The sequence below is a fragment of the Rhodoferax sp. PAMC 29310 genome, assembly GCF_017948265.1.
Taxonomy (GTDB): domain Bacteria; phylum Pseudomonadota; class Gammaproteobacteria; order Burkholderiales; family Burkholderiaceae_C; genus Rhodoferax.
This window is the reverse complement of sequence record NZ_CP072852.1, coordinates 344458-575143: the sequence shown is the minus strand read 5'-3', so window position 1 is coordinate 575143 and position 230686 is coordinate 344458. Positions and strand designations below refer to the sequence as shown.

Below are 230686 nucleotides of genomic sequence, written 5' to 3'. Positions count from 1 at the left end.
CGCCAGCGGACGGTTGGCAGAAATTCTGGTGTTGGACCAGTTCTCACGCAACATCAACCGGGACACACCCGCCGCATTTGCGCAGGACGCCCAAGCGCTCACACTCGCCCAGGAATTGGTTAAAACCGGGCTGGACCAAGAGCTACCAATCACTCAACGCGCCTTCGCCTACATGCCCTACATGCATAGTGAATCATTGGTGATTCACCAACAGGCTCTGGTGATGTTTTCACAGGGTGGATTGGAAGGCTCGTTGAGCTTCGAACAAAAGCATCTTGCAATTCTGCAGAAATTTGGACGCTATCCGCACCGCAATTCCATTCTGTGCCGTCCATCCACACCCGAAGAAGTCGTTTTCTTAAACCAGCCAGGGTCTTTGTTCTGAGCTCTGCGGCCCCAGCGTCAAACCGCTCAGCAGATATGGCAATGGTGGACGCGAGTTCATACCAGCACCTGTTCGAGCCCCTTCAACGTCAAGCGTCCGCCGTGGGCCTCACGTTGCGAGACCCGCCACCGGTCCCGACAACATGTTGCGGTCGGGGATGCAATGGCTGTGTTTGGGAAGGATTCAATGCCGCCGCCACTTATTGGCAAGAGGACGCCTTGAACGCCATTCAAGCGCATCGTCCGTAAAAAAACCGCCTGTCCCTGTCGGGAAAGGCGGTTGTGGTGCGTCAGACCTTAATCTTCAGCAGGTGAAAGCTCTGGCGTTGCGGTTTCAGAACGAGCGGCACGTCCCAGTGCGCTGTCAATCATGCGATTCAGTTTGTCAGCCGCGCCAGTGACCGCTTGATTCAGACTCTCGCCGTGGTGGGTGACCGCCATTGGAGGGCGCCCCTGCAGTCTTGCCTCCATGACGCATCGCTTGTCGCTGACGCTGCCTTTTCGACCAATCTCTTCTGCCAAGTGCACCTCGACGCGAGTGATGTGCTCGGCATGGTGACTCAGCCCCCGCTTCACTTCGCTTGTCGCCCAAGTCGCCATTGACTCCCGGCCTTCAATGTTGTGATCGGTGTTGATTTGAATCTGCATGGTTTTCTCCTGTCGGTGAATGTGAACCGCTGGCAGGGGCCAGTGGCCACCAGGGGCCGTCGACCAGACCCCTTCAATTTCATTCTACGGCAGCCAATAACCACCCCAACACAAGTACGGACTCAACCGCATTTTTAGCCTTGGATCAGTCGTGTCGGGGTCCCCTGGAAACGGCCCGGTCGCGCTTCGACACCCAAGTCAAACTTGCTGACCAACTCCGCCAACTCCAGCGATTGCTGGCGCAGGGAAGAGGCAGCAGCAGCCGACTGCTCCGCCAGCGCGGCATTTTGATGGACAAGCATGTCCAACTGCCCCATGGACTGATTGGCGTCTCCAATTCGCGCACCTTGTTGACCCGCTTCGGCAGCGATGGCGGCAATGATGGCTGATACCCGCTGGACCGAAGCAGTGACCTCTGACGCCGTGCTACCCGCCAAGGCGACCTGCTCGCTCCCCGAGGCGACTTTGTCCAGGGAGGCCGTGATCAGCGACTTGATTTCCTTGGCCGCCTCAGCGCTTCGGCCAGCGAGCGCCCGAACTTCACTGGCGACCACAGCAAACCCCCGCCCCTGCTCGCCAGCCCGTGCCGCCTCCACCGCGGCATTGAGGGCCAGAATATTGGTTTGAAAGGCAATGCCGTCGATGATAGAAGTGATATCGGCAATTTTTCGGGATGCCACATCGATCTCACCCATCGTCACCACGACTTGCGTCATCACCTCACCACCGCGATTGGCAATGGCACTGGCCTCGGTGGAAAGTCCATTGGCGGAGCGGGAGGAGGTGCTCGTCTCGTTCACCGACTGTCCCATTTTGGCAATGGCATCCAGCGACGTCTGCAAGGTGTTGGCCGCCTCTTCGGTGCGATTGCTCAAATCGAGGCTGCCTTGCGCGATTTCACCACTGGCGCTGTGAATCCCATCCGACGCCGAGCGCACACCCTGAGCCAACTCATGCAAATTCAGTCGCATGCTCTCCAGTGCCTGCAACAAGCCGCCAATCTCGTCATGTCGAGTCGTTTCAATGGGCTGAGACAAATCGTGTTGGGCCATGCGTTGGGTGACACGCACTGCGTGGTTGATCGCACTCTTGGTGTCCCGAATCAACCAAATTGCAATACCGCACCCCAACGCAAAGGCCAGCAATGCACCGCCCATGATCACAACGCGGGTCGTGGCCGCCGTCGCTGTCGCTTTCGCGGAAAGAGCGGCATTGACCTCACGTTGCCACTCGCTCAAGTTATCAACGGCCTTGCTCCAGGCTTGCTGAGTGGCGCTCCATTTCGCAGTGTCCCGGGTATATTCATTTCGCACCTGAAACGCGTGGGCTGTGGCGCCCCGACCATCCGCCAGCTTCTCTCCCAGAGCAATCAATTGACGAGCCTCGCTTGCCTTTTGGCTGATGGACTGCATCAGCGACTGAGCCCGCTCGTCTTTGGGAATCAAACCAGACAACTGGCTTTGGGCCGTGTCATAGCCTGTTAGGGTGGTTTGAATCTTGGTTAACACCGCGGCAGCACCGTCCAGATCCGTCGCGCCCAAATCCCCTAGTTCCTGAACATATTCAGAGACCCCGTGAGCCAGCATGCCAACAGCGCGGGACCGCTCGGCGTTGCGAACAGTGATTTCTTCCAGCGTTGATGTCAGTTCTTGCATCCGAACCAGCGACAGGCCGGCCATGGCCACCAGCAAAACCAAAATAGTGCCAAACCCCCAGGTCAGACGTGCTGCCAGACTTTGGCCCGTAAAACTTCGCATAATTTATTCCTTGAGACACCGGGTTTCAACGACGATCAACCCGGTTGGCGCCAATACTACGTTACTCACATAGCCTCCGGTTTGAGCAGTCGGCCTTAAAACCGGCTGCGGGCTATGTTCACTGGCCCAAGAATTGATGGGTCCTTGTGCCGCACCAAAAATGAGCAGTGGCAAAATGGACGATATCCAGCGCGGCACGACTTCAAGTCGGTGACGCTGGTTGGCACCGTTCTCCGACAGGAGAGCTTGACATCGAATTGACTGCAAGGATTCAAATTGGGAAACATATTGATGCCTCTGGCCTCGCTACTCAGCGGGGTGGGCATGCTCGTCTTGGCGACCGGCTTACTTTTTGCAGCCATCGGAGCGCAGGCTGGACTGGCGGACTTCCCCGTTCTGGTCACCGGGCTGATCAACTCGGCCTACTTTGCAGGTTTTGTCTTCGGCACTTATGCCTGCCCGGAAATTATCAGGCGCGTTGGCCACATTCGTGCATTTGCGGCCATGGCATCGATCGCATCGACGTTGCCTATCTTGCACGCCTTGTGGCTCAACCCCTGGTTTTGGGGCAGCCTGCGCTTCGTGACCGGCGTGTGCCTGGTCGGACTCTATATCGTGGTGGAGAGCTGGCTCAACGTGGTGGCGCACAGCGCCCAACGTGGCAAAGTGTTTGCCGCGTACATGGCGGTAAGTGGTATTGCCATGGCTTTGGGTCAATGGCTAATCTTGGTGGGCGACCGTTTTGGGTTTGTGCCATTCGCCATCGCATCGATTCTTTTCTCGTTCGCGCTACTGCCCATCACACTCAACCGGGTGGATGCTCCCGAACCAACCGCAGCCCCTACCATCGGCTTGGTGAAATTGTTTCGAATCTCACCGATAGGTGTCCTGGGTGCGGTTGCATCAGGCCTATTGAGTGGTGCGTTTTACAGCCTGGGACACGTTTTTGGGCAACGTGTGGGCTTCAGCGTTGTCGGGATCGCGACCTTCATGGGTGCGACGATTTTGGGTGGTGCCGCCTTCCAATGGCCCGTCGGCCACCTGTCTGACCGCCATGACCGTCGCTGGGTGCTGTTTGGCGTCTGTGTTGCTGGGGCTGTGGTAGCACTGACAGGTTTCTACTTCGCACTGGAGTCCGAAACCGCTCTGATTGGGCTGGGCATTATTTATGGCGGACTCACTTTCACTATTTACGGCCTGTCCGTGGCGCACGTGAACGACCTGATCGACCGGGATCGGGTGCTGGAAATCACCGGTGGATTGCTGTTGTTGCATGGCGTGGGTGCCGCCATCGGACCGACCATCGCCGGTGGCCTGATGGACCTCATGGGTCCTGGCAGCCTGCTCCTTTACTTCACCGGTGTCTTGATCCTCCTGGCTTTGGGCACTTGGCAATTCATACAAAGCAAACCGCTGAACCGGGGTGAACCTGGCCACAAGGCAGACTATGTCGTCATGGGCAGCGGATCTCAGGCGGTTTTGGCACTGGACCCTCGCAGCCCTGATCCTGAGCACTCGCCATTGCCGGAGGAGCAACGCAAGTGAACTAAATCGATCGCACCCGCTCACAAGGTGCGAATCCTCCATTTTTCTTTGATCATTCATGTACAAATTTTCACCACTTCCGTTCTTGGTTGCAGCAACACTCGCACTAGCTGCCTGCTCACCTCAGGACACCGCAACGTCTGCCGTGGCGGCCAAGCCAGCGCAACCGTTTGAGGCCGTTGCCGCACAGGGGAAAGGATTCACGGCGGGCTCCATGATGAGCGCCAATGCGGTGTACGTTTTGTTCGATCCACAGTGCCCGCATTGTGGCCACCTATGGCAGGCCTCTCTCCCATTGCAAAGCAAGGTGAAGTTCGTCTGGATTCCCGTGGCCATCATGAATGCCAAAAGCGCGCCACAAGGGGCAGCGCTCTTGGCGGCCGCCGACCCAGTCAATGCCATGACCGAACACGAACAATCCATTCTGGCAGGAACGGGCGGTTCATCGGCCTCGGCCAACATCCCTGATGAGTTGGCGCAATCCATCAAAGCCAATACAGCGTTGTTCAATAGCCTGGGGGTTGAATCAGTGCCCTATGTTTTGGCCAAAAATCTGCGCACCGGCCAATTGGTAAGCCGCAACGGCGCCATGGATACCGCAGCGCTGGCTGAGTTCATCGGACTACCGACACCCTGAAGTCGAGCGCACAAGACAGAAAACGGACCTTAACCAGCTTTGATACTCCTTAATTGATAGCTACATGCGCTGATCTATTGAGGGCCCGGGGCTGATATGTTTAACCTCCCCAAAGAGCCTGGCAACACATCACGGCTCCAGTCACCCTATGTTAAAAACCTTGAAAGACTTGTTTGATGCCTTCACCGGCCAAACCGCTGCCGACTCGCCTGAAGCGCAGGCCCATGCGCTGAAATTGGCCTGTGCGGTGCTGCTGGTCGAAGTCATGCGCGCTGACCCGGCGATGGACGTGGCAGAACGCCAAGCCATACTGACGACGCTGAATCAGCAATTTGCATTGGGATCAGATGAATCTGACCGCCTGCTGGAGTTGGCCGCACAAACCGCCAAGGGTGCGTACGACCACCACCGATTCACCAGCGTGATCAACGACCACTTTTCGCAGGGACAAAAAATTCACATGGTCGAATCCATGTGGCAAGTCGCCTTTGCCGATGGTCACTTGGACGCCCATGAAAACCACCTGATCAGCAAAGTGGCCGGCTTGCTGCACGTGACCCACGGCGAATACATTGCTGCGAAACTGCACGCCAAACAGGTGTTTTTACCTGCCAATTCGTGATGCAAAACGCCTTGTATCGGCGTTGCATGGGCTCTCACCCAGAATGAACTCGTCTTGGTATGACCGTCACGTGCTGCCGAGCGCGTTGGACTGGGCCTGTGGCCTGCCCATGGTGAGGCGCCAACGCGACTTGGTCGTTCCACGCGCATACGGCCGGGTTTTGGAAGTCGGCATCGGCACCGGGCTCAATATGCGGCACTATGACAAAAGCCGGGTAACCCACATCACCGGTTTGGACCCAGCGCTTGAGCTTCATCCCCTAGCCCAACGGCGCATTCAGGAGACGGGATTGTCCGTCACCCTGCTCGGCTTGTCTGCCGAGGCCATTCCCATGCCAGACGCCAGCTTCGACTCGGTGGTGATCACCTACACGCTGTGCAGCATCGTCGACCCCGAAATCGCCTTGCGTGAAATGCACCGGGTACTGGTGCCGGGCGGCCAGGTGCTGTACTGCGAACACGGTCGCGCACCAGACGCATCGGTACGGCGATGGCAAAACCGCCTGCAGCCGGTTTGGGGCAAGCTCGCTGGCGGTTGCCATTTAGGGCGAGATATCGAATCATTGTTGCTGGATACGGGATTCAGCCTGCCTGATTTGGCAACTCGTTATTTGCCAGGGCCGCGCCCCTGGACCTACCACTACTGGGGCAGCGCACGGAAAAGTCAATCCAGTAAAGACGCATAAACCAAGTCACGGAACAGCATGCGGTAATACTCGCGCTGGTTGGGTGCCTGCAGCATCAGAATGGCGAAAAGATCTTCTTTGGGATCCACGAAGAAGGTGGTCCCGGCCATTCCGCCCCAAAAGTAGGCCCCAACTGACCCCGGCACGGTGTCAACGCCTAAGGTTTTTCGAACCGCAAAGCCAAGACCAAAGCCATGCCCCTGCGGCAACAGAGTGCGAGACGCACCGGGGTGGACGGGAATGTCGCCAAGATGGTCGGCTGTCATGTAGTCCACAGTGCGCGGCCCCAGCAAACGCACGCAGTCCAACTCGCCCTTGTTCAACATGAATTGCAGAAACCGCGCATAGTCGTGCGCGGTTGACGCCAAACCGCCACCACCTGACTCCATGGCAGCCGCCTCCCGCACGTCAATCACTCGCATTTGCACGCCGCCTTCGGGGTCTTTGACAAAAGGCTCAGCAATGCGGGCTTGGTGCTCTGGCGGCACCGTGAACCAAGTCTCAGTCATGCCCAGCGGGATGAAAATATGTTGCGTCAGATAAGCACCGAGCGATTGTCTGCTGACAACCTCGACTAAACGCCCCAGTACATCTGTTGCACGGCCATACTCCCACGCCGAGCCTGGCTCCACCATCAGCGGCAACTTGGCCAGCTCATTAGAGAACTCGGCCACCGTGCGATCCCGAGAGCCGATGCGGACTTGCGCATACTGGCGTTGCACGGCTGAACTGCCCATGAACTCATACGTCAAGCCAGCGGTGTGGCGAAGCAAGTCTTGAATCGTCGCAGCTTGTCGCACCGGGCGGGTGACAACGGCGCCATCGACCACGGCGGCGACTTGCTGTTTGGCGAACTCGGGCAGAAATTTGGATACCGGATCACTCAATAGCAGCTTGCCCTGTTCCATGAGCATCATCACTGCCACCGACACAATAGGTTTGGTCATGGAGTAGATTCTGAAAATGGCGTCGCACGGCATGGGCGTGCCGGTAGCCGGGTCGAGTGAGCCGACACGGTCGAACAGTGCCAATTTGCCTCGGCGATGGACAAGTACCACCGCGCCTGGCAAGCGCTGACAATCGACCTCTGAATGCAATACAGCCATCATCGACTCAAGTCGTTGAACACAAACCCCCGCCGCTTCCGGCGCAATCGATACTGTCCCCTGGATTGAAGGGGTCGGGTTGGGCAATACAGCAGGTTGGGTGTCAGTCATTCAGTCTATCCTCGTCATGGGTCCAAGTTTTACACTATTCTCGCCTTCGCGGACAAAGGCACCCCATCGGGCCGAAAAAACCTGAAGCAGACCGCTGGCTTGCGCCAAAAACTCTCTCCAATGCCAGCGACAATTGCTTGTATCCACATGGGGTAAACCAGATTCCTTAGTGGTATATTGAAATGAATACTTGACATAGGGCGGAGTAGAGAATGAAGGCGAAGGGATCCAGCCTATTTCGTCCGGAATAAGAACATAGTGTGGTCGAGATTTGTTCATTGAGAAAATAATCGACCCTTGAACTTGATAACTCATTGGCTAAAAAATCTTAATAAACATGAGTCCCCCGGAACAAGATATTCGAAATCGTCTGTTGGTGGCCCGTTTGCCGGCCATGCCACAAACTTTGCTCAAGTTAATTGACCTTTGCCAAGCAGAAGAAGCAGGCATGGCCGAGTTGGCAGATTTGATCGTCAACGATGTTGGTTTGATGGCCAAGGTGCTGAGCATTGCCAACAGTGCCGCCTACCATCGCGGAGGCCCCAAAGTCGGTTTGATGCAGGCCCTGAGCACAATGGGCGCTGACATGATCAAGACATTGGTCATCAGTGAATCGGTCTTTCAGACTTTCAGTGCATTTCCTCATTCAGGTGGTACCGATCTTCGCGACTTTTGGCAGCATGCCTTGACCACAGCGGTCATGGCTCGAGCGCTGGCAAAAAAAATGGCCTATCCGTTTGTCGAGGAGGCTTATCTTGCCGGACTGATGCACGACGTAGGCCGCTTGGCCCTTTTGGCAGCCTCGCCAAATGAATACAGTCTGAATTTTCGAGCGCAAGATGACCGCGTACTTTGTGAAGTTGAGCAGGAGACTTTGCAAATTTCACACGCTGAGGCAGGCGCCTGGCTGATTGAGCGCTGGAATCTGGGCCCCATCATTGCTGACGGCGTCTTGTACCACCACGAAAACGCCAGCCGACTTGAGACGGCTCACCCACTGGTTCGCATAGTTCATCTCGCTGACTGGCTCGCCAATCACGCGCCCTCCGAAGCATTGGAGCCGGATGCTGGAGCACTGTGCGGCGTCGATCTGCCCTTTCTCGCCACGCTGGCGGCGGGGGCATCAGACCGGGTCAAAAGAACCGCCGCTAACCTGGGGCTTGAATTGCCAGAACAAGTCAGCTTTGACGCACCGCAGGCACAACTCGAGGCTGCCATTGAAATTGACCCGACGTCCCAACAACTGGCCGATCAGGTTCGCGACATGGCACTAACCACGGCCGTCGTTCAGTCGTTGGCCAATGCGCAAAGCGATCGCCATTTGATGGAGATGATTCGCAACAACGCGCACATATTGCTCACCCTGAACGACAGCTTGTTGTTTCTCACGGCAGACTCCGGGCAAGAGTTGATTCAAGTCTCGCCTCTGCAAGCAAAGGGATCTGCACATGAAATTTCCATCGGTTTGTCCGGCCAAACCCGAGTCTCACAGGCCATCGAATCCAAATCCTTGCTCTTCTTAGGCCCAGACCGCAAGCACCTTGACCCCGTCGAAGTGGGATTGATGAATGCATTGAATGCGGAATGTCTGGTGTGTGTCCCAGTTTCTACCTCCACACAATCTGTGGGCCTGATTGTCGGCAGCATTCCTCCCTGGCGCCTTTCTGAATTGAAAAAGCGGGAGCGATTCCTGTTGTCATTTGGCCAACAAGCCGCACTGTCAATTCAAAGCGCGACCAAGGCACGCGTAGAAATGGATCGCCGTATCGCCACCGTGCGCCAGGAGTATCTTGAGGACAGCCGCCGCGTGGCCCACGAGGTGAACAACCCCTTGACCATCATCAAGAATTACCTCAGCGTCCTCGACGCAAAGCTCAACCGTCAGGAAGCGGTCTCAGAAGAGCTATCCATCCTCAAAGAGGAAATAGACCGCGTTAGCAGTCTCGTTACCGAATTCGCGGGAGGAGCCCCAAAAACCCAGGGCGCGGTGACTGAGGTTAGTTCCGTCATAAGAGATTTGGTTCGACTATTCACTGAAAGCAAATTCCTGCCCTCATCTGTCAGTATTGTGGCGGTGCTGTCGAGTGGCACCACGGAGATTCAGGGCTCATCAGACATCCTGAAGCAAATTTTGATCAATTTACTGAAAAACGCAATAGAGGCCGTTCCACACGGGGGAAAAATTGAGATGAGCGACAAGGGCAAGGTGACTATCGATGCCCGTGAATACGCTGAAATTTCTGTGAAAGACAGTGGGCCAGGTATTCCCGCTGAAATTCAATCCCGTCTATTTTCGCCCGTTGAAAGCAACAAGCCCGGGCAACATCGGGGAATCGGGCTGAGCATTGTTCACCGGCTGGTTGAAAAGCTAAATGGAGAAATCAGCTGCCAAAGTTCAGCGTCTGGTACCGAGTTCACTGTCCGCCTCCCCACACCAAATACCTAGAGTGAATGCAGCTGTCGTACGCAACAGCGCCCAAGAACAAAGCGTCACCATGACACACCGGAGTCTGACACTGTCCTCGCTTGACCAGGCGACATTGGTGATGCCTGAGGATTTTGAGCGCCCACCCACTGAGACAGTGCTCCTGGTTGAGGACGAGCCTCGCCTGCTGCGCAGCCTCCAAGCCCTGCTTCAACATCAGGGCTTGGCGCTGACAGCTGCGTCAAGTGGTATGGAGGCCATTGAACAATTGCGGCAGTCCCGGTTTGATCTGGTAATTCTCGATCTGGGTCTGCCAGATATTGGGGGGCAGGAGATCATGGAGTTCATGAACCTGCACCAGATGGGGGCTCACGTCATCGTGACCAGTGGCGCGCCTGAGGTCGAGTCGGTCATTGGCGCACTGAAACGCGGCGCTTACGACTACCTGAGAAAGCCTTATGCCAGCGAGGAACTGTTAAAAACCATCGACAAAGCGCTGCAGCACCGGAGGCTACAGGCCGAAAACCGAAAAATTGCGTCCCAACTTGAAAGTTCCGAGCGGGTCTACCGTAACCTGGTGGACTGCTCCCCCGACATCATCTACACGCTGGATGACTCGGGGTGCTTCACATTTATCAACAACCGGGCGCGGGAACTGCTAGGGTTCACCCGAGAGGACCTTCTGGGCAAGCACTATTCCGAGTTGATTCACGACGAAGACATGGAGCGCGCCAACTACGTGTTTGGCGAAGCCAAGTACGACCGTCGATTGACGCGCAGCGTAGAGTTACGTTTCAAATCTATCAACCCGGACAACGCACCCCGCACTTTCAGCAATGAGCTGCTGAGAACCCCGACTCCCCCGGCTAACGGTTTGGCCCCAGACGCTGACGCTAGTGCGAAAATGTTTGGCATCTATGGCGTCGCGCGTGACATCACAGACAACCGTCAGGCCGACGAGTTGATCTCGCACCAGACCTACCACGACATCCTGACGGATTTGCCCAATCGGGTGCTGTTCAAGGACCGCTTGAGCCTGGCCATGTTTCAAGCTCGACGGAACGAATCCAAGCTGGCAGTCATGTTCATTGACCTGGACCGTTTCAAGCTGGTCAACGAATCGTTAGGGCATCGCATGGGCGACGAGCTCCTTCAGCAAACCGCCCTTCGCCTGAAAACCTGTCTGCGCCGGTGTGACACCCTGGCGCGCTTTGGGGACGATGAGTTCACTGCGATCTTGCCGGAACTGACCAGTCGGCAAGATGCCACGCTCATTGCCGACAAATTTCTGGAATGCATGAAGCCAGCGTTTGAACTGGCTGGCCACGCGATTCACATGACGGCCAGCATTGGCATCGCTTTTTACCCCGATAACGGCACTGAAATTGACGCCTTGATCCGGAGTTCTGGGATCGCGATGTACCAAATCAAGGCAGCCGGCAAAAATGGCCATGCCTTCTTTGACGACAGCATGCTGGATGCGTCCCGGAAAAACATTGAGTTGGAGCATCGTTTGCATCTGGCTCAGGACCAGGGCGAGCTGGAAATGCATTACCAGCCCCAACTGGACGTCACCACCGGAAAAATCATAGGCGCCGAAGCCTTGATGCGCTGGAACCACCCCGAACGCGGGTTATTGAGCGCGGGTGAGTTTTTGCCCCTGGCCGAGGACAACGGGCTGATCATCCCCATCAGCGACTGGATGCTGGAGGCCATCTGCCGTGACTTGCTGGCCTGGAATGCCACGGGTTGCGAGGGGATTCGCCTGTCCCTGAACCTCTCCCCCCAGTACCTGGATCGGGGTGACTTTTATGACAAGCTGCAAAGTGCGCTGTCACGCCACAACATCTCACCGACGCAAGTTGAGGTGGAGGTGACCGAAAACATCTGTATTCGCAATCCACAAGCGGCCATTAAACAGCTCGACAAACTCTGCCAATTGGGGGTGAGTGTGGCGATTGATGACTTTGGAACGGGCTATTCATCTCTGTCGTACCTTCATCGATTCCCGATTCACACCCTCAAAATTGACCGCTCTTTCATCATGGAAATTCATGATGAGAGCGCCCAGTTTCCCGTGGTGCTGGCCATTATTTCAATTGCAAAAGGGCTTGGCCTCAACCTCGTCGCGGAGGGCGTTGAAACCCCCATACAAGCCGCCTACCTCGAAAAATCGGGTTGCCGCATCATGCAGGGCTATCTGTACCACAAACCCATGCCGCAAAGCCGTATGCTGGTGCTGCTCACCGAGCAGGCAGGTCTGGCCTGAATCAGCCGTTCTGATCGTCGCAACCGCCCGTTGCAATCAAGGGCGCTGGCAGCGGCAAATCGATTGACTGATTCACCCTGCCCTCTTCAACTTTTTCTCAATCAACCGCTTTAAGCGCGGTTCGCAATGACGCACCCAATTCGGGCTTCTGGATAAATGGGTCGGTCGGGTTGCGCGCCAGCATGATGTCTTCCAACCGGCTTTGCACCGAGCCAATGGCTTTGGGGTGGCTGTAGATGTAGAACTGGCGCTGGCTGACGGCGTCAAACACAAGCCGGGCAACGTCCTCCGCACTGACCTTGCCAGAGCTGACCGCCTTGTCACTCATGGCTTGGCCAATCATCTGACTGCGCGTGGGTGCCGACGAAGCTTCTTTGGCGGGGCGATTTCGGTGGCTCTGGCTGATGCCTGTAGGCACAAAGAACGGGCACAAAACCGAGGCGCTGATTTGATCGGTGACCAAAGCCAGATCTTGGTACAAGGTCTCACTCAAGCTCACCACCGCGTGTTTGCTCACGTTGTAGATGCCCATATTGGGCGCGTTCACCAAGCCCGCCATACTGGCCGTGTTCACGATATGGCCCTCGTAGCCCGCATCCTGTCTGGCCGCGTCGAGCATCATGGGCGTGAACACACGAACACCGTGGGCCACACCCATCACATTCACGCCCAACACCCACTCCCAGTCCGCCGCAGTGCTTTCCCAAATCAAGCCCCCGGCGCCCACACCAGCGTTATTGAACACAAAGTGCGGGGCGCCAAAACGGGCTTGAACAGCGACGCCCAAGGCGTCCATTTCAGCAGCCTTGGATACGTCGACCTGAACCGCCAACACAGCAGCGCCCGCCGCCGTCAACTCTTGAGCCACCTTGTCTAGTGCGTCTTGCTGAACATCCACCAGCACAAGGTTCATGCCCAGTGCTGCGCCGATGCGAGCGCATTCCAGGCCAAAGCCAGAGCCAGCACCAGTCAACACCGCGGTTTTATTTTTAAATTCATTCATCTCAGTTCAACTCCAGTATTAAGGGGTCCAAAGCATCTCGATATGCTCAATGCCATCTTCCAAATAGGGCTTGCCCACATCGACAAAGCCGTGGCGGGCGTAGTAACTGGCCAACCGGGTCTGGGCGCCAATGCGAATGGGCTGCGAACCCCAATGCCTGCAAAGCGCGGCCACCGCCTCGGTGATCAACGCATGCCCCAAACCATTTCCACGCGCGTTGCGCCGGGTGGTCACCCGGCCAATACTCGCCTCGGCAAACTTGACGCCGGGCAAGAAGCATCGGGCATAGGCCAACAGGGTCCCGTCGCCGCCCTCCTCGCGCCCAAGCAAGTGCAGGGCAACCGAATCGGAGCCATCCAGATCTAGGAAGACACAATTTTGTTCGACCACGAAGACTTCACTGCGCAACTGCAGCAGTTCGTAGAAGTGGGTTGTGGTCAGATCACCAAAGGCACACCATGACCAGTTCATGGCGCGGTCAACGCTCACGATGCAATGACAGCCTTCAGCACATAGCCAATGCGCGGAAAGTAAACCTGCACAGTGCCGGCCCGCTCGTCCTGGCGACGCAGGGTGTAGTGCATTCGGGTGGCCGCTACCAACTCACCTTCGGTGGCTTCAGCCCCAAAGCTTTCCGATGTCACCGTTACTCGACTGCCCAATGGAATGCCGTGCTCATCCTGATAAGTGGTGTCATCTAGCGCGCTAGCCCCCGCCGTACCAGCACAGATAGCTATTGATTCAGTAGCAGATATCTTGCTCATCTGGCCAGAGCCGATGGCCGCCATGCGGTCCATCCAGGCCAGCACGGAGGACGTGGCCTCCAGAATATCGGCCAGCACCGTCACGCGGTGGCGGGTGAACCAAAGCGGGTGGTAGGCCGAGAAGTCTGCCACGCAGGGCGCATCACCCAAAAGGTAGTCTTGACCTTCCAGCATGTTGGCCAACCGACGCAAATACGATTTGTAGGCGGCGCTGGCGTCCAAAGCACGCAAGCGGGTCATGCCGGCGGTCATGGCTGCCCGGTCTGCGCCAAAGGCCTGGGCCACCTCCGGAGGTACACCACTGAACATGGCGGCAGCGCCCTTGGGCTGCAGGTTGTACGCCATGGCCGCCCAGAACAGGGTGCTGTCTGCCCACTGCGCCAACACCCTGGCCAGGCCTTTGTGTGCGGCGGGATACAACGCAGGCTCTGGTTGCAGGTGCTCCAGCACGTCGCAAATCAAGGCACTGTCGCAATAAATGTCGGAGCCTATTTGCAGAAACGGCGTCTTGCGGTAGCCGCCCGTCAAAGCCTGGACATCAGGCTTGGGCATGATAGACGGAATGATGACCGACTTCCAGGCCAGCTTTTTGTAGCCCAGTACCAACCGGATTTTTTCCGAGAAGGGTGACGTAGGGTAATGGTGAAGAATGAGGTCTGACATAGGGGTGTCCTTGTGCCTAGACCAGCTTGACCAGCTGCTTGCCGAAATTGCGGCCCTTCAGCAGCCCCAGAAAAGCTTCCGGGGCGGCCTTAATGCCGAGTGCAATCGACTCCCTGGGTTTGAGCTTGCCAGTGGCCACCTGCGTGCCCAATTCCTTGAGTGCTTCAGGCCATATTTCCATGTGTTCGCTCACAATGAATCCTTGGACTTTCAAACGGTTGACCAAAATCAAGGCGGGGTAGGTCAGCGGCAGCGGTGCACCGTCATAGCCTGCAATCATTCCGCACACGGCAATTCGGCCGAATGCATTCATTCGGGTCAGCACCGCGTCCAGCACCATGCCGCCGACGTTCTCGAAATAGCCGTCGATGCCCTTTGGGCAAGCGTCTTTGAGCGCTTTGGCCAAGGACGCTGCATCGGTGTGGGTTTTATAGTCGATGCAAGCGTCGTAGCCCAACTCCTCGACCGCGTACTTGCACTTCTTAGGGCCACCGGCAATGCCAACGGTATGACAGCCTCGCGCCTTCGACAGCGCCGCAAAAGCACTGCCCACCGCGCCCGTGGCGGCACTGATGACCATGGTGTCTCCCGCCTGGGGCGCAATGATCTTGACCAAGCCATACCACGCCGTCACTCCGGGCATGCCCACGGCGCCCAAATACGCGCTCAATGGAACATGCGTGGTATCGACTTTTCGCAAGGCACCGACTTGATTGGCATCAACGACGCTGTACTCCTGCCAGCCGCCCATGCCCACGACCTTGTCGCCGACCGCGAAGCGCTCGTTCTTCGATTCGACCACCTCGCCCACGGTGCCCCCCCCCATGGTTTCACCCAAGGCCTGCGGCATGGCGTAGCTCTTGGCATCGTTCATGCGGCCGCGCATGTAGGGGTCCAGGCTCAGGAAATGGTGGCGCACCAGAACCTGCCCGTCTTGCAGCGGCGGAGTCTCGCTGGCCACCAATTTGAAGTTGCTGGCCACGGCCTCTCCGTCAGGGCGGTTGTTGAGGTGGATTTGTTGGTTGCGGGGCATACATGTCTCCTTGATAGTTATTAATCGGTTGAGATGACGGACGCTGCGTCATCGGGGCGCGCATTCAATGGGTGGCTGCTTTTGGGCCCGGTGGGCAAACGCCGGACAAATTTAAACGTGCCGGTGGCATGCGCACAAGCGCGCCCCGCCTCGTCAAAAATGGTGCCTTCGGTGAAGGCCATGGTGGCGGTGCGGTGCATCAAGCGGCCTTTACCGACCAGCGCGCCACGGGCGGGCTGCATGAAGCTGGTTTTCATTTCGATGGTGACCGCGCCCATGTCGGGCTGTACGCTGCGCGCCGCCACGGCCATCGTGACATCCAGCAAAGTCATAAGCGCCCCGCCATGCGTGACGTTGAACGAGTTCAAGTGCTCAGGCTTGGGGGAGAAGGTGATCTCAGACAGTCCTCCCTCAAACAACTCCAGCTCAAAGCCCAGGTGTTCAACAAAGGGGATTTCCACACCAAATTTCATAGCCGCCTCAAAAGGTAATTCACGACCACCGGTGGCGAGTGCTTCTTTCATTTCTCAGATGAAGCCACCCGACTCGGCGCGCGAAGCCGTTGCCAACACAGCAACGGTTGATCTACCGAGCTTAGCCGCCTGTGACGACGCTGACGCCGCCGTCCACCGCCAGCCATTGGCCGGTGATGTGCTTGCCCGCATCAGAGGCGAACAATAGGCACAGTCCTTTCAGGTCTTCATCGTCGCCCAAGCGCTTGAGCGGCGCGGACGCAGCCAGCTTTTCCTCGCCCAGGGCCGCCAGGGTGCCCATGGTCATTTTGCTGGGGAAGAAGCCGGGGCAAATGGCATTCACATTGATGTTGTACTTGCCCCATTCCGCACCCAGCGTGCGGGTGAAGTTAATCACCGCACCTTTGGAGGTGTTGTAGGCAATCGTCGTCATGCCCTCAGGGTTGCCCCCCAGACCGGCAATGGAGGCCACGTTGATGATGCGCCCCGAACGGCGGGCAATCATGCTTCGCTTGGCAATGACCTGGCTCAGCAAAAAGTAGCCCCGCACGTTCAGGTTCATCACTTTGTCCCAGGCGTCAATCGGGTGATCTTCAGCGGGTGCGCCCCATGCGGCGCCAGCGTTGTTAACCAGAATGTCGACATCGCCCAGGCGTTGCAGGGTTTCATCCGCCAGACGATTAATTTCGGACTCTTTCGCACAATCAGCGGCCACCCAGCGGGCATCAATACCGGCGGCTTGAAGCTGCGCCACGGCCTGCTCCAGGTCCTCGGCCTTGCGTGATGTGATCAGCACCTTGGCACCGGCCTCACCCAGCGCATGCGCCATTTGCAAGCCCAGGCCGCGCGAGCCGCCGGTGACCAGTGCGGTCTTGCCAGTAAGGTCGAAAAGCTGTTGAATCGTGCGTGCCATGTGAACGTTCCTTTGTGGTGAATTAACAAAAACTCATTGTCTTGGGAATGGGGAACGATTCATGTCCCGTGGGTGATAAGCAGGTCGATCAACCTGACACGTTCAGCACCAGTCGCCCAATGACGTGGGCTTGCTCATGGGGCGGCAACAGATGGGTCTGATTCGACGGCGGATAATTTGGCCAATCGGCCGTCGATTTCCTCGCGCTCAGCAAGATCATCACCTGCCAGTTTGATGAACACCTTCTCTGGCACCACTTGGTATCGCCGGCGATTGTTGTGCAGATGCATAGGCCGCCAACCCTTCGAGGCCAGCCACCCCCAGAACTCGTCATCCATCGCGTATTTCACGCGAAGACGCAACGGACCCCGAACAATGCTGCTCCCCACTGAGGGTCTCTCTCTGGCGGGCGGCACCTGGCGCACCTGCCGCACGCCGGCCAATGTTCGCAAACGATCAAAAATTCTTCCAAACACCATCAAAGCGCCCTCCCCAATGCTCTTGCTGAAAACTTAGCGCGTGACATCTGCGACACGACTGATTGATCCTTTAACCTGAGTCAATTCAGCCAGCTTGTCGTGTTTCAATCTTTGACAAACATCATGCGCTATCTAGCTTGTGTGTCAAGCTTGAGTCAAGTGGGGAGAAACATAGAAAAATTGCGCGCCGAACGTCAGACCAGAGCGTCGATTGACACGCCTGAGATCAAGGTCTCAGGCATTTCAGGGGCAAAGCGGCGTTCTGCCCCATGTGTCAGAAAGCCTCTTCTGGCATGGCCGCACAGGTGGGGTCGCGGTTCTCAACCACCTTCAGCCAGGCTTCCACCTTGGGTAGCTCATAGTGGTAAAAATAGGTGGTAGCCCTTATTTTTCCTTCAGAAGACGCGACTGATTGCATAGCATCACCCTCCAATACGGCCAGAGCAACGTCAAGCCAGATCCAGGCCAGAACGGTGTGACCAAAAGCCTGCATGTAGGGCACGGCGTTGGCCAGCGCATCATTCGGCTCACCGGTAGACCAGGCCGCTTGCGTCGCATGAATCACCCGCTTCAATGCCTGCGCCAGGGCCTCGGCGTGCGGCGCCAAGGTTGGCACCAGCTGAGCACGCTTCATCGTGGCCGTGATGCGCGCGGCCAAAAGAATCAGCCCCTTGCCGTTTTCCATCAACACCTTGCGTCCCAGCAGGTCCAAGGCCTGAATACCGTGGGTACCTTCGTGAATCATGTTCAGCCGGTTGTCGCGCCAATACTGCTCCACCGGAAAGTCGCGGGTATAGCCGTAACCGCCATGGACCTGAATCGCCAGGGAGTTGGCCTCTAGACACCACTCGCTGGGCCAGCTTTTCGCAATTGGCGTCAGCACCTCCAGCAATAACCGGGCCTCGTCCGCCGCATCGGCGGTGCCCGTGTGTTGTTCATCCACCAGGCGGGCGCAGTACAGCGCCAAGGCCAAGGCGCCCTCACAATAAGATTTTTGCGCCAGCAGCATGCGCTTGACGTCGGCATGTTCGATGATCCGCACCTGAGGCTGCGCTGGGTCTTTGCCACCCGCGCTGATGGGGCGCCCTTGTGGCCGGCCCTTGGCATAGTCAAGGGAGGCGTAGTAACCCGCCATGCCCAGCATGGTGGCGCCAATGCCCACGGCAATGCGGGCGCCGTTCATCATGTGGAACATGCATTGCAAGCCCTTGCCCGGCTGACCGACCAAATAGCCGACTGCGCCCGCACCCTGGCCGTCCAGCCCCCCACTGACGCTGGTGACGGGGTACTTGCCTTCGCCAAAGTTCAGCATCGTGTTGGTGGTGCCGCGCCAGCCCAGTTTATGGTTCAAACCGGCCAAGGCCACGTCGTTGCGCTCACCCGTCAGTTGACCCTTGTCGTTCACCATCTTCTTGGGAACCACAAACAGCGAGATACCTTTGGTCCCGGGGATCAGCTTGCCGTCCGGGCCAGGAATTTTGGCTAACACGAGGTGAATGATGTTCTCGGTCAATTCATGTTCACCGGCGGAGATCCACATCTTGTTGCCTTTGATGCGGTAACGCGGACCCAAAGGGTCGGTCGCCGAATCATCGCCATCAGGCACCGCGCGCGTCACCACGTCACTCAAACTGGAGCCCGCCTGTGGCTCGGACAGACACATGGTGCCCGACCACGCGCCGGAGAATTCGTTTTTGGCAAACACTTCTTTCTGCATCGATGTGCCATGTACCATCAATAAACTCGCGTTGCCAGTCGTGAGCATGCCCGCGCCCATGCCAATCGATGCACAGCCAAAGAAAGCATTGGCAGCCGACTCCACAGTAAACGGCAATTGCATGCCACCCATCTCAAAGTCTTGCGCCGCGCCCAACATGCCAGAGGCAACATAAGCGTCGTGGGCATCCTGGGTGCAGGCCGGCAGAATAACTTTCTCGCCGTCAAACTTCGGCTCCTCGGCATCAATCATTCGGTTAAATGGCGCGTATTTTTCACGGGCAATGCGCTCGCAGGTGTCCATCACCGCGTCAAAGGTTTCACGCGAATGATCGGCAAACCGGTCGCGCTCATTCAGCGAGTCGGCCTTCAGCCATTGGTACAACAGAAAATCGAGGGTAGGACGCAGGGACATGGTGGATTCCGTTCGAAAAAAAAGCCGGACCGCTTGCATCAGCGGCCCAGCTTGGAGAGATCAGGCCGAGATCGGCACCGGCTGCTTAAAGCACTTCAAAAATACCTGCCGCGCCCATGCCGCCACCAATACACATGGTGACACACACACGCTTGGCACCGCGGCGTTTTCCTTCAATCAGGGCGTGACCGGTCAGGCGTTGACCGCTGACGCCGTAGGGGTGGCCCACAGCAATGGCGCCACCATTCACATTCAACCGGTCCGCAGGAATGCCGAGCTTGTCGCGGCAGTACAGCACTTGCACAGCAAAGGCTTCGTTCAGTTCCCACAAATCGATGTCGCTAACCTTCAGGCCCAAGCGTGCCAGCACCTTGGGGATGGCAAACACGGGGCCAATGCCCATCTCGTCTGGCTCGCAACCGGCGACGGCAAAGCCGAGGAAGCGACCCAATGGCTTGAGGCCTTTTTTCTCAGCCAGCTTTTCGTGCATCACCACCACGGCGCCACCGCCGTCGGAAAACTGGCTGGCGTTGCCGGCCGTGATCAAACCGCCTGGCACCGCAGAGCGCAGTCCACTGATCCCTTCTTTGGTGGTGCCGGCACGAATGCCTTCGTCGTCACTGACGGTGACCTTCTTCGTCGTAAGACCCATGACCTTGTCGGCCACACCCATGATCACGGTGATAGGCGCGATTTCGTCCTTGAACAGACCCGCTGCCAACGCGGCCGTGGCACGCTGTTGGCTGGCGGCGCCGTACTCGTCCATGGCGTCGCGGCTGATGTTGTAGCGCTTGGCCACGTTCTCAGCCGTTTGCAACATGTTCCAGTAAATCTCTGGCTTGTTCTTGACCAACCACGGGTCAGCCAGCATGTGCTGGTTCATCTCCTGCTGCACGCAGGAAATCGCTTCCACACCGCCGGCCACATAGATGTCGCCCTGACCAGCAATGATGCTCTGAGCGGCGGTAGCAATGGTTTGCAAGCCGGATGAACAAAAACGGTTGATCGTCATACCGGAAACTGTGACGGGGCAGCCGGCGCGCAAGGCGATCTGTCGTGCGATGTTGGAACCAGTGGCGCCCTCAGGCGTGGCGCAACCCATGATCACGTCGTCCACCTCACCGGCTTCGATGCCGGCGCGGGAGATGGCGTGCTCGACCGCATGGCCACCCAATGTGGCGCCATGGGTCATGTTGAAGGAGCCCTTCCAGCTTTTGGCCAGGGGGGTGCGAGCGGTAGAAACAATTACAGCGGAGGTCATGGTGCTTGTCTTTCTGATGTCTGGGTTCAGTTGAAGGTCTTGCCTTCGGCGGCGAGCTTGGCCAACAAAGGCGCAGGCTTCCAGAATGCAGCGTCGTCCAGCGGGTTCTGCGCAAAGCGGTTCATGGCTTGCACGACATTGAACAGGCCCACTTCGTCGGCGTAATTCATGGGGCCACCGCGGTAAGGAGGGAATCCATAACCAAAGATGTACACGATGTCGATGTCGCTGGCCTTGTTGGCAATGCCTTCTTCCAGAATATGAGCGGCTTCATTCACCAGCGAGAACACGAGACGCTGAACGATTTCCTCGTCAGAGATCTTGCGGGGGTTGATGCCCAGGCTTTCGCGGTGAGTGGCAATCATCTGCTCCACTTCCGCGTTAGGAATGGCATCGCGCTTGCCAGCGACATAGTCATACCATCCGGCGCCGGTTTTTTGACCGAAACGGCCCTTCTCGCACAGCAGGTCAGCAGTTTTACTGTACTTCATGTCTGGCTTTTCCTGGTAGCGACGCTTGCGGATCGCCCAGCCAATGTCATTTCCCGCCAAGTCACCCATGCGGAACGGACCCATGGCGAAGCCAAACTTCTCAACCGCTTTGTCCACTTGGGCTGGTGTGCAGCCTTCGTCCAACAGGAAGCCACCTTGACGGCCATATTGTTCGATCATGCGATTGCCGATGAAGCCGTCACACACGCCAGACAACACGGCGGTTTTGCGAATTTTCTTAGCCACGGTCATGACCGTAGCCAGCACGTCTTTGCCTGTTTTAGCACCACGAACCACCTCCAGCAACTTCATGACGTTGGCGGGGCTGAAAAAGTGCATACCGACCACGTCTTCGGGACGCTTGGTGAAGGCCGCGATTTTGTCCACATCCAGCGTTGAGGTGTTAGAGGCCAGAATGGCACCGGGCTTCATGACCCGGTCCAGCTCTTTAAACACGGCCTCTTTCACACCCAGCTCTTCAAACACCGCTTCGATCACCATGTCGGCGTCTGACAGATCGTCGTAGCTGAGCGTCGTGCTCAGCAGACTCATGCGTTGCTCATACTTGTCTTGCTTGAGTTTGCCTTTTTTAACCTGCGATTCGTAATTTTTGGCAATGATGGCCAGGCCGCGATCCAGCGCGTCCTGCTTCATCTCCAGCATCTTGACGGGAATGCCAGCATTCAAGAAGTTCATGGCAATACCGCCACCCATGGTACCGGCGCCAATAATTGCTACCAAATTAATAGCGCGCTGCGCTGTATCTGCGGGGACATCATGTATTTTCGATGCTGCACGCTCGGCCATGAAGACATGGCGCAGTGCGCGACTCTCTGGACTCCACATCAGGTTGACGAAGATGTCACGCTCAGTGACCATGCCCACATCAAACTTCTGCTTTGTCGCGGCTTCAACCGCGTCCACACACTTGGCGGGCGCAGGGTAGTTTTTGGCCATGCCTTTGACCATATTGCGAGCGAACTGGAAATACGCGTCGCCTTGCGGGTGACGGCAAGGCAGGTTGCGCACCAAGGGTAACGGCCGCGCTTCTGAGACGTCCATGGCATAAGCAAGCGCTTCAGCGGCCAGCGCTTCTGCACTACTGGCAATCTTGTCAAATAGCTTTTGTCCCGGAATCATGGCGAGCAACTCGCTCTTGACGGGCTCACCGCTGACAATCATGTTCAGCGCGGGTTCCACACCCAATGCACGTGGTAAACGTTGTGTACCGCCGGCACCGGGAATCAAGCCCAGTTTGACCTCAGGCAATGCCACGCTGCAACCAGGCGCCGCAATGCGGTAGTGGCAACCCAGTGCCAACTCCAACCCACCGCCCATACAAACAGAGTGAACGGCAGCGACCACCGGCTTGGCCGAATTCTCGACAGCCAAAATCACGCTGAGCAAATTGGGCTCTTGCAATGCCTTAGGGCTCCCAAATTCCTTAATGTCTGCACCGCCCGAAAACGCTTTTCCAGCGCCAGTGATGACGATGGCCTTGACAGCGACGTCTGAGTTAGCCTTAACCAAGCCATCAGTTACAGCCAGCCGGGTGGAATGACCCAGACCATTGACAGGGGGGTTATTGAGCGTAATCACGGCGATAGCGCCATGAACTTTGTATTCAGCGGTCATGCTTGCAATCCTCGGAAGTAAAAATAGTACGATCGTTCTTTTTCATTGTAGAACCCTCAACTCCCGGCCCAGCAAGGGTTAACCCTCAACCAGTCGCAGTTGAGACAATAGCCTAAACCTCCAGCCATTCCTTGCGGATGTCATGGTCTTTCCGCAGGGCGTCCGGGGTGCCCTCGAACACGATACTTCCGTGTCCCATGACAAGGCAACGATCCGAAATATCCATGGCGATGGTCAGTTTCTGCTCAATCAGGAGCACCGAGATGCCCCGTTTTTTAAGCTCTGTCAGATAGTGAGCGACCAATTCCACAATTTTTGGCGCCAGGCCCTCTGTCGGTTCATCAATGATGATCAGATCGGGGTCTCCCATCAGCGTGCGGCAAAGGGTCAACATCTGCTGCTCACCGCCAGACATGACACCCGCGGCCGTGTGTTGGCGCTCTTTCAGGCGGGGGAACATCTGGTACATGTCGTCAAACGACCAACGACCCGACTTGCGAGTGCTTTTTTCTCCTAAGTGGAGATTCTGCTCGACCGTTAAGTTGGGGAAAATATCGCGGCTTTCAGGCACATAGCCCAAGCCAAAGTGCGCAATTTCGTAGGTCTTTTTGCCGAGTATTTGTTCTCCCCGCCAAAGGATCGAGCCTTCGCACTCCACCAAGCCCATGATGGCCTTGGCTGTGGTCGATCGGCCCGAGCCATTTCGCCCTAGCAAGGAAACGATTTCCCCAGCACCGACGTCAAGATGCACCCCGTGGAGCACATGACTCTTTCCGTAAAACGCTTGCAGATTTTCAATTTTTAGCATGGTCAATGTCCTTGTGCCTGCAAATCTGCCACCGAAGAACCCAAGTAGGCCTCTTGAACACGCTGACTCGCGCGGACCGCATCAGGCACGTCATAGGCCAATATTTCGCCATAGACAACCACAGCAATTTTGTCGGCCAATCCGAATACCACCCCCATGTCGTGCTCCACAGTTAACAGCGTTTTACCCACAGTTACGGTCTTGATCAGTTCGATGAAGCGACTGGTCTCTGACTTACTCATGCCCGCCGTCGGCTCGTCCAACAAGATGACGCTTGCCCCACCCGCAATAGTGATGCCAATTTCCAGGGCGCGTTGCTCGGCATATGTCAAGTTCACGGCCAACACATCACGCTTCTTGTCTAGCTTGACCATCTCCATCAACTCACTAGCTCGGTCGTTGGCGTCATCCAGGTCATTCAAAAATTTCAAGAAGGTGTACTTGTAGCCGAGACTCCATAGGACACCGCAACGCAAATTCTCAAACACACTGAGTTTGGGGAAAATATTGGTGATTTGGAAGCTGCGGCTCAAACCCATACGGTTAATCTCAAACGGCCGCTTGCCATTCAGGCGTTGACCGTTGAGTAATACATCGCCACTAGTGGGCTCGAATCGGCCACTGATCAGGTTGAATAAGGTGGATTTCCCTGCTCCATTGGGACCGATGATGCCGACACGCTCGCCAGCAGGAATGGCCAAGTCAATGCCGCGAATAATTTCGGTCTTGCCAAAGCTCTTGCGCAAATTCTTCAGCTCTAACGCATAAGTCATAGCTTCTCCCGACGTTTGATTTCTTTCTCGATTTCTTCCTGGATTTGTCCCCATTTCACCGCAAATTTACGACGACACAACTCAAACAAACCCAAACCAATCACCAGCACGACCAAGGCGCCTAACCAGCTTTCTAGACTCTTCGAGTCCAGGGTGGTGCCCATGAACTCCAACTCAGAACCAAATGCTGCATGCGTCTGTAGGTGATAAACCATTTCAATCATGGCGCCCGCGCCAGCCAACACCACCACGGCGGTTCCGGCCAAGGCCAAGTAGCTGAGCCCCAGCTTGCGCAAATGCCCAAACATGGCTACCCGCAAGTTCATCATGATCAGCGACGCGACACCGCCAGGCGCAAACATCACCATAAACAAAAAGACCAGCCCCAAATACAACAACCACGCTTGCGTGAACTCCGACAACATCACAAAGGCGAGCACCATCAACACTGCGCCAATGATGGGGCCAAAAAAGAAGGTCGCACCGCCCAGGAAGGTGAACAGCAAATAGGCGCCAGAGCGGTGGCTGCTGACCACCTCAGACGTCACAATTTCGAAATTCAGCGCGGACAATCCGCCTGAAATACCTGCAAAAAAAGCAGCCACAATGAAAGAGATGTAGCGAACCTTTTGCGTGTCATAACCCACAAACTCGACCCGCTCCGGGTTGTCTCGCACGGCATTGAGCATGCGCCCCAAGGGGGTGCGAGTGAAGGCAAACATCAGCCCTGTGCACACAAAGGTATAGATAGCAATCAGGTAATACAGTTGAATCTGTGGCCCGTAGCTGATACCAAAAGGCTTGGCACCCACTACCCGGTTACCCGACACGCCGCCCTCCCCGCCAAAAAACTCAGGAAACATCAAGGACATGGCCCAAACTAGCTCGCCAATACCCAGCGTGATCATGGCAAAAGTGGTGGAGGACTTTTTCGTCGTGACCCACCCCAGTAGTACGGCCACCAGCATGCTTCCCAGTCCACCCGCAATCGGAACCAGACTGACAGGCAAAGGCAAGCCATCGGTCACCCGATTCAGCGTGTGGATGGCCAAAAATGATCCCATGCCCGAATACACCGCGTGGCCGAAACTGAGCATGCCCCCCTGCCCAAGCAAAATGTTATAGCTCAAACACACAATGATGGCGATGCCCATCTGGCTGAGCATGGTGTGGCTCAGGCTGCTTTTAAGTACCAGAGGTGCACACAGCAACACCAAAGCAAACAGCGACCAGACGACGATACGCCCCACATTCAAGGGCTTGAATTCGTAAACTTGACTTCGAGCTTGACTACTCATGGTTCAACCCTCCCTAGTACCGAGAAGACCCTTGGGCCGAAAGATAAGAATCAGAACCAGAAACAAATAGGGCAAGATCGGCGCGACCTGACTCACTTTGAGTTTCAAAATAGGATAGGCAAACGCATCAGGGGTCAGCATGACACCCAATGCCTTCAGCGTCGACAGTAGCGACACGTCAATGGCCACAGCAAATGTCTGCAACACACCAATCAGCAGCGACGCGAGAAACGCACCCGCCAAAGACCCCATGCCACCAACGACGACAACCACAAAAATAATGCCCCCTAATGACAAGGCCATCGTGGGCTCTGTCACATAGGCATTACCGCCGATCACCCCTGCCAATCCAGCCAAGGCGCAACCGCCGCCGAAAACCAACATAAAAACGCGGGGCACATTGTGCCCAAGGGACTCCACCATATGAGGGTGAGTTAGCGCGGCCTGAATGACCAGCCCAATCCGTGTCTTGGTCAGCATCAGCCAAATGGCAATCAGCATCAACACTGCCACCAACATCATGAAGCCCCGGTACATCGGGAACTGTGTTCCAAAAATAGTAAACAAAGGCCCATCCAGCACGTCAGGCACGCGGTAATCAACTGCGCCCCGACCCCAGACTAACTGCACAACCTCACCCACCACATAACTCAACCCAAAGGTAATTAGCAACTCCGGCACGTGACCGAACTTGTGAACCCGGCGAAGCGCGTATTTTTCAAACGCAGCCCCCAACAAGCCCACCAGAATTGGGGCCAGCACCAAAGCGGGCCAGAAGCCAACGATTGAGGTGATGGTGTAAGCAAAGTAGGCGCCCACCATATAAAAAGATGCATGCGCAAAATTCAGCACGCCCATCATGCTGAAAATCAGCGTCAAACCGGAGCTCAACATGAATAGCAGTAAACCGTAGCTGATGCCGTTCAGCAACGAAATTGTGAAAAACTCCATGGCGTACTCTTAGTTATTGTTGGAAAGATCAGCACATGCAGGCATGGCCGCCCCCTGCGACAAGCAGACAAAAAAATGCCGGGCGCCTCCTAGGCTCACCCGGCGTTGTCACGCGACTGGCACTAGCTAGGGCGCTTCATCTGGCAGCTCGTGGGAGTTGCGGCCACATAGGACTCAATGTACTTCACTGGTGCAAAGGTGTAACCGGTCTTTTCTACGCTGTAAGCATTTTTGCTGTCCACTTTTTGCCACTTGGAGATGTACAAACCTTGCAGCATCTGGTGATCTGTCTTGCGCATTTCAGACTCACCATTGAAGCCCTTGAACTTCAGGCCTTCCATTGCTGCCGCCACTTTGACCGGGTCGGTTGACTTGGCCTTGGCCATCGCCTCGCCCAACATCACAATGCCGTTGTAAACGGAGAACGTATAGAAGTCGTCCCCAAATTTCTTTTGGTACTCGTCTGTCAGCTTGCCCATGACTCCCGTGTAGTTGGAATGGGCATAGGAGATTTGATACACCTCGCTGTCACCGCCGGCCGCCAATACAGTGGGCGTGCCAGAGACAGCCGCGTAGTAGGTGTACATGGGCAATTTGAGACCCGCATCGTTGATTGCCTTGATGAACAAGGTCAAGTCAGCGCCCCAGTTGCCGGTGACGATGGTGTCCGCGCCCGACTGCTTGATCTTCGCAACATACGGGGCAAAGTCCTTGACTTGACCCAATGGAACCAAATCTTCACCTGCTATGGTTACATCCGGGCGTTTGCGACTGATACCTTCTTTGAAGTACTTGGCTACTTGATGACCATGTGAGTAATTCTGGTTCAGCAGATACACCTTTTTAACGGCCGGCTGATCTTTCATGAAACTGGTGAGTGCCTCCATCTTTTGCGATGTATCGGCATCCAAGCGGAAGTGCCAGTAGCTACACTTCTCATTGGTCAAAGAAGGGTCAACCGCGGCGTAGTTCAGATAAACAACTTCTTTCCCGGGGTTGCGGTCATTGTGTTTGGACACAGCATCAGACAAGGCCAGAGCGGCGCCTGAACCGTTACCCTGAACGATATAGCGGAAACCTTGGTCGACGGCGGCCTTGAACGTGCTCAATGCCTCCTGTGGAGAACCTTTGCTGTCCATACCCACAATTTCAAACTTGACGCCTGCTGGATTGTTGCTCGCTGCCAGCTTTTCAGCGACGAACTGCCAACTTTTCAGTTGATTCCCGCCCACATTAGCCATAGGGCCGGACAGGCCCTCAATCATTGCGATTTTCACAGTCTCGCCCTTTTGAGCGTATGCCCCGCCAAAACACATCACAGCAGCAGTGGCCGCAATAACCTTCATCGTAAATTTCATGGAAACTCCTGAGTTAGATCAATTAACACCTCTGCAGAGTACAAGCGATTTCCGATAGTCCAGCGAGGGATTTCCCTAGCGCGAATCACCCATGTGACAGAGCAACACCGAAATACGCTGAAAAGTCCAAGGCTTCAGCTCCATGTAGGCAAGGGAAATTGCCCCTGATCAGCAGAGCAACGGCTTGTTTTTTCCAAGCTGCGCGGGTCAGCCAGGGCGTACAGACACAGCCAATGGAAGGCGTCTCGCCATCGCCATCAGCGGGTTCTAAGGATCGGCAATCAATGCCAGGTCGTATCGACTCTTGGGTGGTTGTGCTGCGGCCCAATATTTCAGAGCGTGCGGTCAAAACTTCAGCATTGAGGACAGCGCCGTTTTCGGCGACCTTGATTTCGCCCAATCCGACAGCAACAACAGGCGTGCCACCTCGGGCGCAGCCCGCAGCCAAAGGTCACCCCATGTACATCACCGCCAGAAGGCCCAGCCGCGCCCAAGCGCGGTCAAAAAACGCCCCAATCGGACGGAGCTAGTCACCTTGAGTGGGCTGCTGGCGATCACCACGCGGCTGTCCGGAGGGGGATGGACCTTAGCCCTCTCCTTCATGGTCCACCAGGGGTAGTTCAATAAGCGTGTTACGTCGTCGCTTTGCAGGTCGACCTTTTCCTTGGGAGGGCCAAGGGATCAAAGGTATTTATCGGCTTTTCTCATCAGGCTTCATCGACAAGGTTTTTTTGAGAGGAAAAAATTGAAAGCCCATTATTGCGAGCCAGTCAGTCCCGCCGCATTTTCATGAAGCGATCGACTACCTCCCGGCGATCCTTGCTCGGCAAGTGAGCGTCACAAGCACTAGCAGCCACGAATCAAGTTCGCTTTTTCAGCCTATTGGAGTTCGCCGCCATTGAGCGACTATCGCGCCGTCCAACCTGTAGCAAGTGGCGGACTGCGTTTGGCCCGCATTCTTGCCGGCAGCAAAAATGAGGGCCAGAGCCACATGAGCCACACTCAGGCATCCGGCAGTTTGTAGTCCTGAAGTTGCTCACGCAGCTTGGTCTTTTGCATCTTGCCGGTGCCGCCCAAGGGAATAGCGTCCACAAAAACCACATCGTCGGGAATTTGAAATTTGGCGGTTTTTCCCTGGTAGAACGAAAGCAACTCCTCTCGGGTCACAGTGGCACCCGGTTTTTTGACCACTGCAATGATCGGGCGCTCATCCCATTTGGGGTGCTTCATACCGATGCAGGCAGCCATGGCGACGGCCGGGTGCGCCATGGCGATGTTTTCCACATCAATGGAGCTAATCCACTCCCCGCCGGACTTGATGACGTCCTTGCTGCGATCAGTGATTTGCATATAGCCATCGGGGTCTATGGTGGCCACGTCGCCAGTCGGAAACCAGCCATCCACCAGCGGCGAGGCGCCCTCGCCTTTGAAGTAGTCACTGATGATCCAGGGTCCTTTGACGAGCAAGTCGCCATAAGCTTTGCCGTCCCAAGGCAGCTCGTTGCCATCACCGTCCACAATTTTCATGTCGACGCCATAGATGCCCCGACCTTGCTTCAGGCGAACGGTCATCTTCTCAAGACCGCTCATGGGCAGGTGTTTGTTTTTCAAAGTGCAAACGGTGCCCAGCGGCGACATTTCCGTCATGCCCCAGGCGTGCAGCACCTCCACCCCGTATACATCATTGAACGCGGTGATCATGGCCGGTGGGCAGGCAGAGCCACCGATGACGGTGCGCTTCAGGGTCGAGAAACGCAAGCCCTCACTTTGCATGTGACCCAACATCATTTGCCAGACGGTGGGCACGCCAGCGGCAAACGATACTTTTTCGCTTTCGATCAATTCAAAGATGGATTTACCGTCCATGGCCGGGCCGGGAAACACCAGTTTGGCGCCGGTCATGGCAGCGGAATAGGGCAGGCCCCAGGCGTTGACGTGGAACATGGGAACGACAGGTAACACGGAGTCCCGGGCGCTCATGCTCAGGGCATCAGGCAGGGCGCCAGCCAGCGCGTGCAACATGGTGGAGCGATGGCTGTACAACGCCGCTTTGGGATTGCCTGTCGTGCCGCTGGTGTAGCACATGCTGCTGGCTGAATTTTCGTCAAACGTAGGCCAGGCGTAATCCGCCGATTGCGCGCCGATCCAAGCCTCGTAGCTGATCAGCCCGGGAATACCTGTGTCTGCGGGCAGTTGGTCAGCCTCACACATGAGCACGTAGTGCTTGATGGTTGGGCACTGGCTGTGAATGGCTTTGACGATAGGCAAGAAGGTCGCGTCAAAACACAGCACGGTGTCCTCGGCGTGATTGGCAATCCAGCTGATCTGGTCGGGGTGCAAACGGGGATTCAGGGTGTGCAAGACACGGCCAGAGCCACTGACCCCAAAGTACAACTCCAGGTGCCGATAGCCATTCCAGGCGAGTGTCGCCACACGGTCGCTGAAATCCAGTTTCAAGCCGTCCAGAGCATTGGCCACCCGCCGTGACCGGGCAGCCACGTCCTTGTAGGTACAGCGGTGAATATCGCCTTCCACGCGGCGCGAGACGATTTCACCTTCGCCGTGGTGGCGCTCCGCAAAATCAATCAGGGATGAAATGAGCAACTGTTGGCTTTGCATCAAACCGAGCATGGGATATCTCCTATTTTTTGGTGGCTATTCGTGGTCATACTACTTGCCTGGAGGGCGGACGCCAAGGCAGAAGTCACCTACACGACACCTTTTACACCCCTTAAGGGTATTTACCGCTTGCTCTGCGGCGAGAACCACGGCTTGTATGACAATCCATCTTGTGTGGCGAAAGTGTCACTTGAATACCAAGACCAACTGCCCCATATGTTGCCCATATTGACTTCGTCTGCGCATTTGACAGCCAACGCCCTTCGCGCTCTTCCAATCCGAGAGGACTCCATGACCCAAATTCAAAAAACTGACGCGCAATGGCAAGCTTTGCTGGCCGAAAAAGGCGCCGAGCCCAGCGCCTATCAGGTCACCCGCCACGCCGCCACCGAGCGGCCATTCACCGGCAAGTACGAAGCTCATTGGGCTGACGGCAGTTACCACTGCATGTGCTGCGGCGCCCAACTTTTCGATTCAGACACCAAGTTTGACGCCCACTGTGGCTGGCCCAGCTTCAGTTTGGCCATTCCAGGGGCCATCAAGGAAATCACCGACAGCAGTCTGGGCATGCGCCGGGTGGAAACCGTGTGTGCGCAGTGCAACGCCCACCTTGGTCATGTTTTTGAGGATGGGCCAGAGCCTACCGGCTTGCGATACTGCATGAACTCGGCCTCGTTAAACTTCACCCCGACATGAAAATACTGATCGACTTCTTCCCCATCCTGCTATTTTTCGGCACCTTCAAGGCCTACGACATCTACGTCGGCACAGCGGTGCTAATGGCGGCCACCGTCGTCCAAATGGGCTTGATTTACAAAATTGATCACAAATTGCAGATGATGCACAAGATCACGCTGGCGCTGGTGCTGGTCTTTGGTGCACTCACTTTGGTACTGCAGGACGACCGGTTCATCAAATGGAAGCCCACTGTGCTTTACGCCGCCATGGCCATTGGTTTGGCGGTGGCTTTGTGGATCATGAAAAAGAATTTCCTCAAGCTCATGCTGGGCAGTCAATTGACGCTGCCTGACGGAGTCTGGATGCGCCTCAACCTCATATGGATTGTTTACTGCGTCTTTATGTCCGTCATCAATGGCTATGTGGCGGCCAACTTCAGCACAGAAGCCTGGGTCGACTTCAAGCTTTGGGGCTATGTATTTCCGCTGGCCTTTATTGTGGGCCAAGGTTTCTATATTTCCCGCTACCTGACGACCGACGAAACGAAAGCGGACCCTCAATGACGACCCCTGCCCCTACGGCCTCGCTGCTTGACCAGCGCCTGCGCGAGTTGCTGCAGCCCACTTCCCTCGAAGTGTTGGACGAGAGCTATCAACACCACGGCCATGTTGGCGCCAATGACACCGGTTTTGGCACACATTTTCGTGTGAAAATTGCCTCGCCGCTGTTCGCCGGAAAGACGCCTGTCGCCCGTCATCGCCTTGTGTATGATGCCCTGCAAGATTTCATTGACCAAGGCCTTCATGCCTTGGCCATCGAAGCCCGGTTGCCTCCTGTTTGAATCCCTTTTTGATTGTGTTTTTAGGAAATCCCTCATGCAAGTGAAATTATTGTCAACGGTTGCGGCCGCTGCCCTGCTGTGCACACTGTCGACTCAGGTGCTGGCCCAAAACGTGGCTATCGTGAATGGCAAAGCCATCCCGACCGCCCGCGTCGAGGCTTTGTCTCAACAAGTGACTCGCTCCGGACGCCAAGTGACGCCTGAAGTTCAGGCCCAAATCAAGGACGAAGTGATTGCCCGCGAAATCTTCATGCAAGAAGCGCAAAAACAAGGACTGGAAGCCTCTGCTGACTACAAATCTCAGATGGAACTGGCGCGCCAGACCATTCTGATTCGCGAATTGTTCATGACGTTCCAGAAGAACAACGCTGTCACCGATGCCGAAGTCAAGGCTGAGTACGACAAGTTCGCAGCCGCCAACGGTGGCAAGGAATACCGCGCCCGCCACATCCTGGTCGAGAAGGAAGATGCGGCCAAGGCCATCATTGCCCAACTCAAAAAGGGTGGCAAGTTTGAAGAAATCGCCAAAAAATCCAGCAAAGACCCAGGTTCTGGCGCCAACGGTGGCGACTTGGATTGGGCGCCAGCCAACAACTACGTGGCTGAATTTTCAGAAGCCTTGCTCAGCCTGAGCAAGGGCAAGACGACAGAAACCCCTGTCAAAACCCAGTTCGGTTACCACATCATCCGCTTGGACGATGTTCGCGACGCCCAACTGCCCAAGTTTGACGAGGTCAAGCCCCAGATTTCTGAGCAACTGACCCAGCAAAAACTGGTCAAGTTCCAGGAAGACCTGCGCGCCAAGGCCAAGATCGAATAGTCCGCTTTGCGGTGATCAAACAGAAAAGCGGCCTCGGCCGCTTTTCTGTTTTTGGGCTGTGTCCCAACCCATGCGAGACAGAAGTCGGGGTTCAACACAGGGAGAGACCCAGGTCCCACGACTCGTTGCGGTGACCTCTGCAAACAGGTGAATCGCCACTGACATGTGGCCTGAATAAATTCTGACTAGAGCGAGCTCCCTCAAACTTAAGTTGCCTTCCCTAGACCGACTCAACCATACTAAGTATTGCAACACGGCCATGCACTAAATTTGTTTTCATTTTTGGCCGAACCATTCACAGAACAGGGAGTCCTCTCATGAGCACAACAACCAAAGCCGCAGCCGTCAAAAAAACAGTTGCCAAGAAAGTCACTGCTGCCAAAAAAACTGCAAGCGTCAGCCCTCGCGCCAAAGCGACGGTCACTAAGGCGAAATCCGCCGCCAAGCCTGCCACCCTGAAGCAAGCGGTCAAAAAAGGCGAGCGCAAGGTCACCAGCGTGGTGCACATGACACGTGATGCCTCCTTCAAGCTGATCGACTCTCAACGCGCCATCTGGTTGGCCGGTTTGGGCGCTCTGGCCAAGGTCACTACTTCCACTGGCACCAAAGGAGAGAAAGCCTTTGAAGCGCTGGTCAAAGCCGGCGAGAAAATTGAGTCACAGGCGCGTGGCGCCATCGACAGTAACGCCAACTTGCTCAAGTCGCGCATTGGCAACGCCACCAAGGCGGTGGACAGCGGCATTGATACCGTGAGCGAAGTGTTTGACGCCCGCGTCAAGCAGGCTCTGTCTCGCTTGGGTTACCCCAAGAAGTAAGGCAAAGCTGCTATTTTGCCGGGCGACGAATGAGCTGCCAGGCAAAAAAAGCACCCAACGCGGCGTTGCCCAAGGCAAACGCCGCAATCAGCAAACTCACCGTCAAGGTCAGTTCTGGTTTTTGGGCCAGCCAGGCCAGCACCATGGACAGTGCGTTGAGCACCACCATGAACCAGAAAGCGGGTTGGCGCGGCTGAATCAGGCGCCCAATCAATTCACTCACCTTAGCCCACCCAGCGACGGGCGTTCATCCAGAGTTGCATCCACGGGCTCATGGCAGACAAGTCGCCATTCGTCCAACTCATCTGAATATTGCGAAACACTCGCTCAGGGTGCGGCATCATGGCCGTGAAGCGGCCATCCAACGTAGTTACCGCCGTCAAACCGCCCGGGCTGCCGTTCGGATTGAACGGGTAAGCCTCGGTGGCTGCGCCATGGTTGTCGGTGAAACGCATGGCCGCAATGGCTTTGTCTGCGTCGCCCCGGTACTTGAAGTTGGCATAACCTTCACCGTGCGCCACGGCAATCGGCAAGCGGTTGCCGGCCATGCCGGCAAAGAACAGTGAGGGCGACTCCAGCACCTCGACCATGCTCAAGCGGGCTTCAAAGCGCTCGCTCTGGTTGGTGGTGAAACGTGGCCAGTCCTGCGCGCCGGGAATGATGTCGGCAAGCTCTGCAAACATCTGGCAACCATTGCACACGCCCAAACCAAAGGTGTCGGTGCGGGCAAAGAAGGCCTTGAATTGATCGGCGAGCGCCGGGTTGAAGGTGATGGAGCGTGCCCAACCAATGCCAGCGCCCAGAGTGTCGCCGTAAGAGAACCCGCCGCAAGCCACGACACCTTTGAAGTCAGCCAACTTCGCGCGGCCGCTTTGCAAGTCGGTCATGTGCACGTCATACGCTTCAAAACCGGCTTCGTTGAAGGCGTAGGCCATCTCCACATGCGAGTTGACGCCCTGCTCACGCAGCACCGCCACTTTGGGGCGTGACAGCATCAGCGCCGGACTTGCTATGGATTCAGTAACGGCTTGCGCTTGACCCACCTGCACAGAAGCCTGATTTGGCACCCAATGCACATGCATACCTGGATCAGACGGCACGCCGGCTGCGGCGTGCTCGGCATCGGCGCAAGCCGGGTTGTCGCGCAACTGGCAAATCTTCCAGCTGGTGGCATCCCACACCTGGTGCAGGTCGGCCAGCTTGGCACTGAAAACTGCCTTGGCATCGCGCCAGACTTGCACCTCGCCCACACCCACGTTCAGGGATTCGTGCGGCAAACGGGTCTTTCCGATGACGTGGCTGTATTTGCTCAAACCGTGGTCACGCAGGGTTTGCATCACGCCATCACGCTCGGTTGTGCGCACCTGCAAGACCACGCCCAGCTCCTCATTGAACAAGGCTTTGAGCGTCAACTCGGCCCGGCGACCACTCACCTGCCCAGCCCAGTTTTTGCTGTCGCCCACATCGGCGCGGCTGTCGGTGATGCCGTCGCCTTCGGTGACAAGCAAATCCACATTCAGGGCCACGCCCACATGACCGGCAAAGGCCATTTCGCACACGCTGGCAAACAGGCCGCCGTCACTGCGGTCGTGATAGGCCAGAATTTTTCCCTCGGTGCGCAAGGTATTCACCGCGTTGACCAGGTTCACCAGGTCTTGCGGGTGGTCCAGGTCAGGCACCTCGTCGCCCATCTGGCCCAGGGTTTGCGCCAACATACTGCCGCCCATACGGTTCTGTCCACGGCCCAAGTCGACCAGCAGCAGCGTGGTGTCCTCAGAAGCGTTCAGTTGCGGGGTCAGCGTGCCGCGCACGTCGGCCAGGGTGGCAAACGCGGTCACAATCAGGGACACCGGTGAAGTGACCTTCTTGGCGCTCGACTCATCTTTCCACTGCGTGCGCATTGAAAGCGAATCTTTGCCGACGGGAATCGAAATACCCAAGGCGGGACACAACTCCAGACCCACGGCCTTGACGGTGGCGTACAGCGCGGCGTCTTCACCCGGCTCGCCACAAGCGGCCATCCAGTTGGCGGAGAGCTTGACGCGCGACAACTCAAACGGTGCGGCCAGGAGGTTGGTTATAGCTTCGGCCACGGCCATGCGGCCCGAGGCGGGGGCGTTGACAGTGGCCAGTGGTGTACGCTCGCCCATGCTCATGGCTTCGCCCGCAAACCCTTTGTAGTCGGCCAGCGTCACGGCGCAATCGGCAACCGGAACTTGCCAGGGGCCGACCATCTGGTCGCGGTGGCTAAAACCTCCCACGGTGCGGTCGCCAATGGTGATCAGGAAGCGCTTGGACGCCACGGTGGGGCTGGCCAGCACGTCGATACAGGCCTTTTGCAGATCCACACCCGTTAAGTCGACGGGGGTGAAGGTGCGCACCACGGTTTTAACGTCGCGGTGCATCTTGGGCGGTTTGCCCAGCAACACGTTCATGGGCATGTCCACGGGAGACTCTTGGCCCGCATCGACCAGCTCCAGTTGGCGCTGCTCTGTGGCCACGCCAATCACGGCAAACGGGCACCGCTCTCGCTCACATAGCGCCTTGAATTGGTCCAGCGACTCGGGCGCAATGGCCAGCACATAGCGCTCCTGGCTCTCGTTGCACCAGATTTCCTTGGGCGCCATGCCGGACTCTTCAAGCTTAATGGCGCGTAAATCAAAACGGGCGCCTCGGCCAGCATCATTGGTCAGCTCAGGGAAGGCATTGCTCAAGCCCCCGGCGCCAACGTCGTGAATCGCCAGAATGGGGTTGGCCTCGCCTTGCACCCAGCACTGGTTGATGACTTCTTGCGCCCGGCGTTCGATCTCCGGGTTGCCGCGCTGCACGGAGTCAAAGTCGAGTTCAGCCGCGTTGGTGCCAGTCGCCATGGAACTGGCGGCGCTGCCGCCCATGCCAATGCGCATGCCGGGGCCACCCAGCTGAATGAGCAGGCTGCCGGCGGGGAATTCAATTTTGTGCGTCTGGCCGGCGTCAATCACGCCCAAGCCGCCCGCGATCATGATGGGCTTGTGGTAGCCGCGCTGCTCGTCCAGAGCAGTCTCGCCCACCTTGTAGCTCAAGCCTTGCTCGTACTCGCGGAAGTAGCCCAGCAAGTTGGGGCGACCAAATTCGTTGTTGAACGCAGCGCCCCCCAAGGGGCCTTCGACCATGATTTGCAAGGGGCTGGCAATGTGCTCGGGCTTGCCGTAGGCGGCAGCGGCCTCGTCAAAATGCAGGGTGGACACGGTGAAGCCGGTCAGACCCGCTTTGGGTTTGGACCCGCGCCCGGTGGCGCCCTCGTCGCGAATCTCACCACCGGCACCAGTCGACGCGCCGGGGAACGGCGAAATGGCCGTAGGGTGGTTGTGTGTTTCCACCTTCATCAGAATGTGGTTGGTCTCGCTATGACTTTCATAGCTTGGTGCGCTGATAGAACCTGCGCCAGAGGCCGATTTGGCTACAAACCGCTCTACCACCACGCCTTCCATGACAGAGGCGTTGTCCGAGTAGGCCACCAGCATGTGTTGCGGGTTGGTCTGGTGGGTGTGGCGGATCATGCCAAACATGCTGTGGTCTTGCGCCACGCCGTCAATGGTGAACTGGGCGTTGAAAATCTTGTGGCGGCAATGCTCGCTGTTGGCCTGCGCAAACATCATCAACTCCACGTCGGTGGGGTTGCGCTTAAGTTGGGTGAAGGCCTGAACCAAATAATCAATCTCATCCGCGGCCAACGCCAGGCCAAACTGAATGTTGGCAGCCTCCAGCGCGCCCTTGCCACCGCCCAGCACATCAACATGCGCCATGGGAGCGGGCTGCAACTCGGTGAACAGGCCGTAGGTGGTGGTCACGTCATACATGACGCTTTCAGTCATGCGGTCATGCAACAAAGCACCAAGCTGCGCCAATTGCGCTGGTGACAAACTGGGTTGGCTGAGCAACCCTTTTTTGAGCGTGATTCGGTATTCCACACAACGCTCAACCCGGCGCACGGCCAAGCCGCAGTTGTGGGCAATATCGGTGGCCTTGGACGCCCAGGGTGACACGGTGCCGAATCGTGGTGACACCACAATCAGGGCGCCTTCGGTGGGGCCAGCATAGGGGTCGCCATAGGTCAACAAGGCGGCCAATTGCGCTTGCAACGCCGCGTCAGGCACCACATCGGAGGTGACCAGGTGCAAAAACCGGGCTGCCACGCCAGTGATTTTGTCGTGAACGCCTTGCAGCGTGGGCAAAAGCTGTTGAATGCGAAAGCTGCTGAGAGCGCTGCCGCCCTCGAATTGGGTGATATGCAGGGTCACGTTGGGGGCCTGATTGGGTCGCTGACTGGTTGAAATTGACTCACAGCGCAGGCGCTGACTGGGCCTGTCCGTGGAGATCGGTGATTTTACCAGCGCCCTGCGAGGCGATGGAACGCGGCCTGCTTTGGCCACGTCTCTCACCGGCCTAGCCCCCGAAACCAATGGGCGAACCGGGCCGTGATGCCCGGTTGAAACAGCTTACTTAAGCCATTTGTCAGTTGTCTTGGCGTAAGCGCCGCTGGCTTTTTCCAGGTGCAACCAAGTGTCAAACCAGTTCTTCATGCTGCCATCGCCGCGCGGCAACATGTAGCCCATCTCACCGTACTGCAGGGGTTGCTCAGGATTCACGGCGCACAGACCGGGGCGAAGTTTTTGTTGCACCATGGTTTCAACCGACTCCGAGATCATGACGTCGGCGTTGCCTTTGAGGATTTCGTCAAAAATGGTCACGTTGTCGTTAAAAACAATCACTTTGGCCAGTGGCAAATTGGCGCGCACAAAGCGCTCGTTGCTGCCGCCGGGGTTGGTAATAACGGTGACGGTGGGCTTGTTGAGGTCAGCCACCGTCTGGAACTTGCCCACGTTTTCACATTTGGTGATGGGCGCTTTGCCGTTGACCATGTAGGCATCGGTGAAGTTGACCTTCTTGGCGCGCTCGGTACTGACCGAGATGCCGCCCACGGCCACATCACATTTTTCGAGGTAATCGTTCATGAGGGTGGGCCAAGTGCTTTTCACCATGACCACTTCGACGCCCAGCGATTTGGCGGCGGACTGAATCAAATCAATGTCGATGCCTTCGAAGCTGCCATCGGGCTTGGCGTAGCTAAAAGGCTTGTAGTCGCCTGGCGAGCAGACGCGCAACTTGCCGGCTTTCATGACGTCATCCAGACGTGAAGATTCAGCTTGGGCGCTTGCGGCCAGCAGGCCCAATGCAATCGCGGCGAAAAGGTGTCGGGTAGTGGGCATGGGGAATCCTAAAAATATGGCAAAGGTGAAATCTGAAAACACTGAAACTGAAGCCTCAGTATGTCGTTTTTATGCCCTCCTGCACAGGCCTCCCTCGCACCCGCCGACTTTTCAACTACATCGAGGCTGCCACCTTGCTCGACCAGTACTCCCCTCGGCTTGCCGCCCTGCCCAATTACGCCACACAGGGGAGCTTGGCGGGCGTCCCCATTTCAGCCATTTTCACCTGATTTCGCCCTCCTCGTTTGGCGCAATAGACCGCCGCATCTGCATCACCCACCAACGCATCTACGCCGTCACAAAAGCCATCACCCATCACGGCCACGCCCACACTGATCGTGACCCGCCCTGCCACCGACGTTGGGTGCGACAGATTCTAGGACTCGATACTCAATCGGAGTTGCTGTGCGATTCGCAATGCGCTGGCCGCGTCTGTGTTGGCGAACATCAGGGAGAACTCCTCGCCGCCATAGCGGGCTGCCATGTCAGTGGCCCGATTGGTAAAGGACTGCAGACAAGCGGCAATTTGCTTCAAGCAAACATCGCCGGCCGGATGGCCAAAGCTGTCGTTGTATTTCTTGAAGTCGTCTACATCCACCATGATGAAGGCCAGTGGCTGGCCATCTCTTGTGCATCGGGCCACTTCCCGCTTCAGGGCCTGATCCAGATAACGGCGGTTGTAGAGGCCAGTCAGCCCGTCCAGATGCGCTTGCTCCTCCAGCTTCTGCTGCAACGCCCGAATTTCGCCGAGCTTGTCCTGCAGGGCCTGATTAGTGGCCAGCACCTCAACCTCTCGCAACTGAATATCTTCACGCGCCTTGCGAAGTGCAAGGTTTCGGCGAAAACTGAATTGACTGACTGACAACAGATAGCCCCCGATACCCACCATGCTGAGTACGGTGGCGGCACCGCTGGTCGGCAAGGACACATGTAACCCGCCCACGCCCGCCATGGCGATCGCGCCCACGACGATACCCGGCAACGTCGTGAGCAGACAACGCCAGCCACGATTACTAACACTGCTAATCACCACACCTAACACTGCGGAGAACGCCAGCCACAATGAAAAATGGACTGCCGCCACAAAAACACCAACAACCACCGAGTCCATTTGAATACTGAGGTACTCGCTCTTCATGGCGTCTGCACCATACCGGGCTCTCAGATACCGCACCTGCGGGTAGGCAAACAACAACGTCCCCACTACCGCCCACTGCGTGAGATCCTGCCCGGAGGGTGCCATGTGCAAAGTACCCGCCAAAAACAAACTAAGAAAGGCAGCCACGCGCATCCGGTAGTTTGTGCGTACCAGCCAGGGCAATCGGACAGAAGGGTTCGCCATGAGCTCTTTCAAAGGGTTCAGGGAAATGGCCGTTGAGGCGTCAAAACAGCTCAAAACGGTTTTGCCTGACCTTGCTTGACAAAGGGGGCGATCGTGAAACAAATCGACACATTTGAAAACCACACTAAAAACGGAGGCAACACGCCTCTTGACCCAAGTCAAATCACAAGAAGCAACCCGAGCGACGCGTGACTTTTGGCCCAATGGGATAATTACCCAATGACTATCACTTACAAAGACGCCGAAGGTATTGCGGGCATGCGTGTGGCAGGCCGCTTGGCCTCAGAGCTGCTGGACTACCTGACCCCCTTCGTCAAACCCGGCATCACGACCAATGAGCTGGACAAACTCGCCGATGACTACACCGTTAACGTGCAGGGCGGCATCTCGGCGCCACTGAACTACGCGCCGTCAGGTCACAATCCCTACCCCAAGTCTATTTGCACCTCCATCAACAACCAGGTTTGCCACGGTATTCCCAACGACAAACCTCTCAAAAAAGGCGACATCGTGAACGTGGATGTCACCGTCATCAAAGACGGTTGGCATGGCGACTCCAGCCGCATGTTCCTGGTGGGTGAAGCGTCTGTCGCAGCCAAACGACTTTGCGCATTGACGTACGAAGCCATGTGGCACGGCATCGTCAAGGTCAAAGCGGGAGCGTACTTGGGCGACATTGGTCACGCTATTCAAACTTTCGCCGAAGGCCAAGGATTGAGCGTGGTGCGCGAGTTCTGCGGACACGGCATCGGACGCAAATTCCACGAAGATCCCCAGATCCTTCACTACGGAAAACCCGGCACCTTGGACCAGCTCAAGGCGGGCATGACAATCACGATCGAACCGATGCTGAACATCGGTCGCAAAGAAATCAAGGAAATGGGCGACGGCTGGACCATCGTCACCAAAGACCGCTCCTTGTCCGCCCAATGGGAGCACATGGTGCTGGTCACCGAGACCGGCTACGAAGTGCTCACTCTGTCTGCCGGCAGCCCGCAGATTCCCGCTTTTGTGCCCCTGGCAACGCCTGCCACGACTTGACTCACTCCTAACTCGCCGCGAGCCCTGCGCATGACAGATCCCATCGAATTGCGGGCCCGCTACCGCGCCGACAAGGCCAAGGTGATGATCGCCCTGGCCTCCCCCGACACATCAACCCGTGGCGTCAATACGGCGTTGCGCCAGCTGTCGTCACTCGCAGACGCCACACTAAAAACACTGTGGCGCCAGGCCGGTCTGGCAAGTCCAATGGCACTGGCGGCCGTGGGTGGTTTTGGCCGCAGTGAGCTCTTCCCCAATTCAGATGTAGACGTGTTGGTTTTGCTTCCCGACAACAAAGCGCCTGAAGACGACGAGTCGCTCAAGGAAAAAATTGAGACTTTCATCGGCAGCTGCTGGGATGCAGGATTGGAGATTGGATCCAGCGTGCGGTCTGTGACCGAGTGTCTGGCCGAAGCAGCCAATGATGTGACCGTTCAGACCTCCTTGTTGGAGGCACGCCTGATCACGGGCAATGCTGACCTCTACGCCGACTTTCAAAACCGGTTTTACACCGTGCTGGACCCCAAGGCCTTTTTTGTGGCGAAAACGCTGGAAATGAGCCAGCGCCACCACAAATTCGAAGACACCCCTTATGCACTTGAGCCCAACTGCAAGGAGTCCCCGGGTGGCCTGCGCGACCTGCAGGTGATTCTTTGGACTGCCAAGGCCGCCGGTTTTGGTGGCAACTGGGACGCGCTGGCCAAGAACGGCTTGGCCACTCCGTTTGAGGTCAGCCAGCTCAAACGCAACGAGGCCCTGCTGCATTTGGTCCGCGCCCGCCTGCACATCATTTCCAACCGCCGCGAAGACCGGCTGGTGTTTGACCTGCAAACTGCGGTGGCCGAGTCTTTTGGCTACAGTTCAGTCGCACCAGATGGCTCCCGTCTACCCGTTCGGGCCAGCGAAGCGCTGATGCGACGCTACTACTGGTCGGCCAAGGCCGTCACCCAGTTGAACCAGATTTTGCTGCTCAACATTAACGAGCGGCTGAATCCGAGCGAGCGTGAGCCCCAGCGGATCAATGACCGCTTCAATGAAAAAGGCGGAATGATCGACGTCGTCAGTGACGACCTGTACCAGCGTGAGCCGCACGCCATTCTGGAAACATTTTTGGTTTACCAGACCACGGTGGGGGTCAAAGGCCTGTCCACCAGGACCCTGCGCGCCCTGTTCAACGCGCGCGGCCTGATGGACAGCAAGTTTCGCAGCGACCCCGTGAACCGCGCCACTTTCCGCTCCATTCTGATGCAGCCAGACGGCATAACCCATGCCATGCGGTTGATGAACCAAACCTCGGTTCTCGGACGTTATTTGTGGGTATTTCGCAAGATCGTGGGGCAAATGCAGCACGATTTATTCCACGTCTACACGGTGGACCAGCACATCCTGATGGTGCTGCGCAATATCCGGCGTTTTTTTATTGCTGAGCACTCGCACGAGTACCCGTTCTGCGCACAACTGGCCTCTGGCTTGGATCGACCTTGGGTGCTCTATATTGCGGCCCTGTTTCACGACATTGCCAAAGGCCGGGGAGGCGACCACTCAGAGCTCGGCGCGGTGGAGGTGCGACGCTTCTGCAAACAGCACGACATAGAGAAGGAAGATGCCACACTGGTCGAGTTTTTGGTGACCGAGCACCTCACCATGAGCCGTGTGGCCCAAAAATCGGACCTCAGCGACCCGGACGTGATCGAGGCCTTTGCAAAGCGCATGGGCAACGAGCGTCATTTGACGACCCTGTACCTGCTGACTGTGGCTGACATTCGCGGTACATCGCCAAAAGTCTGGAACGCCTGGAAAGGCAAGCTGCTGGAGGACTTGTACCGGCTTACCCTGCGCGCACTGGGTGGGCAAGCCCCGAGCCGCGAGGCCGAGGTTGGCGCGCGCAAGCGTGAGGCCCTGATTCAACTGGCCTTGCATGCGCTGCCGTTTGAGGCACACAAGGCCTTGTGGTCCACCCTGGATGTGGGTTACTTTATGCGCCACGACGCGGGAGATATTGCCTGGCACACGCGCCAAATATCCCGTTTTTTTGGCCGAGGAATGACCATTGTTCGCGCCCGCCGCTCACCTTTGGGAGAAGGCTTGCAGGTCCTGGTTTACACACCGGATTGCAGCGACTTGTTTGCGCGCATCTGCGGCTACTTTGACCGGAGCAACCTCAGCATTTTGGACGCCCGGGTGCACACGGCCAACAACGGCTATGCGCTGGACACCTTTCAAGTCATCTCGTCCGGCCTGTCCACCCATTACCGGGAGTTGACCGGCATGGTGGAAAGCGAGTTGAGCCGGGCCGTGGCGGACACCGGGCCACTGGGTCCACCCAGTCGCGGTCGCGTGTCCCGCCGGGTGAAGAGTTTCCCAATCGCGCCCCGCATCACCCTTCGTCCGGACGAAAAAGCACAACGCTGGCTGCTCAACATTGCCAGCAGCGACCGCGTGGGCCTTCTATACGGCATTGCCCGCGTGCTGGCAAAGTACAAGATCAATCTGCAACTGGCGAAAATCGCGACTCTGGGCGAACGCGTGGACGACACCTTTCTGATTCAAGGTGACGCATTGAGCCACAACCGCACGCAAATTGCGCTTGAAACCGAGTTGCTTGAGGCGCTCAAATAACCTGGTAACCCCTGTTATTTCATTTCAACGACAAGGGTTTTTTTCTTGACATGGCCCGCCCCCCGGGGGCTATGATTCAAGCAGGCTTATTGGCCTGTTACCGGAAAGGACAACACCATGTATAAAAAGATTCTGATTGCCAACGACGACTCGGATGTGGCTGACAAGGCCATCGAGGCCGGTGTGGCTCTGGGCAAGTTATGCGGCGCTGAAATGATCATGTTGCATGTGGGTATCCCCATGGTGCAAGCGACTGTTTTTCTCGCAGAGGCCTATGTCGGCCCGTCTGAAGAAGACTGCGCCCGTGAACTCAAAGCCAGCAACGACGCCGCTGACGCCAAAGCTGCCGCAATTGCGGCCCGCGAAGGAGTGGCCATGCAAGTCATCCACGTCGCAGCGGCTGAACCCTGGCGCGTGATCATTGAAAAAGCTGCGGAGCTCAATTGCGACGCTGTCGTCATGGCGTCCCATGGGCGCGGTCCACTCAAAGCATTGCTTCTGGGCAGCGACACCATCGACGTGTTGTCGCACTGCAAAATCCCGGTCTTGGTGGTGCGGTAACAGTTCGCTGCAATTATGAGGTTTGACCAGCTAAACCGAATGAACAATTGACTCGGTTGAATCACTGGTCTGGCCTCCCCCTTATGGCTTGCCACGCCCAAAACATCAGGCAGTCATTCACACCACGACGCCTGCCTACTTCCGGGCAGATTTTGCAACGTCCTTGGTGATCCATATCTCCGTGACTTGTTCCTGATTTGCGAAATTGAACTTCGACGTATTGAACCGAACTTGCATCCCAACCTGCAGCTCAGGGGGTTTTCGATTCGCACTCCGCACAAGGGCATGAGTAGTCACCGTTGTTGCAGACAAAGGATAGCGGACACCATCTATGACGATCACCTTGTTGATTGAATCAATTGCGCTGATCGTGCCACCCCGCTCCACAACACTAGCTGTGTCCGAGGGTTGTGAAATAGAAACAGGGGAACCAGCCACTTGCACAGCAAGACTGGCAACCGAAAGCAAAGACAGCACGACACCAAAAGTAATGCCTCTAATTCTTAACATCATGATGAATCTCCTGATTGGGTACCCAAATTCGCGCTGTTAGTTGAAAAGCTCTCGCCACGAAATCCGCTTGGCTCCGACCCCAGGTGCCGTGATGGGAATGTCTTCCTTCAAAGTGCGTGCATCTGAGGTTCGCACTAGCGAAACGACCTTTCCGCTGGGGAGTTGAATCAGCACAGGGCGGCTGGCCAAGGCATTGCCTAAATAGGTACCAGACCAGGAAACTGAACTGTTGGCGACCAGGCCACCGGTGGTCAAGTCCAGAAAATACTCCCAACTGCTTCCCCCTGGCTGGCAGATCGTCGAGCTTGGTATGTTGGTCGTAAAGATCAACGCACCCAGCGCAATGGCCGGGTCGGTGTTAGACCGCTCCCCCGTCGTGGGTAAGTCAAGGTACCAGCCTTTTTTGGTGGTGTAGTTCACGGCATTGTTGGAGCTTGTTCTCTTCGTACCAACCGTGGTCATGGTCTGTTGCTGTAGGTTGGACCGCAATGGGGTCGGCAGGGCGACGAGCGAATCCCTGAGTCCATACATGGTTTGAACTTGGCTAGACCACGCATTGGCGCCTGTTGAGCCCGGGATGTCGGACGTGCCGAGGTACAAGCCAGTTCCAACATAGACCATGCGCGCGCCTACCCCATTAATGGTTGGCAACGCCAATTCGGGCGCCGTGGTCACAGGCTGAGCGACACCCGAAGCGTCCTTCAGGTCGGTGAACTTCGCCACGGACCAAGAGCTGACACTGTTGCCAGTGAAGTCGAAGCGCCAAACGCCACCTTGCAAGTCGCCTCCGTAAACGTATTCAGCGGTATTGTCCAGACCACTGGTCACATACGCACTGATTTGGGCCAAACCACAAGGAGTCGATGTTGGTGCCGTGGAGCACGCTGGCGTCGAGATGTCTTTGATCAAATCACCAGTTTTCGGGTTCAGGACATACAGGTGACCCAAACCGTCACCACCGCTGTCGCCCGTATTCGTGCCATTGTTGTAACCTGAAGTGACCAAAACGACCCATCCTTTTGCCGCGGTTTTGACGATGATGGGTTTGCCATAAGAGTAGCCCATGTTCAACTTGGCCGTGTTTCGCGTGCTTAAACTGACGATACTATTGGGAAACTCCCACAAAACCTTGCTTGCAACTGCTGCTTCGGTGGCCGCCGCGCTGCTCGTGATGTCGAGTGCGTAGTAGCCCCGTCCACCTTTGCCCAAGCCACCGACAATGATGGTTCTCCAGTCAGTACCACTGCCGGTGGCACCGTCAATGTTTTTGAAGTCCACATCGCCGCTCACGGGTGTTCCATCAACATAAAACTGATGAGAAAAGCCAACTTTGCGGCTTAGATTATTCAAATTACCCATCACCGTATTGGGAATAAATGCCCACGACTCAGCCCCTGTGGATGCATTAAATGCATGCAACATGCCGTCATTGGCCCCCTGAAAGAGGATTCGGACGCGACTTACGTTGGTGGATTTGAACGTGCTGTACCCAGTGTCCGCGTAATCAAACCAAGGCGCCCGAACCAGGAGTGGCTCCCCGTTGATCATGTCGCCCAGCAAACGCGCACGAGACCGGTAGGTGCCGGCCGTTTCGCCAGATCTATCTCCGCGGAGATAAGCCAATACCGCAGCGCCATCGGTGCTACTCGGTGAATTAAGCAGTGTTTGCTGCGCTGTACTGAGCTTGGTCGCAATGGTGGTCGTGATCGTGGCGGTTGACGGTTGAAACTGAAGTCCCCCAATTGCACCAGCGGTGTCTGGAGATGTCACAATAAATCGGGAGGCGGCCGTTCTTGTATCAAGCTGGGTGGCTGCAGTGCCTGCGTTCCAAAGCGACGTGGTGGTCGTGAGACCTGTCGTGACATCGATGGCTTTGGAGTCGATGTCGCCAGCCCATGTACCGGAGTTGTAGCTTGACGCGTAGGAGGCGTTGTCCGAAGACGTGACGTGGGCATTGGACACGGCAACCGCCGCACCCGAACCCACTTTGGAGGTGATGTCATCGGAGATCGCAGTGATTGCGTTTTGGAAGGCGGTGGCATCGCTGGCAGCCAGTGCCTTATTCGTGCCTCCGTTGTAGGCCATGCTGTTCATCACCGACAACGACGTCGCATTGGCCACCGTATCGCCCAGGGCCACCACATACGTTTGCACATCAAAAGCGCCGGTCACCGAGCCAGTCCCATCCGCGCTGGTTGACGCCACCCCGCTAACGCTTGATGTGCGCAAGGTATTGACTGCACTAATGGCGTGATTGGCGGCCACCCCAAAAGTGCCACTGGTGCATGAATTGGTGGTCGTGTCCCAAACACAGGAGTTGGTTCTGTCTGCACTCGAATACAGATTGCCAGAGGTATCTCCTGTCGGCAAACCGTCTGTCACCAGCATCACGAAGTTCTTTTGACAGGAATACTGAATAGGCGTTGAATTGCCCGACAAAGAACTGGTGAAATAGGTCTTGGCGGACTGAAGTGTGCCTCTGAGCGGCGTAAACACCGCGCCGTTTTTGATTTCTGATGTAGACCCATTAGTCTCATTGCCCAATTTGGAAATAAGAGTGTTGTAGTGGGTGGTGCCGTCCACGGCAACAGGCTCGTCCAACACGCCTGACCCGGTTATGTTTTGGTTGTAACCCCAGCCTCTTGGAATGTAGATTTGCCTGGTCATCGGCGGATTTTGCGAGAGGTAACCAGCGTCAGTCGGCGTAAAGCTCCAAGTGCCAAGCCCTCCCGAGAAATCACTTGAATTCCAGCCTCCCCCGACATTGTGGGTTCTGTAGACGTTGTAGCTGGTTCCAGTACCGGCCGTCAGGCCCCACAGTCCCGTCGTATAGACACCAGTGGTGTACAAAACGTCTTGGATGTCGGCGTCATCACCTGTTTTATCAAACGTCACGTAATTGCCACCGGTAAACGGTTGCGGATTCGCGATACAGCGACGATTGCCATTTGTCGCTGAAACGCCGACGGTCGGAGGAACCCCTGCCACATACCCTGCGCAGTCGTCGGTGAACACCATCCCGGAGTTGGAGCCTAAGTAATAGGCGTAGGTGTTGTAAAGGCTAGGTGTTCCAGTCATGCCGTAACTCATCAAGCCCCAGTTGAACGCACTGCGGTAAGAAGCAATGGCGTTACGCATAACTTGGCGACCGATATTGCCGCGGGTACTGGCGTCGGAGCCTGAGACCAACGTGCCGTTCATGTAGGCGTCCATGGACTGTGAGTTGTCATACACCACAAGTACATTGGGCGTCACCATGTTCGACGTGGCCATCGGAACATTGGCGATGTCTGTAGAAGCCGCTTGAGCGGCATTGAATGCGACGCCCAGCGCCATAACCAGACTGGCCCAACGAGTGGAGCTCTTGCAGACATTTTTGTGAAAAACAGTCATGATTTGACTCCTGGTAACCGGTGGCAGCGTTTGCTCCACTTCAAAACAACGAATTTCGCTTGGGGCGAGGAAGACTTCTCAACTGAGTCCATCTACCGGGCATACAAAGTCTGCACCATGCTGACGGTGTTTCGGGGCCCGGTCACCCGAACCGTGGAGCGGTAATACACCTGCGTCGCGGAAGTGAACGAAACAGCCCCCGATTTTTTGCTGCCCGAAGTGGTGTTCGACAAATTCATGCACTTGGTGGCAATATCGGTGACGGGCGTCGGTCCAGTGCAAAGGCGATCAATCACATATTGCACGGAATAACTGGAATCAACAACAGTGGTCGGCACCAGCGCCCAGTCGATGGAGGTCGGCATACCCACAGCGTCGATGACTTGCATGGTGGGGTAATAGTTACACGCCCCGGCCGCGCAGCTCGCCGGGTAGTTGGCGTCAAGCGAGGTCGTCACGACGGTGCCAAGCGTTGTCAATGCGGTTTCCACACCCACATCGGTGGCATTCAGCGAGGCTTGCCGAAAAGCAAGATTGCCGGAAATAACATTGGTGGAATCCACCGCCCGAATGAGCGCCAACCCCGCAATCGTCATCGCCACCAGCGCGATCAGGGCGATCACCAGCGATACGCCGCGCTGCCGGGCGCGAGCAGTAGTTGCAGAAAACGAGTTCTGTTTCATACACCCGCCCAAATCACGTTGCGCATGGGAATCACGGACTGGTAAACCCGGTAGCGGTATTTTTTCCAGTCCGCATTGGCACTGAGGTCAATCAACGGCGCAGGATCAGCCGCGGTGTCCACCCATGCACATGGGCCATTGTTAACATTGAGAGAAATATTGGTGCAAGTAGAGGTCACATCCGCGCCTTCCCGTTGAGAACTGCGCGCCACAATCACCAGCCGAACGGCTTTGATCCGCTTGACTTTGGCTGAATCCAGGACATTCCAACCCGTGGCGGCTGTGGCATTCACCCACGCATTGACGTCCTGACTGCCTACATTGGCAATGCCATATTGAGCTTTGAGCTTGACGATGTCACCGGCCAACACCGCCGTGGTCGCGGCACCCGCTCCACTGGTGGCCGTTTGCGCTAGTTGATTGCTGCCATTCACCGTATAAGAGCGTACCAACAAATTGCCAATTTTCAGAATTTTGGCACCTGTCGAAAAAGCCGGCCAAGCATTGGTGTTTTGAAACGAGGTCGGCGGGTTGTAGGTGGTTGAGCCCCCTGGGTTGTGCTGTAGCTTGAGCGCGGAGCCCATCACCTGCGTGATGGACATCACGGTGCACTTTCCAGTACTACTGTCAACAGCCAAAACAACGTCACCGTCGGCGAAGCCAGTGATTGAATTGACGTCAAGCACCGATGATGACGAGGGCATTGTGTTCGTGATCACCGCCGGCAAGGCACCCAAAAAATCAGATCCACGTTTGGTGGTCAACGTGTCGGACCCGGTCCCGCCGTCGATGATCTGAATTGGCACCAAGCCCATGCCGCCCGAGTACGCTGGAATGGGGGTAACTGCTACGCCCGCTGTCTCGTAATAGCTATACAACGACGTGCAGTCGAAAGCCGCAGAATCCGTCAGACCAGCCCCGGCGCCCCGGACATCGACTTCCAACTCTGTCAAAGCCAACAGTCCATTTTCTTGCGCCGACGAGCCACTCACCGTGCGTTGTTTCTGACTCTCGAAATTGCCCCAGACCTGAACGATGATCAGTGATACAAGAATGCCGAGCCCCATTCCCACCATGGTTTCGATCAAACTCACGCCGCGTTGCGAAGCGAGCCGTTTTTCCGGGGCCTGATTGGCTTTAAAAATGAACAGCGGATTCATTGGTTAATTTGTGCCGTGGTTGCAAAATTATGAGGTGTGGTCTCTTGTGGGCCTTGCCAACAAACCGTGACCTTGACCTGACGGATACCCGCGACCGGCGTGGTCACCAGAATTTGTGTTTTAGCCGACGCTGCACCGGGCAACTGACTGGAGGCCTGCGAGATCCAACCCGTCACATTGGCATTGGTTGACGCCGTTCCTGTGTAGGCGCACACCGCGCCTGCTTGAAGGTGCGCGTAGCTGTCAATATTGGACCGATCAACCCACATCTGGGCGATGATTTGATTGGCAATGTAAGAGGCGTCAGAACGGTATTTGGCATCGATGCTGTTTTTGATTGAAACAGCTTGAAGGCCCAAGAGACCCAGGATTCCAAACGAAAAAACCAAAATGGCCACCATGGCCTCGAGGAGCGCACTGCCCTTTTGGGACTTCATCAAAGATTTTTTTTTCATTAGCAGCCCATCCCGACACCCGGCTTTGCGCTCGGATCGCACAACCTGACCGCGCCGCCCCCGGTCACCGTAATTCGACGGTTGCGAGCCGATGCTGCTGGAATCAGGATGGTCGGAACCCCAATATCAAGCTGAGTAAACGTACTGGACGCATCCGAATTGGCCACCACTCGCCCTAGGCCGTCGAAGGTCACCTGGGTGGCAGCACTGGGCGTGACGGTGACCGTCGCGGCGCTAGAGCCTTCAGAGAAAGGCCGCGTCTGAACCACGGCCCCCCCGGTTTGCAAGGTGACTGTCCAGCCGGTTTGGGCATCCTTGGTAAAAATCACCCGCTCATTGCGTCGAATCGCCTCAACGCGCGCCAGTTGAAGTCCGTCATGCAACGCCTGGGCACCGGTTCTAATTTGGGAATTGGCCAGCATGACCTGAAATGAAGGAACAGAAATGGCGAGCAGGATCGCTGCAATGGCAATCGTGACACTGAGTTCGATCAGCGTCATGCCGCGTTGAAATCGCCGCCTCAGCATTCACTGCCTTTCACCAACCAACAGGCCTTGGCCACGGTGCCGCCCTTAAATATGCTGGTTGATTTTGCATTGACCTCTGTCAAGGCATAGGTGTAATCGCCAGTGGCACTGCCCAGACTTCCAGCGATGCTGGTGGCCGTAATGGTGAAAGCGACGCTAGGTGTCGCGTTGCTGACCACACACGAGTAACTGAAATAGGAACTATTGCCAACCACCACCGGGCAGGCGGCATTGGCAGTGCCGTAATTGCGGTTGTCCTGGAAATATTGCTCCATCTTGATCCGGTAGTCCGCCATGGCCGCCATGCCGTCCGTGATCTTTCCCCGATTCACGTAGCTGGTATACGACGGCAAGGCGATTGAGGCAAGTATGGCGACGATCGCCACCACGATCATCAACTCAATCAAGGTAAATCCATTGCGCTTCATCAGTTAGCCCCAGTGAAATTTAGAATTTATCGAGTTTATAAGGCGTCAGGATTCACCCCTGAACCTCGGTTGCCATCTTTACAATAATGCTAAGGCAACACGCCTGCACACGCACGTGCCATTCGACGAAAGGGCTGAATTCGGCGACAAGTGGTAACTGACCCCAGCGTTGGCTGGCCTCTTGCACATTAAGCGAGCGGGAGCGCTCAATCGTCCACAGGCTCCAAACCAGGAAATAGCACCTCCGTGAATCCGAAGTGGGTGAAATCTTTGACCCGCATCGGGTACAGCAGACCAATCAGGTGGTCGCACTCGTGTTGCACCACCCGGGCGTGAAATCCTTCGACAGTGCGATCAATCGGGTCGCCATACTGGTCAAACCCGGTGTACCGAATACGCGAAAAGCGCGGCACCTTGGCCCGCAGACCGGGCACTGACAGGCACCCTTCCCAATCTTCTTCTTGCTGAACAGTGCCTACGTCCTGGCTGACCAGCGGCGTGATCACCGGATTGAGCAGCACCGTGCGCGGCACCGGTGGCGCCTCCGGGTAACGGGGGTTCGCGGTGTTGGTGCCAAAAATCACCAGCTGCAAATAGACGCCAATTTGCGGTGCTGCCAAGCCAGCGCCGTTGGCGGCGTGCATGGTGTCCAGCAAATCGGTGATGAGCAGGTGCAGCTCGTCCGTGTCAAATTCGGCAACGGGCTGGGCAATACGCAGCAAGCGCGGGTCGCCCATCTTGAGAATGTCACGCACCGTCATTGAGTAACTCCATTAATCCAGCTTCATCCAGCACGGCAACGCCGAGTTCTTGCGCCTTGGTCAATTTGCTGCCGGCCTCGGCCCCAGCCACAACAAAGGTCGTTTTCTTGCTCACCGAACCAGCGACTTTGCCACCGGCGGCTTCAATCAAGTCTTTGGCCTCATCCCGCCCCATGGTGGGCAGCGTGCCGGTGATGACAAAGGTCTTGCCGCTCAGCAGCTTGGCTGTCACTGGCGCTGGCGGGCCCTCCGGCCAAGTCACGCCGCAGGCGCGCAATTGCTCCACCACTTCGCGGTTGTGACGTTGGTCAAAAAAGGTGCGCAGGCTCTGGGCCACGATGGGCCCGACATCGTCGACCTCCAGCAGTTGCTCCAGCGTGGCGTCCATGATGGTGTCGAGCTGACCAAAATGCTTGGCCAGTGCTTTGGCGGTGGCCTCACCCACGTGGCGAATGCCCAGGCCAAACAGAAAGCGCGGCAGCGTGGTTTGCTTGGATTTCTCCAACGCCGCCACGATGTTCTGGGCGGATTTGTCCGCCATACGGTCCAAGTTGGCCAAGGCCGTGAAGCCCAGCCGGTACAGGTCTGGCAGGGTGTGAATCACTTTGGCGTCAACCAACTGGTCCACTAGCTTGTCACCCAGGCCTTCAATTTCCACCGCGCGGCGCTGGGCGAAATGCAGTATGGCCTGCTTGCGCTGGGCGCTGCAAAACAGCCCGCCGGTGCATCGGTAGTCCGCTTCGTCTTCTTCGCGCACCGCCGCGCTGCCGCAGACCGGGCAAATATGTGGCATGGTGAACTGCGGGGCGTCTGCCACCCGCTTGTCCAACAGCACGGACACCACCTCGGGAATCACGTCGCCCGCGCGGCGCACGATGACGGTGTCGCCCACCCGCACATCCTTGCGCCGGGCTTCGTCTTCGTTGTGCAGCGTGGCATTGGTCACGGTGACGCCACCCACGAATACGGGCGCGAGTTTGGCCACTGGCGTGAGCTTGCCGGTGCGCCCCACCTGCACCTCAATGCCGAGCACCGTGGTCAACTGCTCTTGCGCCGGAAACTTGTGGGCCACAGCCCAGCGTGGCTCGCGGGTCACAAAACCCATGCGGCGCTGCAGTTCCCGGCTGTTGACCTTGTAAACCACCCCATCAATATCAAACCCCAGCCCGTCGCGCTGCTGGCCAATGGACTGGTAATACGCTACCAATTCAGTAGCACCTTGTGCAACCTGCACTAGCGCTGAGACCGGAAAACCCCAAGATTTCAAGGTTTGAAGCATCTCAAAGTGAGTCTCGAAACTTGGCCCGCCCGACTGGACCGCAGTGACCTCACCCAGACCATAGGCAAAAAAGCTCAAGGGGCGTTGCGCGGCAATGCTGGGGTCCAGTTGTCGCACCGCACCCGCGGCGGCGTTGCGGGTGTTCACAAAGGTTTTCAGTCCCCGTTCACGTTGCTTGGCGTTCAAGGCCTCAAAGTCGTCTCGGCGCATGTAGACCTCTCCGCGCACCTCCAGCACCGACGGCACCTTGGCCGGTAACCGCAATGGAATTTGGCCGATGGTGCGAATATTCTGTGTCACGTCCTCGCCCATCTCGCCGTCGCCGCGTGTGGCGGCTTTCACCAGCACACCTTGTTCGTAACGCAGACTCATGGCCAGCCCGTCGAACTTGGGTTCGGCCACATAGGCGATTGGAGATGCAGACTCGTCCAGCCCCAATTCCCGGCGTGCCCGGGCGTCAAAGTTTTCAGCGCCACTGGCTTCGGTGTCGGTTTCGGTGCGAATGCTCAGCATGGGCACAGCGTGGCGCACGCTGACGAAGGCATCCAGAGGCCGCCCGCCCACGCGTTGAGTGGGCGAATCGGGCGTTAGCCACTCAGGGTGTGCAAACTCAATGGCCTGTAGTTCTTGAAACAGCCGGTCGTATTCGGCATCGGGAATCTGCGGATCATCCAGCACGTAATAGCGATGGGCGTGCGCATGCAAGTTGCGCTTTAGCTCGACAAAGTAGGTTAAGTCAGGCTGGGCCGCATGTGAAAACAGATCGTGAACAGGAGGCACCGAGGGCGGCATAAATGAAGCGAAAAAAGGAATCAGGAAAACAGGCGGCGCGCCAGGGCTGAGCCCGCAGCCAGGTCGCGCTGCTCCAGCGTGTCGTACAGGCCCTCCAGCTCCGTCGAAATCTGGTCCAGTGCCTCCACCGGCAAGGGAATGCCGTTGTCATCGGTGATCACGCCGTCCATGTCCGCGGCGAGCGCCACGGCGATGTCTCGCATGCGCTGAAACGCCTGCTCGCTACGTTGCACCTGGGGCACATCCAGACTGAGTGAAACCTCGCGAATGGCAGATTGCGCCGGGTCATCGGCCAGTGCCGCTTGGGTATCGAAGTTGAGGACCAAGACAGGCGGCAAGCCCACCGCGCTGGCCGGCACCACCATGCGACCTGGAATGGCGCCAGCCACAAAGCCGTGGCGGGCCGCATTTTGTTGCACGTAGCCTGGGCTCCAGGCCGCCCGACGGGCTTGCAGTGCAAAGCCGAGCTGGGCGTCGTGGTCGCCGGCAAACTGGTCCAGTTCGCGGGCGCGGGCTACTTCTTCGCGCATTTCAGGGAAATCGGGCGTGCCGTTGATGGTGTCGCAAAACCCCTGGGTTTTCATGAAAAATTCGGAGTACTCAATCTCATTGAGCGGCCCCGACCGATTGGCCAACTGCACACCGGCCTGAAGCTGCGTGTAGCGTTGCCCGGCAAGAGGCACTTCCCATTGCTCGGAGGTCTGGTTCAGTCCCTCGATCGAAAACGGCTTGCTGCCCACCCGCCGCGTGGCCGGCATGGCCGCCAGCGCGGCATCGCCGGAAACCACGGCGTCCAGCGCAATGGGAGCAATGACGTCGATCAGCGCGTCCATGGCGGGCTTCTTTTCTGGCGTGGGCAGCGGGAAGTGGGCCGCATCAAAGGCAGCAGCGTCTAACTCAGGCTCAATGCCTTCACCGGGCATTGGCACGGTGTCGAGCCCGGCGCCTGGCTCGACCGGTGTGGGTTGGCGCGGCTGGTTTTTACGGGACGACCACGCCGCTTGCACAGCCATCGCGATCAACACGGCCGCGCCAATGCCGGCCAGCCCCAGTTGGAGAGTGCTCATGTCATTCACAGTGCCTCCGCCATTGAAACTGCTGAATCCATGTCGACTGCCACGATCCGTGACACGCCCTGCTCTTGCATGGTGACTCCAATCAATTGTTCGGCCATTTCCATGGCAATCTTGTTGTGACTGATGAACAGGAACTGAGTTTCCTTGCTCATGCTGGACACCAGCTTGGCATAACGCTCGGTATTGGCATCATCCAGCGGCGCATCCACCTCGTCCAGCAAACAAAACGGTGCGGGGTTGAGCTGAAAAATGGCAAACACCAGCGCAATCGCCGTCAGTGCTTTTTCACCGCCCGAAAGCAGGTGAATGGTCTGGTTTTTCTTGCCCGGCGGCTGGGCCACCACTTGCACGCCCGAGTCCAAAATCTCTTCACCGGTAATGACCAGGCGCGCGTTGCCCCCGCCAAACAGCTCGGGAAACATGCGGCCAAAGTGCTCGTTGACCGCGTTGAACGTGCCTGAGAGCAACTCGCGCGTTTCGCCGTCAATCTTCCTGATTGCGTCTTCCAGCGTGGTCATGGCCTCGGTCAAATCAGCCGTCTGGGCATCCAGGAACAGCTTGCGCTCGCGGGCAGACGCCAACTCATCCAGCGCGGCCAGGTTCACGGCGCCCAAGGCGGTGATTTCCCGGTTGATGCGATCAATCTCACTTTGCAGGCCCAGCAAACGCACACTGCCCTCGGTGATGGACAGCGCGACGGCCTCCAAATCGGCTTTGGCGTCTTCCAGCAACTGGGTGTACTGCTCAAACCCCAAGCGCGCGGCCTGCTCTTTGAGTTGGAACTCGGTGATGCGCTGTCGCAAGGGGTCCAACTCGCGTTCCAGCTGCAGGCGGCGCTCATCACTGGCGCGCAGCTTGGCAGTCAGGTCGTCGTATTCGCTACGCCGGGCACCCAGGGTTTTCTCACGATCGAGCTTGACGCTCAAAGCATTTTGCAAACCACCCTGCGCCGCCGCGTCGTTCAGGCGCAGTAATTCATCTTCGGCTCTTTGGGCTTCAGCCTTCACAGAGTCTGCCTGTTGCACTGCAGTTTCGATAGCACGCGACAACTCGGCCTTGCGTGCGTCCAGGCTGCGCATTGAGAACGTGGCTTCTTGCGCCTGGCGCTCCAAGCTGCGTTGCTGCTCGCGGCATTCGTTCAGCTTGCGCTCGGCGTTGATCACGCGCTCGTCCAACTGGGCATGGCTCTCTTGCGCATCGGCCAGTTGCATGTCCAACTCTTCAAAGCGGGCCTCGGCGGTGACGCGTCGCTCTTGCAGGTCTTCCAGTTGGGAGTCCACCTCGGCCAAGTCACCTTCAATCTGGGCACTGCGCAGACGCGCCTGCTCGGCCATTTGGGTCAGGCGCAAGGTTTCCACTTGCAGCCCGTGGGTGCGGCTTTGGCTCTCGCTGGCTTCGCGGCGCACCGCCACCAGTCGCTGAGAGGCATCGGCATACGCGGCCTCCGCCCGCACGAGGGCGGAGCGGGACTCTTCGTTGATCAGGGCCTGCGCCTTGAGTTGTTTCTCAAGGTTTTCAATCTCTTGCGCCCGGCCCAACAAGCCCGCCTGCTCTGAGTCGGGGGCGTAAAAACTCACACCATAGGGGCCAACCGAATGGCCGCCTTTGACAAAAATCAGCTCACCCGGCTGCAGTTGAGCACGCTGAGCCAGCGCTTCTTCAAAGCTGGCGGCGGTGTAGCAACCCTGCAGCCAATCGATCATTACCGCTTTTTGGCCGGCGTCGTTCACGCGCAGCAAATCCGACAAACGTGGCAAAGCGCTTGGGCCGAGGGGCAGCGCGGCCTGTGGTGGGCTGTAAAACGCAAGTTTGGCGGGCGGCGCGTCATTGCCAAACGCGCGCACCATGTCCAGCCGGGACACTTCCAGCGCCCCCAGCCGTTCGCGAAGCGCGCCTTCCAGCGCGTTTTCCCAGCCTTGCTCAATATGGATGCGGCTCCACAAGCCTTGCAAGCTCTCCAGGCCATGCTTGGTGAGCCAGGGTTGCAACTTGCCGTCGGTTTTGACTTTTTCCTGCAAAGCCTTGAGGGCCTCCATGCGGGCCGAAAAATCAGCCAAGCGGGAGGACTCGGCGTTCACGGCCTGTTGGCAGACGCGCCGGGCGTCGTCCAACTGTGGCACTGACTCCTGCAACTCAGCCAAGCGGGCTTCGGCCACGCCGGTGCTTTCTTGCGCCTCTTCCAACTGGCTTTGCAGGGCCAGCAAACGGTCTTCGTCAGGCGCGGCCAGGGCGTTGCGGTCGGTGTTCAGACGCTCACGGCGGCTGCTTAACTGACGAGACTGCTCTTCAATGCTGCGCTGGTCAGCGGCCAGCACCTGAATCTGCTGCTGCACCTGTGCCACGCCGGTACGCTGCTCATTGGCGGCTTTTTGGGCGACGCGCAAAGCGTCTTCCAGATCAGGCAATTGCTGCGCCTGGTCTTCCACCTGGGCGGCCAGCAACTCGGTCTTTTCCTCGCCCACCATGGCCAATTCCAGCAAATTCTCAATCTCCGCCTGGGCGTCTTCCTGCCGGGTAATCCATTGGCCACCCTGCTCCTTGAGGGTGATCAGACGCTGCTCAACGCGTTGGCGCCCTTCCACCACGAAGCGAATTTCAGCCTCAAGCCGGCCAACTTCGGTGCTGGCTTCGTACAAATGGCCCTGGGCTTGGTTGACGTGGTCGCCCGCAGCGTAGTGGGCCTGACGCACGGTTTCCAGTTCGTTTTCAATCGCACGCAGGTCGGCCACACGGCTTTCCAGCGCATTCACCGCACCCTGGGCGTCAGCACGCACCTTGGCCTGATCGGCCTCGGACTCGGTGCGCTTCAAAAACCAGAGCTGGTGCTGCTTGAGCGTGACGTCGGCATTGAGCCGGTTGTAGCGCAGCGCCACTTCAGCCTGCTTTTCCAGCTTCTCCAGATTGGCGTTCAGCTCGCGCAGGATATCTTCCACGCGGGTCAGGTTCTCACGCGTGTCAGAAAGGCGGTTTTCGGTTTCCCGACGACGTTCTTTGTACTTGGAGACCCCCGCGGCCTCCTCCAGAAACAGGCGTAATTCTTCGGGCTTGGACTCAATGATCCGGCTGATCGTGCCCTGGCCAATGATGGCGTAGGCGCGTGGGCCCAGGCCGGTGCCCAAAAAGACGTCTTGCACGTCACGCCGGCGCACGGGCTGGTTGTTGATGTAGTAACTGCTATTGCCGTCGCGGGTGAGCACCCGCTTGACGGCAATTTCTTCAAACTGATTCCACTGGCCGCCGGCGCGGTGGTCGGCGTTCTCAAACACCAACTCCACGCTGGAGCGGCTGGCGGGCTTGCGGGTGGTGGTGCCGTTAAAGATCACGTCCTGCATCGACTCGCCGCGCAATTCAGACGCTTTGGACTCACCCAGCACCCAGCGAACGGCATCCATGATGTTGGATTTGCCGCAGCCGTTCGGCCCAACGACGCCCACTAACTGCCCCGGCAGCATGAAGGTGGTGGGTTCGGCGAAGGACTTGAATCCCGATAACTTGATTGAATTGAGGCGCACGGAACGTTAAAGAGTCAGACTTGGGAGTGAAATGAGGGCCAACGGGTCACCCTGCGGCATAGCCCCATGATAACTTGCGGGGTCAACCCAAGCGCCGTCTGGCCGTCGCCCATGGTCGTGGGACTTGTGACGAAATTCACATAAAAACACCATTGAATAAATAGCAGTTTCCGCCCTGTTTAAATGCACCAGAGGCTTATTTGCCCACTTTTTCAACCATCGTCAGCGCTTGATCAATCCTGCCAAAAACAGCAGCAAAGACGCCCCGGCGATGGCCCGGACCAACAACCCCACCCAGCCCGTCACCGACAAGCCCAACAACCCAAAGGCCCAGCCGCCCACGACAGCACCCAAAATACCGAGCAAGATATTGCCCAGCAAGCCAAAACCGCCACCCTTCATCAGGCGCCCGGCCACCCAACCGGCTAGCGCACCGGTGGCAATCCAGATCACAAATGACATCAGTCCCATGGTGTGCTCCCTATTTCAAGATGCAATGCTTGGCGTAATCGACGGCCTGGTTGGCGGTCCAATCCGCTGGCTGCTTGCCTTTCATTTCCGTGCACCACCGCTCGCTGCCCACTTCGGCGGCACACCCACTAACAAGCAACAACAACGCGGTCACAACCACAAAAGAGCCAATTTTTGTCAATGTATTCATATGTTTACCTTCAAATTGGTAGGGCAGGCAACCGTCAGCCGGACAAAATAGCTATCAAATAAATAGCTACATGTGCAATGAAAACGGAGCCTAGTGGTCATTTTTATCAAAAATTCATGCAACATCACTGACCTGCGCCAGTGAGGTCAAAGTGCGATCTTGCAGCATACCCCGCCAATCCGGGATGCAAGGGAATTCAATGCGGGGTGTGCGCCCATTCGTGTGACGAGCGGTAAGCGCTCGCCCCAGTCAAGCCAGGGCATTGCCACCTGCTTAGGCCAACTCCACCTCAACCGGACCTTGGGCCATCGCCATCACCTCCCGCGCCGGCAAGGTTTTAAGGCGGTGATCGCTCCAGACCTGGCGCCAGCGGCGCGAACCCGCCAAACCATGGCGCAATCCCAGCATGTGGCGGGCAATCGAATACCAGGGCGTGCCATGGGCAGCGGCTTCCCGGTCCATATAAGCCACCATCTCGGCCTCCACACTCTCGCGAGTCAACGCGCTGGGCGCGGCACCATAAAAGGCCGCATCCCACTCGCTCAGCCACCAGGGGTTGTGATAAGCCTCGCGGCCCAGCATGGCGCCGTCCAGGTATTGCAACTGCTCGGCCACCTGCACCGTGGTGGTGATGCCACCGTTGACCACGATGGTGAGCTTAGGAAAGTCACGCTTGAGTTGGTGCACCACGTCATAACGCAGCGGTGGAATTTCGCGGTTTTCTTTCGGGGACAAGCCCTTGAGCCAGGCATTGCGAGCGTGCACGATGAAGGTGGTGCAACCCGCGTCATTCAAAGTGCCCACAAAGTCCCGCACAAACCCATAGCTCTCGTCTTTGTCAATGCCAATGCGGTGTTTGACCGTGACCGGGATCTGCACCACGTCCAGCATGGCTTTGACGCCGTCGGCCACCAACGCGGCTTCGTTCATCAGGCAGGCGCCAAACGCGCCGCGCTGCACCCGCTCGCTGGGGCAGCCGCAGTTCAAATTGATTTCGTCGTAACCCCATTGCTCACCCAACTTGGCGCAGTGCGCCAGATCGGCCGGCTCGCTGCCGCCCAACTGCAGCGCCAATGGGTGCTCCTCGGCGTTAAAACGCAGGTGACGCGCCACCTCGCCATGAATGAGCGCACCGGTGGTGACCATTTCTGTGTACAACAAGGCGTGGCGCGATAGCAAGCGGTGCAGATAGCGGCAATGTCTATCCGTCCAGTCCATCATCGGGGCAACACTTATTCGATGCCTGCTAAGTTGTTGAATTATAACGATATTTTCCACTTCAGTTGACCTCGTTTTATGCCATGTGCAATAAATAGTGCACACGAATGCCCAAAAAGGGCAATAATCAGTAAACAAATGAACACACACTGATTGCACACAATGCCCACATTCTCGCAGCTACCCTCCGGAAAATGGCGCGCACAAGTCCGCAAGAAAGGCCTGTACAAAGCGGCCACCTTCGACAGCAAGCGCGAAGCGAAGGAATGGGCAACCGTGATTGAGGCGCAATCGACCCACGCGGCAGCGGGCAGCTATATGCCAGTGCCAAAGGCCGCAACCCTCGCAGACTTGATCGACAAGTACAACGAGACAGTGACCAAGGTGCAGGGGCGAACCAAAGAAGCGACCCTCAAAATGATCAAGCGCGAACTGGGTAAGGTGAAGCTGAGCAATCTAAATGCCGTTGTCTTGCGCGACTTCATCGACCGCCGCCAAGCATCCGGCGCAGGTGGCGTGACCATTTCGGCAGACCTGAGCTATCTCAGCACCATATTGAAGTGGGGACGCCATGCCAGACAGCTTGACCTACCCGAGCGCCTCGCCCTTGATATGCGCGCAGGACTCAAGCACCGGGGGCTAGTTACACGCAGCCAAGAGCGTGACCGCGAACCCACCGACGACGAACTAAGACGCCTTTATGACCTTTGGGACAACAACCTGCGCCAAAAAGTACCCATGACCATGCTCTGTCAGTTTGCGCTTGCTACAGGTATGCGACAGGGCGAGATATGCCGGCTTGAAATAGAGGACATTGACAGCAAGGGCAGAACCGTCATCATTCGAGACCGCAAAGACCCCATGAAAAAGCAAGGCAACCACCAGACCGTTCCATTACTGGCTGATGCCTGGGCGATTGTGGAGCCTCTAATTAAAGGGCGTGCGATCGGGTATCTGTTCCCCTACCAAGAATCCAGCGTAAGCGCCGCATTCACCCGGGGCTGCAAGAACGTCAAACCGCCCATCATTGATCTGCACTTCCATGACCTGAGACACCGGGCGACGGCTTCATTTTTCCGCATGGGCCTTGATATACCCCGCGTGGCACTGCTTACCGGGCATAAGACCTGGGCGATGCTGGCCCGGTACACAAAGATCACATCAAGCGACGTGCACGACTCAATTAGAAAACCGGCTGTCAGCGCCGATTGAATATTGAGCCACCCTGCCGATCCAATATTGAGCCAGGGCGGGTTGCCAGTTTTTGAATTGGCAACTGTGGATAAGTGTACCCAGTCGCTGTTTTTTTGAACTCTCCTGTCTTGGTGGTTTTGAATCAGAAACAGCAAAGGGGAAAGGAGCGCAGGGCGACGCCTGTAGCGGATTTCCCCTTTGCGCCCCCTTCAGAAGGGCTCCTCTACTGGCGTTTCTTTGCTCCCTTTACGCGCTTGCTCCCGGGCCTTGATCCGTGACTTCGCCGCCATGGAGCTGTGCTGGAAACGGTATGACTCGTTGCCCGTCTCAACGATATGACAGTGGTGGGTGAGCCGGTCCAGCAGCGCCGTGGTCATCTTGGCATCGATAAACACACTGGACCACTCCGCGAAGCTCAGGTTGGTGGTGGTGATCACACTGGTGTGCTCGTACAGCTTGGAGAGCAGGTGAAACAGCAAGGCCCCACCGGCTTGACTGAACGGCAAATAGCCCAGTTCATCAAGGATCACCAGATCCATGCGCATCAGTGACAGTGCGATGCGCCCGGCCTTGCCATCGCGCTTTTCTTTCTCCAGCACATTGACCAAATCGACGGTGGAATAAAAACGTACCCGTTTGCCTTTGGATGCGATACCGGCCACCGCAATGGCGGTGGCCAAATGGGTCTTGCCGGTGCCCGGCCCACCAATGAGAACGGCGTTCTGTGCGGTGTCCGTAAATGCCAGCGTGGCCAACTGCTTGACCAGTGCCTGATCTACTTTGGAACAAGCAAAGTCAAACCCTGCCAGGTCGCGATGCAAGGGGAACTTGGCCGCGTTCATTTGGTGGCGCACTGAGCGCATGGCACGGTCGGTGTGTTCTGCCTCCAGCAGGTGTTCAATCAACCACTTTGAGGATGCCGTTGATGCCTCGCCTTGAGCCATCAAATCCGTCCAGGCACCCACCATGCCGTGCAAGCGCAGTTCTTTGAGTTCAGTGGTTACATCAGGACGCATGGCTCACCTCCGTCAGCGTACGCAGGCTGTCATAACGCCCTGTATTGGCCACGGGTGCCTCCTGAAGCAGCAAAGTCGTCTCCACCGCCTCGGGTATCGGCTTGGCATTGAGCCGGGCCAGCACGTTGAGGACGTGCTCGGTACTGAGCGCGCCGGACTCAACGACCAGTTCCACCGCCACCAGCACTGCCTCCAGCCCAGCGCTTGGCACTGCGGCCAGCACCTGTGCCATCACCTTGTCACCGCCGTCATGGCGCATCAGGCCCAGCTTCAGTTTCTTCAGGGGCTCGGGCATGTCTGCAAAGGGGGCACCGTTTCGCAAGGCACCGGGTTTGCGCTGTACCAAGTCGATGTAGTGCTGCCAGTCGTAGCTGGTGTGCCCACGGTCCGATAAGCGCTCGTGACTGGCCACCACCGCGTCATGCGCCACCACGCTGATGCGCGTGGGATAGAGCCTGGTGCTAACCCGCTGGCCAGCGAGCTCACAAGGCACCGAATAGCGGTTGCGCTGCACACTCACCAGGCAGGTGCTGGTGACCTTGGCCGGGCTCTCCACGTAGCCGTCAAATGGGGTGGGCATGGGCATCATCTCTGTGCGCTCTTGCTCCAGCATCTCAAGCACACTGAAGTGCTTGTATTCGGGGTGGCGGATCTCGCCCCACAGGGCGCGGCAGCGCTCGCCCAGCCAGGCGTTGAGTTGATCAAATGAATGCCACTGGCGTGTCTGCGCCTCGATCCAGATTCGCCTGCGGCTGTCCTGGACGTTCTTCTCCACGACTCCTTTCTCCCAGCCACTGGCGACGTTGCAGAAGTCGGCATCAAACAGGTAGTGCGTGCACATGACAGCAAAGCGGGCGTTCACAACACGGCCCTTGCCCTTCTTGACTTTGTCCACGGCGGTCTTCATGTTGTCGTAGATGCCGCGCCTGGCCACACCACCCAGGGCCGCAAATGAGCGTGTATGGGCATCGAACAGCATTTCATGACCCTGGCTGGGGTAGGCCACCAGCCAGAAGGCGCGGCTGGCACACAGCTTCATGTGCGACACCTGCATGCGCCGGTAAATGCCACCGACCACCAAACCTTCTTCGCTCCAGTCGAACTGGAAGGCTTCGCCCAGATCAAACTTCAAAGGAACGAAGGCATGAGGCTTCTTCCCCTCGGTGGCGCGCCACTCCCGGATGAAGTCTGTGACACGGCTGTATCCACCCAGGTAGCCACTGGCCTTGATTTGGGCAAACAGTGCTTTGCCTGTGCGTTGGTCTTGTTTGTGGCGGTGGGCATCGGCCTTGAGGGCTTGTTCCAACTCGTCAGTGAGGGCTGTCAGTTTGCCAAACGTCTTGGCCCGTACGTACTTGGGAGCCTCAACTTCTTCGGGGGTCTCCAGCCATTTGTGCACGGTGTTGCGTGACAGTCCCGTGCGTTTTGCAATGGCCCGCTCTGAGAGCTTGTCGCGCATCTGCATGCGCCTTATCTTGCCTAAAAGTTCCATGGTGATCACCTTGTTTGCTCCTGCCTAAAAAATCGGCAGAGCTAGTAAAACACCTGGCTCAGTTTTGAATCGGCACAGCCTCTAAAAGTGGCTCAGTTTTCGGTCGGCGGCAACACGGCAAACGCGATTCGCCACGAGTCAACTCCATCTCACAGTCCCCAAATGTCACTTTTCCGGGCCAACTTTGGAAAGGCCAGAGTGTGCTCAGAGTCAAGATTGTTCAGCGCATTGGCAACCTCCATTGAAAATCCTTGCCTTTTCTCTCCCCTTTTGTTTTGCTGCAAGTCGTCGATCAAGGCAACGAATTCTGGATGCCCCCAAAAGAGTTGGATCTTCTTACCAATGTGCGGGAAAGCTGCGTTTACTTTTATGAAATTTTTATTCTGTTCAATCATGGCGACACACCCGGTCAACGACTAATTTTTGTAATCGCATTTTGCCATTGCATCGCCTGCAACCACTTGCAGTTGGATCAATGCCGGACTCCTTCATCGACCGACGGATGCTTGGAGGTTGCAGTAGTCATCAAACAGCCATTGCGCTGGGGTTTTTTCGTCAGTCGGTTTTTCTTCGTGTGCACAAAAGTGCAGAAACCTACTCAAAATGTAAAAACCGATTGCACACACCGCTGCACACGATCCTCTTGAAACCCTCATTAATGTTGCTTTTTAGCACCCATAAATCATGGGCGCCACGGACAGTTTCCAGCGGTCGGGGGAAATAGGGGTAAGGCTCGACATATGCTCCTGATCATCCCAGCCTGAAGGGAAAAGTCATATGAGGGAGTTACCGAAACCCATTTCTTACAGGCACGGTCCATGGATGCCTCCCTCGAATATCCTCAATGAGAGCGTCTTTCAGCGCTGGCCCGCCAATCACCTTGTCAACAGGCATCAGCCACACCAAGCGCTAGACTTGCAGTTTCGTCATGAGCCCCAAAAATCGGCGCGTACTGCAGGCCATCTTGTATGAAGCCCTTGCTGTTGCATTCGTTGCGCCAGTCTTGAGTTTCGTTTTCGGCGAATCCACGGCCTCATCCCTCGGGCTCGCTGTTGTTCTGTCAAGCATCGCGCTGGGTTGGAACTTCATCTTCAACACCCTCTTTGAGCGCTGGGAAGCGCGCCAGTCCGTGCAAGGTCGATCCCTTGCGAGGCGTTTGGTGCATGGGATTGGTTTTGAAGGCGGACTCGTTGTGATACTTGTACCCGTCATGGCGCTCTGGTTGAATACGTCATTGCTCAATGCCTTCGTGGCGAATCTTGGCTTTCTGGCCTTCTTCTTTGTCTATGCCATTGCCTTCACATGGGCATTCGACCGCGTGTTCGGGCTGCCAGAATCGGCAGAAAAGCACGGTGAGGCCTGACGACGAACGGGCGCAAGGCGGCCATGCTTGCCCCTGTGTGAGAGACTTCACGGTTCGGCAACTTTGCCCTCACACGAACCATGGCCCCACAGACCCAATGAACGACTGGAAACTTCTGCAAATGATCAAGGCTTGCGGCTGGCCTTTGACACCTGAGCTTCTCGCCAATGATGCCGATTTCAATGCGAGGCTTGAGGGTGGGCTGATTCCCCTGCACTGGGCCTGCGCGCAGGGCAAGGCCGGACTGGTCAAGCACATGATTCAGCACGGCGCGGATGTGCAGGACACTGCCGACGACGGCCAAACACCGCTAGTGCTGGCGATAGGCTCTAAAAGTTTTCAGGTGGTGATGCTGTTGATCGACCGGCTCAAGGCCCTGTCCGAACCGCCACCAGACTTGGAATTGCGCAAGCGCCTGACTGATACCTTCATCGAAGGCCATACCGACGCCAAGAACCGCATGTTGCAAACGCTCAAGGACTGGGAGCGCATCGCCAAGAAAGCGGGCACAGCACCTGCGCCCTGACGCGGCTTGGAACAGGCCACCTTGCAACCCCTAGGAGTCTGGGCGGCAGAAGGAGGGAAAACTCTGATGCTGAATGGGTGAGGATGCGCAGAATGAAGGGATGAGCACCAGCTACGTTCCTGACCAGCCCAATCAGCAATACCTCATGCCCTGTGCGTTGCAGGAGTGGTTGCCCTAAGGCCACCTGGCCTACTTCATCAACGACACAGTAGACCGCTTGGACCTGCGTGCATTCCATGTTCGCTACGCCGGCGGTGGCCCGCGTAACCAACCCTTTAACCCGGCCATGATGGTCAAGGTACTGGTGTACGGCTATGCCACCGGCGTCTTCAGTTCACGCAAGATCGCAAGAAAGCTTCGTGAAGACGTGGCCTTTCGGGTGCTGGCAGCTGAGAACTTCCCGGCGCACCGAACGATCCGGGACTTTCGGGCGCTGCACTTGATTGAGTTCACTGAGCTCTTTGTTCAAGTGGTGGGCCTGGCACGCGAGATGGGACTGGTCAAGCTAGGCACCATTGCGGTGGATGGCACCAAGATCAAGGCTAATGCCAGCCGCCACAAGGCCATGAGCTAAGGGCGCATGCAAACCACCGAGGCCGAACTCAAGGCACAGATTTCCGCACTGCTGGAGAAGGCCAGCAACATGAACGAAGCCGAGAAGGATGAGCCTGAGCTGGACATCCCTGCCGAACTAGAGCGCAGACAGGTCCGACTGGCTGCGATTGAGGCCGCCAAGGCCCGATTGGAGGAGCGTCAACGTCAACGCCAAAGCGATGCACAGCGCAGGCGCACTCCAGATGACGAACGCAAACCCAAAGACAAGAATGGCAAGTCCAACGGTGGCAAGCCCTCCCAGCGCGACTTCGGCGTGTCGCCTGCGAAGGCACAGGACAGCTTCACGGACCCCGAGTCACGCATCATAAAGCGTGCCGGTGGAGGGTTTGATTACAGCTACAACGCGCAAACCGCAGTGGACGAGACGGCACACATCATCGTGGCTGCTGAAGTAGTTAACACCAGCTCCGACGTTCATCAACTGCCCATGGTGCTGAACGCCGTCAATTCAAACACGGGCTCATCTGCCACGCAGGTGCTGGCCGATGCAGGCTACCGCAGCGAGGCAGTGATGGCCGAATTGGCAATCACCCAGCCCGAGATGGAACTGGTCATTGCCTTGGGCCGTGAGGGCAAGGTACTAGCCAAGCCCAGGGATGCGCAGCGCTACCCCCAACACGGTGGCGATGGCTGCCAAGTTCGAAACACCACGAGGAAAGATTGACTACCGAAAACGCAAATGGATTGCCGAACCACCAACGGCTGGATCAAGAACGTCTTGGGGTTCAGGCAATTCAGCATGCGCGGGATAGAAAAGGCAAAGGCTGAGTTCAGACTCGTCTGCATGGCGCTCAATTTACGAAGAATAGGGGCGATGAAGACAGCCTGAGAAGAAAACCCGGCCAAAACAGCACCAAAGGTGACTCAACAGAACGTATCAGGCCCGCGTCTGAGCCGCGCAGTCAAAAACCGAAGCGAGGATCTGCGCAAACAACTGTTTTGAAATCTGAAAATCCTCTGCCGCCCAGACTCCTAGGCCCTGTCCGCAGTTGCTCAACCGCAGAACTCTCTCGGAGAAAGAGGCGTTAGACACCCACTACCATACAAGTGCAGGGCAACAGATTGTTCACTGACCTGGCCGTTCGCTGACGCGGCAGCGGTACTACTGGGTTTGATTTGCAAGGCGTGCGACACGGTGGCGCACAACATGTGACGACAAGCAAAAACGCCATCCATCGGTCTCCGGCGACGCTTTATAAAGTGACTAGGCCCGGATGCGGTACCCGGTGCACAAAGACACCGTCCAGCGGATCGACATCCCCCTCCCAGGGCTTTTCCGCCAGCGCCCGCTTGCACGCGCAGACCAACGCCACTGGGCGTGAAATCGATGTCCTTGGTCTGATCCTCATCGGGCAGGTGGGCGGCCATCAAACTCACAATGTGCATCACAGTGCGGCATCCCTAGGCACCCAGCGCCTGGGCATGGGGGTTGCCCGGCAGCTGCCCGGCGAGCTCGCCGATGATGTGGCGCAGATGGTGCAATTGCTTTTGCCGTTCGATGTGCGGCTCTGCCCGGCTGGCAAACTGGATGTCTTTCAGGCGGCTCTGGATGTCCCAGATGCTTTGAGGTTCGTCGCCATGGGGTTCCCACAGACGGCAAGCGAAGATCAATGAGTCACGGCGAGGCTTGTTGTCCAACACCACCTCAATCGGGGTGTTGGAAAACAGGCCGCCGTCCCAGTAGGGGTCGCCGTCGATGCGCACCGCGCCAAAGGCCGGCGCCAGCGCACCCGATGCCATGATGTGATCGATGTTGATGCGTTCGTGTCGACTGTCGAAGTAGCGCATCTGTCCCGTGCGCGCGTTGACGGCCCCCACCGTGATGCGCGTGGACGAGCCGTTCAGGTAGTCAAAATCGACCAGTTCACTCAAGGTGTCGCGCAGCGGTTGTGTGTCGTAGTAGGCGGCCTTCTCGATGCCGAGCGCCTGCCGGGGGCTGAGCCAGGCGGGCAGGTTGGGTTTGGAAAAATCGGGAACACCCTGACCGACCACGCCGATGTTGTGCTGCCACTTTGCCAGACCGGACTGCGACGGAAACAGCTCAAAGGCGCCATGGGCAACCGGCTGCGAGTGCAATCGACCCCAGAACGCTCGCAGGCGTTGCAAACGGTTTTTGGGGTGATTGCCCGCGATGAGGGCCGCGTTGATGGCACCGATGGACGTGCCAATGACCCAATCAGGTTCTTTCCCACCTTCGTGCAAGGCCTGGTAGACCCCCACGTGAAAAGCGCCCACCGCCCCGCCGCCTTGCATGACCATGACGTCCTGCGGCGGGGGACCAGCCATGGCAGGGTCGAGCGCGTGAGTGCGGCGGTGCGGTTTGGCTTTAGCAGGCACCTGCGCGCCCTGCTTGGGCGGGCGCGATGGCGATGAAGATGGAGTGCGTGCGCGTGTGGCCATGTCAGGCTGCCTTGGATACGTTGGGTTTCAGGTAGTCGTGCAGGACACGGCCATAGGGGAGCGTGAGGTTGGCAATGAAATGCCCCCCACAATCTCGCGCACCGGCAGATCGACCACCGGTGCATTCACGTGGGGTACCAGATGCAGGCGCGCCGGACCCGACCAGGCGCCCTGCACCTGGATATCGGTCAGGTTGTAGGCCACCAGTTGGGCCATGGCCAGTTGACCGTCCACATGCGGAATGAGTTTGAGGTTGACCTGGGTCTTCTCCATCTTTCGCAAAATGGCGTCTGCGCTACAGGCCTTTTTGCCGTCCAAGTCATAAAGCAGGTGCTGGTGCTTGTAGCCCATGGTGCCCACTGCCACCTGCACACCCGCGTACTCCAGCGTGCCGGTGAGCGTGTCATGGGCGATACGCAGTTGGGACAGGGCGAGCTTCTTGGAAAAGCCCCAGATCTCGCGCTCGCCGGCAATGGTGGCTCAACGTCCAGGTACATCTGGGCCGTGAAGTTCACATGCTCTCCTTGGTGCAGCGCAGGGATGACGATGCCCGACTCGGTGTAGTCGCCAAATCCGGCCGAATCGGGCATGCGAATGAACTCGAACAGCACTGTGTTTGAGCCGTCTGGCTCCAGCGGCTCGGGCAAGGCGGCGCGAATGGCCGCCGGATCACTCTTGTAAGTGATGATCAGGTATTCACGGTCCACAAAGCGGTACGGTCCTTTGGGATAAGACGGTGGCGCCATCGGCATCGACGGCAATTGCAGGATGGATTCGGCATTCATGGCTGTGTGCCCCTGATCATCCGGCTCATTGGGCCGTCCAGCCGCCGTCGATGGGCATCACCGCACCGGTGATGCTGGCCGCAGCGTCGGTACACAGGAACGCCGCGTAGGCCGCCACCTGCTCGATGGTGACGAACTGTTTGGTGGGCTGCGCGTGCAGCAGCACGTCGTCAATTACCTGCTGCTCAGTCAACCCGCGCGCCTTGGCCGTGTCGGGAACCCGCTTTTCCACCAATGGCGTCCAGACATAACCGGGGCACAGCGCGTTGGCAGTGATGCCCTGGGTGGCCACTTCAAACGCCACGGTCTTGGTGAAGCCGGCAATACCGTGTTTGGCTGCCACGTGGGCAGACTTCAATGGGGATGCGACGAGCGCGTGCGCCGAGCCCACGTTGAGCACCCGGCCCCAGCCTTTGGCTTTCATGCCGGGCAAAGCCAAACGCATGGTGTGAAACGCGGCCGACAGGTTGATGACAATGATGGCGTTCCATTTGTCCACTGGGAACTCATCCACCGGCGCCACATATTGGATGCCCGCGTTGTTCACCAGAATATCAATGGCGCCCCATTCGCTGATGGCCTCCTCCATCATGGATTGGGTGGCCACGAGGTCTGACAAATCGGCACCGCTGTAGCGCACGCTCGCGCCGTGCAATTGCGCCAGATCGGCGCGCAGTTGCTCAATGGTTGCGGCTTCGCCAAACCCGTTGAGCACGATGTCATGGCCCGCTGCGGCCAAAGCCGTCGCGATGCCCAGGCCAATGCCGCTGGTTGATCCGGTGATGAGGTCGGTTTTCTTGAGCCGCGTGGGGGCGTGTGGGGCATTTGCAAATCCAAGAAGTATTCGGTTGCGAGCCTCATGGCCTGTCCCCTTCTGTCGCTGCCCTTCACCCGATCCTTACACTGACATCGCCAGCACCATTCGAATTGGAGCTGGCGACTGTGTGTGAATCCGGGCATTGACGTATCGATCGGACAGCACCTTCACACCTCGCCAGTTTGTCACCCGCTCACGAATCTCAGCGGCACCCGCGGTCCGTAGGAGGCAATCGATATCGCGCCCAGTTGACGTCACCTTCCATCACGCTGTCGGTATGGTGACGCCATCGCTCTAGCCAACGACAGTGTTGTTCCTGACGGTTTTCGTCGAACAACGCCTTGATGCACCCAACAATTCGACCAGCGTGGAAAAAACGTTCACCAAGAAGATCAACCGGGATGAGAAAAGACTTGATGTGTTTGCCGGTCAAAGCGCTTCACGCTGCCGTAGCGCTCAGCTCTGTGAAAGCGGACCGCTCGGCCAGTCGGGAAACTTCAATCAAGGCTGTGCACCGTGGTGGCAAGGTCGTCAAGTGAATTCCAGATGCCCTGCGGCCAAGAGGCCGTGTTGAACTGCGCAGCGACATCGGTCCGCTGTTTCGCATCGATCTGCTGCCGTGCGGATGGCGGGTGGACGCATGAGCGATATCTAAAAATATCTGTCACGTTTTTTCAGGCTATTGCGACCAAGGTCATGACGGCACTACAGATCGCAGCGTCGTAAACCCGAAAGGAAATACCATGAAAACCCTCCTGTCTACCATGGCCATTGCCATCTCCGCTTTCGTTGCTGGCCAAGCCCTGGCCGCCGACCCTACTGGCTCCAAGACACGCGCCGAAGTTAAGGCTGAATTGGCCGAAGCCATTCGCAGCGGCAACATGATCGCCAACCGCGACCGCGGCGTCACCCTCAAGCAGCTGTATCCTAATCGTTACGAACAACAACCAGTAGTTGGGGGCAAGACCCGCGCCGAAGTGAAAGATGAATTGGCCGAAGCCATTGAAAGCGGCAACATGCCCGCCAACCGCGACCGCGGCGTCACCCTCAAGCAGCTGTATCCTAATCGTTACGAACAGCAACCAGTAGTTGGGGGCAAGACCCGCGCCGAAGTGAAAGATGAATTGGCCGAAGCCATTGAAAGCGGCAACATGCCCGCCAACCGCGACCGCGGCATCACCCTCAAGCAGCTCTATCCGGGCCGCTATCAACCGCAGTCCTGAGCCAGCTCAACAACCATGAGGCAAGGACTACCGAACGGGTCCAGTAGCGCAACAACAGCGACAACACCAACCGCTCAGAAAGGGAATGGCCAGGCGAAGGCTTGCTGGGAACACATTGCATACTCACTGAGATCCGAAGCGCTTCCGGCCCCGGCTGGAAGCGCTTTTTTACTGGGTCAAAGCACCGGTGGTGAGGCCCCTGCTGCAAGCGAAGGTCGATCGCCGCAATGGGCACTGGTCGTCGGCATTCGCCGTTGCGGAAATACGTTGGGTGTAAGATTTAGATGGTTTAACGGACTTAGTCTCAGAGTCGTTGGTAGTGCGCATTGGCGACCAACACAGCCCCAGGAGACGCCAGCCATGAAGACCTTCATCGACACCAGTGTGTCCAGCACCACCGCCCACTCCGAAGCCCCAGAAGATCCGTGGATTCCTTTGCGCAAGCGTCTGATCCGACACGCCCGCATGGTCGTTCACGAGACCGCTCTGGCCGAGGACCTTGCGCAAGAAACTTTAGTGAGCGTGCTGGAGAGCCCAGAGTCGCATCGAGGCGAGGCCTCGATCACCACTTGGGCCACCGCCATTCTCAAAAACAAGATTGCCGACTGGTACCGCTCCCCCCACCAGCGTCGCCGCGTGTACAACGCCAGCGATGAAAACGAGGCCAACCCTACCGAGGGGCTGTTTAACGAGCAGGGCAGCTACCTGGAACCGGTGCCCGTCTGGCAACAGCCCGATGGCCGCGAGGCGCAGCGCCAGATCATGTCCACACTGGAGGGCTGCCTGCGCCACCTGCCGCCCCAGACCGGGCGTGTGTTCATGATGCGCGAATGGCTGGGTTTTGAAACCTCTGAAATTTGTGAGCAGCTGGGTCTGACCGCCGAGAATTGCCGCATGATCATGCACCGCGCCCGCACGGGCTTGCGCCAGTGCATGACCGTCCACGGCCACACCGCAAGGAGCGCTGAATGAACATCTTTCATTCCTGTGAACGGGCCGCTGAACTCATATCTCAGGCAATGGACGAGCCGTTGGATCTGACCGATCAGATGCGGTTGCGCATCCACCTCTCAATGTGCGGCAACTGCCAAGAGGTAGAGAATCAGATGGCCACGTTGCACGCGTTGGCGCCCCAGTTGGGCTTGCTCGACCTGGAAATGGGCGACGAACCAGACCCGACTACGGAATATACGCGTTGAGTCAGGTCAACTGTGCCACCCGCGCCCGGCGCCATGCCACTCTTGCGGACAAAGGCACGCGACAGGGCGCTGGTGCTGCCATATCCAAACTCCTCGGCCACCTGTTTGATGGGCACACCATGCACCAAGTGGTCAGGTAGTCGCCCGGTGTCTGCCCGGTCACTTCCCTGAACCGCACCGCAAACCGGGCGCGCGCCATACCGGCAAGCTGTGCCATGCCATGTAAATCCCATTCGAGTTGCAGCGACGCATGCATGGCCACGAGCACCGGCCACGGGTTGCGCAGTGCGGCGGTGTGGAACTCGCCCAGTGCGCGACCACCCTGCGGGTTGAGCGTCAGAATGTGGCGCACACTCGCATCGCCGGGCAATGATTTGAAAAGCTCATGCGCCTTTGTCCTCCATGTTCGGCGTGGTCGCAGCACCTTGTTCGCCAATCACCTCGTCAAGGCGTTCGGAGTAGGCCTTCATGGCTTTGCTCAGAAAAGGCACCTGCAAACTGAAGTTCTTGCACCTGTCGCACATCATCAGGTGCAGGTTAAGCGACATTTTCTCGACCACCGACAATTTACGCTCTTGAGACTCCGAGACCAGTCGGCTGACTTCTTGGCAGTTCAGCATGATGCACCTCCCCGGGCACACCAGCGGTCTTCCAGACACTTCCGAAGCCGCAGGCGCGATCGGTGGAGCATCACGTTCAGGTTGGTCGAGGTGATGCCCACCTCGGTACATATTTAGTGCGAATCGAGTCCTACGTATTTCCGCATCATGAACACACGGGCCTGTTGACCTGGCAGACCTTCCAAGCAGATCTCGAACACCTTCCAGAACTGTTTGTCTTGCAAGGTTTCGGTCGGGTTGCCCCAGGCGGCAGGGCGTTCGTCGGGTTCCCACATGCCGCCACTGTTGAAAAGTTCCGTGAGGTCAGCCTCTTCGTCGACCTCGCCCAAGACCTGCTGGGCCGACACATGACGCTGGCGCTGGCGCAGGATGTCGGTGATCTTGTTCTTCAAAATGGCAAACACCCAGGTCTTGAGACTGGCCCTGCCAGCAAATGCGGCAGCGTTCTTGAATGCCCCCATCAGGGCTTCCTGCACTGCGTCTTCAGCCTGATGCGGGTCACCCAACTGCAGAGATGCGAACTTGACCATTTTCCCCCGCAGCGCACTGAGCACAACCGGGTCAACTTCTGGTTGCGAGGCTGTTTGAACCGTCGCAGCTAGCGTCATTTCGTCGGGCCTCATGGTGCAGACCTGTTCGACAGCTGGTTGCGTGCCGCGCTGTAGCTGGAGACGAGATACGGCACCAGGAAATTGAGCACGACATGGCCCCAAGAAAGGCGCCCGCCAGAAAACAAGGCCTCTCCCTAGTTGATCAGATTGCGCACACAGCCGACCGTCAGCGAGACGCGCGTAGCGCCCGCCACGATCTGTCGGGAAAACACGGTGCTGAAAAACCTTTGCATGAACAGCTCCGGGAAAAAAATGAGGCGCAAAAAAACGCGCGACCACCGAGTCGCCTGCGACGAATTTCCCGCGAATACCCAGGCGCATGGAGGGTGTCCCGAATTTTGTGTAAACGGCGGTTAAGTTAGACGCGCGGCATGCGCTCGTCAAACTGAATGGTAAAGCGGTTCAGAGCAGCCTTCCAATCCCGAATCGGCATCGTCCATTTCTGGCTGATGTTGTTCAGTGCCAGATAGAACAGCTTGAACACTGCGTCCTCAGTTGGGAACGAGCCGCGGGTCTTGGTTATTTTGCGCAGGCTCATGTTCACGGACTCAATGGCGTTGGTCGTGTAAATCACTTTTCGGATGTCTGGCGGGTATTCAAAGAACGGTATCAAGCGTGTCCAGTTGCGCCGCCAGGAGCGCCCAATCGGAGCGAAGGAATCGTCCCATTTGACCTCGAATGCCGTGAGTTGTCGCTCAGCTTCGGATTCAGTGGGCGCAGCGTAAATCAGCCGCAAATCCGCGGCGACTTCCTTGCGCTGTTTCCACCCCACGAAGTTCAGGCTGTGACGCACCATGTGAACAATGCAAAGCTGCACCGTCGCCTTGGGGAAGACTGCCTCAATGGCGTCAGGGAAACCTTTGAGCCCATCTACGCAGGCGATAAAGATGTCAGCCACGCCCCGATTCTTCAGTTCAGCCACCACCTGCAGCCAGAACTTGGCCCCTTCGGTTTGGGCCATCCACAGGCCCAGTACCTCTTTGAGGCCGTCCAGGTTGACGCCAATGGCCAAGTACAGGGCCTTGACCCGCACAGTACCGTTGTCGCGCACCTTGACGTGAATGCAGTCCATGTAGACGATGGGGTACAGCGCCTCCAAGGGGCGCGACTGCCAGGCTTTGACCTCGTCCATGACGGCGTCGGTCACGGATGAAATCAGGGTAGGAGACACTTCGGCGCCGTACATCTCCTGCAGATGGCCTTGAATCTCGCGTACCGTCATGCCTCGGGCATACAGCGACAGTATCTTGTCGTCAAAGCCGCTCCAGCGGGTCTGGTGTTTGCCAATCAGTTGGGGCTCGAAGGTGCCGGCGCGGTCACGGGGGATTTCTATGGGTAGCTGGCCAAAATCGCCTTTGAGCGTTTTCTTGCTGCACCCGTTGCGGGTGTTGCCCGCTTCATTGGCAACCAACTGGTTCTTGCCGTGACCCAGGTGGCCGGTCAATTCGGCTTGCAAAGCTCGCTCGACCAAGGCTTTGGTGAGCTGCGTCAAGAGGCCATTCTGGCCAATCAGGTCTTCGGGCTTTTTGTAGTCGGCCAACAGGGCGTCAATCAGCTCGGCGGGTAAGGGTTTCATCTCTACGGTCATCTCGGCTCCATGCAAGACAGCAGTTTGCTGCCAAATAACCGTTTACACAAAACTTCTTACACCCTTAGCAAAAACGCGTCGTACTTTCGCAGTCCGTGTAAATTTTTTGTAACGCCTGCAAATTGCGAGTCAATTCTGCATAGGCACCTGAGGAAATTTCTCTTTCCATTGAATGCACCGCTTTGCGTCACGTTCGTCATCCATGTGAATTGCTGTAGGCAGGTCCATTCTGAAAGGATCCTCATGATCCTCACCTAAAGCCGTGAGCCACCGCCGCAACCGCCTGCTCACGTTTTTTGAACCCACCCGTTGCCATCACGGGAATTTTAGAGACCCCTTTTGCACGTCGCGCAAAGTCAATAAATTACGGTCCCTGATTGGAACCGTCCGAACTTGCAGGGTGTAGAAGTTTCCTGCCAAATAACCGTTTACACAAAACTTTTTACGCCCTCCGCCACCATGCAGCGAGGCTTGAGTCCTACCCAACGACGGGGCATCTTCTTCGCACCCTATCTGAGCGAGTTCTTATCCTAAACTTTCACTTGGATTTTCGAAGCCGAATCGCGCCCCGGCTTTCCATGCTTCGCGATCATTTCCCTCCTTCGCAATTCCGCCTGCGTCCTTCAGCATTCGCGCTAGGTGCATGCAATTCCACGTCATGATCGTTGTGTTCCGTTGGGTGAAGTCGTTGTCAAAACCGGCGCGTCCGCCCCCCTCCAATTTGTCGCCATAGGAGGGACCGGGGCCTGCCTCGCCAATCCATCCACAATCCGCTTGGGGTGGGATCGTGTAGCCAAGGTGGTTGAGTGCAAAACCAATGGTCATCGCGGTGTGTTTGAGTCCGTCTTCGTTTCCTGTGATGACACAGCCGCCCACCTTGCCGTAATAGATCGATTGCCCTTTGTCATTGAGCTCTGCAGACATGGCGTAGAGCCGCTCGATCAGAACCCGACACACCGAGCTCTCCTCCCCCAGCCAAAGTGGAGTGCCCACAATGAGAATGTCGGCCGCCAAAACTTTCTTCCAGAGGGTTGGCCAGTCGTCCTTTTCCCATCCGTGCTCCGTCATGTCAGGGTAGACCCCCGGCGGAATGTCGTGGGCCGCAAAGTGCAGCTGCTCCACCGCAACGCCATTCTTCTTCATGATTCCTGCGGACGCGTTCAGGAGTAACTGCGTGTGACTTTCGTCGGCCTTCCTCTTGAGCGAGGTGTTAATGAAAAGTGCTCGAAGATTGGTGAAATCAGCCATGACATACCTCAGTTAGGTTGGGACGGCGCTGGTGTGTGCATGACAACGTTCAGCCTCAGCCGTCACGCCAACCATAATAGGTTCCCCCCTGACGCGCAAGAGTCAAAAAAAGGCGCTGCGATAACTATCGCAGCGCCTTTTTCATGGGCTTCAACAGGTTTACTTGCCGAAGCTGAACTTCCCCGGCGACTGAATCGGATCGACATCGACCGGAATCACGTCTTTGGGCAAGAACTTGCCTTCCAGCAAGAGCTTGGAGAGCGGATTCTCAATACGTTGCTGAATCGCGCGCTTCAAGGGGCGTGCACCAAACACCGGGTCGAAGCCGACCTTGGCCAGTTCGGCCAGCGCGGCAGGTGACACCTGCAGCGTGAGGTCCATCTTGGCCAGGCGCGCCTCCAGCACCTTGACCTGGATACCCGCAATTTCAGCAATGTGGCTGGCATCCAGCGCGTGAAACACCACGGTTTCGTCAATGCGGTTCAAAAACTCAGGGCGGAAGTGGTTTTTCAACTCACTTGTCACCGCATCTTTGATGTCCTCGCTATCCTGGCCCACCATGCTCTGAATCAGGTGCGAGCCGATGTTGCTGGTCATCACGATGACGGTGTTCTTGAAGTCCACCGTGCGGCCTTGACCATCGGTCAGGCGACCGTCGTCCAACACCTGCAGCAGCACGTTGAACACATCGGGGTGGGCTTTTTCCACCTCGTCCAGCAACAGCACGCTGTAGGGCTTGCGGCGCACGGCCTCCGTCAGGTAGCCGCCCTCTTCGTAACCGACATAGCCGGGGGGCGCACCAATCAGGCGGGCCACCGAGTGCTTCTCCATGAACTCACTCATGTCGATGCGCACCAAATGCTCTTCCGAATCAAACAGAAATCCCGCCAACGCTTTGCACAGCTCGGTTTTACCGACACCTGTTGGGCCAAGGAACAGGAATGAACCCGTGGGGCGGTTCGGGTCGGACAGCCCAGCGCGGGATCTGCGAATGGCATTGGCCACGGCGGTAATGGCTTCGTCTTGGCCCACCACACGCTGGTGCAACTTACCCTCCATGACCAGCAGCTTGTCGCGCTCGCCTTGCATCAATTTGCTGACCGGAATACCGGTGGCGCGAGCCACGACTTCGGCAATTTCTTCGGCGCCCACCATGGTGCGCAAGAGTTGCGGGCGGCCACCGTCTTTGGCGTCTTTGGCTTTGCCGGCCTCGCTGACTTGCGCGTCCTTGAGTTTTTTCTCCAGTTCCGGTAATTTGCCGTACTGCAACTCAGCCACCTTGTTGAAGTCGCCCTTGCGGGTGAACTCTTCGATCTGGTGACGCAGTTTGTCGATTTCCTCCTTGAACTGGGCGGAGCCTTGGGCCTGCGCCTTTTCAGCCTTCCAGATTTCGTCATAGTCGGCAATTTCTTTATCCAGCTTGCTGATCTCTTCGTTGATCAACTCGAAACGTTTTTGCGAGGCCTCGTCTTTTTCGCGCCTCACGGCTTCACGCTCAATCTTCAGCTGAATCAGGCGGCGGTCCAGCTTGTCCATGACCTCGGGCTTAGAGTCGATCTCGATCTTGATCTTGGCGGCCGCCTCGTCAATCAGGTCAATGGCCTTGTCGGGCAAGAAGCGGTCGGTGATGTAGCGGTGGCTCAATTCGGCAGCGGCGACGATGGCTGGGTCGGTGATCTGAACACCATGGTGGGCTTCGTATTTTTCTTGCAATCCGCGCAGGATGGCGATGGTGGCTTCTACGGTGGGCTCACCCACCAAAATTTTCTGGAAACGGCGCTCCAGCGCGGCATCTTTTTCAATGTACTTGCGGTACTCGTCCAGCGTGGTGGCGCCGACGCAATGCAACTCGCCCCTCGCCAAAGCGGGCTTGAGCATATTGCCTGCGTCCATGGCGCCTTCGGCCTTGCCGGCGCCCACCATGGTGTGCAACTCGTCAATGAAGACAATGGTCTGGCCTTCGTCCTTGGCGAGATCTTTTAATACGTTTTTCAGGCGCTCTTCAAACTCGCCGCGAAACTTGGCACCGGCCAAAAGTGAGGCCATGTCCAACGACAGCACGCGCTTGTTCTTCAAGGAGTCCGGCACCTCGCCCGCGACGATTCGCTGGGCCAATCCTTCCACAATGGCAGTCTTGCCCACGCCGGGTTCGCCGATCAACACCGGGTTGTTTTTGGTGCGGCGTTGCAACACCTGAATCGCTCGGCGAATTTCGTCATCCCGGCCAATCACGGGGTCGAGCTTGCCCATGCGGGCGCGCTCGGTGAGGTCCAGGCAGTATTTTTTCAGCGATTCGCGTTGGTCTTCAGCGTCTGCGCTGTCCACGTTCTGGCCGCCGCGAACCTTGTCAATGGCGGACTCCAGGGCCGAGCGGGTCAGTCCGTTTTCCTTCACCAAGCGCCCGATGTCGAGTTTGGTTTCCGTCAAAGCCAGCAGGAACAGCTCACCAGATACAAACTGGTCCTCACGCTTCATCGCCTCTTTCTCCGTGGCCTGCAGCAAGCTGCCCATATCGCGGCCCATTTGAACCTGCTCGTGGCCCTCCACTTGAGGCAGTTTTTTCATGGCCATCTCGGCGGCCGCCAGCAAGCCAGGCACATTGGCGCCAGCGCGTTGCAACAAAGCGCGGGGGCCGTCTTCCTGGCGCAACATGGCCAGCAGGACGTGGACCGGTTCAATGTAGGCGTGGTCGTTGGCGAGCGCCAGTGATTGGGCGTCGCCCAGTGCTTCCTGAAATTTGGTGGTGAGTTTATCGATTCGCATAGCAATCCCTTTGAGTTATCCCGCAACTTGTGGCGTGCTGCATGTTTTCAAGAGTTTGCACTAGGCGATGACGCCGAGATTGACCTGCGTCAACCGCCAGCAAGGCTGGCCCTGCGGGTTGGCGTACTTCAGGCGTTATTGGCCTGAATGCCCCATTTAGCCAGCGCCGCGTCATCGGTCACACGAGCGTCCACCCAGCGCGCGCCTTCTGGGGTTTCTTCTTTCTTCCAGAACGGGGCCTGGGTTTTGAGGTAGTCCATCAGAAACTCGCAGGCCTGAAAGCTCTCGCCCCGGTGCGCTGAGGTGACGGCGACCATCACAATTTGATCTAAAGGCTGCAACAGACCTACCCGGTGGATCACCCGAGCGCCAAAGATGTCAAATCGCTGATGAGCGGCGTCAATCATGGCCTCGATGGCTTTCTCGGTCATGCCGGGGTAGTGCTCCAACTCCATGCTACTGATCAGACCTGACGTACCGGCGGTGCGGTCCCGCACGGTGCCTACAAAGCTGCACACAGCCCCCACCCGGCCATCCAGCGCGCGCAGCGCGGCTATCTCGGCGCCCAGGTCAAAGTCAGCCGTCTGGACAACGACACGCGATTGAGTTGACGTCGATGGCTGTGTCATGGTCTTAGCCGCCGGTCACGGGGGGGAAGAAAGCCACTTCAGCGCCGTCCAGCAAGGCAACGCTTTCGTCACTCATGTCCTGATTCAAGGCCAATCGAACCGAGCGGCCACGGGCCAGGCTTTCAGCGTAGGCTCCGCCTTTGGCGATCAATTCGTCGCGCAACGCGGCCAAGGTTGCGGCTTCGGTTTGAAGCAACTCGCTGGACTGCCCAATGGCCTCGCGAATGGAAGCAAAGTACTTGACGGTGACTTTCATGCCAACAACTCCGAAAAAGAGATAAAGCGCACCATATCGCCCGCCTGGATGACCTGACCCGCGGGGTTGTCTACCAAGCCATCACCCCATACTGCAGAGGTCAACACGCCAGAACTCTGGTTGGAAAACAAATCAAGCCCGCCGGCCGCATTGCGGTGAACCCGCAAGAATTCACGACGTTTATCGGCTCTAGCCCAAGTGAAATGAGCGGGGATAGCTACTGATTTCATAGCGACATCCGAGACACCCTGTAGCCGCAAGAGAAACGGACGCACCAGTAGCAAGAAGGTCACAAAGCTGGACACGGGGTTGCCGGGCAGGCCAATGAAGTGCGCGCCCTGCACCTTCCCATAGGCAAAGGGTTTGCCGGGTTTGATGGCGATTTGCCACAAATCAAGCGACCCCAGTGACTGAACGGCGGGTTTGATGTGGTCTTCTTCGCCGACCGACACCCCGCCGCTAGTCAGAATCAAGTCGTGGTCTTGCGCGGCAGCGCGCAGAGCATCCTGCGTGGCATCGAGTCGGTCGGGCACGATGCCCAGGTCGGTGACCTCACAACCAAGACGCACCAGCAGCGACCGCAGAAAGAAGCGATTGGAGTTGTAGATGGCGCCCGGCTTCATCGCCTCGGGCGCCACGTCACCTGGCATAACTAACTCGTCGCCCGTGGAAAACAAGGCCACCTTAGGGCGGCGCACCACGGACAAACGATGCAAGCCAATACTGGCCGCTAGCCCAATCGAAGCCGGCGTCAAACGCTCTCCTTTTGAGAGCACTACGGCGCCTTGGGTGACATCCTCGCCGGCCCGGCGAATCCACTGCCCCAAATCCGGCACGCCCGCCAGCCGGACGGTGTCGCCGGTGTCGGTCTTGGTCAGCTCGCAATCTTCCTGCATGACGACTGCGTCGGCCCCAGCAGGAATGGGCGCACCCGTGAAGATTCGGGCCACGGTCATCGGCGCCAATTCTGTGCCGGCGGTGCCTGCGGCGATGCGCTGTGACACAGACAAGGCTTGGCCATTGGCCTGCACCACATCAGCGCGGCGAACGGCATAGCCGTCCATGGAGCTGTTGTCTTGAGGTGGTACCTGAAGACCCGATACAAAGTCTTGCGCCAGCGCCCGGCCGTCCGCATCAAAGGTAGAAACCCACTCCACCGCGCTCAAAGCAGTGGCAAACCCAAGTAGCTCGATCAGGGCGTCGTCGAGAGGCTTCAGGGGGGCACGGGGGGGGCGCAGGGCGTTCATTGGTAAATCTCCGGGCGGTAGTCGAACCGGTCACCGCTGGCCTGAAGCCAGTCAGCCACTTCATCGGCACTATTGAGGTTCAGCACGGGCCGCTGGGTCGCCTGTGGCAAGGCCTCGGGTGAGTCAGTGGCCACGGCGACGATGAAATCGTCATCCATGTAGCGCGCGGGCTTCTCACTCAAATGGCGCCAGACCTCAATTTTCTGCAAATCGCAATCTCTGAAGCCTTCCACCAGCACCCAGTCGGCAACGGGGCTCAACTCGGCAATCATCTGGTGAACGGTCAACTCGACGGTTTTCTCAAATTCCCGCATCAGCGCCAAACGCTGATCCGAGGCTACCACCACCTCAAACGCACCGGCCTCGCGATGGCGAAAGGAGTCTTTGCCGGCGTGGTCAATGTCAAAGCGGTGGTGCGCATGCTTGACCACCGACACCCGCTGCCCACGGGCATGGAGCGCGGGTATCAAACGTTCAATCAAGCGCGTCTTGCCCGCACCGGAGTAACCGGCAATGCAAACCACCTTCATGTGCAGGACTGCGTGATGTAGGCTTTGATGGCGCCAGCATCGGCGACCATGCGAATCACCCGCTTGGGCAGGTCCTCGATGCCTTCAAACTGGGGCGGACGATCGGGCTGACGACCCAAGGCCTCCACAATGGTGGCGGCAAACTTGATCGGCAGCGCCGTTTCCAAAACGATCATGGGCACGCCCCCTTGCTGGTGTTCGCGCGCTACTTTGACGCCGTCAGCGGTGTGGGTATCAATGATCAAGCCAAAGCGCTCAAACGCGTCCTTGATAGTTGTCAGCCGGTCAGCATGCACACTTTTCCCACTCTCAAAACCGTAACGCGTCGCCGCCTCGGCAAAGGCCGGATCACCCGACAGGTCAAAACGCCCTTCTTTGGCCAGACCGGCACCAAACAAGGCTTGTGTGCGCGGCCCATCACGACCGATCAGATCGAAAATGAAGCGCTCAAAGTTGGACGCTTTGGAGATGTCCATCGAGGGGCTGGAGGTTTCATGGGTGTCGGCACTGCCGCGCACACGGTAGACGCCGGTGCGAAAGAACTCGTCCAGCACGTCGTTTTCGTTGGTGGCAGCCACCAGCTTGTCCACCGGCAGCCCCATCATGCGAGCCACATGGCCGGCGCAGATATTGCCAAAATTGCCGCTGGGCACAGTGAAGCTCACCTTTTCGGCATTGGTTGTTGTCGCCTGGAAGTAGCCGGCAAAATAGTACACCACCTGGGCCATCAAACGGGCCCAGTTGATGGAGTTGACGGTGCCAATCTTGTACTGGCGTTTGAAATCCAAGTCGTTGGACACGGCTTTGACCATGTCTTGGCAGTCGTCAAACACGCCGTCCACCGCGATGTTGTGGATGTTTTCGTCCATCAGGCTGAACATTTGCGCTTGCTGAAACGGGCTCATGCGCCCAAACGGGCTGGTCATGAAGACACGCACGCCTTTTTTGCCCCGCATGGCGTATTCAGCCGCGCTGCCCGTGTCGCCGCTGGTGGCACCCAGAATGTTCAACTCTTCGCCACGGCGGGCCAACTCGTACTCAAACAGGTTGCCCAGCAACTGCATGGCCATGTCCTTGAAGGCCAGTGTGGGGCCGTTGGACAAGGCTTCCAGGTACAGGCCATCTTCGACCTTTTTCAAAGGCACAATTTTGCGCGTGCCAAACACCGCTTCGGTATAGGTTTTGTCGCAAATTTGCTTCAAGTCGGCAGCAGGAATGTCGTCAATGTAGAGCGACAACACCTCAAACGCCAAGGCGGCGTAGCCCTGTGTTTGATAGGCCGTGCGCCAGCGGGTCAACGTGGCGTCGTCCACCTGCGGGTAGTGCTCCGGCAAATACAGGCCGCCATCCGGCGCCAAGCCTTCCAGCAGAATTTCGCAAAAACGGCGGCGGGTCGGTTCCCCGCGGGTGGACAAGTAGTTCATCAGGCCAACTCTTCCTTGCGAATGCGGGTAATGGGCGCCAACACCGTGGGCAGCTTCTGCATCTGCTCCAGCGCGCCGTTCATGTTGGACTCCACACAGTCGTGGGTGAGGATGATGATGTCAGTCTGGGTCGAGCCCTCACCACCCACTTCATCCGCTTCACGCTGCAGCATGGCGTCGATGCTGATGCCAGCTTCGGCCAGCAAACCAGTCACTTTGGCCAACACGCCAGCCTCATCAGCCACGCGCAGACGCAGGTAGTAACTGGTGACCACTTCGCTCATCGGCAGAATGTGCAAATCACTCATGGCATTGGGCTGGAACGCCAGATGCGGCACACGCTGGGCCGCGTCTGCGGTGTGCAGGCGAGTGATATCCACCAGGTCCGCAATCACCGCACTGGCGGTGGGCTCGGAACCCGCGCCCTTGCCGTAGTAAAGCGTGGTGCCGACTGCGTCGGCCTGAACCACCACGGCGTTCATGGCGCCTTCCACATTGGCGATCAAACGCTTGGTGGGTACCAAGCTGGGGTGCACACGAAGTTCAACACCGGCGTCAGTGCGCTTGGTGATGCCGAGCAATTTGATGCGGTAACCGAGCTGTTCGGCGTACTTGATGTCGACCGAGCTCAGTTGGGTGATGCCTTCAATATAGGCCTTCTCGAACTGGACCGGAATACCAAACGCAATGGCCGACATGAGGGTGACTTTGTGCGCCGCGTCCACGCCTTCAATGTCGAAGGTAGGGTCCGCTTCGGCATAGCCCAGCGCTTGCGCTTGTTTGAGCACGACATCAAAGTCCAGTCCCTTATCGCGCATTTCGGACAGGATGAAGTTGGTGGTGCCGTTGATGATGCCGGCCAGCCATTGAATGCGGTTCGCAGTCAGGCCTTCGCGCAAGGCCTTGATGATAGGAATGCCACCGGCCACGGCCGCTTCAAACGCGACCATCACGCCCTTTTCGGACGCCGCTGCAAAAATCTCGGTCCCGTGCACGGCCAGCAAGGCCTTGTTGGCCGTAACCACATGCTTGCCCGCCGCAATGGCTTCCATGACTAACGTCTTGGCAATGCCGTAGCCGCCAATCAACTCAATCACGATGTCAATGTCAGGGTTGGCAATGACTGCGCGTGCGTCGTTGACGACTTTGACGCCGTCACCGACCAAGCTCTGAGCGCGCGCCACGTCCAGATCAGCCACCATGGTGATCTCAATGCCACGGCCAGCGCGGCGCATGATTTCTTCCTGGTTGCGACGCAGCACATTGAATGTGCCCGAACCCACCACACCAATGCCCAACAGCCCTACTTGAATCGGTTTCATAAATACTCTTGCTAAATTGACGATAAATTGGGCATTTGCCCTTATTGAATATGCGGGAGCAGCTATTATTTAAATAGCACTCTCACGACGATTAATTGCTGTGGCGCTTGCGGTAGCTTTCGAGAAACTTGGCCACCCGGCCAATGGCTTCGCGCAAGTCATCCTCGTGTGGCAAAAAAACAATACGGAAATGGTCCGGGTTGGGCCAGTTGAAGCCCGTGCCCTGAACCAGCATGACCTTGGTTTCTTGCAAGAGTTCCAGGAAAAACTCCTGATCGTCCGCAATCGGATACATCGTGGCGTCCAGCTTGGGGAACATGTAGAGTGCCGCACTCGGTTTGACGCACGTTACACCAGGAATGGCAGTGATCAACTCATAGGCCAAATCGCGCTGGCGACGCAGGCGTCCGCCCTCATTCACCAACTCATTGATGCTTTGATGACCGCCCAAAGCGGTCTGAATGGCCCACTGTCCTGGCACGTTAGAGCATAGGCGCATGTTCGAGAGCATGTTCAAACCCTCGATGTAGTCCTTGGCTGGCTTTTTATCGCCCGACACAATCATCCAGCCAGAACGGTAACCGCAGGAACGATAGCTCTTGGACAGCGAGTTGAAGGTCAAAGTCAGCACGTCATCTGACAAACTTCCCATGGCCGTGTGACGAACATCGTCGTACAACACCTTGTCATAGACCTCGTCGGCAAAAATGACCAGTCCGTGTTCGCGGGCAATCTCCACAATGGCACTGAGCAAATCATCAGAGTACAAAGCGCCCGTTGGGTTATTGGGGTTGATGACCACAATGCCTTTGGTGCGCGGGGTGATCTTGGCCCGGATGTCCGCCAAGTCAGGCATCCAGCCATTGGCCTCGTCACAGTTGTAATGCACCGGCGCGCCGCCGGACAGACTGGTAGCGGCAGTCCAAAGCGGGTAATCGGGTGACGGCAACAGCAACTCGTCGCCATCGTCCAACAAGGCGTTGGTGGCCATGACAATCAGTTCGCTGGCGCCATTGCCCAGGTAAATATCGTCCAGCGTGACACCTTGAATGCCCTGCTGCTGGGTGTAATGCATGACAGCCTTGCGCGCCGCAAAGATGCCTTTGCTGTCCGAATATCCCGCCGAATTGGGCAGGTTGCGAATCATGTCCTGCTGAATCTCTTCTGGGCTGTCGAAACCAAACACGGCCAGATTGCCAATGTTGAGCTTGATGATCTTGTGGCCCTCTTCTTCCATCTGGCGAGCCGCGTCCATGATTGGTCCGCGAATGTCGTAACAGACGTTAGCCAATTTGGCAGATTTTCGAATGGTTTTCAAAATCCCTCCGGGAGTGGATGACACAGGGCGAAACTTATAATTTGACCACATTTCCGAACCCGAACTCCGGTTTTGGTTGCACTGCAGCATACTCATCGAGGCTTTCGACCATGAAATTCCAACCCGACTCCATCGACGTGCAATCCATCAGCGGCTACGGCCCCGGATGGATCAGTGTCGGCAATGAAAAAATCAGTACCAGCATCGTCCTCGGATCACGCGGGGAGCGCTTTGAATGGAACTGCGACCAGTTTGAAAACCTGAGTGAAGCCCACTTCGCGCAACTGGCGGCACTGGGCACTGAATTGATTATTTTTGGAAGCGGAGACCGCATTCGCTTCCCCAATCCGGCCTGGATTGCGCCCTTGGTCAGTCGACAGATCGGCATCGAAACCATGGATGTGCAGGCGGCCTGTCGCACCTACAACATCCTCGCCGGCGAAGGGCGTCATGTCGCCGTTGCACTCTTGATGCCGTCACCTTAGGGATACACCGTAGTGAATTGAGCAGCTCATCCGCTCATTTGGAGTTAAAATATCGGGTTGCAGTTGCAAGCGCCGGAGTGCTGTCAGAGGATAGTGCTTGCAACTTACGAGAACGACGCATCCTGTCACACGAGATTTAAGAACTATGGCGATTGTTGTCAATAAACCCATCCCTGAATTTGAATCAATGGCCACTGGTGGCCTCAAAGTGTCCAACACGTCCCACTTGGGTCACGTAGTTATTCTGTACTTCTACCCCAAAGACAACACGCCTGGCTGTACCACTGAAGCGATGCAGTTCCGGGACAAGTACAAAGATTTTGTCAAAGCTGGCGCAACGGTTTTTGGCGTTTCCCGTGACAACATGAAGTCGCACGACGATTTCAAAGAAAAACTCGAGTTGCCCTTTGAGTTGGTCGCTGACACCGAAGAGAAGATGTGCCACATGTTTGGTGTGGTCAAGAACAAGATCATGTACGGCAAAAAGGTCAAAGGCATCGAGCGCAGCACCTTCCTCATTGGTGCCGATGGCACACTGAAAGAAGAGTGGCGCGGCCTGAAGGTGCCTGGCCATGTGGACGACGTGCTGAAAGCCGTCAAGGCATTGAATAAAACAGCCACCGCAGAAGCATAAGCGTGCCACTCGGCGGAGATTTGAGGGAGCCCTTCCCACGCATTTGAGCTCATGCATAATGAGTTTCATGTTGCTGAACTCCACAAACTCCGCTCCCCCCAAAAGCCGTCTTGCGATCAAGACGGCTTTTTTGTTTCCGACGCCCTGAAACCACCTTTTTTTGCGAGCCTACCCACTCATGCCACTGCCCACTGCCCCCGCAAAACGTGCCGCACTTCTGAGCGAAAAAGACTACAACGTGCCGGCTCAGAGCAAACCCAAAGCGCCCATCCCCGAACACACGCCCATCCAGACGGCTGCGACCCCAAAATCCCGACAGCGCGTGTCAGCGGAGGTAACAGCGCCCCAGTCCCAGCCTGTCGCCAAAACAGCGCGAATGCCGGTCAAACCCAAGACGCAAACGCCTCCAGCCGCTCAGGCTGCCCCCAGCGAGCGCCCGACACCTCCATCGAAGCCAGCTGGGGAAGACCGCATTGTCAAAGACAAAAGAACGGGGCCGAAAAAGTTGTTCGTTCTAGACACCAATGTGTTGCTGCATGACCCAATGTGCCTATTCCGATTTGAGGAACATGACATCTTCTTGCCAATGATCGTATTGGAGGAGCTGGATGGCCACAAGAAGGGAATGACAGAAGTCGCCCGCAATGCCCGCCAAACCAGTCGCACGCTCGATGCGCTGGCAGGTGAGAACGGTGCCGACATCGGCGCCGGCCTGGCTCTGAATACCACGGGCCATCGACAGGCCGGCGGCAAGCTGTTTTTCCAAACCCAGCTGCTCAATTACACCTTACCCACCAGCCTGCCCCAGGGCAAGGCTGACAACCAGATTCTGGGTGTGGTCGATGCGTTGCGTCTTCAGCATGCACCACGCGAGGTCGTTCTGGTGTCCAAAGACATCAATATGCGCGTCAAGTCTAGAGCCTTGGGCCTGGCCACGGACGACTATCAGAATGACAAGACACTTGAAGACGGTGATCTTCTGTACTCGGGCGCCCTCGCCCTTCCCCTCAATTTCTGGACCACGCACGGGAAAACCATTGAAAGCTGGCAGACAGGCGCGCACACCTTTTACCGTGTGACGGGGCCGATTGTTCCGAGTTTGCAAATCAACCAGTTTGTTTACTTCGAGTCTCCCGGCGAGCCGAGCCTGTATGCAAGGGTCACCGAGATTCGCGGCAAGACAGCCGTCTTCAAGACGCTGAAAGATTTCACGCATCTCAAAAACTCGGTCTGGGGCGTCACTACCCGTAACCGCGAGCAAAACTTTGCCATGAATTTGCTGATGGACCCCGAGGTCGATTTTGTGACGCTGACCGGCACTGCAGGTACCGGTAAAACGTTGATGGCGCTGGCGGCCGGCCTGACTCAAGTGTTGGATGACAGGCGCTATACCGAAATCATCATGACCCGTGCCACCGTCAGTGTAGGGGAAGACATTGGATTTTTGCCTGGCACTGAAGAGGAAAAAATGGGCCCCTGGATGGGCGCACTGGATGACAACCTTGAAGTACTGGGAAAAACAGATACCAGCGCAGGGGAATGGGGCCGAGCTGCCACGAGCGAGCTCATTCGCAGCCGCATCAAAGTAAAAAGCATGAACTTCATGCGCGGACGTACCTTCCTCAATAAGTACGTCATCATCGACGAAGCGCAGAATTTGACACCTAAGCAAATGAAGACCTTGATTACCCGGGCAGGCCCTGGAACCAAGATCATCTGCATGGGCAATTTGGCGCAGATTGACACGCCCTACCTTACTGAAGGATCATCGGGACTGACTTTTGCCGTGGACAAGTTCAAAGGTTGGCAGCACGGTGGTCACATCACACTGGCCCGTGGCGAGCGCTCGCGCTTGGCCGATTTCGCAAGCGACGTTCTGTAATTTCGCGCCCAGTCAGCCAAAAACCCCTCTGTCTCCGAGTGACAGGGGGCTTTTATATGTTCATTTATTCCTAATAGTAGAGCGGCACACACCTACTGGGCGAGCACCGATGGTCATATTTCTTAGAAATCTCCACCGCCACCGTGGGCTAGTGACTCAAACTTGGTGATGTTGCTCAAAAAAGCCAACTTGACCGTGCCGGTTGGACCATTCCGCTGCTTGGCGATGATAACTTCGGCGACCCCTGGCTCCTTGCAGGCGTCCTTGGTGTAGTACTCGTCACGGTAGATGAACATGATGATGTCAGCGTCCTGCTCAATGGCACCAGACTCACGCAGGTCACTCATCATCGGCCGCTTGTCGGGACGTTGCTCAACGCTTCGGTTCAACTGGGACAGCGCGATCACCGGGCATTGAAGCTCACGCGCGAGCATTTTCAAACCGCGGGAGATCTCACCCAGCACGGTGGCGCGATTTTCATTGTCACCCGACGAGCCACTCATGAGTTGCAAGTAATCCACCACAATCAGGCCCAGCTTGCCACACTGCCGGGACAAGCGCCGGGCATTGGCTCGCAATTCACTGGACGTCAAACCGGCCGACTCATCAATATGCAATGAAATGGTGCGCAATTTTTCAATGGCCTCCGACAAGCGCGGCCACTCTTCATCCGTCAATTTCCCGGTGCGCAAATGCCCCTGATCGATGCGACCGATGGAACCAACAATACGAACCGCCAACTGGGCAGCACCCATCTCCATCGAGAAGACCGCGACAGGTAGACCTTCATTCAGCGCCACGTGTTCGGCAATGTTGATTGCCAACGCCGTTTTGCCCATGGAGGGTCGCGCAGCCAACACAATCATGTCACCCGCCTGAAAGCCCGACGTCATGCGATCAAGGTCATAGAAACCCGTCGGAACACCGGTCACGTCATTGGGGTTGTCTGCCATTTCCTGGACACGATCTAGCAAATCAACCACCAGAGTGTCCATGGATTGGAAACCTTGTTTGGTGCGGGCCCCCTCTTCGCCGATATTGAAAATCTTTTGCTCGGACTCATCCAGAATGGCGGCAACAGGACGACCTTTTGGATTGAAGGCATTGGTCGATATCTCGTCACTAGCTGTCACGAGCTTGCGCAAAATGGAGCGCTCCCGAACAATCTCCGCATACCGACGAATATTTCCAGCACTGGGCACGTATTGCGCCAACGAGTTGAGATAGGCCAACCCGCCAATTTCCTCAGCCTTGCCTTGTCCTTGTAACTGCTCGAAGACTGTAATCACATCGGCGGGCTTTGACCCATTGATCAACACCCCGATGGCTGCAAAAACCAGACGGTGCTCGTACCTGTAAAAATCACCGTCTTTGAGCAAGTCGCCAACGCGATCCCAGGCCCCATTGTCAAGCAACAATCCACCCAAAACACTGGACTCAGCTTCGATGGAATGCGGCGGGATGCGGAGTTGGGCGACCTGGGGGTCGGCCCCGTACTCGTCTGACTTGGAGGGGAATTTGGTCGACATTCAGGAGTCCTTAGATTTGGCCATTTCGCCCCGAACAGCCATCAGGACAACGGGATCAAATTGTATTTTCTAACAAAAGAAAATTGTGACGATTTGAAAAAACAAGAGAGACCACAAATACAAAAGCCGCCGAGACTGACACCCCGGCGGCTTCCATATTAGAGCAGCTCTATTTAAGCGGATTCGCCGTAAACAGACACTGTGATTTCAACTGCCACATCAGTGTGCAAGGACACTGTTGCTGCGCTGTCGCCCACAGTTTTGATGTGACCAGTGGTCATACGAACTTGGGATTTAGAAACCTTAAAGCCGTTTTTGTTCAACTCGTCCGCGATGTCAGCATTGGTCACTGAGCCGAACAGACGACCGTCAACACCGGCTTTTTGCGTTAGCTTGCAGACATAGCCCGTCAGCTTCTCGCCAACAGCTTGGCATTCAGCCAACTTCACTGCAGCAGCTTTTTCCAGTTCAGCGCGCTTGACTTCAAACTGCTCCTTCGCAGCCGCAGTTGCACGACGTGCACGGCCAGTTGGGATCAGGAAGTTGCGGGCGTAACCGTCTTTAACACGAACGATTTCACCGAGATTGCCAAGGTTCACGACCTTGTCGAGCAGAATAATTTGCATGGTCGTATTCCTTAGATCTTGTGCTGGTCGCTGTAAGGCAGCATCGCGAGAAAACGCGCGCGCTTGATAGCGGTGTTGAGCTGGCGCTGGAAGATGGCACGGGTGCCAGTCAGGCGAGCGGGGATGATTTTGCCGTTTTCAGCAATGAAATCACGCAGGGTGTCGATGTCTTTGTAATCAATCTCTTCAACGCCAGTCACTGTAAAGCGGCAGAAACGCTTGCGCTTAAACAGCAGGTTCTGGGCTGGGCGCTTAGGGCGCTTGTCTTTGTTATTGAAACGTTTTGGTCCGGCCATGATGGACTCCTTAAATTTTTACGGATTCGTTAATCTTGCTGAAACTCTTGAATATGCAAAACAACATTTTTGCCATTGCGAGGAGTGGCTATAAAGCCGGTGAATGTCCAACTGCTACCAACGGCCTGCTTTACAAGCCGTTCAGCAATCACCCCAAAGGAGATTGCCTTGATTGCAGCTTTCACTTGTCTTTCTTGCCCTGCCTCTTGAACACTGGACTCATGAGTCAACTTCAGGTTCAGGGCTGGCAGACCTGCAGGCGTGTAACGCAACGCGTCAAACTCTTCAATGCAGGCCGAAAATACGAGATGATTGCTGGATGGATTCACTCGCCTCTCAACTGGCAGCGTTGTTAGGCTTGGTATTCAGCTTGTTGAGTTTTGCGGGCGTCTTCACGCTCGACGGTTTTCATCATCGAAGATGGGCCGGTATCAGCCTTTTTCTTGAGAACGGTCAGGTGACGCAAAACTGCATCATTGAATTTGAACGCATGCTCAAGTTCAGCCATGACGGCCTGATCTGCTTCGATGTTGACGCAAAGGTAATGAGCCTTAGCCAGCTTATTGATCATATAAACCAACTGACGACGACCCCAGTCTTCGACGCGGTGAATCTTACCGCCGCCGGCAGTGATCATGCCTTTGTAACGCTCCAGCATAGCGGGAACCTGCTCGCTCTGATCCGGATGGATCATGAGAATGATTTCGTAGTGACGCATTGATACTCCTTTTGGATAGCCCCAAGATGGGCAAGAAAAAACCACCCTCAGCGTCTAATTGAGGTGTGGCAAGGCGAAGCCCATCATTATATGCCAAAGACGAGGTCTTGGCTAATGAGTCAAGGACTCGGTCCGGGAGGGCCAAACAAGGCTGGCCACGACAATGATTGCCACGCCCGTCGGGACGCCAAACACGCCTGCTGAAACGGGTTGGATGTCAAACCACATCCCGCTGCCCTGCAGCCCCAAGAATGACCGAACGGGTACGGAATTGATAGCCATGTAATAGATCGTCAAGCCCAGTCCTACGATCATTCCAGCCACAGCGGCGGGTCGTGACGTTTTTTGCCAAAAAATACCCAAAACCATGGCCGGCACGAAGGCGGCCCCCGCCAAAGAGAACGACGCAGAAACCAGATACAGAATATCTGCCGGGCGCTGGGCGGCGACATAAGCCGCAACCAAGGCAACGACAAGCAATGCGAACTTGGACAGCATGACACGCCTTACCGCTCCAGCTCGGTCGCTTTCCCCCTGATAAACAAAGTCATGCGCCAGCGCATTGCCAATAGTCAACAGCAAGCCATCAGCGGTGGAAAGCGCTGCGGCCAGGCCCCCCGCCGCCACCAGCCCCGAAATCACATATGGCAAACCACCCAACTCAGGCATGGCAAGCATCACAATATCTGACCCCATCCGAAGTTCGGCAAATTGCAGAATGTTGTCGCCATTGATATCGCTGACAGACACCAGTGCCGGATCGACTTGCGCCCACTGCGCAATCCAAGATGGCAAGGCGTTGAAATTTTGACCCACGAGCTGACTCATCACCTCATACTTGACGAGAACCGCCAATGCTGGAGCGGATAGGTACAGCAGTGAAATGAAAAACAAGGACCAAGCCACAGACGTCCGAGCCTCCGCCACACTCGGTGTGGTGTAGAACCGGGTCAACAAATGCGGCAGTCCCGCCGTACCCACCATCAAACAAAACATCAACGCAAGAAAATTTCGACGTGAGACATCGAACGCCTCTCGCTCTTTGGGAGTTCCATCCGGGTCGCCGGCATAGGGCTTGGCCTGAAGCGGCATGCCTCCCAGAGGTTGAGCCCGCTCCTGATTGTCCTGCATGGCGCGAGTCCAAAGCTCCCGGGCGGCCGCTTCGTCTTTGGGCAATGCCGCCAACTCACGCTTGGTGGCGAGAATCACCGATTCATCGGCACGCCGCTCGCTGAAAAATCGAACCCGCTCTTTCAACATCTTCCGCTCTGTGTCGAGCGCCAGGGTCACGTTCACCAATTTCAACTCAAAGACCCGTGCGCGTGCGGCATAGGCTTCAATGACCTCGGCCTCAGCCGGTGAATCCAGCAGTTTTTGCTCCAAAGCCGCAATTTTTTGTAGTTGCTGTCCATAGACAAGCGGAGCCATGGGATTGCCGAGTTGCTTGTAAGCCAACCAGGACACGGGGATCAAAAATGCCAGAATCAAGATCACATATTGGGCCACTTGCGTCCAGGTCACAGCCCGCATGCCTCCTAAAAATGAGCACACCAGCACGCCACCTAGTCCCAGCAAAATACCGACCTCAAACTGAACGCCAGTCATTCGCGATGTGATCAATCCCACGCCGTAGATTTGGGCAACAACATAGGTGAAGGAGCAAAGAACCGCGGCAAAAGCGGCAATCTGCCGCGGCCAGTGGCCACCAAAGCGGGCGGCGAAGTAGTCCGGGATCGTAAAAAGACCCAAACCTCGCAAATAAGGCGCCACCAACAACGCAACCAGGCAGAAACCACCGGTCCAACCCAATACATAAACCAACCCACCTGCCTGCGAAGGGGTGCCGGAAAACCCTTGCAAATAAAGGCCCCCCGCCATACTAATGAACGATGCGGCACTCATCCAGTCTGCGGCGGTTGCCATGCCGTTGTAGAACGCAGGTATTCGACGCCCGGCAACGTAGTACTCGGCAGCGTCCGAGGTTCTGCCGTAAATACCAATGGCGGCGTACAAAGTCACTGACGCGAAAAGAAAGACTCCACCGACCCAGGTTTTCTTTAAGCCAATGTGCTCAGCCACGGCCAAAGCAGCGAGAAACAACAACAGCAAGACCACGTAAATGGCAAACCGTCGATGCAATCTCAACTTGTAAACCGCATAGGCTGGATCGACCGAGAGGCCGGCCCCGTCGCGGCGATTGGCAACCCAGGCGAAGCACGCCACGATCGCAATGAAGATGAAAACGCTGCCTTGGGCAGCAAACCAATAGCCGACAGGCCAACCGCGCACAACCATTTGTAAATCGTGCGCGAAAAAAACAACCCCGAAGGAGGCCAAAAACCAGACTGCAAGCAGCCAAGCGTGCAGCCGCAGTCCGCCTGGGAATGTCGACGACGCGATAGCACCCGGCGCCGGATTCAACATGGCTTCATCATCTTGAAAAGCTGTCGAACCACGGCGCTCAAATCCAGCGTCTAGCGAGCGAGTCGCTTCCAGGTTGCGATAACAGAGTCGGGGTTCAAGGAGATTGAGGAAATTCCCTCGTCTTTCAACCAATCCGCGAAGTCCGGGTGGTCGCTGGGGCCCTGACCGCAAATACCTACATATTTTCCTTGAGCCTTGCAGGCTGCGATGGCCTGACTGATCAGCGCGGTGACCGCAGGATCACGCTCGTCGAAGTCAGCCGCCAACAACTCGAGGCCAGAATCGCGGTCCAGACCCAAGGTCAACTGAGTCAAATCGTTGGAACCGATCGAGAAACCATCGAAGTACTCCAGAAACTGAGTGGCCAGGATGGCGTTGCTTGGCACTTCGCACATCATGATGATTTTCAGATCATCTTGTCCACGCTTCAGTCCGTGCGCCGCCAGCAACTCGGTAACCCGTTTCGCCTGCCCAAGGGTTCGCACAAACGGCACCATCACCTGAACGTTGGTCAAGCCCATGTCGAGCCGCACTCGCTTCAGTGCTTCACACTCCATGGCAAATGCCTCGCCAAAATCTGCACTGATGTATCGCGCGGCGCCACGGAAGCCCAACATTGGGTTTTCTTCCTCTGGCTCGTAGCGGCTTCCACCAATCAGTTTGCGGTATTCATTGCTCTTGAAGTCTGACAAGCGCACGATGACCGGTTTTGGCCAGAAGGCTGCGCCAATGGTTGCGATACCCTCTGCCACTCGGTCCACATAAAAACCACGGGGTGAGGCGTGGCCACGCGCCACAGACTCGACCGCCTTCTTCAAATCTGCATCAATGTTGGGGTAATCCAAAATGGCTTTGGGATGCACGCCGATGTTGTTGTTGATGATGAACTCCAGCCGGGCCAGACCCACACCCTCATTCGGTAACTGGCAAAAATCAAATGCCAGCTGTGGATTGCCCACATTCATCATGATCTTGACATCGATTTCTGGCATCACCCCACGCTCAACCTCCGTGACCTCAGTGTCAAGAAGCCCGTCATAGATAAAACCGGTATCGCCCTCTGAGCAACTGACCGTCACCAGCATGCCTTCCTTGAGCAATTCGGTTGCGTTGCCGCAGCCGACCACCGCGGGAATGCCCAATTCACGAGCGATGATGGCGGCATGGCAAGTACGCCCACCCCGGTTGGTCACGATGGCGGCAGCCCGCTTCATCACAGGCTCCCAGTTGGGATCGGTCATGTCGGTGACCAGCACATCGCCAGGCTGGACCGAGTCCATCTCGCTGATGTTGTGCACGATTCGCACCGGGCCGGTTCCAATTTTCTGCCCAATGGCCCGCCCTTCCGCAAGCACGGTGCCAGTGCTCTTGAGCTTGTAACGGTGCTCGGCCTTCCCGGCGGCTTGGCTTTTCACCGTCTCAGGCCGAGCCTGCAAAATGTAAAGCTCTCCATCGAGGCCATCCTTGCCCCACTCAATGTCCATAGCGCGGCCATAGTGTTGCTCAATGACAAGCGCGTAAGAAGCCAGCTTTTCGACGTCACCGTCCGTCAAGGAGTAGCGGTTTCGCAACTCGGCCGGCACGTCTGTGGTCTTCACCAATTGGCCCGTCGCAGCCTTCTCTTCAGGCGTGCTGAATTGCATTTGAAGCAGCTTGGAACCCAAGCTGCGTCGAATCACGGCACGTTTGCCTGCCTTGAGCATGGGCTTGTGCACATAGAACTCGTCAGGATTCACAGCCCCTTGCACCACCGTTTCACCGAGGCCATAGCTGGAAGTGATGAAAACCACGTCTGAGAAGCCAGATTCAGTGTCAATGGTGAACATGACACCGGCCGCACCTAGGTCTGAGCGGACCATGCGCTGAATACCGGCGCTCAAAGCCACATGCTCGTGGGCAAACCCTTTGTGAACACGGTAGCTAATCGCGCGATCGTTGTACAAGGACGCGAAGACTTCCTTCATCTTGTGCAGAATCGCATCAATGCCCGTGACATTCAAGAAGGTTTCTTGCTGGCCCGCAAATGAAGCGTCAGGCAGGTCCTCAGCAGTCGCTGAAGAGCGCACTGCAAACGACGCCTGCGGATTGTCTGCACTCAAGACCAAGAAGGCGTCTCGAATGGACTGCTCCAAGTCAGCGGGAAAGGGCTGAGCCTCGACCATGGCGCGAATTTCCGCCCCAACCCGGGCCAATGCGCGAACGTCTTCAGTATCCAATTTGCTCAAACTGGCATTGATTCGTCCGCTGAGATCCTCAAACGCCAGAAACTCGCGAAACGCATGCGCAGTAGTGGCAAAACCGGTCGGAACTTTGACCCCGGTGGGCAAATGTGAAATCATTTCCCCCAAGCTGGCGTTTTTTCCACCAACTGAGTCGACATCAGTCATCCTCAGTTTTTCGAACGGGACGACCAAATCGGTCTCTTTGAACAATGTAGACATGGGAAGCTCCAGAAGTTAAAAACGGCGCAGTACATGCAATCGGCGCTCACACGCACCGACCATGCTCACGCAATCGCTCTGACTTGTTGTCGCTATTTTTGTCAGCCAATCGCGTGACTAAATTGGGTTGAAACACGTTATTGTAGGCGGGCAACAAGTTCACAATAGCCCCGGCGCTTTCAAAAACCTGAGGGCGAAAATTCAACTCACCCGATCAAACACCATGCCAAATCGCACAGTTTTCTTCATTTCTGACGGCACGGGCATCACCGCTGAAACCTTTGGAAAAGCCATATTGGCTCAATTTGAAATCACGTCCCGCCATGTGCGATTGCCGTTTATGGACTCGGTCGACAAAGCCCACCAAGCAGTTCGGCAGATCAATCACGCAGGAATCGTCGATGGCGCCAAACCCATTGTGTTCACCACTTTGGTGAATATGGAGGTTTTGAAAGTCATCACAGAGGGGTGCCAAGGCATGCTTCTGGACATGTTTGGAACCTTCGTCCACCCGTTGGAGACGGAGCTCAAGCTGAAGTCGAACCACCGCATTGGCCGATTCAGCGACGCCAGCAAAAGCAAGGAATACCAGTCCCGCATCGAAGCCATCAACTTCTCGCTGGTTCATGATGACGGGCAATCAAATCGAGACTTGGCGCAATCGGACGTCATTCTGGTTGGTGTCAGCCGCAGCGGAAAGACACCCACGTCTTTGTACCTGGCCATGCAGTACGGACTGAAGGCGTCCAACTACCCATTGATTCCTGAGGACTTTGAACGCCAGCATTTGCCACCGGCCCTCAAGGATCACAAGGCAAAAATATTTGGTTTGACCATTCAACCAGAGCGATTGAGCGAGATCCGAAACGAACGCCGACCCAACTCCAAATATGCCTCCATCGAAAACTGCCGCATGGAGGTGCGAGAAGCCGAGGCCATGATGAAACTGGCGGGCATTCGCTGGTTGTCCACGACGACCAAGTCGATTGAGGAAATCGCAACGACCATCTTGCAAGAAATCCGGCCAGAGCGATTGACCTACTAAAAGGCTTAGACGCATCGCATGACAACAAAGAAGCAGCATGCGAATCAACCGTCTTTTTTAAGACGAGCTCAAGGTGGGTTTGAAGTTGATCGATGTGGCGCCCACCCACACTGCTGCCTATCGGCGCTGAAAAACGGGCTCAGGATTTGAAGCGGCCAATAGTCCAAACCGAGGCAGCAGCCAGTACCGATCGACAGCCCGTTCCAGCCTCGCGCCAGGCAAACCCAATCGACCGGAATTAGGCACCAATGTTACTGGTGAATCTACGTATACCTAACCTGGCGTGGCACCACCGAGGCATGTGCTTCAGCCCGTTGTTGGGTGTCGCACAACTTTCCAAGCTGAACTCGGTGCAGTTGCCTCGTCCCAAATCCAGACGACCTGCGACCTTGACTCATGCAGGGGCCTTTTTGCACAAAGAAGACTATTTTCTTGAAGTTTTGATAAATTATTTCAAATTTATTCTAAATGACAACGATTCGTATTTACAATAATTGACATTCATAGCCAGCCACCCCGCGCCATTCATTGACGTTTGCGGATTCAGCCAGCCCCCCCCTTTCTGAATCAATTGTCAATATGAATCAATCCAAAAAAAAACCGGCAATTAATGCTATAGCCCCCGTCAATAAAGCGGGGAAAGCTGCTCATTCAATAGCACCTCGGGCCATGATCCTGCCGCTGGGCGCGGCACTGCTGGCCGGGTCAATGAGCGCATTGGCTCAACAAGTGGATACAAACGCCGCCGCGACGCTCAAACCGGTGATCGTCAAGGAAAAGGCAGAAGCGTCTGAGGGTAAAGATGCCTTGCGGGCGACCACCACCGGCATTGGCAAGGGCAAGGGCAAGGGCAAGGGCAAGGGCAACCAGGCACTGCGTGATATTCCCCAATCTGTCACGGTGGTCACCGAAAAGCTCGTGGATGACCGAAATCTGGACACCTTGAAAGACGTATTGCACAACACAGCCGGCGTGACGTTTCAGGCAGCCGAGGGCGGCGAAGAAGACATTCGTCTGCGCGGCTTTTCTCTGGCGACCTCGGGCGACATCTTTGTAGATGGCTTGCGCGACCCCGCGTTTTATGACCGCGACACCTTCAACAATGACCGCATCGAGTTGCTGCGTGGTTCAGCCTCCATACTGTTTGGACGGGGCTCCACGGGCGGTGCCGTTAATCAAGTCAGCAAACAGCCTCGCGCCATCGATGAACACGAGGTGTCCACGACGCTTGGCAGCCACAATTTTCGCCGCGTCACGGGCGACTTCAACATCAAGACGGGCGAAGACGCGGCACTGCACATCAACGCCATGGCCACCAAAGCGGACAACAACGGAGCGGGTAGCAGCATTGACAAAAAAGGCATCGCCGCCACCTACCGATTTGGCATTGGCACGGCCGATGAGTTTTCACTCGGTCTCTACCATTTGGACAACAACAACGGCATGAACTATGGGCTGCCGTGGATCAAACCCACGTCCAGCGCCGCTGCCGCTGCCACCACCATCAACAACAACCTGGACCCCAGCGCGTATTACGGCTTGGCGAGTGACCGCAATGCAGGTGAAGTCACCTACCTGACGGCCAGTCACACTCACCGCTTTCAGGACGACAGCGAGCTCAAAACCACAGTGCGACGGGGCAGCTATGACCGCGACCAGCGCGCCGTGACGATCCGAAATGCAAATGGTACAGGCCTGGATAACTTCAGCGACCGCACAGTTTTGAACCGCAGCTCCAGAATCAAAATTCAAGACCTCAACTCTCTCTATTTGCAAAGTGAATACTCCACAAAACTGATGGCACTGGGGCTAAAGCACGAAATTTTGGCAGGCGTCGACTTTGCCGACGAAGTGAAAAACGTTTACCGCGCTAGTGGCACAACAAGTCAGCGCAGCACCTTGGCCGGCACACCCAACGACGGTGTGTCATTTGACGAAGGCAGCCGCGTGCTCAGTCTGTCAAGCGCATTCCACGCGAAGAATATGGGCGCCTATTTGCAGGACATGATGTACCTCACCCCCGAGTGGAAAGTGCTGGCGGGCTTGCGCTACGACACGATGGACGGCGCGTATGACACCATCTCCACAACGGGCGCCATATCCTCTTACCAACAGAAGATTTCCAACTGGAGCAAACGCTTTGGGGTGCTGTACCAGCCCAACGACCTCACTTCGTACCATTTCTCATACGGCACTTCATTCAACACCTCGGCGGACACCTACTCCTACAGCGCTTTGAGCGCCAACACCGACCCGGAGCAAAGCCGCAATATTGAATTTGGGGCCAAGCTGGACACAGCGGACAAGCGCTTCACCACCCGGCTGGCGCTGTTTCATTCAACCAAGTTCAACGAACGCAATACAGACCCCGATTCAGCCGCAACCGCGATGTTGCTGTCCGGCAAGCGGCACACCGTGGGATTCGAAATTGACATCACAGGGCGCCTGACCAATGAATGGGAGGTGTATGGCTCATATATGTGGATGCCCACCGCCAACATTGACGTCGCGGCCGCCACAGCCACTGCGGGTGAGCGAACGGGTGAGCGCCCGTCGCTGACCCCTGTGCACACGGGCACCGTGTGGTCTACCTACCAATTGACCCCGCAACTGCGCCTCGGCGCCGGAGTTAACTTTCGCAGCGAACAAGCCCCTAACCGCAATCCTGGCTGGTTGGCGCCAGACTACGCCACTGTGGATGTGATGGGTGAATACAAATTCAATGACCGGTACACGCTGAAAGCCAATGTGAGCAACGTGGCCAACAAACTCTACGCAGACTCGCTCTACACCGGCCACTATGTGCCTGGCTCCGGACGCAATGCCCAGCTCACCCTCAACGTGAAGTTTTAACTCAAGTCAACCTGCGCCATGTTGCTTCATATTCCTGATGTCCTGACCCCAGCTGAGGTTCGCCACGCGCAATCCTTGCTGGCCGCCGCCCCGTGGGCGGATGGACGTCCCGGTGCGGGTGTACAAGCCGCGCAGGTCAAGAACAATGAGCAACTGGCGCACAACTGCGCCGCAGCCCAAGAAATCCGCGCCATGGTGCTGCGGGGTTTGGACCGGTGCCCGCTGTTCTTCTCCGCCGCTTTGCCCAAAAAGGTGTTTCCCCCACGGCTCAACCGCTATGGCGGTGACAGCAACTTCTACGGCAACCACATCGATGGCGCCGTGCGCTATATGCCAGACACTGGACAACAGGTTCGCACAGACGTCTCTTGCACCGTGTTCCTCAACGACCCAACAGACTATGACGGCGGGGAGCTATGCATGACCGACACCTTTGGCGAACAAGCCATCAAGCTACCGGCCGGACACATGGTGCTGTACCCGGGCACCAGCTTGCACCAAGTCAAGCCAGTCACTCGCGGATACCGCCTGGCTTGTTTTTTCTGGGTGGAGAGCATGGTCCGCAGCGACGAACAACGCCGCTTGCTGTACGAGCTGGACATGAACCTGCTGGGTCTGCGCACACGCCACGGTGAAACCCAGGAAACCACGGGCCTCACTGGCACCTATCACAACCTCCTGCGCATGTGGGCGGACACCTGAAAGCGAGATGGAAATGCCCTTCCTCACAGCCGTACTCATCAGCCTCGTCTTGGTCATTGGAGGCACCTGGTGGATCTTCGCCGGGAAGACTGATTGAGCCTCGCGTTGTGGCGCCCTAAACTATGACTTTACCCACGCACACCGTTGCCCTTTTACCCGTGAATCGCAAGTTCCTCATTGCTGGTGGCGTCATCGCCTTTCACATGGCGGCGCTGTGGGCCCTTCAATCCGGCCTGCGCAGCCGACCGGTGGAGGTCATCATTCCGGCCGAAATACTGGTTGAGTTCAACACGCCAGCTGCGTCCAAAGTGACGCCACCCGCGCCGGCCCCTGCCCCGCCTAAACCGACGCCCGTGAAAGCGGTGACCAAGAAAACACCGGGTCCTGCCAAGGCGCCAGCCCCCCTGCCGCTGGCCATTGTCGATCCGACGCCCGCGCCGACCGCCCAAGTTGGCGCTTTGGAGGCCCCAGTAGCGACTGGTCCCCAAGTGGTGAGCGCTTCACCAGCCGTGGTCGCCAAGGCGGCCCCCACGCCCCAATTGCCTCAACTTGTGCTGCCGTCCAGCGACGCCGATTACCTTCAAAATCCCAAGCCGCCCTACCCGGCGCTGAGCAAGCGCCTGGGCGAACAAGGCAAGGTAGTGGTTCGAGTGTTGATTGGCATCGACGGCACAGCCCAAAAAACAGAACTCAAACAATCCAGCGGCTTTGACCGGCTGGACCAGACCGCGCTCACCACCGTGCTGCGTTGGCGTTATGTGCCCGGAAAGCGGGCCGGCGTGCCAGAGGCGATGTGGTTCAACGTGCCTATCAGCTTCGTTCTCGAATAATTTTTTAATTTCTATCTGGAGTCAATATGAATTCTCAACTTGGACTGATCAATTTCTGGACCCAAGGCGATTGGGTCACCAAAGCCGTGGCCTTGGTCTTGCTCACCATGTCATTGGCCTCATGGATGGTCATCGTGCTCAAGGCGCTAGACGTCTTCAAGTACAAGAAACTGGCCGCGGGCACCGAGGCGTTCTGGCACAGTGAAGACTTGGCCACCGGCCTGACCGCACTGGGCGGAGACGACAGCAACCCCTTTCGCCAAGTCGCACTCGCCGGCCGCGAGGCCACTGCCCACCATAGCAACACCAAAGTTCAGCTGCACAACACGCTGGATATGAGTGATTGGGTCACCAGAAGTCTTCGCAACGCCATCGATGACAGCACCGCCCGCCTGCAATCTGGCTTGGCCATTCTGGCCTCGGTCGGCTCTACCGCCCCGTTTGTGGGCTTGTTTGGAACCGTCTGGGGCATCTACCACGCCCTGCTGGGCATCGGCGCCGCCGGCACCGCCACCATTGACAAAGTGGCGGGACCCATTGGCGAGGCACTCATCATGACGGCGCTGGGCTTGGCTGTCGCCATTCCCGCCGTGCTGGGCTACAACGCGCTGGTTCGCGGCAACAAATCCGTGCTGACCAAGCTCAACCGCTTCGCACATGACCTGCACGCCTACTTTGTCACAGGTGCCCGTGTCAGCAGTGGCACCGGCAATGGCAAAGTCGTTCCGATGAAGAAAGCCTGAGGAGAATCACATGGCATTCGGAACCCAAGATGAGCCCGATGATGTGATGAACGAGATCAACATGACGCCGCTGGTCGATGTCATGCTGGTCTTGCTGATCATCTTCATCATCACTGTGCCCGTGATGAAGCACGCGGTGAACGTGGAACTGCCGCGCGTCACCAATGAAATTCAGCAAACCAAGCCAAAAACCATCGCGCTCAGCGTTGACTCCCAGGGCAATTACCACTGGAATGAAGCGCCGGTGCAAGACAGCGAGCTGCTCACTCGATTGCAGGCTGAAGCCCTCAAGGTGCCCCAGGCGGACCTGCATATTCGGGGTGACAAAGATGTGCGCTATGAGCGTGTGGCCCAAGTCATGGCTGCTGCACAGCAGGCGGGCATCAAGAAAATTGGATTCATCACCGAGCCGAAGAACTGATGACGGACCGATCTAAGACGCTAGTTGTACCCGGCAGTGACACGGCCTTGTCCACAACCAAATCAGTGCCGGCGTCAGCATTCGACAACAAGACGCAGTCTCTGCAGAGCGCCGACCTGTTCAATGGGGAGAAAGTCGTCCACATTGCTCACCATGGAGAGATTTACCGCCTGCAAACCACCAAACTGGGGAAATTAATTCTGACCAAATAGGTTGGGAAAAAATTATCCATTGGGCAAGTGCCAAAGCCAGATCGCAACCAGCGCGCAACTCGCACCCGGTATCCAGCGCACGGACGGCGGAAGGAGCCACCAGGCCATCACAGAACTCAGCGTCATCATCACCGACGCCAGTTGCTTGGCCCGCAGTGGTACCGCTCTACAGGCCCGCCAGTGGCGAACCATGGGACCAAATCGAGTGTGATTTAGCATCCACTGCTCATAGCGAGCACTCCCCCGGGAGAAACAAAAAGCTGCCAGAAGCACGAAAGGAGTGGTCGGAAGCAGCGGCAGCGCAATGCCAATCACGCCGGCGACCAAGCAAGCAACTCCACAGAACATCCAAATCCACCGCTGCCAACGCGGTAACAAAGGCGTAGGAAGGGATTCTTGCATCACGCCTATTGTCCGGCGCCGACACTCACAAAGCGGTTACAGACCAATGGCGGCGATACCCGCCTTGGCGATCTGTGCGTCCTCTGAGGACTTCACACCGCTTACGCCCACAGCACCCAGGCACTGTCCGTCCTTCATGATGGGAACCCCACCTTCCAGCATGCCGCTGATCTCGGGCGCGCTCAAAAATGACGTGCGTCCGCCATTGATCAAGTCTTCATAGATCTTGCTTTCGCGCCGACCCAGGGCCGCCGTCTTCGCTTTCGCCGGCGCAATGTGCGCAGAGATGGGGGCAACGCCGTCAAGACGCTGCAGCCAGAGCAAGTGACCGCCGTCGTCCACGATCGCAATCGTGACCGCCCAATTGTTTTTCAGTGCCTCAGCCTCGGCAGCCGCAGCGATGGCTTTCACATCAGACAGTTCGAGTGCAAATTTGTTTTTCATTGAGTGGAACCTACATTTATAAAACAAATAGCATAACGCCTTGAATGCACCTCTTTCAGCTTGTTTCAGGTGGAAGTATCCTTACAAAAAGTGGGCCCCATCGCACAGCCAATTTTGGCGAGCCGATTGATAGCCCCTAGAATCAAAGCAACCCTGCACATCGCAGGCCATGAAGGAGTATCACTGTGAATGACAACATTCAACCCATCGAACAAGGTTTTGGCCACGGCGCCATGGCCGCGCAGCGCAACAAAGTGCTGCGCAATACCTACTTGTTGTTGGCACTGAGCCTGTTGCCTACGGTGTTGGGTGCCTGGATAGGCGTCACCACTGGCATCACCCAATCACTGTCGGGTGGACTCGGATTGATCGTATTCCTCGGCGGTGCCTTCGGCTTCATTTACGCCATTGAAAAGACCAAGAACTCGGCTGCGGGTGTCCCAGTTCTTCTGGGCTTCACCTTCTTCATGGGCTTGATGTTGTCTCGCATGATTGCCATGGTTCTCGGCTTCAAAAACGGCCCTGACTTGATCATGACGGCGTTTGCAGGCACTGCTGGCATCTTCTTCGTCATGGCCAGTCTGTCAACCGTCATCAAACGCGACCTCTCTGGCATGGGCAAGTGGTTATTTGTGGGCGCGATGGCCGTGATTATTGGCGGCATCATCAATGTGTTTGTGGGCTCCACCGCAGGAATGATGGCCATTTCGGTGGCTGTGATTGGTATTTTCAGTGCCTACATGTTGTACGACCTGAAGCGCATCATTGACGGTGGCGAGACCAATTACATCAGTGCAACGCTGTCTATGTACCTCAACATCATCAATGTGTTCCAGGCCTTGCTGTCCCTATTGGGCATCATGGGCGGTGAGCGCGACTAAGTTTGACGCCAACGCATTAAAAAGGCCCGCTCGGGCCTTTTTTTGCTTCAATATTCCAGATCACTTAACTCATCCGCCATTTGGCCGATATTCCCTATATGCCACAGCTTCACGTCATGACCTCTCGCCTTCTCGTCGCCGCGACTGTGCTTTTGCTGGCCGGGTGTGAAATCCCCGGATTGGGCCCAGACCCGCGTATGCTCCAACGCGAAGCGGACGCCAAAGCGACTGGCAGCGCGTGTCGGTACGGATTGCGCAGCATTGAAGACTGCTATGTCTTGAATGCAAAGCTGTCCAAATCCTCGATATTTGAAGGCTGGAAATCGATGGACGGGTACATGCGGGAGAACAGCATTGAAGGTATTCCCGCCACAATGACTCCGACAGCGCCTGCTGAGGAAATCATTGAGGATGCCCCGACAGAGAAAAGCGCCGGCAAATCGGCGGCGCACTAGGCTTTGCCAAGGCGGCTTGGTATCTCTGAGGTGCCTAAGTTCGTCACTCCACGAAGTCGAACACCGCCATGCTTTCCACGTGGGCCGTGTGCGGGAACATGTTGACCATGCCCGCCGCCGAGCAGCGGTAGCCCCCTTGTGACACCAATACGCCCGCATCACGGGCCAATGTCGCGGGGTTGCAACTAACGTAGACAATGCGCTTAGGAGGTGTCCAATCCAGCCCACCCTCCACAGGCGGGTGATTGATGGGGTCCAACTTTTGCTGATGGAGGTCTGCCAGTGCCTGAAACAGGGCATACGCCCCTTCCCGTGGTGGGTCCACCAACCACTTGTCAGAAACACCGTCCTGAACCAATAGCTCAGGCGTCATGTTAAACAAGTTTCTAGCTACAAATTTTGTAGCACATAGTGCTGATCTAATAGAGCGCTGACTCGTATTTTTCTGATAATTTTCCCGAGACCGTGCCACCAGCGTCTCGCTGCCCTCCACTCCCAGCACCTCTCTTGCCAGCGTGGCGAGTGGCAGCGTGAAGTTGCCCAAACCGCAGAACCAGTCAATCACGCGCTCGCTCTTTTTGACATCCAGCAACCGCAAGGACCGAGCCACCAGAACCCGGTTGATATGGGGATTCACCTGCGTGAAGTCAGTCGGCTTGAAGGGCATATGGATGCCAAATTCTGGCAGGTCGTAACTCAACTCTTCAACGGCCTCATCCAGCAATTGAACGGTGTCCAGCCCCCCCGATTGCAGCCACCATTGAACACCTGCATGTTCAATCGCAAAAGCCCGCAGCCGCGCCCGGTCGGCCTCGCTCAGCGCCTCCATATGGCGAAGTACCAACGCAGTCACCGAGTCACCACAAGCGAGTTCGATTTGGGGACAGGTGTCAACGGCATCCATGGAGGTGATCAAGGCACGCAAGGGCAGCAGCAGGTCGCTCACGTGCGGCGGCAGCACATGACACTCTCTCATGTCCGCCACGAAGCCGCTCTTACGCTCATGAAACCCGACCAGGACAGTACCCTTTTTTCGCACATTTCGCACCGAAATCCGCGCCCGGTAGCGGTAACCCCAAGCAGGGCCTTCAATGGGCCGCAGAATCATGTCGGCCTTCACTTTACCCAAATGCCACAAGTTGTCTTCCAGCACCCGTTGTTTGACGGCCACCTGGGCGCCCACATGTAAATGCTGCATTTTGCAGCCACCGCAAGCGCCCTCATGCAGCCCAAAGTGGGGGCAGCCCGGCTTGACCCGCTGCGAGGATTCACGGTGAATCGCAGTGACAGCGCCCTGCTCCCAACTGCTCTTCTTGCGATGGACCACCGCACTCACCCACTCAAAGGGAAGCGCTCCTTTGATAAAAACCACTTTGCCATCGACCCGATGGGCGACACCTTGCGCCTCAAGATCAAGAGACTTCACATACAGTGAGTCAGCCGGAAAATTGTCTGGTATTTGAATTTCGTCAGTCATGTCACTATTGTCTCAGGCCGGCGGTGTCTGCCGAGACCGGTTAGCGGCTTACAACAACGATTGCGCGGTAATCCCGTTTGACACCAGGTAGCGCTTCAGCTTGACGAGAGCCTCGTTTTGAACCTGCCTGACGCGCTCGCGCGTCAACTCCAGTCGCTGGCTCAGCACCTCCATGGTTTCGGGCTCCAGATCATGCAAGCCAAATCTTGCTTCCAGTACCTCTTTTTCACGACTGGATAAAAGCCCAATCCATTGCGCCAGTAGATGCTCCACTTCATGTGCCTGCACCAGGGATGAAGGCTCCTGACTGGCATCACCTGCCAAAGTGTCACCGAGACTTTCTCCGGCGCCAGCCACGTCCAGGACAACGTCCAGAGATTTTGGGCCATCCGCCAATGTGAGCAACGTGGCCACTTCAGCGGCGTCCCGGCCCAACAAAGCGACAATGTCCAACGCCTGAACACCACCTGGGCGGCTTTGATTGAATGTGGGGTCATTTTCCAGGGCACGACGTGCACCCAAAACTTGCTGCAAACCACGAACTACATTCACGGGCAGCCGCACGGCACGTCCATGATAAATCAGGGCACGCTCCACTGATTGTCGAATCCACCAGCTGGCATAGGTTGAGAAGCGAAAGCCGCGCTCTGGCTCGAACTTGTCGATGGCATGCATGAGGCCTAGGTTCCCCTCCTCAATCAGGTCAGGCAGTGGTACACCCCGGCCAGAATAAGGCTTGGCAATGCTGACAACCAAACGCAAATTGTGTTCAATCATGCTCTGGCGGGCCTCAAAGTCACGGGCGCGGGCCTGAGTTTCAAACAAGAATTCTTGTTCAGGCGTAAAAAGCGCGGTATGCCTCACATTGCGCAGATAGGCCGACAGGGAGTCACCCGACTCCTTGCTCGGCAGGGCCGCATCTTCTGGCTCAATGCAGGGGTGTGAAGCAGGGGGTGCTATCAATTCAGAATCGCCTCCCACTGGAAAATCAATGGCCAGAACCTTTTTTCCCTTTGAAATGATCGCTCCGTATTGGCGAGTGCATTCTGCTAAGCCACTGCCGGAACGATTTTTCATACCGTTACAAGTTAACGGGCGGGAAGATATTTCGCTGGATCTACCGGCTTGCCCTGCCGGCGAACCTCGAAATGAAGTTTGACTCGATCAGCGTCGCTATTGCCCATTTCAGCAATTTTTTGGCCCTTGCGAACCGCTTGGTCTTCGATAACCAAGAGCGATTTGTTGTGGGCATAGGCCGTCAAGTAGGTGTTGTTGTGCTTCAAGATGATCAAATTGCCATAGCCGCGCAGGCCCGCACCGACATAGACCACCCGACCATCGGCGGCGGCAACGATGGCGTCACCGACGGAGCCACCAATGTCCAAACCTTTGTTCTTGACTTCGTCAAAGCCGGCCAGCACAGAGCCGCTGGTTGGCCAGATCCAGGCGATTTCGTCGTCACCGCCGCTCGCTTGCACCGGTGACACCGTGGTTGACGATGGCGGCGACGCGTTACCCGTGGGCGTGACCGTGGCTTGAGTCACCGGTTGGGTGACCACGCCGGTCGCCGTCGTCACTGGGGCCATCGCCACTGGAGGCGTCGACGACGCAACCGGAGGGACGACACGCAGGACCTGCCCCACTTCAATTTTGTGAGGGTTCTCGACGCCACTCCAGCGCGCGATGTCCTTAGCCGTTTGCCCCGTTTCCAAGCCAATGCGGGTCATCGTATCGCCTGGCTTCACTGTGTAGTAGCCAGGCTTGCCGGCATTCTCAAAGCCTGGAGGCTGCTTGACCAACGGTGTATTGGGGTCCATCAGGACCGGAATCGAACCGGCCGTTGTCGCGCCCCGATCGACCACCGGCGCGCGATTGAGCGGCGTTGAACTGCATCCCACCAACAAACCACCAACGACCAACAAGGCAAGCACCGAACTCACGCGACCACTCATAGCAAACATAGACATCCCTTCATGCAACACCCGATTTTAAAGGGACAAAGTTAACCACCTCCAGCACCGTCTGACGAACCCCTTGCGCGGTCTTGTCGATCACCATCAAGGCCTGTTTTGCCACACCGGAGCCCGATACAGCGACCGGTGCCACCAACCGGCCACCAACAGCCAATTGATCGATCCACGCTTGAGGCACCGCCTCACCACCTGCCGCTGCAATAATGCCGGCGTAGGGCGCCCCTTTGGCGTAGCCCAGCATGCCGTCGCCAAACAAGAGGTGAAGGTTGGCAATACGAAAATAGCGCAAGTTTTCCCGCGCCTTGTCATGCAGACCTCTCAGCCTCTCGATGCTGTAAACCTCGTCCGCCAAATGGCTCAACACTGCAGCCTGATACCCACACCCAGTGCCAATTTCAAGGACGCGGCCCAACTTGCCCGACTGGCCATTGCGCAACAACTCCCCCATACGCGACACCACGCTGGGCTTTGAAATGGTTTGACCCAACCCAATCGGTAAACTGGTGTCCTCATAGGCCTGGTTACCCAGTGCACTGTCCACAAACCGATGCCGCTCGACCGCACGCATCGCAGCGATCACTGCCATATCACTCAACCCCTGAGCTATCAACCGACTCACCATGTGAGAACGCGGCGAACTGGAGCCTATCGCTTCAGAGTTGAGCGGGATCCGCACAGAGGGCGGAGAAGGCGCCAAGGCCAATGGACGGCTGGACAAAGTGTCCGGGCGGTTTGGCACAGGCTTGCCACCCGAAAAATCCAGTCGAGCGGGAAAAGTCGGGCGTTCTTTCATGAGTCTCTCAGTTCGGTTGATCCGGCGCTGCAGCGCCCTGATCCTGCTCCGCCAATCGGGAGGCGGTTTGTGCCCAATAACCCAAATGATGGTGGTCAGTCAAATCCACTTTTAGCGGGGTCATGGACACAAAGCCCTGGGACGTCGCGTGAAAATCGGTGCCTTCTGCGTCGTCCATGGCGGCTCCTGCCGCGCCAATCCAGTACATGGTCTCGCCGCGCGGACTCACCTGTTTGATCACAGCTTCAGCCGCGTGACGGCGACCCAATCGACACAACTTTATGTGCCCAATTTCGTCAAAGGGTCGGTTGGGAATATTGACGTTCAGCAACCAAGGTTTGGTGCCCACCAACTTTTGACGTGACATTTGAAGCACCAATTCCCGCGCCTTGCGGGCGGCCGACTCCAAGTGCACCCAATCTCGCTCAACTTGAGAGAACGCGATGGCGGGAATTCCAAAAAGATAACCCTCCATGGCGGCACCCACCGTGCCCGAGTAAATGGTGTCATCCCCCATGTTGGCCCCGTTGTTGATCCCTGAAACAATCAAATCAGGGCGGTAGTCCAACAGGCCACTCAACGCAATGTGAACGCAGTCAGCCGGTGTGCCATTGACGTACCGAAAGCCATTGCTGGCATGGTGGACGTACAGTGGCGAGTGCAGGGTGAGTGCATTGGATTTGGCGCTGTTATTCTGCTCAGGGGCGACAACTTCAACGTCTGCCACGTCTCGCAAGGCCTCATACAAAGCCACGATACCGGGCGCCTGATACCCGTCGTCATTGGAAATTAAGATTTTCATGGTGAACTCGTTTGATCGCGAATTGTAGGGGGCACCCCGTTCCTGCCATTGACGGTCCCGCCAGTGACATTGAGCACCCTCACCTGCCCCTATCATTTCAGATTACTTTTGGAGACTTCCCTCATGCATGCTTGGCTCTGTGAAAACCCTGTTGGCGTTGACGCCCTCACCTGGACTGAAATGCCCACGCCACAACCCAAAGTCGGTGAGGTACTCATCGAAATCAAGGCCGCCAGCCTCAATTTCCCCGATCTCCTGATCGTTCAGAACAAGTATCAAATCAAGCCCCCACTGCCTTTTGTGCCCGGTTCGGAATACGCTGGCACAGTCGTCGCCGTTGGCGAAGGCGTGACCCACCTGAAGGCAGGCCAACCTGTGGCCTGCCTCTCCGGCACTGGTGGCTTTGGTACACACACGCTGGCGCCAGCGGCCCTTTGCATGGCACTGCCTGACAAATTCCCGTTTGTCGATGCTGCCGCCTTCATCATGATCTACGCCACATCGCATCACGCTTTGATCGACCGGGCACAGCTGAAAGCCGGTGAAACAGTGCTGATTCTTGGCGCCGCCGGAGGGGTTGGCACAGCTGCTATTCAAATTGCAAAGGCAGTGGGCGCCAAAGTCATTGCGGCTGCATCGACCGATGAGAAATGCACGCTGTGCAAATCTGCCGGCGCAGACGCCACCATCAACTACAGCACGGAGAACTTGAAAGACGCCGTTCGCGCCCTGACGGATGGCAAAGGCGCCGACGTCATCTACGACCCCGTGGGCGGTGACTTCACCGAGCCCGCATTTCGCACCATTGCTTGGCGGGGCCGGTATTTGGTGGTCGGATTTGCGTCTGGCCCCATTCCCTCATTGCCACTCAACTTGCCACTTTTGAAAGGGGCCTCTGTCATTGGCGTCTTTTGGGGAGACTTTGCAAAGAAAGAGCCTAAAGCCAATGCAGCCATGATGATGGAGCTGGCTCAGTGGTACGGTCAAGGCAAGATCAAACCAATCATCGATCGCACGATGCCCATGGCAGACTTGAAGGCAGCCTACGCCCACATGGGCTCGCGGGGCGTGATGGGGAAATTGGTAATGGTCAACTAGCCGCATCGGTTTGGGCGTCAGTAGCGACCCCATCAAACGAGGCCGACCATACGCGGCCTTGTTTTTTTGGGCCTTATCCAAATTTAAGATTGATGCTGAAATAGAAAAACCCCAAGCGATTGACTCGCTTGGGGTTTTAACTTGGCGGAATCGGAGAGATTCGAACTCTCGATGAGGCTCTACACCCCATACTCCCTTAGCAGGGGAGCACCTTCGGCCACTCGGTCACGATTCCTAATTAGCATGCATCTATTATGTCACGACTCTGGATCAATTTTGTACCGGGGCCTGGTCCAAATCAAAAGCTTTGTGCAAAGCACGCACGGCCAGTTCCATGTACTTCTCATCAATGACGACAGAAGTTTTGATCTCGCTGGTTGAAATCATCTGGATATTGATGCCTTCTTCGCTCAAAACGCGGAACATCTTGCTGGCCACGCCGACATGGCTACGCATGCCGATGCCAACGATGGAGACCTTGCAAATCTTTGCGTCGCCAACCACTTCTTCAGCGCCCAAGCTTGGCAACACGACGTCGTTCAGCAAATCGACGGTTTTAGCGAAATCACCGCGATTCACAGTGAAGCTGAAGTCGGTTTTCCCGTCTTTGCTCAAGTTCTGAATGATGACATCGACTTCAATATTGGCATCTGCCACGGCGCCCAGGATTTGATAAGCAATACCCGGCTTGTCGGGCACGCCCAGCACGGAAACTTTGGCTTCATCGCGGTTAAAAGCGATTCCGGAAACAAGTGCTTGTTCCATGTGTTCATCTTCCTCAAAAGTAATCAGAGTGCCGGATGCGGCTTCCTCGTTGATGTCAATATCCCAATCGGTAAAACTGCTCAATACGCGCAGCTTGACCTTGTATTTTCCGGCAAACTCAACGGAGCGAATCTGCAGCACTTTGGAGCCCATGGAGGCCATCTCCAGCATTTCTTCAAAGCTGACCGTTTTCAAGCGGCGAGCGTCGGCCACGACGCGGGGGTCGGTGGTGTAGACACCATCCACGTCAGTGAAGATCAAACACTCTTCGGCCTTCATGGCGGCGGCCACGGCAACGGCAGAGGTGTCTGAGCCGCCCCGACCCAATGTCGTGATGTTGCCCTGCTCGTCAAGGCCCTGAAAGCCAGTCACGATAACCACACGACCTGCATCCAAGTCGGCACGTACACGGGTGTCGTCGATCGACTCAATGCGCGCCTTGGTGTAGGCACTATTGGTGCGAATAGGAACTTGCCACCCGGCGTAGCTGACAGACTCCATGCCCTCTGCCTGCAGTGCAATGGCCAACAAAGCGCTGGACGCCTGCTCGCCGGTCGACGCCAGCATGTCGAGCTCCCGGCTATAGGAATCGGTTGCTTTGGAGGGCGCCAATTCTTTGGCCAAACCCAACAACCGGTTGGTTTCACCGCTCATTGCGGAGGGAACAACCACCATTTGGTGGCCAGCGCGAGCCCATTTAGCGACCCGTTTGGCAACATTGCGAATGCGTTCCGTGGAACCCATCGATGTGCCGCCGTATTTGTGAACAATCAGTGCCATTGGTAAATTTAAAGTACGATTTTTCAGAGCAAAACTCTGGGATTGTACCAATGCAGAACAGTGCCTCGCCTTTCCACAAACCCGGCGCCCACCTTGATACGAATTTGGTGCCCCCGTGTCACACAGCGTGCGATCTGGCGCTGCAATTCGTCCAATTGGGCCGCACTGGGAACAGAGTCAAAAGCAAATGCCAACCAATGCCGAAGCACATTGGCTTGCCGGTGTTGGCTCAATTGTTGTAATTTTTTAATCACGGGTGGCGAACCTACACCGACCAAATCCTGTTCGGCCACCTCCTCCAAAATGGCCTGCGCCTGTGCAATATGCACCGCGCTGCGAGTGAATGTGTCGCGAAACTGGGGAAATGTGGCATGCAGAACGGGCAACAAGCGGGCGCGAATTCGGTTGCGCGTGAAACTCTCGTCGGTGTTGGTCGGATCTTCGACGAAATTGACGCTACGCGACGCCAGCCACTCCCTGATATCGGCGCCACCCACCTTGAGCAGTGGTCGATAAAAGGTCAGGCCGTTGCGAACCCAGCGACCGGCCATGCCACTGAGCCCCGGCAAGCCGCTTCCCCGACTCATCGCCAGCAAAATGGTTTCAACCTGATCATCAGCATGCTGCGCAACAGCTATGCTTTTTATAGTACTTTCTGCACACTCATCAAAGGCCAGAGCCTGAATTGCACCATAGCGCGCACGACGAGCAGCATCTTCCGGGCTTTGCCCCGCTGTGGCACGGGCATTCACTCGCTTGACCGTTAAGGGCACAGCCAAGTGGGTGCAAAACAATCGGCAATTTGCCTCGAATTCGTCAGCGGCGGACTGCAACCCATGATGGATGTGGATTGCATGCACCTGACCCGGCCACTTTTCAGCACAGGCGAGCAGCAAGGCGGTGGAGTCAGCGCCGCCACTGTAGGCAACAGCCAACGGCAGTTCAGGCTGAAAGGCCGCGAGCGCACTCGCAAGAGGTACGGTCACTCGCTAAGCGCGCCAATTACTTGGCTACATCCTTGGTATCAGTGAATCGGCCATAACTTTGCAGGCGCTCGTAGCGGCGATCCAGCAATTCGCTGACCTTGAGATCGCTGACCTGACGGAATGCGTCGTTCAGCGCCCGCTTCAGAAAGGCCGCCATTTGTTTATGGTCACGGTGTGCACCGCCGACCGGCTCGTTGACGATTTTATCGACCAGTCCCAGTGCCTTCAGACGGTGAGCAGTAATGCCCAAGGCGTCTGCGGCCTCCTTGGCCTTGTCAGATGTCTTCCACAAGATGGAGGCGCAGCCCTCTGGGCTGATCACCGAGTAAATCGAGTATTGAAGCATCAGCACCTGATCACCCACCGAGATAGCCAAGGCGCCGCCTGAGCCACCTTCGCCAATGATGGTGGTGATGATGGGCACTTCCAGCTGAGCCATTTCAAAAATGTTGCGCCCAATGGCTTCGGACTGGCCACGCTCTTCCGCGTCAATGCCGGGATAGGCGCCGGGTGTGTCGACAAAAGTGAACACTGGCAGTTTGAATTTCTCGGCCGTCTTCATCAGGCGCAAGGCCTTGCGGTACCCCTCTGGCTTGCTCATGCCAAAGTTGCGCAAACCGCGCTCCTTGGTGTCGCGCCCTTTTTGCTGACCAATCACCATGCAGGGAGTGCCATTGAAGCGAGCCAGACCACCCACAATGCTCAGGTCATCCGAGAAATGCCGGTCACCATGCAGTTCAACGAAATGCGTGAACACCTCGTTCACGTAGTCCAACGTGTAGGGGCGCTCGGCATGACGGGCAATTTTGGTGATTTGCCAAGGGGTCAGATCGCTGTAAATGTCTTTCGTCAGCTGTTGGCTTTTCTTGGTCAACTGATCGATCTCGGACGAGATATCAACGGCTGATTCAATCTGAACATAGCGCAACTCTTCAATTTTGTTTTCAAGATCGGCGACTGCCTGCTCGAAATCGAGGAATGTTTTTTTGGCCACGGTTTGTCCTTAGTCCTATAGTTTTTTGCTGACGGCGATTGCTGCACCATAACGGTCACGGCAACTTTCGCATCGTCTCAATATGCCACCGGCAACGGATCCAGCGAGCGCCAAATATACCAAGTCGCCACACTGCAATACGGCGCCCAGGCGGCGGCCACCTCCCGCGCGTCACTTCGACTCACCACATCACCTGAAAAATAGCTTTGGCTGATGCCTTTTATCAGGCCGACGTCATCAAGAGGCAATACATTGGGGCGCATCATGTGAAAGATCAGAAACATCTCGGCGGTCCAACGACCAATGCCCCGAATCGCGACCAGCTCGTCAATGATGGCCTCGTCATTCATGGCTTCCCACGCCTGCACATGCAAAGCGCCATTGTCAAAATGCAGTGCCAAGTCCACCAGGTACTCTACCTTGCGTGCGCTCAACCCGGCACCACGCATATCGTCCACCTTCAGTTTAAGCACATTACCCGGGGTAATCTGGGTCGGCAAAACCGCAAATCGGTCCCACACTGCCTGGGCTGCTTTGACTGAGATTTGCTGGCCCACAATGCTGCGCGCCAAAGTCACGAACGCATCTCCACGGGTTTGCAGACAGGCGCCGCCAAACTGTGGAATCAATCGCTTCATGACCCGGTCCTTTTTGACCAGATGCTTACAGGCCTCTGCCCAATAGGAGGGAGTTGCGGCGTCAGTCGCTACACTTTTAATAGCTACCATTGCTTCCCCAATAGGCGGCACAAGCTGATTTCATTCAAAGATCTTTTCACGCCACCTCCCAGGTCGTCCCGGTGGGCGAGTCTTTCAAGACAACGCCATTGCTTAACAAGTGCTGGCGAATCCGATCGGCTTCGGCAAAGTCTTTGGCGGCTTTGGCCTGCGCCCGGTCCGCAATCATTGACACGATCAGTGCCTCATCAACGCCAACACCCGCCGTCAAGAAGGCATTCGGATCCCCCTGAAGCAACCCGAGGCACGCGCCCAGTGCCTTCAGCAGCCCAGCCAAGGACGCAGACTTCGATCGATTGACCTCAGATGCCAAATCAAACAACACAGCCACTGCTTCGGGCGTCCCGAAGTCGTTATCCATGGCTGCTTTGAATCGCTTGGCGAACGGATCGGCCCAATCAACGGCGTCCACAGGAGCCGCCGACACCAGTTGCAAAGCGGTGTACATCCGCTTGAGCGAACTGCGGGCATCGTCAAGATGGACATCGCTGTAGTTCAGGGCAGTCCGATAGTGGGTACGCACCAAAAAGAAGCGAACAGTTTCAGCGTCAAACTTGTTCAAGACCTCACGAATGGTGAAGAAATTGCCCAAACTTTTTGACATCTTTTCGTTGTCAACGCGAACGAAACCGTTGTGCATCCAGAACCTGGCCATGGTTTTCCCATTGGCCCCTTCGCTCTGTGCAATTTCGTTCTCATGGTGGGGAAACTGCAAATCAGCTCCGCCGCCATGAATATCAAACGTCTCACCCAAAGTCTCGCAGCTCATGGCTGAGCACTCAATATGCCAACCTGGGCGCCCTATACCGTAGTCAAATCCCGCCGCCTGACTGTCCCACTTGGCGTCGTCTGGCTCCGATGGCTTGGCTGCCTTCCACAAAACGAAGTCCAACGGGTCTTCTTTGCCATCCTGAACTGCCACTCGCTCGCCGGCGCGCAACTCGTCCAAGGATTTGCCTGACAAACGGCCATAACCGGGAAACTTGCGGACCGAGAAGTTCACATCACCACTCTCGGCCTTGTAGGCCAAGCCTTTGGCTTCCAGCTGACTGATCAGGCTTAGCATTTTGGGGACGTATTCAGTCGCTCGCGGCTCAATCGAGGGAGGCTCAATGCCCAAGCGGGCGATGTCGCCATGCATGGCCACGATCATTTCGTCAGTCAACGCTCGAATGGTGATGCCCCGCTCTAGTGCTCTTTTGATGATCTTGTCGTCAATATCAGTGATATTGCGCACGTAAGTCACCCGGTAGTCACTGCTTTTCAACCACCGCTGAGCCACATCAAAGGCCATCATCATCCGGGCGTGGCCAATGTGGCAAAGGTCATAAATCGTCATGCCACAGACGTACATGCGGACATGGCCCGGCTCCAATGGCGAAAACGGCTCTAGGGCACGCGACAGCGTGTTGTATATGTGCAGACTCATGAGTATTTAGAACACCGCGATCGGGTAAACCGCCGTGCAACGGTCTTGGCAAGGACCGGGGATAAATGGGGAATTGCCGAGGGTGCCGCCAAACACCCTTGAACTACAATCCACATCAGTATATAGCCGTGCCAGCCCAGAGAGGTGACATGACTACAGCACTCAGCAGGAATCAAAAATCTCAATGAACTACGCTCGCTCCCCCCTCTTCACGGCCCTGCGCGTCGCGGCTTTGGTGGCTGCATTTGCCGCGGCCAGCGCATCCGCAGACGAATATGGCGATGTCGGTCAACTGGTTCGATCCGGCAAATTCCCCGAGGCAATGACCAAAGCTGACGCTTACCTGGCCGGCAAGCCCAATGACCCGCAAATGCGGTTCCTGAAGGGTGTAATTTTGCGCAATACCGGCAAGCACCCTGAAGCCATCGCCACCTTCACCAAGTTGACCGAAGACTTCCCCGAGTTGCCTGAGCCTTACAACAATTTGGCGGTTTTGTACGCATCACAAAACCAATTCGACAAGGCGCGTACAGCCCTTGAGATGGCTATACGGACCAACCCCAGCTACGCCACTGCCCACGAAAACCTGGGGGATGTGTATGCACGACTGGCAAGTCAAGCCTATAACAAAGCTTTGCAGCTTGATGGTGCCAACTCGGCGGTGCCCCCAAAGTTGGCCAGCATTCGTGAGGTCTTCAAGCCCAACCTGAGTAATCCAAAACCTGGTGCAACGCCTACGCCGGCCGCTCCTGCGGCCGCCCCGACACCACCCGTCGCTGCGGCACCGGTCGCCGCGACGCCACCAGTTCCGGCCATTAAACCGGCGACGCCGAATCCGACGCCTGTGGCCACGAACAACGACTCCAAGGAAATTGAAGCGGCTGTTGCCAAATGGGCGAAAGCTTGGGCTGATCAAGACATGGCGGGCTACCTGGCCGCCTATGGCAAAAATTTCGACACCCCGGGAAAACAGTCGCGTAGTGCATGGGAGGGTGAGCGCCGTAGTCGAATTGTCGGCAAATCCAGCATTGAGGTGACGCAGTCCGATCTGACGGTTTCCGTGAATGGATCTACAGCAACTGCCCGTTTCTACCAAGCCTACCGCGCTGGGTCATTTGCCGTGGCCAGCCGCAAGACATTGGAAATGTCAAAGGTCCGTGATCAGTGGTTGATTGTCAAAGAGACGACAGGCAACTGATGATCCGTGTGTTGGTTCAGCCGGCGCTGCCGGCTGTAGCGCTTTGCTGCCCCGGTTAACGTGTGCATGAAACAGCAATTACTCTCTCTCCTGCTAGCCCTGAGTTTGACACTGGCCGCAACGACCCATGCCAGCCCGCGGGGAATACCTCGCTCCAAGCAACCCGCGTCCAACTCCTCAGAACCTGTTGTGAAGGCTGGAGTGGCGGAGTCTCGACTGATTGAGATCTACAAGCTTATTGCCGGGTCGCAAAGCCGCGAAGCTTTGAACAAGGCCGAGCTGTTGGTGCGGGACTACCCCACCTTTCAGCTCGCCCACCTGGTTTACGGTGACTTGCTCGCTGCCCGAACCCAGCCTGTCAAGGTGCTGGGCGACGTCCCGGATGACTTACTGAAGGCCGGCATCTCGACACTCAATGAGTTGCGCGACGAATCCGCCATGCGTTTGAAGGCATTACGCGAGCGCCCTCCTGCCGGAGCGATTCCGTCTCAGTTCATTTCTCTCTCACCCCGCAACAAACACGCCATCGCAGTGGACACCTCGCGTTCGCGCCTGTACTTATTCAGAAACGGGCCCAATGGATTGACACTGGAAGCCGATTACTACATCTCAGTGGGTAAATTCGGTGTGGAGAAGTCGACTGAAGGGGATGCGCGGACGCCTTTGGGCGTGTATTTCATTACCAGCAATTTGGACCCCTCCGCGCTCGGAGACATTTACGGAACTGGCGCCCTGCCCCTGAACTACCCCAATGAGCTCGACAACAAGCGTGGAAAAACGGGCAGTGGCATATGGCTTCACGGCACACCGTCTGCCCAGTTTTCGCGCGCACCATTGGCAACGGATGGCTGTGTGGCCATTGCCAACCCGGACCTGAACGACATCATTCGCGCCGTTGAAATTCGGACCACGCCGGTCGTGATCGCCAAGGATCTGAAATGGGTGGCCCCCATGAGCGTTCGTGCGGACAGCAAACCCTTTGAAGATGCTTTGGCCGCATGGCAGCAAGCCAAGTCCAGCGGCAATCTGAACCAGGTGCTGACCTTTTACAGCACCGATTTCAAAAGCAACGGCCGCACGCTAACCGAATGGTCACCCAACCTGCGCCGTGAACTGGACAAAAATCGCGGACGAGCGATTCAACTCAAAGATCTTTCTTTCCTGCGATGGACCGACACCAGCGACACCATGGTGGTTACCTTTGGTGAAGTCACGGACGGCACGCGAAGTGGCCCCACTAAGCGCCAATATTGGTCACGCAACGGCTCGCAGTGGAAAATTTTCTACGAAGGCATTATTGGATGATTTACAAGACTTTTCGAACTATTGCGCCCGTCATTGTTGCGGGAACTGCTCTACTTTCAATAGCGAGTTCAGCCTTTGCAGAGGATGCACCAAAGGTCAAGTTTGCCACCACGGCGGGTGAATTTGTGGTCGAGGTGTACCCCGACAAAGCACCAAAGACAGTGGAGAACTTCCTGCAATACGTCAAAGACAAGCACTACGACGGCACTATTTTTCACCGTGTGATTGAAAATTTCATGGTTCAAGGCGGTGGTTTTGACGGCAAATACGTTCAAAAAAAGGTTCGTCCACCCGTGGTTCACGAAGGGCGTGAGGCGCTGGCCAAAGGCGGCGCCAAAAACGTCGTGGGCACACTCGCCATGGCTCGCACCAACGACCCACAGTCCGCAACCGCCCAGTTTTTCATTAACGTGAAAGACAATGCGTTTCTGGACCCAACCCCTATTCCACCGGGTGATCCGGTTCCCCGGTTTGAATACCAGGGACAAGTCTACGAAAATACTCCACGCTCGAATTTGGTCAATGCCCCCCAGCTTTTTGGCTACACGGTGTTTGGCAAAGTAGTCAGCGGCATGGACGTGATTCAAAAAATCAAATCCATCCCTACTGGTGCGGGCGGCCCGTTTCCGACGGATGTTCCCAAGACACCCATTTTTATTAACTCTGCAACCCTGGTGAAATAAATCATGAGCAACCCTAAAGTCGAACTCCACATTACCAACTATGGCGTCATCACGCTTGAACTGGACCAAGAGAAAGCCCCTAAATCCGTCGCCAACTTCCTGAGCTACGTGAACAAAGGCCATTACAACAACACCATTTTTCACCGTGTCATCCCCGGCTTCATGGTTCAAGGCGGCGGCATGGAGCCCGGCATGAAAGAGAAGAAAGGCGACAAGCCAATCGACAACGAAGCCAACAATGGTTTGAAAAATGCGATGTACACCGTTGCCATGGCTCGCACCGGCGACCCCCACTCTGCAACCGCCCAGTTCTTCGTCAATGTGGCTGACAACGGGTTTCTGAACCACACCGCGATCTCAGCCCAAGGCTGGGGTTACGCCGTGTTTGGGAAAGTTGTCTCGGGCACCGAAGTCGTGGACAAAATCAAGGCTGTCAAAACCAGCCGCAAGGGTTACCACGACGATGTCCCAGTGGAAGACGTTGTGATGGAAAAGGCCGTCGCCCTCTAAGATGGCCCAGCATCAGCCAGGGAATTCGACGCCAAGCTTGGTGCCCCCCTGGTCGGTGCTGAGGGCGCCAGCCAACTGGCGCCGAATTGACTTCATCTCCGACCTGCACCTGCAGGCCAGCGAGATCACCACCTTCGAGCTGTGGCGCAACTACCTGCAGCGCACGCAAGCCGATGCAATCTTCATTTTGGGTGATTTGTTTGAGGTTTGGGTCGGTGACGACGTGGCGCACCCGCCATCAGGTTTATCCGAACCCGTCGGCTTTGAGTTCAGTTGCGCCCAAGCTCTGAAAGATGCAGCACAACGCCATGACATCTTTTTCATGCACGGCAACCGTGATTTCTTGCTGGGTGAAACGTTTGCAAACAGTTGTGGCATGGCATTGCTGACAGACCCTACCCTTTTGGAGTTTGGTAGTGAGCGCTGGCTGCTTTCCCATGGCGATGCCTTGTGCCTGGACGACACCGAGTACATGAGGTTTCGCGCTGAAGTGCGCACTAGTGCCTGGCAGGCTCAGTTTCTAAGCCAAGATTTGGCCCAGCGGCAAGCCGTGGCCCGTGCCCTGCGAGACAACAGCGAATCACGGAAACGAAGCGGTGTGACCTATGCCGACCTGGATGTCGCGGCCACAGTCGATTGGTTGGCGGCCACACAGTCCCACACCTTGATTCACGGCCACACCCACAAACCTGCCGATCACGTCTTGCCCGAAGGCAGGCGTCGCGTGGTTCTGAGTGACTGGGATGCAGAGGCTCAGCCTGTTCGGGCTGAGGTACTGCGTTTGAGTTTGGACGGGGCTCACCGGCCCTCGATGCAACGCCTGACGGTGTCGCAAGCCAGCCAATAGCGCTACCTTTGGAAGGCCGTCTCCGGGCGGAAACGGATAGCCTCTCTATCCTGATCGACCCTCGCTCTGCCAACGCTTGCCAGCAGAGCGCCAGGGCGTCAAGGCTTCAGCAAGACCTTCAACACATTTTGCAGACGGCGCGCGTTGGCCGCGTCAAATGCACTGGCCAACACGGTCGACGCATCCTGGCTCCAAGTTTGCACCGGTGCCGGGTCATTGCGCTTGGTCAGCAACTGAAGCTGCAACATGCGGCGGGCGCTCAAGTGCTCGGCAGGTGTTGGTGTCTCAGCCGCCATCTCCAAACGCAGCAAGGCCGTCGCCGCATCACCCGCAGGGGCTTGTGCCAAGGCTTTTGTCCAGGCACTGCGTGCAGCCGCATTCACCCGGCTGCCCAGTTCTTGGGCAGAGGGTACCTGCTCAACATCACGGTTCTCCCAAGCGCCCAGCAAGTGCGTCAATGCCTCGCCATGGGCTTGTGCCGCCAGTTTGCGCAGTGCGAATTGAGCTTGTTCCAGCGCATCGCGTTGGGCACGGAAGGCCGTGTCACCCAAACGGGGCGCATCCGACCAATTGCTGTCACGGCCATCACGGCGTGGGCCGCGGTCATCCGTACGACCGGAAAACTTGGCATCGCGAGGACCCCGATTGCCATCTCGGCCACCGTCTTTTCGATCACCAAACTTGCCACCGCGACCAGGGATGGCCGGCTCTTCCTTCTTCATGCCAGGACGGTCATCACCTCGGACAGCCACCACCCGCTTCGGAGGCGCTGGGGTCGCAACCACAGGGGTTTCGATCTCCGGCGCGGCAGACTCAGCGGCTTCGTCAGACGCCTCATTCGCTGGCTCTTCCGACTCCGAATTTGCTCCAGTTTCAGTAGCTACTTGTGTAGTCTCCGCTTGAGCAGAAGGCGAACTTGATGTTTCATCTTGTGCTTGTACGTCGGCCTTGGCTTGCGCCTGTCCGCGCAGTGCAGCGTCCAGGTCATTCATGGCTTGACGAATCGCCTGAGCATCGCCAGACGCGTTGGCTTGCTGCAGCGCTTTGGCAGCGTCCAGCACCACTTTATCGCGCTCACCCAAGGCCTCAGCGGCCTTTTCACGCTCAATCGTCTTGCGATTGAATGCTTCATCAATGGGCTTGCGGAAGGCATCCCACAATTTCTGCTCCTGGCGACGGTCGATAGGCACGCCATGGGCTTCCGCCTGCCAACGCTGCTGCAAGGCTTTGACAGCATCCACCCGCAATTCAGGCTGTGCACCCAGCAGTTTGGCCTCATCGATCATGGCGTGGCGATGCGTCAGGCTCAGTTTCTGCAGGGCTTCCAGCGGTGCCGCGGCTGCATTGATGGCAGCCTTCCATTGCGGCAGCAATTCTGCAAATGCTTTTTCGCCCACATGGCCGCATTCACGCCAGCGGTCACCAAACTGATGCAGGATGCGGTTGAAGCCTTTCCAGTCATCGTCCAGCGCGGTCGTGTTGGCTTCAGCCCAAGCCTTGACCTCCTCGATCAACGCCAGTCGATGAGCACGGTGCTCAGCCGACTCGGTCTTGACCTTTTCCAGCCAGACTTCAACAACCTTGTGGGCCTCATTGCAGGCATCGTCAAATTTCTTCCAAAGGCCGTGATTAGGGACGCCACCTTGGTCGGTTTGTCTCCACTGATCACGCAAAGTGCGCAGGCTTTCCTGCATCTTTCGTCCGCCCACGGCCTGACCGTCGGGGCGTTTAAGCAAGCCCTCGGCTTTGGCCACCAGATCTTCTCGCACCTGATCGGCGCTCCAACGCTGCCACCCCTCCAGCTCACCAGCAGCTGCCAGTGCCGCGTGGGCTTGGTTCTCGAGCTTGTCGTCAATGATCTTGCCAAATTCCTTTAGCGCGTTGCGCAGCGCTGCCGCCGCACCTGCACTGGCTTTTCCGTGCCCTTCAGCAACTTCCTGCTCCACTTTTGAGAGCGCCTCACGCACAGAAGACGTTGCCTTGGCCTTGATTTCCGGGTCCAACTTCTTTTTGAGTGGCTTGGCCGCCTCCAGTGGAATACCACGCTGAACGCGCAATTCATCGGCCCAAACTGGCACGGGTGGCAATGCAGCGGACGCATCGTCAGACGCCGTGGCGGCCTGGGTCAACGCACTGTTGAATGCATCCCACACCACCAAGAGCTGCGCCTTGGAGGCATCTAACAACGGGGGGAACTTGGCGTCAACACTGGGCCAATTGCTGTCGCTCAACAAGGCCTCAGCCTGTGATTGCCAGTTGTCAACATCACCGCTCAAAGCAGGTAATACGCCCTGCGCATCACGCCAAGACTTGGTCGACAGGACTTCAATACGCTGGGCCAATAGCACCGCAGCCTCGCGCTGCACCTGTACCCGGTGCTGCAGATCTTCCACACCCTTGACGCGGTCAGCCAACTGCCCTTTCAGGGTAGACAGAGGCTCTTTGCTTAGTGGCGCACCTGCTTTGGCGGCATCTCGCTGCCACGCCAACGCGTCGGCAATATTGAGTTTAGTGGCGGCAACCAAGGTCTGCGCCTTGTCAGCCCACTCTTGAGCAATGGATTCTTGATTTTTGCTGCGCTTGATTTCGTCCAGCTTTTCACGCAACAACTTGGCCGCGCCCTTGTCTTTGACGCTGAGCTCTTTGAAAACCGCTTGTATTTGATCCGCAGCAGGCTCGCTGGCCATCCATTCACGAATTCGTGTCATGCGCTCGCCAGAGGTTTGAGCGGAAAACGCGCCGCCCGTCAGAGCATCCAGTGGGTGAACTTCAGCGGATTTCGCAGGGGTAGCGGTCACCTCTGGGGTGGAGGCAGCTTTATTGAGAGAAGTGAAAGGAAACATGAATCGCAGACGCAAAAATAAAAACACCCGTCACATTAAAAACGGGGCAGAACCGCTATTTTCGCCGCTAAATGCAACGAAAGGAAGGACTCGACCCATCATCTTTTGGCAGGGCACGCAATGGCTGTGCGCCAAATGCCTGGCAAAACTCCCTTTGACGACATCCCACACGACGAAAACGTCACCCCATCAACGGTGTCAACACTGCGGTTTGAGGGCCAATGGAAGGCTAAAACGACGTCCAGTCATCACTCGAGGTGGAGCCGGCTGCGTCCTTCTTGACCACAGCGGGCGCCGGCTCGCCGGATGGATGGGCACTCGATTTTCGGGCAGCAGCATCCTTTGCAACTCCACCGCCCCGACGGTCGGCACCTTTGAAAGGCGTTGCATTGACCTGGTGTGAGCGCACCGCCGCTGGCAACGCTGCGCGCCCCGGCGTATCTGTGCCCAACTTGAAAACAGCGACTACTTGGACCAATTCATTGGCCTGCGACCGGAGACTGCTGGCCGCAGCCGCCATTTCTTCGACCAACGCTGCATTTTGCTGGGTTGACTGATCCATCTGCGTCACAGCCTCCCCCACTTGGGCGACGCCCATGGCCTGCTCACGACTCGCCGAACTGATTTCACCCATGATGTCAGTGACTCGGCGAATGCTGCTCACCACCTCCGTCATCGTCGCCGCCGCTTGGTCAACAAGAGCAGAACCCTGTTCGACCCGCTCTACGCTGGCAACGATTAGCGCCTTAATCTCTTTCGCCGCATCGGCAGAACGTCCCGCCAAATTACGGACCTCGGACGCCACCACCGCAAAACCCCGACCCTGCTCCCGAGGGTGTCCCGAATTTTGTGTAAACGGCGGTTAAGTTAGACGCGCGGCATGCGCTCGTCAAACTGAATGGTAAAGCGGTTCAGAGCAGCCTTCCAATCCCGAATCGGCATCGTCCATTTCTGGCTGATGTTGTTCAGTGCCAGATAGAACAGCTTGAACACTGCGTCCTCAGATGGGAACGAGCCGCGGGTCTTGGTTATTTTGCGCAGGCTCATGTTCACGGACTCAATGGCGTTGGTCGTGTAAATCACTTTTCGGATGTCTGGCGGGTATTCAAAGAACGGTATCAAGTGTGTCCAGTTGCGCCGCCAGGAGCGCGAGGGTGTCCCGAATTTTGTGTAAACGGCGGTTAAGTTAGACGCGCGGCATGCGCTCGTCAAGCTGAATGGTAAAGCGGTTCAGAGCAGCCTTCCAATCCCGAATCGGCATCGTCCATTTCTGGCTGATGTTGTTCAGTGCCAGATAGAACAGCTTGAACACTGCGTCCTCAGTTGGGAACGAGCCGCGGGTCTTGGTTATTTTGCGCAGGCTCATGTTCACGGACTCAATGGCGTTGGTCGTGTAAATCACTTTTCGGATGTCTGGCGGGTATTCAAAGAACGGTATCAAGCGTGTCCAGTTGCGCCGCCAGGAGCGCCCAATCGGAGCGAAGGAATCGTCCCATTTGACCTCGAATGCCGTGAGTTGTCGCTCAGCTTCGGATTCAGTGGGCGCAGCGTAAATCAGCCGCAAATCCGCGGCGACTTCCTTGCGCTGTTTCCACCCCACGAAGTTCAGGCTGTGACGCACCATGTGAACAATGCAAAGCTGCACCGTCGCCTTGGGGAAGACTGCCTCAATGGCGTCAGGGAAACCTTTGAGCCCATCTACGCAGGCGATAAAGATGTCAGCCACGCCCCGATTCTTCAGTTCAGTCACCACCTGCAGCCAGAACTTGGCCCCTTCGGTTTGGGCCATCCACAGGCCCAGTACCTCTTTGAGGCCGTCCAGGTTGACGCCAATGGCCAAGTACAGGGCCTTGACCCGCACAGTACCGTTGTCGCGCACCTTGACGTGAATGCAGTCCATGTAGACGATGGGGTACAGCGCCTCCAAGGGGCGCGACTGCCAGGCTTTGACCTCGTCCATGACGGCGTCGGTCACGGATGAAATCAGGGTAGGAGACACTTCGGCGCCGTACATCTCCTGCAGATGGCCTTGAATCTCGCGTACCGTCATGCCTCGGGCATACAGCGACAGTATCTTGTCGTCAAAGCCGCTCCAGCGGGTCTGGTGTTTGCCAATCAGTTGGGGCTCGAAGGTGCCGGCGCGGTCACGGGGGATTTCTATGGGTAGCTGGCCAAAATCGCCTTTGAGCGTTTTCTTGCTGCACCCGTTGCGGGTGTTGCCCGCTTCATTGGCAACCAACTGGTTCTTGCCGTGACCCAGGTGGCCGGTCAATTCGGCTTGCAAAGCTCGCTCGACCAAGGCTTTGGTGAGCTGCGTCAAGAGGCCATTCTGGCCAATCAGGTCTTCGGGCTTTTTGTAGTCGGCCAACAGGGCGTCAATCAGCTCGGCGGGTAAGGGTTTCATCTCTACGGTCATCTCGGCTCCATGCAAGACAGCAGTTTCCTGCCAAATAACCGTTTACACAAAACTTCTTACACCCTCCTGCTCCCCGGCCCTAGCCGCCTCGACAGCTGCATTGAGCGCCAATATGTTGGTCTGGAAGGCAATTCCATCAATGACGCTGATGATGTCTGATATCTTGCGAGAGCTGTCATTGATGCCCTTCATGGTCTCAACCACCTGGTCCACAACTTCACCGCCCCGAATAGCCACGGTGCTTGCACGCATGGCCAGCTGATTTGCACTCTCGGCATTCTGTTTGACGGTCGAACTCAACTCCTCCATGGAAGCCCCTGTTTCCTGCAAGGCGCTGGCCTGGCTTTCGGTGCGCGAGGATAGGTCTTGATTGCCCTGTGCGATCTCGGTGCTGGCAATCGCAACAGAATCCGCACTTTGCCGAACCTGCTTCAAAACTGCATGTGTCTTTTCTACAAACTGGTTAAAACCAGATCCGATCATCGCCAGCTCGTCGCTGCCTTGGGCCTCAACGCGAAGGGTCAAGTCACCATCACCCGATCCAATGTCTTGCATGGCATCTCGGAGCACGCTTAAACGCCGCATCACCTTGGTAAGCAATGCGCCGATGACCAGCACAGCAATCAGCGCAACGGCAACGCTTCCCAAGAGAGATGACCACATCATTGCGGTAATGCCACTCATCGCTTCCTCACGATTCAATGCGATGACCAAAGACCAATCTGTGCCAGGAATGGGTTCGACATGAATTAATCGCTCATCACTGCCAATCGTCACCTGAGTCAACGAACCGCTACCGCTCATCGTGGAAATTGCGCCAGAAGACAAGGCGGGCACTACTTCACTTAAAGGCTTGAGGAGCATGGCCGCGTCCTCATGAACCAGGATTTTTCCAGCCTTTGAGACAATAAAACCGTAAGTCCCGGGAGTCGGGCGAATCGAGGCAATGCTACGAACCACACTGTCCATGAACACGTCGGCCGCCGTCACCGCCTTGACTTGGCCGCCCTGTTTAACCGCCGAAGCAAAGGTAATCACCAGCTTTTGGGAGCCAGCATCGACATACGGCTCCGTCACCACTGATTGGGCGGCAATCGCGGCCTGTTGATACCAGGGGCGGGAGGTTGGGTCGTAATCTGCTGGCAAATTTTGAGGACTTGAGAATGCCGTTCTCTTGTATGCGTAACCGATGTAAACCGTGTCGACGTCGCCGGCAACCTTGGCCTTCTTCAAATAAGGCAGCGGATCTGCTTCATCAGCTGCAGCAGCAACAGACCTGACAAGCAAGTGTCGGGTCAAAAGCCAGTCCCCAACGCCAGCAGCATGCGAGTACGCCAAAGCCTTAACTTGACTACCCAAGGAATTGAGCGCGTTGCTTCGGGCAGTTAACACATTGGTCAGCGAAAGCGCCAGCAACCCTATCAGCACCATGACACCCGTGGTGGCAATGATTTTTCCGCTAAGTGAGGTTGGCAGAGCTGTTTTCATAGAACCCATCCAAGGTTGGCTTTGTCTATGCGAGGTTTCAATCGACGCAGCCATCGTAAGTGCTTTTTCTGCCGAAATCCAGCCACATCACCCCAGCGCACGCTCAAACGGCGCATTACCAAAAGTTATGTACTTGACAATTGATATGCATTCGTTATAATAGGTTTGATCAAATATAATTTTTGACGACATTTACGTTGACGTTGCGCCATCCAATTTAGACGGATACGATAACTTCGAATGCCCAATTTTGGGGGCAAATTGCTGCGTCGCCCTGTTCAATTACTGGAGAAAAAATGACTACATCAACTCGCAATCTATCTATGGCCGTACTGGGAACTGTTGTGGTGCTTGCCGCCTGCAGCAAAAAGGAAGAAGCACCAGTGGCTGTAGAGGCTGCGCCAGCGGTTGTCGCTGCGGCTGCCCAAGCTTGTGGCAAAGTATCGGTTGCCAATATGAATTGGCAATCCGCTGAGGTGTTGGCTCACATTGACAACATCATTCTGACCAAAGGTTATGGCTGCGATGTTGAGCTCGTGCCCGGCGACACCATGCCGACCTTGACCGCGATGATGGAAAAAGGAAAGCCAGACGTCGCTCCTGAGGCTTGGATTAACGCGGTGCGCCAGCCATTGGATGCGGCAGTCAAGGCCGGCACCCTGCACTACGCAGCAACCGCACTGAAAGACGGCGGCGTCGAAGGCATCTGGATGCCAAAGTACATCGCGGACGCAAACCCCACCATCAAGACGATTGACGACGCCCTGAAGCACCCCGAGCTCTTCCCGTCATCTGAGAACAAAGGCAAAGGCGGCCTGCACAACTGTCCGTCCGGCTGGAATTGCCAACTGACGACCGGCAATGCTTTTAAAGCCTATGAAGCCGGCAAAAAAGGATTCGTCCTGATCGATACAGGTTCAGCAGCTGGTTTGGATGGCTCTATTGCAAAGGCCTATGAGCGCAAAGAAGGATGGCTGGGCTATTACTGGGCACCTACCTCTATCTTGGGCAAATATGACATGGTCAAGCTGGACGCAGGCGTTCCATTTGACAAGGATGGCTTTGAAAACTGCAACTCCAAGGCAGATTGCGACAAACCAGTCAAGACCGACTGGGCCAAGTCAGAAGTTGTGACCGTGGTGACCGATCGCTTCCAGAAGGCCGGAGGCCCTGCCTATGAGTACCTGGCGAAGCGCAGCTGGAGCAATGCCACTGTCAACCAATTGCTCGCATGGATGAGTGACAACCAAGCGACTGGTGCCGACGGCGCCGCTCACTTCCTGAAAGGTCAACCAGAAGTCTGGGCTGACTGGGTTTCTCCTGAAGTCGCTGCAAAGATCAAGGCATCGCTTTAATCTTTATGAGTTTCCTTAAGGAATTTCCAAGCATGGGGTCTGAGCAGCTCAGCGCCATGCGAAGGGCTATTGACGGCACCTTTAGGACGTTTTCGCGAGAGTATGGAGAGACGTTGGAGCGACTGTTTGATCCGTTGCGCGACTTCCTCATGTACTCCGAGCGACTGCTAACTCAGTCGCCTTGGCCAGTTGTGATCGGTGTCATTGCCTTGATCGCCTGGCTGGCCTCACGGTCAACAAAGATCGTTGTCGGCACCGTCTTGACGCTCCTTGTGATCGGCTATTTTGGCATGTGGAACGACACGATGAAAACCATTTCGATGATTTTCGTCTGTACCGTGGTTGCTTTGGCCCTAGGCCTGCCCATCGGTATTGCCATGAGTCGGTGGGATCGGTTGCAAAAAACCATTAACCCGGCGCTGGACGTGATGCAAACCATGCCAAGCTTCGTCTACCTAATTCCTGTGGTGATGTTGCTAGGCATCGGGAGAGTTGCTGGCATGATTGCCGTGGTTGTGTACGCCATTCCGCCGGTGATTCGCTTTACCAACCTGGGAATACGTTTAGTAGACACAGACTTGCTGGAGGCAGCCGATGCTTTCGGCACGTCAACTTGGCAAAAGATGGTTCAGGTACAGCTTCCGCTGGCGCTTCCAACGATCATGGCGGGCATCAACCAGACCATTATGCTGTCGCTGGCCATGGTGGTTATCACTTCCATGATTGGCGTTCAAGGACTGGGTCAACCGGTATTGAAAGCCATTGCGAATCAGTACTTCACCATGGGAATGTTCAATGGTTTGGCCATTGTCGGTATCGCGATTATTTTTGACCGCGTGTCTCAAACCTATGGAAAACGCCTGCAGAAACATTTGGAGGTCGTTCATGGCTGATGCAAATTTGACACAAACGATTGCCGGGGTTTCAAAGCCACCGATCGGGATTTCAATCAAAAATCTATACAAGATTTTTGGGCCGACCCCTGACAAGTACATCGACGCAGTCCGGCAGGGCATGAGCAAACAAGAGCTGCGTGATGATCATGGCCATGTGCTGGGTCTGCGTGACATCAACATTGACATGCCGGCTGGCGAAATCCATGTCGTGATGGGCTTGTCTGGTTCGGGAAAAAGCACGCTCATAAGGCACATTAACCGACTCATCGACCCCACGGCCGGTGAGTTGCTTGCTGGCGAGCAGGATGTGCTGAAGATGAACCACGACCAGCTGCAGCGCTTCCGACGGGAGCAAACCGCCATGGTGTTCCAGAAATTCGCCCTTTTCCCGCACCTCACGGTGCTGGAGAACGCCGAATACGGACTGCAAGTCCAGAAAGTTGCCCGCAAGAAGCGACGTGAAGCGTCCATGCGGTGGATCGAACGCGTTGGGCTGAAGGGCTACGAGGACAACTATCCGAATCAGCTCTCCGGCGGCATGCAGCAGCGAGTGGGCTTGGCTCGAGCGCTCACCAACGATGCCCCGATCTTGTTGATGGACGAAGCGTTTTCAGCGCTGGACCCATTGATTCGAAGCGATATGCAGTCTGTTCTCCTAGATCTTCAACAAGAGCTGGGGAAAACAATCGTTTTTATCACCCACGATCTGGATGAGGCACTGCGCCTGGGCGACAGAATTGCCATCCTGCGCGACGGCGAAGCCGTGCAACAGGGCACTGGGCAGCAGATTGTTCTCAAGCCAGCCAATGAGTACATTGCCAGCTTCGTGAAAGACGTCAACCGTGGCCGCGTGATTCGCTGCCGCACGTTGATGACCCAAGGCGCGGCCGTGGACGGCCCGACAGTCGACGTCAGCCTCGTCATTGAGGAAGCCGCACGACTGCTCAGCGTAGAGGGCAAGGACGCTGCCAACGTTGTCAATAGCAAGGGCAAACTAATGGGAACCATCAGCATGAGCGACATCATTGCTGCCATGGTGCCACCCAACCCGGAAAGCCTGCAATAGGTTTTCCTCACAAGCGGGCAACTAACCGACAGGTTTTTTGCCCACACATGACGAGTAAGGCTCTATATCCTCACTGATATCGACCTGATTTATGAGAAATCTAGTTATATAAAAATCATTTGATATTGTTGACTTGGTATATCAAAGCCTCATAGAATCCGCCGTCCCAGCGAGAAGATCAAAGGATAACCCGTACCCGATGCCGACCCCGGCATTCTCAATTCTCTGCATAACGCATGAAACAACCAGCAGGATATTGAACGCGTACTAACTCAAACGAGGTGTTGTGAGTGACGAATTGGAATCAGTTCAAACTTGCACCCCGCGCGAACAAAGGAAGTTCTATGAACGCGTCAGAAAAAGTAACAGTGGGCCTGCGATCACTCGCATCAGTCATCGCCCGCGGATTCTTTGAAATTACACATAGCAGTTTTGCCCTGATTGGCTTGACTGTGATTTTTGCAGCCATCGCCTTGACTGCGCAGCCAGCGCTACGCCAGATAGGTGAAGTCAAGCTTTTTAGTTGGTTGCAGACCCGCCAAGTCGAGCTCACTGGCCTGCCTACCGAGGTGGAGGCGATTGAACGTGCGACTGCAAGCAACCCACGCGACCTGCCCAAACGACAAGCCGCAGTGGCATTTTGGTTAAGCAAGAAATACTCGGTCGCCCCCGAACCCATCAGCGCGCTGGTATCCGAGGCTTACCAAATAGGCCAACGAACCAAAATTGACCCCACCCTGATTTTGGCGGTCATGGCCATTGAATCAGGCTTCAACCCATTTGCTCAAAGCCACGTGGGAGCACAAGGGTTGATGCAAGTCATGACCACGATTCACAGTGAGAAATATGAGAACTTTGGCGGCAAGTTTGCAGCCTTCGATCCCTTGTCCAATTTGCGCGTCGGCGTGAAAGTGCTCGAAGACTGTATCAAGCGTGCAGGCTCTATCCAAGGTGGACTTCGCTATTACGTCGGCGCCGCCAACTTGGATAACGACGGAGGCTATGCTGCCAAAGTCATGGCTGAATACGCACGCCTAGAGCTAATCGCAACTGGACGTGTCATTCAGCAAGTGGAGCCTTCAACCTCACCTGCTCCGGTTTTGGTCAAAGACATTCCGGCCGAAATGTCCGCCCCGCTCAACTCTTGACACCTACCGACCACCCGGCGCACCGCCGCGATGGTCAGTTAAACTCGGCGAGTACGCGACTGGCGATAGGTGCTTGGCCAAATAGGGTTTGAGTACTGAAGTGGGAACACCACGGGGGAGCGTGCCGCACAAGGCCATAGGGCCTGTGCGATCAGCCGTTCGCCTGGGCAGCCCTGGTTTCATTCAAAATGATTCACAGGCCGACCGTCTCAAAGGACTGCCATGTTCAACCGAAATATCCTCATCGAGCAAACTGACCCCGAGCTATTCGCGGCCATTCAAGCCGAAAACGCACGCCAAGAGCACCATATCGAGCTGATTGCCAGCGAAAACTATGCATCCCCCGCTGTTATGGCAGCGCAAGGCACCCAGCTGACCAACAAGTACGCGGAAGGCTATCCCGGCAAGCGCTATTACGGTGGTTGCGAATATGTTGACGTGGCCGAGCAACTGGCCATTGACCGCGTGAAACAAATTTTCGGAGCCGAAGCCGCCAATGTGCAGCCTCATTGCGGCGCGTCTGCAAATGAAGCCGTTTTTCTGGCATTCCTGAAGCCTGGCGACACAATCATGGGTATGAGCTTGGCTGAAGGCGGTCACTTGACGCACGGCATGGCACTAAACATAAGCGGCAAGTGGTTCAATGTCGTCAGCTACGGGCTGAATGAGCAGGAGGACATTGACTATGACGCCATGGAGCGCAAGGCGCATGAGTCCAAGCCAAAGCTGATCATTGCTGGGGCATCTGCATTTAGTTTGCGCATCGATTTCGAACGGTTTGCCAAGGTCGCCAAGGACGTAGGCGCCATCTTCATGGTGGATATGGCCCACTACGCTGGCCTGATTGCTGCAGGCCTGTACCCTAACCCAGTTCCACATGCAGACGTGGTGACATCCACCACCCACAAAAGCCTGCGCGGCCCCCGTGGTGGCATCATCCTGATGAAGTCGCAACACGAAAAAGCCATCAACAGTGCCATATTTCCCGGCTTGCAAGGTGGCCCCCTCATGCATGTGATTGCGGCCAAGGCCGTTGCATTCAAAGAGGCACTCGCCCCGGACTTCAAAGTCTATCAACAACAAGTACTGACAAATGCCCGCATCGTCGCTGAAACCCTGGTTTCACGTGGGCTGCGCATCATCAGCGGTCGCACTGAAAGTCATGTCATGTTGGTTGACCTGCGCTCCAAGGGGATTACCGGCAAAGAAGCCGAGGCGGTTCTCGGCTCTGCCCATATGACCATCAACAAAAATGCGATCCCCAACGACCCTGAGAAGCCAATGGTCACCAGCGGTGTGCGAATTGGCACCCCGGCCATGACAACCCGCGGCTTCAAAGATGAAGAAGCTCGCATCACCGCCAATTTGATCGCGGACGTTCTGGACAATCCGAGAGACAGCGCGAATATCGATGCGGTCCGGGCCAAGGTCAATGCCCTGACAGCTCGCTTCCCGGTTTACGGCTAAACGCACGCCCTATGAAGTGCCCCTTTTGCAGCCATTCCGAAACCCAGGTGGTGGAGACACGAATCGCTGAGGATGGGGACTTCATCCGCCGCAGACGCCAATGCGGTGCATGCGAAAAACGCTTCACGACCTATGAGCGCCCCGACGTCACTTTTCCAGCGATCGTCAAAAAAGACGGTCGCCGGATAGAGTATGAGCGTCCGAAGTTGTTGGCCTCGATGAAACTGGCGCTGCGCAAGCGACCAGTCAGCACTGAACAGGTCGACAATGCGGTTGAGCGAATTGAAGAGACTCTTCTCAATCTGGGCGCTCGCGAAGTCGCTTCAAACCGAATAGGCGAACTGGTCATGATGGAGCTGAAAAAGCTCGACAAAATCGCCTATGTCCGATTCGCCAGCGTCTACCGAAGCTTTGAAGACATCGATGACTTCAAAACGCTGGTGGATGAGGTAGGGCGGTAGACTTTTGCCCCTGGCACCGGTATTACCTGACTAACGGCTGCTCAGAGGCGACGAGCGGTCAGCCTAAACCGCCATACAGAGCCCCATAGGCCTATCATTGGGCATGGAACATTTCCACCTTCTACATCAGCGCCGGCAACCGAACAATTGGAAGAACAAGGCATTGTTCAGTTATTCGCACAATGCCGGATTTTCATTGGTTGAAGTTCTGGTATCTATTGTCGTGCTGTCGTTTGGCTTGCTCGGAATGGTGGGCATGCAAGCTGCGTCACTTCAGGCCAACAGAGAGGCTCGCCTGCAGTCAGCCGCAGTCTTCTTGGGCCGCGAAATAGCTGAAACCATTCGTGGAAACAAGAATATCGGAATACTGACAGTCAACAATCCTTATATTGGGTCATTCTCGACATCTCCGCTCGTGGTCGGCACACCGTCATACTGCCTCAATGCATCGCCCACGACTGCTTGTACCAGCACCACTGATGTCGCCAATGCTCAAATGACGGAATGGTTGTCCCGGGTTGACGCTGAATTGCCTGGTGCCCGAGTTGATATTTGTTTCGACTCAACACCGTTTACCTCTGGGGGATTGCCGCAATGGGCTTGCAGCAACACCGGTGGCGTGCTCGTCGTGAAGATTGGATGGACGCGTAGCTCTACAGATCGAACTCAGAGCTCTGCTGCGGGGCTCGAAAGAGCGACGACGCCTCTGGTTGTCTTGCCAGTGACTCCAGGGAGTTCAACATGATTTGCTCATCGACTCTTCATTTAAGAAAGTGTCTACCACTGCCAAGCGGTCAAAAGCTTGCTCAACGATCGGCTCAACTTGGCCTAACAATGGTTGAGTTACTTGTCGCGCTGATCATTAGTATGCTGATCGCATTGGCAGCCATCGCCGCACTGACTGTTACACGCCAAGGTTTTAGCGCAGTCGATGCCTCCGCTCAACTTCGCGACAACGGACGCTTCGCCGCAGACTTGCTTCAGCGTATGGTTGTTCAAAGCGGCTACAAAGACGTTCAATACGCGGCCACCACGCTGCCGACAACCGCTGTCACAGGTTTGGCCACCAACCCAGACTCGAATGTCTTTGGATTTAATAACGCCCTGATCAACTCTACCGATCCAACACACGCGTCCAACGCACGGTCGACTTCGGTTGCTGGGTATGGCAGCGATGTGCTGGTCTTGCGATACCAGGGCGTGGAGACATTTCCTGGATCTGGGGTGGCGGACGGTTCGATGATTGACTGTGCCGGCAATGGAGTCACAGCGATCCCCATTAGCCGATACGACAGACGGGAAAGCGTCATTCACGTTGCAGTGAGCGTTGGTGAACCGGCCTTAATGTGCACTTGGATCAACCCAGCTAGTGGGACGATCACGACACAACCCATCGTACAAGGCGTCGAGAATTTCCAGATCCTCTACGGCACAGATGGAGTCACGGCAGGTGCCGCCCCCACAACAGCCACAGACTCGGTGCCTGACGCCTATCTTCGAGCCGATCAACTCACCGTAGCGGGAAATGCAGTGGCTACAAACGACAACTGGCGCCGCGTTCGCAGCATTCGAATAGGAATGGTGCTTCGGGGGCCGGCCAACTCCGCGATAGACAGAACATCTGCTACCTACTATCCGTTTGGCGCAGCAAAACCATCCAGCACCGGCACAGCCGGCTTGGCCATGGCCCAAACAGTAGCCTCTGCGCTGGACCCCGGCACTGTATTTACGCCTGCAATAGACGGCCGCCTGCGCCAAACCCTCTCTTTCACCGTGCATTTGCGCAACGACCAGGGGCTTTGAAGTGAAACTAACTATTCATCCTTCCCGATCACCTGGGGCTAATTCCATTCAAGCCCAAACCGGAGCCTCACTAATTATGGTGATGCTGATCTTGGTGATCATTTCGTTACTGGGCGTGGCAGGAGCGCAAATTTCGCTCATGAGCGAACGCGGCGCGAGAAATGACCGAGATCAGTTGGTTGCATGGCAAGCCGCTGAGGCGGCATTAATTGATGCGGAACTTGACATGATCGACCCAACATCGACGCGAGCCGCCCTGTTTGATGGCAAGCAAGCGATTCAGTTTGTGTCTGGGTGTGGCGCGTCCGGCCAATCAGTGGGTCTTTGCAGTCTGCCGACTGCGGGAAAACCGGCGTGGCTCACTGTTAATTTTGAAACCACCGGGACAGGCGCTGCTACCACAGCACTGGGAACGTTCACAGGAAAAACCTTTGCTGCTGGCGGCGTTGGCATCCAACCGTCCAAGGCCCCGCGCTACATCATTGAACTGGTACCGGACCCAATGGGCGATGCGTCTAATCCAAGCTTTTTGTACCGTGTCACGGCCATGGGGTTTGGCCCGCGCGAAGACATTCAAGCGCTTTTGCAAATGGTTTACCGCCAGTAACTTCAGGAGCAATTCAATGCGCACTCAAAATCACATCAGCTCCTCAAACAATGGGCTCCAGGGGAAATTCGCCAAATTTTCAGGGCTTCTGCGTCCAAACCTCGCGTGGCTATTGATTCCAGCTGTCGCAGTTGTTTCTTTTGTAGCGATCAGCGGCACCACAGCGCCCGCCATCCCCGCCATCACGTTGTCTTCTGATCCTCTGTATGCAGCAACGGCTGGCGACAAACCCGTTTTGGCGTTGGCCTTGTCTGTGGAGTTTCCAACGGTTGGTGCGCAGTATGTTGATCCGGACAACATTGGCACAAGCGACGACCCCACTTACTCCAGCGACCGTGAATACCTTGGTTATTACGACGCGGAGAGCTGCTACACCTATGACGATGCAGGCACTGGCGCGCCAAGCGGGCAAGCCGCGGCTTACAAACGTTTTGTGCGTCGTGGACCAGCTATTGCCCTGGCCACGGCCAGCACAACTCAGCCGACTAAAACCACCCGAATGTGCTGGAACAACAGCACCAGTTACACAAAGGACGACGGTACAACGCCGGCCAGTAGCACGACGGTCAACGATGGTTTTAGTGGCAACTTCCTGAACTGGGCGTCCAGCTCCGCCATCGACATGTTGCGCCTGTCGTTGACCGGTGGCGACAGGGTGATCGACACCCCCACATTGACCGTTCTGCAGCGGGCCCTGATTCCCGACGGAAACCCAATCGCGATGGGAAACAGCAATAACTTTCCCGCAAAGCGCCTTTACGCGAATGGCAGCTCACGCGCGATTACATCAGCCACCTCTCCGTCACCGGCCCTTGTCTCTGGGGTTAGTTTCTTTGGTGCCGTGCCCAGTTCAATGGTGTCTGCGGCGGGCGGCTCTGACATTTTCATCGCCAACACACTGAATCGAATCTACTTTGGCACGAGCAAATCGGGGAACTCATCCAGCGGGTTCGGAGGCTACACACTGGGTTCTGCGACAGGTGCCTCTCAAATTGACACCGCTGGTATCACAAAACTCAACGCGTCGCTCCCCAGTGATACTACTTTTTGCGCCAATGAAGGAGGAACTTGCGTGTTGCCCGCAGGAACCATCAAACGCATTTATTACGGCGCCAACAACGACTGGTACTACACGCATGCAACGGGCAGCATCTCATGCGCCAATGCGGTTTTTGGCGACCCACTCAGCGGGGTTGGAAAGCAATGTTACTACCGCAATGCGGACAGCAGCAGCACCTGGGTGCCGGCGTCGACTTCTGGGCTCAACTCCGACGGTTACTTTTTTTCCCGGGTTCAGGTCTGCGACCGCAACCCCAGCACCTATGCGCTCAAGGACAACCGAGACTACGATTTTTGCAAAAAATATTCGGATGGTGCCACCACCCCTCAGCCCAATTACAAACCGGCCGGTGCCATTCAAAAATACAGTGACCAACTTCGCTTGGCCGCATTCGGATATCTTTTGGACCAAACGGCCAGTTACAGTGCCGGCCGATACGGTGGCGTCTTGCGTGCACCAATCAAGTACGTGGGCTCCAAAACCTTTGACATTAACGGCGCAGACAACACTGCGTCGGGCGGAAACCCGAACCAGGAGTGGAATCCAGTTACTGGCGTTTTCTACCCCAACCCGGACAACAACACCACAGTGGCCTGTGCCGCAGGTGCAGACTGCAGCGCCAGCTATTTGAGTGGTGTTGTGAGTTATGTCAACCAGTTTGGCCGAACCGGTTCAGTCCGCGGACGGTACAAAAAATTTGACCCGATTGGTGAATTGCACTACGAAACGTTGCGCTATTTGCAGGGGTTACAACCTAGCGCGGATGCAGTCAGCGGGATTACCACTGATATGTATGACGGCTTTCCCGTCAGTACTTCGTGGACAGATCCGTATGGCAATAGCCGATCCAACACAGCCAACTACTCCTGCCTCAAAAGCAATATTGTGGTGATCGGCGACAAAAACACCCATGATGGCAACCGGCTTCCAACGACCGACATTGCCAACAACATCCCCGACATCAGCGGCTGGCGAACCACTGTTCGAAATTTTGAAGCAAACACCGCTGCAACAACCTATGTAGATGGCCAAGGTGTCACACGGACAAGTGGCAATCCCAATGGCGCGAATAACAGCGTACCAACCAGCACAACGACGAGCCAAATCATGGGTTCAGCGTACTGGGCGCACACCCACGACATTCGTGGCACCGACTGGACGGGCACCGGAGGGCTTGCCAAACAACGGCCCGGCCTTCGCGTCAAGACGTTTATGTTTGACGTGAATGAGTATGGCGGCTCCAACAATGCGGCTACCCGTCGTTCGTCGAATCAATTGTTCATGGCAGCCAAATATGGCGGCTTTGAAGCTGATGCATCAAATTCGACGGGCTCGCCTTACAACACCTGGGGCAACCCCTTTAAGCGAGACGATGGCACGGTTGACAAATACGTCTGGGAGGACACCGACCCCAAGGTTGGGAGACCAGGCGAGGCCAACACCTACTTCCTTCAAAGCAACGCCCGAGGCGTATTGAGCGCGTTCGACGATATTTTCAGTCGCGCCGCGACGGCCGCGCGCAGTATCGCGGGAAGCGCCATTCAATCCCAGAACCTCACCCAAGCGGGCAATAGCGTTTTTCAAGGCGCCTTTGACACCACGGACTGGAGTGGAGATCTGATGTCCTTCGCAGTCACAGTCACTGCCAGCACCGCCACCCCCCCGAACGTCGTCAGCATTGCTACCACGCCAACCTGGAAGGCTGCTGACAAACTGAACGCGCTGGCATCCCCGGCCACCAGTCGAAACATCGTGGTGGGCAACAGAGGCGCCACCAGCAGCCCATCGGCGGTCGACTTCCTGTGGCTCAACATTGAAACCGCCCTGCAAACAGATTTAAATAAAGTCAGCCCTTCAAGCAGCAGCGACGGGTTGGGATCTGACCGACTGAATTACCTGCGCGGCGACAAATCCAAAGAGAGCAACCCCTTTCGCAAGCGCAATAGCCTGCTGGGTGACATCATCAACAGTGGTGTCGCGTATTCTGGCGCACCTACCACCAGCATTACATCTAGCACCTATGCAAGCTTTTATGCAGCCAATGCCTCCCGGACACCCGCTGTATTCGTGGGTGCCAACGACGGTATGCTCCATGCATTTGATGCCACCAGTGGAAATACGACGAGTGGGAAAGAGCTGTTCGCATACATTCCCAGCTGGATGGGCCCCAAACTATCAGCTTTGACTGCCGCGTCCTATGTCAACGCTCACCAAAGTTACGTCGATAGCACGCCTACGGTTTCTGAAGCCGAAATACTGAACTCATCCTCGGCACTGGATTGGAAGACGGTGCTGGTCTCTGGCACCGGCAATGGCGGACAAGGTGTGTTTGCACTGGACGTGACGGATCCGACCGCCTTTTCCGCATCCAAAGTCATGTGGGAGTTCACGAATGTCGACGATCAAGACATGGGCTACGTCATTGGGCGTCCTCAAATTCTAAAAATGCGCACCAGCGCCTTTGGTGCGACCACAACCACCTACAAATGGTTTGCCCTAGTGGGTAGCGGGGCCAACAACTACGTCACGTCGGTTGGTGGCAACTTTGGATCGGGTCAACCGACCCTATTCTTGCTCGACTTGAGCAAGCCAGCGAGCGCGGCATGGTCACTCGGATCCAATTACTTCAAAGTCTCTTTGCCGGTTAACGCCACATTGGCCGCCAGCAATCCGACTGGTTTGATCAACTTCAAGGCCGCATTGGGAACCGCGCGGGAAGTCTCTCAAATTTACATGGGGGACTTGCATGGCAACCTCTGGAAATTGGATTTTTCATTGGTTGGTAGCGGGGACTGGAATATCAACAAGCTGTCGCCATTCAAAACAGGGAGCGGATCAAGCACGGTACCCTACCCCTTGTTCATTGCCAAGGATGGAGCAGGTGTTGTGCAGCCGATCACCATGGCACCGAGCATTGCAAACGGACCAGTAACGGGTTCAAAGAACATCCTTTTTGGCACAGGAAAGTACCTTGAAAGTGCTGACAAAACATCGACCAGTCAAGCGTCCTTCTACATGGTCTATGACACCGACAGCACGCTAATGGACACGCTAACCAGCGGAGCTACACGGGCCAGCGCCATCAGTGGCAGACTCAGGCTCAAACAAGGAACAAGCACTGCCGCGACCGCCACTACGGCTGGTTCAATTAGTGTTGGGGCCTTCACCATGGGACGTGCCACCACAGATATCAACACCGAAATTATTCGATCTGGTTGGTACTTTGACTATGCCGCTTCAGGTGAGCGGCAAATCAGCAGCGCGACATTGGCTGGAGATTCAGTGGTCTTTGGCAGCTTGATTCCAGGTGGCGGATCATCCGCAAGTTGCTCAGTGTCGACTGGGGGTGGAAACCAATACACCATGAAAATTTTGTCTGGCGTAGGCTCATCTGTATCGTCCAGCGTGGGAATATTAGGAGAACCGTTGGTTGCCAATGTAATTGGCGCGACGACGGAAACGATGAGCGACAGTACCGGTCGACGCATTCGAACGGTGACACAACAAGTATTGCAACAGGGTTCGTCTGGCTTGGCTGTTGGCCGCACGACCACTAATTCGATTGCGGTGGGTCGCTTGAGTTGGCGACAAATCCACAACTACAGGGACCTGAAATGACGAGCGAAATAAAACACAAGCTCCTTCGAGGCTTCTCGCTGATTGAGCTAATGATTGTGGTTGCCATCGTTGCCATACTTGCCAGCGTGGCCTACCCTGCCTACACCAATTCAATCCTCAAAGGCAAACGAGCGGAGGGCCGCACCGCACTCACTGAGTTGCTGCAGCAGCAAGAGCGGTACATGACGCAAACAAACTGCTACCTCGGCTTCACAACCACCTCTGCGGGGGTTGCCACCGCCACTTCACCAGGCACCGCATGCGGTGGAGTTACCGCCACTGCCGTCCCGTTCAAGGTTTTTTCAGGAGAAAACCTTGGGCAAGCAGCCTACATTTTGTCTGCATCGGCTTGCGCAGCCACGACGATCGCCGAATGCGTGGTGGTTGAGGCAACACCAGTGAGAGCAGACGCCGAAGCGGCAACCTTGCAGATCCTCAGCACCGGGCAAAAGACCTGCACGGGCACCAAGCCAACGGTGTGTTGGAAATGACAACGCGCCGAAGTCATATCAAAGGATTCACTCTTATTGAGTTGATGGTGACACTTGCGTTGGCCGCCATTCTGATGATGGTGGCTGTACCCAGTTTTACGGCCTATCAGCGCAATTCCGAGTTAACTTCATTTGCCAATACGCTGCTCGCCAGTGTCAACGCAGCAAGGGGCGAGGCCATGAAGCGCGGTATGAATGCGATGGTCGTTCCTGCCGTTGGCACTGATTGGGATGGCGGTTGGGTTGTATTCGTTGACGTAAATCGAAACCAAGCCTATGACGCCGCGCAGGATATAGCCATATTCTCTGGCGACGCAAAGCCAAGCTATTTCACCATCAGTGGCAATGGAACTACCTCTGGCACCGCCCCCTACGTCATGTACGACGCGTCAGGCTATTCAAAGACCACCTCGGGCGGATTCGGGGCTAGCACCTTTGAAATCAAGCGCAACGATGTCAGCGGAACGGCCCAATGGGCTGAAATTCGGCGGCTGAAAATTGCATCGACGGGGCGTGCACGTATTTGCACACCCAAAAACAGCACTGACTCTGAGTGCAGTGCCTCAAGTACCGCTTTTTAACTTTCCATTTTCCAAACTGGTTTTGGTTTGGAATCGACAAAACCCATGACCTTAGACATCATGGGCAGCAGTCTGTCTCACGCATCAGAGGCACTTTGGCTGTCCAATCCCAATCCACGAGTCGGTTGTGTCATTACATCCAGTGACGGCCACCTATTGGCTCGTGGGCACACCCAAAAAGCCGGCGGCCCCCATGCCGAAGTCATGGCGTTGCGCGATGCCGAGGCTCTTGGGCACTCCGTTGTCGGCGCCACCGCCTATGTCACGTTGGAGCCCTGCTCTCACCAAGGTCGAACCGGACCGTGCTGCGACGCGCTGATTGCCGCAGGTATCAAAAAGGTCGTCGCCGCCATTGCAGACCCCAACCCACGGGTATCAGGACAAGGTTTCGACCGATTGCGCGCAGCTGGCGTGGAAGTGATTGTTGGCCCCGGGGCACACGAATCTCGAGAATTAAACATTGGTTTTTTCAGCCGAATGATTCGGCAGACCCCGTGGGTTCGAATGAAGATAGCGGCCTCACTCGACGGAAAAACGGCGCTGGAGAACGGTGTGAGCCAATGGATCACATCCGCACCGTCCCGCGCCGATGGCCATGCATGGCGAGCGCGAGCCTGCGCCGTTCTGACCGGGATCGGTACGGTGCTGGAAGACAACCCGCGCCTGGACGTGCGCTTGGTGGACACACCCAGGCAGCCTCACCTGGTGATTGTGGACAGCCGACTTCAAACGCCGCTTGATGCTCACCTTTTTATAGCTGGTCGCGCTCTATTTATATACGCTGCAAGCCGAAATGATGAGAAAAAGTCGGCACTGGAGGCACTGGGTGCCACGGTCATTTACCTGCCGGGCACGGAAGGCAAGGTCGACCTTGCCGCGATGTTGCAAGACCTGGCACGTCGCGAAGTGAATGAACTGCATGTAGAGGCAGGGGAGAAGCTCAATGCGTCCTTGGTGCGGGAGGATTTGGTGGACGAGTTTCTGGTCTACCTCGCACCGAAGATCATTGGCAAGGGGCGAGAAATGGCTGGATTTGGCCCGTTAACCGACTTGGCACATGCGCTGCCGCTGAACTTTCTATCCACTGAAAGGGTGGGGCCTGACCTGCGAATTTTGGCGCGAATTGAAGGCCGAGACACTTTCTAGAGGACAAGTTTTAACGGCAACCACGATCCCGCCCACTTTCCCTGCGAAAATAGTGGGATGTTTACCGGAATCATTACCGGCGTGGGGCGCATCGTCGCTGTTCACGCCCTAGGCAGCTCTTCAACCCATGGCAAGCGACTCACGATCGAATGCCCTCCCGCCTATCTTGACGACGTCGGATTGGGCGACAGCATCGCGCTCAATGGCGCCTGCATGACTGCGACCACCCTGGACTTGGGCCAGCAGCAGTTCACGGTGGATATTTCTGCCGAATCCCTGGACAAAACAGCGGGACTGTCTCAAATCGGCGCCATCAACCTGGAAAAGGCGCTGCGAGCTCATGACCGTTTGGGCGGGCACATCGTGTCGGGCCATGTAGATGGCATTGGCCAGGTCACTTACTTCGCCGAAATTGGTGAAAGCTGGCAACTTCGGGTGCTGGCCCCAAAAGGCCTCGCCAAGTATTTGGCCTATAAAGGATCAATCACCATCAACGGCGTCAGCTTGACCGTCAACAGGATTGACGACGTGACTGCCGGTTGCGAGTTCAGCATTAACCTGATTCCCCATACCGTGCAAAACACCGCTCTAGGCAACTTGCGTAACGGTTCTCTGGTCAACCTGGAAATCGATTTAATTGCACGGTATGTTGAGCGCATGCTCAGCGCCGAGGCACCCACCCTCAACAACTTGGCGCCTTAAGGCCCTAATCGACTTTAAATCCTAGAAAGATTTCCGTATGAGCTCCCTCACTCCCGTGGCGATTTCGCCGGTTGAAGAAATTGTGGCGGACATGCGCGCGGGTCGCATTGTCATATTGGTGGACGAAGAAGACCGCGAAAACGAAGGTGATCTCGTTCTGGCGGCTGACCATGTCACGGCAGACGCCATAAACTTCATGGCCCGCTATGGCCGAGGATTAATTTGCCTCACTCTCAGCAAAGAGCGTTGTGAGCGCCTGCAACTGCCGCCAATGACCGTGCGCAATGGCGATAAAAAAGGCACGGCGTTCACCGTGTCCATTGAAGCGGCCGAAGGCGTCACGACCGGCATCTCTGCCGCTGACCGCGCCCGCACGATCGAGGCGGCCGTTGCCAAGAACGCCACTGCCAATGACCTGGTTCAACCAGGCCACATTTTCCCGCTGCAGGCCGTTGAGGGTGGGGTGTTGATGCGCGCTGGCCACACCGAGGCGGGTTGTGACTTGGCGGTTATGGCTGGCTGCTCGCCCGCGTCCGTCATTTGCGAGATCATGAAGGATGATGGCACCATGGCCCGCCTGCCTGATCTCCAATTGTTTGCGGCAGAACACGGACTGAAGATTGGCACCATCGTCGACCTGATTGAATACAGAGCCCGCACCGAATCTCTGGTCGAGAAACTGGGGTCACGCCCACTCAACACCGCATTTGGCGAGTTCAGGGTCCACGCCTTCAGAGACAAAACGGCAAGAGGGGTGCACCTGGCGCTCGTCAAAGGCACCTGGGGACCGGACGACACAGTTTTGGCCCGCGTGCATGAACCCCTATCCGTGCTCGACGCATTGGAAGTTGGCCGCGCGATGCACTCTTGGAGCCTGGACGCCTCCTTGACACGTGTTGCATCTGAGGGAAGCGGCGTCGTGGTGTTCCTGAACTGCGGGGAAAGCGCCGAGCAATTACTGGCCCAGTTTGACGGCACGGCGCGCGCCAGCCATGGACCCGAGCGCGGCCGCATGGACTTGCGCACCTATGGCATCGGCGCCCAGATTCTTCGCGAATGCGGCGTGCACAAAATGAACTTGATGGGCACGCCGCGTCGCATGCCCAGCATGGCTGGCTACGGGCTGGAAATCACCGGCTACATCACCCAATAAAAGAAGGACAGCACCATGTTTGGCGCAGACAAAGGAACTTTGGATTCCGCAGATACCCGCTTGAGTGGCAAAAAATTAACCATTGGCATTGTTCAGGCCCGCTTCAACGAGCCCGTCACCAACGCGCTCGCAGCGGCTTGCAAGGCCGAGTTGTTGGCACTGGGTGTGCAGGAGAAGCACATTGACCTGGTTCAGGTGCCAGGCGCCTTGGAGGTCCCCGTCGTTTTGATGGCGATGGCCGAAAAGCTGAAATACGATGCCCTGATAGCGCTGGGGTGCATCATTCGTGGCGAGACTTATCATTTCGAGTTGGTTGCCAACGAATCCGGCGCCGCCGTGACACGGGTGGGCCTGGATTACCAATTGCCCATTGCCAATGCCATTCTCACTGTCGAGAACATGGACCAGGCCATTGCACGGCAGACTGAAAAGGGGCGTGATGCCGCCCGTGTTGCCGTTGAAATGGCCAATTTACTGGAAGAAATCTAATGAGCGAATTCACCCCCAAGCCAGCGGCCACGCGCCCTCCCCGGCAAGCCCGCACGGGTGTGACCAGCACGGGTGCCCGCAAGGCCGGCAGCAAGTCTGATCGTTCTCGCGCTCGCGAATTTGCTCTGCAGGCCTTGTACCAGCGTTTAGTGGGCAAGAACGGCATCACCGACATCGATGTATTCACCCGCGATTTGGCTGGATTCTCCAAATGCGATTCGGTCCATTTTGATGCGTTGCTGCACGGTTGCACCGACGAGGCTAACGTGCTTGACGCCCTCATCTTGCCCTTGCTTGACCGCAAGATGGAAGAGATTTCCCCCATCGAACACGCTGTGATGTGGATTGGAGCCTATGAATTCAAGCATTGCCTGGACGTGCCATGGCGTGTCGTTTTGAACGAGTGCATCGAGTTGGCCAAGGAATTTGGCGGAACTGACGGTCACAAGTACGTGAATGCGGTGCTGAACGGCTTGGCCCCAAGCCTGCGCGCCGCCGAGGTCAATGCGGATCGGGGCAACCCCCGCTCATGAGAATTTCCGGGCGAGCTCAGCGCATCGAGCCGTTCTACGTGATGGAGGTGGCCAAAGCGGCCGCCAAGCTGGCCGCTGAGGTGGCGCACTCTGAATCGCCAATGATTTTTCTGAACATTGGCGAGCCAGATTTCACCGCCCCGCCCCTTGTTCAAGCGGCAGCCTCAAAAGCCATTCATGACGGACGGACGCAATACACCCAGGCCACCGGTTTGCTGGAATTGCGTGAGCGCATCAGTGATTGGTACCGACAGCGGTTCAACGTGGAAGTGGCTGCCAACCGCATTGTGGTCACAGCAGGCGCATCGGCGGCCTTGCAGATGGCTTGCTTGGCGTTGATTGAGTCAGGCGACGAGATACTGATGCCGGACCCAAGCTACCCCTGCAACCGGCATTTTGTGAGTGCGGCCGACGGCCGTGCCGTGTTGGTTCCGGCAACGGCAGCCGAACGGTTTCAACTGAGTGCTGACAAGGTCGAGTCGGCCTGGACCGACGCGACGCGCGGCGTGTTGCTGGCCTCGCCCTCCAACCCGACAGGCACCTCGATTCACCCGGACGAGTTACGCCGCATTCACTCGGTGGTGAGCGGCAAAGGTGGCGTCACGATCATTGACGAGATTTACCTCGGCCTGAGCCACGACTCCCAGTACGGACAAACGGCTCTGGCGCTGGATGAAGACATCATCAGCATCAATAGCTTCAGCAAATACTTCAATATGACGGGCTGGCGTCTGGGCTGGATGGTGGTGCCGCAGCGTATCGTCCCTGTGATTGAACGGCTGGCCCAAAACCTGTTTATTTGCCCCAGCACCATTGCACAACACGCCGCTCTGGCCTGTTTTGAGGCGGAAAGCATCGCAGAATACGAGCGCCGGCGCGCCGAGTTCAAGGCCCGCCGCGACTACTTTATTCCCGCGCTGAACGCACTGGGCTTGACGGTGCCAGTGATGCCCGATGGCGCTTTTTACGCCTGGGCCGACTGCAGCGCGGCCTGTGAGAAGCTGGGCATCAAGGACAGCTGGGATCTGTCGTTTGAGATCATGAACAAGGCGCACGTTGCCGTGACACCAGGTCGTGACTTCGGGACGGCAGATACTGAACGGTATATCCGGTTTTCCACCGCGAGTTCGATGACCCACCTGCATCAGGCTATTGACCGACTGAAAGCGTTTTTGGCATGAACTCCACCCCAGTTCTTTCAGCCGCTTTCGCCTGGCCTGTTCGGGTGTACTGGGAGGACACCGATGCCGGCGGCATTGTGTTCTACGCCAACTACCTCAAGTTTTTCGAGCGGGCCCGCACCGAATGGTTGCGTGGACGAGGTGTTGAACAACGCCGCCTTCGCGAGGAAAATGGCGGTATTTTTGTCGTCAGTGAAGCCCAGTTGCGCTATCACCGCTCGGCCAGACTGGACGACGAATTGATCGTGACAGCGCAACCCATAGAGATTGGCCGCGCGTCCATGACCATTCAGCAGCAAGCGCTGTTAAAAAATGGCACTGACACAACCCTTTTGTGTGAGGCCACCGTGCGTGTCGGCTGGATCAACGCCGTCAGCCACCAACCTGCAAGAATTCCCTCAACTTTATTGGATGCCCTTCGATGAACCAAGACATGTCGATCCTTCACCTGGTCCTGAACGCCAGCCTGGTCGTGCAATTGGTCATGCTGCTACTGATGGTGGTGTCCATCACCAGTTGGGCAGCCATTTTCCGCAAGCTGATCGCTTTGAAGCGAGTTAAAGCCATCAACGACGTATTTGAGCGCGAGTTCTGGTCGGGCACCAACCTGAACGATCTGTTTGCCGCGGCCTCTCAAAACTCCCGCGATTCGGGCCCGCAAGAACGTATTTTTGCCAGCGGCATGCGCGAATACCAAAAACTGCGCGAAAAACGCATCACGGACACCGCATCCTTGATGGACGGCGCCCGCCGCGCCATGCGCGCCAGTTTTCAACGTGAAATGGATGTCGTTGAGACCAACCTGTCGTTTCTCGCGTCCGTCGGTTCGGTATCGCCCTATGTGGGCTTGTTTGGTACCGTTTGGGGCATCATGCATGCGTTTACTGGCTTGGCCTCCTTGCAAACTGTGACTTTGGCCAGTGTGGCACCGGGCATTGCAGAGGCGCTGGTCGCAACGGCCATTGGTCTGTTCGCCGCAATTCCGGCAGTGGTCGCCTACAACCGCTTTGCACGCGATATTGACCGCATTGCCATTCGACTGGAAACTTTCATGGAAGAGTTTTCCAACATCCTGCAGCGCAATGTCGGCGCGCAGTCCGCCTCCGGCCACTGAGAGGAGTCCAGTCATGCCATCTATGGTCAGCCGAGGACGGGGTCGCCGCACCATCAACGAGATCAATATGGTGCCCTTCATCGATGTGATGTTGGTGTTGTTGATCATATTCATGGTGACCGCGCCCATGATCTCCCCCAGCATGATTGACCTGCCCAGCGTCGGCAAGGGCGCCAAGCAGCCTGATCAGGTCATTCAGCTGATCCTGGACAAAAACGACTCGATCGAGATGAAGATCAAGGACCAAACCAGCTCCATTGCGCTCAAGGAGCTAGTCGCTGCTGTCAAGCAAGCCCAAAGCAACTCAGAGAACTCGGCAGTCGTCATCAGTGCCGACAAAAACATCAAATACGAGACCGTGGTCAAAGTCATGGACACCCTGCAGCGCGCAGGCGTCCAACGCGTTGGCCTGTCCGTTCAACTGGTGAATTAGTGCAAGACATGATCGCCGCCTCGGATCGTCTGGAATTTACTCCGCCCACGCCACCCGGTTTTGGTCGAGCGCTTGGGCTCGCCTTGTTGGCCCACCTGCTCCTCGTCGCAGCGCTGACCTGGGGCGTTCACTGGAAGAGCCAGCCCCAAACGATTTCGGTCGATGCCGAGCTTTGGTCAGCGGTACCAAAAGAGGCTGCACCTCAACGCGCTGGTGTCGCGCCTGAGCCGCAACCCGAGCCGGAAAAAGTCACACCGCCCCCGCCACCCACTCCCCCAGCGCCGAAAACAGAGCCCGAGCCACCCAAAGTGTCCGAGGCGGACATCGCACTGGAGAAGGAGAAACTCTTACTTAAAAAAGAAGCAGAGAAAGAGCTGCTACTCGAGAAGCAACGTCTGGAAAAACTGAAGAACGAGAAGCTGGCTCGGGAAAAAGAACTGATTGAAAAGAAACTGCAGGAGAAGAAGCTACAGGAACAGAAATTGCAGGAAAAGCGCGAGCAAGAAAAGAAACTCGCCGACGAGAAGAGGCAAAAGGCAGTGGAACTTGAGCGCAAGGCCGCACTGGAAGCAAAGGAAGACGCCAAACGAATGGAGGCCCAACGCCAGGCCAACCTGAAGCGCATGGCCGGTCTGGCTGGCGCCACAGGTGCTGCCAACGCCACGGGAAAAGACTTGCAGTCGTCCGGCCCTTCATCAGGATACGCTGGCCGCATTCGTGCCCGCATCAAGCCCAATATTGTTTTCACCGAAGACATCAACAGCAATCCAGTCACCGAAGTGGATGTGCGCACCTCACCGGATGGCACCATCATCAGCCGGAAAATCATCAAATCCAGCGGGGTGACTTCTTGGGATGAGGCGGTGCTGCGTGCCATCGACAAAACAGAGACTCTGCCCCGTGACACCAATGGGCAAGTGCCGGCGGCCTTGGTTATCAGCTTTAGGCCCAAGGACTGATCCACAGGGCTGGGAACAGCAGATGCGCCGGCCGGGTTGACCGAATCACCTGTGTGAGTAGCTACATTATTTATAGCTACTCACGAAGGCCTAATCTAGGCTTCAGGTTTATTTCATTCATAAACAATCTCTGATTTCCCATTGGCGGCCTGCACCCGCCAGCCCGCCAATGCCGCATTGGTTGGATAGAAACGGGCCTGTTCACCCAGCAGCAGCTCGGTGGACGCAGCACCGGTGTGTGACTGGCAACTCACCGCGAGTCGAACGGGCATGCCATGCACTTTTTCGCCCTCCTCGGTGGCCTCCCGCTGCACGGGATAGTCCTTGATCATTCGGGCCACATCGGGGGCTTTTCCAGCGCCATCAGAGTTGACGGCCACACGCAGGTATTTGCCAAACCGGCATCTCGCCTGCTCCAGATCCCAAATTTGGGTGACCGTTAATTGCATACCGCCCGAAAACCGGTCTGGTTGTTGTTTGCCCATGACGATGATCAGCTCATCGTCTTTCAGCAGATTGCGATAGGTGGTAATCATGGCCTCGTCGGCGCGCGCCTCAATCATGCCGGACTTGTCGTCCAGCTTGAACAGGCCCAGCTTGCCCCGCTGTCCGTTGATGACCCTGAAGTCGGTCACGATGCCGGCCATCAGTTGCGGCTCGCGGGTGTCGATCAGGTCATCGATGGGGCGGCGGGCAAAACGCCTCACCTCCAACGCGACTTCATCAAACAAGTGCCCCGAAAGATAGAAACCAACCGCTGTTTTCTCCAGGACCAAGCGCTCCTTGATTCCCCACGGCATGGCGTCAACCAAATCCGGCTCCTGGGTACTGGAGCCATGGTCATCATCACCGCCCATGTCAAACAGACCGCCCTGGTTGGCGTTGGCCACTGTCGCCGAGCCAAACACAAAGGCACGATCCAGCGAAGCCAGCAAACTGGCGCGGTTGAGTTGAATCGCATCAAAGGCGCCGGCCTTGATCAAGGCCTCCACCGTGCGTTTGTTGATGCGACTGCGATCCACCCGGACGCAAAAATCAAACAAGCTCTTGAAGGGGCCGACCACTTCCGCTGAGGGCCCGGCACCCCGCCCCTCGCGGGCGGCCACAATGGCCTCGATTGCCGCCTGGCCAGTGCCCTTGATGGCACTCAGACCGTAGCGAATCAACTTATTCGACACGGGCTCGAACCGGCTCACCCCGCGATTAACATCCGGCGGCTCAAAGGTGAGCCCCATCTTGAGCGCGTCTTCGTACAAGACCTTGAGCTTGTCGGTGTCGTCCATCTCCACCGTCATGTTGGCGCAAAAGAACTCGGCGGTGTAATGCACCTTGAGCCAAGCCGTGTGATAGGCCAGCAAGGAATACGCCGCGGCGTGCGACTTGTTAAATCCGTAGCCCGCAAACTTCTCCATCAGGTCGAAGATTTCGTCAGCTTTGGCTTCGTTGATGTCGTTCTTGGCCGCACCTTCGCGAAAGATCTGGCGGTGCTTGGCCATCTCGTCCGCATCCTTCTTGCCCATGGCCCGGCGAAGCATGTCCGCGCCACCCAGAGAGTAGCCACCCAGAATCTGGGCCGTCTGCATCACCTGCTCCTGATACACCATGATGCCGTAGGTCTCAGACAACATATTGGCCACCAACGGGTGCGGATACTCCACCACTTCACGCCCGTGTTTACGAGCCACAAAGCTGGGAATCAGGTCCATTGGACCTGGGCGGTACAACGCGTTGAGGGCGATCAAGTCCTCTAAACGGGTGGGCTTGGCGTCTTTCAGCATGCCTTGCATGCCACGACTTTCAAACTGGAAGACGGCTTCGGTTTTGCCTTCAGAAAACAACCGGTACACCCTGGCGTCATCCAGCGGTAGGTTTTCGAACGCAAAGTTTTCCTGCCCCTTGTGGCGCTTCATGATGAACTCGCGCGCAATCTCCAGAATCGTCAGCGTGGCCAAGCCCAAAAAGTCGAACTTGACCAGGCCAATCGACTCGACATCGTTCTTGTCGTACTGGCTCACGGCCGATTCACTGCCGGGTTGCTGGTACAGGGGGCAAAAATCGGTCAACTTGCCGGGGGCTATCAACACACCACCCGCGTGCATGCCCACATTGCGGGTCATGCCTTCAAGCTTGCGTGCTAACTCCAGCAAGGTTTTGACGTCTTCTTCTTTGGCCTCTCGCTCGGCCAAAATTGGCTCGTCCGACGCATAAACCGTTTTATCGTCTTTTTTGCGATCTGACGGCGGCAATTGCAGACTCACACTGACACCCGGCTTGTTGGGAATCAACTTGCTGATGCCGTCACAAAAGGTGTAGCTCATGTCCAGCACGCGACCCACGTCGCGCACAGCGGCGCGTGCCGCCATCGTGCCGAAGGTCACGATCTGACTCACCGCATTTTTGCCGTACTTGTCCTTCACATAGTCAATGACCAGATTCCGGTTGGTCTGGCAAAAGTCAATATCGAAGTCGGGCATGGACACCCGCTCCGGATTCAGAAATCGCTCGAACAGCAGGTTGTACTTCAGCGGATCCAAGTCGGTGATCTTCATCACGTAGGCAACCAGAGAGCCGGCGCCGGAGCCCCGTCCCGGCCCCACCGGGCAGCCATTGTTTTTGGCCCAGTTAATGAAGTCGCCCACAATTAGAAAGTAACCGGGAAACCCCATCTTCAGAATGGTGCCAATCTCAAATTCCAGCCGATCCACATACTTCTGGCGCACGCTTTCCCGCTCCCCCTCATCGGGGTAGAGGTGGATCAAGCGCTCTTTCAGGCCTTCATGCGAGGTGTATCGGAAATACTCCTCCGGCGACATGCGCTCGCCGTTCACCAGCGGAGTCGGGAACTCAGGCAACTGCGGCTTGCCCAACACCAAGGTCAAGTTACAGCGCTTCGCAATCTCAACAGTATTGGCCAAGGCAGAGGGCACATCGGCAAACAAGGCCTGCATTTGCACAGTGGATTTGAAGTACTGCTCCCGGGTGAACCGGCGCACACGGCGCTGATTGCCCAGAATTTCGCCGTCGGCAATACAAACCCGTGCCTCGTGCGCTTCATAGTCGTCTGGCTGACTGAACTGAATCGGGTGGGTGGCCACGACAGGCAAGCCCATTCGCGCAGCAAGCTTGACCGTGGCAATCACATGGCTCTCGTCGTCAACGCGCCCTGCCCGCTGCAGCTCCAAGTAGAAACGATGCGGAAAGATGCCACCCAACTGCAGGGCAGCGTCCAAGGCACGTTCGTCGTCACCTTGCACCAAGGCTTGCCCGACTGGGCCGGCCTGAGCCCCCGAGATAAGCAACAAACCTTCATTCAGCTCTTTCAGCCAGTCCAGTTTGACCGAGGCCTGTAATTTACCGGCGTTTTGAGTCCATGCCCGAGCCAACATCTCGGACAAATTAAGGTAGCCCTGCTTGTTCTGCACCAGCACCACAACGCGTGAGAGCGCGGAAACATCCTTTCCCAGGCCCTCCAGCCAGATTTCAGCCCCTATTAGCGGTTTCACACCGCGTTTTCGGCCCTCTTTGTAAAACTTGACAGTGGCAAATAGATTACTCAAGTCCGTGATGGCGAGGGCGGGTTGCCCATCAGCTGCCGCAGATTTGACGATATCATCGACGCGATTCGTGCCGTCTACGACAGAGAACTCAGTGTGGAGGCGCAGGTGTACAAACATAGCCACCATTGTAGAAAGCACAAGGGGACTTATTTTGAAGATACTGGTGGTTGATGACCATGCATTGGTCCGAGAAGGTTTGCGCGAGGTCTTGAAAGGGCTTGACGAGCAGATCCACGTCCTTGAAGCGCCCGCCTGCAGCCGGGCGTTCGAGCTGGCAGCGCTGCACCCCGACCTCGACCTGGTCTTGCTGGACTACCATTTGCCCGACATGAACGGGCTGGCCGCCTTGTCGATATTTGGCAAGAATCATCCTGAATTGCCGATCATCATGCTGTCCGGATCTGTCAATCCCAAGGTCATGCGCCAAGTCTTGGCACAAGGCGCAGCGGGCTTTATGACGAAATCGGGATTGAGCGATGATTTGCTCGGTGTGATTCGCCGGGTTTTGGAGGGTGAAATTTTCACTCCGCCTGAACTCCTCAATTTATCAGGATCACTTCAAGCCGACGAGTTGGAATCCACACCAGCCAGGTTTGTACTGACACCGCGTCAGGAAGAGGTGCTTTATCTGCTCATGGACGGCCACTCCAACAAAGACATCAGTCGCAGCCTGGACCTGTCAGAGGAGACCGTCAAAAACCATGTGAGTGCCATTCTGCGAGGTTTTGATGTCCAAACCCGCATTCAAGCCGTGATTGCGGCCAGCAGCCACGGCTACTTCAAGCCACTCCCGTTGGTCTGAGCCTGAAGGGCCAGCCGCCGAACCAGGCTGCGCAACTTGGCCGGTCGAACCGGCTTGTGCAAGAGGATCAGCCCCTGATTTTTTGCTTCCTGAATCAAGGCGACATCGGTATTTCCGCTGATCAAACATGCCGGAATGGGATGCCCCGCCATCGCCCGCAGGTGTCGAATGCAATCCAACCCGTTGTCGCCGTCACGGAGACGAAAGTCGCTGACGATGAGGTTGGGCACGCCATTGAGCAATACATCAGCCAATGCGCCGGCGATGGACTCCGCCTGGCGGACTTTCGCCCCCCAGGATGTCAGCAGCGCCACCAACCCCTCTCTGGCCAATACGTCGTCCTCCACAACCAGAATGTTAAATCGATCCAATTCATCAAAAAGTACGCTATCGCGGCCTTCATCACGTGAAGTTGGCACGTTGGTTTGAGTCAAAGCCAGAGTCAACCGGAACCGGGTGCCACAACCAGCGGCAGACGCCAGTGTGAGCTCGTGCCCCAGCAATCGCACGGTGCGCTGGACAATATTCAAACCCAGACCCAAGCCTTTGCTTCGATCACGTTCGCTATTGCCCACCTGAAAGAATTCCTTGAAGACAGCCGATTGATGCTCTGGCGCGATGCCAATACCGCTGTCTCGCACCTCAATATGGGCGAGTCGCTGATCAGCGCTGAGTCGGCACGCCAGCATCACCGTGCCTGACCGGGTGTATCGCAAACCATTGGTCAGCAAGTTCAACAAAACCCGGTACAACAGCGCAGGGTCACTCATCACCTTGGCACGGGTCGGGCGAACACGAAGCCTCAACCCCTTTTCCTCGGCACTCAGCATCAAACTGCTTTGCAACTGGGCAAACAAATCACCCAAGGCCACCGGACGAATTTGCACTTTTACCGCGCCAGCGTCGAGCTTGGAGATGTCAAGCAGACCATCCAATAAATCCTGCATCGCCCTCACCGACGCGTCAATGTTGCCGATCAACTGCTGAGTGTCACCGTCGTGCCGAAGTTGAGCCAGTCTGGCAACAAACATTCCCAGTGCATGTATGGGTTGGCGCAAATCATGACTGGCTGCGGCCAAAAACCTGGATTTTGCCAAAGTGGCGGACTCTGCCTCCTCTTTTTTCTCGCGCAAAGCGACGGTGGCAGCGGCAACGCGTTGTTCAAGCTCATCGCGACCAAACTCCAGTCGTTCGGCCATTTGGTTGATCCCCTGACGCAACTCACGCAATGGATCATCGGGCAGCACCGCAGCGCGAGCGGCCAAATCCCCTCGGCCAATTCGGTCCACCAGGTCAAACACGCCCAAAATAGGCAGGACGACGCCTCGGCTAAGTCGGGTCGCCAGGAGGGCCCCCAAGACCACGCCAGCCAAAGTGACCGCCAGGCCCAGTAGAAACATCTCTCGCTCTCGACGGTCAAGTGACTCCCTCGAAAACTCTATCACCACATGGCCTAATAAGCGCCGTTCGGGGGCTGCATCGTCGCTTTTGCGGTCAAACAGCCCATCTACACTGACTGAACTCTCAACGACCGGTTGCCACATCAAATCCGTTCGGCGCACCGAATCGTGGCGCTCCCCTTCTGCGCCCGTCAGGACCGGCAAAGGATAACCAAGAGTCCCCGCACTGGCCAGCCAAGCGCCTCGCGCATCCAGAATCGCAACAGATCGAACGTCCGCCTCCCTCATCCCCCCCAATGCAATGCCTTGAAGGTGGATCACGTTGGCGGAAAAAAGGCCGTATTCGCTGGCGGTGGCGACCTGACGCGCCAACGACCGAGCCCGCTGGTTGTGGCTCCGGTCCAAGTCATCCACTCGCGCACCAAAAAAGAGCGCGGCCAACAACACGGCGATCAGTGTGACTGGCAGAACCGCCGCCAACAACATTCGACTTCGAATATCCAGAACTTTCATGGCGCCAGCTCTCGCTTTCGAAGTTGCCCGGTCAACCCGTCGGGGGTTATGTTCAGTCCCAGCGAGTGGGCCACATGCTCATTTACCGCCACGGTGAAGTTTTGTGCATAAATGGGGGCGATCGGTAGGGATTTTCCCTGTAGCAAGACGCCTCGTGCGAGCGATGCCACCTGCTGTCCAATTTGATTTGGAGTGACATACAGTGCCAACACCGCGCCAGCTCGCACATACGCCGGCGAAAATGCAACCAACGGCACTCGTGCCCGGAATGACGCCAGCAGTATGTTCTGAACCGTGTTGCCGTTAAACACAACCGGGTCTGCGAACGCCAACAACACATCGGCCTCATCCAGCACCCGCTTTAAAGCGGGAAACAGGGGCTCCTCAGGGGCGACGACCGATTCCGTCAACTGAAAACCTGCAGACTGCGTCAAAGCCCGCAGTGATGGCGCCTGTGTCTGTGAATCAGGTCCCCACAAAACGCCAAGCCGCCTCGCCGATGGCAAGGCTTGGCGAATCAACTCCAATTGGCGGCTCAGGGGTTGGTCGAGATAGATCGCTGAAAACTGGGAGGACACTTTGCGACTACTGGAGCGAAGAATCCGCTCAAAACTGCTTCGCGGCAGCAAAGCGGAAAGAATCGGTGTACGGATATCGGACATTGCCAAGGCCAGAGATGCCTCAAAACCCAGCGTGACGATCAATCTAGGAGATCGGTCACCCCAGTCCGTCAATTCATTCACCGTTATCTGGTGCACCTCATTGCGCGCAATCCCGCCTCGCTCCAACTCCACGATCAGCGACTCCGCAGTCTCAACATAGGCCGCACTGCGTTCGCTGCTCACAATGAGCAGGCTGGTTGCAGCACCCGCACTCCCGCTGAGCAGCCAGCTCAGCCAGAGGACAAGGTGAAGAAGGTGGCGGCCCATCTGTTTTGAGTTGAGCTTAGTTCTCTATGCGCAGCGTGACAAAAGCGCGCCGCTCAAAGCGAAAAAGATTGTCAAACTCCATGAAAGGTAACCCCAGGTTTTGAACGACCAATGCAACTTCGCCTTTCTGGCGGCCCCAACGCATGGGAATTCCCAAGCGCAGGTCAGTTCGCATCATCGCGCGGGCACTGGCAATTCCGGCGCCCTGTGGCGTCACCGTGCTGCTGTTCTGATGCATCAAACTCAGATCGATGCCCCCCGAAAGGCGCTGCGTCAGCATCAACGTCGTCGCACTTTGTGGAGCCGCCTTGGCAGAGCCTGGGTCCCTGGAGCGAACATCTGTAAAGGCTTGCCCCAGAACAAGTTTCGCGTCGCGCCAAGGACGCCAGCCAAGCTGGTATTCGACTCCCTGAATGGTGAAATCCTCGCTATTGACATAGTCCAGTGCTTTAGTGTTGAGCAGCGAGGAGCCGGCGGGCAAGGAGTAGGACACCTGCCGGACAAAGCCCCTGATACGCTCCTCAAAGGCGCGCACATCAAGCTCCAGTCCAAGGCGAGGCAAGCTCGCCAGATATCCCAATTCGCGGGTCACCAGGCTCTCTGCGTCGATGTTTCCCCGTGACGCCGTGATCACCGCCAAGGTTTGACCACTGAAGTAGTAGCGGGTGTTGCCGAATTTCTCATAGGTGCTGGGTGGGCGGTAGGCCTTGGATATTCCGGCACGCAGGGTATGACCCGGCGCCAAATGCCAGTTCAACATAACCCGAGGCGCAAACGTCTCCTCGCTTGCTGAGCTGTATTCCAGCATGGCGCCAGAGTTCAGAACAAAGTCGTCCAGAAACTTCCATTCCGCGTTTCCGAACAGTCGAGTGAAATTGGTCACAAAAGGGGTGCCCGTGCCATAGAGTGGCTTGGACTCGACTTCTTCACGTCGCAACTCGCCCCCCCACACAAAGCTCCAAGCGGGGCTGGCACGCCAAGTGTGCTGCACCATCAATGAATCGTTGGTGGCACGCCCGCCAAAGTCAACGACCACGTTGCTGCTGTACCCATAGGGCTGAAGCGACAAGAGGAAATTATCCCGGTGGGACTCTTCCGTGTGAGATACCGTCAGCGCCACATCTTCGTTTTTATTCAGCGTTCGGCGCCAGTCAAGCTGCGCAAACCCGGAGCCGAAATAGCGGTCGCGACGCGGATCATTGGCACGTCCGGCAAATCCTTTGCCAGCGTCAATTGACAAGGTGCCCGCCCTGAATTGAAACTCATCTTGAGCTGAGGCTCTTAGATCAGCTCTCAGGTTCACCCGGCTGATTGCGTTGTGTCCGTTGGAGCCTGCCAACCCCTCATCCGCCCGACGGTCAACCGTCAGACGATAGCTGGCTTGGGCTGTGCCCCAGCCGATGCGGGCTTGAACGTCACGAACACCGTTTTCCCCCGCCCCGACGGACGCTTGCGCACCCTGGGTGTCCAAAGTGTGCCGAGTCACGATGTTGATCACCCCCAACATCGCCCGCGCACCATAGGCCGCGGAATTGGAACCCCGCAGAACCTCGATGCGCTCAATGTCCTGCAACGCCACCGCCTGCAAACCTGGACCGACGCCGCCAAAAAGAAATGGTGAATAGGTTGAGCGCCCGTCCACCAAAACTTGGATTCGTGCCGAGTAGCTGTCAAAGCCGCCGTGATAACTGGCCACCGGCGCCCCGGTTTCAAAGGAGCTGCTGGTCTGAAACCCGGGCACCAAGCGCAGCAGGTCTGCGACATCGCGCGCACCTGACAGACGAATCATGTCTCGATCCAGAATGGTGACTGCCCCCGGTGTGTCGTCCAGCCGCTGCGGCAGGCGCGACACAGACAGCACGATCGGCATCTCAGTGAAAAAGTCTTTCTCTGACAGTGCGTCCGGCATTTGGGCGCAAACAGACCCAGCCCACCCCAAAACGATGGACAGAAACACGGAACGATTCATTGGTGTGACCTTGGTATTTTTATGGGCTCCCATGGCCTCATTTTGCCTTGCCAACTCGCTATTTCCTCCCTGTTGAGGACCAAAGCGCCCACTTAAGCCCGACTGACTGCCTAAAATCAGTGGGTGAACAACATTCTGAACATTTCCGCCTACAAATTCGTCCCGATTGCCGATGCGCAGGAGCTGCGAGAGACGCTCTTTGAGCGCGCCATCTCTCGTGAACTCAAGGGCACCATTCTTTTGGCCGAGGAAGGCATTAACCTGTTTCTGGCTGGCGACGCCGATGCGGTTCGCGGTTTCGTGACTGAATTGCAGGCAGATGCGCGATTTTCCGACGTGAACCCCAAAGAGAGCTGGTCGGCCGACCAGCCCTTCAAAAAAATGCTGGTCAAGGTCAAAGGCGAGATCATCCGCATGAACCATCCGGCTATTCGCCCGTCCAGCGGTCGCGCGCCGGCAGTCACACCGCAAACGGTCAAACGCTGGCTGGACGCAGGGGTCGATGATGAGGGTCGTCCGGTCGTAACACTGGACACCCGCAACGCATTCGAAGTCGATCAGGGCACGTTTGAGGGCGCCATTGACTGGCGCATTGACAAATTCACAGAGTTTTCGCAAGCGTTTCTGGACCACCGGGCCGACCTTGCGGGCAAGACCGTGGTGAGTTTTTGCACGGGGGGAATTCGCTGCGAAAAAGCTGCCATCCTGATGCAGGAGGCCGGGCTGGACCATGTGTACCAGCTCGAGGGCGGCATTCTCAAGTACTTTGAGGAAACAGACGGCAGCCACTACCGCGGCGGCTGCTTTGTGTTTGATGAGCGCCGGGCGCTGGATGCCGACCTGTCGATCGTCCAACCCAGCCCTGCGAATCAATAAACTAGCGGGCCAAATGAATGGCCCGCCCTCTAACCGGTCAGGCCAGTTCTTCGACCTGCACCAACCGGGCGGCGAACTCGGCCACGCGCTGGCCGTAGGCCTTGGCCGTATCCAGGTCACCTTGAGGAATATCGGCTGCCGGGCTGGTAGGACCCACTTGAGCCATCAAGCCGGAGTTAGAACCAATGCGGTTGATGGTGCCGTCATTCAATGCCGGTTGACCCACCCAAATCATGCCTTGCTGCATGGCCAAGGTGATGAAGTACTGGATGGTGGACAACTTGTCGCCACTGGGGCTGGCAGAAATAGTAAAGCCACCGGCCACTTTGTCTTTCCAGGCGCTAGTGAACCAGCGCTTGGAGGTGGCATCGGCAAACTTCTTGAACTGCCAAGAGGCCATGCCCATGTAGGTGGGTGAACCAAAAATGATCGCGTCAGCTGCGTCCAATGTGGCCCAGTCCGCATCAGTGATGTTGCCATCGGCGTCAATGGTGATCAGCTCGGCATTGGCGCCGTCCGCCACAAACTGGGCGACGCGTTGGGTGTGGCCGTAACCGGAATGAAATACAACTGCTGTCTTTGCCATGTGAATACTCGTTTTCTGAAGTAAAGGTAAAAAGGTTGAGCCTGCCGTGCAAGCTCGCGGGAACTAAAAATATTGTGTTGAAACGTTTGCTCAGGCGGTGAGATCAAACACCAGCACCTCGGCATCCTTGCCCTGGTTCAAAGTGAGTTCAGACTCGCCTTCTATCAAGGCTGCGTCGCCGGTGGTCAACGCCGTGCCGTTCACGCTCAACTCACCTCGCACCAGGTGCACATAGCTCTTGCGTGTCCGATCCAAAGCCAGTGTGGCCGTTTGCGCTCCATCCAACAAACCCGCGTACAAGCGGGCATCCGCATTCAATGTCACAGAGCCTCGGTCACCGTCCTGCGAGGCAACCAGCCGCAATACACCCTGCTTCTCTGAATCGGCAAAGGATTTTTGTTCGTAGCTGGGCTCCACGCCGGTGACGTTGGGCTCAATCCAGATCTGCAGCAAATGGGTGGTCGCATCGGGTGCGTGATTGAACTCACTGTGACGAACACCGGTGCCCGCGCTCATGCGTTGAACATCTCCGGGCGGAATGGCCTTGATGTTGCCCATGCTGTCTTTGTGCGCCAGGGAACCGGCCAGCACATAGGTGACGATCTCCATGTCGCGGTGGCCGTGAGTGCCAAAACCTTTGCCGGCGGCGATCCAGTCCTCATTGATCACCCGCAGGTTGCCCCATCCCATGAACTTGGGGTCGTAGTACTCGGCAAACGAAAAGCTGTGCTGAGACTGCAGCCAGCCGTGGTCTGCATAGCCGCGGTCTTTGGATTTACGAAGAGTGAGCATGGAATTCCTATTGGTCTGCGACGGTCTGAACCTATGTCTCAAATTTAAGGCGGGGCGCCCTGTTCGCAATCCATTCGGTTTGATGGCATCATTCAAAATATTCGAATTCATGAATGCCAACCATGCAAACGCCTCGCGATGTATTGACCCCAGACGCCTTGGCCATGCTCCAAATCATAGCCAGCACGGGCAGCTTCGCTGGTGCGGCCCGCGAGCTTGGGGTAGTTCCCAGCGCGCTCACCTACCGGGTGCGCCAAATCGAGGATGCGCTGGATGTATTGCTGTATGACCGCAGCTCGCGTCAAGCCCGACTGACTCGAGCCGGCGCGGAATTACTGCACGAAGGAAGCCGACTGCTGGACGAGATTGATGCGGTCGCCAACCGCGTCAAACGTGTGGCAACAGGTTGGGAGTCGCAACTGACGATTTCCGTGGACACCATCATCTCCAAAGCAACCCTCATGGAGCTGTGCGACAGTTTTTTTTCACTCAACCCGCCCACGCGAATCAAACTGCGTGACGAAACGCTGTCTGGGACGTTGGAGGCGCTGACGTCCGGACAAGCAGACTTGGCGATCGGGGTGGCAGGCAGTAGCAGCAATGCCAGCATTCGCACCAAGCCGCTAGGAGAGGTGAATTTTGTCTATGCTGTGGCGCCGCATCACCCCTTGGCCAATGCGCCCGAGCCACTGAGCGATGAACTGATCCGCCAGCACCGTGCTGTGGCCGTGGCCGACACCGTGAGCCGCGGGGGTGGATTGACCTTTGGCCTCCTGGGTGGGCAAGACGTTTTCACTGTGGCCACCATGCACGACAAAATCGACGTGCAGGTACGCGGACTGGGGGGAGGATTTGTTCCGGACTGCATGGCCAATCCCTTTGTAGAAACCGGCCGATTGGTTGTCAAAGAAGTGGAGCGGACCAATCGCTTGGTGGCGATTCATTACGCCTGGCGAGACGCGGGAAAACAGGGTCAAGGACGGGCCATGCAGTGGTGGCTCTCGCAGCTGGAAAGTACGACCACACGTGCCGCTTTGCTCGCCCACCACCGGGGCGTGTAAAGTGCATGTGGCACAACAACAATTGGAGACATCTTTCATGAGCACTTCCAAATCCAAACCACAAACCCGCATCAAGCACTTTGCCGTCGTCGGCGCCGGTATGGCGGGCATTGTTTGCGCCCGAACCCTGGCGCAAGCGGGACACAAAGTGACCGTGTTTGAAAAGAGCCGAGATGTTGGCGGTCGCATGGCGACGCGTGACAGTGCCTTTGGCACGTTTGACCACGGTGCACAGTATTTCACCGTGCGCGATGCGCGTTTTCAACAGGCCTTGGACACTGTGCCCGGTGTTTGCAAACGATGGAGTGCCACCACCATTCGTGTGCTGGATGACTTGGGCCGCATCGCCCAGGCCGACCGCCCCACCAGCGAGGCCCATTGGGTCGCCACGCCCGGCATGAAGGCCTTGCCACGCCGATGGGCACAACCCCTGATCACCGAACAAACCGTCGAGCTGGGCAGCCGTGTCAACCGTATTTCGCGGGATGCGCTCAACGCCAAGCAGTGGCAGCTTCACACGCAGGGTCCGGCCGACGAGCAACATGTGTTCTCAGGCTTTGACGCGGTGTTGTTGGCGATGCCCGCCGCTCAGTCTCAGTCCCTGCTGCAGGAATCCAAACTGGTTGCGAACCTGAGCAAGCAAATCGACAAGGTTCAAGTTGCCCCCTGCTGGACGTTGATGCTCGCTTTTCCCCAAGCCATGCAGCCCGATTTTTCGACGCTGGGGCCCCAATGGAATGCGGCGCGCAGCACCCACCACCGCATCGCCTGGCTGGCCCGTGAGTCGTCCAAGCCCGGCCGAGGCGGCGTGGAGCGCTGGACCGTACAGGCCAGTGCCGCATGGTCGCAGGAACACCTCAACGACGACGCCCCCCGCGTCCAGGCCAAGCTGCTCAAAGCCTTTGGCGAAGTCACCGGTATTCGCGCCCAGCCCAGCCACCAGGACATGCAGCGCTGGAGCTACGCCAAAACCATTCAACCTCTGGGAAAAACCCACCTGTTGGACGCCAAAACAGGCGTGGGCCTGTGCGGCGACTGGTGCCTGGGCAACCGGGTTGAAGACGCCTTTGTATCCGGCCTTGAACTCGCATTGGCGGTTTGCTGATTGACCCTACTCTTTTAAACTGACCACTGACGCGGCCCTGTGCCGCGTTTTTCACGCCCCATGCGCACTGCCCCACCGGCCCGCTATATCGGCCGCTTTGCCCCCTCTCCCACGGGCCCGCTGCATGCGGGCTCTTTGGTGGCTGCGCTGGCCAGTTGGCTGGATGCCCGTGCCCATGACGGGCTGTGGCTGGTGCGCATTGAAGACGTCGACACACCGCGCTGCTTTCCGGGCATGGACGAGCACATCCTCCAACAACTCAGCGCCTGCGGGCTGCGGCCCGACCAGCCCCCCGTATGGCAATCCCAACGCAGCGCGCTCTACCAAGCCGCGCTCGACACCCTGGTGCAACAAGGCTTGGCCTACCCCTGCGGCTGTTCGCGCAAAGAGATCGAAACGGGTTTGCTGGAAAGCGGACACGAGCGCGCGCGCCACGGCGAGCTGATCTACCCCGGGACTTGTCGCAACGGGCTGAAAGAGAAATCAGCCAGAGCCTGGCGACTGCGCACCGATATTCCTAAGAAAAATCTCCCTCCAGCGCATATTCCACCTGCACAAGAAGCTATTTATTCAATAGCAATCAACACCCTTCATTGGACAGACCGGCGCCTGGGGCCCCAGCAGCAAAACGTGGCCACCGCCGTGGGCGACTTCGTGCTCAAGCGGGCCGATGGCTGCTACGCCTACCAACTTGCCGTGGTGGTGGACGATGCCGAACAGGGCATCACCGACGTGCTTCGCGGTGAAGACCTGACGGACAACACCGCGCGTCAAATTGCGCTGCAACAAGCCCTTGCACTGCCCACCCCGCGCTACCTGCACACGCCTTTGGTGTGTGGTGACAACGGCGAAAAACTCTCCAAACAAAACGGCGCATCCGCGCTAGACACCCATGATCCACTGGCCGCGCTCAACCACGCCGCCCACGTGCTGGGGCTGTCTGAACAAAGTGGCACAGTGGGCAACGCTTTGAGTGCCTGGACGCAACACTGGCGCAAGCACGGCCCGCCTCTCTACAATCCTGCACCGTGAACGATACAAATCCAACCGACCCCACCCTGCCCGAAACCCCCGCGGGCACCCGAAAACTTCGCATTCGGGGCAGTGCGCCCGAGGGCGTGGCCTACCCCAAAGAAATCAAGAGCTTTGTGCGCCGCGCTGGCCGCATCACCACCGGCCAGACCAAAGCGTTTGAAGAGCTGGGCGCCACTTTTCTGTTGCCCTACCAGCCAAACGCTATTGATTTCGAAGCAGCTTACGCTTATGCAGCAAGCGCCAGAGGCCAAAATGATGTAAGGAATGCACCCGTCATTCTGGAAATTGGCTTTGGCATGGGCGAAGCCACCGCCCACATCGCTGGCGTCATGCCTGAGAAAAACTTCTTGTGCTGCGAAGTACATGAACCCGGCGTGGGCGCCCTGCTCAAACGCATTGGCGAACAAAGTCTGAGCAATATTCGCATCGTCTCGCACGACGCGGTGGAAGTCATTGACAACATGCTGCTGCTGCAAAGCCTGGATGGCGTGCACATCTTTTTCCCTGATCCGTGGCACAAAAAGAAGCACAACAAGCGCCGCCTGATTCAAGCCGGCTTGATTGCCAAACTGGCCGCACGCCTGAAAGTAGGCGGCTACCTGCACTGCGCCACTGACTGGCAGCCCTATGCCGAGCAGATTCTGGAAGTGCTCAGCGCCGAGCCCTTGCTGAAAAACACTGCCAGCGGCAGCCATCCTGAATTGGCAGGCTACGCACCCAAGCCGCACTACCGCCCTCTCACCAAGTTTGAAAACCGTGGCATCAAGCTCGGCCATGGGGTGTGGGATGTGGTGTTTGAGCGCGTCTAGCCTCCAGCGCTTGCCATGAGCACCCCGGCGGCCCTCGTCGTGCCGCCTGCGCTGGACGGCGTTGGCCCCAGTTCGACCGTGTTGCCTGCGGGGTCCTGGCCCACGGTGCTGGCATTTTTGGTGGAAAAATTTGCCGCCATCTCTGAGGTTCAATGGCTTGAACGCATGGCCCTAGGCAAGGTGATTGACGCTTTAGGGCAGCCCGTCGCCGCCGATCGGCCCTATCAGCCCCTGCTGCGCATCTACTATTACCGCAGCGTGCCCAACGAACCGCGCATTCCGTTTGATGAGGTCGTGTTATTTCAGGACGAGCATCTCATCGTGGTCGACAAGCCGCATTTTCTGCCCGTCATGCCGTCGGGCGGTTATTTGCAGGAAACCGTGCTGGTTCGGCTCAAACGCCGCCTTGGCCTAGACGCTCTGGTGCCCATCCACCGCATTGACCGCGACACGGCCGGCCTGGTGATGTTTTCGGTGCAAACCAGCAGCCGGGGCGCCTACGCTGCGCTATTTCGGCAACGCGAGGTCAAGAAAACCTACGAGGCGATTGCTCCTTGGCGTACCGACTTGGCCCTGCCGTTGACCCGGGAAAGCCGCATTGAGGAAGCGGGCCATTTCATGTTGCAACAAGAGGTGGATGGCCCGTCCAATGCGGTCACCCATATCGAGGTCATTGAGGTGCAGGGCCTGTTGGCCCGCTACCGCTTGCGCCCCGTGACCGGGCAGCGCCACCAGTTGCGCGTTCACATGGCCGCGCTGGGCTTGCCCCTGCTGGGCGACGGTCTGTACCCCACCCTCACCCCCGAGGGGCAAATCGACTATGAGCATCCTTTGCAATTACTCGCCCGCTCGATAGAGTTCACCGACCCGGTCACAGGACAAGCTCGCCAGTTCGATAGCCAGCGGCAGCTCCAATGGAGGCTTGGGGCGGACGCCATCTAGCCCCGTCGTTTGGAATGGCCGGCCAGCACCGCCGGCCCAAGGGCTCGAATCAATGCAAGCTGGTCAGCTTGTCGGACTCAATCGCCGCATCCAGCGTGTCTAACAAGGCCTTGCGCACCTTCAGCTTGGTATTCGCGTGAGCCTTCATATTGAGTTTTTTGAACTCCTGCGCCACCGCATTCGCCGTCGCCATCAGCTGGTCGGCAGGCACCACCTGGTCCAGAAAGCCAGCCGTCATCGCGCTTTGGGGGTTGAACATCTCGGCGTTGATGACCGAGCGCTGAAACACGGGCGTGCTCAGCCGGTCACGTGCCAAGGCAATGCCCACATGGTGCATGGTCATGCCAATTTTCACCTCGTTCAAACCAATGCTGAAAGCGCCCTCAACGCCAATACGATAGTCGGCAGACAACAGCATGAACGCACCTTTGGCAACCGCGTGACCCGGGCAGGCCACGATGATGGGCTGCGGATGGGCCAGCATGCGCCGGGCCAGCATGGAGCCGGCCGCCACCAAATCAATGGCCGCCTGGGGACCGGACATCATGACCTTCAAGTCATAGCCTCCGCTCAAAATGCCGGGCTGCCCGGTCACGATCACGATGGCCTCGGCGGCCTGGGCTTGATCCAACGCAGTATTGAAGGCCTCAATAACCGCCGGAGACACCGCGTTCACCTTGCCGTTGGCCAAGGTCAGCGTCGCCACGCCGTCATTCAAACTGTATTGAACCGAGTCGCTCATGATGAAAGTCCTGAAAAAAGTGTAATCCTACAGTCTAGTCTGCGATCGGGGGATGGGGAATCGCGATCGGGACAGTCAGTCCGAAGTCAACCAATCAGTGGTCGGTTCTGCTGTTTTCCGAGGGGGTAATAGACTGGCTGCTTTGTAGTGCAATTCGGTTGGCTCGACTGTCTATCAGCCTATCCCCCACCTGGGGGATGGACAAAATTTCCCCTCGCCATCAGACTTCGCTGAAAATTACATGTGGTAACAAGCCATATATTCAGCCCATGCTCATGACGACGCCGCCGCTATCGATCGACCTACAGGGCAACCGACAGCAGCGCATCTTGACCGTGGTTGCGACCTATGTCTTGTTATGGTTGCTTCTTTGGTTCGCCGCTCGAATTGCTGATGTGTTGGGGGGCGCCAGCCTTTGGTTTTTACCTGCCGGACTCCGGTTTTGCGCATTTATTTTGATTGGATGGCCTGCGCTACTCATTGAGTTGGCGACAGTGCTCATCGCCAACTTGATCAGTTTTGTGTCTTCTGGCCGAACGGCGCCAGAACTTTTGTCCGCCCAGGCCGGGTGGTTGTTCTACGATTGGTGCGCTTTGCCCTTGGCCTACGCGGCTGTCATCTTTCCATTTCGACGGACCTTGCGGAATCGGCTTGATCTGACGCTGCCCAAGCACAGCGCTTTGTTCATCGGTGCCGCTCTTGCATCGGCGATCGTGGGCGCAATGGTTGGTGGTTTCTACCTGGTCGGCTCGGGCATCATTCCACAAGGGCAATGGGCGCAGGCATCGGTCTCCTGGTTCACAGGCGACTTCATCGGCATCATCACGCTGGCACCGTTGCTACTCGTGCGGGGTTGGCCGTGGCTTGTGAACTACATGCAGGAAGGGCAGCAGGACAACTCACTGGCGTCCATCCCGGGCGATGCTAACCCTTACGCGGACCGCAACACGATTTGTGCCGCGTTCCTGGCACTGCTGATTGTCTTTGGGGTACCCGCCTACCTCAGCTTTGATCTTCAATTTCCGCTGCTGGCCTTGTTGTTGCTCGTGCCGCTGGTCTGGGTGGCGCTCAGCTACGGGTTGCGCAGTGCCGTACTGGCCGTCATCTTGCTGGACAGCGGCATGGTGTTGGCAGTGGCGCTGCTTAATCAACAGCAGATGGCGCTGGAATTCCAGATGGTCATGATCGCTATTGCACTGGTGGGGCTCTGGCTTGGCGGCGCCGTGGCGTCACGCAATCAGGTCTTGCAAAACTTCAACAAGCAACTGCTCACTGAGGTCGCGCAGCAAACACTGGCATTTCAGGAGGTCAACCGGGATCTGGGGGTCAAAGAGCAGCATTTGCAGCTTGTGCTCACAGCCGCCCCGGTTGGGGTGCTGCAGTTGGACGGCGCCGGGCGCTGTACCTATCTAAACGGCATAGGCCGATTGCTGACCGACTGCACCTCTGAGCAGGCGCTTGGCAAACATCTTTTTGATTTTGTGCATCCGCAGGACCGCGACATGCTGGAAACAGCCTGGGTTACCCATCGTCAGAGCGGCAAAGTGCAAACGTTGGAGGTTCGCTTGGCCAACAGCCTTTGGTGTTCCGCCCACTGGATTCATCTGCCGCACTCAGACTCGTCGACGGAGGGGGCCATTTTGGTGCTGACGGATTCAACCGAGCACCGCCAGCGCGAAGATCGGCTTTGGATGCTTGGCCACCACGACTCCCTGACTTCTTTGCCCAATCGGAAGCTTTTCCTTGATCGCACTGATCAAGCACTGAGTTTGGCGAAACGCCGGGGAAATGGAGCCGCGATACTCTGGATTGATCTTGACGAATTCAAGGCCGCCAACGACACCCTGGGCCACGCGGCCGGTGATGCCTTGCTGCAGCAAGTGGCTCAGCGGCTCAAAAATCGCATCCGCGACAGCGATACCCTGGCCCGGATTGGGGGCGACGAGTTTGCGTTGGTCATGCCCGAGGTTAAAAATGCGGAAGCGGTGATGCAAGTGGCACTCGAACTGGTGGCCAGCCTCCATGAGCCGTTCACATTGCCACAGGGCGGGGCAAAAATTTCCTGCAGCATCGGCATTGCGATGTACCCGGAACACGCCGACACGGTCAACGACCTGATGCAATGCGCGGATGCGGCCATGTACCGCGCCAAACACGCCGGTAAAAATCAGGTGCAGATGGGCAGTGATCAGCCATTTGAACTACTCGATCGTGCCGCTTAAGCCTCTTTGGCTGACGAAGTGGCCGGAGATTTTCGGGGCTGTGCTCTTTCTTCAACGAAGATAGCCAGTATTTTTGGATAAATTGGCCTATGGCTCCCGCCAATCATGCGCAATCGGCTACTTATTCAATAGCAACTAATCCTCGATCAACACCGCCAGCATGTCCTTCGTCCAGGCGATAGAGCCTTCTTCGAGCAAGATGCCTTTCTTCAAAATCATGTGCTGGATGCGGGCGTGGCGACTCAAAGATTTTCCCGGTGGGAAGTCGCGGGCTTCGATGTCTCGGTAAGTTTGCAGCTTGTCCTGGTGCTGGTCGATACGTCGTTGCAACTCGCCCTGCAGCCCCAGCGGGCCCAAAGCGGCGTCGGCGCGCAAGCGCACGGTGAACTCATCACGCAGGTCCATGGGCGCTGAGGGCTCTGCGGCCCAACGCAACAACTCATCGCGACCGGCTGGCAAGACGCTGTAACTGCGTTTTCGGGTGTTGCCTGCGTCCGGTGCCGCGCTGGATTCGACCCAGCCAGCCGCTTCCATGCGGGCCAGTTCGCGGTAAATCTGCTGATGCGTGGCATGCCAGAAGTAGCCAATGGACTTGTCAAAACGCCGAGCCAGGTCGTAACCCGAGGACGATTTCTCAAGCAAGGAGGTAAGCACAGCGTGTGACAGAGACATGGGCCAGAGTCTAAGTGGAGTAAACCCTCTATGCAACCAGTTGCACAACTGGCATGATGCCCCTAAACTTGTGCAACTGGTTGCATAGTTTGATGCATGCGCCTTTGTAGCCCTGTCACCCCTGTTTTTTGAGGATTTTCATTTCATGACAACCTATCCCCACCTTTTGGCCCCACTTGACCTGGGCTTTACCACCTTGCCCAACCGCGTGCTCATGGGCTCCATGCACGTTGGGCTGGAAGAAGTCAAAGACGGTTTCGCCCGCATGGCAGCTTTTTATGCTGAGCGCGCCGCCGGTGGCGTGGGCCTGATCGTGACGGGCGGCATTGCGCCCAATGACCGGGGCCGCCCCATGCCCGGTGGCGCCCGCCTGACCACGCAAGCTGAAGCCGACAAGCACAAGCCCGTGACCGACGCCGTGCACCAGGCCGGCGGCAAAATTGCCATGCAAATTCTGCACTTTGGCCGCTACGCTTACCACGGCGATCTGGTCGCCCCCAGCGCGCTGCAAGCGCCGATCAACCCCATGAAACCCAAGGCGCTGAGCACGGAGGAAGTGGCGCAGACCATTGACGACTTTGTGAACTGCGCCGGACTGGCCCAGTACGCCGGTTACGACGGCGTGGAGATCATGGGCTCAGAGGGCTACCTACTTAACGAATTCATTGCGGCGCGCACCAACCACCGTGACGACGAGTGGGGTGGCAGTTATGAGAACCGCATTCGCTTCCCGGTGGAGATCGTTCGCCGCACGCGCGAGCGCGTGGGCAAAAACTTCATCATCATCTACCGCCTGTCCATGCTGGACTTGGTGGAAGGCGGCTCCACGCTGGAAGAAGTGGTGCAACTGGCCCAGGCCGTGGAGGCGGCCGGCGCCACCATCATCAACACCGGCATTGGCTGGCACGAAGCGCGCATTCCCACCATTGCCACCAAAGTTCCGCGCGCCGCGTTTGCCTGGGTGACGCAGCAACTCAAAGGCAAGGTTGGCATTCCATTGGTAGCCACCAACCGCATCAACACGCCGGAGGTCGCCGAGCAGTTGTTGGCCGACGACTTTTGCGACATGGTCTCCATGGCCCGCCCCTTTCTGGCCGACCCGCTGTTTGTGCGCAAGGCCGAGCAAGGCAAGGCGGACGAGATCAACACCTGCATTGGCTGCAACCAAGCCTGTCTGGACCACACCTTTGGCGGCAAGATCACCTCTTGCCTAGTGAACCCACGTGCTTGCCACGAGACCATCCTCAACATCGTTCCCGCCCTGTCCAAGGGCCGCATTGCGGTGGTGGGCGCTGGCCCCGCGGGCTTGAGCTTTGCCACCACCGCAGCCCAAGGTGGCTTTGATGTGACCTTGTATGACGCCGCATCTGAGATTGGCGGTCAGTTCAACATCGCCAAGCAAATACCAGGCAAGGAAGAGTTTTATGAAACCCTTCGCTTTTACGCCCGCCAGATTGACATCACCGGCGTCAAGCTGAAACTGAATACCCGCGTGAGCGCCCAAGACCTGAGTGCTGCTGGCTTTGACCAAGTGGTGCTGGCTACGGGCGTGACACCCCGCTTGCCACCGATTGAAGGCATTGACCATCCCAAGGTCTGCGGCTATCTGGACGTGTTGCGCGACAAGCGCGAAGTCGGCAAAACCGTGGCCCTGATTGGCGCCGGCGGAATTGGCTTTGACGTGGCCGAGTACCTGCTGCACAGCGGCACCAGCCCCAGCCAAGACCCCGCCAAGTTCTTTGCCGAATGGGGTGTTGACACCACCTACGCCAAGCGCGGCGGCCTGATGGAAGCGCACATTGAGAAAAGCCCGCGCAAGGTGTTTTTGTTGCAACGCAAGGTCAGCAAAGTGGGAGACGGCCTGGGCAAGACCACCGGCTGGATTCACCGCACCTCCCTCAAGAACCGCCATGTAGAGATGATTCCGGGCGTGACCTACCGCAAGGTGGACGACGAAGGCTTGCACATCACCGTGGGCGACAAAGACCAGATCATTCCTGCCGACACCATTGTGGTGTGCGCGGGGCAAGACCCCCAGCGCGAGTTGCAAGCTGAACTGGCCGCTGCCGGTGTCACCGTGCACCTGATTGGTGGCGCCGACAAAGCCGCCGAGCTGGATGCCAAGCGCGCCATCAAACAAGGCTTTGAGTTGGCCGTGGCTCTTCAAACACCCCCTGCCCCGCCTGCAAAGGCCGAGGCTTCTGCCCCCGCGGCAGCAACCGCTGCGCAAGGAGAGACCATGAGCTACAAAACCCTGACTGTCACGCTGGAAAACCACATTGCCACGGTGCGCCTGAACCGGCCGGAAAAAGCCAACGCCATGAATGTCGACATGTGGCAAGAAATCCGCCAGGCCTTCCGATGGGTCGACGACACACCGGACGCCCGGGTCGCCATTCTGGAAGGCGAAGGCAAACTCTTCACGGCGGGCATTGACTTGGAGATGATGATGGGCATGGGCTCCACGATTCACAACGACTGCGAAGCCCGCATGCGCGAAAACCTGCGCCGCGTGATTTTGGACATGCAGGACACCCTCACCAGCCTGGAGCGCTGCCGCAAGCCCGTGCTGGCCGCCATTCACGGCGGTTGCGTGGGCGGTGGCATTGACCTGATCACCTGCGCCGATATGCGCTACTGCTCCAGCGACGCCTACTTCACCATCAAGGAAATTGACATTGGAATGACCGCTGACGTGGGTACCCTGCAGCGCCTGCCCAAGCTGATTGGCGAAGGTATGGCCCGCGAACTGGCCTACACCGGACGCCGCTTCACCGCCGCCGAGGCCCGCGAAATGCGTTTGGTCAACCAAGTATTTGACTCGCGTGAAGCCTTGCAGGCCGGCGTGCGTGAGATGGCGGCCACCATCGCGAGTAAATCACCACTGGCGATTCGCGGCACCAAGGAGATGATCACCTACGCCCGTGATCACTCCGTGGCTGACAGCCTGAACTACATTGCCACCTGGAATGCCGCCATGTTGTTGAGCGACGATTTGCAGGAAGCCATGATGGCCAACATGGGCAAACGCCCGGCTGAATTCAAGAACTGATAGCCGGCCAAGCCTCGCATAATTTAAAGATTCACTTATAATGCATCTTTTAATTTGCGAGGTTGATCATGAGTTCTCGCGCCACCGGCCACGTCACTGCTGAAGCCATTTACCCCTTTGATGCACGAGGCGTTGCCAAACGATTCCGTCATGCGGCGATTTTTGGCGCGCTGGACTCGTTGCAGTCGGGCGAGACCATGCGCTTCTGTAACGACCACGACCCCATTCCGTTGCTGCACCAGTTGGTCGCTCGCTACGGCCCGGCCGTCACCATTGAGTATGTGCAGCGTGAACCCGGTGCCATCGTCATCGACTTTGTTTGCATCTAAACCAATAAAAACGCCAGTCTGCGACTGGCGTTTTTGATGGTGAGACGGCCTTGACCAACCACTAAGGGGTTACGCCCTTGCGCTGGGTTTAGCCAGCCAGACCGACGAAAACGTTCTGCACGTCGTCATTGCCGTCAATGGCAGACAAAAAGGCTTCCACTTCTTCCAGTTGTTCCGCACTCAGATTGGCGGGGTCAACCGGGTTCTTGGACTTGTAGCCCAGCTTGGCAGACAACACATGGAAACCATGCGCCGGCAAAGCACGGCTCACCAGATCCAGATCGGCGGCATCGGTCAAGAACAAGGTCTGGCCCTCTTCATCTCCGGCTTCAAAATCTTGCGCACCGGCTTCAATGGCCGCCACCTCGGGATCGGCGGCAGTCAAAATGCGTTCGGCTTCAATCATGCCAACGTGGTCAAAGTCCCAGGACACGGAACCCGAGGTGCCCAACTGGCCCTTGCGAAACAGCACACGCATCTCAGGTGCCGTGCGGTTCACGTTGTCCGTCAGACACTCGACCATGACAGCCACTTGATGCGGCGCAAAGCCTTCGTAAATCACATGCTCGAACGACACCGACTCACCCGTCAGCCCCGCGCCTTTTTTGATGGCACGCTCCAGCGTTTCCTTGGGCATGGACACTTTGCGGGCCTGCTCAACGACCAGGCGAAGACGGGAGTTCAATGACGGATCAGCGCCGCTGCGCGCCGCAATCATGATGTCTTTGGCCAGCCGACCAAACAGTTTCCCCCTGGCATTGGCCGCCAGTTCCTTGCCTTTTGCTTTCCATTGCGCACCCATGATGCTGATTCCTTGAAGTTGTAGCGCACCCAAGCGCTGGTTTGAATTCGTATTGTCTGGCTAGGCGGGCCAGTTCACACCATGAACCGGCGCCTTTGATGACCTGAAGGGCCTAGGTTATACACCCTGCGATTGTCGAACCGACCGGCGCGCCTTCACACCCTCTGCCAAGTTTTGCAAGGCATTAACGGTCGTGTCCCAACCAATACAGGCGTCCGTCACACTTTGGCCATACGTCAGCCCCTCACGGCCGTTGACGATGTCTTGCCGCCCCGCTTGCAAATGGCTTTCCAGCATCACACCGCAAATGGCGTCGCCACCGCTCGCCAGTTGCTGGGCAATGTCTGCCGCCACCAGTGACTGGCGGGTGTGGTCTTTGCTGCTGTTGCCGTGGCTGCAATCGATGACAAGGCGCATGGGCAAGCCCGCGGCCTGCAAGGCCAGCGCGGACATTTGCACACTGGCGGCGTCATAGTTGGGGCCGCTGCCGGTGCCCCGCAGCACCAAATGACCGTCAGGATTGCCCGTCGTCGTGATGACCGTGGCGCGCCCTTCCAGGGAAATGGTGGGGAAACGATGGGCCTGCGCGGCGACGTGAATGGCGTCAATGGCTGTGGCCACTGTGCCCTGAATCGCATTTTTGAAACCCACGGGCGCCGACAGCGCGGACGCCATTTGACGATGCAGCGGGCTCTCTACCGTACGCGCGCCAATGGCGCCCCAGGTCAACAACTCCGCGTAATACTGCGGCGTGACCAGGTCGAGAATCTCAGAGGCGGCAGGCACGCCCAGTTTGGCGCATTCGAGCAAAAGGTGACGGGCCTGGCGCAGGCCTTCACCAATGTCGCCCTGGCCATCCAGGCCGGGGTCATAAATCAGGCCTTTCCACCCCATGCGAGTGCGGGGTTTCTCAAAATAGACCCGCATGACCAACAGCAAGTCCTGGTCAAACCGGGTTTTGACCTCGGCTAGGCGACGGGCATATTCCAGCGCTGACTCAGGCTCGTGCACCGAGCACGGTCCCACAATGACCAGCAAGCGATCGTCCTCGCCGCGCAATACGGCACGGGTGGCGCGGCGGGCGTCGGCAATAAAGCGGGCTTCTGTTTCGCCAGCCGGGTATTCCGCGATCAATAAGCGGGGTTCAGGCAGTGTTTCGGTCTGAGCGATATGGAGATCGTGGATGGAGGTCGTCATACGTTGGCATTGAAATAGCGGGGTGGCCCGAGGCGCCAAGTGTCGCAGACCAACATGCAAAAATCCGATGTGGGGTAGCTAGTCCCACAAGCCCCACGATGCGGAGTGGGTGAGCGCAACGGCCACAATGTAGCCAACGCTGAACAGAGCAGACAGGTAAAACCACGGACGCTGGCCTGCCGGAGTTCGCTTTCCCAATGCCCTCGCCCCCAGGCCGATGTACGCCAATAGTGCCAGCACCTTGGCGGTCAGCCAAGCATCGGCAAAGGGGTATTGCCCCAATTGCCACGCCAACCACAAAGCGGAACTCAAAAGCACCGTGTCCACCAGATGGGGTGCCCAGCGAAGCACGCCCCATCGCCGCCACGGATAACCGGACAAGGCCGACCCGCCGCGCACCACAAACAGGGTGATGCTGAGCACCATACAACTGATGTGCAGCGTCTTGACTGCGTAGTAGTCCACCGGGCGTACCTTTTTAACTATGCGTGTTGAGGTGCTTAACCATCTTTGCCATCCGTACGAGTTTGCACCAGCCAGGCGGTGTAAATCCAGAGGTAGATGACAAAGGCCGCCGCCCACGCCCCACCGGCCACCACCAGCGACGCCGCCAACCACCCGGGGGCCACCAGCAACACAAAAGCGCGTAACACCGCCGCCGAGAACACCAAGCCATAAGCCATCACCTCGGCCGGGGTCACCGTCAACGCTCGTCCCGTATGACCCCGGGCCGTGCGGGTCAGCATGCCAATGATGAGTCCGCCTGTCGCCCCCACGCCCAGCGCATGCACGCCGGCTGACGCGCTGACCCAGCCCAGCTGCGTCAAGGCCAGCAGGGCCAGCCCCACCGGAATCCAGGAATAGGCCACATGCAGCACCCACAAAATGGGGCGATTGCGCGTCAGCATGGTTCGCCAGCCGAGCCAGCGCTTCACATGCAAGATTGCCGCCGTAGCCAAAACGAATGCGCCCAACATACTGGGTGGCAGGAACACCCACAGGGCCAGTGACAATGCAGTGCTGGCCAGAGTCGCACGCTCCAACCAGACGCTGGCCACCAGCTTCAAACCAGGCGTGGCGCTCATGGTGAACGCAGGAATTACCCGACCCGCAATCACCGTCTCGATCATCACAATCAAAGCCAGCCCTGCATACAGCGGTGTCATGGCAGGCACATCCAGCACACCCATCACAGCCAAATGGAAAGCAAGGTTGGCCAGCGCCAACAACGACAGAATCAAACCCAGCAAAAGATTGCGGTGGTTTTTGGACTTCAGAATCAAACGAATCAACACCAGTGCCACCAAGGGCAGCAAGGCCACGTCCAGCACGGCGTACCAGGCATAAGGCCCCGTCAGCGCTGCGATTCGAGCGGCCGACCACAAGGCGGCCATGGCAGCCAAGGCAGCGCCTCGCGGCGTGGCCAGACCAGTCCAGGCTTTGACGGCGGTGAGCAAAAATCCGACGATGATGGCCACCGCAAAGCCAAACAACATCTCATGGGCGTGCCAAAGCAGGGGAGACACCGCAGGCGTGAAAGACGTCAGACCGAGAAACATGGCCACCCACAGCGGCACAATCAGGGCAGTCAAAAACGCTCCGCCAATGTAGAAAGGCCGAAAACCCAAGCGAAACACGGGCCAGCCTTTCGGTTGCGCCGCGGCGGACTTCTTGGGATCAAAGATCGGCAGAGTTTCAGTTTTCATGATGCAAGGACGATGAAACGCTCCATGAATTTTAATAAATGTATTTTAAATACATCTTAAATTCAAGACACCCTAAAATGAGGCAGATCAATAAAGAAGGAGCAAGCCATGCGACTGACGGACTACACAGACTACACCTTGCGGGTGTTGATGTTCTGCGCGCTCAACCCAGATCGCTCCGTCACCATCGTGGAACTGGCGGAAAGCCACGGCATCTCGAAGAACCACTTGATGAAAATCGTCAACGACCTGGCCAACCAGGGCGTTTTACTCACCACGCGCGGGCGTGGTGGTGGTCTGAAGTTGCAAAAAAAACCGGCCGACATCTGCATTGGTGATGTGGTGCGCGCCAGCGAGACGGACTTCAGAATGGTCGAATGCTTTGATGTGAACCACAACTCCTGCACACTCACGGCCCAGTGTCGGCTCAAGCACGTGTTTAAAACCGCCCTGCAAAGCTACCTGGCCGAGCTGGACAAGGTGACTCTGGCTGACATCACCACCCCACTGCCCGGCGTATCCAAGCTGGCTACCGACACTGTCACACGGGTACCACTGACGGCCATTCGCAAGACCGTTTCCATCAAAATGCCGCCCAAGAGCAAAGCAAGCTGAATAATTGACGAATACGCCTTTAGCCCTTGATTAACGGTCGTAGACAGCTACTATTTCAATAGCGGCGTAATGTGAGCTTGGATAGTCACCCACTAGCGGGCCACAGGTGAGATTCGGCCCGCCACATCATTGAACGGGTGCATCGATCGCCCATACAGCGCCATGATGCGCTTCACATACTGCTGGGTTTCCTTGTAGGGAGGTACGCCGCCGTAGCGGTCCACCGTGCCCTCACCTGAGTTATACGCGGCCAAGGCCAGGCGGACATCCCCCTGAAAATAAGACAGCAGCCACTGCACGTATCGCAACCCCGCCTTGATGTTTTGGGTGGCGTTGTAGGCATTGCTCACATTGAAGCGCTCAGCGGTTTCCGGAATCAATTGCATCAAGCCCATCGCCGATTTGGGCGAGGTCGCATCAAATTGGAAGTTGGATTCGGCCGCAATGATGCTCAAAATCAACCGTGGATCAACTGAGTTCCATCGGGCTTGGGTGCCCACCAACTCAATCACCCAGCGCTTGTTTTTGGGCAGCCGCTTGAGGAGTCGATCCAGCTTGGCATCGGCTTGAGAGACAGCCTGCAGCCCTTCTCCCTTGGCCGGCGCAACGGCCTGCAACACACACTCAGGCAGGGCCGTGCTGCTCAAGCGAATGGTGTCCAGCATATTTCGGGCTTCAGCATGACCCTGCAACGCCGCCACGGAGAACAAGGACGCCGCCAACTCGCGACTTTCCGGCACACCGCGTCCAAAGGCATACAACATGCCCAGGCGGTACTGAGCCTCCGTGCTGCCAAGGCGGGACGCCTCGCAATAACGCTTGGCGGCCAACCACGGGCCTTGCTGTTCATCCGCACTGTCTTCGTCGGCCTGGGCTTGCTCTAGCAGCGCCCGAATGGCGGGCGGCGCCATCGACCACGCCGCACGCTCATCCACAACCGCCGCATGGCCGGTGAGCCCCATCCAAAGAAGTCCGGCCAGCAAGATTTGCAGAACCCGTCCGAGCGTCGTCCCCGGCGCCGCTGGGCCAGTTGGCCTATTGCAGCGAGATCGTGGGGTATGAAACAGCAAGAGATCGCCAATCATTGAAGCGTTGAGGGGCGCTCAGGGTACACGAATCAAGGGGCGCGGCGCCGCCGGACCAGCCAAATGACCAGCCCCAGAACGGCCAAACCACCCAAGAGCCAAAGTTCAAGATGACGCAGGTCACCCAACAACTGCTCGGCTGCCTGGCCAAAGACCCACCCGATACCGCCCACGACAACAGCCCACAATACCGCTCCCAGCGCATTGAACAAGGCAAATCGGGTGGCCGACAGCGTGGACGCCCCCATGAGTACCGGGCCGGCCACACGCAACCCATAAGCGAATCGAATGCCGACAATCAGACCCGCGTGGTAGCGAGCGAGCAGGCGATCCACTCGATCCGATTGATCCGCCAGCGAGGGCCAGCGAGACAGGATAGCCGGACCATGCCGCCGACCCAGCCAAAAGTAGAACTGATCTCCAACAAAGCCCGCCGTGGCCGCAATGGCCAGCACGGCACCTGGGTTGAGATAGCCTCGATGAGCCGCAAAGCCCGCCAGAGCCAACAGGGTTTCGCCTTCCAGCAGGCTGCCGATGGCCAGCACCAAGTAGCCATGGCTTTCAATCAAGGCACCCAAGTTCATGCTGTGCAACGCGACATATCGCGCTGAGTTGGAAGTTGATCTTTTCACCCCAAAGGGGTGCCAAATGCCACAGGCAGTTTTTAACGCTTCAAGGTGGCCATTGGGCGACAAGGCCATGCCCAACGGGCCAGGCCGTGGCGCGCCGCCCTACTGTCTGTTTTACAGCAAATCAGCCGGAATGTTGCCACCGTTTTGAGCCAGCTTCTGCAACACAGTTTTGTGCAACCACATGTTCATCTGAGCGGAGTCGCCCATCTTGTCGGCCGGGAAGTTCAATTCAGCGGTCAAGGTCTTGCGTGCACCCAAGCTGCTGTCCTGCCCCAGCAGTTTCATCAGGTCAACAATGGAGACCTTCCAGTTCAGCTTCTCTGCGCTGGCAGCCGCCAGGGCGGCCAGTTTGGCAACAACATCGACTTCATTGATAGCAGCAACCGCAGGCGCTGCTGGAGCAGCTACCGGTGCAGATGTCACTTCGGTCGGGGCGGGAGCAGCAGGAGCTGCCGCAACGATGTCTTTTTTGTCGTCGCCAAAGCCGAGTTTCGAAAGAATGGATCCCAAAATGCTCATGTCATGTCCTATCGGGTATGAGGGGGTCAAAGGTTTTCCGTTGATGAATCACGGTCATGCCGACCTCCACTGTTAATCAACTCACCCACTACAGGTGGTCCAAACCATCTTAACGGTCGTGCTTGTCCCGGCGATGTCAAAAGATCAAAGTAAAAGTAGCAATGTGTGACGGCATTGCTTTTTTCAGGATTTTCGGGCGCGGTGAACGCGCAGGTCTGCACCGGGGTGCCGCCTGCGGCAGTCGATTGCCGTGAACACCAACCGAAAGAATCCAGGGAAATATAGAGAAAAAGTGACGCTACCGCCCGCCAATCCGGCGGAGGTAGCTATCAATTCAGAAGCAAATTACAACTTGGGCGTGACCCAGGCCAACACGCTGGCCAAGGCCGCATCCAGCTTGGCGGGCTCCGTGCCACCGGCCATGGCCATGTCAGGCTTGCCGCCGCCCTTGCCGCCCACTTGTGCCGCCAGGAAGTTGACCAGTTCGCCGGCCTTCACCTTGCCAACGCTGTCTGGCGTGACACCGACCGCCAATTGCACCTTTTCACCGTCCACCACCGCCAGCACGATGACGGCAGTTTTGAGCTTGTCCTTGAGCTTGTCCATGGTGTCGCGCAGGGTTTTGGTGTCTGCGCCGTCCAGCCTTACCGCCAGCACTTTGACCCCGTTCACGACCACCGATTGAGTCAACAACTCGTCACCTTGGGCGGAAGCCAACTTACCCTTGAGCGCGGCCAACTCTTTTTCCAGATCACGCACTTGTTCCTGCATGACCACCACGCGGGCGGCCACCTCGCCTGGTGTCACCTTCAATGTGCCGGCCACGCCGCCCAAAGTGGCTTCCATGTTTTGCACATAGGCCAACGCGTTCAGGCCAGTCACGGCTTCAATACGGCGCACGCCAGAGGCCACGCCGCCTTCGGCCGTGATGGAGAACAGGCCGATGTCTCCCGTGCGCAGCACATGGGTGCCACCGCAGAGTTCGCGGCTGGAGCCAATGTCGAGCACCCGCACGGTTTCGCCATATTTCTCGCCAAACAGCATCATGGCGCCAGTTTTCTGGGCCGACTCAATGTCCATCACGCGGGACTGTGCCTGCGCGTTGGCCAGCACCTCGGCATTCACCCGGGTTTCAATTTCCCGAATCTGGGCATCGGTCACTGGTGCGTTGTGGGTAAAGTCAAAACGGGTTCGCTCAGGGTTCACCAAGCTGCCTTTTTGCTGAACGTGATCACCCAGCACCTCTCGCAGGGCTTTGTGCATCAAGTGCGTGGCGCTGTGGTTGCGCACCGTCGCGGCACGGGCTGCTTCATTGACTTGGGCCAAAACGGCGTCGCCCACCTTGAGCGAGCCCGTGGTGAGTGTGCCGTGGTGGCCAAATACGTCCGCCTTGATTTTTTGCGTGTCGGCCACTTCAAACAACACGTTCAATGCGGAGAGTTGCCCTTGGTCACCCACCTGGCCGCCGCTCTCGCTGTAAAACGGGGTGGTGTCCAGCACCACGACGCCATCCTGCCCAGCTTTAAGCTCCAGAACTGGTGTGCTGCCGGCGTACAGCGCGACGACTTTGGCGGCTTTCTCGGTCAAGCTGTCGTAGCCCACAAAATCATTGCCATCACCGGTGTACTCAAGCGCCCTGTCCATCTTGAACTTGCCAGCGGCACGTCCCTGGGATTTTTGCTTCTCCATGGCTGCCTTGAATCCCGCCTCGTCCACCGACAAACCACGCTCACGGCAAACGTCGGCAGACAAGTCAAGCGGAAAGCCAAACGTGTCGTGCAACTTGAATGCCACCTCGCCGGGCAGCACCTTCACGCCACCTTCAAGGGCGCCGTCCAGAATTTGCATGCCCACTTCCAACGTTTCGTAGAAACGTTCTTCCTCCAGGCGCAGCACCTCGGTGATACGCGCGGCCTGCGAGGCCATATTCGGGTAGGCCGCGCCCATCAACGCGACCAGATCGGGCACCATTTTGTGGAAGAAAGGTTTTTTCTGGCCCAGCTTGTAGCCGTGGCGAATGGCGCGGCGAATGATGCGGCGCTGCACATAGCCCCGGCCTTCGTTGGACGGGTTCACACCGTCGCTCACCAAAAACACGGTGGCGCGAATGTGGTCGGCAATCACTTTCAAAGACGCGTTGCCCAAGTCAGCGCAACCGGTTTCGCGACCAGCGGCGGCAATCAGGCCCTGGAAAATGTCGATTTCGTAGTTGCTGTGAACGTGCTGCAAAATAGCCGCCAGACGCTCCAGGCCCATGCCGGTGTCCACACAAGGCGCGGGCAATTTGACCAAGCTGCCATCGGGCTGCATGTCGAACTGCATGAACACGTGGTTCCAGATTTCAATAAAACGATCGCCATCTTCATCGGGGCTACCAGGAGGGCCGCCGGGAATATGGGCGCCGTGGTCGTAAAAAATCTCCGAGCAAGGGCCGCAAGGGCCGGTGTCGGCCATCATCCAGAAGTTGTCTGATGCGTATTTTTTACCCTTGTTGTCGCCAATCCGGATGATGCGGTCTGCGGGCAGACCTATCTCTTTGTGCCAGATGTCATAGGCTTCCTGGTCGTCGATATAGACCGTGACCAGGAGTTTTTCAGGCGGCAGACCATAGACCTTGGTCAGCAGCTCCCAACCCCAGGTAAGCGACTCACGCTTGAAATAGTCGCCAAAGCTCCAGTTGCCCAGCATCTCGAAAAAGGTGTGGTGACGCGCGGTGTAGCCCACGTTTTCCAGATCGTTGTGTTTACCACCCGCGCGCAGGCAGGCCTGAACTGAGGCGGCGCGCACATAAGAGCGCTTGTCCGAGCCCAAAAACACGTCTTTGAACTGCACCATGCCCGAGTTGGTGAACATCAGCGTCGGGTCATTGCCCGGCACGAGCGGGCTGGAGGCCACCACGGCGTGACCCTTGGATTCAAAAAAGTCGAGAAATATCTTGCGGATATCGGCAACGCTCATCGGGGAAGCTGTGGTGGTCATGGTGTGGGGCAATCTAAGAAAATGGCATGAATCACCTGCTCTGGCAGGTGAAACCTCGCTAAACATTGATTTTAGGGGGCTTTGAAAGAGGACAAGAAGTGCAGCAGCACCACATCATGCCCCCAGGCCACGTTGAACCGCAGCCAGGGGCTGGGCTCCAGGTCCACCGAGAACAAGTGCCCGGGCCCCAAAAGAATGTCCTGGTCAGCCGCGCGGTAGGCCAATTCGGTTGAATTGCTGATCGAGGGGTGACGCACCCACAAAAACATGCCCGCCTTGGACTCGTTGAACAACTCAAACCCAAGCCCCAGCAGCAGGTGAGACAAGTGCTGCTGACCTTTTGCCAGCCGCTCCTTGAGGGTTTTGAGGTGCTTGCGCCAGCGCCCGTCAATCAAGGCGCCATAAGCCAGTCGCTCCGTCAGTTCCGACGAGGTCAGCCCGGAGAGCATCTTCAACCGCGCGAGATCCTCCAGCAAATCCGGGGCCGCAGCCACGTAACCAACCCGGATGTTGGGCGAAATTGTTTTGGAAAAGCTGCCAATGTGAATCACCCGCTTCAACTGGTCCAGCGTGGCCAGCGACGGGCGGGATTCAGGGTCAAGGTCGGCATAAATGTCGTTCTCAACCACCATGAAGTCGTATTTTTCAGCCAGCTGAACAATACGATGCAAGTGCGACAGCGATGCACTCGAGCCCGTGGGGCTTTGCAAGCGCGGTTGGGTAAAAAACACCTTCGGGCGGTGCTCAATGATGCGGGCCTCCAGCACGTCCAAGTCATAACCCGTTGGGGTGCGGGGAGCGCCGACCAGCTTGGCACCAAGAAATCGCAATGAAAACAGCAGATTTGCGTAACCCGGTTCGTCCACCAGAACCGAATCGCCGGCTTGAACCAGTCGCCGGGCGGCCAAATCCATGGCCTGGCTGGCCCCCTGCGTCAACAAGACCTGATCCGGGCTGACCAGAATCTCGCGTGACGCAAGTACATCCCGCACCAAGTGACGCAGGCCTAAGTAACCCTTGGGCTCACCATAGCCACCAAAATCAAGCTCCGTCGTCGCCAATTGGCGAAGGCCTCGGCGCACCCCATCGGTGAACAACCACTCACCGGGCAGCCAACCGCAGCCCGGTTTGCTGCGCAAGGACCGATTCTCAAAAATACGGCGCAGGTACCACATGGAGTCAAAGCTGCACTGGGAGGTCACGCCGTTCGAGGTCGAACTTGCCACAGCACGGGCGCGAACAAAAAAACCTGAATTGGCTTGTGACTGGAAATAACCTAGCGCGACCAGCCGGTCATAGGCATCGACGACGGTGTAGACGCTCACCTCATGGGAGTGGGCAAATTGGCGAATGGAGGGTAATTTGGCGCCTGCGCGGAATTCTCCGGCATCCACCATCTGGCGAAAACCCTTGACGATCTGGGTAACCAGTGGGACGGATGACTGGGGATTGAGTGAAAACATTGGCAATGGAGCCCGTTGACCTAGGGTTTATGTGTACTGGAATGACGACCCACACAGTGCACTCCAAACCAAGGAGAACTGTACATGGCGATCTGATTATGCGGCCACTAAAGTCCATGGATCGACCAACCACTGCGCGCAATTCCAGCCGGATAGCCCGCCAAAGTCAAGGAATCAACATGCTACGCGAACCCAACCTGAATAACGCGGCCCTGATGGCTCGCCGTCGAGAAGCGATCCCCCGTGGCGTAGGCCAGAGCCACGAAGTGTTCATTACCCGTGGCAAGAATGCCGAAGTCTGGGACGTCGAAGGCAAGCGCTATGTTGATTTTGCCGGCGGCATCGCGGTGCTCAACACAGGGCACTGTCACCCGGACATCATTGAGGCGGTCAAGAAGCAACTGGACAATTACACCCACACCTGCTTCCAGGTTCTGGCCTATGAGCCGTATGTCAAGTTGGCTGAACGGATCAACGCCCTAGCACCGGGCGATTTCGCCAAGAAAACCATCTTTCTGACCACCGGTTCGGAAGCGGTTGAAAACGCCGTCAAGATTGCACGTACTCATACCAAACGCCCCGGCGTCATCGCTTTCACCAGTGGCTACCATGGCCGTACGTTGCTCACACTGGGCCTCACTGGCAAGGTGGCACCCTACAAGCTTGGGTTTGGCCCCTTCCCCGGCGAAATTTTCCACGCCCAGTTCCCCAACACGCTGCGTGGCGTGAGCATTGACGAATCGATCGCATCGGTGGAGTCCATCTTCAAAAATGACATTGAAGCCAGCCGCGTGGCGGCCATCATCATCGAGCCGGTCCAGGGTGAAGGCGGTTTCAACGTCGCACCGCCCGAATTCATGCAGCGACTGCGTGCGCTGTGTGACCAGCATGGCATTTTGATGATCGCAGACGAAATCCAGACGGGTGCGGGTCGCACAGGCACCTGGTTTGCCATCGAGCAATGCGGTGTGGCACCGGACATGATCACCATGGCCAAATCATTGGCCGGTGGTTTCCCCTTGTCAGCCGTGGTGGGCCGCGCCGAAGTCATGGACGCACCCGCCCCCGGTGGCTTGGGAGGCACTTATGCCGGTAGCCCGGTGGCGTGTGCGGCGGCCCTGGCCGTACTCGATGTATTCCAGAAAGAAAACCTGCTGGAGCGCAGCCGCGTGCTGGGCCAACGTTTGACCACCAGCCTCAAGACATGGCCAGCAAAAACCAATGCATGGCCGATATCCGGGGCCTGGGGTCGATGGTGGCGGTCGAGATCTGCAAAGGCGGCGACGTGGCACAACCCGACGCAGACCTGACCAAGCGCATCTGCGCTGAGGCCACCAAACGCGGCTTGATTCTGCTGTCCTGCGGCACCTATGGCAACGTCATCCGAATCCTGGTGCCGCTGACCGCCAGCGACGCCATCGTGGACGAAGGTTTGGCCATCATCGGCGCATCACTGACTGCCGCCCAAAGTGCTTAAGCCAGTTTTCCTCAACGCGTTCGAAGGGCGCTGAACCACCCAACTCAGTCGGTTCCGCGCTCCACGCCCCAACCCCCGAAGGTATCTCTTAAACATGTCAACCAATGCACTTGTGAAGTTTGCGGGGGTCCAAAAAACCTACGACGGGAAGAACCTGGTCGTTCGCGACCTGAACCTCGAAATCCAGGGGGGAGAATTCCTCTCTTTGCTGGGGCCATCGGGGTCGGGGAAGACAACAACGCTGATGATGCTGGCCGGGTTTGAATCGCCCACCGCCGGCGAAATTTTTCTGGATGGAAAACCCATCACAAAGACGCCGCCCCACAAGCGAAACTTTGGCATGGTGTTCCAAAACTACGCCCTGTTCCCCCACATGACCGTGGCGGACAACGTGGCGTACCCGCTGACGGTGAGAAAGCTCAGCAAGTCGGACCGCGAGGACAAAGCCAAACGCGCGCTGGACATGGTGCAGATGGGCGGCATGGGGGATCGTTATCCGGGCCAACTATCAGGCGGTCAACAGCAACGCGTTGCGCTGGCTCGGGCGCTGGTGTTTGACCCCCAACTGGTCTTGATGGACGAGCCTCTCGGCGCGGTGGACAAGCAGTTGCGCGAACACATGCAGATTGAACTCAAAGCCTTGCACCGCCAACTGGGGCTCACCTTCATTTACGTGACGCACGATCAGTCTGAAGCGCTCACCATGTCGGATCGTGTCGCGGTGTTCAACGACGGCGGTATTCAGCAAATCGACGTCGTTACTCAGTTGTATGAAACACCGGTCAACCGGTTTGTGGCTGGATTTGTGGGAGACAACACGGTGTTCGACGCCGTGGTCAAGTCCGCCGGCGGCGCGCAATGCCAAGTGGCACTGCCTTGTGGAACGCTGTTCAGTGGAACGTCAATGGCGCTGCATCTGACCGCCAGGTGCAAGCCTGTGCCAGGCCAGAACGCATCCAGGTTCACATGGAAGGACAGCAACCAGAATCCAACAGCATCCGCGCCCAAGTTGCCGATGTCATCTATTTTGGCGACCACCTGCGTTCTGCGCTGCACGCTGACTGGCCAAGCAGATGCGACCGTCAAAGTACCCCTTTCCGGCAGTGCCATTCCCCAGGCGGGCCAAAGCGTCTGGCTGCACATGCCCCCCGAGCATCTTCGAATCTACCTTTGATTCGACTGCAATTTTCCAGCTACCCCCCCAAACCCAAAGGATACCGTCCATGAAAATCAAACCTATCGTGGCCGCAATTGCGGTTGTTGCTTCGTTTTCAAGCTATGCACAGACTGAGTTGACCGTCGTCAACTTTGGTGGTGCCAACGGCGAAGCACAGAAAAAAGCCTACTTCGGGCCTTACGAGAAGAGCTCGGGCAACAAAATCATCGGCGTTGCCTACAACGGCGAACAGGCCAAGATCAAAGCCATGGTCGAGTCCAAGAAGGTCAGCTAGGACGTGGTTGAGGTGGAATCCCCCGACGTGACGCGTGGCTGTGACGAAGGCCTGTTTGAGATGCTGGACTTCAGCAAAATTGGCAACAAAGCCGACTTCACGCCAGCGGCCGTTCATGCTTGTGGGGTCGGCACTTTTGTGTGGTCTACCGTGATGGCTTACAACGCCGACATGCTTAAAACAGCACCCACGACTTGGGCAGACTTCTGGGACGTCAAGAAATTCCCTGGAAAGCGTGCCATGCGCAAGGGCGCTCGCTACAACCTGGAGTTTGCATTGATGGCTGACGGCGTGGCCGTGCAAGACATTTACAAGACCCTGAAAACCAAAGAAGGCTCGGAACGCGCCTTCCAGAAACTGACTGAACTCAAACCCAATATCCAGTGGTGGGAAGCTGGCGCCCAGCCGCCCCAGTTCCTGGTGGCTGGCGACGTGGTCATGACCACCGCCTACAACGGTCGTATTGACGCCGCACAACGTGAGGGCAAGAACCTCCAGATCACATGGACTGGCGGCATCTACGACCTGGATTTCTGGGTAATCCCTAAAGGCTCTCCCAACAAAGATGCGGCGCTGAAATACATCGCCATGGCCAGCAGCGCGGATGCACAAGCTGAGTATGCCAAGAACATCTCTTACGGACCAACCAACACCAAGGCCCTCGCCAAATTGGATGCCAAAACACTGGCTTTGCTGCCAACGTCTGCACAGAACTCTAAAACCGCTCTGCAGTTCAACGTCAGTTTCTGGGCCGACCAAGGCGAAGCGCTTGAGAAGCGTTTTGCCGCCTGGGCTGCCCAGTAATAGAGTCCAGGAGTAATCGCGATGGCACTGACCATGACTTTGGTTCCCGGCGATTTGGCGCGGCAATTGCGGCGCGCCGAGCGTCGAAAACGTGCTTTCGCGATTTCGCTGGCGCTTCCTCTGTTGATCTTCCTGCTGGCGGTCTTCCTGATTCCGATCGGCGCGCTGCTGGTACGCGCCGTGGAGAACCCGGAAGTGGCCCGCGTGCTGGGAAACACGGTCCAGGTGCTGGACACCTGGGACCGCAAATCGGCACCACCTGACGCGGCCTATATGGCCATGGCCCAGGACCTGAGCGCTGTCGAGGAACTGGCCTATGCTGGCGCGCTGGCCAGGCGACTGAACAGCGAAATCAGTGGTGCCAGGTCCTTGATCATGAGCACCTACCGGGCCATGCCGCTTGAACCCGGTTTGAATCCGGCCCAGGTGCGTGAACAGTTGCTGTCCATGGACGAGCGCTGGGCGGAACTGGGCTCCTGGCAGGCTATCGCAAAAAATGGTTCGAGATGGACACCCGACTACCTGCTGGCCTCAGTGCATTTACGCCGGGACATCGAAGGCAACATCGTCAAGGTAGACGCAGAATCCGCCGCCTTCAGCAAGATTTTGCTTCGCACTTTTGAAATGAGTGCCATCGTCACGCTGTTTGCTCTCTTGCTGGGCTACCCGCTGGCTTACTGGCTATCCACCCTGTCCGCCAGAAAAGCCAACATGCTCATGATTCTGGTGCTGGTGCCGTTCTGGACCTCCGTTTTGGTCCGATCCGCGTCATGGATTGTGTTGCTGCAGACCAATGGGCTGGTGAACCGTTCACTCATTGGGCTGGGCATCGTGGACACCCCGCTGCCCCTCTTGTTCAATCGCTTGGGCGTGATCATTGCCATGGTTCACATCCTGCTCCCCTTCATGATTCTTCCCCTGTACAGCGTCATGAAGTCCGTGCCTTCGACCTATTTGCGTTCCGCCGTTTCCCTGGGCAGTTCGCCATTGGCTGCTTTTTTCCGTGTCTATGTGCCGCAAACCTATCCAGGCGTTGGGGCCGGTGGTTTGTTGGTGTTCATTTTGAGCATTGGCTATTACGTGACGCCTGCTTTGCTGGGCGGCGCTGACGACCAAATGCTGAGTTACTACATCGCCCGCTATACCAACGTCAACGTCAACTGGGGCATGGCCTGCGCCCTGGGGACTGTGCTGTTGTCGGCCACACTGGTGCTGTATGCCTTGTACCGCAAAGTCGTGAAGTCTGAACTGAGCATGGGATGAGCCTGATGCAACTACCTTCCCTCCCCATTTTTCCCGCCTACGCCACACTGGGCGACAAAATTGGCTGGTACGCCATGCGGGTGTTCTGCGTGAGTGTGCTGCTGTTCCTGCTGTTGCCCATTCTGGTCATCATTCCACTGTCATTCAGCTCAAGCACCTTCCTGTCCTACCCGATGCCAGGTTGGTCATTGCGTTGGTACGAGAATCTGTTTACCTCCGAAGAATGGATTCGAGCGACCCGCAATAGTTTCATCGTCGCACCATTGGCCACGCTGCTGGCGACCGTTCTGGGCACCCTCGCCGCTGTCGGCTTGGCCAGAGTGCAATTCTTTGGCAAAGGGGCATTGATGAGCCTGCTGATTGCACCCATGGTCGTGCCCGTCGTGGTGGTGGGTGTCAGCACTTACCTATTTTTTGTCCAAATTGGCCTGGCCGACACCTACCTCGGACTGGTGCTGGTGCATGCTGCTTTGGGGGCGCCATTTGTGCTCACCACCGTGATCGCTACCTTGCAGAACTTCAACCACAACCTGGTTCACGCCAGTCTGGGCTTGGGCGCGCCGCCCATCACGACCTTCTTTCGCGTCACGCTTCCCATCATTGCTCCAGGGGTCATTTCCGGCGCATTGTTCGCGTTTGCCACCTCATTTGATGAGGTGGTGGTGACGCTGTTTATTGCAGGACCCAGCCAAGTCACGCTACCTCGTCAGATGTTCACTGGTATTCGGGAAAACATCTCACCCACCATTGCAGCAGTGGCCACCTTGCTGATTATCTTCACGACACTATTGATGCTGACACTGGAATGGATTCGAGGGAGAAGACGTTGAATGCACCACTAAAAAATCAACCTTTATCAGGCAACGCCATGCCACGATTTGGTGGCATTGCCAGCATGATGCGTCTACCGGTCGCAAGCAGTCCGGTCTGTTTGAATGCCGCTTTTATCGGTGTTCCGCTGGACATCGGAACGTCTCACCGGACCGGCGCCCGGTTTGGTCCGCGCCAGATTCGTGCGGAGTCGGCTTTGATTCGGCCCTACAACATGGCAACCGGTGCGGCGCCGTTTGACACACTGCAAGTGGCAGATTTGGGCGATGTGGCCATCAACACCTACTCACTGGCAAAGTCGCTGCCCATCATCACTGACTTTTACGATGAAGTGCTTCGCGCCGGATGCACTCCGCTCACCATGGGCGGGGACCACACCATCGCACTGCCCATTTTGAGAGCGATCGCTGCCAAGTATGGGTCGGTAGCCATGGTGCATGTAGACGCACACGCTGACGTCAATGACGACATGTTTGGCGAACCCATCGCCCATGGCACCCCCTTTCGTCGAGCCGTTGAGGAAAAGCTTTTGGCCTGTGACAAGGTGTTCCAGATTGGTTTACGAGGCACTGGCTATGCCTCTGACGACTTTGACTGGCCCCGTGCTCAGGGTTTCACGATCATTCCAGCCCACGAGGTCTGGTACCAATCACTGGCACCCACTATGGTCAAAGTGCGTGAAAAAATCGGTGATACCCCGTGCTACCTGAGCTTTGACATTGACGGGATTGACCCCGCTTTTGCCGGCGGCACTGGCACGCCCGAGATTGGCGGACTGACCGTACCGCAAGCCATTGAGATTATTCGCGGCTGCTTTGGCCTGAACATTGTTGGCGCAGACCTCGTCGAAGTGTCTCCGCCGTATGACCCCAATGGCAATACAGCGCTTTTGGGCGCAAATCTTCTTTTTGAAATGCTGTGCATCTTGCCTGGCGTAAATCGTCGTTAAGCAATTCCACTCCACGATCACCCAATCCCCGAATATTTCGAGCAGACGACCATGTCCCCCCCCTGTCCCAACTCAAAGACCCCAGCCTGCTCAAAACCGACGCCCTGATCAACGGCCAATGGTTCGCTGGCAGCACCCGTTTTGACGTCACCGACCCCGCCACCGGTCAGAAACTCGCCGATGTGGCCAATCTGGGCCCAGTCGAGGCTGAAGCGGCGATTGCTGCCGCCAATGCGGCCTGGCCGGCCTGGCGCAGCAAGACGGCCAAGGAGCGCAGTCTGATTCTGCGCAAGTGGTTTGAGTTGTTGATGGCCAATCAAGATGACTTGGCCCGCATCATGACGGCCGAGCAAGGCAAGCCTTTTCCTGAGGCCAAGGGTGAAGTGGCTTATGGCGCCAGCTTTGTGGAGTGGTTTGCCGAAGAGGCCAAGCGGGTCAATGGGGAGACATTGCCCCAGTTTGACAACAACCGCCGCCTGATGGTGATCAAGCAGCCCATTGGGGTGTGCGCGGCGATCACGCCGTGGAACTTTCCCATTGCCATGATCACCCGCAAGGTGGCCCCTGCGCTTGCCGCCGGTTGCACGGTGGTGATCAAACCAGCGGAGTTGACGCCTTTGACAGCTTTGGCGGCAGCTGAGCTGGCGCTTCGGGCGGGGATTCCCGCTGGCGTTCTGAACATGATCACAGCGGATGCGGATCAGTCGATTGCCGTGGGCAAGGTGATTTGCGCCAGTGATGTGGTGCGCCACATCAGTTTTACGGGCTCCACCGAGGTGGGTCGGATTCTGATGGCGCAGTCGGCCCCGACGATCAAGAAGATGTCTTTGGAGCTGGGGGGCAATGCGCCGTTCATCGTGTTTGATGATGCGGACATTGACAGCGCGGTGGAAGGCGCCTTTGCCAGCAAGTACCGCAATGCGGGTCAGACCTGTGTGTGTTCCAACCGTTTCTACGTGCAGGAAGGGGTGTACGAAGAGTTTGTGCAGAAGTTTGCGGCCAAGGTCAAAACAGCGAAGGTGGGCAATGGCTTTGACGAGGGCGTGAACCAGGGGCCGTTGATTGAAGAGGCCGCACTGGCCAAGGTGCAGCGCCATGTGGACGATGCGGTGGCCAAAGGGGCGCGGGTGCTGGTGGGCGGCAAACGCCTGGCGGGGCAGTTCTTTGAGCCCACCCTGGTGGCTGATGCCACGGCTGACATGCTGTGTGCGACTGAAGAGACCTTTGGTCCATTTGCGCCCGTGTTCAAGTTCAAGACTGAAGATGAGGTGGTGGCTGCGGCCAACAACACCGAGTTTGGGCTGGCCAGCTATTTCTACAGCCGTGACATTGGCCGTATTTACAGGGTGGGTGAGGCACTGGAGTACGGCATGGTGGGTATCAACGTGGGCATTCTGGCCACCGAGCATGTGCCGTTTGGCGGGGTCAAGCAGTCCGGTCTGGGGCGTGAGGGCTCGCACCACGGCATGGATGACTATGTGGAGATCAAGTACCTTTGTATTGGGGATATTCAGAAGTAAGTCGCCGTCCGTCAGTCACCGGGGGCCACCAGCCATTCTTGCTCGGCGAGATCGAAGTTTGCATCTGTTGGGTTGATGCAACTGTTTCCGGATAGGTTGTGGCAGTCTGGTTGAAATCCTTGGGCGTTGTTTTCATGTCTCGAATTACTCTGATGATTGGCGACACCACCAGATCGCCCCAAGCTGCGGCTCGATAGTTTGATCAGGGTTTGGGGTGATCGCTGTGGGATACCTCGTAGCCGTCGGCCACATAGGCAGGGCCTTTCATGATCCAAACAATGACACAACCAATGGTCACCACCAGAACCAGTGTCCAGATGAGCGCGAGCAACCCCAGCATCACGTAGTCAAAAAGCTGAATTCGCCGGGCCAACTCTGCAGCGTTGTCGCCAGTCATCAACAATCGGGCCAACAAAGCCATGAGGCCAGGAATCAAGGTGCCAGCCAAAGCGATTGTCGGCATCATCCGCAGCAATCGCCACTCTTTCCCATAGGGTGTACGTCGATAGCCGGGTAGTTTTTTGAGCCAGTTCATAGGTCTCTCCTGAGAGATAGGGTCATTTTACCGACCGAGCTTCCGCCACGCGGCCGCAAAGACCATCAGCCAAAATGTGAGGCGAAGCGCCAACGCCCCAACGGTACGCACTTCATAGGCGCCACCGCCGGCCACATGAACCCCAAACGCCATTGCCACGGCGGCGGTACTAAAGGCGATGAAGGCGGCCAGCCACAGGCTACAGCGCCACGACTTCAAAAAAGCGGCACCAGCACCGATGTATAAAAACCCGGCCAAGATATTGAACCACAACACGAAATCAACCGCTTCTCCGACGCTGGCGCGAGCGGCCTCGTCACCAAAGAGCGCCCGGCCACCACTGAATACCGTGAGCGAGCCGAAGACAAAGGCGATCGCGGCCAGGATTGTTAATGAGCGTTTTGAAGTCATCGCAGTCCTCCTTGAGAACTGATCGACACGTTCACAGCGAGCGTCCCTCACCCGCTTCTTAATAGGTGCGGCCATCGCGAATGTGATAAATGCGTTTGAAGGTAGGAATGATTTTTTCGTCGTGGGTTACCACGATGATGGCGGTGCGGAACTGTTGCGCCATCTGGTTCAGGATGCGCATCACAGCCAGTGCGCGTTCGCTGTCCAGCGGGGCCGTGGGTTCGTCGGCCAGAATTACCGGCGGCTGATTGGCCAGGGCACGGGCAATGGAGACGCGCTGTTGCTCCCCCCCCGGAGAGTTCTGAAGGATTGGCTTTGGCCCGGTGCGCCACATCCAGCGCGGTCAGCAACTCAAGCGCGCGTGCCCTGGACTTGGCGTTGGATTTCCCCGCCAGCATGGGCAACAGCGCCACGTTGTCCGTCACATCCAGAAACGGTATCAGGTACGGGGCCTGAAATACAAAACCGATGCGATCCCGGCGCAATGCGCGAAGGTCAGACAAGGTCCACCTGTTGTCAAAAATCGTCTCGCTGCCCAGGATCATGCGTCCCGCCGTGGGCTCAATCACGGCGCCCAGACATTTCAACAGTGTGCTTTTCCCCGAGCCAGAAGGGCCAATCAGGCCCACCACCTCGCCTGGCGCCACGCTCATGTTGACGTCCTTAAGCGCGTCCACAGCGGCAGCGCCCTCGCCATAGCGCTTGCTCAAACCTTCGATGCGAATGCCGAGTTCACTCATGCGTTTTCCTAACCAATGGCCGCTGCGGGGTCCACCCGCAGCGCAGCCCGAATCGCCAGCGTGCTGGCCAGTGCGCAGATGAGTATGACGGCTACAAATCCGGTCACCGCGTCACCCGTTTCCAGCAACACGTACTTGGGGAACGCGGGCGCCCACACGGTTGCTGCGACTTTGCCAACCACAAATCCAATCACACCCAGGCCCAAAGCCTGCTGCAAAATCATGCCAGCGATAGTGCGGTTGCGAGTGCCAATCAGTTTGAGCACAGCGATTTCGCGCAGCTTGCCCAGCGTCATGGTGTAGATGATGAAGGCCACAATGGCCGCACTGACGATGGCGAGGATGACCAAAAACATGCCGATTTGCTTCGCCGAATTGGCGATCAGCTTGACGACCAAAATCTCTTCCATTTGCGCGCGGGTAAAGACACCTAGGGAAAATCTGCACAACTCCCCCATCTGTGTGCTTGACGTAAGCCCCGGTTGAGAGAATTTTTTCCATGAAACAAGCCGCCCTGAATCTTATTCTCAGCATCAAGAAAACCCGCAAGCAAGTGTTCTTGGAGCAGATGGAGCAAGTCGTTCCGTGGGCGGCGCTGGTGGAGGTAATAGCGCCGTACTACCCCGAAGGTCGAACCGGCAGGCCTCCGTTCTCGCTTCACACCATGCTGCGTATCCACTTCATGCAGCAATGGTTCACGCTCTCAGATCTAGCCATGGAAGAGGCCTTCTTCGATACCCCGCTGTACCGCGAGTTTGCTCAGCTTGAAGAGTTTGGTCGTCTGCCCGATGAATCCACCATTCTGCGATTCCGTCACCGCCTAGAGAAACACAAGCTGGCAGAAGAAATCCTGGCCACCGTCAATGACATCCTGATTGAACGCGGCTTGCTGCTTAAAGCCGGCACCGTGGTCGATGCCACCTTGATTGCCGCGCCCCCATCCACCAAGAACAAAGACAAAGCCCGTGACCCTGACATGCACTCCAGCAAAAAAGGCAATCAATGGTATTTCGGCATGAAGGCCCATATCGGCGCCGATGCCGACTCAGGCCTGGTGCATACGGTGCGCTGCACCTCGGGCCACGTCAGCGACATCGCAGAGGCGAACACCTTGCTGCACGGCCAGGAAACTGTGGCGTTCGGTGATGCCGGCTACCAAGGCGTTGAGAAACGCCCGGATGCAAAAGCAGGTGTCATTTGGCATGTGGCCATGCGCCCGGGTAAGCGCAAAGCACTGGACAAAGAAAACAACGAAGCCGATGCGCTGGTGGATCAAGCCGAGAAGCTCAAAGCCAGCATTCGCGCCAAAGTTGAGCACCCCTTTCGAGTGATCAAGCGCCAGTTCGGATTTGTGAAGGTTCGCTACCGTGGGTTGAAGAAGAACACGGCCCAGATCGTTACGCTGTTTGCCCTGTCCAATCTATGGATGGTGCGCAGCAAACTGATGGGAGCGCAGGCATGAGTGCGCCCGAAAGCGGGGCAAGTGCCCTGCAAAGGGTGAAGAAGGCCCTCTTGGGCCTTCAAAACGACGGGATTTCTGGAGCGTGTGCGTGAAATTCCATCATTTGAAAATTAACGACCTGCTACTCCATGTCGCGGCGAGTTATTCAGACTGACCCTAGGTGCTTCCAGCGACGAATCGGCTCGGCCACTTGCTCCGCCCCCCAACCAGGCCGCACCTGCACCAACACGGCGTTGACATTGTGGTTGCTGCTTTGGGCCGCTTGCACCGCTTCCAACAAGCCGGGCACACCGGGTCGACTCAACGCGGGGTTGGCCGCATTGCGGGCACGATCATTCACGATGGCGTCGTTGTCTTTCAAAAACTGGGCCTCTTGCGCGTCAGCCAGTGGAATAAAGACCATGGGGTCACCGCCGGAAGACACCATGCGCTGAGTGAGCCCCACCACGGTGTAGGCATGGCGGCGGATGTTGATCAGGTCGCCCAAGCCAAACCCGGTTTTGATGTCCACCACGGCCTCATAGTGACTGCGGGTCAAGTGCCGGCCGGCAATCAAATAGCCCGGCTCGCCGGGTTGGCCCGATTCAATACCAACCACCATCGCCCGCACATCACCGCTACCGGCACGCACCTGCATCGTGAAGTAAGTCACATTGGCAGCCTGCGCCACACCCGGCATGCCAAGCACGGAGCGAGCCACGTCGTCTCGCAGGCTCGACGATTCGGCATACGGCCCTTGCGTGTCTTTTTGCACCACCCACAGGTCGGCGCGGCTGTTGGCCAGCAGCACACGGGCGTCGTCCACCATGCCTCTGTACACCCCAGCCATGGTCAACGTGACGCCAATCAGAAGGCCTAAGCCAATACCCGTGAACACAAACTTTGTCCACGAGTGCAGGATGTCCCGTCCGGCCAGGCTGATCATGGCTGCTTGGGCACCAGGCTGCTGACCACTTTAACCCGGGTGTTTTGCGTCAGCGCCTTGGCGCTATAAACCACAACGCCCTGCCCTTCCTCCAGACCTTGCAACACCTGGACCTGTCCATCCAGACTGTGTTGACCCACACTCACCGGCAGCCACGTCAAACGATCCTCGTCCAACGCCCAGACGCCAACGGTCCCACTCTGGCGTTGAATGGCCGCATTGGGCACCAGCAGCGCGGGGGCGCTGGCGGGTAACTGGAGAGTCACTTCAGCCAACTCGCCCAGGGTCACACCAAGCGGGATGACATCAAAAGAGATTTGGGCCACGCGTTCCTCGGTGACGCTGTCACTCTGCAACTCGACACGCGCCACCTGCCCCCGTAGAGTCGTGCCGGGGTGCGAACGCAAGACAATATCAGCCACCAATCCAGGTACTAAGCCGGCAGAACGCCCTTGATCAAACCGCGACTTCACCCACAAACTGGCGGGATCCACCAGTTTGAAGACCGACTGACCAGCCACCACGGTGCTTCCGGCCTCGGCGTCTCGGGACACAACCACACCGTCTTGACTCGCCAGAAGGCGCAGGTTGTGCCGTTGCTGCGTCAGGCCAGCGCGTTCGGCCTGCAAGCGTTTCAAGTCTTGCTGCGCGGCATTCACATTCGCCCTTGCCGCCAGAACGGCAGCCTGTGCCGAGGCGCTCTCCTGGTCCTTGGCCTGCGCGACGCTAGGGCTAACAAAGGCTTGTCGAGCCAAGTCTTGGTAGCGACGCGCGTTGCTGTTGGCCAACTCAGCGCGGGCCAGCATGTCGGAAGACTGCGCTTGAGTGGAAGCAACAGTGCTGTTACCGCGCGCCAAGGAGGCGTCCAACGCCATCAAACGGGCATCCATGTCCACAGGGTCCATTTCAGCCAACAGTTGCCCCGCTTTAACGATATCGCCCACATCCACGAAAACCCGACTTACCCGGCCAGGCGCTGTGGGCCCAACGGCATAACTCCGCCGCGCCTCCACCACGCAAATGCCGAACAGCGCGGGCGCGACCACACCGTTTTTCACCTTGATCACCGTGACGTTGACTGGCGCCAACGGGCCGGAGGTACGTAATAAAAGAACCATGGCCCCGACAAGCACCATGCCCGCCACAGCCAGCAAGATCAGCTTAAAGGTTGGTCGTTCAAGTTTCATAGTGGCGGCGCGATAGCGCGCAAAAAGAGCTGAAAGACACCGGAGCCGCTCGAAGCCATGTGCGCCACCTGACCACTCAGCATGGACTGCATGACCAGTCCCTGAATCAGACCCACAAATAAAGTGGCTGCGGCGGGCGCGTCCAGATCAGGCTGCGCCTCGCCGGCATCCACGGCTGCCTGCAGGAGGTCGAGCAACAACTGCCGATAGGTCTGCAACATTTCTCTGACTCGCTGCTTGATGGCGGAATCCGTGGGCCGCTGCAACTCATGGAAAACCACACGTGGCACACCGGGGTGAAGCATGCAAAACGCCACATGCGCGACGAAAACTCGTTGCAAGGCGTCTAACGGTCCATTGGCCTCTCGTGCCGCCCTTGTCAACCGGGCCAATAATTGCTCGCTAACCCAGCCCATGGCCGCAAGCCAGACGGCGTCTTTCGAGTCGAAATGCTTGAACAACGCGCCCTGACTCAAACCGACTGCAGCGGCGAGTTCGGCGGTAGTGATCGCCCCCGGGCTGCGATCTTGCGCCAGCTGCAACGCTGCAGCGATGATCTCAGCCTGTCGAGCCTCTGTGGGCAAGCGAGTTGCGCCAACGTCTGAAGTTTGGGATGGGTTCACTTGGTAAGCAATTACTTACTTACTTACCATATTAGTTAACAAAATGGCATTCGTTAAACCTAGATGTCAAACAACTGTCAACTGAGCCCTGAATAAGCGCAAGTAGCTATCATTTTAGGAGTAAAAGTACCGCGATTCCCGCATCCTCACGGCACGGCTCGCCCCAAAATCTCAAGATGGGTTGGCCGATTCCGTAGACGCCAGCCATTTCTGCATGAAGTGGGCCTGCCCCATGGCGGGGTCAAGTTGGTAGTTATCGAAACCCACGCGCCGGTAAAGCCTCGCCGCGCTGGCATTGCCTTGCAAGACCTCCAAGGTCATCTTGCATGCGCCACGCTCCCGCGCAAGGGTTTCGGCCAGCACCAGCATCTTCTCGCCCACTCCGTGCCCACGATAGCCGGGCAACACCGCCACGTCATGCACATTGACCAGCGGCAGGCAGGAAAAGGTCGAAAACCCTTCAATGCAGTTCACCAAGCCCACCGGTTGTTCAATGGATTCAGCGGCCAGCAACGCAAAAGCCAGCACGCTGAAGGCTTGCGGTCGTGCTGCAAGCGAGGGCACCAAATTGACTTTGGCAAAATCACTCAACGCCTCACCTCCACCCATGGGGTCTCGGGCATAGGCATCCAGCAAACTCACCAAAGCCTCAGCATGCACCGGGTTGGCGTAATCAGCACGGCACACACGAACGGTCAGTGAAGGGGGCATTTCAACCTCTGTGGCGTTAGGCGGTGATCGTGTCTGCAATGCGCTGAGCACATCGGCGTGCTTGCTCGGGGTCGCGCGCCTCTACCATCACGCGCAGCAGCGGCTCGGTGCCACTCGCCCGAATCAGCAAGCGCCCGGTATCGCCCAGTTCAATTTCCACAGCGCGGGTTTCAGTTGCAAGGTCAGTGCTGGCCTGCCAGTTTTGACCGGGCTGAAGGCGAACATTGATCAACGTTTGCGGGAACAAGGTCACGTCTGACAGCAATTGCGCCAGCGTCTGGCCGCTGCGCACACAGGCCTGCAACACCTGCAGAGCGGAGACGATGCCGTCACCCGTGGTGTGCTTGTCCAACGCCAACAAATGGCCAGAGCCTTCTCCACCGAGGAGCCACCCCCGCTTTTCCAACTCTTCCAGCACGTAGCGGTCACCCACTTTGGCGCGAACCAGTTCCACACCCTGGGCCCGCAAGGCCAATTCGACCGCCATATTCGTCATCAAGGTCCCAACCACCCCTGGGACGTGCTCACTCGCTCGTTTGCTGGCTGAAACGCCACCACGAGACAGCCGCTCTTTGACCATCAAATAGAGAATCTCGTCGCCGTTGAACAATCGCCCCTCTGCGTCAACCAGTTGCAAGCGATCCGCATCCCCATCCAGCGCAATGCCGTAGTGAGCACCATGCTCCAAGACCGCGGCCACCAAGGCCTCAGGGTGAGTTGCTCCCACCTTGTGATTTATATTGAGCCCATCAGGCTGGCACCCAATGGAAATGACCTCAGCCCCTAACTCATGAAATACCTTGGGAGCCACTTGGTAGGCGGCGCCGTGGGCACCATCCACCACAATTTTCAAACCCTTGAGGGTCAGTTCATTGGCAAACGTGCTTTTACAGAACTCAATATATCGGCCGGCGGCATCATCCAGCCGGCGAGTTTTACCTAAGGTGGCGGAGTCTGCCCACACGGGCAACTCATCCAGCGCGGACTCCACATCCAACTCCCACGCATCTGACAATTTGGTGCCTTGTGCGCTAAAGAATTTGATTCCGTTGTCGGCAAAAGCGTTGTGGCTCGCACTGATCACCACACCGAGTGATGCACGTTGTGCGCGCGTCAAATAGGCCACCCCCGGCGTGGGCAACGGCCCGAGCAAAACCACGTCGACACCGGCCGAGTTAAAGCCACTCTCCAGCGCGCTCTCAAGCATGTAGCCGGAAATTCGGGTGTCTTTGCCAATCAAAACGGTGGGGCGATCCTCAGTTCGTTTCAGCACACGACCCACGGCATGGGCCAATCGCAGCACAAAATCTGGGGTGATTGGGGCTTGTCCGACCGTGCCACGAATTCCGTCGGTTCCAAAGAAGTTCCTGTTCATATTGTTTCTCCCTCAACTTATCGAAATTTGTAGTCTAGTGAATCGCTTGCAGCACCTTCAAGGCCTGGGCTGTTTCTCGCACATCGTGCACACGCACCACAGAGGCGCCGCGCTCCACGGCCAGCAATGCCGCCGCAACGCTGGCCACCATGCGCGGATGCGCCTGTGCTGTATTGTCATTCACCGGTAGGTCCCCCAGCAACGCCACCAAGGACGACTTCCGGGACCAACCGGCGACAAGAGGGTAACCGCACGTCAAAACCTCTCTCTGACGAGCGAGAAGCTCGAAATTCTGGGCCACCGTTTTTCCAAACCCGATGCCCGGATCGACGACGATTCTAGATTTGACGACACCCAAGGCCTGCAACGCTACCGCTGCGTGTTGGAGAAAAATCGTCACCTGACTCGGCACATCTCCCTCCATCGGCGTCACCTGCATGCTCAGAGGCTCGCGATGCATATGCATCAAACAAATCCCACAGGCAGGGTGAGCAGCAACTACATCCGGCCCCCGTAAGGTAGCGGTCTTTTGGTTTGACGGCCTCCACCTTAGCGCCCAAACATCGTTGATGATGTCCACGCCCTCGTCGAGGGCAACTTGCATAACCTGAGGTTTATACGTGTCAATCGACACCGGCACACCAAACTTCACCGCTTCGCGCAATACAGGCAGCAAGCGATGGAGTTCGTCGTCAACGGACAAGGGTGTCGCGCCGGGCCGAGTCGACTCGCCCCCAATATCCAAAATATCAGCACCATCCTGAATCAGCTTCTCACAATGCCGAACAGCTGCAGACGTAGCGCCGTACTGCCCACCGTCCGAGAAGGAGTCAGGGGTGACATTGACAATGCCCATTATCTTCGGCGTTCTCAAATCAATTGCGAATCTGCTAGTTGTCCACTGCACGGAGATACTCCAAAAAGCAAAACGGGGCCAAAGCCCCGTTTTAATAATTCACTGCTAACTTCAGGCAGCAGTCGGCACAACATCCGTTTTCACAGCCGGAGCACCATCACTGCCACTATCGTCCCCAGAGGGAGGCGTGCGCGGCGTCCAGTCTTTGGGTGGCCGCGGATCACGACCAGCCATGATGTCGTCCAACTGGTCGCTGTCAATGGTCTCCCACTCCAGCAAGGCCTTCGCCATAGCGTGCATCTTGTCTTTGTTGTCTTCAATGAGCTTGCGCGCCACGGTGTACTGTTGATCAATGATGCGACGTACTTCAGCGTCGACCGTCTGCATGGTCTGCTCGCTCATATTGGTGGTTTTGGTAACCGAACGTCCCAAAAACACCTCGCCCTCATTCTCTGCATAAACCATAGGACCAAGGGCATCCGTCATGCCATAGCGGGTCACCATATCGCGAGCGATATGTGTGGCGCGTTCGAAGTCGTTGCTTGCGCCGGTGGTCATCTGATTCATAAACACCTCTTCCGCAATACGACCACCAAACAGCATGCTGATTTGATGCAACATGTATTCGCTGTCGTAGCTGTAACGATCTTGGGCGGGCAAACTCATCGTGACACCCAATGCCCGACCCCGAGGAATGATGGTGACCTTGTGGACCGGGTCACATTTGTCAAGCAACTTGCCAATCAATGCGTGCCCGGACTCGTGGTACGCCGTGTTCTTGCGCTCGCTTTCAGGCATAACCATGCTCTTGCGCTCTGGCCCCATCAGAATTTTGTCTTTGGCGCGCTCAAAATCCTGCATCTCTACCGTGCGAGCATTGCGACGTGCTGCCATCAAAGCGGCCTCATTGCAAAGGTTGGCCAAATCAGCGCCCGACATGCCGGGTGTCCCGCGAGCGATGACCGCCGGGTTCACGTCTTGACCCAAAGGCACCTTGCGCATGTGCACATTCAGAATTTGCTCACGACCCCGAATATCGGGAAGCGTCACGTAAACCTGACGGTCAAAACGACCTGGGCGCAACAAGGCTGCATCCAGTATGTCAGGTCGATTGGTTGCGGCCACGACGATCACGCCGACATTGGTCTCAAATCCATCCATCTCGACCAACATCTGATTCAAGGTCTGCTCACGCTCATCGTTGCCGCCGCCCAAACCAGCACCCCGTTGACGCCCAACCGCATCAATCTCGTCGATAAAAATGATGCAAGGCGCATTTTTCTTGGCATTCTCGAACATGTCACGAACGCGGGCTGCGCCCACACCGACAAACATCTCGACAAAATCAGAACCTGAAATAGAGAAGAATGGCACCTTGGCTTCGCCAGCAATACCCTTGGCAAGCAAGGTTTTTCCCGTGCCGGGAGGACCGACTAACAACAATCCGCGAGGAATGCGTCCCCCAAGCTTTTGGAATTTGGCGGGATCTTTCAGGAAGTCGACCACTTCCTTAACCTCTTCCTTGGCTTCATCACACCCGGCCACGTCAGCAAAAGTGACTTGATTGGTGTTTTCGTCCATCATGCGCGCTTTGCTCTTGCCAAAGCTAAAAGCGCCGCCTTTGCCTCCGCCTTGCATCTGCCGCATGAAGTAAACCCACACGCCAATCAGCAGCAACATGGGTCCCCAGCTGACCAACAAGGTCATCAGGAGCGAGCCCTCTTCACGGGGGCGGACATCAAACTTCACATCATTGGCGATCAGATCGCCCACCAAACCACGGTCCAAATACGTCGCAGTGGTACGGACCTTGCGGTCATCACTGGTCAAAGCGACGATTTCGGTACCGCCTTGGCCCTCCTGAATGACGGCGCTCTTAATGCGGTTATTGCGGACTTCCTCCAAGAAGTCGGAATAACCGATGCTGCCGGCACCAGTCGTTCCTCGCGTATCAAACTGTTTAAAAACGGTAAACAGCGCAAAAGCAATCACAAGCCATACGGCAATTTTCGAGAACCACTGATTATTCAAGCGAGGCTCCAATATGGACACAAAAAAGAAGACTAGACATAACTGGGTTCTATTTTAGGCGTTTCAAGTCGGTCAAGCGGTAAATTCAGACTTTTCAGCCATAGCTCGCGTATGGACTTCACTGCGACTTCAGACCAATACCCACCAAAAACGTCTCAGAAGACTTGTCCCGTGAGGCCTTGGGCTTCATTGCCTTGACTACCACGAAGGTTTCGCGAAATCGTTTTACCAAGGTGTCGTAGCCTGCTCCATGGAACACTTTGGCAACCAGTGCCCCCTGTGGTTTCAAATAGTTTTGGCAAAAATCCAGTGCCAATTCCACGAGATGTTCAATTCGCGCAGTGTCCGCACTGGAGATACCCGACAGGTTTGGCGCCATGTCAGATACGACGACATCAGCCATTCGGGATTTCATCTCCAGTGTCAGTCGTTCCAACACCTCGATCTCTCGAAAATCTCCTTTAATGAAGATGACGCCTTCAACAGGGTCCATTGGGAGCATATCAAGCGCAATAATCGTCCCGTTCAGCGCCCCCACTGCCGCCCCGCCACCGGTGGCTGTTTTTGGCGACATTTTTCGACGAATATACTGACTCCAGGCCCCCGGCGTCGAGCCTAAGTCAACCACCAAATGGCCGGGCTTGATCAAGCCAAGGGTTTCATCAATCTCCTTCAGCTTGTAGGCTGCCCGAGCACGATACCCTTCCAGCTTGGCCAACTTCACATAGGTGTCATTGACATGGTCATTCAGCCAAGCCCGATTGACTTTGCTGCTTTTTGTACTAGATTTCATTTTCACCTTCGTAACCGATAATATGGGTATGTCTCAAATTCAACTGACCCCTGCCCAACGCAAAGAACATCGCTCAGATGCACATCACCTGGACCCCGTAGTGATGGTTGGTGGTGACGGCCTCACTGATGCCGTCAAAAAAGAAGCCGATGCGGCTTTAAACGCTCATGGACTGATCAAGATCCGGGTTTTCTCGGATGATCGCGCTGCCCGTGAGGCGATGTTTCAAACATTAACCGACGAACTCAACGCCGCTCCGATTCAGCACATCGGCAAACTATTAGTGCTTTGGCGCCCTATGCCTGTGCGTGAAAAAATCGTCGACGAAAACCGCATGCCTGGTCCACGCGACATCAAGGTTCTCAAGTACAGCAAACAAGCTGGCCAGCGCCCTGAAGTGAAAACCCTTCGCGTTCTTGGCAATCAACGCCTGACAGCCGGCGGGAAAGTCAAGCGCATCAAGCCCAAGCAGGTCAGCATCAAGAAACGCAGTCAAACCTGACGACTGGCATCATTAGCGGGTCCCATCAGCTTCCAGAAGCTGATGGCTGAGCAGGCCCACTGGCCTAAATACATCAACGTGCCCACACCGTGCCAAACCGCCAAATTCTCCCGCGCCACGATTTTTGGCGCAACAGCAAATTCTGACAAGAGCGCCAGCATCATTCCGCTTACCACAAAAATCATAGCGCCCCGCGCACGCTCAGAAAGAGGCGAGGCACCATTCGCTTGCGAATAGGTAAGCAACAGCAAGCCGCAAACCATGGCGACCCAAGTTTGAGCCGAAAACAGCTTGGCCGCCATATTGCCAGCGATCGCCGGCGATGGCAGATGAACAAAAAGCATGGGCACAACGCCGAACCCTATCGTTGTTAAGCTCCCCCACCATAAGGCAGCGATCCAGATGGGCAATTGGGCTTTCACTAGACGTAGCTGACGGCCACCACCTCATAGTGACGAACGCCACCAGGTGCCTGGACGTCTGCCGTGTCCCCCTCTGACTTCCCAATCAGGGCACGTGCAATTGGGCTACCGATGTTAATCAAGCCCAATTTAATGTCCGCTTCGTCTTCGCCCACTATTTGATAAGTGACTTCTTTGCCCGACTCCTCGTCCTGAAGTCGCACAGTCGCGCCGAACACCACACGACCTTCAGCGTGAAGCTCTACCGGATCAATGATTTGGCAGGCCGAAAGTTTGCCCTCAACTTCCTGGATTCGGCCTTCAATAAACCCTTGTCGGTCTTTGGCGACCTCATATTCGGCGTTTTCACTCAAATCACCTTGCGCCCGTGCCTCGGCGATGGCATTGATGACCCACGGGCGATCCACTGTTTTGAGCTTATGCAACTCTGCTTTCAGCAACACAGCGCCGCGCTTGGTGATAGGTAGGGTAGCCACAAACTGCTCCGTTGTAATTTTGGAAGATACAAAAGGAAACCGCCGAGCGTTGCCGTTCGGCGGTTTCATCAGGCGTCCATTATGCCGCGATTGTCAAAGGCCGATCAAGCGCCTACCAGCTGTGCGTGCATCTCCTGCACCGAGATCACATCGAGGTGATCCATGTGCTTCATCCCTTCAACGGCAGCTTCAGCGCCCGCTATCGTGGTAAAGGTTGTGACACGGGCCAGCAGCGCAGATGTGCGGATGTAACCGGAGTCAGCGATAGCATTGCGACGTTCTTCCACGGTCGTGATCACCAAGGCAATTTCATTATTCTTGATCATATCAACGATGTTGGGGCGGCCTTCAGCTACCTTATTGACTACTTGGCATTCGATGCCAGCCGCATTGATTGCTGCCGCTGTGCCTTTGGTAGCGACCAGGGTAAAGCCCATCGCCACCAATGAGCGAGCGACTTCAATGGCGCTGACCTTGTCGTTGTTCTTAACCGAGATAAATACCAGTCCAGAACGTGGCAGCTTGGTGCCTGCCCCCATTTGCGATTTTACAAAGGCTTCGCCAAAGGTTTTCCCCACGCCCATGACTTCACCCGTGGACTTCATTTCTGGCCCAAGAATGGTGTCAACACCTGGAAACTTCACAAATGGGAACACTGCTTCTTTCACACTGAAATACGGAGGTGTCACCTCTTTGGTGATGCCTTGAGAAACCAGGGACTGACCCACCATGCAGCGCGCGGCCACTTTGGCAAGGGGAATGCCCGTCGCTTTGGACACAAATGGCACCGTGCGTGACGCGCGGGGATTGACTTCCAGCACGTAAATAACGTCCTTGCCCTCAATGCTTTGAATCGCGAATTGCACGTTCATCAATCCAACCACATTCAAGGCCTTGGCCATGGCAGCGGTTTGACGTTTGATCTCGGCAATGGTTTCGACGCTCAGGCTATATGGTGGCAGCGAACACGCGGAATCTCCGCTGTGCACGCCAGCTTGCTCAATGTGCTCCATCACCCCACCGATAAAGGTGCGGCCCTCAACTCCTTCGGAGCCGCCATCGCGCAGGCAATCCACATCACATTCAATGGCGTCGTTCAAAAAACGATCCAAGAGTACCGGCGAGTCATGGCTGACCTTCACGGCCTCGCGCATATAGCGCTCCAAATCACGCTGTTCATGCACCACTTCCATGGCACGACCGCCCAGCACGTAACTTGGGCGAACAACCAATGGGTAACCCAACGCAGCTGCCTTTTCAAGCGCTTCAGGCTCAGTACGGGCTGTGGCATTTGGCGGCTGAAGCAACTTCAACTCATGCAGCAGTTTCTGAAAACGCTCGCGGTCTTCGGCCGCATCAATCATGTCAGGCGAGGTGCCAATGATCGGTACGCCATTGGCTTCCAGGTCCAGCGCCAATTTCAACGGGGTTTGGCCGCCATATTGAACGATCACGCCAAACGGCTTTTCTTTATCGACGATTTCAAGCACATCTTCCAGCGTCAGCGGCTCAAAATACAAGCGGTCTGAGGTGTCATAGTCGGTGGAGACGGTCTCAGGGTTGCAGTTGACCATGATGGTCTCGTAGCCATCTTCGCGCAGGGCCAAAGCGGCGTGCACACAGCAATAATCAAATTCAATACCTTGTCCGATACGGTTGGGGCCACCGCCCAAAACCATAATCTTCTTCTTGTCTGTTGGCGCAGCTTCGCACTCACTGCCCTCGGCTTCATAGGTCGAATACATGTACGCCGTGTTACTTGCGAACTCAGCGGCGCAAGTATCCACACGCTTGTAGACAGGACGCACGCCCAGAGCGCGGCGCTTCTCGCGAATCGCCGTGTCGCTCGTCTTCAGTTGCTTGGCCAAACGGCGGTCTGAAAACCCTTTTTGCTTCAATGCACGCAATGTGGGCGCATCGATGGCATCGAGCGTGGTGGTTTCTAACTCCAACTCAATTTTGACGATCTGCTCAATTTGAACCAAGAACCAAGGGTCGATCTTGGTCAGGGCAAAGACTTCGTCAACACTCCAGCCGGCGGCAAATGCGTCGCCCACGTACCAGATTCGGTCTGGGCCGGGTTGACCCAACTCCCGCTCCAGCAACTCGCGGTCTTGCGTCTTTTCGTTCATGCCGTCCACGCCGACCTCGAGCCCGCGCAGCGCTTTCTGGAACGACTCCTGAAACGTGCGCCCCATGGCCATGACTTCGCCGACCGACTTCATTTGCGTCGTCAATCGGCTGTCAGCCGCCGGAAACTTCTCAAACGCGAAACGGGGGATCTTCGTTACCACATAGTCAATGCTTGGCTCAAAACTGGCCGGCGTGGCGCCACCGGTGATGTCGTTTCGCAACTCATCCAGTGTATAACCCACCGCCAGCTTGGCAGCCACTTTGGCAATCGGGAACCCGGTTGCCTTGGACGCCAGCGCCGAAGAGCGCGACACACGGGGATTCATCTCGATCACGACCATGCGACCGTCCACCGGGTTGATGGAGAACTGCACGTTGGAGCCCCCCGTATCAACACCAATTTCGCGCAGCACGGCCAGTGAGGCGTTGCGCAGAATTTGGTATTCCTTGTCGGTCAGCGTCTGGGCGGGTGCCACCGTGATGGAGTCGCCGGTGTGCACACCCATGGGGTCCAAGTTTTCTATCGAGCAAACGATGATGCAGTTGTCCGCCTTGTCGCGAACCACTTCCATCTCGTACTCTTTCCAACCCAGCAACGATTCCTCAATCAGCAGCTCATTGGTGGGGGAGGCCTCCAGACCGCGCTTGCAAATGATCTCAAACTCTTCCGAGTTGTAGGCAATACCGCCGCCCGTTCCGCCCAGTGTGAAACTGGGCCGAATGACGGTAGGAAAACCCAGCGTCTTTTGCACAGTCCAGGCCTCGTCCATGGAATGCGCAATGCCGGAGCGGGCGGAACCCAAACCGATTTTGGTCATCGCATCTTTGAACTTCAGGCGATCTTCCGCCTTGTCAATCGCTTCAGGGCTGGCACCAATCAACTCCACGTTGTACTTCTCCAGTACACCGTGGTGCCACAAATCCAGCGCGCAATTCAGCGCGGTCTGCCCGCCCATGGTTGGCAAAATGGCGTCAGGACGTTCCTTGATGATGATCTTTTCGACCGTCTGCCAGGTAATGGGCTCGATATAAGTCACATCGGCCGTAGCCGGGTCGGTCATGATCGTGGCAGGATTGCTGTTGATCAGAATGACTTTGTAACCCTCTTCGCGCAACGCCTTGCAGGCTTGCACACCGGAGTAGTCAAACTCACAAGCTTGGCCGATGATGATAGGGCCGGCGCCAATAATCAGGACGCTTTTTAGGTCGGTACGTTTAGGCATTCTTCTTCTCCTGGGCCTTCTCCATCAACGACGTGAAGCGGTCAAACAAATAGGCGATATCGTTGGGTCCTGGCGATGCTTCGGGGTGTCCCTGAAAGCAGAACGCAGGCTTGTCGGTCCAAGCCAAACCCTGCAACGTGCCGTCAAACAAGCTGACATGGGTAGCGCGCAGGTTGGCCGGCAAAGTCTTCTCATCCACCGCAAACCCATGATTTTGGCTGGTGATACTGACGCGACCGGTGTCCATATCTTTAACTGGGTGATTGGCGCCGTGGTGACCAAACTTCATTTTGAAGGTCTTTGCACCGCTGGCCAAGGCCATGATTTGGTGACCCAGGCAAATACCGAAAGTCGGAATACCGGATTCAATCAACTCGGCCGCGGCCTCAATGGCGTAATCACAGGGCTGGGGATCTCCCGGGCCATTGCTCAAAAAGATGCCATCAGGCGACAACTTCAGCACCTCGGCTGCTGGCGTCTGGGCGGGCACCACAGTCACCTGGCAACCGCGCTGTGCCAACATGCGAAGAATGTTCTTCTTCACGCCAAAATCATACGCAACCACGTGGAACTTGGCATCCGTCAGTTCGCCATAGCCTGGCTTACCCGCTAGCTGCGGGTGAAAAAGCTGCCACTCTGTTTGAGTCCACTCACACGCGGCCTTGATGGTGACCTCTTTGGCCAAGTCAAGGCCCGCCATGCTGGGCGCCGCCTTGGCTGAAGCAATAGCCGCATCGATCACAGCTTGCGTCACCGTTTCGCCGACAGCCAGGCCAACAATGCATCCGTTTTGCGCGCCTTGCGTGCGCAATTGGCGCGTTAACTGGCGTGTATCAATATTGGCGATGGCCACCGTCGACTCCCGCACGAGGTACTCATTCAGAGTCATCGACTTGCGAAAGTTAGAAGCCACCAAAGGCAGATCCTTGATGATCAGCCCTGCGGCATGCATTTTTTCGGCTTCGACATCGTCTTCATTGACACCGTAGTTGCCAATATGGGGGTACGTGAGGGTGACGAGTTGCTGGCAATAGCTCGGGTCTGTGAGGATTTCCTGGTAGCCGGACATGGAGGTGTTGAACACCACCTCGCCGACGGTGGAGCCAGTGGCTCCGATGGAATGACCAATATAGACCGTGCCGTCTGCGAGCGCCAGTATGGCGGGGGGAAAGTTTCCCTGAAGAGACAAAAGCACTGGGTTCTCCGGTATGGTTACGGGTACGCCCAAGCACCTCAAGAGTTCGCTCTTGAAATTTCTGTCTAAGGGAATTGGGCTTGGATTGCTCTAGGCGTACGCGGGTGCGGGATAGCCTCTCATTATAGCCGAGGGCAATCCCTAATTCGACTCAGATCAAAGCCGAACTGGCGCTGGCTTGAAGGCAAATGGCGGCAGCGGCGGCCACGTTCAGCGACTCCTCGCCGCCAGGCTGTGCGATGCGAACATGCAACGAGGCCATCGCCTCCAACTCGGCACTGACGCCCTGCCCTTCATGACCCAAGGCCCAGGCGCAGGGCATGGGAAGGCTGTTGGTCCGCAGCCCCTCATGCAGAAACGTCCCCCGATGGGAGCTGGTCACCACCACAGGCACAAGCAATTTTTTCAAGTCATCCAGTACAGCACCTTCCGTCAGATGCAAACCCCAATGAGCTCCCATGCCTGCTCGCAAGACTTTGGGGCTCCACAATGAGGCGGTGCCTTTCAAGGCCACCACTTGCTTGAATCCGAATGCCGATGCGCTTCTCAGAATCGACCCGACATTGCCTGCATCCTGGACACGATCAAGAATGACGGTGGCTTCGTTCGGCTGCAGGCTCTGCGGCAGCGGCATATCGAGAACAAATCCGACACTAGATGGAGATTCCAGGCCGCTAATTTCGTGAAACAGCACATCAGAAATTACTACTATTTTTATAGCATCTTGCGCATATTGGACGGGGGCCAAGGGCCAAAATGACTCTGAAAATACGGCCACCGCCGGCCGAACACCTCGTGCCAAGGCCGCGCGACACAAGTGATCTCCCTCTACCCAATAGCGCCCCTGCTTGCGGTAGGCCGTGGTCTCAACCGCCAAGCGCCGCAAGTCTTTCAGCAAAGCGTTGTCACGAGAGGTCAGGAACTGAACAGGTGATATGGTCATCGCATCACCTCCGCCACCGGCCGAAATGTCTTGCGGTGTTGCGGGCAGGCTCCGTGTGCCTGCAACGCCGCCAAGTGTTGGGCCGTGCCATAACCCTTGTGTTTGGAAAATCCATACTGCGGGTAGGTCAAGTCGATCTGGGCACACCAGCGGTCCCGATGCACCTTGGCCAGAATAGACGCCGCCGAGATTGAAGGCACGAGTGCATCCCCTTGCACGATGGCCTCGGCCATCATGCTGAGCACCGGCAAGCGATTTCCGTCAACCAAAACTTTATTGGGCTTGAGCCGCAACCCTTCTACGGCTCGTCGCATGGCCAACATCGTTGCTTGCAAAATGTTGAGCTGCTCAATCTCCTCCACAGTGGCTTCGGCAATGGAGCAACACAGCGCTTTGGAGCGAATCTCATCAAACAGCCATTCACGACGCGCAGCGGTCAGCTTCTTGGAGTCGGCGAGCCCGGCAATCGGATTCTGGTCATCCAAAATCACTGCTGCGGCCACCACTGGGCCAGCCAAGGGTCCCCGCCCGGCTTCGTCAACCCCCGCTACTAAACCGGGAAAATCCCACAACAGGGCTGACTGGCGGGTTACGGCTTTTTCAACCTTTGAGGACTTGTTCGATGGCATGGGCAGCTAGTTCAGAGGTATCGCGCTGCAGTTCTTGATGCAGCGCGGTGAATGATTCTTCCAATAGCCTGATTTTCTCAGCACTTTCAGATCCATCTTCAAGCCAGGACAGGGTCGCGCGCGCCAAAGCGTCTGGTGTGGCGGCATCCTGCAACAACTCCGGCACGACAAATCGCTGGCAAAGAATATTCGGCAGACCGACCCACGGCTGCAATCGCTTGCGCCGCATGATTTGCCACGACAGCCAGCTCATGTGATACGCAATTACCATGGGTCGCTTGAACAACGCCGCTTCCAGCGTGGCCGTACCGCTGGCAATCAATGTGGCATCGCAAGCCGCAAGGGCCGTGTGTGACTGGCCTTCAAGGATCTGCAAATGATCTGCCATTCCACTGGCTCGCGCCGCCTGTTCAATTTGAACCTTCAACGCCGGCACCGCGGGAACTATGAATTTAATAGCGGGATGCGCTTGTTTCAAAAGGGCTGCGGCCTTAAAGAAGCGTCCTGCCAGATGCTTGATTTCTGACTTCCGACTGCCCGGAAGAATCGCAACAACCTGGTCGTTACCAGCCAAGCCAAGGGCCGCGCGCGCTTTGGTTCGATCAGGCACCATCGGAATCACGTTCGCCAATGGGTGCCCAACATAGGTGGACTGAATTCCATGTTGCGCCAGCAACGCTGGCTCGAACGGAAAGATGCACAAGACGTGGTCTACACTACGCCTGATTTTTTCCACCCGCTCAGGACGCCACGCCCAAACGGAAGGTGACACGAAATGCACGGTCTTGACGCCCGCGGCTTTCAAGTCCGCTTCCAGATCAAGATTGAAATCTGGCGCGTCAACGCCGATAAAGATCGATGGCGGATCTTTCAATAGTCGAGTCTTCAGCTCAGTGCGAATGCCAACAATCTCGCGGTAGCGCCGCAACACCTCCCAGCTATAGCCCTGAACGGCCAGTTTGTCACTGGACCACCACGCGGCAAACCCTCGCGTCCGCATATGAGAGCCGCCAATTCCGGAAGCGGCCAAATCAGGCCATTTGGCTTGCATACCATCCAGCAACAAGCCAGCTAGCAAATCACCCGATGCCTCGCCAGCGACCATTGCGACGTTGAGAGGGTTTGATTCGGACGTCGCCGAGGCGGAGCTTAGCCGCGAGACCCGTTCGGTCAACATAGCCAATGTCTAGCGAACGATGCCACGCTGGGGCGCAACTTGCTCCAAAAAGGAGAGCATCATGCGAATATCGGGCTCAGCTTCAGGTGTTGATTGGCTCAAGTTGGCAATGCGATCTTGGGCTGCAACCAACGTTAATTCGTCTCGATACAAGGCTTTGTGCATGGCTTTCACGGCCTGGACCCGTTCCGCAGAAAACCCGCGACGCCGCAACCCCTCGTAATTCATGGAGCGAGCCGAGGCGGGTTGGCCCTGACACATCACGAACGGCGGCAAATCTGCAAACAACAGCGTGCACATCGCCGTCATACTGTGAGCGCCGATGCGAACAAACTGGTGCACAACCGTGAATCCACCGAGGATCGCCCAGTCATCGACATGAACGTGCCCGGCCAATTGGGAGTTATTCGCAAAAATCGTGTGATTGCCGACGACGCAGTCGTGTGCCAAATGCACATAGGCCATCAACCAATTATCATTGCCCACCCGAGTGATACCAGTGTCGCCCGGTGAGCCAATGTTGAAGGTGCAAAACTCGCGAATGACGTTTCGGTCCCCAATGATCAACTCGCAGGGCTCGCCAGCATATTTCTTGTCCTGAGGGATCGCACCCAAGGAGGTGAACTGGAAAATCCGATTGTCTTGACCGATGGTAGTGTGCCCTTCAATCACGCTGTGTGGGCCAATCGTCGTACCAGCCCCCACCTTTACATTGGGTCCAATCACCGAATAAGGTCCAACCGACACAGTGCTATCAAGCTCTGCGCCTCGATCAACGACGGCGGTGGGATGAATTGCACTCACAGCAACAACCTTAGGCAATGGAGCGCATTGCGCAGGTCAGTTCAGCTTCGACAGCCAACTCACCAGCCACCAGAGCTCGGCCTTTAAACTTGAAGATTCCAGCCTTCATGCGCAGCAATTCAACCTCAAGAATCAGTTGATCACCTGGCTCAACTGGACGCTTGAAGCGGGCACCGTCGATACCAGCAAAGTAGTAAACCATGTCATCCGTCGGCGAGCTTCCCAGGGCGTCAAACGCGAGCAATGCCGCGGCTTGCGCCAGTGCCTCGAGCATCAATACACCCGGCATCACCGGACGATGGGGGAAATGACCTTCAAAAAAAGGCTCGTTGATCGTCACGTTTTTCAACGCCTTGATGGTTTTTCCTTTTTCAATTTCGAGGACCCGATCGACCAACAAAAATGGGTAGCGATGGGGCAGCTGCTTGAGAATCTTGTGAATATCCATCATTTTGAATCCTGTACTTTCAGTTCGATTATTGTTTTTTCCAATGCGCGAATCCGGTCCCGCAAGCGGTTCAATTGCTTGAGCGCTGCGGCATTTTTTTCCCAGACTGCGTTGTCGTCAAACGGGAACATGCCGGTGTAATGACCGGCCTTTGCGATGGACCGGGTCACCGTTGTTGCGGCTGAAATATTGACGCCGTCCGCCAGTGACAAATGACCCAGCACAATCGCTCCGCCCCCGATGGTGCAATGAGCACCAATCGTGGCGCTACCCGCTACACCAACGCAACCAGCCATCGCGGTGTGATTTCCCACCCGTACGTTGTGGCCAATTTGAATGAGGTTATCCAGTTTGACACCGTCGCCAATCACCGTATCGCTCAATGCGCCGCGGTCAATACAAGTATTAGCGCCAATTTCAACATCGTTTCCGATCCGCACAGCGCCCAATTGTTCGATCTTTTCCCATACCCCGTCATTTGGCGCAAATCCAAACCCGTCAGCGCCAATGACAACGCCGCTATGAAGCAGGCAGCGCTCGCCAATAATGCAATTCTCGCCAACGGTCACTCGATCTTTCAACTCAGTATTCGCGCCAATTTGAGCACCCTGCTCCACAACGCAAAAAGCGCCAATCCGGGCGGTCTCGTGAACATTCGCGAGAGGGTCAATGATGGCACTTGGATGGACCCGCGGCTTTTCCGCGTGCGCCAAGGAGCGTTTCCAGAGTTGTGTTGCTTTGGCAAAGTAAAGGTAGGGCTGCTCAATCACAATGCAAGCACCACGTGTTCTCGCCACCGCCATCATCGCGGGCGCCACAATCACACATCCAGCCCGACTCTTCAACAATTGCGATTGGTACTTGGGATGGCTAAGGAAACTCAGTTCATTGTGATTTGCGGTTTCCAGCGGTGCCAACCCCTGCACCCCTAGTTCAGGGTCACCATATAACTCACCGCCCAAAGCGGCGACGATAGAGCCAAGGCTTAAAGACACATCGTTCACACCCCGAACGCCACTATTTGGTGACGGCCGCGTTCAGAATCTTTAACACTTTGTCGGTGATATCGTGTTTCGGATTGACATAGACCGCTTCTTGAAGAATCAGGTCGTACTTCTCCGCTTCAGCCAATTGCTTCACCACTTTATTGGCACGCTCAAGAACTTGCTGTAATTCTTCATTTTTTCGCGCATTGAGGTCCTCCTGGAATTCACGGCGCTTGCGCTGAAACTCGCGATCCAGATCAACCAGTTGTCTCTGACGTGAAGCTCGCTGGATCTCAGAAAGCGTTGGAGCCTCTCGCTCCAATTTGTCAACCATGGACTTCAAAGATGCGCCTTGGTCTACAAGCTCTTTCTCCCGCTTGGAAAACTCCTGCTCAAGCTTGGCCTGCGCGGCTTTGGCTGTACCCGCCTCTTTGAAGATTCGATCCGTGCTGACAAAACCGACGCGAAACTCCTGTGCAATCGCGCTCGCCGACAGAAATATCCCACCGACACAAACTCCAACAAGGAATTTTTTCATAATTTTGGACATTAAAAAGTGGTTCCAATCTGAAATTGAACAGTCTGTATTTTATCGCCTTCGAATTTCCGGATTGGCGTCGCAAAGGCAAGGCGCAACGGTCCGACTGGCGAAATCCAACTTACGCCAACACCAGCTGAGGCTCTCAAATCGTTGGCATTGACATTGACGCCATCGGACCCAGACACGCCACCGACATCAATGAAGCCGTACATTCTCAAAGTACGGTCGTTGCCAGCGCCCGGGAAGGGCGTCAGCAACTCGGCATTGAGGTTGACCCTCCGGTTCCCACCTATAACAACGCCACTGCTGTCACGTGGACCCAGACTGCCCTGCTCAAAGCCTCGAACCGATCCCAACCCGCCGCCGAAGAAATTCTTGTAGACAGGGAGAGATCGGTCTCCGATCCCTTGACCCCATCCAAACTCCGCGTTGAATGCCGCTGTGAACTGCTTGTTCAAAGGCACGTACTGTTGGAACTGATAGGTGGCCTTGACATAGCGAGCATCGCCAGCGACTGACCACTCAGCATTGGCACGCTGGTATCGACCAGAATTAGGCGCCAAAGCACTGTCTCGACGATCCCTCGACCAACCGATCGTCAGCGGAACTGCCGTGGTGCTGTACCCGAACTGCTCCGCGTAATTCAGGTAGGACGTTGGCAAGGCCGTACCGGCAACGATTGTTGTCTTCTCCACGCCCCCACCAAAATACACCGTGTCCGTCTCCGTAAACGGCACGCCAAATCTCACGCTCCCCCCCGAAGTCACCAACTGATAGTAGCTCTGATCCTGGTAAGGGCTGTTGGTCCGGTGATATACATCGATCGTGCGGGATACGCCGTCTTGCGTGAAGTAGGGGTCGGTTGTGTTGAAGACGATTGCCCGGTTCACCTTGCTGGTGTTAACTTGAATACCCAAAGAGTTTCCTGATCCAAACGCATTGTCCTGCTTCAAACCAAACGACAAGCCCAATCCGTCACCGCTTGAAAAACCGGCTCCAAGGCTAATACTTCCGGTCGGCTTTTCGACCACATTCAACGTCAAATCCACCTGATCTGGTGAGCCTGGCACCTGTTGAGTCTCGATTCCCACCTCGGTAAAGTAGCCCAGCCGGTCTACGCGATCACGAGAAAGTTTAATCTTGTCTCCGTCATACCAGGAGGCCTCAAATTGACGGAACTCGCGGCGTACCACGACATCGCGGGTACGGTTATTGCCGACAACGTTAATTTTTCTCACGTAAGCCCGTCGCGATGGCTCTGCCTGCAACACCAAAGCTACCCTATTTGTCGTGCGATCAATTTCGGGGCGGGCTTCGACTCGGGCAAAGGCATAGCCAAAATTACCAAAATAGTCCGTGATGGCCTTGGTCGTTTCTGCCACCTGGTCAGCGTTGTAGGCTTCACCTGGACGAATGGTCACCAAGGACTTGAACTCATCATCCTTGCCAAGGAAGTTCCCCTCCAGCGTCACCCCGCTCACAACAAACCGTTCACCTTCAGTCACGTTGATCGCAATCGCGATATCCTGTTTATTGGGGAGAATCGCAACCTGTGTTGAGTCCACTTTGAACTCAAGGTAACCGCGGGTCAAATAGTAAGAGCGAAGTGTCTCGATATCCGCGTTCAGCTTGCTGCGTGAATACCGGTTCGATTTTGTGTACCAACTCAACCATCCGCCTGTATCCAAGTCGAACAAGTTCCGCAGTGTCGACTCGCTAAAAACAGTATTACCAATGATTCGGATCTCGCTGATCTTGGCGGGTTCACCCTCAATCACAGAGAACGTCAAATTGACCCGATTGCGCTCAATAGGCGTGACCGTGGTGACCACTTCGGCCGCATACAAGCTCCGGTTGATGTACTGCCGCTTCAATTCCTGCTCTGCGCGATCCAGCTGTGCTTTGTCAAAGGGACGTCCGTCTGACAGCCCTACATCGCGAAGCGCTTTTTTTAGAACGTCTTTATCGAACTCTTTCGTGCCAACGAAATCAACTTCGGATACGGTGGGGCGCTCCTCCACCACAATTACCAGAACGTCGCCATTGACCTCGATCCGAACGTCCTTGAACAAACCCAAGCCAAACAAAGCACGAATGGCGGAGGACCCCTTTTCGTCGTCATATACATCGCCCACGCGGACAGGAATGGAGACAAAAATGGTTCCAGGCTCCACCCGTTGAAGACCCTCAATCCGAATGTCACGCACTGTGAATGGGTTAACGGCCCAGGCAGTGGTTGCCGCAAACGCCATTGAAACGACTGCAGCGACAGAGCGCAAACGAAAGCTATTAATTGTCATTTTGATAGTGAGAAATCAAGCCGCTACCCGTGAAGGGCACAGACATTTAGCCAAATAGGCGGGAGATGTCGTTAAAAAAAGCAATCGACATCATGATTAGTAGGACAGCAATGCCACCCCGCTGCAAGCGCTCCATCCAAACATCAGACACAGGGACGCCCACGATCGACTCCCAAAGATAATACATCAGGTGCCCCCCATCCAAAACAGGTAGGGGCAGCAGATTCAAAACACCCAAGCTCACACTGATGAGCGCCAAGAAAAGCAGGTACTGAGTCAATCCAATTCCGGCAGACTTGCCAGCATATTCGGCAATGGTCAAGGGTCCGCTCAAATTCTTCAACGACGCCTCGCCCACCAACATTCGCCCGATCATTTTCAAAGTCAGCGCAGAGACATCCCATGTCCGTAGAACGCCATGCCATAGCCCATCAATCGCCCCATATTCGACAGTGACGAGCTCAGGAGGGGACCCAACAAACGCTCCAATTTTTCCCACATGGAGTGCGCCCTCTTGCCTAACTTCGGGCCGAACGACAATCTGCAACAAAGCCCCCCGCCTCTCCACAGACCAAGTTTTTGGATCAACAATACCAGTTGATCCAGATTTTCGAATCATTTGCCGCAGCTGTTGGCCATCCACAATTGGCACATCACCAACCCGGCGTACGAGATCGCCTTCCCGCAGGCCGGCACGGTTTGCCGCACCATCAGGCAGAATTTCACCTAGAACAGGTCGGGTATAGGGACCAGATACTCCAATGGATTGGAACAGTTGAGCGCTCGCCTCGGGTGAATCCAACTCGCTCAATCTCAACAAAACTTCCCTATTCGGCCCCGATGGCAAATTTGAGAGCTCCAGTCGCACATCCAGCCCATCCAATGCCCCACGGGTCAAAAACCATCGCACATCTTCAAAGGACCCAATGTCGCTCAGTGCATCTTGCGCCAATGCAGCCCGCAACACCCGCTCGCCCCCTTCAATTCCAGACTGTGCTGCCATTGATTCGGGCGCGGGACTGGCCAAGACGGCCGCCGGATATTGCACACCATTCCAGTTGACGACTGCATACAGGAATACCGCAAGCAATAGATTTGCAGCGGGTCCCGCGGCCACAATGGCTACCTTTGACTTCAAAGGCTGCCTATTGAACGCCATATGCTGCAACTCTGGGGCTACTGGCGCTTCTCTTTCGTCGAGCATCTTGACATAGCCCCCCAGAGGAAGCATGCACACGACAAACTCGGTCGGCGAACCGTTGGGCTGCCAACGCAGTAACTGCGGCCCAAACCCAATGGAGAATCGAATCACTCGCACCCCAACCGCCACTGCCATGCGATAGTGGCCGTACTCGTGCACGGCAATCAACAAGGCGATAGCGACGACAAAGGCCAATGCGGTCAACATGATTTATTCGGCGGACCTGTTCTATCGAGCCAAACGGTTCACAACTGTACGAGCGGCCAACCGTGAAGATTGATCAAGTGCAAGCAGGTCGTCCAAGGAATGCGGAGTTGCGGGGCTCACCGACTCCAGTGTTTCTACATTGACAACATGAATTTGGTCGAAACGAATCTCGCCAGCCAAAAACGAAGCGACTGCAATTTCGTTGGCAGCGTTCAAAACTGAAGTCGATCCTGGGGCACTCTCCAAAACTGCCCAGGCCAATGCCAGGCCCGGAAAGCGACGATCATGACCATTGGAATCGACAGATTCAAAGGTCAGGTTAGACATCGCTCTGAAGTCAAGCGCACTGGCGCCAGACGAGATTCGATCGGGCCAGGACAAACCGAGAGCAATCGGAACTTTCATGTCTGGTGTACCCAACTGGGCCACAACCGAGTTGTCTTTGTACTGCACCATAGAGTGAATCACACTCTGAGGATGAATAATTACTTCAATCTGCTCTGACCTGACCCCAAACAAGTAATGCGCCTCGATCACCTCCAAGGCCTTGTTCATCATGGTCGCTGAGTCGACGGATATCTTCCGCCCCATAACCCAGTTGGGGTGCGCACAGGCCTGATCGGGGGTCACATCCCGCAAGCTAACGGGGTCTCGCTGTCGAAACGGCCCACCCGATGCAGTCAAAATAAGCTTATCAATTTGACTGGCCCACGTCCGTTCATCGTCTGGAAGTGACTGGAAAATAGCTGAATGCTCACTGTCAATTGGCAGCAATTTGGCGCCACCTGTTTTGACCGCATCCATGAAGAAATCCCCACCCACCACCAACGCCTCTTTGTTGGCCAGCAACAAGCGCTTTCCGGCCCGCGCAGCGCCCAAACAAGAGGCAAGCCCGGCCGCACCAACAATGGCGGCCATAACCGTATCCACCAATTCGTGTGAGGCAACCTCCGTGATGGCTTGCGGCCCACACAACACTCGGGTGGAAAGATTGAGTCCTTTGCATTTTCGCTCCAGATCGCGACCATGAGCTTCGCTGGCCATGACGGCGAACTTGGGGCGAAACTGAACGCATTGTTGAAGCAATGTCTCTGTCTGCGTCGCAGCCGTCAAGGCAAACACTTCAAAGCGCTCGGGATGGGCTGCAATGACCGTCAGAGTACTGACGCCTATCGAGCCGGTTGACCCCAGGATCGTGACACGTTGTTTGACCGAACCGAAAAAATCACTCATCCCGACCTTCACAAAGAGTAAAGCATCATGGCCAGCGGCAATGTGGGAAGCAACGCATCCACTCTGTCCAGGACCCCGCCATGGCCAGGGAGCAACCCGCTACTGTCTTTTGCTCCAGCACTTCTTTTAACCAATGACTCGATTAGGTCACCAGCGACGCTCATAGTCGCCATAAATACTGATGCGATCAACAACAACAATCCACTCTTGTTGCCCAAGTGACTGAACATACTTAGCACGGACACGTTCCAGTGCGTATCAGCCCAACGCCACGCGAAGGCCAACACAACCACACCGACCATTCCACCCAACGCACCCTCCCAGCTTTTTCCGGGACTAATGCTTGGTGCGAGCTTGTTCTTAAATAGACTTCTACCAAGAGCCTTTCCGGCAAAGTACGCAAAAATATCGGCAACCCAGACTAGAACAAGTATGGACAGCAAATAATTGATCCCAATGACTCGAGCCTGTGCAACTGCCAACCAAGCCACGCAAAGTGCAAATCCACCGCCAGCCAAACGCATTGCCTGTGGGTAGCGGCCCCAGGCCTGCACGCCGCCTCTCAGTAAAAACGCCCCAAACAAAACCCAACTGCCGCCAGCCAAAATCCATAGCGACGGAAGTCGCTGATTTAAAGCGCCGAGCCACCAAAGCAGGGAGCATACAAGTAGCAAAGCACCAGCAACACCGAGTGAGACGCTCTGGCTATATCCATTCAACATTCCCCACTCCCAAGCCCCAGCAGCGATAAACACCATTGCGATCGCGCAAAAATAGCGGGGATCATCTACCAAGAAGGTAGGAATAAGGAGCGCCAAAAGCACCAGTGCGGTAATAACGCGTTGCTTTAGCATTCTGGGTTCTCAGTTAGGGACCGTGGACGGTTTCTTTGCCAGCAATTGTCCCGAGGTTTGACCAAATCGTCGCTCTCGACCCGAGAATTCAGCAATCGCATCGTCGAGTGCATTTTCATCAAACTCTGGCCAAAGTTTGTCGCTGAAGATAAATTCCGAATAAGCAGACTGCCAAAGCAGAAAATTGCTGATACGTTGTTCGGATCCCGTTCGAATCACGAGATCCGGATCTGGGACGTGGGCCAATGCCATTGCGGAATTAAGCGATGACTCGGTAATCGCCTGCCCTTGTGCTGCCAGTTTGGCGGCGGCTTGAGCGATATCCCAACGCCCCCCGTAGTTGAAACAAATATTGAGAATCAAGCGAGAGTTTTTGGCCGTATCAAATTCAGCAAGCCCAATGCCTGCTAGAACTTTGGGCGACAAGGCCTTGCGCTCACCGATAAAATGAATCTGTACACCATCCGCTTTCAAATTTGGCACTTCTCGAGTCAAAGCCATCGCGAATAGATCCATCAAACCCGAGACCTCTTCGATCGGCCGATTCCAGTTTTCCGATGAAAATGCAAAAACAGTCAGTATTGCTACACCTCGGTCGGCACAAGCTTTGACACACCGTCTAAGCGAGTCAACACCTTGTTTGTGGCCGGCAATTCGCGGCAAAAAACGCTTGGACGCCCAGCGCCCATTGCCGTCCATGACGATGGCAATATGATTTGGAGTTTGACTCATGAGCCGATGCAATCAAAAACTAAAACAATGTGCCCAACGAACCCTACCCGGACTGTCCGAGATCTAAGCTAGAAGACACATCTTTTAGCCTAGACCGCCATAATGTCCTGCTCTTTGGAGGCGACCAAATGGTCGATTTCAATAATGTGTCGGTCTGTGACCTTTTGAATGTCCGACTCAGAGCGCTTTTGATCGTCTTCTGACGCAAGCTTGTCTTTGACTGCTTTCTTGACAGCATCGTTGGCGTCACGGCGCAAGTTTCGAACAGCAATTTTTGCGTTCTCGCCTTCATTGCGAACCAACTTCGTCAACTCTTTGCGGCGCTCTTCAGACATGGCCGGCATTGGAACCCTAATCAGGTCTCCCATCGACGAAGGATTTAGACCCAAGTCACTTTCGCGGATAGCTTTCTCAATCTTGACGCCCATTCCTTTTTCCCAAGGCTGAACACTGACTGTCCGAGAGTCCAACAAGGACACGTTAGCAACCTGGCTGATTGGCACCAATGAACCGTAATAGTCAACCTGAACAGTATCCAACAAGGCTGGATTGGCCCGCCCAGTGCGAATCTTTGTCAGGTTGTTCTTGAATGCTGCGATGGATTGATCCATCTTGGTTTCAACGGTAATTTTTATCTCTGCGATTGGCATATTTTCTCCTCACTCAACTTATCAATTGTGCAACTAAAACAGGCAATTTTGACATGGTCAAGCGTAAACCAGAGTGCCCTCATCCTCACCCATGACGACCCGAGCCAAAGCCCCGTGCTTAAAAATAGAAAACACCTTGACCGGCAATTTTTGATCTCTGCACAAGGCAAATGCGGTGGCATCCATAATCCCCAAGTTTTGAGAAATCGCTTCGTCGAAGGAAATCTTGCTGTAGCGTGTAGCCTGCGGATCCAACTTGGGATCTGCCGTATAAACGCCATCCACTTTGGTCGCTTTCAAAACAATTTGGGCACCAACCTCAGCGCCACGCAATGCGGCTGCAGTGTCGGTCGTAAAAAATGGATTACCGGTTCCGGCGGCGAAGATGACGACCTTCCCCTCTTCAAGGTACTGCAAGGCTTTGGGGCGAACGTATGGCTCAACGACTTGGTCGATCGCGATGGCGGACATTACCCTAGCGGTCAATCCTGCCTTGATCATGGCATCGCCAAGTGCGAGAGCATTCATGACCGTGGCCAGCATGCCCATGTAGTCGGCCGTTGCCCGGTCCATGCCGACGGATCCACCAGCGACACCTCTAAAGATATTCCCCCCACCAATCACCACCGCCACTTCAACACCGAGTCGCGTGACATCGGCTACTTCGTTGACAATTCGGACAATCGTGTCTCGATTGATACCAAATTGATCGTCACCCATCAGCGCCTCGCCGGACAGCTTTAGCAAAATGCGCTTGTAGGCTGGTTTGGCGATTGACATGATGAGTTCCTTGATCGATTAGCTTGGTGAAATGAGGACTTGCCGGACTCAACCCAATTCGATATTGAGCCCGGTGAAAGCGGAAGAATCCTTCCGCACGCTAACTGAAGTTAGGCTTGTTTGGCAGCAGCAATTTGAGCGGCGACTTCGGCAGCGAAATCGTCCACTTTCTTCTCAATGCCCTCACCAACCACATACAAAGTGAATGATTTGACAGTGGTGCCGGCCGCGTTGAGCATTTGCTCGACGGTTTGCTTGTCGTTTTTCACGAAAGACTGATTGAACAGCGAGACTTCTTTCAAATACTTTTGAACGCCACCTTCAATTCGCTTCGCAACAATCTCATCCGACTGGACGGGCTTGCCAGCGGCCACTGCAACGGACGCGTCTTCTGCTGCTTTTGCAGCAGCAACTGAGCGCTCTTTGGCGACCAAATCAGCGGGAACATCAGCACTAGACAAGGCGACCGGTTTCATGGCTGCCACGTGCATGGCGACATCCTTGGCGGCAGTCTCATCACCGTCAAACTCAACGACGACGCCAATTCGGGTGCCATGCAGATAGGAAGCCAATTTGCTGCCATCTCCGAAACGCTTGAAGCGGCGAAAGCTCATGTTTTCGCCAATTTTCCCGATCAAACCTTTCCGCACATCTTCCAGGGTCGGGCCAAAGCCATCCTGCGTGTAGGCCAAGGCACCCAATGCATCCATGTCATCAGGGTTCTGCCTGGCAATCAGCTCAGCAGCGGCATTGGCGAGGGCCAAGAAACTGTCATTTTTGGTGACGAAGTCAGTTTCGCAATTTACTTCCAACAATGCGCCAACACCAGCATCGATATAGCTGGTGACAACGCCTTCAGCAGTGATACGGCCGGCTGCCTTGCCAGCTTTGCTACCCAGTTTGACGCGCAACAACTCTTCAGCTTTGGCCATATCGCCCTCAGCTTCAGTCAAAGCACGCTTGCACTCCATCATTGGTGCGTCGGTTTTTCCACGTAGTTCAGCAACCATGCTTGCGGTAATTGCAGCCATTTTGATTCTCCGTACTTGATTCAGTTAATTTAAATTTGATTAAAAAAAAGGGGGGCATGAATGCCCCCCTTTTTTGGGGTCCAAACAGCTTAAGCAGCAGCTTCGTCCACCTCGACGAACTCGTCAGCACCTTCAGCCGCCACAGCCTTGACGACGTCATCAGTGGCGTTTGCACGGCCTTCGATGATCGCATCAGCGATACCGCGTGCGTACAAAATCACAGCCTTGGACGAGTCATCATTACCGGGAATGACGTAATCAATGCCTTCAGGCGAGTGGTTGGTATCAACCACTGCGATCAATGGAATGCCCAGCTTCTTCGCTTCAGCAATGGCAATTTTGTGGAAACCGACGTCGATCACGAAGATTGCATCTGGCAACACAGCCATATCTTGAATACCACCGATGTCGCGCTCCAACTTCGCCAATTCACGAGCAAACATCAATTGTTCTTTTTTGCTCATGGCATCCAGACCAGCTTCTTGCTGGATCTTCATGTCTTTCAGGCGCTTGATCGAAGTCTTGACCGTTTTGAAGTTGGTCAACATACCACCCAACCAACGCTGATCCACGAAAGGGACACCTGCGCGCTGTGCCTCGAGTGCCACGGTTTCACGAGCCTGACGCTTCGTACCGACCATCAACACCGTGCCACGCTTGGCGGACAACTGACGAACAAACTTGGCAGCCTCCTGGAACATCGGCAGTGATTTTTCCAGGTTGATGATGTGAATTTTGTTGCGATGACCGAAGATGAACGGGGCCATCTTGGGATTCCAGAAACGAGTTTGGTGACCAAAGTGGACACCGGCTTCCAGCATTTCGCGCATGGTTACTGACATAAATAACTCCAAAGGTTAGGTCTAAAATCCAGCTTGTTATTGCCGCCTGGGTATCAAAATTCCCAAAAACGTGCAACACCTTGATAAAACTGGTTTGCTAGTTTGTTTACTAGATAGCCATCAGGCCACCCAGCAAAACCCAACGATTGTAGCACCCCGGCACTGACACATGCGCCCAGATCTCACCGAAACACGCCAACGACTATTAGCTGGCCAATCCAGCCCCGAAGCTGAGATTCAGGAAGCGATCGACATTGCGTCCTCAGCTTGCTGCGAACGGGCTTTCTTGACGCCGACTTGGCATCAAGCCAGAGAAGCCGCCAGCACACCCGGTGTCGCCAACACTCCTCTGGCCGGACTGGCCGTGTCAATCAAAGACATGTTTGATGTCAAAGGGCAAAACACCCACGCTGGGTCGTTGGCTCTGAAAGATGCGCCAGTCGCCAGGCAAGACAGCGCCGCCGTGTCGAGATTGCGACGGGCTGGGGCAGCCCTTTTAGGCCGGACCAATATGTCTGAGTTTGCGTTCTCCGGCGTAGGAATCAACCCTCACTTTGGCACCCCGGCCAATGTCGCCTCCACTGCATTCCCCCGCGTTCCCGGCGGCTCCTCTTCGGGTGCTGCGGTTTCAGTGGCAACTGGCGCTGCGTTCATTGGCTTGGGATCGGACACCGGTGGGTCCATTCGGATTCCAGCCGCGCTAAATGGCATCGTTGGATTCAAGAATACAGCCCGATTGGTGCCAACGACCGGGGCCGTTCCACTCGCCCCCTCTTTGGACACGATTTGCGCGCTGACTAGGTCAGTGCGTGACGCCGTGTTGGCACACGAAATTCTGGCGCATCGCCGCGTCATTCGCAGTCCTGCGCCACTGGCCAGTTATCGGCTGGCCGTCGCCAATCATCTGATGCAGGATGGGATGGACACCACCGTTGCTCGCGCCTTTGAGCGCACCTTGCAGCACCTTCGTGAGGCTGGCGCGTCCATCCAGATGATTCAACTCAATGAACTGAGTGAACTAACATCGTTGCAAGCCAACGGCGGATTGCCAGCCGCCGAAAGTTACCAATGGCACCGCCATCTGCTGGAGAAACACGCCGACCACTACGATCCTCGCGTGGCCGCCCGCATCCAACGCGGTGCTGTCATGTCGGCGTGCGATTATTTAGACCTCCAGCATGCCAGGGCAGCCTGGATCGAGCGAATGAGCTCAGCGATGACAGGCTTCGACGCTGTTCTGTCTCCCACCGTCCCCATCGTTGCGCCGCTGCTGGCCGAGGTTGCGCCCGGCGAAGCACGCGACAATGCGTTTTTTCATCTCAACAGTCTGCTACTGCGAAATCCGAGCGCGATCAACATGCTGGATGGTTGTGCCATATCGCTCCCCTGTCACACTTTGGGCGAATTGCCGGTAGGCTTGATGGTCTGGGCTGGCGCAATGCGCGATGACGTCGTGCTCAATGTCGCATTGCAAGTCGAAAAAACACTACAAAAACTATAGCTAACTCCGTATGTAAATCGGGGGCTAAGAATCAATTCGGCATAGGGTATTCATGAAGATTGCAGTTATTGGCGCGGGCATCATCGGCGTCACCACAGCGTATGAGCTGGCAAATGACGGCCATGAGGTCGTCGTGCTGGAGCGACGGGGAGCGGCTGCAGAGGAAGCCAGCTTTGCTACGGCCGGCTTGGTGGCAACTGGGTATGTGACACCCTGGGCAGCGCCGGGCATGCCGCTGACGGTCATTAAACAGTTGTTCAGCCGTCATGCGCCGGTTCGACTGGGCTTGCCCCTTTCCATGAGCGAACTGGGCTGGCTCTGGCAATGGTTTAAAGCCTGCAAGCTGGAGACCTACCTAACGAACCGGGCACAAATGCAGCGGCTGGCCATTTACAGCCAGCAACGACTGCATCACATCACAGGGGACCTTCAATTGGAGTACGACCGAAGCGACGGACAGTTGGTCTTGCTTCGCACCGAGCAAGACAGCAAGCTGATTCAACCCAGCTTGCAGGTCTTGCGAGACGCTGGCATCGTCTTCAAAGAACTCAGCCCCAAGGAAACCCAATCGATTGAGGGCGCTCTCAACTCGGACACCCCGTTGTTTGGCTCCATTCATTTGCCCAACGATGAGGTGGGCAACTGCCGTCAATTTGCTTTGCTGCTCAAGAACGAAGCA

Annotated in this window: 204 protein-coding genes, 1 tRNA gene, 12 pseudogenes and 1 riboswitch (1 of these 218 cut by a window edge); of the genes and pseudogenes, 87 read left to right on the top strand and 130 right to left on the bottom strand. The window is 56.7% G+C overall.

All coding sequences use genetic code 11. The features are described from left to right. The first annotated feature begins 13 nt into the window (after positions 1-13). Together J8G15_RS02630 and J8G15_RS02625 are read left to right on the top strand one after the other, a co-directional pair. A complete protein-coding gene (locus J8G15_RS02630; protein ID WP_370627476.1) occupies positions 14-385 on the top strand; it encodes a DUF924 family protein in 372 nt (123 codons plus the stop codon). A gap of 35 nt (positions 386-420) precedes the next feature. Continuing rightward, positions 421-633: an oxidoreductase-like domain-containing protein gene (locus J8G15_RS02625; RefSeq protein WP_370627475.1), complete on the top strand. Its 213-nt coding sequence runs from the start codon at positions 421-423 to the stop codon at positions 631-633. A 48-nt stretch (positions 634-681) separates the two neighbouring features. Here J8G15_RS02625 and J8G15_RS02620 read toward each other — a convergent pair whose 3' ends face one another. Next, a complete protein-coding gene (locus J8G15_RS02620) occupies positions 682-1032 on the bottom strand; it encodes an HPF/RaiA family ribosome-associated protein (protein WP_210545909.1) in 351 nt (116 codons plus the stop codon). Positions 1033-1166: 134 nt separating this feature from the next. Continuing rightward, positions 1167-2789, bottom strand: a complete 1623-nt coding sequence (locus J8G15_RS02615) for a methyl-accepting chemotaxis protein (RefSeq protein WP_210545907.1) — start codon at positions 2787-2789, stop codon at positions 1167-1169. Positions 2790-3065: 276 nt separating this feature from the next. Between J8G15_RS02615 and J8G15_RS02610 the strand changes: the two genes are divergently transcribed. The 4 genes from J8G15_RS02610 to J8G15_RS02595 all read left to right on the top strand — a co-directional run bounded on the left by J8G15_RS02610 (position 3066) and on the right by J8G15_RS02595 (position 6278). Then, entirely contained in the window at positions 3066-4334 is a 1269-nt protein-coding gene (locus J8G15_RS02610; protein ID WP_210545905.1) for an MFS transporter, read from the top strand. A gap of 58 nt (positions 4335-4392) precedes the next feature. Then, a complete protein-coding gene (locus J8G15_RS02605) occupies positions 4393-4971 on the top strand; it encodes a thioredoxin fold domain-containing protein (protein WP_210545903.1) in 579 nt (192 codons plus the stop codon). A 160-nt stretch (positions 4972-5131) separates the two neighbouring features. Continuing rightward, entirely contained in the window at positions 5132-5593 is a 462-nt protein-coding gene (locus tag J8G15_RS02600) for a TerB family tellurite resistance protein (RefSeq protein ID WP_370627474.1), read from the top strand. 43 nt (positions 5594-5636) lie between these two features. Then, entirely contained in the window at positions 5637-6278 is a 642-nt protein-coding gene (locus tag J8G15_RS02595) for a class I SAM-dependent methyltransferase (protein WP_210545900.1), read from the top strand. Here J8G15_RS02595 and J8G15_RS02590 read toward each other — a convergent pair. After that, positions 6257-7495 carry a serine hydrolase gene (locus J8G15_RS02590; protein WP_210545897.1) on the bottom strand — a complete coding sequence of 413 codons (1239 nt, stop codon included), beginning with the start codon at positions 7493-7495 and terminating at the stop codon, positions 6257-6259. The genes J8G15_RS02595 and J8G15_RS02590 overlap by 22 nt on opposite strands. 337 nt (positions 7496-7832) lie before the next feature. Here J8G15_RS02590 and J8G15_RS02585 point away from each other — a divergent pair, with 337 nt between their 5' ends. Both J8G15_RS02585 and J8G15_RS02580 read left to right on the top strand, forming a co-directional pair. Continuing rightward, a complete protein-coding gene (locus tag J8G15_RS02585) occupies positions 7833-9941 on the top strand; it encodes an HDOD domain-containing protein (RefSeq protein WP_210545895.1) in 2109 nt (702 codons plus the stop codon). Between the two features lie 49 nt (positions 9942-9990). Next, complete coding sequence (locus J8G15_RS02580) at positions 9991-12189, top strand: EAL domain-containing protein (RefSeq protein WP_210545892.1); 2199 nt, start codon at positions 9991-9993, stop codon at positions 12187-12189. 97 nt (positions 12190-12286) lie between these two features. On the opposite strand, the gene J8G15_RS02575 is transcribed toward J8G15_RS02580, so the two are convergent. From J8G15_RS02575 to J8G15_RS02500, 16 genes are all read right to left on the bottom strand, one after another. Continuing rightward, on the bottom strand, positions 12287-13192 hold the full coding sequence (locus tag J8G15_RS02575; RefSeq protein WP_210545890.1) for an SDR family oxidoreductase: 906 nt from the start codon (positions 13190-13192) through the stop codon (positions 12287-12289). An 18-nt stretch (positions 13193-13210) separates the two neighbouring features. After that, a complete protein-coding gene (locus J8G15_RS02570; protein ID WP_240538414.1) occupies positions 13211-13681 on the bottom strand; it encodes a GNAT family N-acetyltransferase in 471 nt (156 codons plus the stop codon). Further along, entirely contained in the window at positions 13678-14619 is a 942-nt protein-coding gene (locus J8G15_RS02565; RefSeq protein ID WP_210545888.1) for a glutathione S-transferase family protein, read from the bottom strand. Before J8G15_RS02565 ends, J8G15_RS02570 begins: the two co-directional genes overlap by 4 nt. A gap of 16 nt (positions 14620-14635) precedes the next feature. Further along, on the bottom strand, positions 14636-15652 hold the full coding sequence (locus J8G15_RS02560; protein ID WP_210545886.1) for an NADP-dependent oxidoreductase: 1017 nt from the start codon (positions 15650-15652) through the stop codon (positions 14636-14638). 20 nt (positions 15653-15672) lie between these two features. Next, a complete protein-coding gene (locus J8G15_RS02555; protein ID WP_210547428.1) occupies positions 15673-16125 on the bottom strand; it encodes a PaaI family thioesterase in 453 nt (150 codons plus the stop codon). Between the two features lie 121 nt (positions 16126-16246). Further along, on the bottom strand, positions 16247-17038 hold the full coding sequence (locus J8G15_RS02550) for an SDR family oxidoreductase (RefSeq protein ID WP_210545884.1): 792 nt from the start codon (positions 17036-17038) through the stop codon (positions 16247-16249). A gap of 134 nt (positions 17039-17172) precedes the next feature. Beyond that, positions 17173-17517 carry a hypothetical protein gene (locus J8G15_RS02545; protein WP_210545882.1) on the bottom strand — a complete coding sequence of 115 codons (345 nt, stop codon included), beginning with the start codon at positions 17515-17517 and terminating at the stop codon, positions 17173-17175. A gap of 274 nt (positions 17518-17791) precedes the next feature. Further along, the gene (locus tag J8G15_RS02540) at positions 17792-19648 is read right to left on the bottom strand and encodes an acyl-CoA dehydrogenase (RefSeq protein WP_210545880.1); all 1857 of its coding nucleotides are present in this window, start codon (positions 19646-19648) and stop codon (positions 17792-17794) included. Positions 19649-19733: 85 nt separating this feature from the next. Continuing rightward, on the bottom strand, positions 19734-20909 hold the full coding sequence (locus J8G15_RS02535) for an acetyl-CoA C-acyltransferase (protein ID WP_210545878.1): 1176 nt from the start codon (positions 20907-20909) through the stop codon (positions 19734-19736). A gap of 26 nt (positions 20910-20935) precedes the next feature. Continuing rightward, positions 20936-23035: a 3-hydroxyacyl-CoA dehydrogenase NAD-binding domain-containing protein gene (locus tag J8G15_RS02530; RefSeq protein WP_210545876.1), complete on the bottom strand. Its 2100-nt coding sequence runs from the start codon at positions 23033-23035 to the stop codon at positions 20936-20938. Between the two features lie 112 nt (positions 23036-23147). Beyond that, positions 23148-23843: an ABC transporter ATP-binding protein gene (locus J8G15_RS02525; RefSeq protein ID WP_210545875.1), complete on the bottom strand. Its 696-nt coding sequence runs from the start codon at positions 23841-23843 to the stop codon at positions 23148-23150. A gap of 2 nt (positions 23844-23845) precedes the next feature. Next, entirely contained in the window at positions 23846-24616 is a 771-nt protein-coding gene (locus J8G15_RS02520) for an ABC transporter ATP-binding protein (protein WP_210545872.1), read from the bottom strand. After that, complete coding sequence (locus tag J8G15_RS02515) at positions 24613-25914, bottom strand: branched-chain amino acid ABC transporter permease (protein ID WP_210545870.1); 1302 nt, start codon at positions 25912-25914, stop codon at positions 24613-24615. Before J8G15_RS02515 ends, J8G15_RS02520 begins: the two co-directional genes overlap by 4 nt. A gap of 3 nt (positions 25915-25917) precedes the next feature. Further along, a complete protein-coding gene (locus J8G15_RS02510) occupies positions 25918-26865 on the bottom strand; it encodes a branched-chain amino acid ABC transporter permease (protein ID WP_210545868.1) in 948 nt (315 codons plus the stop codon). A gap of 122 nt (positions 26866-26987) precedes the next feature. After that, entirely contained in the window at positions 26988-28223 is a 1236-nt protein-coding gene (locus J8G15_RS02505; protein WP_210545866.1) for a branched-chain amino acid ABC transporter substrate-binding protein, read from the bottom strand. Positions 28224-29225: 1002 nt separating this feature from the next. Continuing rightward, positions 29226-30854, bottom strand: a complete 1629-nt coding sequence (locus J8G15_RS02500; RefSeq protein ID WP_210545864.1) for a 3-(methylthio)propionyl-CoA ligase — start codon at positions 30852-30854, stop codon at positions 29226-29228. 279 nt (positions 30855-31133) lie between these two features. On the opposite strand from J8G15_RS02500, the gene msrB reads away from it, so the two are divergent. The 5 genes from msrB (at position 31134) to J8G15_RS02475 (ending at position 33996) form a co-directional block, all read left to right on the top strand. Continuing rightward, the gene (msrB, locus tag J8G15_RS02495; RefSeq protein WP_210545862.1) at positions 31134-31538 is read left to right on the top strand and encodes a peptide-methionine (R)-S-oxide reductase MsrB; all 405 of its coding nucleotides are present in this window, start codon (positions 31134-31136) and stop codon (positions 31536-31538) included. After that, positions 31535-32083, top strand: coding sequence for a septation protein A (locus tag J8G15_RS02490; protein ID WP_210545860.1), 549 nt, complete (start codon positions 31535-31537; stop codon positions 32081-32083). Before msrB ends, J8G15_RS02490 begins: the two co-directional genes overlap by 4 nt. Next, complete coding sequence (locus J8G15_RS02485) at positions 32080-32361, top strand: BolA family transcriptional regulator (RefSeq protein ID WP_210545858.1); 282 nt, start codon at positions 32080-32082, stop codon at positions 32359-32361. Before J8G15_RS02490 ends, J8G15_RS02485 begins: the two co-directional genes overlap by 4 nt. Positions 32362-32395: 34 nt before the next feature. Next, the gene (locus J8G15_RS02480) at positions 32396-33181 is read left to right on the top strand and encodes a peptidylprolyl isomerase (protein ID WP_210545856.1); all 786 of its coding nucleotides are present in this window, start codon (positions 32396-32398) and stop codon (positions 33179-33181) included. Positions 33182-33498: 317 nt separating this feature from the next. Beyond that, the gene (locus J8G15_RS02475; protein ID WP_210545854.1) at positions 33499-33996 is read left to right on the top strand and encodes a phasin family protein; all 498 of its coding nucleotides are present in this window, start codon (positions 33499-33501) and stop codon (positions 33994-33996) included. Positions 33997-34006: 10 nt separating this feature from the next. On the opposite strand, the gene J8G15_RS02470 is transcribed toward J8G15_RS02475, so the two are convergent. The 3 genes from J8G15_RS02470 to J8G15_RS02460 form a co-directional block, all read right to left on the bottom strand. Continuing rightward, entirely contained in the window at positions 34007-34219 is a 213-nt protein-coding gene (locus J8G15_RS02470) for a hypothetical protein (RefSeq protein WP_210547697.1), read from the bottom strand. Between the two features lies 1 nt (position 34220). Next, complete coding sequence (gene purL / locus J8G15_RS02465; protein ID WP_210545852.1) at positions 34221-38276, bottom strand: phosphoribosylformylglycinamidine synthase; 4056 nt, start codon at positions 38274-38276, stop codon at positions 34221-34223. Positions 38277-38474: 198 nt separating this feature from the next. Then, positions 38475-39245 (bottom strand): transporter substrate-binding domain-containing protein, encoded by a 771-nt coding sequence (locus J8G15_RS02460; RefSeq protein WP_210545850.1) that lies wholly within the window; start codon positions 39243-39245, stop codon positions 38475-38477. Positions 39246-39316: 71 nt separating this feature from the next. Here J8G15_RS02460 and J8G15_RS02455 point away from each other — a divergent pair, with 71 nt between their 5' ends. Further along, a complete protein-coding gene (locus J8G15_RS02455) occupies positions 39317-39475 on the top strand; it encodes a hypothetical protein (protein WP_210545848.1) in 159 nt (52 codons plus the stop codon). Between the two features lie 146 nt (positions 39476-39621). Here J8G15_RS02455 and J8G15_RS02450 read toward each other — a convergent pair whose 3' ends face one another. Next, the gene (locus tag J8G15_RS02450; RefSeq protein WP_210545846.1) at positions 39622-40587 is read right to left on the bottom strand and encodes a GGDEF domain-containing protein; all 966 of its coding nucleotides are present in this window, start codon (positions 40585-40587) and stop codon (positions 39622-39624) included. Between the two features lie 219 nt (positions 40588-40806). On the opposite strand from J8G15_RS02450, the gene map reads away from it, so the two are divergent. The 3 genes from map (at position 40807) to J8G15_RS02435 (ending at position 44808) form a co-directional block, all read left to right on the top strand. Next, positions 40807-41628, top strand: coding sequence for a type I methionyl aminopeptidase (gene map, locus J8G15_RS02445; protein WP_210545844.1), 822 nt, complete (start codon positions 40807-40809; stop codon positions 41626-41628). A gap of 30 nt (positions 41629-41658) precedes the next feature. Further along, complete coding sequence (locus J8G15_RS02440; protein WP_210545842.1) at positions 41659-44247, top strand: [protein-PII] uridylyltransferase; 2589 nt, start codon at positions 41659-41661, stop codon at positions 44245-44247. Positions 44248-44364: 117 nt separating this feature from the next. Then, the gene (locus J8G15_RS02435) at positions 44365-44808 is read left to right on the top strand and encodes a universal stress protein (protein ID WP_210545839.1); all 444 of its coding nucleotides are present in this window, start codon (positions 44365-44367) and stop codon (positions 44806-44808) included. A 135-nt stretch (positions 44809-44943) separates the two neighbouring features. Here the strand turns inward: J8G15_RS02435 and J8G15_RS02430 are convergent, their stop codons facing one another. The 14 genes from J8G15_RS02430 to dusA form a co-directional block, all read right to left on the bottom strand. Then, the gene (locus J8G15_RS02430) at positions 44944-45321 is read right to left on the bottom strand and encodes a hypothetical protein (RefSeq protein ID WP_210545837.1); all 378 of its coding nucleotides are present in this window, start codon (positions 45319-45321) and stop codon (positions 44944-44946) included. A gap of 36 nt (positions 45322-45357) precedes the next feature. Beyond that, positions 45358-48714, bottom strand: coding sequence for a pilus assembly protein (locus tag J8G15_RS02425; RefSeq protein WP_210545835.1), 3357 nt, complete (start codon positions 48712-48714; stop codon positions 45358-45360). A gap of 92 nt (positions 48715-48806) precedes the next feature. Then, entirely contained in the window at positions 48807-49397 is a 591-nt protein-coding gene (locus tag J8G15_RS02420; protein WP_210545833.1) for a hypothetical protein, read from the bottom strand. After that, entirely contained in the window at positions 49394-50557 is a 1164-nt protein-coding gene (locus J8G15_RS02415) for a PilW family protein (protein ID WP_210545832.1), read from the bottom strand. Before J8G15_RS02415 ends, J8G15_RS02420 begins: the two co-directional genes overlap by 4 nt. Further along, the gene (locus J8G15_RS02410) at positions 50554-51012 is read right to left on the bottom strand and encodes a hypothetical protein (protein WP_210545830.1); all 459 of its coding nucleotides are present in this window, start codon (positions 51010-51012) and stop codon (positions 50554-50556) included. The genes J8G15_RS02415 and J8G15_RS02410 overlap by 4 nt, the downstream gene beginning before the upstream one ends. Beyond that, a complete protein-coding gene (locus J8G15_RS02405) occupies positions 51012-51539 on the bottom strand; it encodes a GspH/FimT family pseudopilin (RefSeq protein ID WP_210545828.1) in 528 nt (175 codons plus the stop codon). Before J8G15_RS02405 ends, J8G15_RS02410 begins: the two co-directional genes overlap by 1 nt. After that, positions 51533-51967 (bottom strand): type IV pilin protein, encoded by a 435-nt coding sequence (locus J8G15_RS02400; RefSeq protein ID WP_255555740.1) that lies wholly within the window; start codon positions 51965-51967, stop codon positions 51533-51535. The genes J8G15_RS02405 and J8G15_RS02400 overlap by 7 nt, the downstream gene beginning before the upstream one ends. Positions 51968-52173: 206 nt before the next feature. After that, complete coding sequence (gene def, locus J8G15_RS02395) at positions 52174-52728, bottom strand: peptide deformylase (RefSeq protein ID WP_210545827.1); 555 nt, start codon at positions 52726-52728, stop codon at positions 52174-52176. Continuing rightward, entirely contained in the window at positions 52715-54799 is a 2085-nt protein-coding gene (gene ligA / locus J8G15_RS02390) for an NAD-dependent DNA ligase LigA (RefSeq protein ID WP_210545825.1), read from the bottom strand. Before ligA ends, def begins: the two co-directional genes overlap by 14 nt. A gap of 20 nt (positions 54800-54819) precedes the next feature. Then, positions 54820-55866, bottom strand: a complete 1047-nt coding sequence (locus J8G15_RS02385) for a cell division protein ZipA C-terminal FtsZ-binding domain-containing protein (RefSeq protein ID WP_210545823.1) — start codon at positions 55864-55866, stop codon at positions 54820-54822. 5 nt (positions 55867-55871) lie between these two features. Further along, positions 55872-59387 (bottom strand): chromosome segregation protein SMC, encoded by a 3516-nt coding sequence (gene smc / locus J8G15_RS02380; RefSeq protein WP_210545821.1) that lies wholly within the window; start codon positions 59385-59387, stop codon positions 55872-55874. Between the two features lie 222 nt (positions 59388-59609). After that, positions 59610-59858, bottom strand: a complete 249-nt coding sequence (locus J8G15_RS02375; RefSeq protein ID WP_240538413.1) for a GlsB/YeaQ/YmgE family stress response membrane protein — start codon at positions 59856-59858, stop codon at positions 59610-59612. A 10-nt stretch (positions 59859-59868) separates the two neighbouring features. Continuing rightward, positions 59869-60048 carry a DUF3012 domain-containing protein gene (locus J8G15_RS02370; RefSeq protein ID WP_210545820.1) on the bottom strand — a complete coding sequence of 60 codons (180 nt, stop codon included), beginning with the start codon at positions 60046-60048 and terminating at the stop codon, positions 59869-59871. Positions 60049-60321: 273 nt separating this feature from the next. Next, positions 60322-61269, bottom strand: coding sequence for a tRNA dihydrouridine(20/20a) synthase DusA (gene dusA / locus J8G15_RS02365; protein ID WP_210545818.1), 948 nt, complete (start codon positions 61267-61269; stop codon positions 60322-60324). A gap of 159 nt (positions 61270-61428) precedes the next feature. On the opposite strand from dusA, the gene J8G15_RS02360 reads away from it, so the two are divergent. Continuing rightward, positions 61429-62478: a site-specific integrase gene (locus J8G15_RS02360; RefSeq protein ID WP_210545816.1), complete on the top strand. Its 1050-nt coding sequence runs from the start codon at positions 61429-61431 to the stop codon at positions 62476-62478. Positions 62479-62669: 191 nt separating this feature from the next. Here J8G15_RS02360 and istB read toward each other — a convergent pair whose 3' ends face one another. From istB to J8G15_RS02345, 3 genes are all read right to left on the bottom strand, one after another. Beyond that, on the bottom strand, positions 62670-63476 hold the full coding sequence (gene istB / locus J8G15_RS02355) for an IS21-like element helper ATPase IstB (protein WP_210542236.1): 807 nt from the start codon (positions 63474-63476) through the stop codon (positions 62670-62672). Next, positions 63466-64968, bottom strand: coding sequence for an IS21 family transposase (gene istA, locus J8G15_RS02350; protein WP_210542235.1), 1503 nt, complete (start codon positions 64966-64968; stop codon positions 63466-63468). The genes istB and istA overlap by 11 nt, the downstream gene beginning before the upstream one ends. A 149-nt stretch (positions 64969-65117) precedes the next feature. Continuing rightward, on the bottom strand, positions 65118-65363 hold the full coding sequence (locus J8G15_RS02345; protein WP_210545815.1) for a hypothetical protein: 246 nt from the start codon (positions 65361-65363) through the stop codon (positions 65118-65120). Positions 65364-65932: 569 nt separating this feature from the next. On the opposite strand from J8G15_RS02345, the gene J8G15_RS02340 reads away from it, so the two are divergent. The 3 genes and pseudogenes from J8G15_RS02340 (at position 65933) to J8G15_RS02330 (ending at position 68301) form a co-directional block, all read left to right on the top strand. Next, complete coding sequence (locus tag J8G15_RS02340; RefSeq protein ID WP_370627473.1) at positions 65933-66331, top strand: PACE efflux transporter; 399 nt, start codon at positions 65933-65935, stop codon at positions 66329-66331. Positions 66332-66428: 97 nt separating this feature from the next. Next, positions 66429-66857, top strand: a complete 429-nt coding sequence (locus J8G15_RS02335) for an ankyrin repeat domain-containing protein (RefSeq protein WP_210545811.1) — start codon at positions 66429-66431, stop codon at positions 66855-66857. A 100-nt stretch (positions 66858-66957) separates the two neighbouring features. Continuing rightward, positions 66958-68301 (top strand): annotated as a pseudogene (locus tag J8G15_RS02330) (IS1182 family transposase). A 364-nt stretch (positions 68302-68665) separates the two neighbouring features. On the opposite strand, the pseudogene J8G15_RS02325 reads toward J8G15_RS02330, so the two are convergent. The 3 genes and pseudogenes from J8G15_RS02325 to J8G15_RS02315 form a co-directional block, all read right to left on the bottom strand. Next, positions 68666-69758 (bottom strand): annotated as a pseudogene (locus J8G15_RS02325) (patatin-like phospholipase family protein). A gap of 115 nt (positions 69759-69873) precedes the next feature. Then, positions 69874-70657 (bottom strand): annotated as a pseudogene (locus J8G15_RS02320) (acetoacetate decarboxylase). A 25-nt stretch (positions 70658-70682) separates the two neighbouring features. Then, a complete protein-coding gene (locus J8G15_RS02315) occupies positions 70683-71396 on the bottom strand; it encodes a 3-hydroxybutyrate dehydrogenase (protein ID WP_370627472.1) in 714 nt (237 codons plus the stop codon). A gap of 821 nt (positions 71397-72217) precedes the next feature. Between J8G15_RS02315 and J8G15_RS02310 the strand changes: the two genes are divergently transcribed. The 3 genes from J8G15_RS02310 (at position 72218) to J8G15_RS02300 (ending at position 73896) form a co-directional block, all read left to right on the top strand. Continuing rightward, complete coding sequence (locus J8G15_RS02310) at positions 72218-72697, top strand: DUF4148 domain-containing protein (protein ID WP_210545809.1); 480 nt, start codon at positions 72218-72220, stop codon at positions 72695-72697. Between the two features lie 360 nt (positions 72698-73057). Continuing rightward, positions 73058-73669 carry a sigma-70 family RNA polymerase sigma factor gene (locus tag J8G15_RS02305; RefSeq protein ID WP_210545808.1) on the top strand — a complete coding sequence of 204 codons (612 nt, stop codon included), beginning with the start codon at positions 73058-73060 and terminating at the stop codon, positions 73667-73669. Beyond that, positions 73666-73896 carry a zf-HC2 domain-containing protein gene (locus tag J8G15_RS02300; protein WP_210545806.1) on the top strand — a complete coding sequence of 77 codons (231 nt, stop codon included), beginning with the start codon at positions 73666-73668 and terminating at the stop codon, positions 73894-73896. Before J8G15_RS02305 ends, J8G15_RS02300 begins: the two co-directional genes overlap by 4 nt. Before the next feature lies 1 nt (position 73897). Here J8G15_RS02300 and J8G15_RS02295 read toward each other — a convergent pair whose 3' ends face one another. From J8G15_RS02295 to J8G15_RS02235, 13 genes are all read right to left on the bottom strand, one after another. Further along, positions 73898-74248 carry a hypothetical protein gene (locus J8G15_RS02295; protein ID WP_210545804.1) on the bottom strand — a complete coding sequence of 117 codons (351 nt, stop codon included), beginning with the start codon at positions 74246-74248 and terminating at the stop codon, positions 73898-73900. A gap of 31 nt (positions 74249-74279) precedes the next feature. After that, positions 74280-74516, bottom strand: coding sequence for a zf-HC2 domain-containing protein (locus J8G15_RS02290; protein WP_210545802.1), 237 nt, complete (start codon positions 74514-74516; stop codon positions 74280-74282). A gap of 113 nt (positions 74517-74629) precedes the next feature. After that, positions 74630-75139: a sigma-70 family RNA polymerase sigma factor gene (locus J8G15_RS02285; RefSeq protein WP_240538412.1), complete on the bottom strand. Its 510-nt coding sequence runs from the start codon at positions 75137-75139 to the stop codon at positions 74630-74632. 346 nt (positions 75140-75485) lie between these two features. After that, a complete protein-coding gene (locus tag J8G15_RS02280; RefSeq protein ID WP_210545800.1) occupies positions 75486-76715 on the bottom strand; it encodes an IS256 family transposase in 1230 nt (409 codons plus the stop codon). A 525-nt stretch (positions 76716-77240) separates the two neighbouring features. Further along, positions 77241-77963, bottom strand: coding sequence for a flavodoxin family protein (locus J8G15_RS02275; RefSeq protein ID WP_210545799.1), 723 nt, complete (start codon positions 77961-77963; stop codon positions 77241-77243). 159 nt (positions 77964-78122) lie between these two features. Then, on the bottom strand, positions 78123-80726 hold the full coding sequence (clpB, locus tag J8G15_RS02270) for an ATP-dependent chaperone ClpB (RefSeq protein ID WP_210545796.1): 2604 nt from the start codon (positions 80724-80726) through the stop codon (positions 78123-78125). 128 nt (positions 80727-80854) lie between these two features. Continuing rightward, entirely contained in the window at positions 80855-81355 is a 501-nt protein-coding gene (locus tag J8G15_RS02265) for a molybdenum cofactor biosynthesis protein MoaE (RefSeq protein ID WP_210545794.1), read from the bottom strand. 4 nt (positions 81356-81359) lie between these two features. After that, the gene (moaD, locus tag J8G15_RS02260; RefSeq protein ID WP_210545792.1) at positions 81360-81611 is read right to left on the bottom strand and encodes a molybdopterin converting factor subunit 1; all 252 of its coding nucleotides are present in this window, start codon (positions 81609-81611) and stop codon (positions 81360-81362) included. Further along, entirely contained in the window at positions 81608-82858 is a 1251-nt protein-coding gene (glp, locus tag J8G15_RS02255) for a gephyrin-like molybdotransferase Glp (protein WP_210545791.1), read from the bottom strand. The genes moaD and glp overlap by 4 nt, the downstream gene beginning before the upstream one ends. Further along, positions 82855-83388, bottom strand: a complete 534-nt coding sequence (gene mobB, locus J8G15_RS02250; protein ID WP_210545789.1) for a molybdopterin-guanine dinucleotide biosynthesis protein B — start codon at positions 83386-83388, stop codon at positions 82855-82857. The genes glp and mobB overlap by 4 nt, the downstream gene beginning before the upstream one ends. After that, the gene (gene thrC / locus J8G15_RS02245) at positions 83385-84812 is read right to left on the bottom strand and encodes a threonine synthase (RefSeq protein WP_210545787.1); all 1428 of its coding nucleotides are present in this window, start codon (positions 84810-84812) and stop codon (positions 83385-83387) included. Before thrC ends, mobB begins: the two co-directional genes overlap by 4 nt. Further along, a complete protein-coding gene (locus J8G15_RS02240) occupies positions 84812-86134 on the bottom strand; it encodes a homoserine dehydrogenase (protein ID WP_210545786.1) in 1323 nt (440 codons plus the stop codon). The genes thrC and J8G15_RS02240 overlap by 1 nt, the downstream gene beginning before the upstream one ends. Positions 86135-86225: 91 nt before the next feature. Further along, positions 86226-87452: a pyridoxal phosphate-dependent aminotransferase gene (locus tag J8G15_RS02235; RefSeq protein WP_210545785.1), complete on the bottom strand. Its 1227-nt coding sequence runs from the start codon at positions 87450-87452 to the stop codon at positions 86226-86228. 110 nt (positions 87453-87562) lie between these two features. On the opposite strand from J8G15_RS02235, the gene J8G15_RS02230 reads away from it, so the two are divergent. From J8G15_RS02230 to J8G15_RS02220, 3 genes are all read left to right on the top strand, one after another. Further along, on the top strand, positions 87563-87937 hold the full coding sequence (locus tag J8G15_RS02230) for an Mth938-like domain-containing protein (protein ID WP_210545783.1): 375 nt from the start codon (positions 87563-87565) through the stop codon (positions 87935-87937). 145 nt (positions 87938-88082) lie between these two features. Next, entirely contained in the window at positions 88083-88571 is a 489-nt protein-coding gene (locus J8G15_RS02225; RefSeq protein ID WP_210545781.1) for a peroxiredoxin, read from the top strand. A gap of 178 nt (positions 88572-88749) precedes the next feature. Continuing rightward, positions 88750-90453: a PhoH family protein gene (locus J8G15_RS02220; protein ID WP_210545780.1), complete on the top strand. Its 1704-nt coding sequence runs from the start codon at positions 88750-88752 to the stop codon at positions 90451-90453. Positions 90454-90575: 122 nt separating this feature from the next. On the opposite strand, the gene dnaB is transcribed toward J8G15_RS02220, so the two are convergent. The 7 genes from dnaB to ppsA form a co-directional block, all read right to left on the bottom strand. Further along, positions 90576-91982 (bottom strand): replicative DNA helicase, encoded by a 1407-nt coding sequence (dnaB, locus tag J8G15_RS02215; protein ID WP_210545778.1) that lies wholly within the window; start codon positions 91980-91982, stop codon positions 90576-90578. Between the two features lie 173 nt (positions 91983-92155). Next, positions 92156-92608, bottom strand: a complete 453-nt coding sequence (gene rplI / locus J8G15_RS02210) for a 50S ribosomal protein L9 (RefSeq protein WP_210545776.1) — start codon at positions 92606-92608, stop codon at positions 92156-92158. Positions 92609-92619: 11 nt separating this feature from the next. After that, on the bottom strand, positions 92620-92904 hold the full coding sequence (gene rpsR, locus J8G15_RS02205; protein WP_011464487.1) for a 30S ribosomal protein S18: 285 nt from the start codon (positions 92902-92904) through the stop codon (positions 92620-92622). A gap of 29 nt (positions 92905-92933) precedes the next feature. Next, positions 92934-93233: a primosomal replication protein N gene (gene priB / locus J8G15_RS02200; RefSeq protein WP_210545775.1), complete on the bottom strand. Its 300-nt coding sequence runs from the start codon at positions 93231-93233 to the stop codon at positions 92934-92936. Between the two features lie 23 nt (positions 93234-93256). Further along, a complete protein-coding gene (gene rpsF / locus J8G15_RS02195) occupies positions 93257-93622 on the bottom strand; it encodes a 30S ribosomal protein S6 (protein WP_210545774.1) in 366 nt (121 codons plus the stop codon). Between the two features lie 111 nt (positions 93623-93733). After that, positions 93734-96046 carry a VC_2705 family sodium/solute symporter gene (locus tag J8G15_RS02190; RefSeq protein WP_210545772.1) on the bottom strand — a complete coding sequence of 771 codons (2313 nt, stop codon included), beginning with the start codon at positions 96044-96046 and terminating at the stop codon, positions 93734-93736. Between the two features lie 50 nt (positions 96047-96096). After that, complete coding sequence (gene ppsA / locus J8G15_RS02185; protein WP_210545770.1) at positions 96097-98487, bottom strand: phosphoenolpyruvate synthase; 2391 nt, start codon at positions 98485-98487, stop codon at positions 96097-96099. A gap of 223 nt (positions 98488-98710) precedes the next feature. Here ppsA and J8G15_RS02180 point away from each other — a divergent pair, with 223 nt between their 5' ends. The 7 genes from J8G15_RS02180 (at position 98711) to hemP (ending at position 105293) form a co-directional block, all read left to right on the top strand. Continuing rightward, a complete protein-coding gene (locus J8G15_RS02180; protein ID WP_210545768.1) occupies positions 98711-99532 on the top strand; it encodes a pyruvate, water dikinase regulatory protein in 822 nt (273 codons plus the stop codon). A gap of 669 nt (positions 99533-100201) precedes the next feature. Then, a complete protein-coding gene (locus tag J8G15_RS02175; protein ID WP_210545767.1) occupies positions 100202-102385 on the top strand; it encodes a TonB-dependent siderophore receptor in 2184 nt (727 codons plus the stop codon). Positions 102386-102403: 18 nt separating this feature from the next. Then, a complete protein-coding gene (locus J8G15_RS02170) occupies positions 102404-103087 on the top strand; it encodes a Fe2+-dependent dioxygenase (RefSeq protein ID WP_210545765.1) in 684 nt (227 codons plus the stop codon). Between the two features lie 122 nt (positions 103088-103209). Next, positions 103210-103917 (top strand): energy transducer TonB, encoded by a 708-nt coding sequence (locus J8G15_RS02165; protein ID WP_210545763.1) that lies wholly within the window; start codon positions 103210-103212, stop codon positions 103915-103917. Positions 103918-103943: 26 nt separating this feature from the next. Continuing rightward, positions 103944-104660 carry a MotA/TolQ/ExbB proton channel family protein gene (locus tag J8G15_RS02160; RefSeq protein ID WP_210545761.1) on the top strand — a complete coding sequence of 239 codons (717 nt, stop codon included), beginning with the start codon at positions 103944-103946 and terminating at the stop codon, positions 104658-104660. A 10-nt stretch (positions 104661-104670) separates the two neighbouring features. Next, positions 104671-105081 (top strand): biopolymer transporter ExbD, encoded by a 411-nt coding sequence (locus tag J8G15_RS02155; protein WP_210545759.1) that lies wholly within the window; start codon positions 104671-104673, stop codon positions 105079-105081. After that, positions 105081-105293 carry a hemin uptake protein HemP gene (gene hemP / locus J8G15_RS02150; protein ID WP_210545758.1) on the top strand — a complete coding sequence of 71 codons (213 nt, stop codon included), beginning with the start codon at positions 105081-105083 and terminating at the stop codon, positions 105291-105293. Before J8G15_RS02155 ends, hemP begins: the two co-directional genes overlap by 1 nt. 12 nt (positions 105294-105305) lie before the next feature. On the opposite strand, the gene J8G15_RS02145 is transcribed toward hemP, so the two are convergent. Then, complete coding sequence (locus tag J8G15_RS02145; protein ID WP_240538532.1) at positions 105306-105641, bottom strand: YbaN family protein; 336 nt, start codon at positions 105639-105641, stop codon at positions 105306-105308. 90 nt (positions 105642-105731) lie between these two features. Further along, positions 105732-106139 (bottom strand): heme-binding protein, encoded by a 408-nt coding sequence (locus J8G15_RS02140; protein WP_210545754.1) that lies wholly within the window; start codon positions 106137-106139, stop codon positions 105732-105734. Positions 106140-106372: 233 nt separating this feature from the next. On the opposite strand from J8G15_RS02140, the gene J8G15_RS02135 reads away from it, so the two are divergent. Continuing rightward, positions 106373-107020, top strand: coding sequence for a Bax inhibitor-1 family protein (locus tag J8G15_RS02135; protein WP_210547424.1), 648 nt, complete (start codon positions 106373-106375; stop codon positions 107018-107020). A 116-nt stretch (positions 107021-107136) separates the two neighbouring features. Next, complete coding sequence (locus tag J8G15_RS02130; protein WP_240538411.1) at positions 107137-107475, top strand: hypothetical protein; 339 nt, start codon at positions 107137-107139, stop codon at positions 107473-107475. Between the two features lie 43 nt (positions 107476-107518). On the opposite strand, the gene rlmD is transcribed toward J8G15_RS02130, so the two are convergent. The 5 genes from rlmD to surE form a co-directional block, all read right to left on the bottom strand. Further along, entirely contained in the window at positions 107519-108952 is a 1434-nt protein-coding gene (rlmD, locus tag J8G15_RS02125; RefSeq protein WP_210545752.1) for a 23S rRNA (uracil(1939)-C(5))-methyltransferase RlmD, read from the bottom strand. Positions 108953-109000: 48 nt separating this feature from the next. Next, positions 109001-109915 carry a sigma-70 family RNA polymerase sigma factor gene (locus J8G15_RS02120; RefSeq protein WP_370627471.1) on the bottom strand — a complete coding sequence of 305 codons (915 nt, stop codon included), beginning with the start codon at positions 109913-109915 and terminating at the stop codon, positions 109001-109003. Positions 109916-110040: 125 nt separating this feature from the next. Continuing rightward, positions 110041-110913 carry a peptidoglycan DD-metalloendopeptidase family protein gene (locus J8G15_RS02115; RefSeq protein WP_210545748.1) on the bottom strand — a complete coding sequence of 291 codons (873 nt, stop codon included), beginning with the start codon at positions 110911-110913 and terminating at the stop codon, positions 110041-110043. A 10-nt stretch (positions 110914-110923) separates the two neighbouring features. After that, positions 110924-111718, bottom strand: a complete 795-nt coding sequence (locus J8G15_RS02110; protein ID WP_210545746.1) for a protein-L-isoaspartate(D-aspartate) O-methyltransferase — start codon at positions 111716-111718, stop codon at positions 110924-110926. 7 nt (positions 111719-111725) lie between these two features. Beyond that, entirely contained in the window at positions 111726-112520 is a 795-nt protein-coding gene (gene surE / locus J8G15_RS02105) for a 5'/3'-nucleotidase SurE (protein WP_210545744.1), read from the bottom strand. 123 nt (positions 112521-112643) lie between these two features. On the opposite strand from surE, the gene J8G15_RS02100 reads away from it, so the two are divergent. After that, entirely contained in the window at positions 112644-113618 is a 975-nt protein-coding gene (locus J8G15_RS02100) for an NADPH:quinone oxidoreductase family protein (RefSeq protein ID WP_210545742.1), read from the top strand. Positions 113619-113760: 142 nt separating this feature from the next. Here the strand turns inward: J8G15_RS02100 and J8G15_RS02095 are convergent. From J8G15_RS02095 to cysS, 6 genes are all read right to left on the bottom strand, one after another. Further along, positions 113761-113853 (bottom strand) — tRNA-Ser (locus tag J8G15_RS02095). A gap of 35 nt (positions 113854-113888) precedes the next feature. After that, complete coding sequence (locus tag J8G15_RS02090; protein ID WP_210545740.1) at positions 113889-115163, bottom strand: aspartate kinase; 1275 nt, start codon at positions 115161-115163, stop codon at positions 113889-113891. A 23-nt stretch (positions 115164-115186) separates the two neighbouring features. Then, positions 115187-116149: a tRNA lysidine(34) synthetase TilS gene (gene tilS, locus J8G15_RS02085; protein WP_210545737.1), complete on the bottom strand. Its 963-nt coding sequence runs from the start codon at positions 116147-116149 to the stop codon at positions 115187-115189. A gap of 16 nt (positions 116150-116165) precedes the next feature. Beyond that, on the bottom strand, positions 116166-117143 hold the full coding sequence (locus J8G15_RS02080) for an acetyl-CoA carboxylase carboxyltransferase subunit alpha (protein ID WP_210545735.1): 978 nt from the start codon (positions 117141-117143) through the stop codon (positions 116166-116168). 77 nt (positions 117144-117220) lie between these two features. Beyond that, entirely contained in the window at positions 117221-117871 is a 651-nt protein-coding gene (locus J8G15_RS02075) for a DNA-3-methyladenine glycosylase (protein WP_210545733.1), read from the bottom strand. Between the two features lie 46 nt (positions 117872-117917). Beyond that, complete coding sequence (gene cysS / locus J8G15_RS02070) at positions 117918-119309, bottom strand: cysteine--tRNA ligase (RefSeq protein WP_210545730.1); 1392 nt, start codon at positions 119307-119309, stop codon at positions 117918-117920. Between the two features lie 184 nt (positions 119310-119493). On the opposite strand from cysS, the gene J8G15_RS02065 reads away from it, so the two are divergent. From J8G15_RS02065 to J8G15_RS02045, 5 genes are all read left to right on the top strand, one after another. After that, the gene (locus J8G15_RS02065; RefSeq protein ID WP_210545728.1) at positions 119494-120507 is read left to right on the top strand and encodes a tetratricopeptide repeat protein; all 1014 of its coding nucleotides are present in this window, start codon (positions 119494-119496) and stop codon (positions 120505-120507) included. A gap of 66 nt (positions 120508-120573) precedes the next feature. Then, a complete protein-coding gene (locus tag J8G15_RS02060; RefSeq protein ID WP_210545727.1) occupies positions 120574-121812 on the top strand; it encodes a murein L,D-transpeptidase family protein in 1239 nt (412 codons plus the stop codon). Next, positions 121809-122495 (top strand): peptidylprolyl isomerase, encoded by a 687-nt coding sequence (locus J8G15_RS02055; RefSeq protein ID WP_210545725.1) that lies wholly within the window; start codon positions 121809-121811, stop codon positions 122493-122495. The genes J8G15_RS02060 and J8G15_RS02055 overlap by 4 nt, the downstream gene beginning before the upstream one ends. Positions 122496-122498: 3 nt before the next feature. Next, positions 122499-123005: a peptidylprolyl isomerase gene (locus tag J8G15_RS02050; protein WP_210545723.1), complete on the top strand. Its 507-nt coding sequence runs from the start codon at positions 122499-122501 to the stop codon at positions 123003-123005. A gap of 1 nt (position 123006) precedes the next feature. Continuing rightward, entirely contained in the window at positions 123007-123852 is an 846-nt protein-coding gene (locus J8G15_RS02045; protein WP_210545721.1) for a UDP-2,3-diacylglucosamine diphosphatase, read from the top strand. 98 nt (positions 123853-123950) lie between these two features. Here the strand turns inward: J8G15_RS02045 and J8G15_RS02040 are convergent, their stop codons facing one another. The 5 genes and pseudogenes from J8G15_RS02040 to J8G15_RS21910 form a co-directional block, all read right to left on the bottom strand. Further along, positions 123951-126695 carry a DUF349 domain-containing protein gene (locus tag J8G15_RS02040; RefSeq protein ID WP_210545719.1) on the bottom strand — a complete coding sequence of 915 codons (2745 nt, stop codon included), beginning with the start codon at positions 126693-126695 and terminating at the stop codon, positions 123951-123953. A gap of 229 nt (positions 126696-126924) precedes the next feature. Next, positions 126925-127524, bottom strand: a pseudogene (locus J8G15_RS02035) (methyl-accepting chemotaxis protein); the annotation flags it as partial. 38 nt (positions 127525-127562) lie between these two features. After that, positions 127563-127847 (bottom strand): annotated as a pseudogene (locus J8G15_RS02030) (transposase); the annotation flags it as partial. A gap of 34 nt (positions 127848-127881) precedes the next feature. Then, a complete protein-coding gene (locus tag J8G15_RS02025) occupies positions 127882-129111 on the bottom strand; it encodes an IS256 family transposase (protein ID WP_210545717.1) in 1230 nt (409 codons plus the stop codon). A gap of 42 nt (positions 129112-129153) precedes the next feature. Beyond that, complete coding sequence (locus J8G15_RS21910) at positions 129154-130653, bottom strand: methyl-accepting chemotaxis protein (RefSeq protein WP_304621853.1); 1500 nt, start codon at positions 130651-130653, stop codon at positions 129154-129156. A gap of 242 nt (positions 130654-130895) precedes the next feature. On the opposite strand from J8G15_RS21910, the gene J8G15_RS02015 reads away from it, so the two are divergent. From J8G15_RS02015 to tolA, 22 genes are all read left to right on the top strand, one after another. After that, a complete protein-coding gene (locus J8G15_RS02015; RefSeq protein ID WP_210545715.1) occupies positions 130896-131954 on the top strand; it encodes an ABC transporter substrate-binding protein in 1059 nt (352 codons plus the stop codon). Between the two features lie 5 nt (positions 131955-131959). Continuing rightward, entirely contained in the window at positions 131960-132847 is an 888-nt protein-coding gene (locus J8G15_RS02010; protein ID WP_210545713.1) for a proline/glycine betaine ABC transporter permease, read from the top strand. Then, positions 132840-133916: a glycine betaine/L-proline ABC transporter ATP-binding protein gene (locus J8G15_RS02005; protein ID WP_210545711.1), complete on the top strand. Its 1077-nt coding sequence runs from the start codon at positions 132840-132842 to the stop codon at positions 133914-133916. Before J8G15_RS02010 ends, J8G15_RS02005 begins: the two co-directional genes overlap by 8 nt. A gap of 344 nt (positions 133917-134260) precedes the next feature. Further along, the gene (locus J8G15_RS02000; RefSeq protein ID WP_210545709.1) at positions 134261-135064 is read left to right on the top strand and encodes a lytic transglycosylase domain-containing protein; all 804 of its coding nucleotides are present in this window, start codon (positions 134261-134263) and stop codon (positions 135062-135064) included. Positions 135065-135109: 45 nt separating this feature from the next. After that, a riboswitch (ZMP/ZTP riboswitch) is annotated at positions 135110-135240 on the top strand. A 46-nt stretch (positions 135241-135286) separates the two neighbouring features. Beyond that, positions 135287-136531, top strand: a complete 1245-nt coding sequence (glyA, locus tag J8G15_RS01995) for a serine hydroxymethyltransferase (protein ID WP_210545707.1) — start codon at positions 135287-135289, stop codon at positions 136529-136531. A gap of 11 nt (positions 136532-136542) precedes the next feature. Next, positions 136543-136992, top strand: a complete 450-nt coding sequence (gene nrdR / locus J8G15_RS01990; protein ID WP_210545705.1) for a transcriptional regulator NrdR — start codon at positions 136543-136545, stop codon at positions 136990-136992. A gap of 103 nt (positions 136993-137095) precedes the next feature. Beyond that, positions 137096-137737: a type IV pilus modification protein PilV gene (gene pilV, locus J8G15_RS01985; protein ID WP_210545703.1), complete on the top strand. Its 642-nt coding sequence runs from the start codon at positions 137096-137098 to the stop codon at positions 137735-137737. Between the two features lie 89 nt (positions 137738-137826). Continuing rightward, positions 137827-138795 (top strand): PilW family protein, encoded by a 969-nt coding sequence (locus J8G15_RS01980; protein WP_240538410.1) that lies wholly within the window; start codon positions 137827-137829, stop codon positions 138793-138795. 76 nt (positions 138796-138871) lie between these two features. Further along, complete coding sequence (locus tag J8G15_RS01975; protein WP_210545699.1) at positions 138872-139402, top strand: PilX N-terminal domain-containing pilus assembly protein; 531 nt, start codon at positions 138872-138874, stop codon at positions 139400-139402. A 16-nt stretch (positions 139403-139418) separates the two neighbouring features. Then, a complete protein-coding gene (locus J8G15_RS01970; RefSeq protein WP_210545697.1) occupies positions 139419-144080 on the top strand; it encodes a pilus assembly protein in 4662 nt (1553 codons plus the stop codon). Beyond that, positions 144077-144571 (top strand): type IV pilin protein, encoded by a 495-nt coding sequence (locus J8G15_RS01965; RefSeq protein WP_210545695.1) that lies wholly within the window; start codon positions 144077-144079, stop codon positions 144569-144571. The genes J8G15_RS01970 and J8G15_RS01965 overlap by 4 nt, the downstream gene beginning before the upstream one ends. Next, a complete protein-coding gene (locus tag J8G15_RS01960) occupies positions 144568-145152 on the top strand; it encodes a GspH/FimT family pseudopilin (protein ID WP_210545692.1) in 585 nt (194 codons plus the stop codon). The genes J8G15_RS01965 and J8G15_RS01960 overlap by 4 nt, the downstream gene beginning before the upstream one ends. 45 nt (positions 145153-145197) lie before the next feature. Continuing rightward, positions 145198-146298 carry a bifunctional diaminohydroxyphosphoribosylaminopyrimidine deaminase/5-amino-6-(5-phosphoribosylamino)uracil reductase RibD gene (gene ribD / locus J8G15_RS01955; RefSeq protein WP_210545691.1) on the top strand — a complete coding sequence of 367 codons (1101 nt, stop codon included), beginning with the start codon at positions 145198-145200 and terminating at the stop codon, positions 146296-146298. Between the two features lie 57 nt (positions 146299-146355). Then, positions 146356-147000 (top strand): riboflavin synthase, encoded by a 645-nt coding sequence (locus J8G15_RS01950; RefSeq protein WP_210545689.1) that lies wholly within the window; start codon positions 146356-146358, stop codon positions 146998-147000. A gap of 37 nt (positions 147001-147037) precedes the next feature. Beyond that, positions 147038-148153: a bifunctional 3,4-dihydroxy-2-butanone-4-phosphate synthase/GTP cyclohydrolase II gene (ribBA, locus tag J8G15_RS01945; RefSeq protein WP_210545687.1), complete on the top strand. Its 1116-nt coding sequence runs from the start codon at positions 147038-147040 to the stop codon at positions 148151-148153. A gap of 15 nt (positions 148154-148168) precedes the next feature. Continuing rightward, positions 148169-148642 (top strand): 6,7-dimethyl-8-ribityllumazine synthase, encoded by a 474-nt coding sequence (gene ribH / locus J8G15_RS01940; protein WP_210545685.1) that lies wholly within the window; start codon positions 148169-148171, stop codon positions 148640-148642. Further along, the gene (nusB, locus tag J8G15_RS01935) at positions 148642-149175 is read left to right on the top strand and encodes a transcription antitermination factor NusB (protein WP_210545683.1); all 534 of its coding nucleotides are present in this window, start codon (positions 148642-148644) and stop codon (positions 149173-149175) included. The genes ribH and nusB overlap by 1 nt, the downstream gene beginning before the upstream one ends. Next, positions 149172-150356, top strand: a complete 1185-nt coding sequence (locus J8G15_RS01930; protein ID WP_210545681.1) for a pyridoxal phosphate-dependent aminotransferase — start codon at positions 149172-149174, stop codon at positions 150354-150356. The genes nusB and J8G15_RS01930 overlap by 4 nt, the downstream gene beginning before the upstream one ends. After that, complete coding sequence (gene ybgC, locus J8G15_RS01925; protein ID WP_210545679.1) at positions 150353-150781, top strand: tol-pal system-associated acyl-CoA thioesterase; 429 nt, start codon at positions 150353-150355, stop codon at positions 150779-150781. Before J8G15_RS01930 ends, ybgC begins: the two co-directional genes overlap by 4 nt. After that, positions 150778-151470 carry a protein TolQ gene (tolQ, locus tag J8G15_RS01920; protein ID WP_210545677.1) on the top strand — a complete coding sequence of 231 codons (693 nt, stop codon included), beginning with the start codon at positions 150778-150780 and terminating at the stop codon, positions 151468-151470. The genes ybgC and tolQ overlap by 4 nt, the downstream gene beginning before the upstream one ends. A gap of 13 nt (positions 151471-151483) precedes the next feature. Next, positions 151484-151903, top strand: a complete 420-nt coding sequence (locus J8G15_RS01915; RefSeq protein WP_210545675.1) for a biopolymer transporter ExbD — start codon at positions 151484-151486, stop codon at positions 151901-151903. An 8-nt stretch (positions 151904-151911) separates the two neighbouring features. Beyond that, entirely contained in the window at positions 151912-152862 is a 951-nt protein-coding gene (tolA, locus tag J8G15_RS01910) for a cell envelope integrity protein TolA (protein WP_210547421.1), read from the top strand. A 113-nt stretch (positions 152863-152975) separates the two neighbouring features. Here the strand turns inward: tolA and dnaE are convergent, their stop codons facing one another. Then, the gene (dnaE, locus tag J8G15_RS01905; RefSeq protein WP_210545673.1) at positions 152976-156536 is read right to left on the bottom strand and encodes a DNA polymerase III subunit alpha; all 3561 of its coding nucleotides are present in this window, start codon (positions 156534-156536) and stop codon (positions 152976-152978) included. Positions 156537-156570: 34 nt separating this feature from the next. Here dnaE and J8G15_RS01900 point away from each other — a divergent pair, with 34 nt between their 5' ends. Beyond that, positions 156571-157221 (top strand): response regulator transcription factor, encoded by a 651-nt coding sequence (locus J8G15_RS01900; protein WP_210545672.1) that lies wholly within the window; start codon positions 156571-156573, stop codon positions 157219-157221. Here J8G15_RS01900 and J8G15_RS01895 read toward each other — a convergent pair. Genes J8G15_RS01895 through J8G15_RS01885 form a run of 3 tightly spaced genes read right to left on the bottom strand, consistent with a single transcriptional unit; the run spans position 157194 to position 162032 of the window. Then, a complete protein-coding gene (locus J8G15_RS01895; protein WP_210545670.1) occupies positions 157194-159134 on the bottom strand; it encodes a response regulator in 1941 nt (646 codons plus the stop codon). The two genes, J8G15_RS01900 and J8G15_RS01895, sit on opposite strands and share 28 nt — an antisense overlap. Next, positions 159131-160063 (bottom strand): ABC transporter substrate-binding protein, encoded by a 933-nt coding sequence (locus tag J8G15_RS01890; protein WP_210545668.1) that lies wholly within the window; start codon positions 160061-160063, stop codon positions 159131-159133. The genes J8G15_RS01895 and J8G15_RS01890 overlap by 4 nt, the downstream gene beginning before the upstream one ends. Positions 160064-160079: 16 nt before the next feature. Then, on the bottom strand, positions 160080-162032 hold the full coding sequence (locus tag J8G15_RS01885; protein WP_210545666.1) for a TonB-dependent siderophore receptor: 1953 nt from the start codon (positions 162030-162032) through the stop codon (positions 160080-160082). 123 nt (positions 162033-162155) lie between these two features. Between J8G15_RS01885 and J8G15_RS01880 the strand changes: the two genes are divergently transcribed. Beyond that, positions 162156-162908 (top strand): sulfurtransferase, encoded by a 753-nt coding sequence (locus J8G15_RS01880; protein WP_210545664.1) that lies wholly within the window; start codon positions 162156-162158, stop codon positions 162906-162908. Between the two features lie 37 nt (positions 162909-162945). Here the strand turns inward: J8G15_RS01880 and J8G15_RS01875 are convergent, their stop codons facing one another. Together J8G15_RS01875 and J8G15_RS01870 are read right to left on the bottom strand one after the other, a co-directional pair. After that, positions 162946-163494, bottom strand: a complete 549-nt coding sequence (locus J8G15_RS01875) for a flavodoxin family protein (protein ID WP_210545663.1) — start codon at positions 163492-163494, stop codon at positions 162946-162948. Between the two features lie 90 nt (positions 163495-163584). Beyond that, complete coding sequence (locus J8G15_RS01870; protein ID WP_210545661.1) at positions 163585-164286, bottom strand: pirin family protein; 702 nt, start codon at positions 164284-164286, stop codon at positions 163585-163587. A 122-nt stretch (positions 164287-164408) separates the two neighbouring features. On the opposite strand from J8G15_RS01870, the gene J8G15_RS01865 reads away from it, so the two are divergent. From J8G15_RS01865 to J8G15_RS01845, 5 genes are all read left to right on the top strand, one after another. Continuing rightward, a complete protein-coding gene (locus J8G15_RS01865) occupies positions 164409-165347 on the top strand; it encodes a LysR family transcriptional regulator (RefSeq protein WP_210545659.1) in 939 nt (312 codons plus the stop codon). A gap of 100 nt (positions 165348-165447) precedes the next feature. Further along, positions 165448-166452, top strand: a complete 1005-nt coding sequence (locus J8G15_RS01860) for an NAD(P)/FAD-dependent oxidoreductase (protein ID WP_370627533.1) — start codon at positions 165448-165450, stop codon at positions 166450-166452. 60 nt (positions 166453-166512) lie between these two features. Next, positions 166513-167484 (top strand): tRNA glutamyl-Q(34) synthetase GluQRS, encoded by a 972-nt coding sequence (gene gluQRS / locus J8G15_RS01855; protein ID WP_210545656.1) that lies wholly within the window; start codon positions 166513-166515, stop codon positions 167482-167484. A gap of 26 nt (positions 167485-167510) precedes the next feature. Continuing rightward, positions 167511-168296 (top strand): tRNA (guanosine(46)-N7)-methyltransferase TrmB, encoded by a 786-nt coding sequence (trmB, locus tag J8G15_RS01850; RefSeq protein WP_210547420.1) that lies wholly within the window; start codon positions 167511-167513, stop codon positions 168294-168296. A gap of 15 nt (positions 168297-168311) precedes the next feature. Next, positions 168312-169238, top strand: coding sequence for a pseudouridine synthase (locus J8G15_RS01845; protein ID WP_210545655.1), 927 nt, complete (start codon positions 168312-168314; stop codon positions 169236-169238). A 49-nt stretch (positions 169239-169287) separates the two neighbouring features. On the opposite strand, the gene J8G15_RS01840 is transcribed toward J8G15_RS01845, so the two are convergent. Then, positions 169288-169980 carry a crotonase/enoyl-CoA hydratase family protein gene (locus tag J8G15_RS01840; RefSeq protein WP_210545653.1) on the bottom strand — a complete coding sequence of 231 codons (693 nt, stop codon included), beginning with the start codon at positions 169978-169980 and terminating at the stop codon, positions 169288-169290. 269 nt (positions 169981-170249) lie between these two features. Here J8G15_RS01840 and J8G15_RS01835 point away from each other — a divergent pair, with 269 nt between their 5' ends. Beyond that, positions 170250-172202 (top strand): diguanylate cyclase domain-containing protein, encoded by a 1953-nt coding sequence (locus tag J8G15_RS01835; RefSeq protein ID WP_210545651.1) that lies wholly within the window; start codon positions 170250-170252, stop codon positions 172200-172202. 135 nt (positions 172203-172337) lie between these two features. Here the strand turns inward: J8G15_RS01835 and J8G15_RS01830 are convergent, their stop codons facing one another. Further along, a complete protein-coding gene (locus J8G15_RS01830; protein ID WP_210545649.1) occupies positions 172338-172874 on the bottom strand; it encodes a PadR family transcriptional regulator in 537 nt (178 codons plus the stop codon). Positions 172875-173019: 145 nt separating this feature from the next. On the opposite strand from J8G15_RS01830, the pseudogene J8G15_RS01825 reads away from it, so the two are divergent. The 3 genes and pseudogenes from J8G15_RS01825 to J8G15_RS01820 form a co-directional block, all read left to right on the top strand. Then, positions 173020-175038 (top strand): annotated as a pseudogene (locus tag J8G15_RS01825) (FAD-dependent oxidoreductase); the annotation flags it as partial. A 75-nt stretch (positions 175039-175113) separates the two neighbouring features. Further along, positions 175114-175926 (top strand): crotonase/enoyl-CoA hydratase family protein, encoded by an 813-nt coding sequence (locus J8G15_RS21345; RefSeq protein WP_240538530.1) that lies wholly within the window; start codon positions 175114-175116, stop codon positions 175924-175926. Between the two features lie 68 nt (positions 175927-175994). Next, on the top strand, positions 175995-176255 hold the full coding sequence (locus J8G15_RS01820) for a DUF2249 domain-containing protein (protein ID WP_210545646.1): 261 nt from the start codon (positions 175995-175997) through the stop codon (positions 176253-176255). Between the two features lie 88 nt (positions 176256-176343). Here the strand turns inward: J8G15_RS01820 and J8G15_RS01815 are convergent, their stop codons facing one another. The 4 genes from J8G15_RS01815 to J8G15_RS01800 form a co-directional block, all read right to left on the bottom strand. Beyond that, positions 176344-177057: a YebC/PmpR family DNA-binding transcriptional regulator gene (locus J8G15_RS01815; RefSeq protein ID WP_210545644.1), complete on the bottom strand. Its 714-nt coding sequence runs from the start codon at positions 177055-177057 to the stop codon at positions 176344-176346. Positions 177058-177174: 117 nt separating this feature from the next. Beyond that, positions 177175-178254, bottom strand: coding sequence for a 3-deoxy-7-phosphoheptulonate synthase (locus J8G15_RS01810; protein WP_210545643.1), 1080 nt, complete (start codon positions 178252-178254; stop codon positions 177175-177177). Positions 178255-178332: 78 nt separating this feature from the next. Then, positions 178333-178719: a SirB2 family protein gene (locus tag J8G15_RS01805; RefSeq protein ID WP_210545641.1), complete on the bottom strand. Its 387-nt coding sequence runs from the start codon at positions 178717-178719 to the stop codon at positions 178333-178335. Positions 178720-178754: 35 nt separating this feature from the next. After that, the gene (locus tag J8G15_RS01800; RefSeq protein WP_210545639.1) at positions 178755-179960 is read right to left on the bottom strand and encodes an NnrS family protein; all 1206 of its coding nucleotides are present in this window, start codon (positions 179958-179960) and stop codon (positions 178755-178757) included. A gap of 108 nt (positions 179961-180068) precedes the next feature. On the opposite strand from J8G15_RS01800, the gene J8G15_RS01795 reads away from it, so the two are divergent. Continuing rightward, entirely contained in the window at positions 180069-180575 is a 507-nt protein-coding gene (locus tag J8G15_RS01795; protein ID WP_210545637.1) for an Rrf2 family transcriptional regulator, read from the top strand. Between the two features lie 92 nt (positions 180576-180667). On the opposite strand, the gene J8G15_RS01790 is transcribed toward J8G15_RS01795, so the two are convergent. The 5 genes from J8G15_RS01790 to J8G15_RS01770 all read right to left on the bottom strand — a co-directional run bounded on the left by J8G15_RS01790 (position 180668) and on the right by J8G15_RS01770 (position 187253). Then, entirely contained in the window at positions 180668-181660 is a 993-nt protein-coding gene (locus J8G15_RS01790) for a transglycosylase SLT domain-containing protein (protein ID WP_210545635.1), read from the bottom strand. 32 nt (positions 181661-181692) lie between these two features. Continuing rightward, positions 181693-182244 (bottom strand): DedA family protein, encoded by a 552-nt coding sequence (locus J8G15_RS01785; protein ID WP_210545633.1) that lies wholly within the window; start codon positions 182242-182244, stop codon positions 181693-181695. A 159-nt stretch (positions 182245-182403) separates the two neighbouring features. Further along, positions 182404-182811: a DUF3597 domain-containing protein gene (locus tag J8G15_RS01780; protein ID WP_210545631.1), complete on the bottom strand. Its 408-nt coding sequence runs from the start codon at positions 182809-182811 to the stop codon at positions 182404-182406. Positions 182812-183156: 345 nt separating this feature from the next. Then, positions 183157-185790 (bottom strand): alanine--tRNA ligase, encoded by a 2634-nt coding sequence (gene alaS / locus J8G15_RS01775; RefSeq protein WP_210545629.1) that lies wholly within the window; start codon positions 185788-185790, stop codon positions 183157-183159. 71 nt (positions 185791-185861) lie between these two features. After that, the gene (locus J8G15_RS01770) at positions 185862-187253 is read right to left on the bottom strand and encodes a PLP-dependent aminotransferase family protein (RefSeq protein ID WP_210545611.1); all 1392 of its coding nucleotides are present in this window, start codon (positions 187251-187253) and stop codon (positions 185862-185864) included. Positions 187254-187432: 179 nt separating this feature from the next. On the opposite strand from J8G15_RS01770, the pseudogene gabT reads away from it, so the two are divergent. The 7 genes and pseudogenes from gabT to J8G15_RS01735 all read left to right on the top strand — a co-directional run bounded on the left by gabT (position 187433) and on the right by J8G15_RS01735 (position 195548). After that, positions 187433-188730: pseudogene (gene gabT, locus J8G15_RS01765) on the top strand (4-aminobutyrate--2-oxoglutarate transaminase). Between the two features lie 94 nt (positions 188731-188824). Next, positions 188825-189904: pseudogene (locus tag J8G15_RS01760) on the top strand (ABC transporter ATP-binding protein). Positions 189905-189953: 49 nt separating this feature from the next. After that, positions 189954-190985, top strand: a pseudogene (locus J8G15_RS01755) (ABC transporter substrate-binding protein). A gap of 21 nt (positions 190986-191006) precedes the next feature. Further along, entirely contained in the window at positions 191007-192248 is a 1242-nt protein-coding gene (locus tag J8G15_RS01750; RefSeq protein ID WP_210545609.1) for an ABC transporter permease, read from the top strand. A gap of 5 nt (positions 192249-192253) precedes the next feature. Further along, complete coding sequence (locus tag J8G15_RS01745) at positions 192254-193078, top strand: ABC transporter permease (RefSeq protein WP_210545607.1); 825 nt, start codon at positions 192254-192256, stop codon at positions 193076-193078. A 38-nt stretch (positions 193079-193116) separates the two neighbouring features. Next, complete coding sequence (gene speB, locus J8G15_RS01740) at positions 193117-194028, top strand: agmatinase (protein WP_370627470.1); 912 nt, start codon at positions 193117-193119, stop codon at positions 194026-194028. Positions 194029-194060: 32 nt separating this feature from the next. Further along, a complete protein-coding gene (locus J8G15_RS01735) occupies positions 194061-195548 on the top strand; it encodes an NAD-dependent succinate-semialdehyde dehydrogenase (protein WP_304621862.1) in 1488 nt (495 codons plus the stop codon). Between the two features lie 202 nt (positions 195549-195750). Here the strand turns inward: J8G15_RS01735 and J8G15_RS01730 are convergent, their stop codons facing one another. The 4 genes and pseudogenes from J8G15_RS01730 to J8G15_RS01715 all read right to left on the bottom strand — a co-directional run. Next, positions 195751-196083, bottom strand: a complete 333-nt coding sequence (locus J8G15_RS01730; RefSeq protein WP_210545604.1) for a hypothetical protein — start codon at positions 196081-196083, stop codon at positions 195751-195753. A gap of 27 nt (positions 196084-196110) precedes the next feature. After that, entirely contained in the window at positions 196111-196494 is a 384-nt protein-coding gene (locus J8G15_RS01725; RefSeq protein ID WP_210545602.1) for a hypothetical protein, read from the bottom strand. A 58-nt stretch (positions 196495-196552) separates the two neighbouring features. Further along, a pseudogene (locus tag J8G15_RS01720) lies at positions 196553-197234 on the bottom strand (ABC transporter ATP-binding protein). Between the two features lie 8 nt (positions 197235-197242). Next, positions 197243-197668, bottom strand: a pseudogene (locus J8G15_RS01715) (FtsX-like permease family protein); the annotation flags it as partial. Between the two features lie 65 nt (positions 197669-197733). Here J8G15_RS01715 and J8G15_RS01710 point away from each other — a divergent pair. Next, entirely contained in the window at positions 197734-198696 is a 963-nt protein-coding gene (locus J8G15_RS01710; RefSeq protein WP_210545600.1) for an IS5 family transposase, read from the top strand. Positions 198697-198853: 157 nt separating this feature from the next. Here J8G15_RS01710 and J8G15_RS01705 read toward each other — a convergent pair. From J8G15_RS01705 to J8G15_RS01670, 8 genes and pseudogenes are all read right to left on the bottom strand, one after another. Beyond that, positions 198854-199621 (bottom strand): annotated as a pseudogene (locus J8G15_RS01705) (ABC transporter permease); the annotation flags it as partial. Continuing rightward, a complete protein-coding gene (locus tag J8G15_RS01700; protein ID WP_210545598.1) occupies positions 199618-200808 on the bottom strand; it encodes an efflux RND transporter periplasmic adaptor subunit in 1191 nt (396 codons plus the stop codon). The pseudogene J8G15_RS01705 and the gene J8G15_RS01700, both read right to left, overlap by 4 nt. Then, entirely contained in the window at positions 200805-201431 is a 627-nt protein-coding gene (locus J8G15_RS01695; protein ID WP_210545596.1) for a TetR/AcrR family transcriptional regulator, read from the bottom strand. Before J8G15_RS01695 ends, J8G15_RS01700 begins: the two co-directional genes overlap by 4 nt. Positions 201432-201602: 171 nt before the next feature. Next, positions 201603-202142: a GNAT family N-acetyltransferase gene (locus J8G15_RS01690; protein WP_210545595.1), complete on the bottom strand. Its 540-nt coding sequence runs from the start codon at positions 202140-202142 to the stop codon at positions 201603-201605. Positions 202143-202158: 16 nt separating this feature from the next. Beyond that, complete coding sequence (gene glmM, locus J8G15_RS01685; protein WP_210545592.1) at positions 202159-203517, bottom strand: phosphoglucosamine mutase; 1359 nt, start codon at positions 203515-203517, stop codon at positions 202159-202161. A gap of 34 nt (positions 203518-203551) precedes the next feature. Then, on the bottom strand, positions 203552-204424 hold the full coding sequence (folP, locus tag J8G15_RS01680) for a dihydropteroate synthase (protein WP_210545591.1): 873 nt from the start codon (positions 204422-204424) through the stop codon (positions 203552-203554). A gap of 60 nt (positions 204425-204484) precedes the next feature. Next, positions 204485-206404, bottom strand: a complete 1920-nt coding sequence (gene ftsH, locus J8G15_RS01675) for an ATP-dependent zinc metalloprotease FtsH (RefSeq protein ID WP_210545589.1) — start codon at positions 206402-206404, stop codon at positions 204485-204487. A gap of 118 nt (positions 206405-206522) precedes the next feature. Continuing rightward, a complete protein-coding gene (locus J8G15_RS01670; protein ID WP_210545587.1) occupies positions 206523-207197 on the bottom strand; it encodes an RlmE family RNA methyltransferase in 675 nt (224 codons plus the stop codon). Between the two features lie 28 nt (positions 207198-207225). Here J8G15_RS01670 and J8G15_RS01665 point away from each other — a divergent pair, with 28 nt between their 5' ends. After that, positions 207226-207699 carry a YhbY family RNA-binding protein gene (locus tag J8G15_RS01665; RefSeq protein ID WP_210547418.1) on the top strand — a complete coding sequence of 158 codons (474 nt, stop codon included), beginning with the start codon at positions 207226-207228 and terminating at the stop codon, positions 207697-207699. On the opposite strand, the gene J8G15_RS01660 is transcribed toward J8G15_RS01665, so the two are convergent. From J8G15_RS01660 to rpsB, 20 genes are all read right to left on the bottom strand, one after another. Further along, positions 207690-208109: a DUF4149 domain-containing protein gene (locus J8G15_RS01660; RefSeq protein WP_370627469.1), complete on the bottom strand. Its 420-nt coding sequence runs from the start codon at positions 208107-208109 to the stop codon at positions 207690-207692. The two genes, J8G15_RS01665 and J8G15_RS01660, sit on opposite strands and share 10 nt — an antisense overlap. A gap of 11 nt (positions 208110-208120) precedes the next feature. Then, positions 208121-208597 (bottom strand): transcription elongation factor GreA, encoded by a 477-nt coding sequence (gene greA, locus J8G15_RS01655; protein WP_210545584.1) that lies wholly within the window; start codon positions 208595-208597, stop codon positions 208121-208123. Positions 208598-208701: 104 nt separating this feature from the next. Beyond that, positions 208702-211953 carry a carbamoyl-phosphate synthase large subunit gene (carB, locus tag J8G15_RS01650; protein ID WP_210545581.1) on the bottom strand — a complete coding sequence of 1084 codons (3252 nt, stop codon included), beginning with the start codon at positions 211951-211953 and terminating at the stop codon, positions 208702-208704. Then, positions 211946-213148, bottom strand: coding sequence for a glutamine-hydrolyzing carbamoyl-phosphate synthase small subunit (gene carA, locus J8G15_RS01645; RefSeq protein WP_210545579.1), 1203 nt, complete (start codon positions 213146-213148; stop codon positions 211946-211948). Before carA ends, carB begins: the two co-directional genes overlap by 8 nt. A gap of 151 nt (positions 213149-213299) precedes the next feature. Further along, positions 213300-214091 (bottom strand): RNA methyltransferase, encoded by a 792-nt coding sequence (locus J8G15_RS01640; protein ID WP_210545577.1) that lies wholly within the window; start codon positions 214089-214091, stop codon positions 213300-213302. Further along, positions 214088-214720, bottom strand: a complete 633-nt coding sequence (gene rnhB / locus J8G15_RS01635; protein ID WP_210545575.1) for a ribonuclease HII — start codon at positions 214718-214720, stop codon at positions 214088-214090. Before rnhB ends, J8G15_RS01640 begins: the two co-directional genes overlap by 4 nt. Then, a complete protein-coding gene (gene lpxB / locus J8G15_RS01630; protein WP_240538409.1) occupies positions 214692-215825 on the bottom strand; it encodes a lipid-A-disaccharide synthase in 1134 nt (377 codons plus the stop codon). The genes rnhB and lpxB overlap by 29 nt, the downstream gene beginning before the upstream one ends. An 81-nt stretch (positions 215826-215906) precedes the next feature. Then, positions 215907-216701: an acyl-ACP--UDP-N-acetylglucosamine O-acyltransferase gene (lpxA, locus tag J8G15_RS01625; protein WP_210545571.1), complete on the bottom strand. Its 795-nt coding sequence runs from the start codon at positions 216699-216701 to the stop codon at positions 215907-215909. 10 nt (positions 216702-216711) lie between these two features. Further along, positions 216712-217152, bottom strand: a complete 441-nt coding sequence (gene fabZ / locus J8G15_RS01620) for a 3-hydroxyacyl-ACP dehydratase FabZ (protein WP_210545569.1) — start codon at positions 217150-217152, stop codon at positions 216712-216714. Beyond that, entirely contained in the window at positions 217149-218144 is a 996-nt protein-coding gene (gene lpxD / locus J8G15_RS01615; protein WP_210547417.1) for a UDP-3-O-(3-hydroxymyristoyl)glucosamine N-acyltransferase, read from the bottom strand. Before lpxD ends, fabZ begins: the two co-directional genes overlap by 4 nt. 22 nt (positions 218145-218166) lie before the next feature. Continuing rightward, entirely contained in the window at positions 218167-218673 is a 507-nt protein-coding gene (locus tag J8G15_RS01610) for an OmpH family outer membrane protein (RefSeq protein WP_240538527.1), read from the bottom strand. Between the two features lie 11 nt (positions 218674-218684). Further along, positions 218685-220976: an outer membrane protein assembly factor BamA gene (gene bamA / locus J8G15_RS01605; protein WP_210545565.1), complete on the bottom strand. Its 2292-nt coding sequence runs from the start codon at positions 220974-220976 to the stop codon at positions 218685-218687. A 46-nt stretch (positions 220977-221022) separates the two neighbouring features. Beyond that, the gene (gene rseP, locus J8G15_RS01600) at positions 221023-222387 is read right to left on the bottom strand and encodes an RIP metalloprotease RseP (protein WP_210547416.1); all 1365 of its coding nucleotides are present in this window, start codon (positions 222385-222387) and stop codon (positions 221023-221025) included. An 18-nt stretch (positions 222388-222405) separates the two neighbouring features. Next, positions 222406-223617: a 1-deoxy-D-xylulose-5-phosphate reductoisomerase gene (gene ispC, locus J8G15_RS01595; RefSeq protein WP_210545564.1), complete on the bottom strand. Its 1212-nt coding sequence runs from the start codon at positions 223615-223617 to the stop codon at positions 222406-222408. A gap of 8 nt (positions 223618-223625) precedes the next feature. Beyond that, positions 223626-224471, bottom strand: a complete 846-nt coding sequence (locus tag J8G15_RS01590; protein WP_210545562.1) for a phosphatidate cytidylyltransferase — start codon at positions 224469-224471, stop codon at positions 223626-223628. 9 nt (positions 224472-224480) lie between these two features. Then, positions 224481-225203 carry a polyprenyl diphosphate synthase gene (gene uppS, locus J8G15_RS01585; protein WP_210545560.1) on the bottom strand — a complete coding sequence of 241 codons (723 nt, stop codon included), beginning with the start codon at positions 225201-225203 and terminating at the stop codon, positions 224481-224483. 89 nt (positions 225204-225292) lie between these two features. Then, positions 225293-225853, bottom strand: a complete 561-nt coding sequence (frr, locus tag J8G15_RS01580) for a ribosome recycling factor (RefSeq protein WP_210545555.1) — start codon at positions 225851-225853, stop codon at positions 225293-225295. Between the two features lie 57 nt (positions 225854-225910). Beyond that, positions 225911-226633 (bottom strand): UMP kinase, encoded by a 723-nt coding sequence (pyrH, locus tag J8G15_RS01575; protein ID WP_210545553.1) that lies wholly within the window; start codon positions 226631-226633, stop codon positions 225911-225913. Positions 226634-226743: 110 nt separating this feature from the next. Continuing rightward, complete coding sequence (gene tsf, locus J8G15_RS01570) at positions 226744-227664, bottom strand: translation elongation factor Ts (RefSeq protein ID WP_210545551.1); 921 nt, start codon at positions 227662-227664, stop codon at positions 226744-226746. An 89-nt stretch (positions 227665-227753) separates the two neighbouring features. Then, positions 227754-228506 carry a 30S ribosomal protein S2 gene (gene rpsB, locus J8G15_RS01565; protein WP_210545548.1) on the bottom strand — a complete coding sequence of 251 codons (753 nt, stop codon included), beginning with the start codon at positions 228504-228506 and terminating at the stop codon, positions 227754-227756. A gap of 169 nt (positions 228507-228675) precedes the next feature. Between rpsB and J8G15_RS01560 the strand changes: the two genes are divergently transcribed. Beyond that, positions 228676-230007, top strand: coding sequence for an amidase (locus tag J8G15_RS01560; RefSeq protein WP_210545546.1), 1332 nt, complete (start codon positions 228676-228678; stop codon positions 230005-230007). A gap of 52 nt (positions 230008-230059) precedes the next feature. Further along, positions 230060-230686, top strand: partial view of a D-amino acid dehydrogenase gene (locus tag J8G15_RS01555; protein ID WP_210545544.1) — the start only. It continues 627 nt past the right edge of the window; only the first 627 of its 1254 coding nucleotides appear in the window; the start codon lies at positions 230060-230062; the stop codon falls past the right edge of the window.

What these genes read in the sequence shown, in the direction of transcription:
- J8G15_RS02055 (WP_210545725.1), top strand. Translation starts at nt 121,809, where the DNA reads ATGATTTACAAGACTTTTCGAACTATTGCGCCCGTCATTGTTGCGGGA.
- map (WP_210545844.1), top strand. Translation starts at nt 40,807, where the DNA reads ATGACTATCACTTACAAAGACGCCGAAGGTATTGCGGGCATGCGTGTG.
- J8G15_RS02180 (WP_210545768.1), top strand. Translation starts at nt 98,711, where the DNA reads ATGCCAAATCGCACAGTTTTCTTCATTTCTGACGGCACGGGCATCACC.
- J8G15_RS02475 (WP_210545854.1), top strand. Translation starts at nt 33,499, where the DNA reads ATGAGCACAACAACCAAAGCCGCAGCCGTCAAAAAAACAGTTGCCAAG.
- ppsA (WP_210545770.1), bottom strand. Translation starts at nt 98,487, where the DNA reads ATGTCTACATTGTTCAAAGAGACCGATTTGGTCGTCCCGTTCGAAAAA.
- J8G15_RS02175 (WP_210545767.1), top strand. Translation starts at nt 100,202, where the DNA reads ATGATCCTGCCGCTGGGCGCGGCACTGCTGGCCGGGTCAATGAGCGCA.
- ribH (WP_210545685.1), top strand. Translation starts at nt 148,169, where the DNA reads ATGTTTGGCGCAGACAAAGGAACTTTGGATTCCGCAGATACCCGCTTG.
- J8G15_RS02265 (WP_210545794.1), bottom strand. Translation starts at nt 81,355, where the DNA reads ATGACACAGCCATCGACGTCAACTCAATCGCGTGTCGTTGTCCAGACG.
- J8G15_RS02285 (WP_240538412.1), bottom strand. Translation starts at nt 75,139, where the DNA reads ATGAGGCCCGACGAAATGACGCTAGCTGCGACGGTTCAAACAGCCTCG.
- gluQRS (WP_210545656.1), top strand. Translation starts at nt 166,513, where the DNA reads ATGCGCACTGCCCCACCGGCCCGCTATATCGGCCGCTTTGCCCCCTCT.
- nusB (WP_210545683.1), top strand. Translation starts at nt 148,642, where the DNA reads ATGAGCGAATTCACCCCCAAGCCAGCGGCCACGCGCCCTCCCCGGCAA.
- J8G15_RS01725 (WP_210545602.1), bottom strand. Translation starts at nt 196,494, where the DNA reads ATGACTTCAAAACGCTCATTAACAATCCTGGCCGCGATCGCCTTTGTC.
- glyA (WP_210545707.1), top strand. Translation starts at nt 135,287, where the DNA reads ATGTTCAACCGAAATATCCTCATCGAGCAAACTGACCCCGAGCTATTC.
- frr (WP_210545555.1), bottom strand. Translation starts at nt 225,853, where the DNA reads ATGCCAATCGCAGAGATAAAAATTACCGTTGAAACCAAGATGGATCAA.
- J8G15_RS01800 (WP_210545639.1), bottom strand. Translation starts at nt 179,960, where the DNA reads ATGAAAACTGAAACTCTGCCGATCTTTGATCCCAAGAAGTCCGCCGCG.
- J8G15_RS01730 (WP_210545604.1), bottom strand. Translation starts at nt 196,083, where the DNA reads ATGAACTGGCTCAAAAAACTACCCGGCTATCGACGTACACCCTATGGG.
- J8G15_RS01980 (WP_240538410.1), top strand. Translation starts at nt 137,827, where the DNA reads ATGGTTGAGTTACTTGTCGCGCTGATCATTAGTATGCTGATCGCATTG.
- J8G15_RS01560 (WP_210545546.1), top strand. Translation starts at nt 228,676, where the DNA reads ATGCGCCCAGATCTCACCGAAACACGCCAACGACTATTAGCTGGCCAA.
- dnaE (WP_210545673.1), bottom strand. Translation starts at nt 156,536, where the DNA reads ATGTTTGTACACCTGCGCCTCCACACTGAGTTCTCTGTCGTAGACGGC.
- J8G15_RS02620 (WP_210545909.1), bottom strand. Translation starts at nt 1,032, where the DNA reads ATGCAGATTCAAATCAACACCGATCACAACATTGAAGGCCGGGAGTCA.
- J8G15_RS02160 (WP_210545761.1), top strand. Translation starts at nt 103,944, where the DNA reads ATGAATTCTCAACTTGGACTGATCAATTTCTGGACCCAAGGCGATTGG.
- hemP (WP_210545758.1), top strand. Translation starts at nt 105,081, where the DNA reads ATGACGGACCGATCTAAGACGCTAGTTGTACCCGGCAGTGACACGGCC.
- istB (WP_210542236.1), bottom strand. Translation starts at nt 63,476, where the DNA reads ATGCGTCCTGATGTAACCACTGAACTCAAAGAACTGCGCTTGCACGGC.
- J8G15_RS02455 (WP_210545848.1), top strand. Translation starts at nt 39,317, where the DNA reads ATGCCCTCCTGCACAGGCCTCCCTCGCACCCGCCGACTTTTCAACTAC.
- J8G15_RS01750 (WP_210545609.1), top strand. Translation starts at nt 191,007, where the DNA reads ATGGCACTGACCATGACTTTGGTTCCCGGCGATTTGGCGCGGCAATTG.
- J8G15_RS01795 (WP_210545637.1), top strand. Translation starts at nt 180,069, where the DNA reads ATGCGACTGACGGACTACACAGACTACACCTTGCGGGTGTTGATGTTC.
- tsf (WP_210545551.1), bottom strand. Translation starts at nt 227,664, where the DNA reads ATGGCTGCAATTACCGCAAGCATGGTTGCTGAACTACGTGGAAAAACC.
- J8G15_RS02550 (WP_210545884.1), bottom strand. Translation starts at nt 17,038, where the DNA reads ATGGCACGCACGATTCAACAGCTTTTCGACCTTACTGGCAAGACCGCA.
- J8G15_RS02625 (WP_370627475.1), top strand. Translation starts at nt 421, where the DNA reads ATGGCAATGGTGGACGCGAGTTCATACCAGCACCTGTTCGAGCCCCTT.
- ybgC (WP_210545679.1), top strand. Translation starts at nt 150,353, where the DNA reads ATGAACTCCACCCCAGTTCTTTCAGCCGCTTTCGCCTGGCCTGTTCGG.
- J8G15_RS01820 (WP_210545646.1), top strand. Translation starts at nt 175,995, where the DNA reads ATGAGTTCTCGCGCCACCGGCCACGTCACTGCTGAAGCCATTTACCCC.
- surE (WP_210545744.1), bottom strand. Translation starts at nt 112,520, where the DNA reads ATGAAAATCTTAATTTCCAATGACGACGGGTATCAGGCGCCCGGTATC.
- J8G15_RS01875 (WP_210545663.1), bottom strand. Translation starts at nt 163,494, where the DNA reads ATGGCAAAGACAGCAGTTGTATTTCATTCCGGTTACGGCCACACCCAA.
- rplI (WP_210545776.1), bottom strand. Translation starts at nt 92,608, where the DNA reads ATGCAAATTATTCTGCTCGACAAGGTCGTGAACCTTGGCAATCTCGGT.
- J8G15_RS01815 (WP_210545644.1), bottom strand. Translation starts at nt 177,057, where the DNA reads ATGGGTGCGCAATGGAAAGCAAAAGGCAAGGAACTGGCGGCCAATGCC.
- pilV (WP_210545703.1), top strand. Translation starts at nt 137,096, where the DNA reads ATGGAACATTTCCACCTTCTACATCAGCGCCGGCAACCGAACAATTGG.
- J8G15_RS02525 (WP_210545875.1), bottom strand. Translation starts at nt 23,843, where the DNA reads ATGCTAAAAATTGAAAATCTGCAAGCGTTTTACGGAAAGAGTCATGTG.
- J8G15_RS02075 (WP_210545733.1), bottom strand. Translation starts at nt 117,871, where the DNA reads ATGGTAGCTATTAAAAGTGTAGCGACTGACGCCGCAACTCCCTCCTAT.
- dusA (WP_210545818.1), bottom strand. Translation starts at nt 61,269, where the DNA reads ATGATGGACTGGACGGATAGACATTGCCGCTATCTGCACCGCTTGCTA.
- J8G15_RS02510 (WP_210545868.1), bottom strand. Translation starts at nt 26,865, where the DNA reads ATGGAGTTTTTCACAATTTCGTTGCTGAACGGCATCAGCTACGGTTTA.
- J8G15_RS01870 (WP_210545661.1), bottom strand. Translation starts at nt 164,286, where the DNA reads ATGCTCACTCTTCGTAAATCCAAAGACCGCGGCTATGCAGACCACGGC.
- J8G15_RS01745 (WP_210545607.1), top strand. Translation starts at nt 192,254, where the DNA reads ATGCAACTACCTTCCCTCCCCATTTTTCCCGCCTACGCCACACTGGGC.
- J8G15_RS01835 (WP_210545651.1), top strand. Translation starts at nt 170,250, where the DNA reads ATGCTCATGACGACGCCGCCGCTATCGATCGACCTACAGGGCAACCGA.
- J8G15_RS01960 (WP_210545692.1), top strand. Translation starts at nt 144,568, where the DNA reads ATGACAACGCGCCGAAGTCATATCAAAGGATTCACTCTTATTGAGTTG.
- rpsF (WP_210545774.1), bottom strand. Translation starts at nt 93,622, where the DNA reads ATGCGTCACTACGAAATCATTCTCATGATCCATCCGGATCAGAGCGAG.
- J8G15_RS02360 (WP_210545816.1), top strand. Translation starts at nt 61,429, where the DNA reads ATGCCCACATTCTCGCAGCTACCCTCCGGAAAATGGCGCGCACAAGTC.
- J8G15_RS02310 (WP_210545809.1), top strand. Translation starts at nt 72,218, where the DNA reads ATGAAAACCCTCCTGTCTACCATGGCCATTGCCATCTCCGCTTTCGTT.
- J8G15_RS02585 (WP_210545895.1), top strand. Translation starts at nt 7,833, where the DNA reads ATGAGTCCCCCGGAACAAGATATTCGAAATCGTCTGTTGGTGGCCCGT.
- J8G15_RS01590 (WP_210545562.1), bottom strand. Translation starts at nt 224,471, where the DNA reads ATGCTAAAGCAACGCGTTATTACCGCACTGGTGCTTTTGGCGCTCCTT.
- ligA (WP_210545825.1), bottom strand. Translation starts at nt 54,799, where the DNA reads ATGCCGCCCTCGGTGCCTCCTGTTCACGATCTGTTTTCACATGCGGCC.
- J8G15_RS02140 (WP_210545754.1), bottom strand. Translation starts at nt 106,139, where the DNA reads ATGAAAAACAAATTTGCACTCGAACTGTCTGATGTGAAAGCCATCGCT.
- bamA (WP_210545565.1), bottom strand. Translation starts at nt 220,976, where the DNA reads ATGACAATTAATAGCTTTCGTTTGCGCTCTGTCGCTGCAGTCGTTTCA.
- J8G15_RS02580 (WP_210545892.1), top strand. Translation starts at nt 9,991, where the DNA reads ATGACACACCGGAGTCTGACACTGTCCTCGCTTGACCAGGCGACATTG.
- mobB (WP_210545789.1), bottom strand. Translation starts at nt 83,388, where the DNA reads ATGAAGGTGGTTTGCATTGCCGGTTACTCCGGTGCGGGCAAGACGCGC.
- J8G15_RS02410 (WP_210545830.1), bottom strand. Translation starts at nt 51,012, where the DNA reads ATGAAAAAAAAATCTTTGATGAAGTCCCAAAAGGGCAGTGCGCTCCTC.
- J8G15_RS21910 (WP_304621853.1), bottom strand. Translation starts at nt 130,653, where the DNA reads ATGGCTGCGTCGATTGAAACCTCGCATAGACAAAGCCAACCTTGGATG.
- clpB (WP_210545796.1), bottom strand. Translation starts at nt 80,726, where the DNA reads ATGCGAATCGATAAACTCACCACCAAATTTCAGGAAGCACTGGGCGAC.
- J8G15_RS01885 (WP_210545666.1), bottom strand. Translation starts at nt 162,032, where the DNA reads ATGAATCGTTCCGTGTTTCTGTCCATCGTTTTGGGGTGGGCTGGGTCT.
- istA (WP_210542235.1), bottom strand. Translation starts at nt 64,968, where the DNA reads ATGGAACTTTTAGGCAAGATAAGGCGCATGCAGATGCGCGACAAGCTC.
- J8G15_RS02520 (WP_210545872.1), bottom strand. Translation starts at nt 24,616, where the DNA reads ATGACTTATGCGTTAGAGCTGAAGAATTTGCGCAAGAGCTTTGGCAAG.
- nrdR (WP_210545705.1), top strand. Translation starts at nt 136,543, where the DNA reads ATGAAGTGCCCCTTTTGCAGCCATTCCGAAACCCAGGTGGTGGAGACA.
- J8G15_RS01785 (WP_210545633.1), bottom strand. Translation starts at nt 182,244, where the DNA reads ATGAACTTGGGTGCCTTGATTGAAAGCCATGGCTACTTGGTGCTGGCC.
- rnhB (WP_210545575.1), bottom strand. Translation starts at nt 214,720, where the DNA reads ATGCCATCGAACAAGTCCTCAAAGGTTGAAAAAGCCGTAACCCGCCAG.
- J8G15_RS02540 (WP_210545880.1), bottom strand. Translation starts at nt 19,648, where the DNA reads ATGTCCCTGCGTCCTACCCTCGATTTTCTGTTGTACCAATGGCTGAAG.
- J8G15_RS02040 (WP_210545719.1), bottom strand. Translation starts at nt 126,695, where the DNA reads ATGTTTCCTTTCACTTCTCTCAATAAAGCTGCCTCCACCCCAGAGGTG.
- J8G15_RS02615 (WP_210545907.1), bottom strand. Translation starts at nt 2,789, where the DNA reads ATGCGAAGTTTTACGGGCCAAAGTCTGGCAGCACGTCTGACCTGGGGG.
- J8G15_RS01830 (WP_210545649.1), bottom strand. Translation starts at nt 172,874, where the DNA reads ATGTCTCTGTCACACGCTGTGCTTACCTCCTTGCTTGAGAAATCGTCC.
- J8G15_RS02050 (WP_210545723.1), top strand. Translation starts at nt 122,499, where the DNA reads ATGAGCAACCCTAAAGTCGAACTCCACATTACCAACTATGGCGTCATC.
- J8G15_RS02435 (WP_210545839.1), top strand. Translation starts at nt 44,365, where the DNA reads ATGTATAAAAAGATTCTGATTGCCAACGACGACTCGGATGTGGCTGAC.
- J8G15_RS01890 (WP_210545668.1), bottom strand. Translation starts at nt 160,063, where the DNA reads ATGGGCCGCCACCTTCTTCACCTTGTCCTCTGGCTGAGCTGGCTGCTC.
- J8G15_RS02130 (WP_240538411.1), top strand. Translation starts at nt 107,137, where the DNA reads ATGACCTCTCGCCTTCTCGTCGCCGCGACTGTGCTTTTGCTGGCCGGG.
- J8G15_RS02590 (WP_210545897.1), bottom strand. Translation starts at nt 7,495, where the DNA reads ATGACTGACACCCAACCTGCTGTATTGCCCAACCCGACCCCTTCAATC.
- J8G15_RS02400 (WP_255555740.1), bottom strand. Translation starts at nt 51,967, where the DNA reads ATGAAGCGCAATGGATTTACCTTGATTGAGTTGATGATCGTGGTGGCG.
- J8G15_RS01640 (WP_210545577.1), bottom strand. Translation starts at nt 214,091, where the DNA reads ATGACCATATCACCTGTTCAGTTCCTGACCTCTCGTGACAACGCTTTG.
- J8G15_RS02025 (WP_210545717.1), bottom strand. Translation starts at nt 129,111, where the DNA reads ATGACCGTAGAGATGAAACCCTTACCCGCCGAGCTGATTGACGCCCTG.
- J8G15_RS01915 (WP_210545675.1), top strand. Translation starts at nt 151,484, where the DNA reads ATGCCATCTATGGTCAGCCGAGGACGGGGTCGCCGCACCATCAACGAG.
- ribBA (WP_210545687.1), top strand. Translation starts at nt 147,038, where the DNA reads ATGAGCTCCCTCACTCCCGTGGCGATTTCGCCGGTTGAAGAAATTGTG.
- J8G15_RS02060 (WP_210545727.1), top strand. Translation starts at nt 120,574, where the DNA reads ATGAAACAGCAATTACTCTCTCTCCTGCTAGCCCTGAGTTTGACACTG.
- J8G15_RS02430 (WP_210545837.1), bottom strand. Translation starts at nt 45,321, where the DNA reads ATGATGTTAAGAATTAGAGGCATTACTTTTGGTGTCGTGCTGTCTTTG.
- alaS (WP_210545629.1), bottom strand. Translation starts at nt 185,790, where the DNA reads ATGACCACCACAGCTTCCCCGATGAGCGTTGCCGATATCCGCAAGATA.
- rlmD (WP_210545752.1), bottom strand. Translation starts at nt 108,952, where the DNA reads ATGACTGACGAAATTCAAATACCAGACAATTTTCCGGCTGACTCACTG.
- J8G15_RS02000 (WP_210545709.1), top strand. Translation starts at nt 134,261, where the DNA reads ATGAACGCGTCAGAAAAAGTAACAGTGGGCCTGCGATCACTCGCATCA.
- J8G15_RS02420 (WP_210545833.1), bottom strand. Translation starts at nt 49,397, where the DNA reads ATGAAACAGAACTCGTTTTCTGCAACTACTGCTCGCGCCCGGCAGCGC.
- J8G15_RS01610 (WP_240538527.1), bottom strand. Translation starts at nt 218,673, where the DNA reads ATGAAAAAATTCCTTGTTGGAGTTTGTGTCGGTGGGATATTTCTGTCG.
- J8G15_RS02575 (WP_210545890.1), bottom strand. Translation starts at nt 13,192, where the DNA reads ATGAATGAATTTAAAAATAAAACCGCGGTGTTGACTGGTGCTGGCTCT.
- J8G15_RS02515 (WP_210545870.1), bottom strand. Translation starts at nt 25,914, where the DNA reads ATGAGTAGTCAAGCTCGAAGTCAAGTTTACGAATTCAAGCCCTTGAAT.
- J8G15_RS02490 (WP_210545860.1), top strand. Translation starts at nt 31,535, where the DNA reads ATGAAAATACTGATCGACTTCTTCCCCATCCTGCTATTTTTCGGCACC.
- J8G15_RS01865 (WP_210545659.1), top strand. Translation starts at nt 164,409, where the DNA reads ATGCAAACGCCTCGCGATGTATTGACCCCAGACGCCTTGGCCATGCTC.
- J8G15_RS02170 (WP_210545765.1), top strand. Translation starts at nt 102,404, where the DNA reads ATGTTGCTTCATATTCCTGATGTCCTGACCCCAGCTGAGGTTCGCCAC.
- J8G15_RS01780 (WP_210545631.1), bottom strand. Translation starts at nt 182,811, where the DNA reads ATGAGCATTTTGGGATCCATTCTTTCGAAACTCGGCTTTGGCGACGAC.
- dnaB (WP_210545778.1), bottom strand. Translation starts at nt 91,982, where the DNA reads ATGTCGACCAAATTCCCCTCCAAGTCAGACGAGTACGGGGCCGACCCC.
- J8G15_RS02220 (WP_210545780.1), top strand. Translation starts at nt 88,750, where the DNA reads ATGCCACTGCCCACTGCCCCCGCAAAACGTGCCGCACTTCTGAGCGAA.
- J8G15_RS01845 (WP_210545655.1), top strand. Translation starts at nt 168,312, where the DNA reads ATGAGCACCCCGGCGGCCCTCGTCGTGCCGCCTGCGCTGGACGGCGTT.
- J8G15_RS02595 (WP_210545900.1), top strand. Translation starts at nt 5,637, where the DNA reads ATGAACTCGTCTTGGTATGACCGTCACGTGCTGCCGAGCGCGTTGGAC.
- J8G15_RS01840 (WP_210545653.1), bottom strand. Translation starts at nt 169,980, where the DNA reads ATGAGCGACTCGGTTCAATACAGTTTGAATGACGGCGTGGCGACGCTG.
- J8G15_RS02500 (WP_210545864.1), bottom strand. Translation starts at nt 30,854, where the DNA reads ATGCTCGGTTTGATGCAAAGCCAACAGTTGCTCATTTCATCCCTGATT.
- J8G15_RS01860 (WP_370627533.1), top strand. Translation starts at nt 165,448, where the DNA reads ATGGCGGGCATTGTTTGCGCCCGAACCCTGGCGCAAGCGGGACACAAA.
- J8G15_RS02565 (WP_210545888.1), bottom strand. Translation starts at nt 14,619, where the DNA reads ATGTCAGACCTCATTCTTCACCATTACCCTACGTCACCCTTCTCGGAA.
- J8G15_RS02405 (WP_210545828.1), bottom strand. Translation starts at nt 51,539, where the DNA reads ATGCTGAGGCGGCGATTTCAACGCGGCATGACGCTGATCGAACTCAGT.
- J8G15_RS02110 (WP_210545746.1), bottom strand. Translation starts at nt 111,718, where the DNA reads ATGAAAGAACGCCCGACTTTTCCCGCTCGACTGGATTTTTCGGGTGGC.
- J8G15_RS02005 (WP_210545711.1), top strand. Translation starts at nt 132,840, where the DNA reads ATGGCTGATGCAAATTTGACACAAACGATTGCCGGGGTTTCAAAGCCA.
- J8G15_RS01950 (WP_210545689.1), top strand. Translation starts at nt 146,356, where the DNA reads ATGTTTACCGGAATCATTACCGGCGTGGGGCGCATCGTCGCTGTTCAC.
- pyrH (WP_210545553.1), bottom strand. Translation starts at nt 226,633, where the DNA reads ATGTCAATCGCCAAACCAGCCTACAAGCGCATTTTGCTAAAGCTGTCC.
- J8G15_RS01770 (WP_210545611.1), bottom strand. Translation starts at nt 187,253, where the DNA reads ATGTTTTCACTCAATCCCCAGTCATCCGTCCCACTGGTTACCCAGATC.
- J8G15_RS02535 (WP_210545878.1), bottom strand. Translation starts at nt 20,909, where the DNA reads ATGACCTCCGCTGTAATTGTTTCTACCGCTCGCACCCCCCTGGCCAAA.
- J8G15_RS01670 (WP_210545587.1), bottom strand. Translation starts at nt 207,197, where the DNA reads ATGAAATCTAGTACAAAAAGCAGCAAAGTCAATCGGGCTTGGCTGAAT.
- J8G15_RS02480 (WP_210545856.1), top strand. Translation starts at nt 32,396, where the DNA reads ATGCAAGTGAAATTATTGTCAACGGTTGCGGCCGCTGCCCTGCTGTGC.
- J8G15_RS02560 (WP_210545886.1), bottom strand. Translation starts at nt 15,652, where the DNA reads ATGCCCCGCAACCAACAAATCCACCTCAACAACCGCCCTGACGGAGAG.
- J8G15_RS02015 (WP_210545715.1), top strand. Translation starts at nt 130,896, where the DNA reads ATGACTACATCAACTCGCAATCTATCTATGGCCGTACTGGGAACTGTT.
- cysS (WP_210545730.1), bottom strand. Translation starts at nt 119,309, where the DNA reads ATGAGTCTGCACATATACAACACGCTGTCGCGTGCCCTAGAGCCGTTT.
- J8G15_RS02280 (WP_210545800.1), bottom strand. Translation starts at nt 76,715, where the DNA reads ATGACCGTAGAGATGAAACCCTTACCCGCCGAGCTGATTGACGCCCTG.
- J8G15_RS01895 (WP_210545670.1), bottom strand. Translation starts at nt 159,134, where the DNA reads ATGAAAGTTCTGGATATTCGAAGTCGAATGTTGTTGGCGGCGGTTCTG.
- J8G15_RS02555 (WP_210547428.1), bottom strand. Translation starts at nt 16,125, where the DNA reads ATGAAATTTGGTGTGGAAATCCCCTTTGTTGAACACCTGGGCTTTGAG.
- J8G15_RS02225 (WP_210545781.1), top strand. Translation starts at nt 88,083, where the DNA reads ATGGCGATTGTTGTCAATAAACCCATCCCTGAATTTGAATCAATGGCC.
- rpsR (WP_011464487.1), bottom strand. Translation starts at nt 92,904, where the DNA reads ATGGCCGGACCAAAACGTTTCAATAACAAAGACAAGCGCCCTAAGCGC.
- rpsB (WP_210545548.1), bottom strand. Translation starts at nt 228,506, where the DNA reads ATGTCAGTAACCATGCGCGAAATGCTGGAAGCCGGTGTCCACTTTGGT.
- J8G15_RS02375 (WP_240538413.1), bottom strand. Translation starts at nt 59,858, where the DNA reads ATGGGACTGATGTCATTTGTGATCTGGATTGCCACCGGTGCGCTAGCC.
- ispC (WP_210545564.1), bottom strand. Translation starts at nt 223,617, where the DNA reads ATGAGTGATTTTTTCGGTTCGGTCAAACAACGTGTCACGATCCTGGGG.
- J8G15_RS02045 (WP_210545721.1), top strand. Translation starts at nt 123,007, where the DNA reads ATGGCCCAGCATCAGCCAGGGAATTCGACGCCAAGCTTGGTGCCCCCC.
- J8G15_RS02530 (WP_210545876.1), bottom strand. Translation starts at nt 23,035, where the DNA reads ATGACCGCTGAATACAAAGTTCATGGCGCTATCGCCGTGATTACGCTC.
- J8G15_RS02090 (WP_210545740.1), bottom strand. Translation starts at nt 115,163, where the DNA reads ATGGCACTGATTGTTCACAAATACGGCGGCACATCGATGGGTTCCACG.
- J8G15_RS02135 (WP_210547424.1), top strand. Translation starts at nt 106,373, where the DNA reads ATGGCCGCGCAGCGCAACAAAGTGCTGCGCAATACCTACTTGTTGTTG.
- J8G15_RS02290 (WP_210545802.1), bottom strand. Translation starts at nt 74,516, where the DNA reads ATGCTGAACTGCCAAGAAGTCAGCCGACTGGTCTCGGAGTCTCAAGAG.
- J8G15_RS02450 (WP_210545846.1), bottom strand. Translation starts at nt 40,587, where the DNA reads ATGGCGAACCCTTCTGTCCGATTGCCCTGGCTGGTACGCACAAACTAC.
- J8G15_RS01970 (WP_210545697.1), top strand. Translation starts at nt 139,419, where the DNA reads ATGCGCACTCAAAATCACATCAGCTCCTCAAACAATGGGCTCCAGGGG.
- glmM (WP_210545592.1), bottom strand. Translation starts at nt 203,517, where the DNA reads ATGAACAGGAACTTCTTTGGAACCGACGGAATTCGTGGCACGGTCGGA.
- J8G15_RS02545 (WP_210545882.1), bottom strand. Translation starts at nt 17,517, where the DNA reads ATGGTGTTTGGAAGAATTTTTGATCGTTTGCGAACATTGGCCGGCGTG.
- J8G15_RS02165 (WP_210545763.1), top strand. Translation starts at nt 103,210, where the DNA reads ATGACTTTACCCACGCACACCGTTGCCCTTTTACCCGTGAATCGCAAG.
- J8G15_RS02415 (WP_210545832.1), bottom strand. Translation starts at nt 50,557, where the DNA reads ATGAATCCGCTGTTCATTTTTAAAGCCAATCAGGCCCCGGAAAAACGG.
- J8G15_RS02485 (WP_210545858.1), top strand. Translation starts at nt 32,080, where the DNA reads ATGACGACCCCTGCCCCTACGGCCTCGCTGCTTGACCAGCGCCTGCGC.
- J8G15_RS02065 (WP_210545728.1), top strand. Translation starts at nt 119,494, where the DNA reads ATGAACTACGCTCGCTCCCCCCTCTTCACGGCCCTGCGCGTCGCGGCT.
- J8G15_RS01965 (WP_210545695.1), top strand. Translation starts at nt 144,077, where the DNA reads ATGACGAGCGAAATAAAACACAAGCTCCTTCGAGGCTTCTCGCTGATT.
- J8G15_RS21345 (WP_240538530.1), top strand. Translation starts at nt 175,114, where the DNA reads ATGAGCTACAAAACCCTGACTGTCACGCTGGAAAACCACATTGCCACG.
- J8G15_RS02440 (WP_210545842.1), top strand. Translation starts at nt 41,659, where the DNA reads ATGACAGATCCCATCGAATTGCGGGCCCGCTACCGCGCCGACAAGGCC.
- J8G15_RS02370 (WP_210545820.1), bottom strand. Translation starts at nt 60,048, where the DNA reads ATGAATACATTGACAAAAATTGGCTCTTTTGTGGTTGTGACCGCGTTG.
- J8G15_RS01810 (WP_210545643.1), bottom strand. Translation starts at nt 178,254, where the DNA reads ATGACGACCTCCATCCACGATCTCCATATCGCTCAGACCGAAACACTG.
- J8G15_RS02190 (WP_210545772.1), bottom strand. Translation starts at nt 96,046, where the DNA reads ATGTTGAATCCGGCGCCGGGTGCTATCGCGTCGTCGACATTCCCAGGC.
- fabZ (WP_210545569.1), bottom strand. Translation starts at nt 217,152, where the DNA reads ATGATGGATATTCACAAGATTCTCAAGCAGCTGCCCCATCGCTACCCA.
- tolA (WP_210547421.1), top strand. Translation starts at nt 151,912, where the DNA reads ATGATCGCCGCCTCGGATCGTCTGGAATTTACTCCGCCCACGCCACCC.
- J8G15_RS01975 (WP_210545699.1), top strand. Translation starts at nt 138,872, where the DNA reads ATGGTGATGCTGATCTTGGTGATCATTTCGTTACTGGGCGTGGCAGGA.
- J8G15_RS02345 (WP_210545815.1), bottom strand. Translation starts at nt 65,363, where the DNA reads ATGATTGAACAGAATAAAAATTTCATAAAAGTAAACGCAGCTTTCCCG.
- J8G15_RS02115 (WP_210545748.1), bottom strand. Translation starts at nt 110,913, where the DNA reads ATGTTTGCTATGAGTGGTCGCGTGAGTTCGGTGCTTGCCTTGTTGGTC.
- J8G15_RS02305 (WP_210545808.1), top strand. Translation starts at nt 73,058, where the DNA reads ATGAAGACCTTCATCGACACCAGTGTGTCCAGCACCACCGCCCACTCC.
- speB (WP_370627470.1), top strand. Translation starts at nt 193,117, where the DNA reads ATGCCACGATTTGGTGGCATTGCCAGCATGATGCGTCTACCGGTCGCA.
- thrC (WP_210545787.1), bottom strand. Translation starts at nt 84,812, where the DNA reads ATGAACTACTTGTCCACCCGCGGGGAACCGACCCGCCGCCGTTTTTGC.
- J8G15_RS01790 (WP_210545635.1), bottom strand. Translation starts at nt 181,660, where the DNA reads ATGATTGGCGATCTCTTGCTGTTTCATACCCCACGATCTCGCTGCAAT.
- lpxB (WP_240538409.1), bottom strand. Translation starts at nt 215,825, where the DNA reads ATGGTCGCTGGCGAGGCATCGGGTGATTTGCTAGCTGGCTTGTTGCTG.
- J8G15_RS02505 (WP_210545866.1), bottom strand. Translation starts at nt 28,223, where the DNA reads ATGAAATTTACGATGAAGGTTATTGCGGCCACTGCTGCTGTGATGTGT.
- J8G15_RS02385 (WP_210545823.1), bottom strand. Translation starts at nt 55,866, where the DNA reads ATGAGCACTCTCCAACTGGGGCTGGCCGGCATTGGCGCGGCCGTGTTG.
- J8G15_RS01690 (WP_210545595.1), bottom strand. Translation starts at nt 202,142, where the DNA reads ATGCCCCCTTCACTGACCGTTCGTGTGTGCCGTGCTGATTACGCCAAC.
- glp (WP_210545791.1), bottom strand. Translation starts at nt 82,858, where the DNA reads ATGAACGCCCTGCGCCCCCCCCGTGCCCCCCTGAAGCCTCTCGACGAC.
- J8G15_RS02425 (WP_210545835.1), bottom strand. Translation starts at nt 48,714, where the DNA reads ATGACTGTTTTTCACAAAAATGTCTGCAAGAGCTCCACTCGTTGGGCC.
- J8G15_RS02230 (WP_210545783.1), top strand. Translation starts at nt 87,563, where the DNA reads ATGAAATTCCAACCCGACTCCATCGACGTGCAATCCATCAGCGGCTAC.
- J8G15_RS02275 (WP_210545799.1), bottom strand. Translation starts at nt 77,963, where the DNA reads ATGGCTGATTTCACCAATCTTCGAGCACTTTTCATTAACACCTCGCTC.
- J8G15_RS02240 (WP_210545786.1), bottom strand. Translation starts at nt 86,134, where the DNA reads ATGAAACCGATTCAAGTAGGGCTGTTGGGCATTGGTGTGGTGGGTTCG.
- carB (WP_210545581.1), bottom strand. Translation starts at nt 211,953, where the DNA reads ATGCCTAAACGTACCGACCTAAAAAGCGTCCTGATTATTGGCGCCGGC.
- J8G15_RS02605 (WP_210545903.1), top strand. Translation starts at nt 4,393, where the DNA reads ATGTACAAATTTTCACCACTTCCGTTCTTGGTTGCAGCAACACTCGCA.
- J8G15_RS02100 (WP_210545742.1), top strand. Translation starts at nt 112,644, where the DNA reads ATGCATGCTTGGCTCTGTGAAAACCCTGTTGGCGTTGACGCCCTCACC.
- J8G15_RS02300 (WP_210545806.1), top strand. Translation starts at nt 73,666, where the DNA reads ATGAACATCTTTCATTCCTGTGAACGGGCCGCTGAACTCATATCTCAG.
- J8G15_RS02155 (WP_210545759.1), top strand. Translation starts at nt 104,671, where the DNA reads ATGGCATTCGGAACCCAAGATGAGCCCGATGATGTGATGAACGAGATC.
- J8G15_RS01665 (WP_210547418.1), top strand. Translation starts at nt 207,226, where the DNA reads ATGTCTCAAATTCAACTGACCCCTGCCCAACGCAAAGAACATCGCTCA.
- msrB (WP_210545862.1), top strand. Translation starts at nt 31,134, where the DNA reads ATGACCCAAATTCAAAAAACTGACGCGCAATGGCAAGCTTTGCTGGCC.
- def (WP_210545827.1), bottom strand. Translation starts at nt 52,728, where the DNA reads ATGACGGTGCGTGACATTCTCAAGATGGGCGACCCGCGCTTGCTGCGT.
- J8G15_RS02460 (WP_210545850.1), bottom strand. Translation starts at nt 39,245, where the DNA reads ATGCCCACTACCCGACACCTTTTCGCCGCGATTGCATTGGGCCTGCTG.
- ribD (WP_210545691.1), top strand. Translation starts at nt 145,198, where the DNA reads ATGACCTTAGACATCATGGGCAGCAGTCTGTCTCACGCATCAGAGGCA.
- J8G15_RS01930 (WP_210545681.1), top strand. Translation starts at nt 149,172, where the DNA reads ATGAGAATTTCCGGGCGAGCTCAGCGCATCGAGCCGTTCTACGTGATG.
- J8G15_RS02145 (WP_240538532.1), bottom strand. Translation starts at nt 105,641, where the DNA reads ATGTTCTGTGGAGTTGCTTGCTTGGTCGCCGGCGTGATTGGCATTGCG.
- tolQ (WP_210545677.1), top strand. Translation starts at nt 150,778, where the DNA reads ATGAACCAAGACATGTCGATCCTTCACCTGGTCCTGAACGCCAGCCTG.
- J8G15_RS01700 (WP_210545598.1), bottom strand. Translation starts at nt 200,808, where the DNA reads ATGAAACTTGAACGACCAACCTTTAAGCTGATCTTGCTGGCTGTGGCG.
- uppS (WP_210545560.1), bottom strand. Translation starts at nt 225,203, where the DNA reads ATGAGTCAAACTCCAAATCATATTGCCATCGTCATGGACGGCAATGGG.
- moaD (WP_210545792.1), bottom strand. Translation starts at nt 81,611, where the DNA reads ATGAAAGTCACCGTCAAGTACTTTGCTTCCATTCGCGAGGCCATTGGG.
- J8G15_RS02010 (WP_210545713.1), top strand. Translation starts at nt 131,960, where the DNA reads ATGAGTTTCCTTAAGGAATTTCCAAGCATGGGGTCTGAGCAGCTCAGC.
- J8G15_RS01710 (WP_210545600.1), top strand. Translation starts at nt 197,734, where the DNA reads ATGAAACAAGCCGCCCTGAATCTTATTCTCAGCATCAAGAAAACCCGC.
- J8G15_RS02335 (WP_210545811.1), top strand. Translation starts at nt 66,429, where the DNA reads ATGAACGACTGGAAACTTCTGCAAATGATCAAGGCTTGCGGCTGGCCT.